The 230,686-nt window shown below is 53.9% G+C and carries 204 protein-coding genes, 2 tRNA genes and 1 pseudogene (1 of these 207 cut by a window edge); 145 read left to right on the top strand and 62 right to left on the bottom strand.

Features of this window, described 5'->3' with window-relative positions:
* The 11 genes from ACETPC_RS00005 to ACETPC_RS00055 form a co-directional block, all read left to right on the top strand.
* A partial coding sequence (locus ACETPC_RS00005) for a flagellin (RefSeq protein ID WP_380178813.1) occupies positions 1-162 on the top strand: 162 nt, incomplete at its 5' end.
* Positions 163-243: 81 nt separating this feature from the next.
* Positions 244-3,885, top strand: a complete 3,642-nt coding sequence (locus ACETPC_RS00010) for a glycosyltransferase (protein ID WP_380177386.1) — start codon at positions 244-246, stop codon at positions 3,883-3,885.
* 98 nt (positions 3,886-3,983) lie between these two features.
* Entirely contained in the window at positions 3,984-4,793 is an 810-nt protein-coding gene (locus ACETPC_RS00015) for a glycosyltransferase family 2 protein (protein ID WP_380177388.1), read from the top strand.
* 192 nt (positions 4,794-4,985) lie between these two features.
* Positions 4,986-5,954 (top strand): HNH endonuclease signature motif containing protein, encoded by a 969-nt coding sequence (locus ACETPC_RS00020; protein WP_380177390.1) that lies wholly within the window; start codon positions 4,986-4,988, stop codon positions 5,952-5,954.
* 143 nt (positions 5,955-6,097) lie between these two features.
* Positions 6,098-6,820, top strand: a complete 723-nt coding sequence (locus ACETPC_RS00025) for an RNA polymerase sigma factor FliA (protein ID WP_380177392.1) — start codon at positions 6,098-6,100, stop codon at positions 6,818-6,820.
* A 42-nt stretch (positions 6,821-6,862) separates the two neighbouring features.
* On the top strand, positions 6,863-7,366 hold the full coding sequence (gene fliZ, locus ACETPC_RS00030) for a flagella biosynthesis regulatory protein FliZ (RefSeq protein WP_380177394.1): 504 nt from the start codon (positions 6,863-6,865) through the stop codon (positions 7,364-7,366).
* 87 nt (positions 7,367-7,453) lie between these two features.
* Positions 7,454-8,437, top strand: coding sequence for a D-cysteine desulfhydrase (locus tag ACETPC_RS00035; protein WP_380177396.1), 984 nt, complete (start codon positions 7,454-7,456; stop codon positions 8,435-8,437).
* A 71-nt stretch (positions 8,438-8,508) separates the two neighbouring features.
* A complete protein-coding gene (gene tcyJ, locus ACETPC_RS00040) occupies positions 8,509-9,309 on the top strand; it encodes a cystine ABC transporter substrate-binding protein (protein ID WP_380177398.1) in 801 nt (266 codons plus the stop codon).
* On the top strand, positions 9,309-9,977 hold the full coding sequence (gene tcyL, locus ACETPC_RS00045) for a cystine ABC transporter permease (protein ID WP_380177400.1): 669 nt from the start codon (positions 9,309-9,311) through the stop codon (positions 9,975-9,977). Before tcyJ ends, tcyL begins: the two co-directional genes overlap by 1 nt.
* Positions 9,974-10,726, top strand: coding sequence for an L-cystine ABC transporter ATP-binding protein TcyN (gene tcyN, locus ACETPC_RS00050; protein ID WP_380177402.1), 753 nt, complete (start codon positions 9,974-9,976; stop codon positions 10,724-10,726). Before tcyL ends, tcyN begins: the two co-directional genes overlap by 4 nt.
* Before the next feature lie 1,078 nt (positions 10,727-11,804).
* Positions 11,805-12,878 carry an acyltransferase family protein gene (locus tag ACETPC_RS00055; RefSeq protein WP_380177404.1) on the top strand — a complete coding sequence of 358 codons (1,074 nt, stop codon included), beginning with the start codon at positions 11,805-11,807 and terminating at the stop codon, positions 12,876-12,878.
* A gap of 239 nt (positions 12,879-13,117) precedes the next feature.
* Here the strand turns inward: ACETPC_RS00055 and putA are convergent, their stop codons facing one another.
* Positions 13,118-17,068 carry a trifunctional transcriptional regulator/proline dehydrogenase/L-glutamate gamma-semialdehyde dehydrogenase gene (gene putA / locus ACETPC_RS00060; RefSeq protein ID WP_380177406.1) on the bottom strand — a complete coding sequence of 1,317 codons (3,951 nt, stop codon included), beginning with the start codon at positions 17,066-17,068 and terminating at the stop codon, positions 13,118-13,120.
* Between the two features lie 433 nt (positions 17,069-17,501).
* Here putA and putP point away from each other — a divergent pair, with 433 nt between their 5' ends.
* The 8 genes from putP to ACETPC_RS00100 all read left to right on the top strand — a co-directional run bounded on the left by putP (position 17,502) and on the right by ACETPC_RS00100 (position 27,694).
* Positions 17,502-18,986: a sodium/proline symporter PutP gene (putP, locus tag ACETPC_RS00065; RefSeq protein ID WP_380177408.1), complete on the top strand. Its 1,485-nt coding sequence runs from the start codon at positions 17,502-17,504 to the stop codon at positions 18,984-18,986.
* 455 nt (positions 18,987-19,441) lie between these two features.
* Complete coding sequence (gene efeU, locus ACETPC_RS00070; protein WP_380177410.1) at positions 19,442-20,269, top strand: iron uptake transporter permease EfeU; 828 nt, start codon at positions 19,442-19,444, stop codon at positions 20,267-20,269.
* A 27-nt stretch (positions 20,270-20,296) separates the two neighbouring features.
* Positions 20,297-21,421: an iron uptake system protein EfeO gene (gene efeO, locus ACETPC_RS00075; protein ID WP_380177412.1), complete on the top strand. Its 1,125-nt coding sequence runs from the start codon at positions 20,297-20,299 to the stop codon at positions 21,419-21,421.
* Positions 21,422-21,424: 3 nt separating this feature from the next.
* On the top strand, positions 21,425-22,708 hold the full coding sequence (efeB, locus tag ACETPC_RS00080) for an iron uptake transporter deferrochelatase/peroxidase subunit (RefSeq protein WP_380177414.1): 1,284 nt from the start codon (positions 21,425-21,427) through the stop codon (positions 22,706-22,708).
* Positions 22,709-22,990: 282 nt separating this feature from the next.
* On the top strand, positions 22,991-23,191 hold the full coding sequence (locus ACETPC_RS00085) for a hypothetical protein (protein ID WP_380177416.1): 201 nt from the start codon (positions 22,991-22,993) through the stop codon (positions 23,189-23,191).
* Positions 23,192-23,255: 64 nt separating this feature from the next.
* On the top strand, positions 23,256-24,044 hold the full coding sequence (gene phoH / locus ACETPC_RS00090; protein WP_380177418.1) for a phosphate starvation-inducible protein PhoH: 789 nt from the start codon (positions 23,256-23,258) through the stop codon (positions 24,042-24,044).
* Positions 24,045-24,444: 400 nt separating this feature from the next.
* A complete protein-coding gene (locus ACETPC_RS00095; RefSeq protein WP_380177420.1) occupies positions 24,445-25,977 on the top strand; it encodes a methyl-accepting chemotaxis protein in 1,533 nt (510 codons plus the stop codon).
* 409 nt (positions 25,978-26,386) lie between these two features.
* Positions 26,387-27,694, top strand: a complete 1,308-nt coding sequence (locus tag ACETPC_RS00100; protein WP_380177422.1) for a hypothetical protein — start codon at positions 26,387-26,389, stop codon at positions 27,692-27,694.
* Between the two features lie 450 nt (positions 27,695-28,144).
* On the opposite strand, the gene ACETPC_RS00105 is transcribed toward ACETPC_RS00100, so the two are convergent.
* Positions 28,145-28,232, bottom strand: a tRNA-Ser gene (locus tag ACETPC_RS00105).
* Positions 28,233-28,469: 237 nt separating this feature from the next.
* On the opposite strand from ACETPC_RS00105, the gene phoA reads away from it, so the two are divergent.
* The 34 genes from phoA to ACETPC_RS00275 all read left to right on the top strand — a co-directional run bounded on the left by phoA (position 28,470) and on the right by ACETPC_RS00275 (position 71,274).
* Positions 28,470-29,873 carry an alkaline phosphatase gene (gene phoA, locus ACETPC_RS00110; protein ID WP_380177424.1) on the top strand — a complete coding sequence of 468 codons (1,404 nt, stop codon included), beginning with the start codon at positions 28,470-28,472 and terminating at the stop codon, positions 29,871-29,873.
* Between the two features lie 152 nt (positions 29,874-30,025).
* Positions 30,026-30,934 (top strand): ATP-grasp fold amidoligase family protein, encoded by a 909-nt coding sequence (locus tag ACETPC_RS00115; RefSeq protein WP_380177426.1) that lies wholly within the window; start codon positions 30,026-30,028, stop codon positions 30,932-30,934.
* A 396-nt stretch (positions 30,935-31,330) separates the two neighbouring features.
* The gene (locus ACETPC_RS00120) at positions 31,331-32,752 is read left to right on the top strand and encodes an OprD family outer membrane porin (RefSeq protein ID WP_380177428.1); all 1,422 of its coding nucleotides are present in this window, start codon (positions 31,331-31,333) and stop codon (positions 32,750-32,752) included.
* Positions 32,753-32,834: 82 nt separating this feature from the next.
* Positions 32,835-35,489: a beta-N-acetylhexosaminidase gene (locus ACETPC_RS00125; protein WP_380177431.1), complete on the top strand. Its 2,655-nt coding sequence runs from the start codon at positions 32,835-32,837 to the stop codon at positions 35,487-35,489.
* A 47-nt stretch (positions 35,490-35,536) separates the two neighbouring features.
* Positions 35,537-36,673, top strand: coding sequence for a sugar efflux transporter (locus ACETPC_RS00130; RefSeq protein WP_380177433.1), 1,137 nt, complete (start codon positions 35,537-35,539; stop codon positions 36,671-36,673).
* An 18-nt stretch (positions 36,674-36,691) separates the two neighbouring features.
* Positions 36,692-37,708, top strand: a complete 1,017-nt coding sequence (gene galE, locus ACETPC_RS00135; RefSeq protein WP_380177435.1) for a UDP-glucose 4-epimerase GalE — start codon at positions 36,692-36,694, stop codon at positions 37,706-37,708.
* A 29-nt stretch (positions 37,709-37,737) separates the two neighbouring features.
* The gene (locus tag ACETPC_RS00140) at positions 37,738-39,714 is read left to right on the top strand and encodes a glycosyltransferase (protein ID WP_380177437.1); all 1,977 of its coding nucleotides are present in this window, start codon (positions 37,738-37,740) and stop codon (positions 39,712-39,714) included.
* A gap of 632 nt (positions 39,715-40,346) precedes the next feature.
* The gene (gene tssB / locus ACETPC_RS00145; RefSeq protein WP_380177439.1) at positions 40,347-40,844 is read left to right on the top strand and encodes a type VI secretion system contractile sheath small subunit; all 498 of its coding nucleotides are present in this window, start codon (positions 40,347-40,349) and stop codon (positions 40,842-40,844) included.
* A gap of 34 nt (positions 40,845-40,878) precedes the next feature.
* Positions 40,879-42,426 (top strand): type VI secretion system contractile sheath large subunit, encoded by a 1,548-nt coding sequence (gene tssC / locus ACETPC_RS00150; protein ID WP_380177441.1) that lies wholly within the window; start codon positions 40,879-40,881, stop codon positions 42,424-42,426.
* A 17-nt stretch (positions 42,427-42,443) separates the two neighbouring features.
* A complete protein-coding gene (gene tssK, locus ACETPC_RS00155) occupies positions 42,444-43,781 on the top strand; it encodes a type VI secretion system baseplate subunit TssK (RefSeq protein WP_380177443.1) in 1,338 nt (445 codons plus the stop codon).
* Positions 43,778-44,431: a type VI secretion system protein TssL, short form gene (gene tssL / locus ACETPC_RS00160; RefSeq protein ID WP_380177445.1), complete on the top strand. Its 654-nt coding sequence runs from the start codon at positions 43,778-43,780 to the stop codon at positions 44,429-44,431. Before tssK ends, tssL begins: the two co-directional genes overlap by 4 nt.
* Positions 44,432-44,434: 3 nt before the next feature.
* Positions 44,435-46,153: an OmpA family protein gene (locus ACETPC_RS00165; protein WP_380178815.1), complete on the top strand. Its 1,719-nt coding sequence runs from the start codon at positions 44,435-44,437 to the stop codon at positions 46,151-46,153.
* A gap of 6 nt (positions 46,154-46,159) precedes the next feature.
* Complete coding sequence (gene hcp, locus ACETPC_RS00170) at positions 46,160-46,651, top strand: type VI secretion system effector Hcp (RefSeq protein WP_380177446.1); 492 nt, start codon at positions 46,160-46,162, stop codon at positions 46,649-46,651.
* A 161-nt stretch (positions 46,652-46,812) separates the two neighbouring features.
* Positions 46,813-49,461, top strand: coding sequence for a type VI secretion system ATPase TssH (tssH, locus tag ACETPC_RS00175; protein WP_380177448.1), 2,649 nt, complete (start codon positions 46,813-46,815; stop codon positions 49,459-49,461).
* Positions 49,462-49,624: 163 nt separating this feature from the next.
* Positions 49,625-50,083, top strand: a complete 459-nt coding sequence (locus ACETPC_RS00180; protein WP_380177450.1) for a putative T6SS immunity periplasmic lipoprotein — start codon at positions 49,625-49,627, stop codon at positions 50,081-50,083.
* Positions 50,084-50,242: 159 nt separating this feature from the next.
* Positions 50,243-50,473, top strand: coding sequence for a putative T6SS immunity periplasmic lipoprotein (locus ACETPC_RS00185; RefSeq protein WP_380177452.1), 231 nt, complete (start codon positions 50,243-50,245; stop codon positions 50,471-50,473).
* 285 nt (positions 50,474-50,758) lie between these two features.
* A complete protein-coding gene (locus ACETPC_RS00190; protein WP_380177454.1) occupies positions 50,759-53,527 on the top strand; it encodes a type VI secretion system Vgr family protein in 2,769 nt (922 codons plus the stop codon).
* Positions 53,524-54,084: a T6SS effector amidase Tae4 family protein gene (locus ACETPC_RS00195; protein ID WP_380177456.1), complete on the top strand. Its 561-nt coding sequence runs from the start codon at positions 53,524-53,526 to the stop codon at positions 54,082-54,084. Before ACETPC_RS00190 ends, ACETPC_RS00195 begins: the two co-directional genes overlap by 4 nt.
* Complete coding sequence (locus ACETPC_RS00200) at positions 54,084-54,500, top strand: hypothetical protein (protein WP_380177458.1); 417 nt, start codon at positions 54,084-54,086, stop codon at positions 54,498-54,500. Before ACETPC_RS00195 ends, ACETPC_RS00200 begins: the two co-directional genes overlap by 1 nt.
* A gap of 64 nt (positions 54,501-54,564) precedes the next feature.
* A complete protein-coding gene (locus ACETPC_RS00205; protein ID WP_380177459.1) occupies positions 54,565-56,436 on the top strand; it encodes a lipase family protein in 1,872 nt (623 codons plus the stop codon).
* Positions 56,433-57,188 carry a hypothetical protein gene (locus ACETPC_RS00210; protein WP_380177461.1) on the top strand — a complete coding sequence of 252 codons (756 nt, stop codon included), beginning with the start codon at positions 56,433-56,435 and terminating at the stop codon, positions 57,186-57,188. Before ACETPC_RS00205 ends, ACETPC_RS00210 begins: the two co-directional genes overlap by 4 nt.
* A 22-nt stretch (positions 57,189-57,210) precedes the next feature.
* On the top strand, positions 57,211-57,966 hold the full coding sequence (locus tag ACETPC_RS00215; protein WP_380177462.1) for a hypothetical protein: 756 nt from the start codon (positions 57,211-57,213) through the stop codon (positions 57,964-57,966).
* A 22-nt stretch (positions 57,967-57,988) separates the two neighbouring features.
* Positions 57,989-58,750 (top strand): hypothetical protein, encoded by a 762-nt coding sequence (locus ACETPC_RS00220; RefSeq protein ID WP_380177464.1) that lies wholly within the window; start codon positions 57,989-57,991, stop codon positions 58,748-58,750.
* Positions 58,751-58,766: 16 nt separating this feature from the next.
* On the top strand, positions 58,767-59,537 hold the full coding sequence (locus tag ACETPC_RS00225) for a hypothetical protein (protein ID WP_380177466.1): 771 nt from the start codon (positions 58,767-58,769) through the stop codon (positions 59,535-59,537).
* A gap of 171 nt (positions 59,538-59,708) precedes the next feature.
* Entirely contained in the window at positions 59,709-59,975 is a 267-nt protein-coding gene (locus ACETPC_RS00230; protein WP_380177468.1) for a PAAR domain-containing protein, read from the top strand.
* 3 nt (positions 59,976-59,978) lie between these two features.
* Positions 59,979-61,136, top strand: coding sequence for a hypothetical protein (locus ACETPC_RS00235; RefSeq protein WP_380177470.1), 1,158 nt, complete (start codon positions 59,979-59,981; stop codon positions 61,134-61,136).
* Complete coding sequence (locus tag ACETPC_RS00240; protein ID WP_380177472.1) at positions 61,123-64,518, top strand: ImcF-related family protein; 3,396 nt, start codon at positions 61,123-61,125, stop codon at positions 64,516-64,518. The genes ACETPC_RS00235 and ACETPC_RS00240 overlap by 14 nt, the downstream gene beginning before the upstream one ends.
* Positions 64,518-66,101: a type VI secretion system protein TssA gene (gene tssA / locus ACETPC_RS00245; RefSeq protein WP_380177474.1), complete on the top strand. Its 1,584-nt coding sequence runs from the start codon at positions 64,518-64,520 to the stop codon at positions 66,099-66,101. The genes ACETPC_RS00240 and tssA overlap by 1 nt, the downstream gene beginning before the upstream one ends.
* 23 nt (positions 66,102-66,124) lie before the next feature.
* Complete coding sequence (gene tssF, locus ACETPC_RS00250; RefSeq protein WP_380177476.1) at positions 66,125-67,888, top strand: type VI secretion system baseplate subunit TssF; 1,764 nt, start codon at positions 66,125-66,127, stop codon at positions 67,886-67,888.
* Entirely contained in the window at positions 67,843-68,940 is a 1,098-nt protein-coding gene (gene tssG, locus ACETPC_RS00255; protein WP_380177478.1) for a type VI secretion system baseplate subunit TssG, read from the top strand. The genes tssF and tssG overlap by 46 nt, the downstream gene beginning before the upstream one ends.
* Complete coding sequence (gene tssJ / locus ACETPC_RS00260) at positions 68,921-69,454, top strand: type VI secretion system lipoprotein TssJ (protein WP_380177480.1); 534 nt, start codon at positions 68,921-68,923, stop codon at positions 69,452-69,454. The genes tssG and tssJ overlap by 20 nt, the downstream gene beginning before the upstream one ends.
* Complete coding sequence (tssE, locus tag ACETPC_RS00265; RefSeq protein ID WP_380177482.1) at positions 69,447-69,884, top strand: type VI secretion system baseplate subunit TssE; 438 nt, start codon at positions 69,447-69,449, stop codon at positions 69,882-69,884. The genes tssJ and tssE overlap by 8 nt, the downstream gene beginning before the upstream one ends.
* A 36-nt stretch (positions 69,885-69,920) precedes the next feature.
* Positions 69,921-70,058, top strand: a complete 138-nt coding sequence (locus ACETPC_RS00270; RefSeq protein ID WP_380177484.1) for a hypothetical protein — start codon at positions 69,921-69,923, stop codon at positions 70,056-70,058.
* Positions 70,045-71,274, top strand: a complete 1,230-nt coding sequence (locus ACETPC_RS00275; protein ID WP_380177486.1) for a VasL domain-containing protein — start codon at positions 70,045-70,047, stop codon at positions 71,272-71,274. Before ACETPC_RS00270 ends, ACETPC_RS00275 begins: the two co-directional genes overlap by 14 nt.
* 118 nt (positions 71,275-71,392) lie before the next feature.
* Here the strand turns inward: ACETPC_RS00275 and yidD are convergent, their stop codons facing one another.
* The 3 genes from yidD to ACETPC_RS00290 all read right to left on the bottom strand — a co-directional run bounded on the left by yidD (position 71,393) and on the right by ACETPC_RS00290 (position 72,732).
* On the bottom strand, positions 71,393-71,620 hold the full coding sequence (yidD, locus tag ACETPC_RS00280; RefSeq protein ID WP_380177488.1) for a membrane protein insertion efficiency factor YidD: 228 nt from the start codon (positions 71,618-71,620) through the stop codon (positions 71,393-71,395).
* Positions 71,617-71,850 carry a DUF4177 domain-containing protein gene (locus ACETPC_RS00285; RefSeq protein WP_380177490.1) on the bottom strand — a complete coding sequence of 78 codons (234 nt, stop codon included), beginning with the start codon at positions 71,848-71,850 and terminating at the stop codon, positions 71,617-71,619. The genes yidD and ACETPC_RS00285 overlap by 4 nt, the downstream gene beginning before the upstream one ends.
* A gap of 794 nt (positions 71,851-72,644) precedes the next feature.
* A tRNA-Ser gene (locus ACETPC_RS00290) sits at positions 72,645-72,732 on the bottom strand.
* Positions 72,733-72,959: 227 nt separating this feature from the next.
* Here ACETPC_RS00290 and ACETPC_RS00295 point away from each other — a divergent pair.
* From ACETPC_RS00295 to ACETPC_RS00310, 4 genes are all read left to right on the top strand, one after another.
* The gene (locus ACETPC_RS00295) at positions 72,960-74,420 is read left to right on the top strand and encodes a peptide MFS transporter (RefSeq protein ID WP_380177492.1); all 1,461 of its coding nucleotides are present in this window, start codon (positions 72,960-72,962) and stop codon (positions 74,418-74,420) included.
* Between the two features lie 90 nt (positions 74,421-74,510).
* Positions 74,511-75,449, top strand: coding sequence for a glyoxylate/hydroxypyruvate reductase GhrA (gene ghrA / locus ACETPC_RS00300; RefSeq protein ID WP_380177494.1), 939 nt, complete (start codon positions 74,511-74,513; stop codon positions 75,447-75,449).
* Between the two features lie 35 nt (positions 75,450-75,484).
* The gene (locus tag ACETPC_RS00305; RefSeq protein ID WP_380177496.1) at positions 75,485-76,222 is read left to right on the top strand and encodes a phosphatase; all 738 of its coding nucleotides are present in this window, start codon (positions 75,485-75,487) and stop codon (positions 76,220-76,222) included.
* A gap of 33 nt (positions 76,223-76,255) precedes the next feature.
* The gene (locus ACETPC_RS00310) at positions 76,256-76,810 is read left to right on the top strand and encodes a molecular chaperone (RefSeq protein WP_380177498.1); all 555 of its coding nucleotides are present in this window, start codon (positions 76,256-76,258) and stop codon (positions 76,808-76,810) included.
* 201 nt (positions 76,811-77,011) lie between these two features.
* On the opposite strand, the gene ACETPC_RS00315 is transcribed toward ACETPC_RS00310, so the two are convergent.
* A complete protein-coding gene (locus ACETPC_RS00315) occupies positions 77,012-77,476 on the bottom strand; it encodes a DUF943 family protein (RefSeq protein WP_380177500.1) in 465 nt (154 codons plus the stop codon).
* A 3-nt stretch (positions 77,477-77,479) separates the two neighbouring features.
* A complete protein-coding gene (locus ACETPC_RS00320; RefSeq protein WP_380177502.1) occupies positions 77,480-78,283 on the bottom strand; it encodes a DUF3289 family protein in 804 nt (267 codons plus the stop codon).
* A 249-nt stretch (positions 78,284-78,532) separates the two neighbouring features.
* Between ACETPC_RS00320 and ACETPC_RS00325 the strand changes: the two are divergent.
* Positions 78,533-78,628: pseudogene (locus tag ACETPC_RS00325) on the top strand (molecular chaperone); the annotation flags it as partial.
* 29 nt (positions 78,629-78,657) lie between these two features.
* Here ACETPC_RS00325 and ACETPC_RS00330 read toward each other — a convergent pair.
* Together ACETPC_RS00330 and ACETPC_RS00335 are read right to left on the bottom strand one after the other, a co-directional pair.
* The gene (locus ACETPC_RS00330; protein ID WP_380177504.1) at positions 78,658-80,025 is read right to left on the bottom strand and encodes a CoA transferase; all 1,368 of its coding nucleotides are present in this window, start codon (positions 80,023-80,025) and stop codon (positions 78,658-78,660) included.
* A 45-nt stretch (positions 80,026-80,070) separates the two neighbouring features.
* On the bottom strand, positions 80,071-80,958 hold the full coding sequence (locus ACETPC_RS00335; protein ID WP_380177506.1) for a DMT family transporter: 888 nt from the start codon (positions 80,956-80,958) through the stop codon (positions 80,071-80,073).
* A 113-nt stretch (positions 80,959-81,071) separates the two neighbouring features.
* Between ACETPC_RS00335 and ACETPC_RS00340 the strand changes: the two genes are divergently transcribed.
* A complete protein-coding gene (locus ACETPC_RS00340; RefSeq protein WP_380177508.1) occupies positions 81,072-81,764 on the top strand; it encodes a glutamine amidotransferase in 693 nt (230 codons plus the stop codon).
* Between the two features lie 138 nt (positions 81,765-81,902).
* Positions 81,903-83,423 (top strand): aldehyde dehydrogenase family protein, encoded by a 1,521-nt coding sequence (locus ACETPC_RS00345; RefSeq protein WP_380177510.1) that lies wholly within the window; start codon positions 81,903-81,905, stop codon positions 83,421-83,423.
* A 63-nt stretch (positions 83,424-83,486) separates the two neighbouring features.
* Here ACETPC_RS00345 and ACETPC_RS00350 read toward each other — a convergent pair whose 3' ends face one another.
* Positions 83,487-85,664, bottom strand: coding sequence for an EAL domain-containing protein (locus tag ACETPC_RS00350; RefSeq protein WP_380177512.1), 2,178 nt, complete (start codon positions 85,662-85,664; stop codon positions 83,487-83,489).
* An 89-nt stretch (positions 85,665-85,753) separates the two neighbouring features.
* Positions 85,754-87,103, bottom strand: a complete 1,350-nt coding sequence (locus ACETPC_RS00355; RefSeq protein ID WP_380177514.1) for a cation:proton antiporter — start codon at positions 87,101-87,103, stop codon at positions 85,754-85,756.
* Between the two features lie 284 nt (positions 87,104-87,387).
* Here ACETPC_RS00355 and hemB point away from each other — a divergent pair, with 284 nt between their 5' ends.
* The 4 genes from hemB (at position 87,388) to ACETPC_RS00375 (ending at position 103,513) form a co-directional block, all read left to right on the top strand.
* On the top strand, positions 87,388-88,365 hold the full coding sequence (gene hemB, locus ACETPC_RS00360) for a porphobilinogen synthase (protein ID WP_380177516.1): 978 nt from the start codon (positions 87,388-87,390) through the stop codon (positions 88,363-88,365).
* Between the two features lie 470 nt (positions 88,366-88,835).
* Positions 88,836-96,272 (top strand): neuraminidase-like domain-containing protein, encoded by a 7,437-nt coding sequence (locus tag ACETPC_RS00365; protein ID WP_380177518.1) that lies wholly within the window; start codon positions 88,836-88,838, stop codon positions 96,270-96,272.
* A 49-nt stretch (positions 96,273-96,321) separates the two neighbouring features.
* Positions 96,322-100,581, top strand: a complete 4,260-nt coding sequence (locus ACETPC_RS00370) for a SpvB/TcaC N-terminal domain-containing protein (RefSeq protein ID WP_380177520.1) — start codon at positions 96,322-96,324, stop codon at positions 100,579-100,581.
* A 70-nt stretch (positions 100,582-100,651) separates the two neighbouring features.
* Positions 100,652-103,513, top strand: a complete 2,862-nt coding sequence (locus ACETPC_RS00375; RefSeq protein ID WP_380177522.1) for an RHS repeat-associated core domain-containing protein — start codon at positions 100,652-100,654, stop codon at positions 103,511-103,513.
* A 161-nt stretch (positions 103,514-103,674) separates the two neighbouring features.
* Here ACETPC_RS00375 and umuC read toward each other — a convergent pair whose 3' ends face one another.
* A complete protein-coding gene (umuC, locus tag ACETPC_RS00380) occupies positions 103,675-104,931 on the bottom strand; it encodes a translesion error-prone DNA polymerase V subunit UmuC (RefSeq protein WP_380177524.1) in 1,257 nt (418 codons plus the stop codon).
* Positions 104,915-105,349, bottom strand: coding sequence for a translesion error-prone DNA polymerase V autoproteolytic subunit (gene umuD, locus ACETPC_RS00385; RefSeq protein WP_380177526.1), 435 nt, complete (start codon positions 105,347-105,349; stop codon positions 104,915-104,917). The genes umuC and umuD overlap by 17 nt, the downstream gene beginning before the upstream one ends.
* Before the next feature lie 344 nt (positions 105,350-105,693).
* Here umuD and ACETPC_RS00390 point away from each other — a divergent pair, with 344 nt between their 5' ends.
* A complete protein-coding gene (locus tag ACETPC_RS00390; RefSeq protein ID WP_380177528.1) occupies positions 105,694-106,386 on the top strand; it encodes a DUF421 domain-containing protein in 693 nt (230 codons plus the stop codon).
* Here the strand turns inward: ACETPC_RS00390 and ACETPC_RS00395 are convergent.
* Both ACETPC_RS00395 and ACETPC_RS00400 read right to left on the bottom strand, forming a co-directional pair.
* Entirely contained in the window at positions 106,383-107,252 is an 870-nt protein-coding gene (locus tag ACETPC_RS00395; RefSeq protein ID WP_380177530.1) for an ROK family protein, read from the bottom strand. The two genes, ACETPC_RS00390 and ACETPC_RS00395, sit on opposite strands and share 4 nt — an antisense overlap.
* A gap of 177 nt (positions 107,253-107,429) precedes the next feature.
* A complete protein-coding gene (locus ACETPC_RS00400; RefSeq protein ID WP_380177532.1) occupies positions 107,430-108,515 on the bottom strand; it encodes an aldo/keto reductase in 1,086 nt (361 codons plus the stop codon).
* Between the two features lie 408 nt (positions 108,516-108,923).
* Between ACETPC_RS00400 and ACETPC_RS00405 the strand changes: the two genes are divergently transcribed.
* From ACETPC_RS00405 to ACETPC_RS00505, 21 genes are all read left to right on the top strand, one after another.
* On the top strand, positions 108,924-109,838 hold the full coding sequence (locus ACETPC_RS00405) for a manganese catalase family protein (RefSeq protein WP_380177533.1): 915 nt from the start codon (positions 108,924-108,926) through the stop codon (positions 109,836-109,838).
* 355 nt (positions 109,839-110,193) lie between these two features.
* Positions 110,194-110,442: a regulatory protein YcgZ gene (ycgZ, locus tag ACETPC_RS00410; RefSeq protein ID WP_380177535.1), complete on the top strand. Its 249-nt coding sequence runs from the start codon at positions 110,194-110,196 to the stop codon at positions 110,440-110,442.
* Between the two features lie 137 nt (positions 110,443-110,579).
* Entirely contained in the window at positions 110,580-110,831 is a 252-nt protein-coding gene (locus ACETPC_RS00415) for a hypothetical protein (RefSeq protein ID WP_380177537.1), read from the top strand.
* Positions 110,832-110,991: 160 nt separating this feature from the next.
* On the top strand, positions 110,992-112,164 hold the full coding sequence (locus ACETPC_RS00420; protein WP_380177539.1) for an HD-GYP domain-containing protein: 1,173 nt from the start codon (positions 110,992-110,994) through the stop codon (positions 112,162-112,164).
* Between the two features lie 435 nt (positions 112,165-112,599).
* Positions 112,600-113,403, top strand: a complete 804-nt coding sequence (otsB, locus tag ACETPC_RS00425) for a trehalose-phosphatase (protein ID WP_380177541.1) — start codon at positions 112,600-112,602, stop codon at positions 113,401-113,403.
* Positions 113,378-114,808 (top strand): alpha,alpha-trehalose-phosphate synthase, encoded by a 1,431-nt coding sequence (gene otsA, locus ACETPC_RS00430; RefSeq protein WP_380177543.1) that lies wholly within the window; start codon positions 113,378-113,380, stop codon positions 114,806-114,808. Before otsB ends, otsA begins: the two co-directional genes overlap by 26 nt.
* 916 nt (positions 114,809-115,724) lie before the next feature.
* Positions 115,725-116,078, top strand: a complete 354-nt coding sequence (flhD, locus tag ACETPC_RS00435; RefSeq protein WP_380177545.1) for a flagellar transcriptional regulator FlhD — start codon at positions 115,725-115,727, stop codon at positions 116,076-116,078.
* On the top strand, positions 116,078-116,656 hold the full coding sequence (gene flhC / locus ACETPC_RS00440; RefSeq protein ID WP_380177547.1) for a flagellar transcriptional regulator FlhC: 579 nt from the start codon (positions 116,078-116,080) through the stop codon (positions 116,654-116,656). The genes flhD and flhC overlap by 1 nt, the downstream gene beginning before the upstream one ends.
* 127 nt (positions 116,657-116,783) lie before the next feature.
* Positions 116,784-117,662 (top strand): flagellar motor stator protein MotA, encoded by an 879-nt coding sequence (gene motA, locus ACETPC_RS00445; RefSeq protein WP_380177550.1) that lies wholly within the window; start codon positions 116,784-116,786, stop codon positions 117,660-117,662.
* A complete protein-coding gene (motB, locus tag ACETPC_RS00450) occupies positions 117,659-118,684 on the top strand; it encodes a flagellar motor protein MotB (RefSeq protein ID WP_380177552.1) in 1,026 nt (341 codons plus the stop codon). Before motA ends, motB begins: the two co-directional genes overlap by 4 nt.
* 10 nt (positions 118,685-118,694) lie before the next feature.
* Complete coding sequence (gene cheA, locus ACETPC_RS00455; RefSeq protein WP_380178816.1) at positions 118,695-120,692, top strand: chemotaxis protein CheA; 1,998 nt, start codon at positions 118,695-118,697, stop codon at positions 120,690-120,692.
* Positions 120,693-120,714: 22 nt separating this feature from the next.
* Positions 120,715-121,212 (top strand): chemotaxis protein CheW, encoded by a 498-nt coding sequence (gene cheW / locus ACETPC_RS00460; RefSeq protein ID WP_380177554.1) that lies wholly within the window; start codon positions 120,715-120,717, stop codon positions 121,210-121,212.
* A gap of 209 nt (positions 121,213-121,421) precedes the next feature.
* Entirely contained in the window at positions 121,422-123,083 is a 1,662-nt protein-coding gene (locus ACETPC_RS00465) for a methyl-accepting chemotaxis protein (protein ID WP_380177556.1), read from the top strand.
* A gap of 455 nt (positions 123,084-123,538) precedes the next feature.
* Complete coding sequence (locus ACETPC_RS00470; protein ID WP_380177558.1) at positions 123,539-125,197, top strand: methyl-accepting chemotaxis protein; 1,659 nt, start codon at positions 123,539-123,541, stop codon at positions 125,195-125,197.
* Between the two features lie 304 nt (positions 125,198-125,501).
* On the top strand, positions 125,502-126,374 hold the full coding sequence (gene cheR / locus ACETPC_RS00475; protein WP_380177560.1) for a protein-glutamate O-methyltransferase CheR: 873 nt from the start codon (positions 125,502-125,504) through the stop codon (positions 126,372-126,374).
* Positions 126,374-127,423, top strand: a complete 1,050-nt coding sequence (locus tag ACETPC_RS00480) for a chemotaxis response regulator protein-glutamate methylesterase (RefSeq protein ID WP_380177562.1) — start codon at positions 126,374-126,376, stop codon at positions 127,421-127,423. Before cheR ends, ACETPC_RS00480 begins: the two co-directional genes overlap by 1 nt.
* Before the next feature lie 40 nt (positions 127,424-127,463).
* Entirely contained in the window at positions 127,464-127,853 is a 390-nt protein-coding gene (gene cheY, locus ACETPC_RS00485; RefSeq protein ID WP_034935773.1) for a chemotaxis response regulator CheY, read from the top strand.
* 9 nt (positions 127,854-127,862) lie between these two features.
* On the top strand, positions 127,863-128,504 hold the full coding sequence (gene cheZ, locus ACETPC_RS00490; RefSeq protein WP_380177565.1) for a protein phosphatase CheZ: 642 nt from the start codon (positions 127,863-127,865) through the stop codon (positions 128,502-128,504).
* Positions 128,505-128,655: 151 nt separating this feature from the next.
* Positions 128,656-129,801, top strand: a complete 1,146-nt coding sequence (gene flhB, locus ACETPC_RS00495) for a flagellar biosynthesis protein FlhB (protein ID WP_380177567.1) — start codon at positions 128,656-128,658, stop codon at positions 129,799-129,801.
* Entirely contained in the window at positions 129,801-131,882 is a 2,082-nt protein-coding gene (gene flhA / locus ACETPC_RS00500; protein WP_380177569.1) for a flagellar biosynthesis protein FlhA, read from the top strand. The genes flhB and flhA overlap by 1 nt, the downstream gene beginning before the upstream one ends.
* Positions 131,882-132,274: a flagellar protein FlhE gene (locus tag ACETPC_RS00505; RefSeq protein WP_380177571.1), complete on the top strand. Its 393-nt coding sequence runs from the start codon at positions 131,882-131,884 to the stop codon at positions 132,272-132,274. The genes flhA and ACETPC_RS00505 overlap by 1 nt, the downstream gene beginning before the upstream one ends.
* A 170-nt stretch (positions 132,275-132,444) precedes the next feature.
* Here ACETPC_RS00505 and ACETPC_RS00510 read toward each other — a convergent pair whose 3' ends face one another.
* Positions 132,445-132,861, bottom strand: a complete 417-nt coding sequence (locus ACETPC_RS00510; protein ID WP_380177573.1) for a hypothetical protein — start codon at positions 132,859-132,861, stop codon at positions 132,445-132,447.
* A 95-nt stretch (positions 132,862-132,956) separates the two neighbouring features.
* On the bottom strand, positions 132,957-133,316 hold the full coding sequence (locus tag ACETPC_RS00515; protein ID WP_380177575.1) for a tlde1 domain-containing protein: 360 nt from the start codon (positions 133,314-133,316) through the stop codon (positions 132,957-132,959).
* Positions 133,317-134,141: 825 nt separating this feature from the next.
* On the opposite strand from ACETPC_RS00515, the gene ACETPC_RS00520 reads away from it, so the two are divergent.
* Entirely contained in the window at positions 134,142-134,294 is a 153-nt protein-coding gene (locus ACETPC_RS00520; RefSeq protein ID WP_380177577.1) for a hypothetical protein, read from the top strand.
* A gap of 205 nt (positions 134,295-134,499) precedes the next feature.
* Positions 134,500-134,874 (top strand): helix-turn-helix domain-containing protein, encoded by a 375-nt coding sequence (locus ACETPC_RS00525; protein WP_380177579.1) that lies wholly within the window; start codon positions 134,500-134,502, stop codon positions 134,872-134,874.
* A gap of 475 nt (positions 134,875-135,349) precedes the next feature.
* Here the strand turns inward: ACETPC_RS00525 and argS are convergent, their stop codons facing one another.
* Both argS and ACETPC_RS00535 read right to left on the bottom strand, forming a co-directional pair.
* Positions 135,350-137,080, bottom strand: a complete 1,731-nt coding sequence (argS, locus tag ACETPC_RS00530; RefSeq protein WP_380177581.1) for an arginine--tRNA ligase — start codon at positions 137,078-137,080, stop codon at positions 135,350-135,352.
* Positions 137,081-137,276: 196 nt separating this feature from the next.
* Positions 137,277-137,405 (bottom strand): hypothetical protein, encoded by a 129-nt coding sequence (locus ACETPC_RS00535; RefSeq protein WP_380177584.1) that lies wholly within the window; start codon positions 137,403-137,405, stop codon positions 137,277-137,279.
* A 308-nt stretch (positions 137,406-137,713) separates the two neighbouring features.
* On the opposite strand from ACETPC_RS00535, the gene ACETPC_RS00540 reads away from it, so the two are divergent.
* Positions 137,714-138,280 carry a VOC family protein gene (locus tag ACETPC_RS00540; RefSeq protein ID WP_380177586.1) on the top strand — a complete coding sequence of 189 codons (567 nt, stop codon included), beginning with the start codon at positions 137,714-137,716 and terminating at the stop codon, positions 138,278-138,280.
* Here the strand turns inward: ACETPC_RS00540 and ACETPC_RS00545 are convergent.
* On the bottom strand, positions 138,269-139,417 hold the full coding sequence (locus ACETPC_RS00545; protein WP_380177588.1) for a MalY/PatB family protein: 1,149 nt from the start codon (positions 139,415-139,417) through the stop codon (positions 138,269-138,271). The genes ACETPC_RS00540 and ACETPC_RS00545 overlap by 12 nt on opposite strands.
* A 100-nt stretch (positions 139,418-139,517) precedes the next feature.
* On the opposite strand from ACETPC_RS00545, the gene cutC reads away from it, so the two are divergent.
* Together cutC and ACETPC_RS00555 are read left to right on the top strand one after the other, a co-directional pair.
* Positions 139,518-140,273 carry a copper homeostasis protein CutC gene (gene cutC / locus ACETPC_RS00550; RefSeq protein ID WP_380177590.1) on the top strand — a complete coding sequence of 252 codons (756 nt, stop codon included), beginning with the start codon at positions 139,518-139,520 and terminating at the stop codon, positions 140,271-140,273.
* A 149-nt stretch (positions 140,274-140,422) separates the two neighbouring features.
* Positions 140,423-141,277, top strand: coding sequence for a hypothetical protein (locus ACETPC_RS00555; protein WP_380177592.1), 855 nt, complete (start codon positions 140,423-140,425; stop codon positions 141,275-141,277).
* Positions 141,278-141,305: 28 nt separating this feature from the next.
* Here the strand turns inward: ACETPC_RS00555 and ACETPC_RS00560 are convergent, their stop codons facing one another.
* Positions 141,306-142,403, bottom strand: a complete 1,098-nt coding sequence (locus ACETPC_RS00560; protein ID WP_380177594.1) for a glycerol dehydrogenase — start codon at positions 142,401-142,403, stop codon at positions 141,306-141,308.
* A 159-nt stretch (positions 142,404-142,562) separates the two neighbouring features.
* Between ACETPC_RS00560 and ACETPC_RS00565 the strand changes: the two genes are divergently transcribed.
* From ACETPC_RS00565 to ACETPC_RS00575, 3 genes are all read left to right on the top strand, one after another.
* Positions 142,563-143,186, top strand: coding sequence for a LysE family translocator (locus tag ACETPC_RS00565; protein ID WP_380177596.1), 624 nt, complete (start codon positions 142,563-142,565; stop codon positions 143,184-143,186).
* A gap of 74 nt (positions 143,187-143,260) precedes the next feature.
* Positions 143,261-143,473: a hypothetical protein gene (locus tag ACETPC_RS00570; protein WP_380177598.1), complete on the top strand. Its 213-nt coding sequence runs from the start codon at positions 143,261-143,263 to the stop codon at positions 143,471-143,473.
* Positions 143,418-143,930, top strand: a complete 513-nt coding sequence (locus tag ACETPC_RS00575) for a DUF2335 domain-containing protein (protein WP_380177600.1) — start codon at positions 143,418-143,420, stop codon at positions 143,928-143,930. The genes ACETPC_RS00570 and ACETPC_RS00575 overlap by 56 nt, the downstream gene beginning before the upstream one ends.
* A gap of 108 nt (positions 143,931-144,038) precedes the next feature.
* On the opposite strand, the gene cmoB is transcribed toward ACETPC_RS00575, so the two are convergent.
* The 5 genes from cmoB to ACETPC_RS00600 form a co-directional block, all read right to left on the bottom strand.
* On the bottom strand, positions 144,039-145,004 hold the full coding sequence (gene cmoB / locus ACETPC_RS00580; protein ID WP_380177602.1) for a tRNA 5-methoxyuridine(34)/uridine 5-oxyacetic acid(34) synthase CmoB: 966 nt from the start codon (positions 145,002-145,004) through the stop codon (positions 144,039-144,041).
* Positions 145,004-145,744, bottom strand: coding sequence for a carboxy-S-adenosyl-L-methionine synthase CmoA (gene cmoA, locus ACETPC_RS00585; protein WP_380177603.1), 741 nt, complete (start codon positions 145,742-145,744; stop codon positions 145,004-145,006). Before cmoA ends, cmoB begins: the two co-directional genes overlap by 1 nt.
* 73 nt (positions 145,745-145,817) lie before the next feature.
* A complete protein-coding gene (locus tag ACETPC_RS00590; RefSeq protein WP_380177605.1) occupies positions 145,818-146,213 on the bottom strand; it encodes an MAPEG family protein in 396 nt (131 codons plus the stop codon).
* Between the two features lie 85 nt (positions 146,214-146,298).
* The gene (locus ACETPC_RS00595; RefSeq protein WP_380177606.1) at positions 146,299-147,123 is read right to left on the bottom strand and encodes a DUF72 domain-containing protein; all 825 of its coding nucleotides are present in this window, start codon (positions 147,121-147,123) and stop codon (positions 146,299-146,301) included.
* 55 nt (positions 147,124-147,178) lie between these two features.
* Complete coding sequence (locus ACETPC_RS00600; RefSeq protein WP_380177607.1) at positions 147,179-147,742, bottom strand: hydrolase; 564 nt, start codon at positions 147,740-147,742, stop codon at positions 147,179-147,181.
* 268 nt (positions 147,743-148,010) lie between these two features.
* Here ACETPC_RS00600 and aspS point away from each other — a divergent pair, with 268 nt between their 5' ends.
* The 6 genes from aspS to ruvB all read left to right on the top strand — a co-directional run bounded on the left by aspS (position 148,011) and on the right by ruvB (position 153,429).
* The gene (gene aspS, locus ACETPC_RS00605; protein WP_380177608.1) at positions 148,011-149,789 is read left to right on the top strand and encodes an aspartate--tRNA ligase; all 1,779 of its coding nucleotides are present in this window, start codon (positions 148,011-148,013) and stop codon (positions 149,787-149,789) included.
* A 1-nt stretch (position 149,790) separates the two neighbouring features.
* A complete protein-coding gene (gene nudB, locus ACETPC_RS00610; RefSeq protein ID WP_380177610.1) occupies positions 149,791-150,225 on the top strand; it encodes a dihydroneopterin triphosphate diphosphatase in 435 nt (144 codons plus the stop codon).
* A gap of 197 nt (positions 150,226-150,422) precedes the next feature.
* Positions 150,423-151,166 carry a YebC/PmpR family DNA-binding transcriptional regulator gene (locus ACETPC_RS00615; RefSeq protein WP_380177612.1) on the top strand — a complete coding sequence of 248 codons (744 nt, stop codon included), beginning with the start codon at positions 150,423-150,425 and terminating at the stop codon, positions 151,164-151,166.
* A gap of 34 nt (positions 151,167-151,200) precedes the next feature.
* Complete coding sequence (gene ruvC / locus ACETPC_RS00620; RefSeq protein WP_380177613.1) at positions 151,201-151,725, top strand: crossover junction endodeoxyribonuclease RuvC; 525 nt, start codon at positions 151,201-151,203, stop codon at positions 151,723-151,725.
* Between the two features lie 73 nt (positions 151,726-151,798).
* On the top strand, positions 151,799-152,416 hold the full coding sequence (gene ruvA, locus ACETPC_RS00625; protein WP_380177615.1) for a Holliday junction branch migration protein RuvA: 618 nt from the start codon (positions 151,799-151,801) through the stop codon (positions 152,414-152,416).
* A gap of 8 nt (positions 152,417-152,424) precedes the next feature.
* Positions 152,425-153,429: a Holliday junction branch migration DNA helicase RuvB gene (gene ruvB, locus ACETPC_RS00630; protein WP_380177617.1), complete on the top strand. Its 1,005-nt coding sequence runs from the start codon at positions 152,425-152,427 to the stop codon at positions 153,427-153,429.
* A gap of 229 nt (positions 153,430-153,658) precedes the next feature.
* Here ruvB and znuB read toward each other — a convergent pair whose 3' ends face one another.
* Positions 153,659-154,444: a zinc ABC transporter permease subunit ZnuB gene (znuB, locus tag ACETPC_RS00635; protein ID WP_380177619.1), complete on the bottom strand. Its 786-nt coding sequence runs from the start codon at positions 154,442-154,444 to the stop codon at positions 153,659-153,661.
* Complete coding sequence (gene znuC, locus ACETPC_RS00640) at positions 154,441-155,193, bottom strand: zinc ABC transporter ATP-binding protein ZnuC (protein WP_380177621.1); 753 nt, start codon at positions 155,191-155,193, stop codon at positions 154,441-154,443. The genes znuB and znuC overlap by 4 nt, the downstream gene beginning before the upstream one ends.
* Before the next feature lie 77 nt (positions 155,194-155,270).
* On the opposite strand from znuC, the gene znuA reads away from it, so the two are divergent.
* From znuA to lpxM, 3 genes are all read left to right on the top strand, one after another.
* Positions 155,271-156,218: a zinc ABC transporter substrate-binding protein ZnuA gene (gene znuA, locus ACETPC_RS00645; protein ID WP_380177623.1), complete on the top strand. Its 948-nt coding sequence runs from the start codon at positions 155,271-155,273 to the stop codon at positions 156,216-156,218.
* 12 nt (positions 156,219-156,230) lie between these two features.
* The gene (mepM, locus tag ACETPC_RS00650; RefSeq protein WP_380177626.1) at positions 156,231-157,562 is read left to right on the top strand and encodes a murein DD-endopeptidase MepM; all 1,332 of its coding nucleotides are present in this window, start codon (positions 156,231-156,233) and stop codon (positions 157,560-157,562) included.
* Between the two features lie 126 nt (positions 157,563-157,688).
* Entirely contained in the window at positions 157,689-158,657 is a 969-nt protein-coding gene (lpxM, locus tag ACETPC_RS00655; protein WP_380177628.1) for a lauroyl-Kdo(2)-lipid IV(A) myristoyltransferase, read from the top strand.
* A 268-nt stretch (positions 158,658-158,925) separates the two neighbouring features.
* On the opposite strand, the gene ACETPC_RS00660 is transcribed toward lpxM, so the two are convergent.
* Entirely contained in the window at positions 158,926-160,158 is a 1,233-nt protein-coding gene (locus ACETPC_RS00660; protein WP_380177630.1) for an MFS transporter, read from the bottom strand.
* Between the two features lie 154 nt (positions 160,159-160,312).
* The gene (gene pyk / locus ACETPC_RS00665; protein WP_380177632.1) at positions 160,313-161,755 is read right to left on the bottom strand and encodes a pyruvate kinase; all 1,443 of its coding nucleotides are present in this window, start codon (positions 161,753-161,755) and stop codon (positions 160,313-160,315) included.
* A 601-nt stretch (positions 161,756-162,356) separates the two neighbouring features.
* Between pyk and zwf the strand changes: the two genes are divergently transcribed.
* Complete coding sequence (gene zwf, locus ACETPC_RS00670; RefSeq protein WP_380177634.1) at positions 162,357-163,832, top strand: glucose-6-phosphate dehydrogenase; 1,476 nt, start codon at positions 162,357-162,359, stop codon at positions 163,830-163,832.
* Between the two features lie 202 nt (positions 163,833-164,034).
* On the top strand, positions 164,035-164,673 hold the full coding sequence (locus tag ACETPC_RS00675; RefSeq protein WP_380177636.1) for a bifunctional 4-hydroxy-2-oxoglutarate aldolase/2-dehydro-3-deoxy-phosphogluconate aldolase: 639 nt from the start codon (positions 164,035-164,037) through the stop codon (positions 164,671-164,673).
* A 251-nt stretch (positions 164,674-164,924) separates the two neighbouring features.
* Here the strand turns inward: ACETPC_RS00675 and purT are convergent, their stop codons facing one another.
* The gene (gene purT / locus ACETPC_RS00680) at positions 164,925-166,103 is read right to left on the bottom strand and encodes a formate-dependent phosphoribosylglycinamide formyltransferase (RefSeq protein ID WP_380177638.1); all 1,179 of its coding nucleotides are present in this window, start codon (positions 166,101-166,103) and stop codon (positions 164,925-164,927) included.
* Between the two features lie 139 nt (positions 166,104-166,242).
* Here purT and ACETPC_RS00685 point away from each other — a divergent pair, with 139 nt between their 5' ends.
* Positions 166,243-166,575 (top strand): YebG family protein, encoded by a 333-nt coding sequence (locus ACETPC_RS00685; protein WP_380177640.1) that lies wholly within the window; start codon positions 166,243-166,245, stop codon positions 166,573-166,575.
* A gap of 560 nt (positions 166,576-167,135) precedes the next feature.
* Here ACETPC_RS00685 and ACETPC_RS00690 read toward each other — a convergent pair.
* Entirely contained in the window at positions 167,136-167,972 is an 837-nt protein-coding gene (locus ACETPC_RS00690) for a sugar phosphate isomerase/epimerase family protein (RefSeq protein ID WP_380177642.1), read from the bottom strand.
* A gap of 195 nt (positions 167,973-168,167) precedes the next feature.
* Between ACETPC_RS00690 and ACETPC_RS00695 the strand changes: the two genes are divergently transcribed.
* On the top strand, positions 168,168-168,812 hold the full coding sequence (locus tag ACETPC_RS00695; RefSeq protein ID WP_380177644.1) for a tellurite resistance TerB family protein: 645 nt from the start codon (positions 168,168-168,170) through the stop codon (positions 168,810-168,812).
* Positions 168,813-168,950: 138 nt separating this feature from the next.
* Positions 168,951-171,014: a prolyl oligopeptidase family serine peptidase gene (locus ACETPC_RS00700; protein WP_380178818.1), complete on the top strand. Its 2,064-nt coding sequence runs from the start codon at positions 168,951-168,953 to the stop codon at positions 171,012-171,014.
* On the opposite strand, the gene exoX is transcribed toward ACETPC_RS00700, so the two are convergent.
* The 3 genes from exoX to ACETPC_RS00715 all read right to left on the bottom strand — a co-directional run bounded on the left by exoX (position 171,011) and on the right by ACETPC_RS00715 (position 172,748).
* Positions 171,011-171,673: an exodeoxyribonuclease X gene (gene exoX, locus ACETPC_RS00705; RefSeq protein WP_380177646.1), complete on the bottom strand. Its 663-nt coding sequence runs from the start codon at positions 171,671-171,673 to the stop codon at positions 171,011-171,013. The genes ACETPC_RS00700 and exoX overlap by 4 nt on opposite strands.
* An 11-nt stretch (positions 171,674-171,684) precedes the next feature.
* Complete coding sequence (locus tag ACETPC_RS00710; RefSeq protein WP_380177648.1) at positions 171,685-172,443, bottom strand: carbon-nitrogen hydrolase family protein; 759 nt, start codon at positions 172,441-172,443, stop codon at positions 171,685-171,687.
* Positions 172,444-172,517: 74 nt separating this feature from the next.
* The gene (locus ACETPC_RS00715; protein ID WP_380177650.1) at positions 172,518-172,748 is read right to left on the bottom strand and encodes a DNA polymerase III subunit theta; all 231 of its coding nucleotides are present in this window, start codon (positions 172,746-172,748) and stop codon (positions 172,518-172,520) included.
* Between the two features lie 150 nt (positions 172,749-172,898).
* On the opposite strand from ACETPC_RS00715, the gene yobA reads away from it, so the two are divergent.
* The 5 genes from yobA (at position 172,899) to ACETPC_RS00740 (ending at position 176,683) form a co-directional block, all read left to right on the top strand.
* Complete coding sequence (yobA, locus tag ACETPC_RS00720; RefSeq protein ID WP_380177652.1) at positions 172,899-173,270, top strand: CopC domain-containing protein YobA; 372 nt, start codon at positions 172,899-172,901, stop codon at positions 173,268-173,270.
* Between the two features lies 1 nt (position 173,271).
* Positions 173,272-174,150 (top strand): copper homeostasis membrane protein CopD, encoded by an 879-nt coding sequence (copD, locus tag ACETPC_RS00725; protein WP_380177654.1) that lies wholly within the window; start codon positions 173,272-173,274, stop codon positions 174,148-174,150.
* A 48-nt stretch (positions 174,151-174,198) separates the two neighbouring features.
* Complete coding sequence (locus ACETPC_RS00730) at positions 174,199-174,537, top strand: YebY family protein (RefSeq protein ID WP_380177656.1); 339 nt, start codon at positions 174,199-174,201, stop codon at positions 174,535-174,537.
* A 591-nt stretch (positions 174,538-175,128) separates the two neighbouring features.
* Positions 175,129-175,728 (top strand): TetR/AcrR family transcriptional regulator, encoded by a 600-nt coding sequence (locus tag ACETPC_RS00735; protein ID WP_380178819.1) that lies wholly within the window; start codon positions 175,129-175,131, stop codon positions 175,726-175,728.
* Between the two features lie 52 nt (positions 175,729-175,780).
* Positions 175,781-176,683: an alpha/beta fold hydrolase gene (locus ACETPC_RS00740; protein WP_380177658.1), complete on the top strand. Its 903-nt coding sequence runs from the start codon at positions 175,781-175,783 to the stop codon at positions 176,681-176,683.
* A 242-nt stretch (positions 176,684-176,925) separates the two neighbouring features.
* Here the strand turns inward: ACETPC_RS00740 and ACETPC_RS00745 are convergent, their stop codons facing one another.
* Positions 176,926-178,575: a methyl-accepting chemotaxis protein gene (locus ACETPC_RS00745; RefSeq protein WP_380177660.1), complete on the bottom strand. Its 1,650-nt coding sequence runs from the start codon at positions 178,573-178,575 to the stop codon at positions 176,926-176,928.
* A gap of 480 nt (positions 178,576-179,055) precedes the next feature.
* Between ACETPC_RS00745 and ACETPC_RS00750 the strand changes: the two genes are divergently transcribed.
* Positions 179,056-179,511 carry a hypothetical protein gene (locus ACETPC_RS00750; RefSeq protein ID WP_380177662.1) on the top strand — a complete coding sequence of 152 codons (456 nt, stop codon included), beginning with the start codon at positions 179,056-179,058 and terminating at the stop codon, positions 179,509-179,511.
* Between the two features lie 152 nt (positions 179,512-179,663).
* Here ACETPC_RS00750 and ACETPC_RS00755 read toward each other — a convergent pair whose 3' ends face one another.
* Entirely contained in the window at positions 179,664-179,834 is a 171-nt protein-coding gene (locus ACETPC_RS00755) for a hypothetical protein (RefSeq protein ID WP_380177664.1), read from the bottom strand.
* 179 nt (positions 179,835-180,013) lie between these two features.
* Between ACETPC_RS00755 and ACETPC_RS00760 the strand changes: the two genes are divergently transcribed.
* From ACETPC_RS00760 to ACETPC_RS00775, 4 genes are all read left to right on the top strand, one after another.
* Positions 180,014-180,220 (top strand): hypothetical protein, encoded by a 207-nt coding sequence (locus tag ACETPC_RS00760; RefSeq protein WP_380177666.1) that lies wholly within the window; start codon positions 180,014-180,016, stop codon positions 180,218-180,220.
* Between the two features lie 96 nt (positions 180,221-180,316).
* Entirely contained in the window at positions 180,317-180,541 is a 225-nt protein-coding gene (locus ACETPC_RS00765; RefSeq protein ID WP_380177668.1) for a hypothetical protein, read from the top strand.
* Entirely contained in the window at positions 180,534-180,974 is a 441-nt protein-coding gene (yjbD, locus tag ACETPC_RS00770) for a DUF3811 domain-containing protein (protein WP_380177670.1), read from the top strand. The genes ACETPC_RS00765 and yjbD overlap by 8 nt, the downstream gene beginning before the upstream one ends.
* 189 nt (positions 180,975-181,163) lie before the next feature.
* The gene (locus ACETPC_RS00775) at positions 181,164-181,811 is read left to right on the top strand and encodes a metallophosphoesterase (protein ID WP_380177672.1); all 648 of its coding nucleotides are present in this window, start codon (positions 181,164-181,166) and stop codon (positions 181,809-181,811) included.
* 3 nt (positions 181,812-181,814) lie between these two features.
* On the opposite strand, the gene rsmF is transcribed toward ACETPC_RS00775, so the two are convergent.
* From rsmF to yebS, 3 genes are all read right to left on the bottom strand, one after another.
* Entirely contained in the window at positions 181,815-183,248 is a 1,434-nt protein-coding gene (rsmF, locus tag ACETPC_RS00780; protein WP_380177674.1) for a 16S rRNA (cytosine(1407)-C(5))-methyltransferase RsmF, read from the bottom strand.
* 87 nt (positions 183,249-183,335) lie between these two features.
* Positions 183,336-185,972, bottom strand: a complete 2,637-nt coding sequence (locus ACETPC_RS00785; RefSeq protein WP_380177676.1) for an MlaD family protein — start codon at positions 185,970-185,972, stop codon at positions 183,336-183,338.
* Positions 185,941-187,185, bottom strand: coding sequence for a membrane integrity lipid transport subunit YebS (gene yebS / locus ACETPC_RS00790; protein ID WP_380177678.1), 1,245 nt, complete (start codon positions 187,183-187,185; stop codon positions 185,941-185,943). The genes ACETPC_RS00785 and yebS overlap by 32 nt, the downstream gene beginning before the upstream one ends.
* A 198-nt stretch (positions 187,186-187,383) precedes the next feature.
* On the opposite strand from yebS, the gene ACETPC_RS00795 reads away from it, so the two are divergent.
* The 4 genes from ACETPC_RS00795 (at position 187,384) to htpX (ending at position 191,876) form a co-directional block, all read left to right on the top strand.
* Entirely contained in the window at positions 187,384-187,884 is a 501-nt protein-coding gene (locus tag ACETPC_RS00795) for a GAF domain-containing protein (protein ID WP_380177680.1), read from the top strand.
* Between the two features lie 96 nt (positions 187,885-187,980).
* Positions 187,981-188,661: an RNA chaperone ProQ gene (proQ, locus tag ACETPC_RS00800; protein ID WP_380177682.1), complete on the top strand. Its 681-nt coding sequence runs from the start codon at positions 187,981-187,983 to the stop codon at positions 188,659-188,661.
* Between the two features lie 19 nt (positions 188,662-188,680).
* Positions 188,681-190,708 (top strand): carboxy terminal-processing peptidase, encoded by a 2,028-nt coding sequence (gene prc, locus ACETPC_RS00805; RefSeq protein ID WP_380177684.1) that lies wholly within the window; start codon positions 188,681-188,683, stop codon positions 190,706-190,708.
* A 286-nt stretch (positions 190,709-190,994) separates the two neighbouring features.
* A complete protein-coding gene (gene htpX / locus ACETPC_RS00810) occupies positions 190,995-191,876 on the top strand; it encodes a protease HtpX (RefSeq protein WP_380177686.1) in 882 nt (293 codons plus the stop codon).
* 51 nt (positions 191,877-191,927) lie between these two features.
* Here htpX and ACETPC_RS00815 read toward each other — a convergent pair whose 3' ends face one another.
* On the bottom strand, positions 191,928-193,307 hold the full coding sequence (locus ACETPC_RS00815; protein ID WP_380177688.1) for an MFS transporter: 1,380 nt from the start codon (positions 193,305-193,307) through the stop codon (positions 191,928-191,930).
* A 191-nt stretch (positions 193,308-193,498) separates the two neighbouring features.
* On the opposite strand from ACETPC_RS00815, the gene kdgR reads away from it, so the two are divergent.
* A complete protein-coding gene (gene kdgR / locus ACETPC_RS00820) occupies positions 193,499-194,296 on the top strand; it encodes a DNA-binding transcriptional regulator KdgR (protein WP_380177690.1) in 798 nt (265 codons plus the stop codon).
* A gap of 227 nt (positions 194,297-194,523) precedes the next feature.
* On the opposite strand, the gene ACETPC_RS00825 is transcribed toward kdgR, so the two are convergent.
* Entirely contained in the window at positions 194,524-194,760 is a 237-nt protein-coding gene (locus ACETPC_RS00825; RefSeq protein WP_380177692.1) for a YobH family protein, read from the bottom strand.
* Positions 194,761-194,980: 220 nt separating this feature from the next.
* Between ACETPC_RS00825 and ACETPC_RS00830 the strand changes: the two genes are divergently transcribed.
* The 5 genes from ACETPC_RS00830 to ACETPC_RS00850 all read left to right on the top strand — a co-directional run bounded on the left by ACETPC_RS00830 (position 194,981) and on the right by ACETPC_RS00850 (position 200,017).
* A complete protein-coding gene (locus ACETPC_RS00830; protein WP_380178821.1) occupies positions 194,981-195,235 on the top strand; it encodes a YebO family protein in 255 nt (84 codons plus the stop codon).
* Between the two features lie 13 nt (positions 195,236-195,248).
* Positions 195,249-196,247: an MBL fold metallo-hydrolase gene (locus ACETPC_RS00835; RefSeq protein WP_380177694.1), complete on the top strand. Its 999-nt coding sequence runs from the start codon at positions 195,249-195,251 to the stop codon at positions 196,245-196,247.
* A 698-nt stretch (positions 196,248-196,945) separates the two neighbouring features.
* Positions 196,946-197,155 carry a transcription antiterminator/RNA stability regulator CspE gene (gene cspE, locus ACETPC_RS00840; protein WP_001062678.1) on the top strand — a complete coding sequence of 70 codons (210 nt, stop codon included), beginning with the start codon at positions 196,946-196,948 and terminating at the stop codon, positions 197,153-197,155.
* A gap of 188 nt (positions 197,156-197,343) precedes the next feature.
* A complete protein-coding gene (gene rlmA, locus ACETPC_RS00845) occupies positions 197,344-198,204 on the top strand; it encodes a 23S rRNA (guanine(745)-N(1))-methyltransferase (RefSeq protein WP_380177707.1) in 861 nt (286 codons plus the stop codon).
* 253 nt (positions 198,205-198,457) lie between these two features.
* Entirely contained in the window at positions 198,458-200,017 is a 1,560-nt protein-coding gene (locus ACETPC_RS00850) for a transporter associated domain-containing protein (protein WP_380177709.1), read from the top strand.
* Between the two features lie 13 nt (positions 200,018-200,030).
* On the opposite strand, the gene ACETPC_RS00855 is transcribed toward ACETPC_RS00850, so the two are convergent.
* The 4 genes from ACETPC_RS00855 to pabB all read right to left on the bottom strand — a co-directional run bounded on the left by ACETPC_RS00855 (position 200,031) and on the right by pabB (position 205,382).
* The gene (locus tag ACETPC_RS00855; protein ID WP_380177711.1) at positions 200,031-201,593 is read right to left on the bottom strand and encodes an EAL domain-containing protein; all 1,563 of its coding nucleotides are present in this window, start codon (positions 201,591-201,593) and stop codon (positions 200,031-200,033) included.
* A 166-nt stretch (positions 201,594-201,759) separates the two neighbouring features.
* Positions 201,760-203,124 carry an L-serine ammonia-lyase gene (sdaA, locus tag ACETPC_RS00860; RefSeq protein ID WP_380177713.1) on the bottom strand — a complete coding sequence of 455 codons (1,365 nt, stop codon included), beginning with the start codon at positions 203,122-203,124 and terminating at the stop codon, positions 201,760-201,762.
* Positions 203,125-203,455: 331 nt separating this feature from the next.
* Positions 203,456-204,028: a CoA pyrophosphatase gene (locus ACETPC_RS00865; RefSeq protein ID WP_380177715.1), complete on the bottom strand. Its 573-nt coding sequence runs from the start codon at positions 204,026-204,028 to the stop codon at positions 203,456-203,458.
* On the bottom strand, positions 204,021-205,382 hold the full coding sequence (gene pabB / locus ACETPC_RS00870) for an aminodeoxychorismate synthase component 1 (protein ID WP_380177717.1): 1,362 nt from the start codon (positions 205,380-205,382) through the stop codon (positions 204,021-204,023). Before pabB ends, ACETPC_RS00865 begins: the two co-directional genes overlap by 8 nt.
* Positions 205,383-205,492: 110 nt before the next feature.
* On the opposite strand from pabB, the gene ACETPC_RS00875 reads away from it, so the two are divergent.
* Complete coding sequence (locus ACETPC_RS00875; RefSeq protein ID WP_380177719.1) at positions 205,493-205,729, top strand: YoaH family protein; 237 nt, start codon at positions 205,493-205,495, stop codon at positions 205,727-205,729.
* Positions 205,730-205,944: 215 nt separating this feature from the next.
* On the opposite strand, the gene ACETPC_RS00880 is transcribed toward ACETPC_RS00875, so the two are convergent.
* Positions 205,945-206,298: a RidA family protein gene (locus ACETPC_RS00880; RefSeq protein WP_380177721.1), complete on the bottom strand. Its 354-nt coding sequence runs from the start codon at positions 206,296-206,298 to the stop codon at positions 205,945-205,947.
* Positions 206,299-206,567: 269 nt separating this feature from the next.
* Here ACETPC_RS00880 and ACETPC_RS00885 point away from each other — a divergent pair, with 269 nt between their 5' ends.
* From ACETPC_RS00885 to rnd, 6 genes are all read left to right on the top strand, one after another.
* On the top strand, positions 206,568-206,987 hold the full coding sequence (locus ACETPC_RS00885; RefSeq protein ID WP_380177723.1) for a DUF4186 domain-containing protein: 420 nt from the start codon (positions 206,568-206,570) through the stop codon (positions 206,985-206,987).
* A gap of 110 nt (positions 206,988-207,097) precedes the next feature.
* Positions 207,098-208,999 (top strand): ATP-dependent DNA helicase, encoded by a 1,902-nt coding sequence (locus ACETPC_RS00890; protein ID WP_380177725.1) that lies wholly within the window; start codon positions 207,098-207,100, stop codon positions 208,997-208,999.
* 62 nt (positions 209,000-209,061) lie between these two features.
* Entirely contained in the window at positions 209,062-209,757 is a 696-nt protein-coding gene (tsaB, locus tag ACETPC_RS00895; RefSeq protein WP_380177727.1) for a tRNA (adenosine(37)-N6)-threonylcarbamoyltransferase complex dimerization subunit type 1 TsaB, read from the top strand.
* A 148-nt stretch (positions 209,758-209,905) separates the two neighbouring features.
* The gene (locus ACETPC_RS00900; RefSeq protein WP_380177729.1) at positions 209,906-210,505 is read left to right on the top strand and encodes a Slp family lipoprotein; all 600 of its coding nucleotides are present in this window, start codon (positions 209,906-209,908) and stop codon (positions 210,503-210,505) included.
* Positions 210,506-210,711: 206 nt separating this feature from the next.
* The gene (gene fadD, locus ACETPC_RS00905; protein WP_380177731.1) at positions 210,712-212,388 is read left to right on the top strand and encodes a long-chain-fatty-acid--CoA ligase FadD; all 1,677 of its coding nucleotides are present in this window, start codon (positions 210,712-210,714) and stop codon (positions 212,386-212,388) included.
* A 291-nt stretch (positions 212,389-212,679) separates the two neighbouring features.
* Positions 212,680-213,786 (top strand): ribonuclease D, encoded by a 1,107-nt coding sequence (rnd, locus tag ACETPC_RS00910; RefSeq protein WP_380177733.1) that lies wholly within the window; start codon positions 212,680-212,682, stop codon positions 213,784-213,786.
* Between the two features lie 52 nt (positions 213,787-213,838).
* Here rnd and minE read toward each other — a convergent pair whose 3' ends face one another.
* The 3 genes from minE to minC are packed head-to-tail and all read right to left on the bottom strand — an operon-like array spanning position 213,839 to position 215,656.
* A complete protein-coding gene (gene minE, locus ACETPC_RS00915) occupies positions 213,839-214,108 on the bottom strand; it encodes a cell division topological specificity factor MinE (protein ID WP_380177734.1) in 270 nt (89 codons plus the stop codon).
* A gap of 3 nt (positions 214,109-214,111) precedes the next feature.
* Positions 214,112-214,924, bottom strand: coding sequence for a septum site-determining protein MinD (minD, locus tag ACETPC_RS00920; RefSeq protein WP_380177736.1), 813 nt, complete (start codon positions 214,922-214,924; stop codon positions 214,112-214,114).
* 42 nt (positions 214,925-214,966) lie between these two features.
* Positions 214,967-215,656: a septum site-determining protein MinC gene (gene minC / locus ACETPC_RS00925; protein WP_380177737.1), complete on the bottom strand. Its 690-nt coding sequence runs from the start codon at positions 215,654-215,656 to the stop codon at positions 214,967-214,969.
* A 158-nt stretch (positions 215,657-215,814) separates the two neighbouring features.
* On the opposite strand from minC, the gene ACETPC_RS00930 reads away from it, so the two are divergent.
* The 4 genes from ACETPC_RS00930 to ACETPC_RS00945 all read left to right on the top strand — a co-directional run bounded on the left by ACETPC_RS00930 (position 215,815) and on the right by ACETPC_RS00945 (position 218,435).
* Positions 215,815-216,090 carry a YcgL domain-containing protein gene (locus tag ACETPC_RS00930; RefSeq protein ID WP_380177739.1) on the top strand — a complete coding sequence of 92 codons (276 nt, stop codon included), beginning with the start codon at positions 215,815-215,817 and terminating at the stop codon, positions 216,088-216,090.
* 85 nt (positions 216,091-216,175) lie between these two features.
* Positions 216,176-217,237: a lytic transglycosylase domain-containing protein gene (locus ACETPC_RS00935; RefSeq protein ID WP_380177741.1), complete on the top strand. Its 1,062-nt coding sequence runs from the start codon at positions 216,176-216,178 to the stop codon at positions 217,235-217,237.
* Positions 217,238-217,262: 25 nt separating this feature from the next.
* A complete protein-coding gene (locus tag ACETPC_RS00940; RefSeq protein ID WP_380177743.1) occupies positions 217,263-217,922 on the top strand; it encodes a fumarylacetoacetate hydrolase family protein in 660 nt (219 codons plus the stop codon).
* 63 nt (positions 217,923-217,985) lie between these two features.
* Positions 217,986-218,435 (top strand): YcgN family cysteine cluster protein, encoded by a 450-nt coding sequence (locus ACETPC_RS00945; RefSeq protein WP_380177745.1) that lies wholly within the window; start codon positions 217,986-217,988, stop codon positions 218,433-218,435.
* Positions 218,436-218,458: 23 nt separating this feature from the next.
* Here the strand turns inward: ACETPC_RS00945 and ACETPC_RS00950 are convergent, their stop codons facing one another.
* From ACETPC_RS00950 to ACETPC_RS00960, 3 genes are read right to left on the bottom strand one after another with little or no spacing between them, the layout of a single operon-like run.
* Positions 218,459-219,742, bottom strand: coding sequence for an Arm DNA-binding domain-containing protein (locus tag ACETPC_RS00950; protein WP_380177747.1), 1,284 nt, complete (start codon positions 219,740-219,742; stop codon positions 218,459-218,461).
* Positions 219,743-219,773: 31 nt separating this feature from the next.
* Positions 219,774-220,022 (bottom strand): excisionase family protein, encoded by a 249-nt coding sequence (locus ACETPC_RS00955; protein ID WP_380177749.1) that lies wholly within the window; start codon positions 220,020-220,022, stop codon positions 219,774-219,776.
* Between the two features lie 37 nt (positions 220,023-220,059).
* Positions 220,060-220,800 carry a DNA cytosine methyltransferase gene (locus ACETPC_RS00960; protein WP_380177751.1) on the bottom strand — a complete coding sequence of 247 codons (741 nt, stop codon included), beginning with the start codon at positions 220,798-220,800 and terminating at the stop codon, positions 220,060-220,062.
* Between the two features lie 438 nt (positions 220,801-221,238).
* On the opposite strand from ACETPC_RS00960, the gene ACETPC_RS00965 reads away from it, so the two are divergent.
* Positions 221,239-222,096 carry a hypothetical protein gene (locus ACETPC_RS00965; RefSeq protein ID WP_380177752.1) on the top strand — a complete coding sequence of 286 codons (858 nt, stop codon included), beginning with the start codon at positions 221,239-221,241 and terminating at the stop codon, positions 222,094-222,096.
* A 225-nt stretch (positions 222,097-222,321) separates the two neighbouring features.
* On the opposite strand, the gene ACETPC_RS00970 is transcribed toward ACETPC_RS00965, so the two are convergent.
* The 4 genes from ACETPC_RS00970 to gamL all read right to left on the bottom strand — a co-directional run bounded on the left by ACETPC_RS00970 (position 222,322) and on the right by gamL (position 225,013).
* Complete coding sequence (locus ACETPC_RS00970) at positions 222,322-222,810, bottom strand: hypothetical protein (protein ID WP_380177754.1); 489 nt, start codon at positions 222,808-222,810, stop codon at positions 222,322-222,324.
* Positions 222,811-223,026: 216 nt separating this feature from the next.
* Complete coding sequence (locus ACETPC_RS00975) at positions 223,027-223,908, bottom strand: RecT family recombinase (RefSeq protein ID WP_380177755.1); 882 nt, start codon at positions 223,906-223,908, stop codon at positions 223,027-223,029.
* Positions 223,905-224,723 carry a PD-(D/E)XK nuclease-like domain-containing protein gene (locus ACETPC_RS00980; RefSeq protein WP_380177757.1) on the bottom strand — a complete coding sequence of 273 codons (819 nt, stop codon included), beginning with the start codon at positions 224,721-224,723 and terminating at the stop codon, positions 223,905-223,907. The genes ACETPC_RS00975 and ACETPC_RS00980 overlap by 4 nt, the downstream gene beginning before the upstream one ends.
* Positions 224,723-225,013 carry a host nuclease inhibitor GamL gene (gamL, locus tag ACETPC_RS00985; protein WP_380177759.1) on the bottom strand — a complete coding sequence of 97 codons (291 nt, stop codon included), beginning with the start codon at positions 225,011-225,013 and terminating at the stop codon, positions 224,723-224,725. The genes ACETPC_RS00980 and gamL overlap by 1 nt, the downstream gene beginning before the upstream one ends.
* Before the next feature lie 323 nt (positions 225,014-225,336).
* Between gamL and ACETPC_RS00990 the strand changes: the two genes are divergently transcribed.
* Both ACETPC_RS00990 and ACETPC_RS00995 read left to right on the top strand, forming a co-directional pair.
* Positions 225,337-225,678 (top strand): hypothetical protein, encoded by a 342-nt coding sequence (locus tag ACETPC_RS00990; RefSeq protein WP_380177762.1) that lies wholly within the window; start codon positions 225,337-225,339, stop codon positions 225,676-225,678.
* A 282-nt stretch (positions 225,679-225,960) separates the two neighbouring features.
* Entirely contained in the window at positions 225,961-226,170 is a 210-nt protein-coding gene (locus tag ACETPC_RS00995) for a hypothetical protein (RefSeq protein ID WP_380177764.1), read from the top strand.
* A 602-nt stretch (positions 226,171-226,772) separates the two neighbouring features.
* Here the strand turns inward: ACETPC_RS00995 and ACETPC_RS01000 are convergent.
* From ACETPC_RS01000 to ACETPC_RS01020, 5 genes are all read right to left on the bottom strand, one after another.
* Complete coding sequence (locus ACETPC_RS01000) at positions 226,773-227,213, bottom strand: hypothetical protein (RefSeq protein WP_380177766.1); 441 nt, start codon at positions 227,211-227,213, stop codon at positions 226,773-226,775.
* A 1-nt stretch (position 227,214) separates the two neighbouring features.
* The gene (locus tag ACETPC_RS01005) at positions 227,215-227,673 is read right to left on the bottom strand and encodes a hypothetical protein (RefSeq protein WP_380177768.1); all 459 of its coding nucleotides are present in this window, start codon (positions 227,671-227,673) and stop codon (positions 227,215-227,217) included.
* Between the two features lie 29 nt (positions 227,674-227,702).
* Entirely contained in the window at positions 227,703-227,918 is a 216-nt protein-coding gene (locus ACETPC_RS01010) for a hypothetical protein (protein WP_380177770.1), read from the bottom strand.
* Positions 227,915-228,448, bottom strand: coding sequence for a DUF2778 domain-containing protein (locus ACETPC_RS01015; RefSeq protein ID WP_380177772.1), 534 nt, complete (start codon positions 228,446-228,448; stop codon positions 227,915-227,917). The genes ACETPC_RS01010 and ACETPC_RS01015 overlap by 4 nt, the downstream gene beginning before the upstream one ends.
* Positions 228,449-228,561: 113 nt before the next feature.
* A complete protein-coding gene (locus ACETPC_RS01020) occupies positions 228,562-229,269 on the bottom strand; it encodes a LexA family protein (RefSeq protein WP_380177774.1) in 708 nt (235 codons plus the stop codon).
* A gap of 101 nt (positions 229,270-229,370) precedes the next feature.
* On the opposite strand from ACETPC_RS01020, the gene ACETPC_RS01025 reads away from it, so the two are divergent.
* The 3 genes from ACETPC_RS01025 to ACETPC_RS01035 all read left to right on the top strand — a co-directional run.
* The gene (locus ACETPC_RS01025) at positions 229,371-229,574 is read left to right on the top strand and encodes a Cro/CI family transcriptional regulator (RefSeq protein WP_380177776.1); all 204 of its coding nucleotides are present in this window, start codon (positions 229,371-229,373) and stop codon (positions 229,572-229,574) included.
* A 110-nt stretch (positions 229,575-229,684) separates the two neighbouring features.
* Complete coding sequence (locus tag ACETPC_RS01030; RefSeq protein ID WP_380177778.1) at positions 229,685-229,963, top strand: lambda phage CII family protein; 279 nt, start codon at positions 229,685-229,687, stop codon at positions 229,961-229,963.
* A gap of 34 nt (positions 229,964-229,997) precedes the next feature.
* Positions 229,998-230,686, top strand: the 5' portion of a protein-coding gene (locus ACETPC_RS01035) for a ParB/RepB/Spo0J family partition protein (RefSeq protein ID WP_380177780.1). The gene runs 142 nt beyond the window's last position; 689 of the gene's 831 nt are visible here — the first part of the coding sequence; its start codon is at positions 229,998-230,000; the stop codon falls past the right edge of the window.

Raw genomic sequence — 230,686 nt, forward strand, 5'->3', positions numbered from 1 at the left:
TCTGTGACCAACCTGACCGCGTCACAGTCCCGTATCCAGGATGCTGACTACGCAACTGAAGTTTCTAACATGTCGAAGGCGCAGATCCTTCAGCAGGCTGGTACCTCCGTGCTGTCAAAAGCCAACCAGGTTCCACAGGGCGTCCTGTCTCTGCTGCAGTAATCTCGCACGACACGTTTCGTCGACCCGGCTACGGCCGGGTTTTTTCTGTCTTGCCCACATCAGATGGCGCGGAGAAAATGCATGAATCGTATTTTAATTACTATTGATCAACTTAACCGGTTAACCGATACAGAAACGACCCTGATGGATGTGGTCGACTACTTTCACGCTCAGGGCTGGCAGATCGATCTGGTCGCGCGGCTGGTGGAAGGCACTTATTTACGGCGGCTGAAAGCGTTGCAGCAAAGCGGCAAAGTGCAGTGCTTTATGGAAGACGAGCACGCGCTGGCGGCCCACTACGATTTAATCTGGATTTGCCAGGGTTACATGAGTCTGAAAATGATCTCAGCCCTGCAGAAAGGCGAAATAACTGGCGTTTGCGTTTTTCAGCATTACTACGCCTATGCGGATCAGGATCTGCCCTATGGCGCGGCGCTGGAGAACAAACTGGCGGCTTACAGCCTGGCCGTGTCTGCCATCTCCTATGCCAAACTGGCGCTGAAAGGCATTGAGCAGCGTAAACTTCATCTATTTCCTCTTTCCGTTAGCGACAGCTTCGCGCAAAGCGTTGCGCCGCAGGCTATGCCTGAACTGTCGCGCATTCTGCTGATTTCTGCCGAGCAAAACGAAGAAGTCACCGCGCTGCGCGCGCTGTTGGCCGAAAAAGGCATCAAACTTGACCATATCAGCTCTCAGCGTCGCGAAATCGAGCTGACGCCGGAATTCCTTGCCTCTTATCAGCTGGTAATGGGGCAGTCGCGTCCCGTAGTGCAGGCGCTGGCCGCTGGCGTACCGGCTTACCTTACCGACACGGTAGCGGGCGCAGGTTACATTAATGGCGAAACGCTGGAAACGGCGCTTGATTCGCATTTCCTGGCCGACTACGGCAGCGCGCCGCACCAGAGTCCGGAAGAGTGGGTAAAAGAGATCGTTGAACCTTATGGCGAGGCCTGGCAGTGGACGCAGAGCTTCCGCGAAGAGGCTTTCCAGCAGTGGTCACTTAGCGGCCAGCTTGCTGCGCTGCGGGCTCGTCTGCCGCAGGCGGCTAAGCTGCAAATCAGCGAAGCCGAAGCCGCCAGCCTGACGCTGCATCGCAAGGTTATCGCCGACGATGCGGAAAAATCCCGCGTGCTGGAAAGCTGGCTGAAAACGCGTCAGCCTTCTGAAGCACGCATCAGCGTATTGCTTTCCTTTATTAACCAGATGCCGGAAACCGGCAATATTGGCATAGCGCTCCTCGATCCGCACGGTGATGATAGTGCCGTGCAGAAAACGCTGACCTCGCTGGAAAGCCAGTATCTGCAACCAGCGCTTATCGAACAAATAAGCGACAGCGGCAAGCTGTCAACGCTGTTTAATGATACTCAGGCGGATTCGCTTCTGCTGGTGACGGCAGGCTGTGAACTGGTGCCCTGGGCGCTGCTGGTCTTCGCTGAGCATCGCCTGCGTCAGCCTGATGCCGCGCTCTGGTACTGTGACAGTATCAATGGCGAAACCCTGCTGGCTGCCGAAAGCCTGTTTAAACCCGATCTGAATATCGACCTGCTGCGCAGCCAGCCCTATATCGGCGAGCAGATGCTGATCAATGTAGCCGCGGCACGCGAAGCGGGCGGTTTTGATGCGAGCTATGCGCGGCTTGGCGGCATAGATCTGGCCTGGAAGTTCATCGAAACGCGCGGCGCGCAATCCATTGGCCATATCGCTGATGCGCTGATGCTGGTGCCGGAAGTACCGGCAAGCTGGCTGCAGCAGCCTGAAATCATCGCGGAAAGCGCGGCCTCGACTACCGCCCATCTGGCGCGTTGCAACCTGCCAGCCGTTGTGGAACCCGGTTTGCTGCCTGGCCTGCACCGCGTGCGCTTTACCCATCAACAGCAGCCGCTGGTTTCCATCATTATCCCGACCCGCGATCGTCTGCCGCTGCTGCGCCGCTGCATCGAAAGCCTGATGGAAAAAACCCGGTGGAGCCGCTATGAGTTACTGATCGTCGATAACAATTCTCAGGATGCGGCCGCCTGCGAATACCTGGCGCAGCTGGAGGCGCTGGGCATTGAACAGCTGCGCGTGCTGCGCTGGCCGGAGGCGTTCAGCTTCTCTGCGATTAATAATTTTGCCGCCGAACAGGCTCGCGGCGATCTGCTGCTGTTTTTGAATAACGATACCGAAATCGTCGACGGCGAATGGCTGACGGCGATGGTCGAACATGCCACTCGCCCTGAGGTCGGTATTGTGGGCGCGCGGCTGGAATATCATGATGGTCGCATACAGCACGCGGGCATCGTCGCGGGTGTAGGCCTCGGCGTCTCGCCGGTTTACGATGGCGTTAGCCTGGACAACGCAGGCTATATGCAACGCCTGCAATCTATCTTTAACGTTACCGCCGTCAGCGCCGCCTGCATGATGGTGCCAAAAGAAGTCTTCGTCGAGCTGGGCGGTTTCAGCGTTGACGAGTTCCCGCTCTATCTGGGCGATGTTGATTTCGCGCTGAAAGCGCGGGCCAGCGGCTATCTGACAGTGTGGACGCCTTATGCGCGCCTGCTGCATATGGGCGGCGCAACCCGCGTACTGGGCGAAGAAATCGGCATTGCTTCCCACGCCGGTCCGGAAGTTTTCGATACGCTGCGTGAAAAATGGCGCGGCCAGCTTAGCGTGGATATCAGCTATAACCGCCAATTAACCAAGGTTGGCGGCAACTTCCAGCTGGGCACGCGCCAGTCGCGCTACCAGCAGCCGCTGCCGGGGCGTCCGCTGCCGGTTATGATGGCCTGTCATAAAAACCTGACCGGCTGCGGCAACTACCGCGTGATCAAGCCGTTTAAAGCGCTGGAAGGCAATCTGATCCTGGAAGGCGGCCTGACGCACGGTTTGCCTGCGGTAATGGAAGTAGCGGAGATCCAGCCCGACACGCTGCTGCTGGAGCTGGTGACAGATATCTCTATTCCCGAGCGCGTGAAGCAGTATCGCCAGGTCAGCAACACCAAAATTATCATGGAATATGACGACTATATTCCGAACCTGCCGCTGAAAAGCGTCTTCCGCAGCAAGCTGCCGAAGGATATCGTGCGTCAGTTACGCCGTTCGGTAGAGCAGGCGGACTGGCTGGTGGTTTCCACCGCGCCGCTGGCCGAAGCCTATGCGCCTTATCATCATGATATTCGCGTGGCGCAGAACCGGCTGGACGATCAGTGGGCCTCGCTGAACAGTCTGCGCCGCCAGGGCAAAAAGCCACGCGTCGGCTGGGCGGGCGGCAGTAGCCACACCGGTGACCTGGAAATCCTTCTGCCTTTTATGAAAGAGCTGGAGAACGAGGTGGAGTGGGTCTTTATGGGCATGAAGCCGCAGAACGTGAAGTGCGAGTTCCACTACGGCGTGCCGTTTGAGTTCTATCCCGAAAAGCTGGCGACGCTGAATCTCGACCTGGCGCTGGTGCCGTTAGAGATGAACTTCTTTAACGAGTGTAAGAGTAACCTGCGTCTGCTGGAGCTTGGTGCCTGCGGCGTACCGGTAATTTGTACCGATATTGAGCCTTATCGCTGCGATTTGCCGGTTACCCGCGTGACTAACCGTTATAAAGACTGGATGAATGCTATCCGCGAACATCTGGCCGATATGGACGCGCTGGCGGCTCGTGGCGATGCGCTGCGCAACAGCGTATTCCGCGACTGGATGCTGCGCGATGAAGGCCTGGTAGACTGGCAAAACGCCTGGCTGCCGCGCGGCTAAAAAAGCGACGCGCTAATTCGCAATAAAACCGGCGGCTGGCCAGGCAAGAGCGCCTGGCCGGTTCGCCTTCACTCTCAGCAACAGCTCAAAGGTGCAGAATGATAGACGGGAAAAAAATAGGCGTAGGCATAGTGACCTACAACCGTAAAGCCGGTCTGCTTAAACTTTATCAGTCGCTGCCGCGCGATATTATCGATGCGCTTATCGTGGTTAACGACGGCGCTTATTATCCCGAGCTGGGCGAGCTGGATTGTTATCTTCACCATAATGAAGTCAATCAGGGAGTCGGGCGCAGTAAAAATATCGCGCTGCGCTATCTTCAGGCGGAAAAGGTCGATCACTTCTTTTTGATTGAAGACGATATCTTTATTAAAGATGCCGCTGTCTTTGCGCAATATATTGAATTATCGGCCCGCACCGGCATTCAGCATTTTAATTTCAGCCAGCACGGCGATAAAAATATGCACGCGGACGGCACGCCTCGTCCGTGCTATACCATGGACTATGGCGATTTCACCATGCCGGTTTTCCCTGCCTGCGTGGGCGCATTCTGCTATTACTCGCAACAATGCCTGAATAAAGTCGGGCTGATGGACGAGATTTATTACAACGCCGTCGAACATCTCGATCACACCTACGGCATTATCAAAGCTGGTTTGCATCCTGCTTATCATTACTTCCCGGATATCGCCAACTCAGGCGACTATCTGGGCGATGAGGGCTGGAGCCCGCAACAGTCCACTATCTCCGGCAAGCTCTCTTCCCGCGCCGTCAGCCTGGTGGCCGCGACCCATTTTCAGGAAAAGCACGGCTGCCTGCCGCCAAAAATCCCGGCTATCGGTACAGAGGCATTGAAAAAAGAGCTGCTGGCGCTGAGAAAACGCTATGGCGTTCGCGTGACCGCTTGATAACGCAAAATCTTTCTTAAGCAGGACGGGCAAGAGCATCATTAGCTACGGCTATTTGCCCGTTATCACTATTTAGCCGCTCCACATCCGCATGACTCCGCCTTTCTTCTCGCGCAACGCTGGAGTTTTGACCCGCCAGGCCGATACTCCTTTTTTATAACAAAGTATTTCCATCCTCTTGCGGAGTGTGACATGCGCTTCAATTACGACCTGCTGCCTGGCGAACTGCTGCCGTTCGACGAGATCGCCGAACGTTATAGCCAGAAATATCCTGAGGATAAATCCTTAACGCCTCATGGGTTACTTAGTCCTTCCACCTCCAGCAAAAGCTGGATTATCCGGGCGATCTTCGCCAGCAGGGATATCCACGGCGCGCTGGAGGATGTGCTTTTTATTTCCAACGACAACGAACGAAAAAACTATCTGCAGCGCTTTGAACATTACCTGCAACAGCAGGAAAGCTTCCTCTATTTTCGCCGTCCACCCGCGCCCGCGCCGTGGAACGTCTGGAAAGTGATGGGGGAGAGCAAAGTGGTGGCGATGCTGGATCCCGCTTCGATCATGGCGCAGAGCCTGATGGCGCAGCGCGGCTTTACGCTCAGCCTGCTGCGCACCGACGAAGAAGATGAGTACTGGCAGCTTTATGACAGCCAGACGCGTCCCTGTTTCGAATTCGCCCGCCAGCTACAGTTTCTGGTGGTGCTTAGCTCGCCGCTGCTGCCGCCAACGGCGGGCGTCATGCCCGGCACTCAGGTTGGGCGCCGCGTAAAAGCCCGGCTTTGGCAGCGCATCAGCCAGCAATCTTTTAGTACCGCAGTACGGGAGCGTTACGGCGCCTGCGTTATTACCGGCACAAAACTGCATGAACATGCCGCTTATCCCTGGGTCGAAGCCTGCCATATTTTAACGGAAGAGAACGAAAGCGGTTTTCTGAAAGATAACAGCGTAGACAACGGTCTTTTTCTGCGCAGCGATTTGCAGCGGCTTTTCGCCAGCCATCTGCTGCGGATCGACGGCGTCACCGGCAAAATCTCATTCCGGCACGACCTGCCCGCAGACGAAGAGTTAAGCGCCTCTTATCAGGAGCTTGCAGGCCAAACCTGCGAGCTATGGGAGCAGGTGCCCGAGGCAACCCGCCAGAGACTGCTAAGGTTGCGTTAGCTTTCCGTAAAAAGCGGCGCCCGACGCCGCTTTTTTCCACAAAAATGAAATAACCCGTCTTTTTTACCGCTATTCCGCCAATCAATCCGTACTACAGAAACAGATAATCATGCCGATAACTTAACTAACGCAGGATAGTCATAGTGAACGATCTATATACCGTCGGTGGCGTGATGGATAAAAACTCGCTGTGGCAGCGCTATGTGCCGCTGGTGCGTCATGAGGCGCTGCGCTTACAGGTCAGATTGCCAGCCAGTGTTGAGCTGGACGATCTCCTGCAGGCGGGCGGCATTGGGCTGCTGAATGCCGTCGAGCGTTACGACGCATTGCAGGGCACGGCCTTTACTACCTATGCCGTGCAGCGTATACGCGGCGCGATGCTGGATGAACTACGCAGCCGCGACTGGGCGCCTCGCAGCGTGCGGCGCAACGCGCGTGAAGTAGCCAGCGCTATGCATCGCGTTGAACAGACTCTGGGACGGCCAGCCAGCGAGCAGGAAGTAGCGGCGCAGCTGGACGTTTCATTAGAAGAGTACCGGCAGATCCTGCTGGATACCAATAACAGCCAGCTGTTCTCTTACGACGAATATCGTGAGGAACATGGCGACAGCGCGGAGCTGGTGACGGAAGGCCATGAAGAGGCTAATCCGCTGCACCAGTTAATGGAAGGGAATCTGCGCGAACGCGTCATTGAAGCCATCGAGGCGCTGCCCGATCGCGAAAAAATGGTGCTGACGCTTTATTACCAGGAAGAGCTGAATCTGAAAGAGATTGGCGCAGTGCTGGAAGTCGGGGAATCCCGGGTTAGCCAGCTGCACAGTCAGGCGATAAAACGCCTGCGCGCCCGGTTAACGGGAGCGCGCTGACGGAGTCAGTTTTGCACTCTCAACACCAACCGGGGACTCCAAATGGGATCCAAAACTAAAATGAGGCCGCTGAGCCGCTATCTGAAAGATTTTAAGCACAGCCAGAGCAATTGCTCACACTGCGGTAAAGTTCTTGACCGAATGGCGCTGGTCTTCCGCGGGCAGATCATTAATAAAGAGGCGATCGCCCGCATGGACCAGCCGATTGACGACCAGGTCTGGTCTAAGCTCCAGCACGAGCTGACCGCGCTGTGTCGTTTTTGCAGCGATATTTATTGCAATACCAACCCTACCTATTTTGACATCATGGCTTTCAAACAGTACCTGTTTGAACAGACCGAGATGAGCCACAGCACTATCCGTGAATATGTCGTTCGCCTGCGCCGCCTTGACGGCATGCTGTCGGCGCGTAATTTTCCGGCGGAAAAGCTGGCCGGCACCAGCTGGCACGAATGCCTGGAAAATGACTTGCCCGATGCGGGCAACAACAACTACCGCATCGCCTTGCGCAAATACGACCAGTTTTTAGGCTGGCAGCGCAATTAGGACGGGAATGACCATCTCTTTTACGTTACCTTTTTGCTATCTTCTGTAAGACTGTAAGGATAACTCTTTGCTGCTGTGGAGGCCGCGTTGTCCTTACATCTTTTACATTCTTTTCCCCGCATCGAACTGCTTGGCGCGCCGACGCCGCTTGAGCATCTGCCCCGTTTTTCCGACTATCTGGGTCGTGATATTTTTATCAAACGTGACGATTTCACTCCTGTCGCCCTGGGCGGCAACAAGCTACGCAAGCTGGAGTTCCTGGCGGCGGAGGCGCTGCGTCAGGGTGCCGACGTGCTGCTGACCGCAGGCGCCATCCAGTCTAACCATGTGCGCCAGACCGCCGCCGTCGCAGCGAAGCTGGGTTTGAAATGCGTGGCGCTGCTAGAAAACCCCGGCGTTCATAGCGAAAACTACCTCTCTAACGGCAACCGTCTGCTGCTGGATCTGATGGATACGGAAGTGGTAATGGTCGAAGCGCTGCACGATCCCGTCGCGCAGCTGGCCGGGCAGGCAGAGCGCCTGGAAGCGCAGGGCTTTCGTCCTTACGTAGTGCCCGTAGGCGGTTCAAACGCAGTCGGCGCGCTGGGATACGTAGAATGTGCTCAGGAAATTGCTCATCAGAGCCTGGGCGTGGTAGATTTTGCCGCAGTCGTGGTGGCGTCCGGCAGCGCCGGTACCCATGCAGGGCTGGCAATAGGGCTGGAGCAGCTGCTGCCGGAAACTGAACTGGTCGGCGTCACCGTATCGCGTAAAGTCGCCGATCAGCAGCCGAAAGTGGTTGCTTTACAGCAAGAGCTGGCAACGCTGCTCGAGCTACAGGCCCGGGCGCCGATAACGCTCTGGGATGACTATTTCGCGCCGGGCTACGGCACGCCGAATGAAGAAGGCATTGAGGCGATAAAGCTGCTGGCGAGGCTGGAAGGGATCTTCCTGGATCCGGTTTACACCGGCAAAGCGATGGCCGGGCTGATTGACGGCATTACGCAAAAGCGTTTTCGCCGCGAAGGCCCGATTGCATTTATCCATACCGGTGGTTCGCCCGCGCTGTTTGCTTATCATCCTCTGAGCTAAGCTGGAACTGTGCCTGCCGTTTTCAGACAGGTCACCTGCTAACCTGATCCGCATCTCAACATGGAGTGCTTATGAAATTTTCTCTGCTTCGTCGCCAGCTGGTGATGGGAATGATGTCGCTGGCGCTGGTTGCTGGCGTTACCACAAAAACGTTCGCTGCCGATAACCTGCTGAATCAGGTTAAAGAACGCGGCACGCTGCTGGTCGGGCTGGAAGGCACCTATCCGCCATTCAGCTTCCAGGATGAGAACGGCAAGCTGGCCGGATTTGAAGTGGATTTCGCTAACGCGCTGGCGCAGCATCTGGGCGTCAAGGCGAGCCTGAAGCCCACCAAATGGGACGGCATGCTGGCCTCACTGGACTCGAAACGTATCGACGTGGTGATCAATCAGGTGACGATTTCCGACGAGCGTAAAAAGAAATATGACTTCTCCACGCCATACACCATCTCCGGTATTCAGGCGCTGACCAAAGCGGACAAGGCTGGTAGCATCACCAAGCCTGCCGATTTGAGCGGTAAAAAAGTAGGGCTGGGTCTGGGCACGAACTACGAGCAGTGGCTGCGTGAAAACGTTAAAGGCGTGGATATCCGTACTTACGACGACGACCCGACCAAATATCAGGATCTGCGCGTGGGCCGTATCGACGCTATTCTGGTGGATCGCCTGGCGGCGCTGGATCTGGTGAAGAAAACCGGCAAAACGCTGGCGGTGGCTGGCCCGGCGTTCTCACGTCAGGAAGCGGGCGTGGCGCTGCGTAAAGGCAACCCGGAAATGCTGGCGGCGATCGACAAAGCCATCGCGGATATGCAGCAGGATGGCTCGCTGGCAAAAATCTCCGATAAATGGTTTGGCGTGGACGTAACTAAATAATGCAGGAAAGCCTACAGCTGGTGCTGGATTCAGCACCTTTTTTACTTAAGGGCGCGCTCTTTACCCTACAGCTCAGCATCGGCGGTATGTTCTTTGGCCTGCTGCTGGGCTTTGTGCTGGCGATGATGCGCCTGTCGCATTTCTGGCCGATAGCCTGGCTGTCGCGCTTTTACGTGTCGATCTTTCGCGGTACGCCGCTGATTGCGCAACTCTTTATGATCTACTACGGCCTGCCGCAGTTTGGCATTGAGCTGGATCCGATCCCTTCCGCCATGATTGGCCTGTCGCTGAATACCGCAGCCTACGCTTCCGAATCGCTGCGTGGCGCCATCGCCGCCATTGACCGCGGCCAGTGGGAAGCAGCGGCCAGCATCGGCATGACGCGCTGGCAGACGTTGCGCCGGGTCATTCTGCCGCAGGCCGCCCGCACGGCGCTGCCGCCGTTGGGCAACAGCTTTATCAGCCTGGTAAAAGACACCTCGCTGGCCGCCACTATTCAGGTGCCGGAGCTGTTCCGCCAGGCGCAGCTGATCACTTCGCGCACGCTGGAAGTGTTCACCATGTATCTGGCGGCTTCGCTGATCTACTGGGTGATGGCGACGTTACTTTCCGTTTTACAAAGCAGGCTGGAAAACCATGTTAATCGCCAGGATCGGGAGGCAAAATGAGCGCCATTGAAGTCAGCGGACTGGTGAAGAAATTTAGCGGCCAGACCGTGCTGCACGATATCGATCTGGAAGTCGCTTCCGGTGAGGTAGTGGCGATTATAGGGCCAAGCGGCTCCGGCAAAACCACCTTGCTGCGCAGTATCAACCTGCTGGAAACGCCCGATAGCGGCACTATTAAAGTCGGCGGCATCACCATTGACGCTGCCGCAGGGGTAAACCGGCAGAAAGAGCAGGTGCGCCGTCTGCGCCAGCAGGTCGGTTTCGTGTTCCAGAACTTCAATCTGTTTCCGCATCGCTCGGTGCTGGAAAACATTATTGAAGGGCCGACCATCGTCAAAGGCGAGCCGAAAGCGGAAGCCATCGCCCGCGCTCGCCAGCTACTGGAAAAAGTGGGGCTGGCGGGCAAAGAAGAAAGCTATCCGCGCCGCCTGTCGGGCGGGCAGCAGCAGCGCGTGGCTATTGCCCGTGCGCTGGCGATGCGTCCTGAAGTGATCCTGTTCGATGAGCCGACCTCCGCGTTGGATCCGGAGCTGGTGGGCGAAGTATTAAATACTATTCGTTCGCTGGCGCAGGAAAAGCGCACCATGGTTATCGTCACCCATGAGATGAGCTTTGCCCGCGATGTTGCCGATCGCGCTATTTTTATGGATCAGGGCCGCATTGTGGAGCAGGGCAGCGCACAGGCCCTGTTCAGCAATCCGCAGCAGCCGCGCACGCGGCAATTTCTGGAAAAATTCCTTAACGCCTGACAGACAGCCCGTGTCGAAGATACGGGCTGTTTCTTCTGCCATCAAGCGCCTGTGCCAGTGAAGTTGCACAATGCAAAATCTTTATGCTGCATTCGGTAGCGTTATGTATTAAATGATTGCTGGCGCCATAAGAAAATGAGGCCAATTCTCGCGGTGCTGTTGGCTATTAACCCCGCTACAATGAAAATTATTATATTTTACATGGACTGCTTTTAATGCCGAAGGATGATACAGAACCGAAAAAATGAACTGGTAACCCGGTTAAAGATCCCTGACTGCATTGCAGCGAATAGCCAACAAATTATTAAGTGAGCTGGCTACAAAGCGCGACCGTTTTTAGATTAACGTCATAAAAGCGTAACGGCTGACAGCTCTGGCAGGTTATCCCCCTATAAAGATAGCAATTTGTTATATCTTTTACTAAAACTTGTCTTTACTTTATTTAGTGACTACCCCGCCGACCGATCCCCTTTACCGCACGAAGCCAGCTAAGGCTTTTCTTAATAACCTTTCCCGGGAAGGTTTTTTTATGATGTTATTCAAGCAATTGCATGCGTATTATTATTAATTGTAGCTATCTTAGATGGGATTTAAGAAAATCCTCATAGTCAGCAAGCGGGCGAAAGAGAATAATCAATTCAATCTTTCTGATGATTAGAAAAGCCGCGTGCTGTTAAGCAGCCACGCCAGTATATAGAGCATGTCCACAGACAGATAACTAAAAGCATTTTCTTTTCGTACAGAGTTCATATTTGTACGTCTCACCTCACAGCAAAACTATCTCACTATTGCAGTTGCTGGCAGTAAACTTTATAAAGCACAGCGATAAAATTGTAAGATTTCAAAAAGATGCTTTTCTCTTTCCTGAATATATGGTTGCCTGTAGGTCATTTGACGCAGGGTATAGAGCCATCGTAAAGGCAGGGAAAGGGCGAAACCAGCCAGAGAACGGGTTTTAATGCGTATTCTTTTTCTGATTCACCTTATATTGAAATGTTACATATCAAATAATAATAACCTTAAATTGTGCGGTATCGCTGCCGCATGCTATCTCAGTAAATGACAGTGGAGTGCTATAATGAGTACTACTCAAAAGCAGGATATTGCCTGGATAAACAGTCTGAAAGGCCTTTGTATCTTACTCGTCGTTTTATATCATGTTGTACTGCCTGGCTATGCTGAAATGATGGGCCATCTTATCGCCGGTTTTTTACCCGCCAAATTATGGCTGGCCTTTAATAATTATCTTTCCCCGCTGCGCATGCCCGCCTTCTTTTTTGTTTCCGGCCTGCTGGCCACTAACGGCATCATTAACCGTCCGTGGAAACAGGTGTTCACCAGTCGGGTGACCAACCTTTTTTACCTCTACTTTTTGTGGGGTATTATCCAGTGGTTGATGATCCGCGGTGTCTCCAATGAGGTCATGGGCGAACAGCTTTCTAAAAATACCAATGCGGCCTGGGCAGCGACGCCGCTGGAATCTATTAAGCTGATGCTGCTGGCGATGAGTTCTTCCTGGTACCTCTATGCGCTCGGCCTCTTTTTTGTCTTCGCCAAACTTTTTCGCGAGCAAAAATTCGCCATGATGACCATCGCGGTTGTATTAAATTACGCGGCGGTAATGAAAGTTATTCCGGGCTGGGGGCCAGAAAGCGTTGCGCAATATCTGATCTTCTTCCTGCTGGGCACTTTTTACAGCAGCACGCTGCTGCGCTGGAGCGAATGGCGGCGCAGCAACCTGTTGCCCTGGGTGGGTCTGCTGGCGCTGGCGCTGCTTCATGCCTGGCTGGGCGTGCCGCGTAGCCTGTTCCTGTGCGCCATCGCTATCCTTATCTCCGTGGCCGCCTGTCGGTTGCTCAATCGTTACTTTACGCTGAGCTGGCTGAACTGGCTTGGCCGCAACACGCTGCAAATTTACGTGCTGCACCGCATTTTTATCGAGTTCTTTGGCATGTCGGCTATCCTGTTTGCCGAACATCATCACCTTTTCGCCAGCAAAACGTTTTCCATACTCTGGGCAGCAGGATTCCCGATAGCTATGGTGGCGCTGTGCGCAGGCTGTTCGGTAGGGATCTGGACGCTGCTGAATCGGGGGATCGGCAAGAATCTGTTTATCTATCCGCGTTTACTGCGTCCGCGTATGGATGCCTGATCGTCTGTGGCGTTAATCAGATTAAGGGCTGCCCAGCGGCAGCCTCAGACTACTGACAAACCTGAACCCTTCATCAGGACTGCCTCTTTTTACAGCAACGCTGCTGCTCTGCCACTGATTTAAACGCAACCTGGGGTTTGTCATCAATCTCAGCCTTTTACCTGCCTGTCCGGCTGCATCTTTTCTACAGATAAAAAAAGGGGCGAATCGCTTCGCCCCTTTCGCCCGGTCATTTACCCTCAGCCGATAGTCATCAGGCTGGCGTTGCCGCCTGCTGCTGCGGTATTCACGCTTAGCGAGCGCTCGATCAGCAAACGTTCCAGCAGCAGATTGGTCTCACCGCGGGCAAAGCCCTGCACGGAAACAATCGCGCCTTCGCGTGCGGCGACGGTTTCGCACACCGCTCTGAGCTGATCGGCATCGCCATGATAAATCACCGCTTCAAACTCACAGTGCTGCGCCAGCGGGTCGGCGGCAAAGTCGATACGGCTCTGTACCGCTGCCGGCAGCTTCTTCGCCAGCGCACGATGCAGTTCATCATCCTGCCACAGCGCGCGGCTGCCTACTGCCGTGACCGCTGCCAGTTGCACCAGCGCATCCTGCTCGTTATCTGCCAGACAAACCACGCGCTCGCGCGGCAGCAGGGTGAAGGTGTTGCGCTCGCCCGTTGGGCCCGGCAGTAAACGAACGGTGCCGCTCTGGCCCAGTTCAGCAAACTGTTTGCACACGGCTGCCAGCTCAGGTTTATCCTTCGCCCATTCCGTCAGCGCCTGATGGGTCGTTAGCAGCACTGGACGCAGCGCCGCATCTACCGGACGCTCGGCATCCTGGCGATCCAGCGTCTGCTTCAGCGCGCCTTCCGGACGGTTAGAGAGCAGGCGGTAGAGATAGAGCGGGCCGCCCGCTTTCGGGCCGGTGCCGGAAAGACCTTCGCCGCCGAACGGCTGCACGCCGACCACTGCGCCAACCATATTGCGGTTAACGTACAGGTTGCCGACTTTAGCGCGACTGGTGACCTGATTGATGGTTTCGTCGATACGCGTATGCACGCCCAGCGTCAGGCCGTAGCCAGAAGCATTAATCTGCTCCAGGATTTTCGGCAGCGTGCTGCGGTTGTAGCGCACTACGTGCAGCACCGGGCCGAAGATCTCCTTATCCAGATCCGCGACGTTTTCCAGCTCGATCAGCGTTGGCGGAATAAAGGTGCCGCTCTGCCACTCTTTGCTGTCCTGCTTATCGTTAAACGCGGCCTGATAAACTTTCATGCCTTTACTGCGCATTGCCTGGATATGGCGCTCGATATTTTCTTTCGCCTCGCTGTCGATAACCGGGCCGATATCGGTAGAGAGACGTTCCGGGTTGCCCATGCGGCACTCTGCCATTGCGCCACGCAGCATTTGCAGCGTGTGATCGGCGACATCTTCCTGCACGCAAAGCATACGCAGGGCAGAGCAGCGCTGACCGGCGCTGTCGAAAGCGGATGCAACGATATCCACCACTACCTGTTCTGTTAGCGCGGAAGAATCGACAATCATGGTATTCATGCCGCCGGTTTCTGCGATCAGCGGCGTTGGTCTGCCTTGCGGATCCAGTCGGCCCGCCAGGTTGCGCTGCAACAGCGTCGCTACGGCAGTAGAACCGGTAAACATAACGCCGCGTACGCGATCGTCGCCAGTAAGCTGCGCGCCCACGGTTTCGCCCATGCCAGGCAGCAGCTGCAGCGCCCCAACAGGCACGCCTGCTTCATGCAGAATAGCTACGGCGGCCGCGGCCACCAGCGGCGTCTGTTCGGCAGGCTTGGCCAGCACGCTGTTGCCCGCCGCCAGCGCAGCCGCAATCTGGCCGGTAAAGATTGCCAGCGGGAAGTTCCACGGGCTGATACAGACGACCGGACCCAGCGGACGGTGCGTTTCGTTATCGAAATCGTCGCGAACCTGGCCTGCATAGTAGTGCAGGAAGTCAACCGCTTCGCGTACTTCAGCGATAGCATTGTTGAAGGTTTTTCCTGCTTCGCGCACCAGGATGCCCAGCAGGCGCTGTAGCTGGCCTTCCATCAGTTCGGCGGCGCGAGTCAGAATTTCGGCGCGGGCGGCTGGCGGTGTGGCGAACCAGATTGGCCCGGCGCTGGTAGCAGCATCCAGTGCGGTTGAAACCTCTGCTTCGGTGGCATGGCGCACATAGCCTACGATATCGCCAGGCTCGGCCGGGTTAACTACCGGCAGCTGTTCGCCGGACTCCGTTTCGCCGTCGATGACCGGCGCGGCATACCACGGCTGGATAGCGCTGTTCAGAAGGGCGCTGGAAAGCGAGGCCAGCCGGTGTTCGTTCGCTAAATCCAGACCGGCGGAGTTCAGACGCTTATCGCCATACAAATCGCGCGGTAAAGGAATTTTAGGATGCGGCAGGCCGATAGCGCCTTCCTGACGCGCCAGCTTTTCAATCTCTTCGATAGGATCGGCAACCAGATCCTCAATTTGCAGCGTGTTATCAGCGATACGGTTAACAAATGAAGTGTTAGCGCCGTTTTCCAGCAGGCGGCGCACCAGATAGGCCAGCAGCGTTTCGTGCGTACCGACCGGCGCATAGATGCGGCAAGGGCGGTTCAGCTTGCCGTCGGCCACTTTTCCTACCACCTGCTCGTACAGCGGTTCGCCCATGCCGTGCAGACACTGGAACTCATACTGGCCAGGATAATAGTTGTTGCCCGCCATCTGATAGATTACCGCCAGCGTGTGCGCATTGTGCGTGGCAAACTGCGGATAGATTAGATTAGGCACGGCCAGCAGTTTGCGGGCGCAGGCCAGGTAAGAGACATCGGTATAAACCTTGCGGGTAAAGACCGGATAGCCTTCCAGGCCATCCATCTGCGCGCGTTTGATCTCGCTGTCCCAGTAGGCGCCTTTTACCAGACGGATCATCAGGCGACGGCGGCTGCGCTGCGCCATATCGATCAGCGCGTCGATCACGAACGGACAGCGTTTCTGGTAAGCCTGAATAACAAACCCGATACCGTTCCAGCCCTCCAGCTCTGGCTCGAAGCAGAGTTTCTCCAGCAGATCCAGCGACAGCTCCAGACGATCGGCTTCCTCAGCATCGATATTAATACCGATATCGTAAGAGCGGGCCAGCAGCGTCAGCGATTTCAGGATCGGGTAAAGCTCGTTCATTACGCGCTCGTACTGCGCGCGGCTATAGCGCGGATGTAAAGCGGAAAGCTTGATCGAAATGCCTGGCCCTTCATAGATGCCGCGGCCGTTAGAGGCTTTACCGATAGCGTGAATCGCCTGCTGATAAGAGACCAGATAGGCCTCGGCATCTTTCGCCGTCAGCGCGGCTTCGCCCAGCATATCGTAAGAGTAGCGGAAACCTTTTTCTTCCAGCTTGCGGGCGTTAGCCAGCGCTTCGGCAATGGTCTCGCCAGTAACAAACTGTTCGCCCATCAGGCGCATCGCCATATCCACGCCTTTACGGATCAGCGGCTCACCGCTTTTACCGATAATGCGGTTCAGCGAACGAGAGAGGTTAGCCTCGTTATGCGTAGCCACCAGGCGGCCAGTGAACAGCAGGCCCCAGGTTGCAGCGTTAACAAACATTGACGGGCTGCGGCCCAGATGCGATTGCCAGTTGCCGGTACTGATTTTGTCGCGGATCAGCGCATCACGGGTCGGCTTATCGGGAATGCGCAGCAGCGCCTCCGCCAGGCACATCAGCGCAACGCCCTCTTGGGAGGAAAGAGAGAACTCCTGCAGCAGCGATTGCACCATTCCGGCGCGTCCGCCTGCACCTTTTTGGTGCCTCAGCGTGGAAGCCAGCTTATGAGCCAGGCGCTGAGTTTGCTGTCCTAACGGCTCCGGCAGGCGTGCCTGCTCCAGCAAAACGGGTACCGCTTCCGTCTCCGGGCGACGCCATGCGGCGGTAATTGCGGAGCGAGTCACAGACTGCGGCAATATATGTTCGGCAAACTCCAGGAATGGCTGGTGTAGCTCTTCGACCGGCGCTTCGTCGTTCTCCTGCGCCGCTGCCTGCAAGGGAAATTCCGGCAGGGCATCGCCTCTTTCCAGCTGTTCCAGATAGGTAAAAATAGCTTGTTTGATCAGCCAGTGCGGGGTGCGGTCGATTTGGCCCGCGGCTTGCCGGATGCGGTCGCGCGTGGCTTCATCCAGCTTAACGCCCATAGTGGTTGTGCCCATGCCTCTAAACTCCTTGCAAATAAGTCAAAACAGATCTGGCAAGCAATATCACTTAAGTTGCAACTTTGTGCAACCTTGTTAAATGTGACCCTGATTGCAGAGTGCAAAAACGCTTTCTTTAAAAGCGGCATGGATATTGCTGCAAGAATCCGGCCAGCTTTACGAATCGCGGTATCGCCTGGTTTTATTGGGGTTTTACGGCAGGTGTAACCGGTGAGACTGTGATCCAGTGCAACCTGTCGAAAACTCGTGAAAGATGCAAGGTGAAATTTATGTAACAGATGTGTTAAACCATTGCTGGGTGTTGTGCCGGTGGGTGCTTTACGGCAGGATACCCCGCCCGAGGCGGTAAAAAGTGGCGCCGCCACGTTCCGGCGGCGGGACAGGATGACCCGGGAGGTTGCACATGAACAATAATAAGTGGAGAACCTGAATGACAGTAAGCACACCTATGATGGTGACCTTTTGCGTTTACATTCTTGGCATGGTGTTAATCGGCTTTTTGGCCTGGCGCTCGACCAAAAATTTTGATGACTATATTCTTGGGGGACGTAGTCTGGGCAGCGTAGTTACCGCGCTTTCGGCGGGCGCGTCCGATATGAGCGGCTGGCTGCTGATGGGGCTGCCGGGCGCTATCTTTATCTCCGGCATTTCCGAAAGCTGGATCGCTATCGGCCTGACGCTGGGCGCATACCTGAACTGGAAAATCGTGGCCGGACGCCTGCGCGTGCAAACCGAGCATCACGATAACGCGCTAACGCTGCCCGACTTCTTTGCCAGCCGCTTTGAAGATAAAAGCAAAATCCTGCGCGTGATCTCTGCGGTAGTGATTCTGGTGTTCTTCACTATCTACTGCGCCTCCGGCATCGTAGCTGGCGCTCGCCTGTTTGAAAGCACCTTTGGCATGAGTTACGAAACGGCGCTTTGGGCTGGTGCGGCTGCGACCATTCTTTATACCTTCGTCGGTGGCTTCCTGGCGGTGAGCTGGACGGATACGGTGCAGGCCGGACTGATGTTCTTCGCCCTGATCCTGACGCCGGTAATGGTTATTTTCGCGGTTGGTGGCCTCAGCGACTCCTTACAGGTCATTCAGGCCAAAAGTATTGAAAACATCGATATGCTGAAAAACCTGAACTTTGTCGCGGTGATCTCGCTGCTGGGCTGGGGACTGGGCTACTTTGGCCAGCCGCACATTCTGGCACGCTTTATGGCGGCGGATTCTCACCACTCTATTCGCAGCGCGCGCCGTATCGGTATGACCTGGATGATCCTTTGCCTGGGCGGCGCGGTAGCGGTCGGCTTCTTCGGCATCGCCTACTTCCAGAATAACCCGGCGCAGGCGAGCGGCGTTTCCGATAACAGCGAGCGTATTTTTATTGAGCTGGCGCGTATCCTGTTCAATCCGTGGATTGCGGGTATTCTGCTTTCCGCTATCCTGGCGGCGGTAATGTCTACGCTGAGCTGTCAGCTGCTGGTTTGCTCCAGCGCCCTGACGGAAGATCTCTATAAAAACTTTCTGCGTAAAAACGCCAGCCAGCGCGAACTGGTATGGGTAGGGCGTCTGATGGTGCTGCTGGTGGCGGTAGTGGCGATTGCGCTGGCCTCCGATCCCAATAACCGCGTGCTGGGCCTGGTGAGCTATGCCTGGGCAGGCTTTGGCGCCGCTTTTGGTCCGGTAGTGGTCTTCTCGCTGGTCTGGAAGCGCATGACCCGCAACGGCGCGCTGGCCGGCATTATCGTCGGCGCGGCTACGGTGCTGATCTGGAAACAGTACGCCTGGCTGGATCTCTATGAAATTATCCCGGGCTTCCTGTTCGCCAGCATCGCTATCGTGCTGTTCAGCCTGATGGGTGGCCAGCCTTCCACGGCGGCGGTAAAACGTTTTGAAGCGGCGGAAGCCGAGTTTAACTCGCGTTAAGCTTACAGGCCCGCTTCGGCGGGCCTCAGATTGATGACAAACCCCTGGTCGCGTTTAAATCAGTGACAGAGCAGCAGAGGCAGATCGGAACACGGACACGCCGTAAATACTTCCATGTAGGCTCGGTTGGCGCGTCCATGCGCCAAACGGTCCGCTTATCCGCTCAGCCTCTGCCGCCGTAAAGCTGCGGAGTTGCTGTAAAAAAACAGATGTTCACCTGAGCTTTTTTAGCTTTGTCAGCAGTCTGAGGCCCGCTTCGGCGGGCCTTTTTTATAGTTCGCGCTGTCGGTCCGACCTTCTTCAGCCTGGATAAAGGGGAGTGCAAAAAGGTCTTTACCCACAGCGAAAATAACCTTCCCGCCTCTTGTATTTCTTCTGGCGATAATGATAATCGGTATCGTTTTGATTTACACTTCTTTACCCGCGTCGCAACGCGCTTATGCCTGAAGGTGCCTATGTTTGTGCCGTTCCTGATTATGTTACGTGAAGGGCTGGAAGCCGCGCTGATCGTCAGCCTGATTGCCAGCTATCTGCAGCGCACGCAGCGCAGCGAGTGGTTCGGCGCGATGTGGCTTGGCGTATTTGCCGCCGCCGCGCTCTGCCTGGTGCTGGGCTACGTCATCAATGAAACCACCGGCGAGTTTCCGCAAAGAGAGCAGGAGCTGTTTGAGGGCGTGGTGGCCGTTATCGCCGTCTGTATTCTGACCTGGATGGTGTTCTGGATGCGTAAAGTGTCCCGCAATATTAAAGCCCAGCTTGAGGGTGCAGTGGATAACGCGCTTCACCGCAGCAAAGGCGGTGGCTGGGCGCTGATCCTGATGGTTTTTCTCGCCGTGGCGCGGGAAGGGCTGGAGTCGGTTTTTTTCCTGCTGGCGGCTTTTCAGCAGGATGTGGGCATTGCGCCGCCGGTCGGTGCCATCCTCGGTCTGGCTACCGCTATCGTACTGGGCATGCTGATCTACTGGGGCGGCGTACGGCTGAATATGGCGCTCTTCTTTAAGTGGACCAGCCTGTTTATCCTGCTGGTTGCGGCAGGGCTGGCAGCAGGCGCTATCAGAGCCTTCCACGAAGCGGGATTATGGAATGCATTTCAGGGCCAGGCTTTTGATCTCAACGACGCGCTCTCGACCAGTACGCTGACCGGCACGCTGCTGGAAGGGCTTTTTGGCTATCAGGAAACGCCCAGCGTCAGCGAAGTAACGGTCTGGCTCTGCTATCTCGTTCCCGCGCTGCTGCTGTTTTGTTTGCCCGCACGACCTTCGGCTGCCGCGGCTTCGCGGTAGGCTATTCTCACACTCAAGGGATTTATCATGATTCGTGGTTTCTCAACATCAAAACTGGCGGCAGCGCTGCTGCTGGCGCTGGCTGCTTCCTCTGCTGTTCAGGCTGCCGATCTGCCGCAGGTAAAAATTGTCGTTAACGATAAACAGTGCGAGCCGATGAGCATCACTGTGAAAGCCGGTAAAACGCAATTTGTGATCCAGAACCACAGCCAGAAAGGCCTGGAGTGGGAAATCCTGAAAGGGGTGATGGTAGTCGAAGAGCGGGAAAATATTGCGCCAGGCTTTACGCAAAAACTCACTGCCAATCTGGAAGCGGGTGACTATGAAATGACCTGCGGCCTGCTCAGCAACCCCAAAGGCAAGCTGATTGTGCAGGGCGCACAGGATACGGCAGCGGCGCAGCCAATGCTGATGCAGCTAACTGGCCCGATTACTGACTATAAAGCTTATGTAGAGCAGGAAACCGCCGCGCTGGCAACGGGCGTCAAAGCCTTTACCGATGCGGTAAAAGCGGGCGATATCAACAAGGCGAAAGCGCTTTACGCACCAACGCGCGCGCACTACGAGCGTATTGAACCGATAGCTGAGCTTTTCTCCGATCTGGATGGCAGCATCGACGCGCGTGAAGACGACTACGAGAAAAAAGCGGCCGACCCGAAATTTACTGGTTTCCATCGCCTGGAGAAAGCGCTGTGGGCCGATGGCTCTACCAAAGGCATGGAAAGCTATGCGGATAAGCTTAATGCGGACGTGCAGGAGCTGCAAAAACGCATCGGCGAGCTGGCTTTCCCACCGGCGAAAGTCGTTGGCGGCGCGGCGGATCTGATTGAAGAAGTTGCTTCCAGCAAAATCTCCGGCGAGGAAGATCGCTACAGCCGCACCGACCTGTGGGATTTCCAGGCGAATATCGATGGCGCGCAGAAGATCGTAGAGCTGCTTCGTCCTCTGTTGCAGAAAGCCGATCCGGCGCTGTTAGCAAAAATTGACGCTAATTTTAAGAAAGTAGATGCAATACTACGCAAATACCGTAGCGGCGACGGTTTCGAATCCTATGACAAACTAACCGACGCGGATCGCACCGCCATGAAAGGGCCGATAACGACTCTGGCAGAAGATCTCGCTATGCTGCGCGGAACCCTGGGCCTCGATTAAGTCATGGTAAAACGAGCAGTTGACGAAGCGGCGCAGCCCTCGCGCCGCCGGTTATTAAAGGGAATGGGGATCCTTGGTGGCGCTCTGGCAGTAGCAGGCCGCTGCCCGGCGCATGGCGCAGCGGAGAAATCTTTTTCGCCAGGGGCGCTACCACCCAACGCCCGTCAGCAGACGCAGCCTTTTTACGGCCCGCATCAGGCGGGCATTGTTACACCGCAGCAGGCAGCCATGATGCTGGTGGCTTTTGATGTACTGGCTACGGACAGAGCCGACCTTGAACGTTTGTTCCGGCTGCTGACCGACCGTATCGCTTTTCTGACTAAAGGAGGAGAAGCGCCGCAGGTCGTCAATCCGCGTCTGCCGCCGATGGATTCTGGCATTTTGGGTCGTGAAATTTATCCGGATAACCTGACCATCACGGTCTCGGTTGGCGCTTCGCTCTTTGACCAACGCTTTGGCTTACAGGCGCAAAAGCCACGTAAGCTACAGGCTATGACGCGCTTTCCCAATGATGCGCTGGATGCCAGCCTGTGCCACGGCGATTTGCTGCTGCAAATCTGCGCCAATACTAATGATACAGCGATCCACGCGCTGCGCGATATTATCAAGCATTCGCCGGATTTGCTGAGCGTCCGCTGGCGACGCGAAGGTTTTATCTCCGATCATGCGGCGCGCAGCCAGGGTAAAGAGACGCCGATTAATTTACTTGGCTTCAAAGACGGCACGGCTAATCCTGATAGCGCAGACGCTGCGTTGATGAATAAAATTCTGTGGGTAACGGCGGAGCAGGATGAACCGGCATGGGCAATCGGTGGCAGCTACCAGGCCGCGCGCATTATTCAGTTTCGCGTAGAGTTTTGGGACAGAACGCCGCTACGCGAGCAGGAGAACATCTTTGGCCGCGTGAAGCAAAGCGGCGCGCCGCTGGGGATGAAAAACGAGCACGACGTCCCCGATTATGCCAGCGATCCTGAAGGCGCGATAACGCCGCTCGATGCCCATATTCGCCTGGCTAATCCACGTACGCCGCAAACTCAGGAAAACCTGATGCTGCGTCGCGGCTACAGCTATTCGCTGGGCGTCTCAAACGCCGGTCAGCTGGAGATGGGGCTGCTGTTTGTCTGCTATCAGCACGATTTAGAAAAAGGCTTCCTGGCAGTACAAAAAAGGCTCAACGGCGAGGCGCTGGAAGAATATATCAAACCCATCGGCGGCGGATATTTCTTTGTGCTGCCCGGCGTGGTCAACGACCAGCATTATCTTGGCCAGGCGTTACTCCAGGCCTGATCTTTTTTCAGTCTTCCGCCCGCGCCTCGTGCGGGAGACTGTTTTTTAACCAGTCTGGCTTTATCCGTCTGGTAAACAATTTGTGTAGATTTATTCAGCATAAAATAAATTGCTATCCGCTTGATCTCAAAAGGCTCTCAATTAATCTTCCGCGTACGCATCCGTTTATTTAGCGCTTTTCACTCCCTGACTCGTAAAATTAATGTTGCATTATTCGAAGAATCTGTTGAAATTTAAATATCAGGCGTCAGTTGTTTCCAGTGTGCAGCATGGAGATCGCGAATGGACAGGTCGTTTTACGGACATAAGCGTCAGACAAATAGCCTTATCGCTTTCCCTCGCGAGGGCATCCTTGCCCCAGTGACTTTCTCTTCTCCTTTTTTGTTTGGTCAAAAAACACCTCTTCCGGTGCCCGGCATCGAGACGCCGGACGCCATTTCAACGGCCCGACAAGGCTTACAAGGAAGCCAGCAAAACCTCTAAAGCGTTCACGTAATCGCACCGCCGTTTCAGGTGCGGGAAATGAAACCAACTGTAAGGTGCCACTATGGGAAGACAGAAAGCAGTGATCAAAGCTCGTCGTGAAGCCAGGCGTGTGCTTCGTAGCGATTCACGCAGTCACCGTCAGCGTGAAGAAGAATCGGTCACCTCGCTGGTGCAGATGAGCGGGCTGGATGCAATAGGTATGGCGCGCGACACGCGCGACCAGTCGCCCATTGAAGCCCGTAATGAAGCTCAGGCGCACTATCTTAAAGCCATAGAGAGTAAACAGCTGATTTTTGCTACCGGCGAAGCAGGCTGCGGTAAAACCTGGATTAGCGCGGCAAAAGCGGCTGAGGCCCTGATAAACAAGGACGTCGACAGGATTATCGTCACGCGGCCGGTGCTGCAGGCAGATGAAGATTTAGGCTTCCTGCCTGGGAATATTGCGGAAAAATTCGCGCCTTACTTCCGGCCCGTCTATGACGTTCTGGTTAAACGTCTTGGCTCTTCCTTTATGCAATATTGTCTACGTCCCGAAATCGCCAAGGTGGAAATCGCGCCTTTTGCCTATATGCGCGGACGTACTTTTGAAAACGCCGTAGTTATCCTCGACGAGGCGCAAAACGTCACTGCGGCCCAGATGAAAATGTTCCTGACCCGCCTGGGGGAAAACGTCACCGTAATCGTTAACGGCGATATCACCCAGTGCGACCTGCCATCTCACGTTCAGTCAGGCCTTAGTGATGCGCTTGCGCGCTTCAAAGAGGATGAAATGATCGGCGTAGTGCGTTTCGGTAAGGCGGACTGCGTGCGTTCCCAGCTCTGCCAGCATACGCTGATGGCTTACGGTTAACTCGACCAGCTACGCCCCAATCCCACTACCAGGTCTGGCACCGATATCATCTCGGGCCAGGCCTTCTTATTTGCAGGTTAAGCCAGAATAACAGGCTGGCCGTACCCTATAATAAATATTAGCAAGGCTTATTGTTTTCTCGGTAGCGCTTCTTCCTTCAGCTTAATAACTAATGAATTAAACTTTTATTTAACAAAAATTAGCGCAATTTCGGGCTATGTTTCACTAAACAGGTGGTTAATTACTGATGAGTAAACAGCAAGATAGCAAAGTCGGGGCTAATAAAGTAAAGCATAGCTAAAGCTTCCTCAGGGATCGCCGATAGTTTACAGGTGTATAGTTTAATGTTTTTACACCTTTAACCTTCTGAGAGCCTAAAATAATGTTCAGAAATCTGTCGGTGAGTAAAAAATTTATTAGTGCTTTTGGCGCTATTGCGGCTCTTCTGGTGCTGCTTTGCGCCGCCTTTTACCTTAACTTCTCGCGTATTATTGATTCCAATAACTGGAACGTGCACACATGGCGGGTGATTGATGAAAGCCGCTCGCTTACCCAAAGCCTGGTCAATATGGAAACGGGCCTGCGCGGCTACGCGCTTAACGGCAAAGAAGAGATGCTTGCTCCCTGGACGGAAGGGCAAAAATCTTTTGCTCAACACATGCAAAAGATAAAAGCGCTGACCTCGGATAATGAGCGCCAGCAAACCCGCCTGGAGACGCTGCTTGGGCAGGAGCAGGCTTGGCAAGCCTCATTTGTTGAGCCGTTAATGAAAAATCGGCAGGCGCTGACTGCCGGCACGCTGCCCTATGCGGCGTTTATTGCCGCTTTTGAAAGTAATAACGGCAAAGCGCAAATGGACGCTATGCGCCAGCGCATCGACGAAATAGCAGCCGAAGAGAAAGGGCTGCTGACTAAGCGGCAGCAGACCGTTGATGCTACCGAGGTGCAAACCAAATTTACCCTGCTGGCTGGCATTTTATTGGGACTGGCGATTGCCGCTGCACTGGGCTATTTGCTCTCTCGCGCCATCACAGTACCGTTAAAGCAGGCGGTCAACGCAGCTAAATCTATAGCGGCCGGAGATTTATCCACGGTGCTGGTAGCGCAATCAAAAGATGAAACCGGCGTACTGATCGCGACTTTCGCCGTGATGCAGGAGCAGCTCAGAAAAGTGGTCTCTGACATTCAGAATGCCGCCTCTTCAATCGATACCGCGGCTAAAGAAGTTTCTATGGGCAATACCGATCTTTCCAGTCGAACTGAGCAGCAGGCAGCCTCGCTGGAGGAAACGTCCGCCAGTATGGAACAGCTCACGGCGACGGTAAGGCAAAACACCTCTAATGCGCGGCATGCCAGCAACCTTGCCGCTGATGCTTCTCGTGTAGCCGTTCAGGGTGGCACAGTGGTAGGACAGGTAGTCTCTACTATGTCGGCTATCCATGACAGCTCAAAGAGCGTCGGCGAAATAATCAGCACCATTGAAAGTATTGCTTTCCAGACCAATATCCTCGCCCTTAACGCCGCAGTAGAAGCTGCACGCGCTGGCGAGCAGGGCCGGGGTTTTGCCGTAGTGGCTTCCGAAGTCAGGGCGCTGGCACAGCGAAGCGCGGTGGCGGCAAAAGAAATCAAGGCGCTGATCGAAACCTCCAGTCTGCGTATAACGGAAGGCAGCGAGCTGGTGGCGAATGCCGGGAAAACCATGGAAGATATTGTGACGTCAATTGGCAATGTTTCTCAGATCATGTCGGAGATTTTTACCGCTTCAGATGAACAGGTAAACGGCATTGAACACGTCAGTATTGCGGTTGGCCAGATGGATGAGGTGACGCAGCAAAACGCCGCGCTGGTTCAGGAGGCTGCCGCTGCCGCAGCTTCTCTGGAAGAACAGGCCGTTGAGCTTAACCGCGTTATTGCCATATTCAAAGTGGCCTGAGCCGAGAGCTCATCTACTCTGCTATAAAGCGTCGCAAATTCTTTAAACAACCAGCAAACCTCAAGCCATGGAAGGCTTCTGCCGGAATGCTTTATTCGGGCAATCGGCAATTTTTTTCGGGATTATTAATCCTGGTGACAATTTATCTAATTTGCTCGGCTTTCCGGGGAGAGATAAACAGATTTTAGTTATTAAATGTTGCAGGAAGTTAATCCACTGTTGAACCTTAAATAATTTTCATTATTAATAAAATAAACCAGAAAACTCCTCTTGTGCGAAAAACAAAATCTACTTACCATGAAACGCCTTAAATATTAACGGGCAGAGCGCAACCCTCATGGGAAAGAAATGTCTGCCGCTTTACCAATACCACAGCCAAAAAATCGAACGCAATTAAAGGAATAGTATTATGGGCCAGGGCGGCTATATTACGCTGGTTAACGGCACCGACTGCAACTGGCAGTTAAGCTATCAGCACAGTTACCAAATGGATTGCTGGAATTTTCCGGAAAGCATAGCGGCGAAAAGCTGCGTCCGAATTTATGTCGAATGGCAGGAGCGTTTATTGCACGTCACTGCCGATGACGGCGCAGAGGCAACCTATACCCTGGAAAACAACAGCAAGGCTTCTTTTCAGCTGCAGGCCAGGGCAAAAGAGGGATTTCAGCTGCAGGTTTTTTTCAGCACTTTGCAAAGCAGTAGTCATCCGGCGGGATCGGTGTTGCCGCTGGGCTGGAAGCATAACGGCAACCTTAGCTTTGTACTAACCGGGCAGGAAGGTCACTATATCGCAACGGGCCTGGACGCCAGCAGCTGGCTAAGCGATAACCTCGCGCTGCTGGCTGATAAACCTTTGCGGCAGATCTGTCTGGTGGGTTCGCACGATTCCGGCATGAGCCTTCGCTATTCCGGCACCGCCTTTGGCACGGAGAACAATACCCTGACCCAGCGCCTGGGTATAGGTGGACAATTAAATTATGGCGCCAGATATTTCGATATAAGACCTGTTATTAGCGCGGGCTGTTTTTATACCGGACACTATAGCCAAATAGCGAATATAAGCTGGCAGGGCGCAAACGGGCAGTCTATCCAGGCCATTGTTGATGAGATCAATGCCTTTACTGCCAGCCATCATGAGCTGGTGATCCTGAACCTTTCCCACAGCCTGAATACGGATATAGGGAATTTTAGCTATCGCAGCTTTAACCAACAAGAATGGGATAAGCTCTTTATGCTGCTGGATAAAATAAACTATCTTTATTCAGCAGATAGCGGGCAAGATTTAACGGCCTTAACGCTAAATGATTTTATTGCTGATGGGCCAGCGGTTTTAATCATCTGCGAGGAAAGCGATATTGAACTTGCGGAGAGAAACGGCAAAGGCTACTACCCTTACCGCAGTTTTAATGTTTATAACAGCTACGCTAACAGCAACCAGATTGACACCATGGCAGAAGATCAACTGGCGAAAATGCGGGATTTCACGCCGGGCAGCTATTTTCTTCTCTCCTGGACGCTCACGCAAAATGCACTACAGGCGGTTCTCGGTACGCCTTCGATTATCAGTTTAGCTGACGAGGCAAAACAGAACCTTGCCTGGCGTCTCTACCCTGAGGTAACTGCGGAGCATTACCCCAATATCATTTATCTGGATGACATTGTGGATTCAGGGGGCGCGGCTATGGCGCTGGCCGTTAACTATAAGCTGCACGGCTAACTTAAGCCGATAGCCTTCCTCTGTGGCAACATACCAAAAAAAGCCTGAACGAGAGTTCAGGCTCAAAATGCTAACAAACCTAAACCTTTTCTGGGTTTTGGTTTTTTTCTACAGCAATACAGCTGCTTGATAGCGGCAGAGGCTGAGCGGCCAGGCGGGGCGCATGGACGCGCCAACCGAGCCTCCACGGATGGATAAACGGCGTGTCCGTGTCCCGATCTGCCTCTGCTGCTCTTTCACAGATTTAAACGCGACCTGGGGTTTGTCATCAATCTCAGCCTGAACGTGAGTTCAGGCTCTTCTTAGAAGATGGCGGTGAGGAAGGGATAACCCAAGGCTTGTTAAGCCTCACCCTGACTGGCCGTTTTGTCGAACCCTGGTCAGGGTCTTCCTCCAGGGGAATATGCAAATAAAAATGCCCGGCTGTTAACCGGGCACTTTTATAAAATATGGCGGTGAGGAAGGGATTCGAACCCTTGATACGTTGCCGTATACACACTTTCCAGGCGTGCTCCTTCAGCCACTCGGACACCTCACCATATTGTTACTGCCGTCGCCCTCTCGGTCGACGGGGCGCTACTATAGGGAGTCCGGCCCACAGGGTCAAGAAGATTTTTTTCTTTTTATTCTGGCAGGTTAAGCCCTGAACAGACACCGTGAAAAACCGGCTTCGCCCGGTCACTAAGTTGCCATCCGCCTGACACAAAAACGTCACGGTTGTGTCGCAGACTAAGCTCCTGAAATTTTTAGCAACGTTTTCTTATGGAGCCGTCTGATGAAAAAAAGTCTGTTTACGCTTTCTCTTGCCGCCACGCTGTTAACCTCTGCCCTTTATGCGCAGGCTGCGGAATATCATCGCGCCGCGCAGGGCGATATTACCCAGCCCGGCGGCGCTCGCCGACTAAGCGAGGATCAGACTGAAGCGTTAAAGGCTTCGCTGAACAGCAATAAAGCCAAAAACGTTATTTTACTGATCGGCGATGGTATGGGCGATTCAGAAATCACCGCAGCGCGTAACTATGCCGAAGGCGCGGGCGGTTTTTTTAAAGGCATCGACGCGCTGCCGCTGACCGGCCAGTACACCCATTACGCGCTGGATAAGAAAACGCATAAGCCCGATTACGTTACCGATTCAGCCGCGTCCGCTACTGCCTGGAGCACTGGCGTAAAATCTTACAACGGCGCGATCGGCGTGGACGTAAACGGCAAAGATCATCAGAGCATTATGGAGATTGCTAAAGCAGCAGGCAAAGCGACCGGCAACGTTTCAACCGCCGAACTGGAAGATGCCACGCCAGCCGCGCAGATTGCTCACGTAACTTCACGCAAATGCTACGGGCCGGAAAAGACCACGGAAGTCTGTGCTGGCAACGCGCTGGAGAAGGGCGGTAAAGGCTCTATTGCCGAACAGCTGCTGAATGCCCGTGCCGACGTTACTTTCGGCGGCGGCGGCAAAACCTTTGGCGAAACGGCTAAGGCAGGTGAATGGCAGGGCAAAACGTTAAACGAGCAGGCGAAACTGCGCGGCTACCAGTTGGTCAACAACCTTGAGGGAATGAATGCCATTACCGAAGCTACTCAGGAAAAGCCGGTGCTGGGCCTGTTTGCCGAGGGCAATATGCCGGTGCGCTGGAAAGGGCCGAAAGCAACTTATCATGGCAACCTTGAAGGCAAGCCGGTGAAATGCGAGGTCAACAGCGAACGTCCGGCTTCTACGCCAACGCTGGCACAGATGACCGATAAGGCTATCCAGTTACTGAGCAAGAGCCAGAACGGCTTTTTCCTGCAGGTGGAAGGTGCTTCCATCGATAAACAGGACCATATCGCTAATCCTTGCGGGCAAATCGGTGAAACGATAGACCTGGATGAAGCGGTACAGAAGGCGCTGGAATTTGCCCGTAAAGAGGGGAACACGCTGGTTATCGTCACCGCTGACCATGCACACTCCAGCCAGATAATCGCCAACGACAGCAAAGCGCCAGGGCTGACTCAAAAGCTGGAAACCCGGGAAGGCGGTTTGATGACCATCAGCTACGGTAACTCCGAAGAGGAATCGCAGGGCCATACCGGCACGCAGATACGCATTGCCGCCTATGGACCGCATGCCGCTAACGTAGTTGGCCTCACTGACCAGACCGACCTGTTTTACACCATGAAAGCCGCGATGGAAATTAAATAAATATTGCCGCTTTACCAAAGCATTGTTATCAGAAAGTAGCAATGCTTTTTTATCCTCTTAATTGAGCTCTGGTTTATTTTCTTTCCGCCTGCCAATAATTAACCTGCTGCGAATTTTTTACTTTTGCAGATGGTTAACAGGAGGGCAGATAGATGTATTTTTTGAAAAGGATCGAGCATCAGGGCAAAGTTATTCGCCGTTTGTTTCAAAAAAAAGAAAGGTATCTGCTCGCCGACTGGCGCAAAAGGCATTGCCATAAAGGGATTTTTCTTTCGCCCGAATCACTTAATGAAAAAATTGTCCATCGTATGCTTTATACCCGCAACCCTCTGTTCACCCGCCTGGCTGATAAATACAGGGGGCGAGACTGGGTAGCGGAAAAAATCGGCGAGAAATATCTGGTTCCTTTATTGGGCGTATGGCAGCATCCTTCAGAGATAAATTACGCGGCGCTACCTGATAAATTCGTTCTTAAGTGCAATCACGACAGCGGCAGCTGCCAGCTTTGCTTTTCCAAAGAACCGGAAGCCATAGCCCGCTACAATAGAAAAATCGGCTATCATCTTTACCGGAATTTTTACTATGTCTCACTTGAATGGCACTATAAAGATATCGCTCCACTTATTCTTGCTGAGCAATATATTGATCTCTTTTCCGATGCGGATGCAAATATTACGCCGGAGCTTTACCGCGTTCACTGCTTTCACCATAAAGCAAAATATATTGAAGCGGATTTTACCGATGATGCCGGTAAAAAACTGACCAATATCTATGACGTAAACTGGCATTTGCAGCCCTTTACTATGGGGCAGCCTAACAATCCGCGCGAAATTCCTCGTCCCGTACTATATTCTCGCATGCTTGAACTGGCGGAGAAGCTTGCTGACAGTTTTGATTATTGCCGGGTAGATTTTTTTATGAATCACGAAAACATTTGGTTCAGCGAAATAACTTTTACGCCGGAAAGGGGAAAGATCCGTTTTTCTCCGCGCATTTGGGATTATAAGCTTGGCGAGCTGTGGCAGCTAACTACGGACAAAACAACAGAACTTTTGCCGTGACTAACGGGGCGAGCCGGCATAGAAGCTAAAATATTGCAGCCCTTATTAACCTGAAAACTCTCCCCATTCGCTTCAACGTAGCCTGAGCGCTGCGTTGAGCCGACTCTCGTTAACCAAATGTTCTCTGTAAGTATAAAATAAAATCCGCTTTGGCCATCTGTTATTGGTTTTTTCACTTTCCGTGTTATTTATTCTTAATATTTCCTGAAATATTGATATGTGCTTTCCAGTAAAGACGGAGAAGTCATTTTCTGTGGCGGACTTCATAGTTCTGCCAATGGAAAATAATAATAAATTGATAATTCGCGGCGCGAAAAATAGTATCGCGCACGGACTAAATGGACTTCTATATCTGCAATTATAGCGGCGTTGCCAACTGGTTGCAGATAAAGACTTATGGAAGAGGATGTATTCGTGCTCAGTTATTTCTCACCGCAAAAAATATTTTTCGCCGCTCTGGCCTGCTTGCCTGTTACGGTTCCTTTCTTTTATTCTCCTCCGGCGGCGGCGACAGGGTTTATCGAGGATGCCTCGCTAAGCGGCGGGCTTTATGGCTGGCAACGCCATCGTGAACGCAAAGAGCTCGATCCCGCAAGCGACAGGCGCGGCCAATACCAGCAAAATCTGCACCATACCACGCTCAACGGCAGCCTGGATTTTTCTTCAGGCTATGCAGCAGAGTTTATCGGTCTGGATCTGGCTGCTTTTAGCGCGGTTGAATTTTCAAATAAAGGCCCGGCAGCGCCAAACGAAATTGGCTTCAGCGATGCCCGCAGCCGCTGGGAAGAAAAATGGTCGGGTGATAAAAATGGCGCCAGTATTTATAAGGCCGCGCTAAAGCTTAAATATCATGACTACTGGTTACGAGGTGGCTATTTACAGCCTGCCGGGCAAAGTTTATTAGCACCGCACTGGAGCTTTCTGCCGGGAACCTACAGAGGCCTGGAGGCCGGAGGAAAATATACTTTTCCGGATGCTGGCGAGCTCTCATTTTCCTGGATGTGGGCAGATCGATACAAAGCGCCCTGGTACAGGAACACCGATAAATTTCGCAAAGCCGATGGCGTCTCAGGCATCAGCTATTTGCACTCTTTGGGCGCAAAATATGCGTTCAACAATGGTCTGACGCTGGAAGGGGCTTTTGGCCAGGCCGCAGGCTATATGGAGCAGTACTTCGGTAAAATCTCTTACGCTTTTCCCGTAGCCGGTAACAAGTTAACCAGCAGCTGGCAGGTTTATGCCGCAAAAGACAAAGAAACGGGCGGCGCGGCCAATGCTAACGATGTTTATGATGGCCTGGCCTGGCTGCAGGCTATCACTTTAGGCTACACCGCAGGTCCATTCGAGCTACGCCTGGAAGGCAGCTGGGTCAAAGCCGAAGGCAACCAGGGCTATTTTCTGCAGCGCATGACGCCGGGATACGCCACCTCAAATGGTCGTCTGGATATCTGGTGGGACTCGCGTTCGGACTTTAACGCCAACGGTGAAAAGGCCCTGTTTACCGGCGTTATCTACGACCTGAAAAACTGGCAGCTGCCCGGCTGGGCCGTGGGCGCTTCATACGCCCTGGGCTGGGATGCCAGACCCTCAACCAATCCGCTTTATGACCAGAACAGGCGCCTGAAAGAGTCGGCATGGAATCTGGATCTGCTTTACACCCTACAGCAGGGCCCGGCTAAAGGCACCTCATTTAAATTGCACTACACCCGCTACCACAATCATTCCAGCCTTCCCAGCTGGAGCGGCGGCTACGGCAATATTTTTCAGGATGAGAAAGACATCAAATTTATCGTAATGGCGCCTTTTACCCTGTTTTAGGCGGGCGACGGGCATTTTCGGTTTCAGAAGCAGCACAGAGCACAAAAGCGAACCCACTAAACACCGGACTAAGGATATAAGGATGATAAATTTTAAAACCAGTCTTGTTGCGGCGGCATTATTTTCACTGTTGGCGAGTGGAGGAGCCTGCGCAGATCAACAAATTGTCGATCGAATAAGCCAATTTGGCGTGAAATACAAAGTCACCGATAATCATGCCGCCCAGCATGGTGTTGATTGCGCAGCGCTGGGAGCGGACTGGGCATCCTGCAATCGGGCAACTATCACGCTAACTAACCCTGGCCCGGCTATCGACAGCAAAGACTGGGCTATTTATATGTCCAACGTCCATAAAACGCTAAAAGTAGAAGATGACCGGTTTCGTATGGTGCATGTCGTCGGCGATCTGACGCGGCTGGAACCCACTGAAAAATTCAGCGGTTTCGCGGCGGGCGAATCAATAGAGATCCCGATAATCAATGAATACTGGCAGCTATTTATTACCGACGTAATGCCCCGTTGGTATGTTACGTCCGGCAACGCGCAGCCCAAAATCATTACCAGTACCGACTCGCAGGATCTGACCACTTTCGTTGAACCTTTTGGCGAACAGTGGAAGCGGACGCCAGACGACCAGAATGTGCTGATGGTTGCCGGCAGCCGTTTTGAAAAAAACAGCGAGGTGGCGCTGCTCTCTTCCCCGGCGCTGCGCGGACAAATTGTCCCAACGCCGCTACAGGTCGAGGTCTTACCGGAGGATGCCGACCTGTCGCAGGGCGTCAGCCTGGATTTAGCCAGCTTGCCTGCCGACCGTGCCGAGGCGGTAAGGCAAAGATTCCGTTTGCTGGGAGTAAAAGAACAGGATGCAGGCTATAAAATCACTACCCGCATCGCAGATAAAACGCTGGAGAGCAGGCTGGCGGTTGCCGGGGGTTACCAGTTAGCGATTGGCAAACAGCAGGCGGAAGTGATCGGCTATGACCAGGACGGCATATTCTACGGTCTGCAGTCGATCCTTTCTCTGCTGCCTGCTGATGGCAGCGCTAAAATAGCCACGCTGAGAGCCAGCGATGCGCCACGCTTCGCCTATCGCGGCGTCTTTCTTGACGTGGCGCGTAATTTCCACAGTAAGGCAGCGGTAATGCGCCTGCTGGATCAGCTAAGCGCCTGGAAAATCAACGCCTTTCATTTTCATCTTAGCGATGACGAAGCCTGGCGAATTGAAATACCAGGGTTGCCGGAGCTGACGGAAACCGGCGGCAGGCGCTGCCACGATCTTAGCGAGCGGCGTTGTCTGCTGCCGCAGCTGGGCTCCGGGCCGGAAAGCGACAATAATGGCAGCGGCCATTTCAGCCGTCAGGACTATATAGAGTTAGTAAAATATGCGGCGGCTCGCGGCATCCAGGTAATCCCGGAAATCGATATGCCCGCTCACGCCAGAGCGGCGGTAATTGCTATGGAAGCGCGCCATAAGCGGCTAATGGAAAAGGGGAAAACAGCGGAAGCCGCGGAATATCGTCTGGTCGATCCAACGGATGATTCCAATACGACTTCGGTGCAGCTCTACGATCGCACCAGCTATCTTAACCCCTGTCTGGCTTCTTCTCTGCGCTTTACCGATAAAATCATCGGTGAAATCCAGGCCATGCATCGCGAGGCCGGTCAGCCGCTTAAAATCTGGCACTTTGGCGGCGATGAGGCTAAGAACATTCGTCTGGGCGCAGGCTACTCCAATATAAACAACCCCGTCGCCGGAACAGGCCTGGTCGATTTCAGTAAAGAAGACAAGCCCTGGGCGAAATCGCAGGTTTGTCAGTCGCTGATCGAAGAAGGCAAAGTCGCCGACCTGGAGCACCTGCCCAGCTATTTCGCACAGCAGGTCAGCCAGCAGATCAACCGTCACGGCATTGAGAAAATGCAGGCGTGGCAGGATGGCTTAAAAGATGCTGACAGCGCCAAAGCCTTTGCTGTTAAGCGCGTCGCAGTCAATTTCTGGGACACGCTTTACTGGGGAGGGTTTGATTCCGCCAACGACTGGGCAAAAAAAGGCTATGAAGTCATTATCTCCAGCCCGGACTACGTCTATATGGATTTCCCCTACGAGGTTAATCCGCTTGAGCGCGGCTACTATTGGGGAACGCGTTTCAGCGACGAGCGTAAAATGTTCAGCTTTGCGCCGGACAACCTGCCGCAAAATGCAGAGACTTCCGTGGACCGCGATGGGAAAACCTTTAGCGCCAAATCCAGCAAAGCCTGGCCTGGCGCTTATGGCCTTTCAGCCCAGCTCTGGAGCGAAACCTCGCGCACCGATGAAAATATGGAATATATGATCTTTCCACGCGTGCTTTCCGTGGCCGAGCGGGCGTGGCACCGGGCAGCATGGGAGCAGGACTACCAGGCGGGCAAAGAATATATCGGCGGCAAAACAAACTATGTTGACCGTCAGGCCCAGCTACAGGACTGGCAGCGATTCGCCAATCTGCTTGGACAACGCGAGCTGGCAAAACTGGACAAACTGGGCCTGCATTACCGGTTGCCTGTACCGGGCGCACGTATTGTAGCGGGCAAATTGCAGGCTAATATCGCTTTGCCGGGGCTGATTATTGAATACAGCCTGGACGAAGGCAAAAACTGGCAGCGCTATGATGATAGCCAACGGCCGGATGTAGCGGGGAAAGTCCTGATTCGTTCCGTCAGCCCGGATAAAAAACGCGTTAGCCGCACTGAAATTATCTAATCTTTCTGGCCTGCGAAAAGCAGGCCGTTTTACGGGAAAGAATAAATATGGCCGTCACTGCCGCTTTTCTGCTGGTTGCCTTTTTTACCGGGATCGCCGGCGCTTTTCAGATCCCCGTGCTCAGCCTCTATCTTGCAAAAGAAGTGAAGGCAGCGCCTGCGGCTATTGGCTTTTTTTATATGGTTAATGCGGCAACGGGGATCCTGATCGGCTTTGGCCTGGCCGCGCTTTCCGATCGGATCGGCGTTCGTCGTCATCTCCTGATGTTTTGCTATTTTATGGCGATTTTAAACGGCCTGCTGTTCGCTTTTCATCGCCACTATCTCTTCCTGCTGATCGCCGGATCCTTTCTGACGGCGGTAGCTAATGCGGCAACGCCGCAGCTTTTTGCGCTCGCACGGGAACACGATAAAAAACCGATGTTCAATGCGCTAATGCGGGCTCAGCTGTCGCTGGCCTGGGTGGTGGGGCCGCCTTTGGCCTTTAGCCTCACAGCGACGGTGGGGTTTACCAGGCTCTATCTACTGACCGCCGCTATTTTTACCGCTACTTTATTGTTAACCGCCGTTTTACCGGCAAACACAAGGCAAATAGCGCAGCAGTACGCCGCCGAACCGGCTACAGCGGTAAAGGGCCAAAAACAGCTTGCGCTGTTATTCTTCACCTCGATGCTGATGTGGAGCTGTAGCGCGCTTTATTTAATAGACGCGCCGGTTTTTATTATTCAGCAATCAGGATTAGCCGAGCAGCACGTGGGCATTATTATGGGGCTGGCCGCAGCACTGGAAATTCCGGTTATGCTGCTTGCTGCGCGCTACGTTGAACGCCTCGGGAAAAAACGGCTTCTTATTGCAGCCTTATATGCAGGCATGCTCTTTTACGGCGGTTTTTCTCTCGCAGGTTCATTATGGCAGCTACTCATTTTACAAATATTTAATGCGGTTTTTATCGGAATTATTTCCACAACGGGTATGTTTATTTTTCAGGCTGCCTTGCCCGCAAGACCGGGGCTGGCGACCACGCTTTTTACCAACAGTGTTTCTGTTGGAATAGTTCTCGCCGGGGGGCTGCACGCTTTTGTGATGGGAAGCGGGCAGCATAAACATGTTTATATTATGGCTGTGGCTTTGCTGTTTATTGCCAGCGTCATAATGCGGAAAGTAGAGGAAACATTTCATAGTTAATAACAAACAAGGACAGGTATGAAGAAAGTATTGATTACGGGCGGCGCTGGTTATATTGGCAGCCATATCGCCCTGGCCCTGCTTGACAGAGATCGTGAAGTAGTGGTTGTGGATAATTTAGTGAATGGCTCGCTACAGGCTTTAGCCAGAGTTGAAACCATCACCGGCAAAAAACTCTTTTTTTACCATGGTGATATTCGTAGCGCAGCGGATCTGGATAACATCTTCAGACGGCATCATATTGGTGAAGTTATTCATATGGCAGGGTTGAAATCCGTTAGCGAGTCCATATCGCGACCCGATGATTATTATCAAAATAACGTGGTGGGCACACTGAACCTGCTGGACAGCATGAGGCGTGCCCGGGTACGGCGGCTTATTTTTAGTTCATCAGCCACGGTGTATGGCCCGCAGCCGTGCTGCCCGGTTGACGAAAGCTGTCCAACAGGCGCCACGACTAATCCCTATGGCACCACTAAGCTAATAGCAGAGCACTATTTACGGGAACTGGCCGCGGCCGAGCCGCAGCTGGCGATTACTGCGTTACGTTATTTTAACCCTATTGGCGCACATGAATCGGGCTTGATCGGAGAAGATCCCTGCGGCATTCCCACGAATCTGCTTCCCTACATCTTTCAGGTGGCGATCGGCAAGCTGGAGCATCTCTGCGTGTACGGTACAGATTATCCAACGCCGGATGGCACCGGCGTACGTGACTATATTCATATTATGGATTTGGCGGCAGGGCACCTTAAAGCGCTGGATAATTTGCAGCCCGGCTTCAGGGTTTACAATTTAGGCACGGGAAAAGGCTACTCCGTGATGGAAATTATTAACGCTGTCGAAAAGATATCCGGACGACAGATCAAATGGCAACCCCGAAAAAGACGCAAGGGCGATGCGGCAGAATGTTACGCCGATCCTTCACTGGCGCAGCGGGAACTTAGCTGGCAGGCAGAGCGCTGTCTGGAAAAAATGATAGCCGATGCCTGGCGATGGCATTCCGCTTACCCACAAGGTTATGTCAAAGAATAATTTCTCCTGGCCCCCATAAAGGATTAGTCATGAATAATATCTGTCACAGTATCTCTACGCCTGGCAAAGCCCGGCTGGAATATGAATACGCCATCAATAAATTAAAACTGGATTATTACCGCTTACAGGAGCTAAAAACTGCTGGTGAAAAAACCGAGAAGCTGGAAAAATGTTTTAAACGGGAAAAAGAAGCCTTAAGCGAGCTGTTCCATAAAATCCCCGAGCTGGCTGCAACCGCTTCCTCTTTTTTCGTGGTTCCCACTTTTGAGCTGCCTGGCGAACAACGGTTAATTCACCGCATCTGGCTGGGAGGCTTACCGCCGTTTAAGGTTAATGAAGCGGTGCGACAGTGGTTTTCCGCTATCAATCACGTTGGATCCGGTAAAACAGGTGCCTTCAGGCAGATTCTGTGGGTCTGGCAACAGCCACAAATCAACGAGGATCCGCGCTTCAGAAGCCGACGAACGCAGGACCCTTTTCAAATAGGTGAAATCGTTACGAAAGCTGGCGTCATGCAGGTAAACGCCCTACAAATACTCTTGTCCGATCTGACCAGTTCCAATAACGATTTTATCACTCAGCTGCATCAACAGGGCTATTACGCCACGCTGTCGGATTATTTCAGACTACTGATTCTGATCCGCTACGGTGGCGTTTACATGGATGCCGATACCTTGCCCTACAGGCCGGTAAGCTGGTTTCTGTTTAAACCGGAGCTGCCCGCTATTCAACATTTCCCACCAAAAACGGCTCAACCTGTCCGCTTAAGCTGGCTTAACCTGTTTCTGGATGAAACGGGGATGATTATTGCCGCTAAAGGCGAATCAGCCTTGCAGGAGATATTTCTGCGTCTTAATCAGGCTTATGCTGCATTTGAGCAGAAACTGCTGGCGAAAAACGCCGTTCAGGAACGACAGCTATTCGATCTTTTTTACGCGATCTGGCGTGAGCACTGGGGAACCACCTTCATCAGCCATGATGACTTCTGCCAGCGCTATGCGGTTTTCGCCCGCGGCGAAAAAGAAGAGGTACTTTGCGGCGTGCGGGGCATGCGTCTGCTTGAAGATATTATCAGCGGCGAATATCGGCCGCTTTCGGCAAGCGAAAAAAGCAGCTACCAGCGAGCGGTGCGCCAGCTTGAGGCCGTAAACTGGACGCTGAACGATCCTTTAAGCCTTGAGCAATATTGTGAAGTCTATAGCCTGAGGGAAGTTCCGCGCATAGCTTATTCCCTACAGATGCGCTCCGACGTGGAGCACTTTCACTATTACGGTGTCTTATCCACAGATCCTGTCCTTGATCGGGTAAACGCGCTGTTTGAGCAGTATCTGCTGGCGAAGAACGGCAGCAATATCGATCGCGGAAACTTCTGGCAGGGAACTGTCGCGACAGATGATATCTCGCCGGGGAAGCGGGCTGGCCTCCTCTGTTTTGTTGCTGGCAGCAGTAGCAGCGAGGAGGATCGCAACCGCATGGCCAGGCTAATATTCACCACCAGCTATCTGGAATATTGCTCGGTAGCTAATCCCCGAAAGCTGGACATCATCTCGCTACAGCGGGCGCAAAATATCGATCCCTGGCTGGATGTGATTACGCTTGTTTTACGAGCGGACGGCTACTTCGCTGGCTTCTTTACTGCCGCCCCGATCGCCCATTTTAAGCAGACTCCGGTGGACTACCTCTATCGGGAAGAGATGCGGCCTCTCGATCGCGATTACGATCTTTTTGTAGAAAAAAACAGTCACGATAAAGATTATTTTATCGCCAGTCTGGCGCTGGAGGCCGCAGAACATGGCCGGGGCTATTTTCCTCTGATAATGGCGCAGATCGAATCTCAGGCAGCCCTTGCAGGGGCAGAGCGCCTGACCCTGTGCGTATGGGAGAGCGCAAGCGCATTCAGGCTCTACAAAAAATGGGGGTTTGAACGCGTCGACAGCTCGGAACGCTGGCAGGCACTGTTTGCCGATCGGCTGCATTTTCTTGTTAAAGAAATCAGTTATCGCTGAAGGCTGCGTTAAGAAAAAGTGAGATAGTTTATCAGGCCCGGCTCGTGACAGGTTACAAGGGATTTTTCCTTTAGCAGTCTGCTGAAGCCTACCTGTTAAGACTAAAAAGAACTAAATGTCGACTGGATCCGGAAAATGCTATTAGTGGAAAGGCTAAGCTTATTGTTGACTGATATTTTTATTATTAACGCTTTCAATTTTTATGGAAAGCCGACGCTGCCTGTAATAGGTGGTGTTTTCAGGAAAGGATTTACTTAAAATATCTTTTAATATATTCTAATAACGTGTTGTTGTTAGTTAAATGCATAGCGTTTCAGATTACCTTTTTGGTATCCGTACTTCGCGCAGGAGTGAAATTAACTCTTTGATTTTAATTGAAAGTTAAGAATGCCGCAGGTTGTTTATCTGATTCTTTTTAAGCATCAAAATATTGTTCTGGAAAATGATAATGCCAAAGAGAGTTTCGGCAGACGGGATAGATTTAACTATCTGATAATTAACTGCAAAAAATGTCGGCCGTGTTGCCACACATTTCTGTTTTAAAAATTTGATTATTAACTTCAGCTTGCTTTATTATCCTCCACCTGAAGGAAAGTTGTATAACGCAGCGCTAATAACAGAGGGAATTTAAAATGGCGGATAGCTTCCAGAGTGAAGTGCCGAAGGCACGTATTAACCTTAAACTTGATCTACATACCGGAGGGGCGAGTAAAAAAACAGAACTGCCGTTAAAACTGCTGGTCACGGGCGACTTCAGTCATGGGCAGGAAACGGCCCCGTTATCGGAACGAGTAAAAGTCAATATTAATAAAAATAATTTCGACAGCGTGCTTGCCGAATATTCCCCAAAAGTTAACCTGGCCGTTCCTAATCTCCTTGCTGGCGACGGCAGTGAAGAAAATATCGGCCTGACCTTCCGCAATATGAATGATTTTACGCCGGAACAGGTCGCGCGCCAGATCCCACAGCTCAAAGCCATGCTTGCCATGCGTAGCCTGCTGCGCGATCTGAAAGCCAACCTGCTGGATAACCAGACTTTCCGTAAAGAGCTGGAAAAAATCCTGCTTGACCCGGCGCTCAGCGCGGAGCTGCGCAGCGAGCTTTCGGCACTGGCCCCGGAACAGCTTTAAACCTCGGCCCTACATTTAATGGATTAATCAAGGAATGCTCATGTCTGTACAAAATGAAAACGTCGCGGGAAGCGAAACCCAGGTGCTGGAAAGACCGGAAGCGGGTGGTGTCTATGCCTCGCTGTTTGAGAAAATCAACCTTAACCCGGTTGCTAAACTAAGCGCGCTGGAGAGCTGGCAGGATGCGCAGGCCATGTCCGAGGCGACCGCCGACGAGCGGCTAACCGCCGGCATGCAGGTCTTTCTGGAGTGCCTGACCAAAGCCGGCACCAAAGTCGACAGGCTGGATAAAACGCTGATTGACCATCATATTGCCGAACTGGACTGGCAAATCAGCCGTCAGCTTGACGCGGTGATGCATCACGAAACCTTTCAGGCGGTGGAATCGCTGTGGCGCGGCGTAAAATCGCTGGTGGATAAAACGGATTTCCGGCAGAACGTTAAAATCGAACTGCTGGATCTCGCTAAAGAAGAGCTGCGCCAGGACTTTGAAGATGCGCCGGAGATTATCCAAAGCGGGCTTTACAAACACACCTATATCGATGAATACGATACCCCGGGCGGCGAGCCGATTGCTGCGCTGATCTCTTCATATGAGTTTGATGCCTCCGCGCAGGATGTAGCGCTGCTGCGCAATATCTCTAAAGTCTCGGCCGCTGCGCATATGCCATTCATCGGTTCCGCTGGCCCGCAGTTCTTCCTGAAAGAAACCATGGAAGAGGTGGCGGCGATCAAGGATATCGGCAACTACTTCGATCGCGCCGAATATATTAAATGGAAATCCTTCCGCGAAACCGACGACAGCCGCTATATCGGGCTGGTGATGCCACGCGTGCTGGGTCGCCTGCCGTACGGGCCGGATACGGTGCCGGTGCGCAGCTTCAACTATGTGGAAGAGGTAAAAGGCCCGGATCACAACAGATATTTGTGGACCAACGCCTCGTTTGCCTTTGCCGCCAATATGGTGCGCAGCTTTATCAACAACGGCTGGTGCGTGCAAATTCGTGGTCCGCAGGCGGGCGGCGCGGTACAGGATCTGCCGATCCACCTCTATGATCTGGGTACCGGCAATCAGGTGAAGATCCCATCAGAAGTAATGATCCCGGAAACCCGCGAATTCGAATTCGCCAACCTGGGTTTTATTCCGCTTTCCTATTATAAAAACCGCGATTACGCCTGCTTCTTCTCGGCCAACTCCACGCAGAAACCGGCGCTGTATGACACGGCGGATGCCACCGCTAACAGCCGCATTAACGCGCGTTTGCCTTATCTGTTCCTGCTGTCGCGTATCGCGCACTACCTGAAGCTTATCCAGCGCGAAAATATCGGTACAACCAAAGATCGCCGCCTGCTGGAGCTGGAGCTAAATACCTGGATCCGCAGCCTGGTAACAGAAATGACCGATCCGGGCGACGAGCTGCAGGCGTCCCATCCGCTGCGCGATGCGAAGGTGGTGGTAGAAGATATCGAGGACAACCCGGGCTTCTTCCGCGTCAAGCTATATGCCGTACCGCATTTCCAGGTCGAGGGCATGGACGTCAACCTGTCGCTGGTTTCCAGGATGCCGAAGGCGAAAGCCTGAGCCGGGAGACATCAGGGATGAAAATTTATCGACCATTGTGGGAGGACGGGGCCATGCTGGCCCCGCAACAGTTCCAGCAGCAGGTCCGCTGGGACGCCTGGTTTGCCAGTAACGTCGCCCGTATGGGGATTGCTCATCCGTGGGGCGTGATTGCGGCGGAGTTCGACGACGCCGCACTGGCGCTTTCTCGTCTGAACGCTACCCGTTTAGCGGTCTGTTTTCAGGACGGCACGCTGATTGATACCGACCTGGCGGACAATCTGCCGCCAGTGTGCGATCTCTCTGCCGCTGCGGACAGGAATACCATTGAGGTTCTCCTGGCGCTGCCGCTACTGAGCGCCAGCGGGGGCAATCTTGATAACGGCCAGGAGAGCGAACGTCCGCGCCGCTGGAAGGCCGAGCGCGTCAGTGTGCAGGATTTGGCAGGCCATGAAAAAAGCGAACTGGCAATTTTACGTCACGCCGTCACGCTGCGACTCTCCACCCAGGAAAATACGGCCTGGCTGACCTGCCCGGTAGTGCGCCTGGTGCGCAACGTCCAGGGGCAGTGGAGCCGCGATCCCTCATTTATTCCGCCGCTGCTGGCTCTGTCGGCAAGCCCGTATTTGGTTACGGAACTGGGCTCGCTGCTGGTACGGCTACAGGCGCGCCGCCGCCGCCTGATGGCGATGCGCCGCGAGAGCAACGAACGAATGGCGGATTTTGCCGTTGCCGATGTCTCGCTGTTCTGGCTGCTGAATGCCCTGAACAGCGCGGAGCCGGTATTGACTGAGCTATTACAAACGCCTTTGCGTCATCCGGAGCTGTTGTATCGCGAGCTGGCGCGGCTGGCAGGCAGCCTGCTGACGTTCTCACTGGAGCATGACGCTGGCGATATTCCAGTCTGGCGGCATGAACAGCCGGAACTGGTCTTTCCGCCGCTGCTGGCTTTGCTGGACAAACTGCTTGAAGCCAGCCTGCCGTCTCGCGTGATCGCCATTGAGCTGGAACATAACGAGCAGATCTGGAAAGGCTCGCTGCACGACGCGCGTCTACGTGAAGGCGCAGACTTCTACCTTTCCGTACGTTCCTCCATGCCTAACCATGAACTGCAGAAAAAATTTCCGCAGCTCTGCAAGGCTGGCAGTCACGACGATGTTTCCGAGGTCGTGAACGTGGCCCTGAGCGGCATGGTGATCAAACCGCTCAGCCATGTGCCTGCCGCCATTCCGTTGCGCCTGGAAAACCAATACTTCTCACTGGATCTGACGACAGATGCCGCGCGGGCGATGCTGGAAGCGGGTAGCTGCACCTTCTATACCCCGCTTTCGCTGGGCGATCTGAAGCTGGAACTCTATGCGGTGCTACGTACATGAATAAATCCCAACAGCGCCAACTTGAGGCGATTTTCTATCCCGGCTGGCTGATGGCCAGCCAGTTACGTGGCGGGCAAGAGGTTCTCGACGGAGAAGGGCTGTACCGTCGCGCCTGCGGCCTGATCCAGGATGCCCGGTCGGCGTTAACTGAGGCAGGCTACAGCGACAACAGCCGGGATCAAATGATCTATGCCCTCTGCGCGTTACTGGATGAGAGCGTGCTGAACCGTGGAACCGCCGATGACGGCTATCTGGCCTGGCGGCGGGATCCGCTACAGGCGCGTTTTTTTGGCACCCTGAACGCTGGCGAAGAGCTATGGCAACGCATTCGCCATCTTCTGAAAGAAACCGCGCCGGATTTAGCCACGCTGACCTGCTTTTACCGCACGCTGCAACTGGGCTTTGTCGGGCAATATCGGGCAGAAAGCGATGAACGCCGCGAAGATGTGGTCAAGGCGCTGGGCGAACGGGTTCCACCATTTACTCAGGCGTTGGATGCGCCGGTAGTGGTCAGAGCAACCCGTTTACGAAGTGGTTCCCGCTGGTACTGGCTCTCCTGGATTATCGGTGCGGCCTTACTGGCCGGGCTGTGGTTTTTCCTTTCATCCACTCTCGCCGACATGGTGACCCGCACAGGAAGTCTGGGATAAATGATGCGTGATTATTACCGGAGTCTGCTGACGGTGCTCGCCGTTGCGCTGAGCCTGCTGCTTATCCTTGGCTTCTGGCCGCTTGCGACGAAAAGTCAGCTGGCGCTGAGTCTGGCGGTGATGCTAATCGGTGGACTGCTGTTGTGGCGTCAGCGGCGGCGGTTACAGGCTTACTCTTATGCGGTCAGGGAGATCAAAGATGACAATCTGCCACCGGAAGAGTTTCAGGGGGCAGTTATCCTGGTTTGTGGCGACAGCAGTGCGCTCTTCTCCGAGGGGAAACTACACCGTGAAACCCGTCAGGGATGGTATTTATTGGTGAAAGAGGCAGAGCAGCTTCCTTCGCTGGCGCAGCACCTGTTCCAGTCCCGACCAGCCCTGGCTGCGCAACTCTCTGTACTGCTGGCTATCCTGCCGGAAACACATCTTTTTGAAGATAGCTTTATCCAAAGCCTGCGGGGCTGGCAGCGTGCGCTGGCGCAAACCCGCACTCTCCTCGGCAGGACGCTACCGCTATGGACAGCAACCTGGGTTTCGCCGCCTGCGGTATGCGCTGATGAAGAACCTGTCTGGTTTACTCAGCCCAACCAGCAGTCAGAAATGCAGGTATATCAACCTGGCCAGGGCAATCTGGCGCTAAGCGAATGGGTAAAGGAAAGCGGGATAGCCAGCCGCCTGAACCGGCTGAGCCTGGCGCTCTGGTTGACCAGCCTGCTCGACTGGCAGCAAAAGGCAGTAAACAGCCTGCTGACAGAACGTAGCCGAAAAGCCATGGTGCCCTGCGCACAAGGCATTTGCATCACCCCTACGAACGGGGAGCCGGATAACCTCTGGCACCAGCATATTATTGCTATTACCGCCCTGGCTCCAAAGGGCCACGAAAAAGCCGGGCCACTGCCGTTGCCGGAGCCGCTGACAGCCAGCCTGCCTCGCCGTCGCGGTATCAGCCGCAGCATGGTGTTCTGGCGCCGCGTGGGCATTCAGGGCGGCATTTTTCTGGCGCTGGCCATGCTGGCTTCCTTTATCAACAACCAACGGCTGATACGCAATATCGGCGACCACCTGACTTTATATCATCACCTCAGCGGCGAACCGGTGCAGCCGAAAATCCGGGCGCAGCAGCGCCTGCGGGCCGACAGCGCTTTGCTGGACGGCTGGCAGCAGCGTGGTGAGCCTTTGCGCTATCGGCTGGGATTGTATCAGGGCCTGCGTCTTATTCCGCCTTTGGAAGCGGCAATCAACGGCTGGGCACCGCCAGCACCGCCACCGCCGGTGATTAAAAAGATAGTGCAGGGGCCACAGACGATCCGTCTCGACAGCATGTCGCTGTTCGATTCCGGCAAATACCAGCTTAAGGCTGGCTCGACCAAACTGCTGGTGAATTCGCTGGTGGGCATTAAGGCTAAACCCGGCTGGCTAATCGTTGTTGCCGGACACACAGACAACACTGGCAGCGCCAAATTAAATCAATTGCTCTCCCTGCAGCGTGCAGAAGCAGTGCGCGACTGGATGCGAGAAACCGGCGACGTGCCGGCAAGCTGTTTTGCGGTTCAGGGCTATGGCGCAAGCCGCCCAATCGCAAACAACGACACGGCGGAAGGCCGGACGCTGAACCGCCGCGTCGAAATCAGTCTGGTGCCTCAGGCGAATGCCTGCGCGCTACCGGGCGACCTCCCTGCGTCATCACAGGATGATGGCGCGGATAACAACTTAATGGAGTAAAAACTCATGGCAATACCTGTTTACCTTTGGCTGAAAGACGATGGCGGTGCGGATATCAAGGGATCGGTAGACGTACAGGATCGTGAAGGCAGCATTGAAGTCGTTGCCCAGCAACACAATCTGTACATCCCAACCGATAACAATACCGGCAAACTGACCGGTACCCGTATCCACACGCCGTTCCTGTTTACCAAGGAAATAGACTCTTCCAGCCCTTATCTCTACAAGGCTGTAACCACCGGGCAGACCCTGAAATCCGCTGAGTTCAAGTGGTACAAAATCAACGATGCGGGTCAGGAAGTTGAATACTTCAACACCAAACTGGAAAACGTGAAGGTGGTGAAAGTCAATCCGGTCATGCACGACATCAAAAATCCGGCTTTCGAGAAGCACAACCACCTTGAGCTGATCGAACTGCGTTACGAAAAAATCACCTGGACTTACAAAGACGGCAACATCATTCATTCCGACTCCTGGAACGAACGCGCTACCGCGTAAGCCTGATGCGGACAGGGTTCTCCTGTCCGCAGTTTTTTGCCGAGCGTCCGCGCCGCGGGCGCTGAGTAAAGAACCCTGAAATCCGCAATATGACCTGATGCGCTTAGGTTACAGCGATGGGCGGTAGCGTGCCTGAAGGTCCCCACAGCGAGTAAACGATTATGGAAAATCCGGCTATTTTGTTACGCCGTCTCAATGCTTACTGCGCCCGCGCAATGGAAGGCGCGGCCTCATTGTGTCAGACACGCGCTCATGCCGAAATCTACCCGGAGCACTGGCTGCTAAAGCTGCTGGAGCAGGGCGAAGGCGATCTGACGGTGCTGGCGCGCCGTTACGAGTGGGATATGGACAGGCTCTGGCAGGATTTACTTGCCTGGCTGGATAAATTGCCGCGCTCCGTACGTGCTCGTCCGCAACTTTCGGAGAGCATGCAGGCGCTGCTGCAGGAAGCCTGGCTGCTGGCTTCCCTGGCGGGCGAGGAACAAATCCGCAGTTTGCATCTGCTGATGGCGCTGGTCGATAAGCAACAATTAGTGCGCTGCGATGGCCTGTGGCCGCTGCTGACCCTGGGACAAAGCCAGCTTGATCGCCTGCGACCGCTGCTGGATGCACAGTCGGATGAGCGGCCTGAAGCGCAGCAGGAAGCGGAGCTGGCACGCAGCTATAACAGCGAGGCCGCCAGTGGTTCACCGGCGGCGGAAATAAAAAGCGGAGAGTTCAATCCGGCTCTGCAAAACGTCCTGGATAAATTCACGCTGGATGTTACCGCCAAAGCGAAAGAGGGCAAAATTGACCCGGTATTTGGGCGCGACAGCGAAATCCGCCAGATGGTGGATATCCTTTCCCGCCGCCGCAAAAACAATCCCATCCTGGTTGGCGAACCGGGCGTAGGGAAAACCGCGCTGGTGGAAGGTCTGGCGTTACGCATCGTCGAAGGTAACGTGCCCGCGTCGCTCAGGCCGGTAAGCCTGCGCACGCTTGATCTTGGCCTGCTGCAGGCTGGCGCAGGCGTGAAAGGCGAATTTGAGCAGCGCCTGAAAAACATTATCGATGCCGTTCAGCAATCGCCAACGCCGGTTTTGCTGTTTATCGATGAAGCCCACACGATCATTGGCGCGGGCAATCAGGCTGGCGGTGCCGATGCGGCCAACCTGTTAAAACCAGCTCTGGCGCGCGGCGAACTACGCACCATCGCCGCCACTACCTGGAGCGAATACAAACAGTATTTTGAGCGCGATGCCGCGCTGGAACGCCGTTTCCAGATGGTGAAAGTCGACGAGCCGGATGATGAAACCGCCTGCCTGATGCTCAGGGGGCTGAAATCCCGTTACGCAGAACATCACAATGTACATATAACCGACGATGCGGTACGCGCAGCGGTAACGCTTTCCCGCCGCTATCTGACGGGTCGCCAGCTACCGGACAAAGCGGTCGATCTGCTGGATACCGCCGCTGCCCGCGTACGCATGAGCCTGGATACCCAGCCGGAAGAGATAGTGCGACTTAATGCACAGCTAACGGCGCTGACGCTGGAAGAACAGGCCCTACAGGAGGATATCGCAACCGGCGGTACCCGGCACGGCGAGCGTCTGGCAGAGATTGCGCGGCAGCGCGAAGAGAAAATGCGCGAGCTGGAAAAGCTGGAAATCCATCTGCATGAAGAAAAAGCCCTGGCGACAGAGCTGGTGGCCTGCCGTCAGGATAGCGAACGTCAGGTCGAACGACACGATCTTCAGCAGCGGCTTAACGCGCTACAGGCAAACAACATGTTGATCCAGGTCGATGTAGAAGCCCGCACCGTAGCCAACGTTATCGCCGACTGGACCGGCGTGCCACTCTCATCCCTGCTGAAAAATGAACAAACCGAACTGCTGAATATTGAACAAAGCCTGGCGAAACGGGTTGTAGGACAAGACAGCGCGCTGGCCGCCATTGCCCAGCGTCTGCGTGCCGCCAAAACCGGTCTTACTGCTGAAAACGGGCCGCAGGGCGTATTTCTGCTGGTAGGCCCGAGCGGCGTGGGCAAAACTGAAACCGCGCTGGCATTGGCGGATGTAATCTACGGCGGGGAAAAATCGCTGATTACCATCAACCTGTCGGAGTATCAGGAGCCGCATACCGTCTCGCAGCTTAAAGGCTCTCCGCCGGGATATGTTGGCTACGGCCAGGGCGGGATCCTTACCGAGGCGGTGCGCAAGCGGCCATACAGCATTGTGCTGCTGGACGAGGTGGAAAAAGCCCATCGTGATGTGATGAACCTGTTCTACCAGGTTTTTGATCGCGGCTTCATGCGTGATGGCGAAGGGCGCGAAATCGATTTTCGCAATACGGTAATCGTGATGACCTCTAACCTGGGCAGCGACGCCTTGATGCAGCTGCTTGATGAGCAGCCGGAAGCAACAGAAAGCGAGCTACAGGAGCTGCTGCGCCCGATCCTGCGCGATCGTTTTCAGCCCGCGCTGCTGGCGCGTTTCCAAACGGTGATCTTCCGTCCGTTAGCAGAAGAGGCGATGCGCGCAATCGTAGAGATGAAGCTTACACAGGTCAGCAGACGCTTGCGTCAGCATTACGGCCTGACCACCTCTGTTTCTGACGATCTTTATGACGCGCTGACATCCGCCTGCCTGCTGCCGGATACCGGCGCGCGTAACGTGGACAGCCTGCTCAACCAGCAAATCCTGCCGGTGCTTAGCCAGCAGCTGTTGACGCATATGGCGGCAAAGCAAAAACCGGCTTCGCTGATTTTAGGCTGGGATGAGGAAGAGGGTATTGGTATTGAGTTCGCGGGTGCAGAAGTTACAGAACGTTAAGCGAGAGGCAGCAGCCACAAGTCCTTGCGGATAATTTCACTTTATAGCCCCATGGTTACTCTGAATGGGGCTGCTTGAGAAAAAGAGAAATTGTGACACTGGATGTCGATATTTCGGAGGCTGTGATCCGAGAATTGTATAAAAATGCAATGCGAGGGTTTCCATGGTGATAAGTATTAAAAGACTTATAATTACAGCCATTTGTATTACCTCAGCGATATTATTATCAGGTTGTCCCTGGAGGCAAATGAAAATTTATCCGGATGAAACAGCAACGGCCAGCTTAAAAGGTGACTCTCTCTGTTTTTCCATTCCTGATGCCAGCGGTTATTATCCGGTTTTCCTGTCGATCAACCCACGCAATACGCCATCTAAAGAAAAGACATTTATTGATAAGCCTGATATGCAAATCGTTAATCGCTCGTTATGTATTCCTCCTGCTGTGTATACATTCCCTGAGGAGTCACGTTTTCCTTACATCGTAGAGTTTATTTTACGTTCTAAAGATAATCACCCTCGCCATTTTGTTACGGGGTTTGAAATACGTAATGGAAAACCTTATGAAATACACCTTACAGACAGAGAAATCTTCAGGTCCCAGGGTAAAATGGATAATAAATGACCTTGTTCTTAAATGGATGTTTGTGCGTAGCTTTAATCTGTAATAAAGAAATTATTATGGCTGGCTAAGCCAAACAATTGAGCATGCCGTAACGCTGGATGGCGATATCACCGAATCCGTTATCAGAGAAAAATACAAGCATGCGCTGAGAGGTTTTCTATGGTAATAAGGAAAACTTTTACTCTGGTTTCCACGCTATTACTTACTGGCTGCTCTGGTGAAGGAGATCTTTTGCGCCCCGACGAAGAGGGAACGATTAGCGTAATCAATAAAGAGGTTTGTTTTGCCATGCCTGACAGTAAAAGCTATAAGCTGAGCATACTCTCTATTCATCCACGAGGCATCTCTTATAAGGAAGAGAAAATAGTTTTTACACCAGCAATACTATAAAGAACGAACAGCTTTGTATCCCGCCTTCATTTCATCGCTTTGACAGGGAAGGTAAATTTTATATCAAGGCCACTTTTACCTCACTGAAAAATGGCGCGCCGCTCAGGCGCATTGTCTCGCGCTGTAAATCAAGCAGGGGAAGGTAAGCAGTATCCGACCAAACGACAGGGAAATCCTCCGGCCTTACAGTGAAATGCTGAAGGGTGAATGAACAGGGGATAACTATCGCAAATTTTTGCCTGCAATGAATAAGGGAATGCAGGTCAAAGTCAGGGAGTTAACATAATGAGTATGAAAGATATTTTGCAGGAAAGTATAGCGGCTGTTGCTGATACAACGCTTAACCGATACCGGCTGGATATCCCGTCCTGCTCTGCCGTACCGGACGTGGAGTCGCTCAGCGGCAGCGAGGCCGTCAGCGACCTCTATCACTACAGCGTGCGTTTCACTACCGACGGCAATATCAGCGCGGAGCAGATACTGAACAAGCCCGCCACGCTGACCATGGGCACGGGCCTGCTGGCCGCGCCGGACGGCCGGAAGGTGGTGCACGGCGTGGTGACGCACTTCAGGCGCCTCGGCGGCTCGCGGGACCAGGTGACCTGGCAGATTACCCTGGAGCCCTTTCTGGCGCTGCTGCGCAATCAGTTCCGCACCCACCGCTTTTTCGTGGACAAATCGGTGCCGGAAGTGGTGGCGCAGGTGCTGCAGGAGCACGGCCTGAAGGGCTGGGAATATGAGTTTGCGCTGGCGGCGGACTATCCGAAGCGCGAACAGATAAACCAGTACCAGGAAAGCGACCTCGCCTTTATTGAGCGCCTGCTGTCAGAGGTGGGCATCTTTTACTTCTTCAGCCTGCATCCCGACACGCAGACGGAGGTGGTGCACTTCGCCGACCGGCAGAGCGCCTGGACGTTTGGCAAAACGCTGCCGCTGAGCAGCCCGTCGGGCATGAGCGACGGCGGTACGGAATCGGTCTGGAACATTCATGTACAGCACAACGTGACGGTACGCTCCGTCACCGCCGGGGACTACAACCACCGTGAGGCGCACCGGATACTGACCTCGGCGCCCGCGGATATGACGCGCGGCGAGGGCGAAGGGATAACCTACGGCGACGTGTGGCACTACCGTCCGCGCCATCAGGAAAGAGGCGACAGGGTGAATCCAGCGGCGGAGACCGGCAACTTCCGGGCGCGGCTGGAGCACGAGCGCTTTTTATCGGGGCAGGTTGTCGTGACGGGCAGCAGCTCTGATGCCCTGCTTGGCCCGGCGCAGGTGCTGACCGTGACGGAAACTGCCATACCGCCGACCCTGCCGGCAGAGACCGAAAACGGCATCGTGATAATCCGCGCGGGCTACGCGGCGAGCCGTAAGGATGCGCTGCTGGTGACGTGGGAAGGCGTGCCGCACAGCGAGACGCGCTGCTGGCGTCCGGCAGCGAAAAAGCGGCCGGTGGTGAGCGGCACGCTGACGGCGAGGGTAACCAGCGCGAAGGAAAACGACATCTACGCGTGGCAGGACGCGGCGGGGCTGTACCGGGTAAAATTCGATGCCGACCGGGACGAGAAAAATGCGGGTCAGGAGAGCATGCCGGTGCGGCTGGCGAAGCCGTACGGCGGGGACGAGTACGGCTTCCACTTTCCGCTAATCCAGGGCACTGAGGTGGCGATAGCCTTTCACGAGGGCGACCCGGACAGGCCGTATATAGCGCACGCGCTGCACGACTCGCGGCACGCTGACCACGTAACGGAGAAGAACAGCACGCGCAACGTTATCCGCACGGCGGGGCTGAACAAGCTGCGGATGGAGGACAGGCGGGGCGAGGAGCACATCAAGCTCAGCACGGAATACGGCGGCAAGACGCAGCTGAACCTGGGACATAACGTGGATGATGATCGCCTGCTCCGTGGTAAAGGTGCAGAGTTGCGAACGGATGACTGGATAAGTATCCGTGGCGGAAAAGGCGTGTTTATTTCAGCTGATGCGCAGCAAGCCGCCCAGGGACGTATGATGGACATGGAGGAGGCGATACAGCAACTTAAGCAGGCGCTATCGCTGGCGACCAGCCTGAACCAAATTGTTCATAAAGCTGAAGCTACACAAAGTGATGCCGCATCACAGGAAAAACTTAACGGCGCTCTGGAAGATTTAAAAAGATCGGGCATTTTGGCGCATGCCCCGGACGGCATTGGAATTGTTAGCCCGGAATCGGTGCGTATTGCCTCTGGCGGCGCAAGCGTCGGCCTGATGTCAGGTAAAAATACGGATATCAGCGCCGGAGAGTCAATCACGCTTGCCGCCGCTAACACGGTCAGCATCTATGCCCAGGGCGAAGTAATGCAGCTATTCGCCGGAACGGGGAAAATGGATATTCAGGCTCAAAACGGAGATCTTAGCGCAGTAGCAAAACAGGATATCACTATAAGCAGTGCCGAAGGAAAAGTGCACCTGAATGCCAGTGAGGAATTAACGATTACCTGCGGGGGTGCCTATATCAAACTTAGCGGTGGTAATATTGAACTGGGTGCGCCAGGGAATATCCTGTTAAAATGTACTAATGCTCAAAAGATGGGGGCGGCCACACTGGAAACGCCACCACAAACTTTCCCGCAGGGTTATAGCGAAGGCTTTACATTGCGAGAGCCAGGTGATGGAAAGATTAAACCGTTCACCTTCTTCAAAATAACAACAAGTGAAGGTGATATTTATGAAGGGGTTTCCAACGAAGAAGGTAAGACAATGCCGATTTTCACAGCTATGCCATCATCATTACAAATCGAATTCCCGGATGAAAAGAAAGTGACTTCTTTATACTGGACTTATGGTGAGGATGAATTACCGGTCAGTGGAAATTCCAGGCACTATTCTGATTTAAATCTACATGCAGTAACAGAAAGTTATCATCCAGGTGAAGTGGTTGATATTGAAGTGGATACTGGTAGAGGTGTATTTAAATCATACCAGGCCAAAGTCAGGATGGATGGCGTCGCGGTTATCAAAAATATATTCAGTAGTGAAATAATCAGCTTCAAGGATGAGGATCAGGCATGACAACAATTACTGCTCGGTCAGGTAACAGTACATCATCATTAAATGTAAAAAGGCCCTCCTGGGCCAGCGTCTATGCTGGCTATCCTAAAGTAAACGGAGGAACGGATTTCGAGAATGATTTAAATGGAGAGGAGGTATTTATCAGCATATTTGGCCCGGAATATGATAAGGTAACTTTTGTAAATGCTTGTGGGACAAGGGTTTCTCTGGCTTTACTTTCCGCCGGATTCAAACGTGTTGGTAAGCGAAAAATTATGATTACTGAAAAATCACATAAGCATTATGGAAAATATATTGAGCCTGGCGCAGCCAGATTAAAGGATTTTTTGATAAGTATATGGGGGCGTCCAGAACATAAAATACTTTATCCAGGCAGCATTGATAAAGTCAATGCAGCATTGAAGGGTAAGAAAGGAATTTATATCATGATCCCAAAATCACCGGCTGCTTTTAATGCGACAGGCCATGCGACATTGTGGACAGGAAAAGGCGCAATAGGAAATAACCACTATATCACTGAAAAAACTGCCGAAATTTACTTATGGGAGCTAAAATAGTGAAAAATATAGTTTTGGTTTTAGGTTTGTTTTTTTGCTCATATGCCGCTAGTGCAGAAGGAAGTGGGGGAGTGGATTTGGCTGATGCTATCAAAGATTACAGGATTTATTCGCTTGCACGCTGCATTAATAATAATTATAGAGAGATGGTGGTGGATTTTAGCAAACAATCACCTGTAGATAATACTATAGGTTTTATTGATATTGATAAAGGTTATGCTTTTAGCATCAATAAAAACAACAATCTTGACAGGTTTATTAAAGAAGAAACAAAAAATTTTTTCCGACCTAAACATAAAAGTGGCGACCTTTCAACTATCAATTTGGTTATTTACGATTGTGTAAATTTTTATCATTCTAAAAAACTAAATGACTTTCTTAAAGAATTACTGCTAAAGGCCGAAGCCGAATTGTAAATACCAAAATGCTTCGATTATACGGAATAAAGGATAATTCCTGCTACTGAAAAGGAAAGCAATAATGAGTACAGCAACAACATCTCTCAAATGTAAGTTTCCGGATGCCTATACCGGCGAGCAAAGAAAATACTGGGTAGAAATCCAGCTTCTGGATGAAATGGAGCAGCCTGTTGCAGATATACCCTATGTGGCCGAAAATGCCGCGACCCGTAGCCAGTGTGCTTCTTATACTGGAAAAAGTGACGCCAGTGGTATTATCCGTATTGAAGGGCTGCATCCTCTTGAAATCACTTTACGTCTTCAGGCTATGCCGCTTGTACAAGAAATGGAAAAAAGGGCGCTACGTTTGGGACGAACTGAGGACGACTCCACCGTAAAACCCAAAGCGATTATTGAAGGTTATGAATATCGCTACCTCAAAATAGGCCAGCTATGCGATAAATTCCCTGATTTAATGCCGGAATGGCAAGATAAAGCAAACCCGCCGCAGTATCACTTTCCAGACAGGCGTTTTAGCGGGCAGACTCTGAAAAAACTTAATTGCCGTTACGTTTTCGAAGTTTGCCCCTTCAGAGCCTGGTCGCTGATACTACACCAACAAAAGGATTATTCGATTGTTAACGCTTACAATTTGGCAATCATGGCCGATCTTTCCTATTTTACAGAGCGCGAGATTATTCAGTATTTTGAACATCAATGTCTCGATCTTTCCACCGCGCCAAAGCTAAGTGATAAGTACGACTATTATGCGGTGGTCAAAGATGTTCCTTTTAGCCAGCGATATATCAATCCGCGATTTGTTACCACTGCTGTAAATATTATTCAGCATGACACCCAGCTTTTTTATATTTCTAATGATGAGCATGTGATTGTCGCCTGGCGAGGTAGTCAGGAGTTAAGAGACTGGATAACGGATGCTACCTTTAGTCCGCAGATATGCCCTTCTTATCTCTCATCAACAGGCAAGATTCATAAGGGATTTCTGGATGCTTTTGAATGTGCCAAGAATAAAGCTGAGGATAGTTTCCGTGGTTTATCAATTCTTATAAATGACAGAAATCTGTTCATGTGCGGGCATAGCCTAGGCGGGGCGCTGGCATTAATTTATGCAGCAGAGTTGAAATCAATCAAACCTTTACTTTATACCTATGGTATGCCAAGGGTATTTACCGCTGATACCGTTTTACAGCTTACGGAGGTTACTCACTACCGGCACGTTAATGACTCTGATACCGTTACCAGCGTTCCGCCTGATGCTAATCTTTATAACTGGTTTTACAAGGTTTATGGTCCGATTGGCACTCTACTTGGTATGACCTGGTCGGTAGCGGAACTGCTTACACAAAAGATTACCGGTATAAAAATGGGGGACTGCTTCTGGCATCATGGCGATATAGTCGTTTTCTATTACACTACTCAGGTAGTGGAAAGTTTACAATGTGAAGGTTCAATCAGCGCGCCTAAGTGCCGCAGGATAAAATATCGCCTCCCTAAAAAAACAAAGTACTACCTGATTCCATCACTGGCAGAAGATAAAAATATATCGGCAAAAAATCAGGATATACAATTTATACGTTCTTTATCTAATGAAAGCATGGAAAAATTTTTTCCCGAAAATACCAATCCGGATCTGGATTCAATTATAACCGATCCCCGCAACCATTTTATGCCTGCTGCCTATCTGCCTTTTATTAATAATCAACTGGTTGAGCTTGTTTGTCGGGATGAGAAAATGAAGACCAAAGAAAGCCGAGCTGCCTTTGAAAAACAGCTGTCAGATGCCGGTATTCCGGATAATGAGCGGGAAAGAAACAGGCTGTTCGCCGCATTACAGCGCCTTGTCGGTGAAACCCTGAAAGTAACTGAACAACTGCCAGAGGGGGCAACCGCTCTGGAACGCTTCCGTAAGACCAGAAAGGAATATGGCGTATGAAATTAACTAATGTTTTTTACCTTTTACTTTTATTTTCACTTAGCAGCTGCGCACTAAGCGAGGATTTTTCTCCGCCTCCTGACGGCAAAACGGTAAAGGTTGCCGTTGTAAAACCAGCGGATATCGATATCCTGCCGATGGACGTAATTTACCGCTCGGAAAAGTGTCGCGATAAAATATTTACTTCAGCAGGCGCGATAAGCTCACGGGCAGGTTATCATCTGCTTACCGTTCCTTTTAAACCTGAAGCAGGTAGCGATATTGTAAGCAACAGCGTTGCGCTGGATGGAGGTGGATATTGTGAATGGAAGATCAGTAATTTTATTTTTAGTTTTGAATATCAAGATAAGACCATATTTGGTGCAAATGTGAAAGAAAATACGTCCAAAGATATAGTTTTCATGTTCGATGATAATGCCCCGCCAAGAGGTGATGGTCACCATGAGAGGATATCAGGTAATATTATTATTACTAAAGATTATTACCCGATTGTTTTGAAGAAGTTTACCCATGACGGGATGGATGCACTTTATATACAAGGGCAACCCATGCTTACCTATCGTGTTTACGATTCAAAAGCAATTTTATTTAATCCTGTTTTTCATTCAGATATGCTTGTAAACGCTTTTCCTCCCGAAAAAAAAGGCGATGGATATCTCCTGATTTATCCTAATGGAGAAAAGCTGATAGATCATCACTTCCCAAACTCTGAAAAAACAAAATATGAGTTTGTAAAACAGAGAGCTCATTAAAATTAGCAGTGACATAGGCTAAATGAAAATAATAAATTTATTTTATCTGACATTATTACTGTCGCTTAGCAGCTGCGCGCTAAGCGAGGATTTTTCTCCGCCTGCTGACGGCAAAACGGTAAAGGTTGCCGTTGTAAAACCAGCGGATATTGATATCCTGCCAATGGACATAACTTACCGCTCGGAAAAGTGCCGCGATAAAATATTTACTTCAGCAGGCGCGATAAGCTCACGGGCAGGCTATCATCTGCTTACCGTTCCTTTTAAACCTGAAGCAGGTAGCGATATTGTAAGTAACAGCGTTGCGCTGGATGGAGGTGGACGCTGTGAATGGAAAATGAGTAATATCAGATTCGAATTTCAGCATCACGATATGAAAAAATTTGGAGGAGATATTAAAGAAAATATACCAAATGATATTGTATTTGTTTTTGATAAGAACTCTCCACCCCGAGGTAATGGGCATTATGAAGAACTTTATGGCCCGCTAAGTATAGTAAAGTATTATTTCCCTTTGGTTAAGAAGGCATTCAGAGGCGATGGCGGATCGGTACTTAATATTATGGGGCAGCCTATGCTAAGTTATCGCATTCAAAATACAAATAGTATTTTATTTAAACCAGTTATTAATTCAGATTTACTTGTAAACGTTTTTCCTCCCGAAAAAAAAGGCGATGGATATCTCCTGATTTATCCCAATGGGGAAAAGCTGATAGATCATCACTTCCCAAACTCTGAAAAAACAAAATATGAGTTTGTAAAACAGAGAGCTCATTAAAATTAGCAGTGACACAGGCTAAATGAAAATAATTAATTTATTTTATCTGACATTATTACTGTCGCTTAGCAGCTGCGCACTAAGCGAGGATTTTTCTCCGCCTCCTGATGGCAAAACGGTAAAGGTTGCGGTCGTAAGGCCCGTGGATATCGATATCCTGCCGATGGACATAATTTACCGTTCGGAAAAGTGCCGCGATAAAATATTTACTTCAGCAGGCGCGATAAGCTCACGAGCAGGTTATCATCTGCTTACCGTTCCTTTTAAACCTGAAGCAGGTAGCGATATTGTAAGTAACAGCGTTGCGCTGGACGGAGGTGGACGCTGTGAATGGAAAATAAGTAATATCAAACTTGAATTCGAGTATTCTTATATGAAAAAATTTGGATCTTATATTCAGAGAAATATACCAAGCGATGTTGTTTTTATTTTTGATAATAATGCACCTCCCCGAGGCAATGGTCATTATGAGGAAGTTCATGGTGCATTAATAGTAAACAAGGATTACTTTCCTTTAATCAGAAAAAGTAATATAAATGAAGGTGAGTATATTCTTAGTATTAAGGGGCAGTCTATGCTGACTTATCGTGTTTATAACACGAGTGAAATTTCTTTCATTCCTCTTGTGCACTCAGATATGCTTGTAAACGCTTTTCCTCCCGAAAAAAAAGGCGATGGATATCTCCTGATTTATCCTAATGGAGAAAAGCTGATAGATCATCACTTCCCAAACTCTGAAAAAACAAAATATGAGTTTGTAAAACAGAGAGCTCGTCAAAATTAGCAGTGGCACAGGATAAATGAAAATAATTAATTTATTTTATCTGACATTATTGCTGTCGCTTAGCAGCTGCGCGCTGAGTGAAGATTTTTCTCCGCCTCCTGACGGCAAAACGGTAAAGGTTGCCGTTGTAAAACCAGCGGATATCGATATCCTGCCAATGGACATAATTTACCGCTCGGAAAAGTGCCGCGATAAAATATTTACTTCAGCAGGCGCGATAAGCTCACGGGCAGGCTATCATCTGCTTACCGTTCCTTTTAAACCTGAAGCAGGTAGCGATATTGTAAGTAACAGCGTTGCGCTGGACGGAGGTGGACGCTGTGAATGGAAACTTAGTAATATACGTTTTCAGTTTCAGTTTAGCGATATGAAAAAGTTTGGAGTGGATATCAAAGAAAATATTCCTAATGATGTCGTTTTTGTCTTTGATAAAAATGCTCCCTCACGTGGTAACGGAAAATATGAAAATGTTTCCGGAGATATAAGAATCAGGAAAGACTATTATCCCTTGATAAACAAAAGATTTACTGATAATGGCATGTCCGTTCTCACTATGCAAGGGCAGCCATTGCTTACATACAAGGTTTATCAAACCAATAAAGTTGTTTTTGAGCCAGTGATACATCTTCATTTGCTTGTATATGCACTTCCTCCAAATGAAAATAACAATGACTATGTTGTTATTTTTCCTAATGGTGAGCGAGAGACAGATCGCTGGTTCCCTAATTCTGAAAAAACTAAATATAAATATTTAAGAAACAAAGCCAAGGGTAAGGTAAGTAATTAATGATGGCAGGAGATATAAATGGAAATATTTAATGTGTTTTATCTACTACCCCTGGTTTTAATTAGCAGTTGCACGCTAAATGAGAGTTTTTCTCCGCCTTCTGACTATTTGCTGCGCAGCACATATACAAAACAGCAGAACGGAAGATAATCAATTCAAAAAGGAGTTACTATGTCTAAAGGTTTTGTATTGCTTGGTGATAGCACCACTCACGGCGGTCAGGTCATTACCGCTTCGTCAACCATGATTGTCAATGGCAAAAAAGTCGCGCTTATCGGCGATAAGATAAGCTGTCCAATAAAAGAACACGGTATCAACGAAATTATTGAAGGTTCTCCCGAATGGTCGTCTGATGGCAAAGCTGTAGCCGTCGACGGTTGTCGGTGTCAGTGCGGCTGCCAGGTTATCTCCAGCGCGCCGGATTGCGCAATAGGATAAGCTATGGCCTGGGACAGAAAAAAAACAACGGTGATGGATCTACCCGAAGAACCCTCTCTTATTTTGTGGCTTATCGCTGGCGTCACTGCTTTGGTCGCTGGGGTAGTGTTATTCGTGCTTCATGCTAATAATTTATCGGGTATTCTTCAGAAATATAATCTGTGGCTTATTTCTGCAGGGCCGCTTTTTGCCTGGTTCATCCTTATGTGCCTGCGCGGCTGGCGTTATAATTGCGCTTTTGAAAAGTATCAGTTTGAAAAAAACGAAGCTGCTTATGCCCAACAGCAGTGGACTGAATGGGCAGGGCGTTATATGGCTGTATTATACAATGGGGTTATTTTGCCCGAATACCTTACGCCAGCAACTTTCCTGCAGGCTCCTGCTGCGCTGGAGCAGCATATTAACCAGACCAGACGTATTAATTTTAAAGAAGGCCAGCAAGGGCTTTCATTGTTATTAAAAGGGGTACGACAGTCTATCGCACGGCTTCCGCTGGAACTGCAGCTTGACGTTTTATTGCTTACGGATGCTGCGGATGACGAATTATCCTTGCAGAAAGTTTTTGCTGAAGCCTGGCGGCAGAACTTCTCTCCCGAGCGGCCGGTTCCGGTGGTGCAAATTATGAAATCAAAATCTTTCCTTCACCTGGATGAGCATCTCAAGTCGCCAGGGATTACGGCTGAACTGATATTAGTCCAGCAAACGCAAGGAGAAGACAAATACAGCGATGCTTTTGCTGCGCTACTGCTGGTTTCAGACGATCTTGCAGCTAAATATAAATTCTCCTGTGAGGCGCGTATTCTCCGGCCAATGCCTCTGGATATGATCAACCTTCATAAAGAACTTGATGTGTTTTTTTCAACACAAAAATCGGCGAATTTTACTCAATGTATTATTGGCGATCGTGTCCGATGGGGTAGCTCTTTTCCTGCTTTGTTAAAAGCCAGTGAAGACTATGGCGGGCGCTGGAATGTTGACCAGCTTCACTGGCTGGAAACCTATGCCGGTATCAGCGGGCCTTTTTCCCCATGGGTCATGGCAGCCGTAATCAGCGACATAGTGAGGATAGAGTTAGCTGCTTGCCTGCTGCTTGCTGTAGAGGAAGACCAGAGTTTTATTACCACCGTAACAACAGGGAATAAAAATAATGACAATGGGTAGTTCAGTGTGGCGTGGAGGTTGGGCTGGTTACGGCCTGACAGGGACGATTGCCGCAGCGATCGCCTGGGGTATTTGGCATTACGGAGAGTTGATTGGTCTGCATTCTCAAGGCGGTAAATTTTTGGGCTTTGTTGGTGCCATGATCCTTCTGATGCTGCTTCGGCATGGGAAAGCGCTTGCGATAGCTATTCAGCAGCGCTGGCATCGTTTACAGGCAAGGCGCAAAAACGAATTACCTGCGGCTGAATCACGTTTAGCGCAAACGCCACCGCGCAACGTACTCATTGCCGAAATTCGTAGAGCAATGCGTAACCTTTACGGCCGTTACTGGCAGCGCAACCTTCGCATCCTCCTGTTAACAGGCTCGGTATCGGATGTCGAAGCACTTTCTCCTGGCCTGACCACCCAACTCTGGCAGGAAGACAAAGGTACTCTGCTACTGTGGGGAGGCGATCCTGATGCGCCTGCCGATACGCAGTGGCTAAACGCCTTGCGCAAACTGCGCCGCCGCCCGGCAGACGGCATGATATGGGTTACCTCAGCCTTTGACCGCTTATCCGCGCCGGGCCTGCCGCAGCCGCAGCCACCTCTTCCCGACAGCGCTATGGATGCCGTCGCCGAGGCTATCAGCCAGCGAATGGATGCGCTGGGCTGGCAGCTACCGCTTTACCTCTGGTCGCTGCACCCGCGTGCCGGTGAACAGTCGGCAGGTTCACTTCATGCCACAGGCTGCCTGCTTGCCGCCAATTGCAGCACTGCTGCGTTAGCAGAACAGCTACAAACCCTGGCATCTGAACTCATCGCTCAGGGCGTTCGGCAGATTTGCCACTCAGTGCAGCTTAATTTTTCGCTAATGCTTGCTGACCAATTAAAGCGCGATACGCAAAGCATGACCGGGCCGCTTGCCATAATGCTCAACCCTTATCGCCCGCTGCCGCTGGCGGGCGTATTGTTCAGTCCGATAGCTCCAGGAACAGCTCGCACGGTAAAACATCATTGGGGGACGGATAAACGCTGGGAGGCCTTACCCACGTCGGTTCTTTCTTTGCCGGCGGCGCTTCGTCCGCGCAAGCCGGGTATTCGGTGGCGTCGGGTAATGGCTATTCTGGCCGCGCTGCTAATGGTGCTGTGGGGCAGCTGGCTCACGGTCTCTTTTATCAGCAACCGCAATATGGTTAGCGAAGCACAGCAGCAGGCGGCGCTGGCAGCACGGCAAAACCAGCCGCTGGCAGATCGTCTACAGGCGTTGCAGGCGCTGCAAAAAACGCTGGCGCGATTGCAATATCGTGCCGAACATGGCGCACCATGGCACAGCCGCGCCGGGCTTAGTCAAAATGAAGCGTTATTGACCGCGCTCTGGCCTCGCTATCATAACAGCGCGCGTCCGCTGCTTGGCGATGCGGCCGCAGCTCATCTTTATCAGCAACTCAGCGAATTTATTATGCTTCCGCCCGGCAGCGCGCAGCGCGAGCAGAAAGCGAAAGCCGCTTATGACCAGCTTAAACTTTATCTGATGCTGGTTCGCACCGGTCATATGGATGCCGACTGGTTCAGCACAGCGCTGATGCGCAGCTGGCCGCAGCGGCAGGGCGTCTCCAATAGTCTGTGGCAAGGAACTGGCCCATCGCTGTTAGCATTTTACGGCGCGCAGCTAAAGGTCAGGCCGCAGTGGCATCTGTCAGCTGACGAACAGCTCGTTAGCCAGGCACGAACGCTGCTGGTCAGCCTGATGGGAATGCGTAACAGTGAATCCACGCTCTATCAAAAAATGCTGCTACAGGTCGCGAACCTGTATGCGGATATGCGTCTTGAAGATATGACGGCGGACACAGACGCCGCGCGCCTGTTCAGCACCACCAGAATCGTGCCCGGCATGTTTACCCGTCAGGCCTGGCAGCAGGCAGTGCAGCCCGCCATAGAAAAAGTAGTAAAAGAGCGCCGGGATGAAATGGACTGGGTGTTGACCGACAACAGGCAAAATCCGCAGCAGCAGGCTTCCCCGGAAGCGCTGAAGCAGCGGCTGACCGAACGCTATTTCACGGATTATGCCGGTGCCTGGCTGGCTTTTCTTAACAGCCTGCGCTGGAACCGCACCGCCACGCTTTCCGACTCTATCGAACAGCTAACGCTGATGGCGGACGTGCGCCAGTCGCCGCTGGTGGCGCTAATGAATACCCTTAATATTCAGGGGCGAACCGGGCAAACCGGCGGAGCTATCGCTGACTCGCTGGTGAAATCGGCGAAGAATCTGCTTGGCGGTGAAAACAAACCGGCGCTCGATCAGGATGCCGGCCCGCACGGGCCGCTGGATGCCACCTTTGGCCCGGTGCTGGCGCTGATGGAGAAAAATCGCAGCGGGGAACAGGCGCAGAGCCTGCAATCTTATCTGACCAGGATTACCCAGGTTCGCCTGCGGCTTCAGCAGGTCACCAATGCCCCCGATCCACAGGCCATGGTGCAAACGCTGGCGCAAACCGTATTTCAGGGTAAAGCCGTCGATCTAACGGAAACCCGCGACTATGGCAGCCTGACGGCGGCAGGGCTTGGCCAGGAGTGGAGCGGGTTTGGCTATACGCTATTCGTTAGTCCAATGGAACAGGCCTGGCAACAGGTACTGACGCCAGCAGCGGCCAGTCTGAATGTGCAGTGGCGACAGGCCATCGTTGATGAATGGAACACTGTTTTCGGCGGACGCTATCCGTTCAGTAACAGCAGCAGCGACGTTTCGCTGCCTTTGCTGGCGAAATATCTGAACGCTGAATCAGGACGAATTACGCAATTTCTGCAAACCCGGCTTAATGGAGTACTGCGTCGCGAGGGCAGTCGTTGGGTGCCGGACAGCATCAATGCTCAGGGCCTGACGTTTAATCCGGCGTTTCTTCAGGCGATGAATACGCTGAGCTATATCTCGGATGTGGCTTTTACCGAAGGTCACGCCGGTATGAGCTTTGAGCTCAGGCCGGGAACCGCAGCGGGCGTAATGCAAACCAGCCTGATTATCGACCATCAGCCGCTGATCTACGTTAATCAGATGCCGCAGTGGAAGCGCTTCGCCTGGCCTGGCGACACCACGGCACCGGGCGCCACGCTGAGCTGGATAAGCACTCAGGCCGGTACCCGCCAGTATGCGGATATGCCGGGCATCTGGGGCTGGATAAGACTGCTGGATAAAGCCACCGTCAGTGCCTGGCCGGGTGTCGGCAGCAGTTACAGCCTGAGCTGGCAGGCCCAGGACGGCCGGTTACTTAACTACACCCTGCGTACGGAAGCGGGAGAAGGGCCGTTAACGCTGCTCAAACTGCGCCGTTTTCGTTTGCCGGAAACTATTTTCAGCGTGCCGGGAGTAGATTTGGAAAGCGCTGACGGCCCGGAGATAAACTAATGTCCTCACTGAATATACTGGTCAACGCCTGTCAGGCGGAACCGGCGCTGATGTTGCAACAGAGCCAGGAGCGTATCGCGCTGTGGGAAAACTGGCTACGGCCGATTTCTGGCGATGCGCCGACCGGAGAAGATCCCGGTTATGACGATGACTTCCAGCAAATGCGCGAAGAGGTAAATAAACTTTCCGGCGCCAACACTGAGCTTATCTGTCAGCTTACGGAAAAACTGCTGACCACCACCACTAAAGATATTCGCGTGGCAACTTGCTATTGCTGGGCGAAATTGCAACGAGAAGGCGAGCGCGGCCTGGCTGATGGTCTTGAATTGTTAGGCGGTTTACTGGAGCGTTTCGGTTCCCTGCTGCATCCACAGCGTGAGCGCAGCCGTAAAGCCGCGCTGGAATGGCTTGCAAGTTCGCGTATAACGGACACGCTGTCGCTCTATCCGGAAGTCGTCCGGGAAGAGGCACTGCGTACAACAGGAGTATTACTGCTGATAGCCCGCTATACCGATGCCGAACCGGATGAAGCGCGTCCAAATCTCGCGGGCCTTTACGGCGCGCTGGAGGCCAGGCTGACAAAAGCGGGCGGCCTGGATGCGGTGGTGCCACAGAATGCCAGCGACAGCGCCTCCGTAAGCGTAGTCCGCAACGATGCGCCTGAAATGAGCCGCATCACGTCGGGGCAGGATTTACTGGCCCAGGCGCGCACGCTGGCCGCCTATTTGCGGGAGCAGCCAGATGGCTGGCTTGCTGCGCATCATCTGATGAAAAGCCTGCGCCACGATACGTTGCACAGCATCCCGGCACCGGACTCCGCAGGTCGCACACGTATCGAACCGCCAAGAGCCGATCAGCGAGCGCTGCTGAAACGCCTTTATCTGCAGCAAAGCTGGCGAGAAATACTGGAGCAGGCCGACAGCGTCTTCTCGCGTGGTGCCAACCATCTGTGGCTGGATCTGCAATGGTACAGCCATCAGGCTTTGCTAAAGCTGGGTGAACAAACGCTGGCGGATATCGTCGCCGCCGACCTGAAAGGGCTACTTACACGCCTGTCCGGTCTGGAAAAACTGGCGTTCAGCGACGGCACGCCCTACGCCGATGAAGTCACCCTGAACTGGATACAGCAGCACATCCTCGCCAGCATCGGGGCCTGGGACGAAAAAGCGGAGCCTGCGCACGCGGAAGAAGACGTTCTCGCGCTGGAACCCGAAGCCATCGCGCTTGCCGACAGCGAGGGAGTAGAAGCGGCCCTAAACTGGCTGCAAAGCCGACCGGGCGTCCATACTCCCCGTCAACAATGGCTGTTGCGCCTGCTGATGGCCCGGCTGGCGGAGCAGTTCGGGAAAAACGAACTGGCCGCCACGCTTCTGGCTGGCCTGGGCGAACAGGCGGCAGAGCTGACGCTGGTGCAATGGGAGCCAGGTCTGCTGTTCGAAGTGCTGGCTCGGCATCTGAAACTGCTGCGCATCAAAGCAGGAAGGAGCGAGGCTGATAAAATCCGCTTTACGCCGCTGATGGAACGGCTGCTTGCAGACCTGATCGCCATCGATCCGGCACGCGCAGCGGTGCTTTTCACTTAACATTACTGGATTAAACAATATTCATGGAAGACTTAACCCTGCGCTATTACGAAGCGGAAATGCGTTATCTGCGTGAAGCGGCAAAAGAGTTTGCCCAGGCTCATCCTGACCGCGCGGCAATGCTTGATTTGGATAAAGCCGGCACGCCGGATCCTTATGTAGAGCGGCTATTTGAAGGCTTTGCTTTCTCAATGGGACGGCTGCGGGAAAAAATTGATGACGATCTGCCGGAGCTGACGGAAGGGCTGGTCAGTATGCTCTGGCCACACTATTTACGCACTATTCCCTCGCTTTCCGTCGTCGGCTTTATGCCAGATTTGCACGCGATGAAAATGGCCGAAAAAGTGCCTGCCGGTCTTGAGGTCTTTTCCCGACCTGTTGGGCCAAAAAACACGGTCTGCCGCTATCGTACCACCCGTGACATGGTACTGAATCCGCTGGCTATTTCCGGGATAGTGATGACGACTGAACCGGATGGGCGATCGCTGCTGCGGCTCCGTTTTACCTGTAGCGGACAAGCAGATTTAACCAGAATCGATCTCAGTCGCCTGAGCCTTTACGCTGGCGCGGACGATCCCGTCAGCACGCAGCTCCATCTGATGTTGACCAGACGTCAGGCAGCGCTGTACCTGCGGCTCTCCGGACAGCCCGAGCGCATACCGCTGGACGGCTGGTTTTCTCCGGGCGGTTTTCAGGAAGAAGATGCCCTGTGGCCAAAGGGCGAAACGGCGTTCAGCGGCTATCAGCTGCTGCTGGAATATTTCACCTTTCGCGAAAAATTCCTGTTTATCCACCTCAACGGCCTGGAAAATCTCGTGCTGCCCGCCGGTACGCAATATTTCGATATCGAGGTGATATTTAACCAACAGTGGCCAGCCGATTTGCCGATTACCGATGAGGCCTTGCGCTTGCACTGCGTCCCCGTAATCAACCTGTTTACTCTGGAGGCGGATCCGCTGATTATCTCCGGGCTGGAGAGCGAATACCTGCTGCGGCCAAAACGCCTGCAGGATGGCTATACCGAAATCTGGTCGGTGGATGCCGTCACCGGTTCCAGCCGCGCCAGCAGCGCGGAATACGTGCCTTTCAGCAGTTTCCGGCATCGGGGCGGTATGATGCGTCGTCAGGCCCCGCCGCGCTATTACCATACGCGGGTAAAACGCGGCGTAACTGGCCTGCACGATACCTGGCTGATCCTCGGTGGCGAACAGTGGGAGCAGGATCGCGCTTTTTCACGGGAAACCGTCTCGCTGCAAATCACCGGTACCAACGGCCAGCTCCCCCGACGTGCGTTGCAAAGTACCTTGCTGGATCGCTGCGAACAGGCGACGCAGACAAAAATGGCGGTCAGAAACCTCAGTAAGCCGACATTGCCCGTTTATCCTCCCGCTGAAGATCGTTTCCACTGGCGCGTGCTGAGCCATCTGGGCAGCGGCTTTCTTAATTTGATGAGCAGCGCGGAAGTGCTGCGCGGCGCGCTGGCGCTCTATAACTGGCAGGAAGATGAACTGAACAACCGTCGGCTGGAGGCGATACAGCGCGTCCGGCACCATCGTATCCAACGCTTCGAAGAAGGGTATTTGCTGCGCGGGCTGGATATAGAAGTAACGCTCGACAGCAGCGGCTTTACGGGCGAGGGCGATATTCACCTGTTTGGCGAAATGCTTAATCGCTTCTTCGCGCTCTATGCCGATATGAATCAGTTTAACCAGCTGACCCTTTTCATTCAGCCAGAAGGAAAATGCATCCGGTGGAAAGAGAATCACTCTCCGCGCCTGCCCGGCTGATTTCACAGCTGGGCGATCGGCTGCCCTACAGCAACTTTTACCGCTTTTGCCAGCTGCTGGAACAGTCCGAACAGGTCGTTATCGGCAGTACATGGCAGGTGCGGCATGAACCCGTACGCTTTCGTCCCCATCCCGGAATGGGCTTTCCGGGCGGGGAAATAAAAAGCGTGGAAATGCCGGAAGACGCGCGCCTGCCGCCCACCGTCCGGGTTACTTTTATGGGGCTTTACGGCGTAGAGTCGCCGTTACCAACGCACTATATCGACGATATCACCCAGCAGCGGGAAGGCTATGAGGCGACGGCGGATTTCCTGGATATTTTTAATCACCGCCTGATTACCCAGTATTACCGTATCTGGCGTAAATATTCTTATCCTGCGACTTTTGCCGAAGGCGGCACGGACAAAACCTCACAGTATCTGCTGGGGCTGGCAGGGCTGGGTATTGCTGGCTGTACGGAAAATATCGCCACGCCCGCGTCGCGGTTTCTGGCGCTGCTGCCGGCAATGCTGCTGCCGGGGCGAACCGCCGAAGGAATGATGTCGCTGGTGCGCCTGCTGGCTCCGGATACGCGGGCTACCATCTGGCATCACGATAAACGTCGCGTGCCTTTGAAAAAGCCGCTGGTCATGAGCATACGCCAGCCGGTGACGCTGCGAGGGAAACCCATCATGGGCAACTGGGCTACCGACGTAAACAGCCAGGTATTAATGCAGCTTGCCACTGCTAATCCGGATGAAGTTCAGGGCTGGCTGCCGGGCGGCGAACTGCATGCTGACCTTATGGCGCTACTGCAGGTTTACCTGGGGACGCGCCTGGATGTCCGCTTACAGCTTTGCGTGGAGCGCCGCCTTTTACCCGATGCCGCTGTTAACTGCGTGCAGCGGCCAGGCGATGCCTTACTGGGGCGCACGGCGATAATGCGTCTGCTTAACCCCGCCGACACCACAAAACTCACTGAAACCATTACGATCAATCTGGGCCGCTATGAGCGCGTTCAGGAAGACATACACCGCAGGGAGAGCGATGAAGATGGCGAATACCGTTGGTAACATAACCAGACTTGCCCTGGCCTCAGGCGTTGCGATGCTGCTGGCAGGCTGTGGGCTGACCCAGAAAATCACGGACGGCACCGTCGCCGTGACCCGGTCTGTTTTCTTTAAGCAGGTGAAAAACCTGCACCTCGATCTTCGCGCTCGCGAAGCTATCAACAACAATGATGGCGGCGTGGCTCTATCCACCGTTATTCGTGTTTACCAGCTCAAAGACCGCAAGGCCTTTGACAGCACTGATTATCCCTCGCTGTTCGCGGATGACAGCCAGGCGCTTAAAGCCGATCTGCTGGCTGAAAGAGATGTCCGCTTACTGCCGGGTGGCGCGGTGCTGCTGGACATGCCAATGGAAGAAAAAGCGCAGTATGTGGCGGTGGCCGGCATGTTTATCTCTCCGGACCAGCAAAAGGACAACTGGCGGATAGTGCTTTCCCGCAGCGATCTCGACCCGGATAAACCCCGGATTATCGAAGCGGGGGATAATCGCCTGAACTTAATTAACAAGGATGAATAGCATGCCGCAACCGTCCCTTTATGAAATGCTTTACGGCAACTTCATCGGCGGCCTCGATCTCTATCAGGTCAGTGAAGAAAACCAGGTAATTATGTCGGTGCTGGATAATATGCAGCGCATCCTTAACTGCCGGGCGGGCACGCTGGCGCATCTGCCGGACTATGGCCTGCCGGATATGACTAAAATCCTGCAGGGCATGCCCGGCACGGCTCATCAACTGATCGGCACGCTGTCATCGGTGCTGCTGAAATATGAGCCAAGGCTGCGGAAAATCGATGTGCTGCTGCTGGAACAGCGGCAGCCGGGCGAGCTGCGCTACGCTATCGACGCGGAATTAAAAGGCGTCGGCCTGGTGCGCTACGGCACCGAATTTATGCCGGAAGGAAAAATATTGCTGCGGCATCTCAAGCAGCAGCAGTTTATTAAATAAAACGGTTCTGTTTATCGATTATATCGGAAAAGGAATATGGATAAGACCTTATCGCCGTGCACGGAGGCAACAATTGCCAGCCTGCTGCTACGGGAAAGCTATTGCCGTCAGGCTTCGCCTGCATCTTTGCCAGCCTCAAACCCGCAGGAGCTGAATGCTAATGAACAGCAGTAACCGACTTAAAACGGGTGGCGATCCGCGCATGCTGCCAGATTATGCCAGCCTGCGCGAAGAGCTGGCGAAGCTCTCGCACCCGGCGCGACCGGATGTGGACTGGAAGCACGTTGAGCAACTGAGCCTGTCGCTCTTCCGGCAGAATGGCGTCGAGCTGCATACAGCGATTTGGTATACGCTTGCGCGTACCCATCTGGCAGGGATCGTCGGGCTGAACGAAGGGCTGGCGCTGCTGGAAGCATTGCTGACGCATCAGTGGGGCGCGCTGTGGCCGCAGCCCATACCGGCCCGGCTCAAAAGCCTCGCCGAATTTAGCCAGCGCCTGCAGGCGCTGCTGCGTAAGCTCTCCCTGCAGCACGCTGATTTACCCCATATCTACCAGGCAGAGCAGCATCTCAGCGCCATACACCAGCTATTGCAGCGCCTTAATCTAAAAAACATCTCGCAAACAGGAGAGCTGTGCGTCTTTATGCGCAATGCGGCTGTCCGGCTTGAGAGCAAAGGCATTGGCGAAGATAACGGTAAAGGCATCAATGAAAGCAGCGACGGAGATGCAGGCTTACTTTCTTTAACTATTGCGCCTGTTGAACCTCTGATTTACGTGGTGCGAGAAGAAGCACCTGTGACACCAGAGGCACCCATAAAGATGAAAGCGGGGCGCCCGTGGAAGAGCTTCGCCGCTGGAATGTTGACTATGCTGATAGCTGGTGCGGCGGGCTGGTGGGGCTGGCAACAGCAGCAGGCGTCGGAGCCAGTGCCCGTAACGGCAACCGAAAGCTCGCTGACGGAGCTGGAGCAGCTTGCGCCCTTGTGGCGGCAGCGCTACGGTTTTGCGCTGGCCGCCGGGGCGAAACCGCAACAGGCTACCGGGCTAAAAGCGCAATGGCAACACTATATCGAGGGCAACGCGCTGCCAGCGGAGACGCTTTCCGGCTGGCATCAGGGCATGGAAGGATTGCAGGATTTAGCCCGGCGGCTGAACGCGCTTGATGAGCGCAGAGGCAAATACCTGACCGCTTCCGAGCTGAAATCCATGGTATTTACTGTGACCCAGCATTTTTCACGGGCTGTACCGCTGGAAGAACGGCTTTACCAACTGAATCAAACCGCACAGGGAGCAAAGCCGCCAGCCGCGCTGCTGCAACAGACCGATATGCATATCAATCAGCTGCTTAACCGTTACGCTTTGATCCTTCAACAGAGCGAGAGTTTATAGCTGTGTTTTCCTCTGCTTTCGCCAGCGTCGCAAAAAACGCCAACAGGCGGAAGCAGAGGTTAATATATGCCCGATACTAAACGTCTCCGCAGCGCTGTCGTATCCGTTGCAGAACTATTCAACGCTTTTTGCCGGGAGGGAAATCATAGCCGCCATTCGGCGGCCGACATTTTTTAAGCCTGGCTATTGCCAGCTTCCAGCCCTGAATAAAGCCGAAGCGCTTAATACAAACCAGCGAATAGGCGGAACAGGAAGGATAATAGCGGCACCGCTCTCGCACGCTGGCAGGCGCATATTTACGATAAAGCGCTATCAGCAGCAGGCTGGCTCGACTTAGCAAAATCATACCTCTTTCCTGAAAGAGATAATGTAATAATATACTGCTGTTTTCTCATTGTCACCGAAGCAGCCCGGTTTCTCTTCAATACCAATAGTATCAATCCGCTGGAACTCCCAGCCTTCTCTTGCCAGTTCATTCACCACCGATTCCAGATATTGTGCCGCAACACCGTTTTTATTATCTTTTGCGCGTATGGAAATAGTAGGTGCAACCTGAATCATTTTGTATTGATACATAGTAGATATCCTTATCCTGTATAAAAAAGCAATTATAGCAGTGAGGCAACCTGAAGGAAATTAAAACAATTTTGCTCAGGCCCGGGCGCCCGTAAAAAATTAAAATACGCTGCATAAAATGAAATAACCTGGCTTTGAAATTGATTACGGAAAAAAGAGGGGAAGAAGTAAGATTGCCTGTTGTTTGCAGATTGTAGTCAAAAGCAGCTTTCTGGCAGGCAAATGCAGGAAAACAGGCTTGTCAAGCCTCAGACTGCGGACAAACCCGAACCCTTCATCAGGACTGCCTCTTTTTACAGCAACGCCGCAGCTTGATAGCGGCAGAGGCTGAGCGGATAAATGGACCGTTTGGCGCATGGACGCGCCAACCGAGCCATCATGGACGATTTCACGGCGTGTCCATGTTCCGATCTGCCTCTGCTGCTCTGTCACAGATTTAAACGCGACCTGAGGTTTGTCATCAACCTCAGGCTTGTCAAGCCTCACCCTGACGGGCAGCGATTCGCTGTGCAAAACGTCCTGGCTGGCCGTGTTGTCGAACCCTGGTCAGGCTCTTCCTCCGTGGAAACAGGCAAAAAAAAGCCTGAACGTGCGTTCAGGCTTTTCTTAAAATATGGCGGTGAGGAAGGGATGACATGAGGCTTGTCAAGCCTCACCCTGACGGGCAGCGATTCGCTGTGCAAAACGTCCTGGCTGGCCGTTTTGTCGAACCCTGGTCAAGAGTTCTCACCCTTCCTCCGAGGGAATATGCAAATAAAAATGCCCGGCTGTTAACCGGGCACTTTTATAAAATATGGCGGTGAGGAAGGGATTCGAACCCTTGATACGTTGCCGTATACACACTTTCCAGGCGTGCTCCTTCAGCCACTCGGACACCTCACCAAATTGTTACGCATGCTCGCTGCGTGGGGCGTAATGTAGGGAAAACTACCGCGCCGGTCAACTCCCTTTCTGCACTTTTCCGTTCGTTCACTCACTTTTGCAGCAGCCTGCTGCTAAATTCGGCAGAAAAGCCACAGGCCCGGACAAAACTTAACGATGCCAGCGCATTTGGCCCGACAATATGCATAATAATGCGCTCTATCGCGCTAAAAAATCATGAGGCCACAGTGACTATCCAGACCAACAATGCGGCGGCGACCGGGCAGGAAGGCACGCGCGCGCTGTTCTTCATCCAGATTTTCGCCACGCTCGGCTTTGCCGTGCTTTATTCCACGCTGGTGCTTTACGCCACTAAACGGCTCGGTTTCAGCGAGGCGCAGGCCAATGCCATGATGGGCGTCTTCGGCGCTTTTAACTATGGTTTGCACCTGTTTGGCGGCTATCTGGGCGGCCGCTTCCTTAGCAACCGCAACCTGTTTGTGCTGGGAATGGTATTACAGGTTATCGGCTGCTGGATCCTCTCCGGACAAAGCGCAGAAGGGCTCTACTGGGGCCTGGCGATGTTCTTAACCGGCAGCGGACTGAACGTAACCTGCATCAATATGATGCTGACGCAACGTTTCACGCCGGAAGACAGCCGCCGCGAAAGCGCTTTTCTCTGGAACTACGCCGGAATGAACCTGGGCTTTTTTATCGGCTTTACCGGCGCCGGCTATTTCCAGCTGCAGGAGCATTATCAGGCGCTGTTCCTGTTCGCCACCTTGGGTAATGCCGTGGCTATTGTGATCTCGCTGCTGCGCTGGAAAAGGCTGGCGGATATTGATACGCCGCTGCTGCACGTGGGCAAAAAACAGCTACAGCTGCGGATGCTGGCCGGTTTGCTGATCCTGGCGGTGCTGGTGCCCGTTATTCGCATTATGCTGACTCACGCTGACTTTACCGGCGCTTTTGTGCTGGTGCTGGGCGCCATTGTCTTTCTGCTGCTGGCCTTTACCGCCTTGCGGCACCGTCCGCGCGACGAGCAGCGCAGAATGGCCGCTTATTTGATTCTGGCGCTGGGCGCGCTGGTTTTCTGGACGCTCTATCAGCTGGCGCCGATGGGGCTGATGCTGTTCACCGAACACAACATTATGCTTAATGTCTGGGGCGTTCAGGTTGCGCCGCAGTGGGTGCAAAACATCAATACGCTGGTGATCGTCTTTGGCGGCCCGCTGCTGGCGATGGGATTTCGTAACCTGCGTGAACGCGGCTGGCGCATTGATATTCCTTTGCAGTTCGCTTCCTCGCTGTTCTGCATCGGGCTGGGCATGCTGGTGCTACCGGTAGGCATTATGCTGGCTGGCGGCGACGGCATGGTGGCGTTCAAATGGATCGTTATTAGCTACGTCCTGCAAAGCCTGGCCGAACTGCTGATCTCGCCGGTGGGCTACGCTATGATCGGTAAACTGGCGCCGCAACGCTATCAGGGCGTCATGATGGGCTGCTGGATGATGGTCACCGGCGTCGCTTCGGTGCTTTCCGGCTATGTTTCCGGAATGATGCCGGAAAATGGCGGCAGCTCGCCCGCGCTTACCAATCCGGGCTACAGCCATATCTTTATGCTGCTGGGCTGGGGTAGTGCCGCCACCGGCCTGATCCTGCTGCTGTTAATGCCGCTGCTGCGCAGGCTGATCCAGACCGCGCGCTAGTTTCCTGTTGGGGTCATAAAGACCCCACTAATTTTTACTTGCCACGGGCGCCGTTTTCCCCGAGCCTGAAGAAAAAACAGGAGAACTTGCGTGGATATCATCTTTTACCATCCTTCTTTTAAAGCGGAAAAATGGCTTGCGGGTTTACAGCAGCGTCTGCCGCAGGCCCGCGTGCGTGCGTGGCAGCCGGGCGATGATGCGCCTGCCGACTATGCACTGGTGCGCCAGCCGCCGGTTGAGATGTTGCAGGGACGCGAGCTAAAAGGCGTCTTTGCCCTGGGCGCAGGTGTCGACGATATTTTGGGCCAGCTACGTCAACACCCAGAAATGCTGGCTGAAGGCGTGCCGCTGTTTCGCCTGGAGGATACCGGCATGGGCCGCCAGATGCAGGAATACGCAGTATGGCACGTGCTGGGCTGGTTCCGCCGCTTTAATGAATACCAACAGCAGAAAAGCCAGGCGCTCTGGCAGCCGTTGCGTAACTTTTCCCGCGAAACCTTTACCATTGGTATCCTGGGCGCTGGCGTATTGGGTAGCAGCGTGGCGGAGAGCCTGCGCTTCTGGGGATTTCCGGTAAGCTGCTGGAGCCGCTCGCCAAAGACGATCCCTGGCGTAACCAGCTTTCACGGCGAAGAGCAGCTCGGTGAGTTTCTGGCCGGTACGCAAGTTCTGATTAACCTGTTGCCGAATACGCCGCAGACCGAAGGCATCTTAAATCGCGCTTTGCTGAGCCAGCTACGACCGGAAGCTTATCTGATCAATCTGGCGCGCGGCGCGCATCTGGTGGAAGAAGATCTGCTGGCGGCGCTGGCGGCGGGCGAGATCAAAGCGGCGGCGCTGGACGTTTTCGCGCAGGAGCCGCTGGCGCAGGATCATCCATTCTGGGCGCATCCGGCCATCGCTATTACGCCGCATAATGCCGCTGTCACCTTGCCGGAGGAAGCTATGGATTATATTGCCGAAGCCATCCGGCTACGTGAAACGGGCGAGATGCCTGCTGGAGAAGTTGACCTGACGCGAGGTTATTAACCCGGGCATCACAGCCGTTAATAAGGAAAAATTTTATGTACCCTGTCGATCTTCATATGCACACCGTCGCCAGCACACACGCTTACAGCACGCTGCGCGACTACACTCAGCAGGCGCAGACCTGCGGTGTCAAACTCCTGGCAATTACCGATCACGGCCCGGATATGGCCGACGCGCCGCATGCCTGGCACTTTATCAATATGCGGATCTGGCCCCGAATAGTGGATGGCGTGGGCATTCTGCGCGGCATTGAGGCCAATATTAAAAACACGGCGGGCGAAATAGACTGTACCGGGCCGATGCTGGACGCCGTGGATATTGTCGTAGCGGGATTCCACGAGCCGGTGCTGGCGCCGCGTGATAAAGCGACCAACACAGAAGCGATGATCGCCGCCATGGCGAGCGGCAACGTGCATATCATCAGTCATCCGGGCAACCCAAAATATCCGGTAGATATTCCCGCCATAGCGGAAGCCGCCGCAAAATATGAGGTGGCGCTGGAGCTGAACAACTCCTCCTTTACCCATTCGCGCAAAGGCAGCGAGCCCAACTGTCGGGCTATTGCGGCAGCGGTGCGCGACGCAGGCGGCTGGATAGCCTGCGGTTCTGATTCCCACACCGCTTTTACGCTGGGGAATTTCGAACATTGCCTGCGGATCATGAAGGAAGTGGATTTTCCTGAAGATCGCGTATTAAATGTGACGCCACGCCGCCTGCTGGATTTTTTGCAGCGCAGAACCGGCATTGCTATCCCTGAATTTGCTGAACTGTGACCCTGTCACGTTGAATAGACTGGAACTTTTTTCATGAATGAATTTTCGATCATCTGCCGCATCCTTGGTTCGCTCTTTAATCGCCAGCCGCAGGATCCGCTGCTGGTGCCGCTGTTTACCCTGCTGCGCGAGGGCAAGCTACAGCAGCAGTGGCCGCTGGAGCAGGATGAGCTGCTGACGCGCCTGCAGCAAAACAGCGATCTGCAAGCGCTGGCCGCCGACTATAACGCGCTGTTTGTTGGCAGCGACTGCAAGGTACCAGCAGAAGGATCGCAGTGGGAAAACGGCCCACAGGAGAGCGAAGTGCGTGCCTTTTTGCAGAGCCGTGGCATGCCGCTGGGCGAGGCGCCAGCCGATCGTTTTGGTTCACTGCTGCTGGCCGCCTCCTGGCTGGAGGATCAGTCGCAGCAAGACGAAGTGCAGGCGCAAATTACACTATTCGATGAATACCTGCTGCCGTGGTGCGGCCAGTTCCTGGGCAAAGTAGAAGCCTGGGCCGAAACGCCCTTTTACCGCACGCTGGCCGCGCTAAGCCGAGAAGCGATCCAGGCGATGCGCGATGAGCTGGCGGAAGAGGGCGAAGCCTAGTTTAACGGCGAAGCAGCGGCCATTTTATCGTGAGGCAAAATGGCCGCCCCAGAACTTGCTGACTGGCAGCGGGTAACCCCGCTCATACTTTTGCCGGAATTGCCTGACATACTCCTTTTTCTACGAAGCCGGCACGTCGGGAAATACATGGAAGTAAGGGACAAATTTATCCGGGATGATAACAGTGCCATGCCTTAAAAATCATTCTTTTCTGATTATCTGTACCGTACCATCTGGCGCTTCCAAATATTGGTTTTTTGCGGCAGCGATTGAAATATACCCTCGACTATTACCCATCAACATCATTATCTGATTATTGTAGATGCAATTTTTAGGTGGCTTAATATTTGCAAAGCAAGTAAAGTCTTCGGGCGATTTGTCAAAGCTGGTCCAGCCCTCTTCAGGCTTTTTTTCATAACCTTTGCCGAAATCCATTATAAGCAATACAAAATCCTTTGAGTTTTTTGGAAGGTTAAATTCATTTTTAATACTATTCCGATTATCATGCCACCACCTGATTTGTTGCTTATCTGAATCAGGAAAGTTCTTTACATAGATAGCATTACCATCAACCATTACGATTTTAGTTTCTTTTTTATAAAAAAAAGAAATGCTTATTATCAGGATGGCAAGTAGAGTAATAATTTTTAAGCTTTTAGCTTTCATTTTTCACCTGAATTGGTTTTTTCCGGTAATTGTAACTTTTGCTTTTATGTTGACCAAGAAGGGTTTCCATGCAAGCTTTTGATATCGCTGTAATACAAACCATATTCTGAATGCCGGTAAGTATTTAAATTTTGCCTTCTGGATATCTGTTTTATCAAGGCCAAAATGGTCTTGTCCGATGAAAGTTATATCGGCGATCCAGGTGTCACCATTAAAATCTAGCCTGTCTAACATAATCCTGGTGCTATTGATATCATGTACAGATATACCCAGGCCATTATAGTTATCCTCAAACCTCAGGAATTTTGGTAAGTGCATTTTGGTAAAAGCTTTACTGAAACTACTTTTATTTAAGCCGTTATGCCAGTCAGCAAAGTTTGTAAGGGTTAATCTGATTAATTCAAGAGCGCTTGCTTGTGATTTATTATTAATGATTAAATTTTTATAGGCCAGATCGAGTTGTGGGTCATGCCAGGACTGACCATTTTTAAACTGCATATGATCGATCATGCGTTTTATGATATCTCTGTACTGGCCCCAGGCAAATTTGCCAATTTCAAAACGAAACTGGTCGAACAGAATTGCTCCAGTTTGTTCGCGGCTTAAGGTGGGCATACTGCCATAATGATGATTAAGTTTTTTGAAAGAGTAACAGTCCACTCTGTCAGAAACGGCAATAAGGCCAAAACGCTGTTTTAACGTTTGTTCAGACAGATCGCCCGAACGCATGTCATCCGCGCTCCAGTCATCAAAAGATTTTTGACTTCTGAAAATTTCTAAAGGTTTAGCTATTTCACGTATTACCATGACCCATCTCATCCATAAGTTATTGATAAAATTTAAATCCATATAAAAACATCGCTATTATAACTTACAATACATTAGGTTTGTAGCTCAAGAACAAGCCGTTCAGCCACGACTTCTGTACCCTTATTCAAGAAAGTGCGTTTCTGCACATCCGCAACTTTTTTCTCTTCTATGGTTACAATTATTTTCTGCGCAAATATGCCTTACTCTTTTTCTTTAAAAGGATACCTTTTAAAGGGAAGAGAGCAGCAGGCCGAAACGCCCTTTTACCGCACGCTGGCCGCCCTGAGCCGCGAAGCAATTCAGGCGATGCGCGATGAGCTGGCCGAAGAGGGCGAAGCCTGATTCTCACTTATAAGTAAACCTGCAAGAGCTTAATCCCGCCAGGCTGCCGCTGCCGATCCCAGCGGCGTGGCGGAGCTTGACCAGGCCAGCGGCAGGCCATGCAGATAAACCGGCGGTTTCAGACGCAGGCCAATGCCCCAGGCGGTTATCTCTGTTTCTACATTATTGTCGTGCGTGTTTACCGGCCCCAAACCGGTGGGCTGAATAGCTTCCGCATAAGGATTGTCGGTCAGCAGACAGGCAGTACGGGCCAGCGAAAGCCGGGCGGTAAATCCCGTGCCGTTTTGCAGCCTTAGCCGCATGCCTTCCAGCGCAGCGGCGGCCATCAGATAGCCGGTAGCGTGATCGAGCGCCTGCACCGGCAGCGGCGAGGGCGCGTCGCTCCGTTTCCAGCGGCGGCCCGTATCGGCGATGCCGCAGCCCATTTGTACCAGGCTGTCAAAGCCGCGTCGGTTGCGCCACGGGCCCGTCCAGCCCCAGGCGTTCAGGCTGACGTCCACCAGCCCGGGCGCCAGCTTTTGCCGCTTCTCGCTGTCATAGCCGAGTTTGCTTAAGGCATCGGCACGATAGCCGTGGATCAAAATATCCGCCTGGCTCAGCAGCCGCTCAAAAATCTCTCTCCCGGTCGTGGACTTCAAATCGAGCCGGGCACAACGCTTGCCCAGCGTCACTTCCTCCTCCAGCGTTGGTTCTTGCCAGCCCGGCGGATCGAGGCGCAGCACCTCTGCGCCTAATCCGGCCAGCAAGCGTGTAGCTACCGGGCCAGCGATAATCCTGGTCAAATCCAGCACCTTTACACCATGCAGCGGACGCAACGCTGGCAGCATCCAGCCCGGCGCGGCGGCTTGCGGCTGTAGGCTTTGCGCAATCAGCGCCTCGCGCCGTACGCTTTGCCCTTGCGGGTGCTGTTGCCAGGCCTCCAGACTGCGCATCTCTGCCGCGCAGCCCGCGACGTCAATAATCGCCTGTTCAAGCGCGGTCTTTTTCCAGCGGCTGACGGTTTTCGCCAGCGCTGCGCGGCTGGCGTGCACGCCCAGTACTTTTTCCATGGCAGCCCGATGATGCGGCGCGTTGGTATGCAAACGGATCCAGCCATCCGCAGCAGCATAGTCGCCAGCGAAGGCGTCCCACAGCGCGGGAGCGGAACGGTTAATCGGGGAAAAACTCTGTTGAAACCAGCGGGAAGCCAGACGCATATCAACGTGCTGCCGGGCCTGATTTCCCGTTAAGGCCGCCGCCGCCTGCATTGCCAGCGCTATGCTGGTGGCGGCAAGTTCAGTTACCGGATAAGCAGAACTGAGGCGCTGAGCGCCGATGAAATGGACTTCGGGTACGGGGACGCTTGCGTTGCGCAACCCTTGCCAGAGCTGCTGCCAGAATAGTGCGGTTATCGCCATAGCTTTCTCCTTTGGATTAACCATAGCAATGAAGATCGGCTGCCGCTAGCGCAGCCGCTTGAGCTTCGGCAGCCGGGCATGCATCCTTAGATTGCGCAGATTGATGACCGCAATTGCCGTACCGAACACTACCAGCAGCGAGCCGACAACCTTAAACAGGTTCATGCTGTCGCCCAACACCAGTACCCCCATAATTACCGACAGCACCGGCGTCAGCAGTGAATAAGGCATAATCAAATTAACGTTATAGATACGCAGCAGGCCATACCACAGCGAATAGGCGACGATGGAAGAACAAACCGCGCTGTAGAGAATAGCGAACCAGCCGCGCCAGGAGGCGTGAACCAGGCTGGTCAGCTGGCCGCTTTCCATCACGTAAGAAGAAAACCCTACCAGAGGAATAGCCAGGAAAGAGAGCCAGCCGGTCATGGTCAGCGGCTTAATCGGCGGCGATTTTTTCACGATAAGATTACTGACGGCCCAGCCCACCGCGCTGCACAGCAGCAGGCAAAGCACCCACCAGGCAGGAATGGTCGGGCTGCCCGCCAGCACTACCACGCCGCTTAGCGAAATAGCTATGCCCAGCATCTGCACCAGCGAAAGCTTCTCGCCCAGAAACACCATGGCAAGAATCATCGCAAAAGGCGTGCCGAGCTGCACCACGATAGCGCCAGTGCCCGCATCGGTAAATTTAAGGCCGAGAAATAACAGCGAGAAGTGCATAAAACCAAAGGTAAAAGCCAGCGGCAGCAGGTAGCGCAGCTGCTCGCGCGTGACGCGGGTAAAAGGCACCAGAATCAATGCGACCACTACAAAGCGCATCAGCGTCAAAAAAAGCGGCGGAACCTCGCCAAGTCCCCATTTTACCGCCACGTTATTAAAAGCCCAGGTCGTTACCACCAGCAAAATCAGGAAAAAATGACGTAAAGCCACAGCGTAATCCTTTAGAGTATTGATTCACTGACATATCATGACATGAATCGCTGCGGTTTTAAGCGCGGCGTACAGACTATTTTCCTTTAGCCGATTAAGGATAACTTCAGACCATGAGCGCGCTTCCTGTAGCCATTATTCAGTTTGAAACGCCGCCTGCGCACGTTATGTCGCAGGCGGGCGAGCAGCACCACTGGTTTATTGCCGCCACGAGTTTGAAACCGGATGAATATCTGGTGGTGCGGCCAGATCTGGGCGAGGCGCTGCCCGATCCCGCTTCGCTCTCGGCGGCCATTCTTTCTGGCTCCTGGGCGATGGTTACCGATCATGCGGAGTGGAGCGAACGCACGGCGGCCTGGATCCGTGGCGCGATGGATAGCCAGCTGCCGCTGTTAGGCGTTTGTTATGGTCATCAGCTAATGGCGTATGCGCTGGGTGGCAAGGTCGGCGATAACCCGCGCGGCTGGGAAGGCGGATCGCAGCAGATAGTCCGGCATGCTGACTGCGCTGGCGATGCATTATTGGGCGCGCTACCGGAGAAGTTCTCCGCATGGCTTTCCCATCGTCAGTCGGTGCTGGAACCACCAGTCGGCGCGCAGGTGCTTGGCGCTTCCGCAATGGAGCCGTGCCAGATTATACGCTACAGCCCACAGGCGCTTTCGGTACAGTTCCATCCTGAATTCACCTCAGCCATCATGGCGGCCTGCCAGCCAACAAGCCAGGCGCACGAGCCGGAACCCGTCTGGCCGCTGCGGCTGCTTCAGGCTTTCTGCCAGCAGCAGCGCCCGGCCCAACGGCTGGCCTGAGGTGACAAAGCGGCCTTGCCCGGGCCGCTTTCCTTTCGGCGCGGTCACACTTTCCACCTGGCCCGGCTGTGAATTTCTCCCGTTCTGATAGTGTTAATTTAAGGTTATTTGATTGTTAATCACTATGGAGAGATGACCATGCGTTACGCGTATCCGGGCAGTCAGGATTCCCTAATCGTGCTGAAGCCGCACTACAGCAACTTTATCAACGGCGAATTTGTTGCGCCGGTGAACGGCAATTACTTCACCAATACTTCGCCGATCAACGGTTCAACCATCGGCGAGTTTCCACGTTCAGATAAGGAAGACGTCGAAAAAGCGCTTGATGCCGCGCACGCGGCGGCGGAAGCCTGGGGAAAAACTTCCGTGCAGGCGCGTTCGTTAACGCTGTTAAAGATCGCCGATCGGCTGGAGGAAAATCTGGAGTATCTGGCGGTCAACGAAACCTGGGATAACGGCAAGCCGGTACGCGAGACGCTGGCTGCCGATCTGCCGCTGGCGGTAGATCATTTTCGTTATTTCGCAGGTTGCCTGCGCGCCCAGGAAGGCACGGCGGCGGAAATTGACGAGTTCACCGCTGCCTACCATTTTCACGAGCCGCTCGGCGTAGTCGGCCAAATCATCCCGTGGAACTTTCCGCTGCTGATGGCGGCCTGGAAGCTGGCTCCGGCGCTGGGCGCGGGCAACTGTGTGATACTGAAACCGGCCGAGCAAACGCCGCTGTCGATCACGCTGTTTGTCGAGCTAATCGCAGATCTGCTGCCGAAAGGCGTGCTGAACGTTATTCACGGCTACGGCCGTGAAGCGGGCGAAGCGCTGGCAAGCAATCCGCGCATCGCCAAAATCGCATTCACTGGCTCCACCGCCACCGGCGGCCATATTCTGGAACTGGCGGCAAAAAACCTGATCCCATCCACCGTAGAGCTGGGCGGAAAATCGCCGAATATCTTCTTTGAAGACATTATGCAGGCCGAACCTTCATTTATTGAAAAAGCGGCGGAAGGCGTGGTGCTTGGCTTTCTGAACCAGGGCGAGGTCTGCACTTGTCCGTCACGCGCGCTGGTACAGGAATCAATTTATGCGCCCTTTATGGAAGCAGTGCTGAAAAGAATCAAAACCATCAGACGCGGCGATCCTATGGATACCGATACCATGATTGGCGCCCAGGCTTCACAGCAGCAGTTTGATAAAATCCTCTCTTACCTGGAAATCGCCCGTAAAGAGGGCGCGGAAGTGCTGACCGGCGGCGATGTTGAAAAGCTGGAAGGCGAGCTGGCAAGTGGCTATTACATTCAGCCAACGCTGCTGAAAGGCGACAACAGCATGCGGGTTTTCCAGGAAGAGATCTTCGGGCCGGTAGTCGGCATTACCACGTTTAAAGATGAGGCGGAAGCGATAGCTATCGCCAATGATTCCATCTATGGACTGGGCGCAGGCGTCTGGACGCGGGATATCAACCGGGCCTATCGGGTTGGCAGAGCGATAAAAGCGGGGCGGGTCTGGACCAACTGCTATCACCTTTATCCGGCGCACGCTGCTTTCGGCGGTTATAAAAAATCGGGTATTGGCCGTGAGACGCATAAAATGATGCTCGATCACTATCAGCAAACCAAAAATCTGCTGGTAAGCTACAGCACCGAACCGCTGGGGTTCTTTTGAAAAACACGGGCTGAAACTGTTGTTAAAGTTTTAAGCTGTTCTGGTTAACGTGACGTTGTCACGTTAACCCGCCTTAGGCTGTGCTAACAGTGTGGCAATCTCTTCTTCCGCTACCGCCTGGGAAAACAAAAAGCCCTGGAGCTGATTACAGCCCGCTTCGGCCAGCGCCGCCATCTGGCCGCTGGTCTCCACGCCTTCTGCGGTGACGGTCAGCCCCATCGCCTGGCCCAGCCTGACCACGGACTCGATAATTGCCGTAGAATTCTCCGTCACGCCCAGCGACTGCGTGAAAGAGCGGTCAATCTTGATCTTATCCACAGAAAAATGGCTGAGGTAATTCAGGCTGGAATAGCCGGTGCCGAAATCGTCCAGCGCGATGCGGAAACCCGCCTCACGCAGCGCGCTCATAATCTCCTGAGCGCCTTTTTCATCCTCGATCAGCACGCCTTCGGTGATTTCCAGCTCGATTCGGGAAGGCAGCGTCTGTTCCTCTTTCACGATAGCGGTAAACCTTTCGACAAATCCCGCCGAGCGAAACTGTAAAGGCGAAACGTTAATCGCCATGGAAAGATCTGGCCAGGCCAGCGAGACGCGACAGGCTTCGCGCAGCACCCATTCGCCAATCTGGATAATCAGCCCCATCTCCTCCGCCAGCGGAATAAACTCGCCGGGCGAAATCACGCCGCGCACCGGATGGCGCCAGCGCATCAGCGCCTCCAGCCCAACCACATTTTTTCCGGTAATATCCATCAGCGGCTGATAGTAAACGGCCAGATCGCGTTTTTGCTGTAGCGCGACACGCAGATCGGCGGCAATCTGCTGACGCGTTTTGACCTGCTCATCCATCGAACCATCAAATACCCGATACTGGCCGCGTCCCTGGCTTTTAGCTTCATAGAGGGCGATATCCGCTTTACGCATCATCTCCAGCCGATCGCCTGCATCCTGCGGTGCCATCGCCACGCCAATACTAACGCCTATCCAGGTCTCGCTGCCTAACAAAGTAAAAGGACGGGCCAGTGAGGCAATAACACGTTCGCACAGCAACTGAATATCGTGCAGTGAAATCGCGCCTTCCACAATAATCACGAATTCGTCGCCGCCCAGTCGGCCAACAGTGTCATTTTCCCTGACCAGTTCGCTCAGCCGATGTCCGACATCGATAATTAGCTCGTCTCCCGCATGATGCCCATAGGTATCGTTAACCAGCTTAAAACGATCCAGATCCAGCAACAGCAGCGCGACCCGTTCTTCATTGCGCATCAGCCTGCCCAGCGCTTGCGTAAGCCGTTCTTCTACCAGTGCGCGGTTGGGCAAGCCGGTAAGCACGTCATGAAAAGCCAGATGCTGAGCCTGCGCTTCACTGGCGCTGAGCTGGAGCAGCGACTGGGAAAGCCTGAGCGAAGAGAGCCACAGGCGGCGGATCATCAATACGCAGATCAGCGTAATAATCAGCACCATTGCCAACCCGACCGGGCCAATCACCTGAAACATCTGCGAACCGGGCGCGGCGGGCCGCCAGCTGATATAGCCCAGGCTTTCTCCGGCGGCGTTCAGCAGCAAATAGTTGGCCTCTTTTCTTTGCGGGCTGCCGTCGGCGTAGTGCAAATCACGCAGCAGGCTGCGTTGGGAAAGAGAAGCCAGATAGCTCTCATCCAGATATTTGACGCTGACCAACCGGAAACGGCCACCTTCGCCATAGCCGCTGTCGATAGTGCTGATAGCCAGCGCGGCGGGGCGCTGGTTAATCAGAGTGAAATCAACGGCTTCTGCGCCTTCACCGCCGTTGGGAAAGGGGGACTTAAGCCGTGCCGACAGGGCGCTCACCGCCTGACGCAGCGGCTCGAACCGGGACGGCGGCACGTTCTGCCCCCATTCCCAGCGATAAATTGGCTGATTACGCTCGTCAACGATATAGATAAGCTGGTGGCCAAACATCGTCGATAGCCAGGTACCAACGTTTTGATTCAGCCAGATCGTATCCTGGGGCGCGCGCGTCAGGCGACGGCCAAGCGGCTGCCACAGCGCCAGGCTGCGATTCTGTTTGACGATATCCGCCAGGCTTTGCGTCAGCGCTGTGGCAATAATTTGCTGCTGCGCCGCCGCCGCATCGCGGTTGGTCTTGGCCGTCGCCCACCAGACGGTAAAAGTTGCGGCGATAAAAGTAATGAATAATACCAGCACCAAAGGCACAAGAACTTCACGAATAAAATGACTGCGAAAACTGTCTGATATTTTCATCTTTCTTATCAACCCATGTTATACGGCAGCAATACTCCTTCTACTTTGAGGCTAGCATAAATCCTGGAAGGGCCTGCGCGGCCCAACGTTTATTCATCCCGCTCGCGCATGGCCACTATTTTTGCCTGGCGCCAGTTCAATAACGGGGTAACGGAAATACCGTGTACGATGACGCTGGCGACAACCAGGGTAAAAGCGATATTCGCCATCCGCGTCATCTCGTCGCCCGCTACGCCGTGCGTATAGGCCCAGGCGATATAGTTAATACTGCCGATGCCGCGGATCCCCAGCCAGCCGATAATCATTTTTTGCTGCCAGGGCGCTTTAATGCCCACAGTGCCGAGCGCGACCGCCGCAGGACGAATCAGCAGAAACAGAATGGCCGCCATCAGCAGCCCGTCCGGATCCCAGTGCTGCGCCAGCGTAACGCCCAGCACTATGATGATCCCGGCTGCAAACAGGCGTTCTACGGTATCGCCAAATGACAGCGCATCGCCGACTACCAGGCCGACGGAACGTGCCGGATCTGGCTCAAGCGATTCGTGGCGAATATGTGGATTAACCAGCACTTCCGCTGGCGGACGATGATCGCTATCGTCAAAAGCTTCGGCTGGCTGGCGGCTGATCACGGCTACCTCAGCGCGTCTTAAGCCTACGCCTGCCGCAAAGGCCGCCAGAAAGCCAGATGCGTCCAGCGACTGGGCCGCCGCATAGCTCAGAGCGATTAGCGCCAGCGCCAGGAAATCGTTGGGCGCCACGTCTTTATGCGCATAGCGCAAATGGGTAACGTACTGGCCGACAAAGCGCCCGAATAAAAAGCCAATACCCAGACCGCCGGTAATTCCCCACAGTACATCCACCAGCGCCCAGTGCGTAAACAGCTCCATCGTCATTTGCTGCGGCGTGGTAAGCAGCGTCACCGCCAGCATCAGCAAAGGCAGGGCGGTGCCGTCATTCATGCCCGCTTCGCTGGAGAGCGAAACGCGCAGATTATCATCGTCGCGAGCGTCGTTGACGGAAATCAGGCTGGCCAGCACGGGATCGGTCGGCGCGACGATAGCGCTAAAGGCGATGGCGAAAGGCCAGGAAAGACCCACGAGATAATGCGCGACCACCGACATACCGCCGACGGTCAGCAGCATGCCGGGAAAAGCCAGCCGCATTCCCAGCCGCCAGCCCTGGTTACCCAGAGGAAGCCTGAGCTTAAGGCCGGTGATAAACAATGAAGCCGCCATAGCGATTTCGGTCAGGTGCGCGGTGAGTGAGGCATGAGCGGCGATATCAATATGCAACAGATCCAGAACCCACGGGCCGCAAATGATGCCGGCCAGCAGATAGAGCGCAAAAGTGGTGATCGGGCCGCGATTTATCCAGCCGGAAGCCAGCGACATTAATAATAAAAGGCCGCCAGCGGCGGCAGTCCAGCCTAAGAAATCCATCGTTACTCCCTGGTAGTTGACCGCTTAATTATGGACGCTAAAAAAGAACGGGTTGAGATAACCGCCGGTTTTAAGGTTAACGCAGAGTAAAACCTCACCGTTTTTCTGTTAGTAAAAGTAAAACATGGCGGGCGTAAAGCCAGGCATTCTGTGCCGTTGCGGCGCAGAATGGGCGACAAACATTGTCAGAAAGCGTCGGCGGGTATAATGTTAGCAGACTCACTTTTTCTTTTTATCCACGGCGGTTTTCCCGGCCGCTGGCTATCTGCTAAACCGAGGTTGTTTTGTCCACTCTATCCCCAAACCTTCGTCCAAGACGTCTGCGTCAGACCCCATCCTTCCGCTCGCTTTTTCAGGAAACGTCGCTCAGCATCAACGATCTGGCGCTGCCAATCTTCGTTGAAGAGGGCCTGGACGACTACAAAGCTATCCAGGCGATGCCTGGCGTAATGCGCATCCCGGAAAAGCGCCTGGCTTATGAAATTGAACGCATCGCCAAAGCGGGTATCCGCTCGGTAATGACCTTCGGTATTTCTCACCATACCGATGCCGACGGCAGCGATACCTGGCAGGAAAATGGCCTGGTGTCGCGGATGTCGCGTATCTGTAAGGATGCGGTTCCGGAAATGATCGTAATGTCCGATACCTGCTTCTGCGAATACACCACGCACGGGCACTGTGGCGTGCTGCACGAGCACGGCGTGGATAACGATGCAACGCTGGCGAACCTTGGCAAGCAGGCGGTAGCGGCAGCGCGTGCGGGCGCAGATTTTATCGCGCCTTCTGCGGCGATGGACGGCCAGGTGGCAGCAATTCGCCACGCGCTGGATGAAGCGGGCTTCACCGACACGGCGATTATGTCGTACTCCACCAAGTTTGCTTCTTCTTTCTACGGCCCGTTCCGCGAAGCGGCTGGCACCTCGCTGAAGGGCGATCGCAAAACTTACCAGATGAACCCGATGAACCGCCGCGAAGCAATTCGCGAATCCTTGATCGATCAGGCTGAGGGTGCGGATGCGCTGATGGTGAAACCGGCCGGCGCCTATCTGGATATCATCCGCGACGTGCGCGAGCGCACCGAGCTGCCGCTGGCGGCCTATCAGGTTAGCGGCGAATATGCGATGCTGAAGTTTGCCGCGCAGGCAGGCGCAATCAATGAACAGGATGTGGTGCTGGAAAGCCTCGGCGCCATCAAGCGCGCGGGCGCAGATCTGATCTTCAGCTACTACGCGCTGGAGCTGGCGGAAAAAGGCCTGTTGTAGGCTGCGCCGTAAGCTATTCTGAAGGAGCGCCATCGGCGCTCCTTTTTTTAAGATTAAAATACGTTTTCACCTTATTGAGATCGCAGGTTTTTACCTGTTTGTTTAAAGATATTTTTTATGTTTGTTGTTGTTTTGTTTATTTAGTAGGGAAAATAAAAACCGGAACCATCCTCTCTTTTTTAACTATCCTTTTGTTTTTATTTCCTCTTTCAAGCCTGCCTTGATATGTGTTTTTTATTTTAATCGGGTTGCGTCAACTTTTGCGCTCGTACTTTTAATAATTAGCATTATGGCAGGGATAGCAGCATGATAAACTCATTTCTTTGTTGTGGTGACTTTCATTTTCACTCTGTGTCAGATTAAACCTTTCGGTTTGGTTGTTATTTTTTTTAATCAGGCCCCTTTGCCTGGCTGAGGAGTTTTATATCTGATGAATTATTCAATGCTGACCTTGAGGCCAAGAGAATAGTATGTATAACATAAAGTCTTTGCTGGAAAAATTAAACAGCAGCGACATGACTGCGGGCAATATGGCTACCCGTGAAATAACCCTGGGTGATATTGTTTCTGACTCTTTTTCCGCTTTAAGGGAACAGACTAAAAGTAAACTCTCCTGGGGAGAAACGGCTTTTCTGTACAGACAGGCACAGCTTGCCGGACAGGAAAACAAGATGGCGGAGTCACGCATTCTCAGCCGTGCTAACCCTCAGTTGGCCAATGCCGTCAGCCTGGGTATCCGCCAGTCCGCCCATTTGCGTAGTTACGATTCTCTTTTTGGCCAACGGGCCAGTAAGTTTGTGGAGCCTGGCTCCGCCGCCTCTATGTTTTCTCCAGCCGCCTATTTGACCGAACTTTATCGTGAGGCAAAAGAGTTGCATCCGGCAAATTCGGCGTATCGTCTGGACAATCGCCGCGCCGATCTGGCCTCGCTTTCGCTTTCACAACACAACATGGATGAGGAAATCTCCACGCTGTCATTGTCGAACGAAATCCTGCTGGAGGCTATTCAGACCCAGGAAAGTCAGTCCCGCGAACAGATAATGGAAATGCTTGCGACCGCCCGTGAGACCGGTGCCACGCCTTTTCATCTGCCGTACGAGACCATCCGTCAGGCTATAGTGCTACAGGATGAGGCCTTTGCCGTTTTTAACCGCAATCCGTTGATTGCACAAAAAGTGGATTTACCCACTTTACTGAGCATCCGTGCGGATATTTCGCCCGACCTTTACCACCTGTTGACAGAAGAAATTACCGAAGAAAATAGCGCTGAACTGACTAAAAAGAACTTCGGTGATACTGATGTCAACTTTTTCCGTAACCCGCAATATCTCTCAAAATATTATGAGCTGACCAGTGAAGAGATTGCGGAATGCCTGGCGGTATTCTCCTCAGGCAATAATGCTTACGTTAACGACCGCTTGCTGAAGATCTTTGTTGATGATGACTATATTGATACTTACCTTATCAAAAGAACGGCAGGAAGCGGCTATAATCATCTTTACTATATGGATCTTTTCTATAAGGGAAATAACACTTTTTATATCAAAACAAAATTTAAAGAAAGCCGTGGCCTGGTCAGCGTCCGTTTATCCAGTCCTCGCTCGGTTTATTTAAATCAGATCAATGGCCCAACTGAGGCGGGCGTGGTTTATCAGTCCCGCGATTTTGTTCTGGAAGAGAGCGATTTCGCGGGCGACTTTATGCTGAACCTGTTGCGCTATCCGGCGGCGGGCACCAGCGAGGCTAACCAGAGCACCAGTGCGGCTTTCCGTCTGGAAAAAAATGCCTATGCCTTTAACCTGTTTCTGTTAAAACTGAACAAATTAATTCGCTTGTACAAAGCGACCGGTATTGCACCAAAAGATATTCTGGCCGTGACGCAAAGTGAAGGTGGCAATCACGAGCTGACTATTAATGAAGCAACGCTGAATAAGCTGTTCTATGTCAATTATACCCAGCGCCGCTTTACGCTTGAGGTGGCAGATGCGCTGGTGCTTTGCGGCTTTGCTATTGATAACAGCGGCGATCAGCAGGATCTCTTTACCCGACTGTTCAATACGCCGCGCCTGAATGACCGTGTTTTTGCCGCCGATGACGCTGCGCTAAGCCTGGTGCCCGGCCAGGCAGAGGACGCTTTCCGTCTGGCGGTCATGAAGCGGGCTTTTCAGGTAAATGACAATGAACTCTTTCAGCTTTGGACGCTGGCTAACGGCGGCGTTGTTGAACCGTTCAGCTGCACGCTGCGAAACCTCTCCGCACTGTACCGGGTAAAATTATTGGCGCAGACGCAGGGGTTATCAGTGGCCGAATTAGCTATGCTGCTTTCGGTTACGCCTTTTGCCGGTCAGAAACTCCTGACGCCGACGGATGACGATATAACGACGCTGCTGCACTATCTCGAGCAAATGATGCAGTGGCTCCGGGGGCTGAACTGGACGGTCAGCGATGCCTGGCTGATGGTTACGCCGAGTTACAGCACCGATATGACACCAGATATTGAAAGCCTGATCGTCACGTTACGCAACGGCCTGAGTGGGCAGACGTTTGCCGATGATCAACTCCTGCTGGCCGCCCTGGCCCCTTTTATCGCGTCGGCTACACAATTGGATACCGACGAAATGGCACGCGCGACGCTGCAATGGCTGAATCAGCTGATGCCGTCAGGGCTATCGGTTGCGGCTTTCCTGGCGCTGGCGCTGAAAACGTCGCTTACCGCCGATGAAACCAGCAGCCTGATCGCTTTTTGCCAAAAGCTGGCTCAGCTGGTATTGATTGTGCGCAATACCGGTATTAGCACCGCCACGCTATCGATGCTGATTGCCCAGCCTTCGCTGTTGCAAAGCGGGGCCGGTGTCCTGCCAAATACACTCACCATGCTCTACGATTTGACCCGTTTCCAACACTTTATCCTGCGCTGCGGCAGCCTGGCTGACAGAGTGCTTTTGAGGCTGAAAGAAGGGCGGCTGGATACTGAAACGGTAGCGCAGGCGCTCAATCTGGATTCACAGGGATTAAGCCAGGCGCTGAAACAGGCTTCCGACAAGGCGTATTTCCCTGACTGGCAGGTTATCGACAGCACGTTACAGTGGCAGGATATCGCCACCACGCTAAGCATAACGCCAGTCGGCGTCGCCAGGCTGATCGCGCTGAAGTATGCCAATACTCTCATGTCGCCAGGCTGGAGTGAATGGACGGCGGTCAGCGATCTGATGCAGGGTGGCCTTAATGCCCGACAAACCGACCAGCTTTTGGCGAGGCTGGCTGAAGTGACCAGCACGGCGCTCAGTGCCTGGTTTATTGCCCATTACGCGCCTGCCTGGGTTAACGATCGCGATACGCTCTACAGCTATTTATTGATTGATAACCAGGTATCGGCAGAAATCAAAACAACCCGCGTAGCCGAGGCTATCGCCAGCATTCAGCTATATGTCAACCGGGCGTTGGGGAATCAGGAAGAGGGCGCGCTCAGCAGCATACGAACTCGCCGCTTCTTCCAGGATTGGGAGCGCTGGAACAAACGTTACAGCACCTGGGCTGGCGTCTCGCAGCTGGCCTACTACCCGGAAAACTATATCGATCCAACGCTGCGTATCGGCCAGACCGAGATGATGAGCGAGATGCTGCAAACCGTCAGCCAGAGCCAGCTCACCGCTGATAACGTTGAAGAGGCGTTCAAAGCCTATATGACCCGCTTTGAAGAGGTGGCCAATCTTGACGTTATCAGCGGCTATCACGATAGCGTCAGCGACCGGAACGGCATCACCTGGCTGCTTGGTCGTTCCACCATTGGCGATTACTACTGGCGTAAAGCGGATATCGGCATGCTCTCAGAAGGCAAGCTACCTGCTAACGCGTGGAGTGAGTGGAAAAAAATCACTACGGCTATTTCTGCCGTCAACAATCTTGTGCGTCCGGTTATTTTCCAGTCAAGGCTGTATATTGTCTGGGTAGAGAGTAAAGAGCTTGCCTCAGGCGACACGGCAAACAAATCGATGGAATATATCGTTAAATATGCGCATATTCTCCATGACGGACGCTGGAGCGCACCAGTCGCTGTACCTATAAATCAGATCCCGTCATCGAATGTGGGCATGTACTGCGCACAGGATATTGAGGTCGGAAAATTAAATATCCTCTTTTATGAAAAGCAAATCGAAGCCAGCGCCGATCCACTTCCACTCTTTGGTTTAGTGATTTCAAATGATGGAAAAAATGAAACTCTTGATACCACTCAGGTCAGTGAAATAGCCTTTAAGGTTTACACTCAGCTTGATACAACAACCGTGACGAAGCTCAATACCCCTTATGGTGGTGACGTCAAAAGTATTGTTGTTTACGAAATAAACGCGCTGGAACAAATATGGGGTGCGGATTATTATACTTCCCTCACAGGAAGCCAATTACGTAATATCCACACCACTGAATTTGTAGATGGCAAATTTACCTTAAGTTTTGACGCGATGACTCAGCTTGCCTTTCAAGGCCGGCCAGGGACGCGTGCTGAGATCCATACAGCAATGATGAAGCGGACAGGGAATATAGGCGATACTTTCTATATCCCGAGGTTGACCAGTAAAGGAACCTTTGCTCCGAATGGAGAGGCGCTGGCACGTAAAGCCACTGTTGACGAGTTTTACGTCCAGGGGAGTATGTCTGGCTGTGTTGTCAGTATTAATGACAATGCCTGGTTTGCTGCTGAAGAATTCGGCAACGATTTATGGTGTGCGCGATATATAGAGAAAACGTTAACGAAAGTACTCGCCAGTGACCGGAAAAACGCCAACATCACAGGAACAGGAAGCATTCCTGCTTCCGATCTCTCGCTTACTTTTACCAACTTCACTACGCTGAATACAGCGGTGGCAGCGTCGGATGTCTCGCTTAAAATAGTTGCCGAAAACGGAGGTACGACACAGACGGTAAATATGGGTTCGCGTTCATCTTATAGCTTTGATAAGACTGAATTCATCCTGAATGCATTCAATATTAATTTTACCAAAGACATTTTTAATAATAATAAGGCCAATATTACAGCCACCTTTACAGCCAATGCTCACGGCAGAGAGTTAGGTAGCGAAACGCTTGGCTTAACGCTAATTAATGTTAGTACATTACCGGTTATTACCCTTAATCGCACCAGCGACAGCGCGCAATATTTGCAGTACGGCGCGTATCGCATCCGCGTAAACACGCTCTTTGCTAAGCAGCTGGTAGCGCGGGCCAATGCGGGTCTGGATACGGTGCTTTCCATGACCACCCAGCAGATTCAGGAACCACAGCTGGGAGAAGGATCCTGGATTGCGGTCACCTTTGACAGATATGACCGGGCGTTGCATGGCGATGGCACATACCAGCTCTTTCTGGTAGGCGCAGTAAGCAATAATGAGAGCGACAGCCGTCAGATACACCTTTGCGCATCCGGCACCGTTTCGGCGAACACGCAAACCGTGGTCAATGTTTTCCTGCCTTACAATGTGAAAACAGGTAACGAACCAGGCATTGCCTATCTCGGCGTACGCTATTCTGACCAGTCCTTTACCGCTTCCGCCGCCACGATGCAGGCTTTCCGCTATAACACCACGACCAAAGCCTTTGAGGAAACCAGCACCACTAATACCGGCAGAACACGCGGTCTGGAGAGTCGCATTTTGACAACGCGCACGGAACCCATGGATTTCAGCGGCGGCAACGCGCTCTACTTCTGGGAAATGTTCTATTACGTGCCGATGATGGTATTTAAGCGACTGCTCCAGGAAAGCCGCTTTGACGAGGCGACCCGCTGGATAAAATATATCTGGAATCCGGAAGGCTACTTCATTAACGGCTCCCCTGCGCAGTGGCAGTGGAACGTGCGTCCGCTCCAGGAAGATACCTCGTGGAACACCACGCCGCTGGATTCGGTTGACCCGGATGCCGTCGCCCAGGCCGATCCTATGCACTATAAAGTCGCTACGTTTATGGGCATGCTGGATCTGCTGATCGCCAGGGGCGATATGGCCTACCGTAAGCTGGAGCGTGACACGCTGAACGAAGCGAAAATGTGGTATATGCAGGCGTTAAGCCAGCTTGGCGATGAACCTTACCTGAACCTGAAAGGCGAGTGGTCGGCGCCGCTGTTAAGCGACGCCGCTGCGCAAACGGCCAGCATGCACGCCGCGCTGCTGGCCGTGCGTCAGCAGAGCGTGATGCCGGAACAGCGAACGGCGAATTCACTGACTGCGCTTTTCCTGCCGCAATACAATGAAAAATTGCAGGGTTACTGGCGCACGCTGAGACAGCGGATGTATAACCTTCGCCACAATCTCTCCATTGATGGCCAGCCGCTGGCGCTGAGCATCTTTGCGAAACCGGCCGATCCCGCTGCGCTGCTTAGCGCGGCCGTTTCGGCGTCGCAGGGTGGAGACGATCTGCCGACGACAAACATGGCGCTTTACCGCTTCCCGGTTATGCTGGAAAACGCCAAAAATATGGTGGCGCAGCTCAGCCAGTTCGGCAGCTTGCTGCTCAGCATCGCCGAGCGACAGGATGCCGAGACGTTGTCGGAGCTGCTGCAAACCCAGGCCAGCGAGCTGGTGCTGCAAAGCGTCGCCATGCAGGACCACGACATTGCTATCGTTGACGCCGAGCAGGCAGTGCTGGAAGCGAGCCGCAAGGGTGCGCAGTCGCGCTTTGACAGTTACAGCGCGCTGTATGAAGAAAACATTAATGCAGGCGAGCGTTCCGCAATAAATCTTAGCCTGGCTGCTTCCTCCATTAGCGCGGGTGCAAGCGCGTTGCATATGGTTGCCGCCGCTGCGGAGATGGTACCCAATATCTACGGTTTTGCCGTTGGTGGTTCCCGCTACGGCGCACTGTTTAACGCGTCGGCGATAGGTTTACAGCTGGCGTCCGACGGCACGCGTGTTGCCGCCGAGCGCATTAGCCAGTCTGAGATCTGGCGTCGCCGTCGCGAGGAGTGGGAAATTCAGCGCAACGCCGCCGAATCAGAGCTGAAACAGATCGATGCCCAGCTTGCTTCGCTGGCCTTGCGTCGGCAAGCGGCAGTACTGCAGAAAACCTATGTAGAGACGCAGCAGGCACAGGCGCAGGCGCAATTGCTGTTCCTGCAAAATAAGTTTAGCAATAAAGCACTCTATAACTGGCTGCGCGGCAGACTGGCGGCGATTTACTACCAGTTCTACGATCTGGCGGTGTCGCGCTGCCTGATGGCGCAAAAAGCCTGGCAATGGGAATTTAAGGATGAAGCAACCACCTTTATTCGTCCCGGCGCCTGGCAGGGAACATGGGCGGGCCTGATGGCAGGCGAAACGCTGATGCTTAACCTGGCACAGATGGAAAAAGCCGCGCTTGAGCGAGGCCAGCGCGTGCTGGAAGCAACGCGAACCGTCTCGCTGGCGCAGTACTACGCCGAGCAGAAAGGCTTCAATTTCGTTGAGCAAATTGCGGCAATGATAGCCAATGGCAGCGGTATCGCTGGCCCTGTTGGAGAAGGCATCAAGCTGTTTGATTCCCGATTTATGGCCTACCTGAAACTGGCTGATTTAAATATCAGCGGCGATTACCTGCTCCATGCGGGCCGTAAACAGTACGTTAAGCAGGTCGGCGTCACGCTGCCGGCGCTGGTGGGGCCTTACCAGGATGTCCAGGCAGAGTTGACCTACTCGGGTAGCGACGCGCCAGCTTTAGCTCGAGGCTGCACAACACAGTTCGTCTCGCATGGGATGAATGACAGCGGTCAGTTCCAGCTGGACTTCAACGACAGCCGTTATTTACCGTTCGAAGGGGTCGATATCAATGGCGACGGCACCCTGATCCTGACGCTACCAAATACGCTGGATAAACAGCGGGCTTTATTGGCCAGCCTGAACGATATCATTCTGCATATCCGTTACGTCAGTTTTAGCTAACCCTTTTCACCGAACAGGCTCCCGCGAGGGAGCCTGAAGGGAGTTCTCTATGCAAAATTTATCCAGGTTGGATGTGAATACGCCTACGCTACCCTCTGGCGGCGGGGCCATTTCCGGCCTTAAAAGCGATATGGCAGGCGCCGGGCCTGACGGTGCCGCGTCGCTGAGCATTCCGCTGCCGGTCTCCGCCGGTCGGGGCTATGCGCCGCCGCTGGCGTTAAGCTACCACAGCCGCGCCGGCAACGGCGCGTTCGGCATCGGCTGGCAGGCCGGGCTGGCTTCGGTGCGCCGCCGCACCCGTAAGGGCGTACCCGGCTATGACAGCGCCGACGAATTTCTTGGCCCGGAAGGCGACGTACTGGTGCCCGTGTTGAAAGCCGACAGCAGCCCGGAAATCCGCCGCTCCAGCGAGCTTTTCGCTACGGCGCTGGAATCTGAATTCCTTGTCACCGCTTACCGCTCGCGCACGGAAAGCAGCTTCAGCCGCCTTGAGTACTGGCGTGCGGAAAATAGCGATTTCTGGCTGCTTTATAGCCCGGAAGGCGAGGTGCATCTGCTGGGGCGTAACCCGCAGGCGCGCATCGCAAATCCTCGCGAACCGGCGAAAAATGCCGTCTGGCTGCTGGAATCCTCCGTCTCGGCCACCGGCGAGCAGATCTGGTATCAGTATCGCGCGGAAGACGATCTCCACTGCGATAGGTCTGAGCTGGCGCTTCACCCTGAAGCCACCGCTCAGCGCTATCTGGTGGCTGCCTGGTACGGCAATAGCACCGCGGGCCGCACGTTGCCGGGCCTGGTCGCCGCGCCCAGGCCCGCAGACTGGCTGTTTACGCTGGTACTGGATTACGGCGAACGCGGGACGGCGCTGGCGGAGAAACCAGGCTGGCTGCTGCCCGGCAGCGGCAGCTGGCTCTGTCGCCAGGACCGCTTCTCCAGCTATGAATATGGCTTTGACCTCCGTACCCGGCGCCTGTGTCGCCAAGTGTTGATGTACCATCGTTTGGCGACACTGGCTGGAAAAGCGGCCGAGGACGAGACGCCTGAGCTGGTGGCGCGCCTGCTGCTGGAGTACGCGGAAAGCCCGGCGGTCACTACGCTGCAAAGCGTACGTCAGGCAGGCTACGAATCGGACGGTTCGCCGCTGGCGTTGCCGCCGCTGACCTTTGACTGGCAAACCTTTACGCCGCCCGCCAGCGTAACCTGGCAGCAGCGGGACGATTTGCAGAAGTTTACCGGCGGGCAATATCAGCTGGTCGATTTACATGGCGAAGGCCTGGCGGGCATCCTTTATCAGGATAACGAAGCCTGGTGGTATCGTGCGCCGGTACGCCAGGCGGAAGAAAGGGCTGATGCCGTTACGTGGGATCGAGCTACGCCGCTGCCGGTGGTGCCCGCACTGCGTGATAACGGCATGCTGACCGACCTGAACGGCGATGGTCGTCTGGAATGGGTTGTGACGTTGCCGGGCGTGGCGGGACGCTATGAGCGTGAGCCGGAGCGCAGCTGGCGTCCCTTTACGCCGCTGTCGGCCCTGCCGGTGGAGTACAGTCATCCTCAGGCACAGCTGGCGGATATTCTTGGCGGGGGATTAACCGACATGGTGCTGATCGGGCCGTCCAGCGTGCGGCTGTATGGCGGTACCGGCGATGGCTGGCGGCAGGGCGAAACGGTTGTCCAGTCCGCAGGCGTAGTGTTGCCGATAGCGGGCGCGGATGCCCGCGCGCTGGTCGCTTTCAGCGACATGTTGGGCAGCGGCCAGCAGCATCTGGTGGAAATCCGCGCTGGCGGCGTGCGCTGCTGGCCTAACCTGGGGCACGGCCGCTTCGGCCAGCCGCTTGAGCTGCCGGGCTTCAATCAGCCATACGACACTTTTAATCCTGACCAGCTCAGCCTGGCGGACGTCGATGGTTCAGGCACCACGGATCTGATCTACGCCCACAGCGATCGGCTGGAAATCTGGCTGAATCAGAGCGGCAACGGCTTCGCCGCGCCGTTCAGCATCCCTTTGCCGTCCGGCATCCGTTATGACCGTACATGCAGCCTGCAGCTGGCCGATGTTCAGGGACTTGGCATAGCCAGCTTTGTGCTGACGGTGCCGCACCCCACGCCCCGCAGCTGGATTTGTCATCTTAGCGAAGCAAAACCCTGGCTGCTCTGTGGCGTCAATAATAATATGGGCAGCTGTCATCAGCTGTTTTACCGCAGCTCCGCGCAGTTCTGGCTGGATGAAAAAGCCGAGGCCGCCGTTAGCGGCAAGGCGACGCCTTTCTGTTACCTGCCGTTTGCACTGCATACGCTCTGGAAAACGCAGATGACGGATGAGATTACCGGCAACCGGCTGGTCAGCGAAGTCCGCTACCGTCGCGGCGTTTGGGATAGCCGCGAACGCGAGCTGCGCGGCTTTGCCCGTGTCGATATCTTCGACACTCATTTGACCAGTCGCGGCACGGCGAAAGCGCCGACCTTTCCCTCGCTTCAGCGCAACTGGTATGCCACCGGGCTGCCGGAAGTGGACGGGCGGCTGGCCGATGAGTTCTGGCAGGGCGACAGCGCAGCGTACGCGGCGTTTACGCCGCGCTTTACCCTGGGCTGGGGAGAAGATGAACAGGCTTATCATCCTGACGACGCAACGGCCAGCTGGCTGAACCGCGCGCTACAGGGCAGGCCGCTGCGGAGTGAACTTTATGGCCTGGACGACAGCGACCTGGCGTCAACGCCTTACCGCGTCACCGAACATCGTCCGCAGGTCAGGCTGGTGCAGGCGGCGGGAATTTATCCCGTAGTCTGGGCGACTGAAGTGGAAACCCGAAGCTGGGTTTATGAACGCGTCAGCTGCGATCCGCAGTGCGAACAGCAAATCTTGCTGGTCAGCGACGAGTTCGGACAGCCGCTGAAGCAGGTGAGCATCAACTATCCGCGTCGGCCGCAGCCTGCCGAAAGTCCTTATCCCGACAGCCTGCCGGAAACGCTGTTCGCCAGCAGTTACGATCCGCAGCAGCAGCTTTTGCGTCTGACGTTACAGCAAAGCAGCTGGCACCACCTGACCAATTTGACCGCTCATCGCTGGTTACCTGGTTTAGCAAACGCCGTCCGCAGCGATATCTTCACGCATTCGGCCAGCGCCGTGCCGTCCGGTGGCGTTAGCCTGGAATTGCTGCGGCAAAGCGCTGCGCTACTGGCAGAAGAGACGAAGGTTTTCGCCGGACAGCAGCAAATCGTCTGGCTGGACGAACGAAACGGGGAAACCACCATCCAGCCCGCCTGGCCGCCGCGTGTCGCCTTTACCGAAACGGCAGTGTTCGATAAGGAAATTGTGCAGGCTATCACGGCATACGTAACGCCAGAGCAGCTACGGGCGGCGGGCTATCAGCAGGCCGCACGGCTGTTTGCGCAAGCGGGTGAAGAGGGGGTATGGACGGCTCGTCAGGGCTACACCACCTGGCACGACGCTGACCATTTCTGGCTGCCTTGCGCCTCGCGCACCACCTTACTTACTGGCGCAGTAACCATCACGCGGGATGCGCATGACTGTGTTATTACCCAGGTACAGGATGCCGCAGGACTTACCACCACGGCGGACTACGACTGGCGCTTTTTGACGCCGGTGCGGATAACGGACGTGAACGATAACCTACACATCGCCACGCTGGACGCATTGGGGCGCGTTATAACTACGCGTTTCAGCGGCACGGAGAACGGCGAGCCAGCGGGCTACAGCGAGGCGGCCTTTGTGGCGCCGAAAATCGTTGACGAAGCGCTGGCGTTGACCGCGCCGCTGCCCGTCGCGCAGTGCCTGGTCTATGTTACCGACAGCTGGATGCAGGCGGCGGAGAGTCGTATTCCACCGCATGCCCTGACGCTGCTGACCGACCGCTATGATAACGATCCGCAGCAGCAGATCCGTCAGCAGGTTACGTTCAGCGACGGCTTTGGCCGCGTGCTGCAAAGCGCCTCGCGCCAGGCCGACGGCGAAGCCTGGCAGCGAGCGGACAACGGTTCGCTGATCGGCGGCACGGAGGGCGGGCCCGCGGTCGCGGAAAGCCGCTTTCGCTGGGCCGTTTCCGGGCGCACCGAGTATGACCATAAAGGCCAGCCAGTACGCACCTATCAGCCTTACTTTCTCAACAGCTGGAAATATGTCAGCGACGACAGCGCCCGTCAGGATCTTTACGCCGACACGCACTACTACGATCCACTGGGACGTGAATACCAGGTCGTTACGGCGAAAGGCTGGCTACGGCGGAGTTTGCTCACGCCGTGGTTTGTGGTCAGCGAAGATGAAAACGACACGGCGGCGACCGCGAGCTGATACGCAGAGCCATCATTGAACCCACAGCGGCAGCTTCTCTGCCGCTGCTTTACCCTTGAAGGTATTCCCTATGAACCCCCTCTTGTACAGTAAAACGCCGGTGGTCACCGTGATCGATAATCGTGGCCAAAGCGTGCGAGATATTCGTTATTACCGACATCCGGATACGCCGGACGTCACCGAAGAATACCTTACCCGTCATAGTATTAATGCTCGTGGCGCGCTGGTGCAAAGCATTGATGCTCGCCTCTATGCCTTGCAGCAGACCGACAGCGAGGTAAAACCCAATTTTGTTTATCTGCATACGCTGCAAAATGAGCCAATATGCACCACCAGCGTCGATGCTGGCGTGGTCGTTAACCTCAATGATATCGCCGGACGACCCTGTTTCAGTATTACCGCTTCAGCCACCACGCGACGCTGGCAGTATGAGGACGCCAGCCTGCCAGGCCGTCCGCTGAGCATGACAGCGCAGGGCGCAGGCGAGGCGGTCCGCACGGAAGAACGTTTTATTTGGGCAGGCAATAGTCCGGCGGAAAAGGCGAACAACCTGGCCGGGAACTGTATCAGCCATTACGATACCGCCGGTTTACAGCAAACTGAAAGCCTTTCCCTGACCGGCGTGCCGCTGGCGACCACGCGGCGGCTGTTGACCGAGGATTTTGCTGCCGACTGGCAAGGAACCGATGTTTCGGGCTGGAACGCTATGCTGGCGGCGGAGCGCTTTACCACCCAAAGCACTCTGGATGCGACCGGCGCGCCGCTGACCACGATTGATGCAAAAGGCAACGTGCAGCGACTGGCGTATGATGTCGCTGGCCTGCTGTCAGGTAGCTGGCTGACGTTAAAAGGCGGGGCGGAGCAGGCTATCCTGACCTCGCTGACTTACTCGGCGGCGGGGCAGAAGCTGCGTGAGGAGCACGGCAACGGCGTGGTCACGACTTACCGCTATGAGCCGGAAACGCAGCGCCTGACGGGGATGAAAACCGAACGGCCGTCCGGCCATGCGGCGGGCCCGAAAGTACTTCAGGATCTGCGTTATGAATACGATCCGGTGGGCAATGTGCTTAACCTCACCAACGATGCGGAGCAAACTCGCTTCTGGCGCAACCAGAAAATCGTGCCGGAAAATCGCTACGTCTATGACAGCCTCTATCAGCTGGTCTCGGCCACTGGCCGCGAAAGGGTCGGCATCGGCCAACAGGGCGCATCTTCGCCTGCCGTTGCGCCGCTCGCTTCAGACTCTTCCGCCTTTACCACTTATACGCGTACCTACGCTTATGACAGCGGCGGCAATCTGACGCAAATCCGCCATTCTGCTCCAGCCAGCGGCAACAGCTACACTACGGCGATGACGGTCAGCAATCGCAGCAATCGCGCGGTATTGAGCACGCTGACGGAAGATGCAACGAAGGTGGACGCACTGTTTACGCTGGGCGGCCAGCAAATCGCGTTGCAGCCAGGCCAGAGCCTGATGTGGACGTCGCGCGGCGAGCTGCTTAAGGTCACGCCGGTGGTGCGCGACGGTCAGGCCGCCGACAGCGAAAGCTATCGCTATGATGCAGCCGGACAGCGCATCAGCAAAATCAGCATGCAGCAGAGCGGCAACAGCGGGCAGACGCAGCGGGTCGTTTATCTGCCGGGGCTGGAGCTACGGACGCTGACTACCGGCGCCACGGAGAAAGAGCGCCTGCACGTTATCAGTCTGGGTGAAGCGGGGCGCGCGCAGGTTCGGGCGCTGCACTGGGAAGCGGGTAAACCAGACGACATCGGCAACGATCAGCTGCGCTACAGCTACGATAATTTACTGGGCAGTAGCGGACTGGAGGTGGACGGCAACGGCAGCCTTATCAGCATGGAGGAGTACTATCCCTACGGCGGTACGGCGGTGTGGATGGCGCGCAGTAAAGTCGAGGCGGACTACAAAACCGTGCGCTACTCGGGCAAAGAGCGCGACGCCACTGGACTTTATTATTATGGGTTCCGTTATTATCAGCCGTGGGCAGGACGCTGGCTGAGCGCCGATCCGGCCGGAACCCTTGACGGGCTGAATTTATACAGGATGGTGCGGAATAATCCATTATCCGGAAAAGACGAACAGGGTTTATTTACGCTCAATCCTTTAAAAGCTTTTGAAAATTACAGAACGAAATCTCGGGCGAATAAAAGCTATCAAAATATGCGGGGTGGGAGATATTGGCAAGGAAAAATAAAGGATCTGGATACGCTTAATGCTGTCAGTAATGAAAATATCTCCAGACTGAAAACCGGGTTAGGTAAACTTTCAGCCAGTGAAGCCAGCTTTTCCCAACGTTTTCAGCAGGCAGAATTTTACCTGACACATTTTTCGACCCGTGATTTTTCTGAAAATGGCAATGTTACCTTTCGCTCAAGAAAGGAGTTGCAAAAGAAAGGTATCGAATTTTCCACTGAAAATACCATGGATATTGATATTGAATATTTAAAAACGGATGATTTTGCCTTCTTTTCTTTGGGCGTAGGACGCACCGAGAACAGGCAATCAAGCCGCTTTGGGCATATTAAATATAATATGCCACTTAACAAAGCGAGCGGTTACAAATATATGAAGTATTCTCATGTGCAAATCAATGACACATTGCTTTTTGAACAGCGCACTACCTCAGAAAGTACGCTTAATCAGATTTTTAGCCGGGAGGATACCAACGCTTTATTGCGTGAAAAAATTGCCAGCCATCCTAAAGAGGTGGTTTTCTCCAGGGAACATTTTAAAGAAGGATTGGCATTAAATATTATCCGCTCGGCCAGAAAATTATCACCGCAGGGTCAGGAAATAATTTTGGGTGCTAAAGATAGCGAAGAGCTTGATGGCGCGCTCTCGCTACTGTATCGACCACAATTTTTAGTGCCTAAAAAACTGGTTGCGACAGCAACAATGCAACGCTTTTTATAGCAATGTAACATCAGCTCGTTCACCTCGCGGGAGATCGTTTCTCCCGCTTTATACGGTTGGACAGACGATTTGGTATGACCGGCCTGGGCCATTGGCTACTTCAATCGACAAGGATGCCGATCGTTTTTACTCTGTGCTGGCGCGCTTCTCAACGGCAATCTTCACTTCGCCACCGGCAAATCGCTGTAGCGCGTGGTCCAGGCAGGCGAAAGCATCTCGCGCTTCATTGACCAGCTTTTCTCAATGCCCTGACCGGCGAACCAGATTTTTCCTTTGCCGGACTGGTTTAGCCCGTCAATCACGCTCATCAGCGCCGCGCTGTTGGCTTTCGGCTGTGTTTCGGCGAAGAGATCGTATTGCGCCACGCCTTCGCTGTAAAAATCGCTCAGCATCACGCCCGCTTTGATATAACGCTCGCCTTCCAGCCAGATCCTGCCCAGCGCCTCGGTCGCTACGCGGATAATATCGCGGGTATCGTTGGAGGGCAGCAGCAGCCTGCCGGAAGCCTGGTTATTATAGGTGCTGTCGTCATGCGGGCTGGTGCGGATAAAAACGCTGATAAAGCGGCAGTACTGCTTTTCTTTTCGCAGCTTCTCCGCCGCGCGTTCCGCCCAGGCGCAGATCGCCTGATGCATATCGTTGTAGTCGGTGACGCGATGACCGAAAGAGCGGCTACAGACGATCTGTTGTTTGGTGGGCGCAAGCTCTTCTATCGCCAGGCAGGATTCGCCGCGCAGCTCGCGCACTGTTCTCTCCATCACCACGCTGAAGTGTTTACGAATGGTCGGGATGGAACTGTCGGCCAGCTCCAGCGCGTTTTTGATGCCCATCAGCTGTAGCCGCTTGCCGACGCGCCTGCCGATGCCCCACACCTCTTCGACCGGCACCAGCGGCAGCAGCCTGCGCTGGCGCGCCGGATCGGAAAGATCGACCACGCCGCCAGTTTTACTCCACTTTTTGGCCGCATAGTTCGCCAGCTTGGCCAGGGTTTTGGTCGGCGCGATGCCGACGCCGACCGTCAGGCCGGTGGAACGTAAAACCTGCTGCCGCACCTCGCGGCCAAACGCCTCCAGCGCCATGCAGTTGCTGACGCCGGTTAAATCCATAAAGGCTTCGTCGATAGAGTAGATCTCGGTCGAGGGTGCCAGTTCTGCCAGAATAGTCATTACCCGATGGCTGAGATCGGCATAGAGCGCGTAGTTAGAGCTGAAAACCTGCACCCGCTGCCGCTGAAGCGCCTTTTTAATTTTAAAATAAGGCTCGCCCATTTTAATGCCCAGCGCCTTTGCCTCGGCCGAACGGGAAATAATACAGCCGTCGTTGTTGGAGACCACCACCACGGGCTTTCCCCGCAGATCGGGCCGGAACACCGTTTCGCACGAGGTATAAAAGCTATTAACGTCAACCAGCGCGAACATTTTTGGTCGATTTAAGAATAAAAGTGACCACGCCAAAAATTTCCAGCTCTTCAGCATCCTGAAAAACGATGGGCGAATAGTGGCGGTTGCGCGGCATTAGCTGCAGAAAAGGGCGGATGCGCAGCTCCTTAACGGTAAATTCGCCGCCGACCGCCGCAACCACAATATCGCCATGCTCCGCTGTCAGCGAGCGATCCACCACCAGCAGGTCATCATGAGCGATACCGGCCTCAATCATCGAATCGCCGCTGACCTTAATAAAATAGGTGGCGCTGGGGTGGCGCAGCACCAGCTTATTCAGGTCCAGGCGGTCTTCAATATAATCCTGCGCCGGGCTGGGAAAGCCGCAGGGCACGCGCTCAATAAAAAGCGGTAAAAAAAGATCTTCCGTAAATTCAGCAGGTGAAATCAGCTGCATAATGGGCGTTCCAGATTGACTGTTTATATATACAGTATCGTCGAACGCCTGCCTCAGGCAAGGCATTGCGCGGAACTTTCCAGGAACAGGCTGAAATTACAGGAAATTTACCTGTTTTGTCACACTAAGAGCGCTATTAATCAACGTGGCGGCAACGCTCAAGAAAAAATAATAGTTTCGCCCTGAGGGAATAACGAACGCTTTTTGTCTTAAGTGAAATTAAATCCTGATTTGGCACTCGATTGCGCAGTTGTCGTAGCTTTTATGCACAAAACAAAAGCGCAGGATATACTCTGTGCCGTCAGGCTTCGGCTATTACTTTACCAGGATAATTACACAGGCTTATGTTTTCTTTCGACTGGCACCGTTTTTTCTTAAACGATCTCTCCGTCACCTTTTTAGGCGAAGTGGCGGTACGTGTCCTTTTTGCCTATATCGTGGTTTTCGCTTTTCTGAAAATTTCCGGCAGGCGCGGCATTCGCCAGCTTTCCCTGTTCGAACTGGTGATCGTCCTGACGCTGGGCTCTGCTTCCGGCGATGTAACCTTCTACGATGATGTGCCGGTACTGCCCGTGGCTATGGTGTTTGTGGTGCTGCTGGCGCTCTACAGATTCACCACTTTTTTAACTGCGCGTAGCGCGCGAATGTCTAAATGGATAGAAGGCGAGGTGATTACGCTGATTCAGGATGGCCTTTACAAGCTTGATAGCCTGGACGGGTTAAACATTTCCGAAGATGAATTCTTTATGGAACTGCGTCAGGAAGGCGTGGAGCATCTCGGTCAGATCCGCCTGGCGCTTATTGAGCTGGATGGCGATATCAGCGCCTACTACTATGACGACGATAAAGTGCGGCCCGGGCTTTCCGTGCTGCCGCCCGAACACCGGCAGGATTATACGCTGATCCCGGCAGAAGGGCTGTACGCCTGCAACCACTGCGGGTTGACGCAGCGGTTACAGGCGCAGCAGCAGCTAAACTGCCCGCGCTGCCACCGTGAACGCTGGTCGCTGGCTTTAACCACTCGCCGTTCGCATTAACGGCGGCTTTGCAAAAAGTGGTAAGCCGCGCCCAGCATGCCGGAATCGTTGCCGAAGGTGGCGGTATCAATCGGAATAGCCTTGCCAAACCAGGCCAGATGAAACTGCACTTCTTCCAGAAAAGCCTCCCGTTCGGTAATGCCGCCGCCAAGGAAAATACACTCGGGATCGAAAGTGTTCGCCAGATTATAAATACCGGCGCAGAGATCCTGATAAAAAGTGGTGACCAGCCTCGCAGCTATCGGCTCTTTATCGTCCCAGGCGGAAAAAACCTCTTTACCGCTGACCTCATCGGCAGAGCGTCCTGTATGTAGCGCGTAGCTCTCCCGCAGCGCGGTCATGGTGCAGTTATCGCCCATGGTATAGCGGCTGACGCTGCCGCCAGCGGGGCGAGCCACCAGCAGGCAGCCGAATTCGCCAGCGCGATCCGCCTTGCCTCGTATCAGCGCGTCGTTGCAAAAGGCCGCGCCGCCTAATCCGGTGCCGATAGTTATCATCAAAAAGTCGGACATTGACTGTGCTTTACCCAGCCAGCGTTCGGCGAGTAGCGCACAGTGCGCATCGTTTTCCACCGTTGCAGGCAGCGAGGTTTTTTCCGTCAGCCACTTGCTGAGATGAAAATCGTCAAAGGCTCTGACCGTACCGCCCATAGAGATATAGCCGCGGCGGGGATCGACATAGCCCGGCACGCTGACGGCAATGCCTTCGCAGCCCGGATTCTTTTGCAGCCAGTCCAGAATATCTTGCAGGATGGCTTCGCGCGTCCCGGCATTATCTGCTTTATCGCTGGTCAGCATATCGCCTTTATCCGTCACTACGCCCATTTTTAACGAGGTACCGCCAATATCAAATACAGCAAGTTTCATGGTGCTCTCCTGTTTTTGCTTGAGTATAGCTGTGCCGCTGCGCTCGGGCGGTAAATGGCTACCGGCGGTGCAAAAGGAAGGTAGGCAGAGAAAATGAGAAAGCGTAGTGGTGGGAAGCCCAGACGAAATGCGACATTACAGCGAGCCCGGCGGGCGGGCTCGCTATAAGCGGAAAGTTTATTTACTCTCCAGATCCTTGCGGGCGTCCAGCGTCTGCTGGTATTCGTCCAGGAACACTTTCTCCGCCGGATCCAGCCTGTCCATGCCGCTGGTGAAGCGGTGCCAGTATGGATAGCGCGGGGCCGGACGGGTCGCCTGTTCAATTCGTTTAATTTGCTCGTCGCTCAGCTTCAGATCCGCTGCGGCCAGATTATCCTGCAAATGCTGCTCGGTGCGGTTGCCGACGATCAGCGAAGTAATGCCCGGGCGCGTCAGCAGCCAGGCGAGACAGACCCGCGCGGTTGAGACATTATGCTCTTTGCCTACTTCCGTCAGCACATCGATCACCTTCCAGGCATGTTCCATATCGTGCACATAGGGTTCAGGCCAGCCGTTGCCCTGACGGGAAGTAGCAGGCGTTTTTTGGCCGCGCTGCACGGTGCCGGTCAGCAGACCTTCGCCCATTGGCCCCCAAATCAGCGTGCCGATATTCTGATCCAGCGCCATCGGCAGCAGCTCGAACTCCGCTTCGCGGGATTCCGGCGTGTAATAGATTTGCTGGCTAACGGGTTTCAGAAGCTGGTTAACTTCGGCGCAGCCCAGCGTTTTCATCATCTGCCAGCCGGTGTAGTTCGAGGTGCCAAAATAGCGGATTTTGCCGCTTTTAACCAAATCTTCCAGCGCACGCAGCGTCTCTTCTACCGGCGTGACGCCATCCCAGTTATGGATCTGATAGAGATCAATATGATCGGTCTTTAGCCGCTTCAGGCTGTTTTCACAGGACTTAATTAAGTGAAAGCGCGTGGCGCCGCTGTCGTTGGGATCTTCGCTCATCGGGCTGCGGGCTTTGGTGGCGAGGATAACGCGTTGGCGATTGCCGCCCAGCGCTTCGCCCAGCGTCTCCTCCGCGCCGCCTTTGGAATAGAGATCGGCGGTATCCACGGTATTCACGCCCTGTTCCAGCGCTATCTCAATAAAACGGCGGGCCTGGCGCACATCGACATTGCCGGTTTTTTCAAACCCGGCCTGGCCGTTAAAGGTTAACGTACCGAGCGTCAGCTCAGAAACCATCAGGCCGGAATGGCCCAGTTTTCTGTACTTCATTGCTTTCTCCTCAAAGTTAAAACCCGAGGGCAAGCATAGACCATGCAAAACCCTCGCAGGCCAGCCAGGAGCGATTTCGCACAAATTATCATTATATTCAGCGGGTTTTTAATAAAGCGGCAGCTATCACGGGGTCGTGCCCGGTGCCAATTATCCTGGGTTATACAGGGTCTACGCTTGGTAAATCCTGTGATATTCCTCCTGCGGTGGTAACGTTTTCCCTCTCTTTGCCTTGCGCCAGTCGAAATTAAACTATGCTTGTTGTGTGGTTTTTAAACCTGAATGTTGTTGCAGCTTTTCGGTAGGGGCAGCGCTCCTTATCGCCATACTCAGGTATGAAAACCAGTCGATCGGCAAGGCCTGCCACAGAGCAGGCCGCCGCAGGCCTTTTTTTGACTGGAGTGAGCTATGTTCAGACACGTAAAACAATTGCAGTACACTGTTCGCGTCGCCGAGCCGAATCCGGGCCTGGCTAACCTGCTGCTGGAACAGTTCGGCGGTCCACAGGGCGAGCTGGCTGCGGCCTGCCGCTATTTTACTCAGGGGCTGGCAGATGAAGATGTAGGACGCCGCGATATGCTGATGGATATCGCCACCGAAGAGCTGAGCCACCTGGAAATTATCGGTTCGCTGGTGGGCATGTTGAACAAGGGTGCCAAAGGCAAACTGGCTGAGGGCACGGAAGAAGAGGGCGAGCTTTATCGTTCTATTACCGGCAACGGTAACGACAGCCATCTGACTTCTATCCTTTACGGCGGCGGCCCGGCGCTGACTAACTCTGGCGGCGTGCCCTGGACGGCGGCCTATATTGATACCATTGGCGAACCTACCGCCGACTTACGTTCCAACATTGCTGCCGAAGCGCGCGCCAAAATCCTCTATGAGCGTCTGATTAACGTAACGGACGATCCGGGCGTAAAAGATGCGCTGGGCTTCCTGATGACCCGAGAAGTCGCACATCAGATCTCCTTTGAAAAAGCGCTTTACTCCATTCGCAATAACTTTCCGGCGGGCAAACTGCCGCCCATTGAGCAATACGCCAATGTTTATTACAACATGTCGGAAGGCGGCGAGGCGCGCGGAAGCTGGAACTCGGACGAAAACTTTACCTATGTGGCCGAACCCCAGCCAGCGGTGGACGGTGGCGACGGGCTGGCCAGCGTAACTTTACCGGGCGATCAGAAAACCGATTTGGATAATCTGGCCGCGCGTACCGCTTCCGATCCGGCGGTAAATCCGGTAACCGGCACCGATTTAGGTGCGGTAGCGCCGATTGAAAACGAAACGGTGGGGAAATCCGCCGTGAATATTCCGAAGAAGTAGGTTCATCATCGCTCGGGGGGAGCTCAGGCCTCCTGAGCCACCACCGACATACTTTGTCTTCAACGCCAGGGAGAACTCAGGTTCTCCCTTATCCGGCCACTGCCTTGTACAACTTTTCCGAATTTCAGCCGAAAAACGGCGCTCTTGTTATAACCTGCTAAGCTTTCAGGGGAATAGTTAGCAATTTTTAGCTAATTTGTGACCAAATGCGCTTTGCTTTGTCTCAAAATAGCATTTTTTGCAAAAAATCCGCGACTCAGATTCTTAAGATGTTGTACATGATTTAGAAATCTGTACAGGGTAGAATATTTATCCCCCCTTCGGGCATTTTTTCACCTGCTTAAGAGGATCCATTATGCGTCAGGACAGTATCAACACACCAACAGCGGACATTAGCCTTTACTTCAACACGCAAGATGCCGCTGTGCCTTCGCACCAGGAAACGCTGGGTCAGGTAGTGATGGAAGTTCTGAAATCCGGCATAACGGTTAACCGCCAGTCCATCTGCGCCAGATTGCTAAGCCGCCTGGCTGAGATCAAGCAGCCCGAGCTGGAAAAGCATCACCATGAGCTTATTGCCCTGCTGTTCGGCCGCGAAGTCTGATCAAACCCGTTGACGTTTTTGCTATGCCCGCTGTTCGTTCGGCCTGCTTTATCTTTTCGCGTCGGCTAAGGTATCCAGTCCTGGCCGTCGCGAAAAGCGAGCCCCATGGCATGTAATACACAGCCAGAGAAGCCTCCATGGATCATCGCCAATCTGAAAAATTAAAGGAAATCATGCTGGGAGACGCAACCCTTGCGATCCTGGAACAGCAGCGTCCTTTGAATCCCGCTTCCCTTATTCAGGAACTCCGCGCGCTGGCTGCCCGTCAGACCGACGAAGCCCGCCGTAAAGCCTGCCTTGCTGCGATCAGAGAAATCCGTAGCGCCCAAATGAATTCGGGCGACGGGATGACGCGCCGATCTGCCAATGACGATAACGTGATCCACTAGTCTTTTCTTGCTCACAGCCTGAGCCTTCCCGACCTTACCTGCCAGAATGTAAATTAACAGTAAAAATACAAATTACCGTCCGCAAACGCTGAAGGTTTTTTCAGCGTAGCCGATACCTGTGCTGAATGGAGGAAAAGGCAGGAGGGGCAGGAGAGGCGGAATGATAATAAGAATTCAGACACACGAGTTACGTATCGGCATGTACGTGCACAAGCTGGAGGTTTTCTGGCTCAAGCACCCGCTGGTTCGTAACCACATGTTGCTTACCACGCAGCAGCAAATAGACGTTATCGCGGAAAGCGGCATTAAAGAAGTCTGGATCGATTGCGAAAAGGGGCGCGGGCCGGATCGGGCGGATCCGCTTCATGAACAGCAGTCGCTGCCGCAGACTACCGGCATGCACGAAGAGATTGCCCAGGCGCAGGCGATTTGCCTGCACGCTAAAGGCCAGGTGATGAGCATGTTCAGCGATGCGCGCCTCGGCAAAACTATCGATACCGGCAGCACGCTGCCATTGGTTGACGAGATCGGCGGTTCGCTTAGCCGCCATCCGGCAGCACTGCTCAGCGTAGTGCGGTTAAAAACTCATGACGACTATACCTACCTACACTCTGTAGCCGTTTGCGCACTGATGGTGTCGCTTGCCCGCCAGCTTAACCTTGACGATGAACAAACGCGCCTGGCCGGCACGGCAGGGCTGCTCCACGATGTCGGCAAAGCAGGGATCTCGCTGGAAATTTTAAATAAACCCGGCAAGCTGACGGATGAAGAGTTCGATGTGATGAAACTGCATCCGGTACTGGGCGAAGATCTGCTGCGCCGCAGCGGCGGCGAGGCGGCAGTGCTCGACGTGGCGCTGCACCATCACGAAAAAGTCAACGGCAGCGGCTATCCGCACGGCCTGAAGGGCAATGACATCTCTCAGCTGGCGCGGATGGCGGCGATTTGCGACGTTTACGACGCCGTGACTTCCAACCGGCCTTATAAAGCGGGCTGGAATCCGGCCAGCGCTATGCACCAGATGGCGAGCTGGGAAGGGCATTTTGACCGAAAAATTTTCTACGCGTTTGTTAAGGCTGTCGGCATCTATCCGGTGGGATCCATTGTGCGTCTGGCCTCCGGGCGTGTGGCCGTAGTAATTGAACCCGGTGAAGGTTCGCTGTTACTTCCCAAAGTTTGCGTCTTCTATTCGCTTTCGGCTAACCATATGCTGCGACCGGAAGTCGTCGATCTGGCCGATCGCTACTGTTGGGATAGCATTGCCGGGCCGGAAGAAGCGGACACCTGGAGCCATTACAATCTGAACACGCTATGGATGTCGCCCGTTGCCTGACGGGCTCTGCCGCTAAAATTAACATTTCAATACCATCTCTCCTGTTTTTTCCAAAATTTTCACAATTTCGTATTACTCCTGGGGTTTTTTCCCTGTTTATTTGCCATGTTAAAGGCGTAACGCAAGGCCTGGTGGCGCTAACGCGTCTGGCAGAGCTGTTATCAGTGACTATACTCAATGCTGATGTTGTTACCTGTGTGGCAACGAGGTGAGACAGACTGCACGTGGCGTGCAGAGATTATGCAAAAGGAAACGGCACCGAATACCCCTCTTACGCATCCTCTTTCTCATCCCGGCGACCTGTCGTCGCGCCACACCTGAAAATTTTTTCCTCGTGCGTTGTGGGCAAAGCAGACCGCGCGTCTGTTCCCGCCAACGTTGCTCAGTTAGCTGACCAACGAATCGCCGTGGCACACATAATCAGGAGGAATCGTTGTGAATACGCTGGAGTCCGTACCTCCTTTAGTCCCCGAGGGACGCTACGCTTTTTTCTTCGACGTGGACGGTACGCTGGCAGCTATCCAGTCCCGCCCGGAAGAAGTCTTTATCCCTGCTGCGGCAAAAGCCGCGCTTTCTCGCCTGGCGCAGCTAAGCGACGGCGCGCTGGCGTTGGTGTCAGGGCGCCCGGCACGTGAGCTGGACGAGCTGGTTGCGCCTTTGCGCTTTCCGCTGGCTGGCGTGCACGGTGCAGAGCGCCGCGATGCAGCTGGCCATACCGAACGCCTTACTCTGCCAGAGGACGTTTCCGCCTCGCTTGCCACGCTGCTGAGCGAAGCCGTGGCGAAAATGCCGGACACCCAACTGGAAACCAAAGGCATGGCCTTTGCGCTGCACTACCGCCGTGCACCGCACTATGAGCAAGAGATTTTGGCGCTGGCCCAGGCCATGACAGAACGCTTTCCCATGCTGGCGCTTCAGCCAGGAAAGTGTGTTGTGGAGCTGAAACCAAAAGGCGTCAGTAAAGGAGCCGCCATTGCCGCTTTTATGCAGCAGGCTCCTTTCGCCGGCAGAACGCCGGTATTTTTAGGTGATGATTTGACCGACGAGGCAGGTTTTACCGCGGTCAATGCCCTGGACGGCATCGCAATCAAGATCGGTGAAGGCGACACTGAGGCAGGCTATCGCCTGGCCAACGTCGACGCTGTTTACCACTGGCTTGAGCAAACATTATTAAAATTAGAGCAAGACGATAAGTCATTGAGGAGTCAAGGTTATGAGTCGCTTAGTAGTCGTATCTAACCGTATCGCCGTACCGGACGGTTCTAAAACCAGCGCGGGCGGACTGACCGTTGGCATTATGGACGCGCTGAAAACCACCGGCGGCCTGTGGTTTGGCTGGAACGGTGATATCAATGAAATAGGTGAAGAAGATAAAGAGATGGATCTGTTCGAAAAGGACAACGTCACCTACGCCTCTTTTGGCCTGAATCAGAACGATTATGACCTTTACTACCTGCAGTTTTCCAATGCGGTAGTCTGGCCAGCTTTCCACTACCGTCTTGACCTGGTCAACTTCCAGCGCGAGGCCTGGGAAGGCTATTGCAACGTCAATACCATGCTGGCAAAACGCCTGCTGCCGCTGATCGAGCCGGACGATATCCTGTGGATCCACGATTATCACCTGCTGCCATTCGCCGCCGCACTGCGCGAACTGGGCGTGAAAAACCGTATCGGTTTCTTCCTGCATATTCCTTTCCCGACGCCGGAAATTTTCAATGCGCTGCCGCCGCATAACGAACTGCTGGAAATGCTGTGCGATTACGATCTGCTGGGCTTCCAGACGGAAAGCGACCGCGTGGCCTTCCTTGAATGCCTGTCGCTGCTGACGCAGGTGCAAAGCAAGGGCAAAACGCATCTCGCCTTTGGCAACCAGTTCGCCACCCAAGTCTATCCAATAGGCATCGAGCCGGACAGCATCAAAGAGATGGCCGAAGGGCCGCTGCCGCCGAAAATGGCCGCCATGAAGCGCGACCTTGGCGATGCCAAAAATATTATCGCCTGCGAGCGTCTGGATTACTCGAAAGGCCTGCCGGAACGTTTCCTGGCCTATGAAGCGCTGCTGGAAAACTTCCCGGAACATCGCGGTAAAATCCGTTATTCACAGATTGCGCCAACTTCACGGGGCGATGTGCAGGCTTACCAGGATATCCGTCACCAGCTGGAAACTGAAGCCGGACGCATTAACGGTAAATATGGCACCCTGGGCTGGACGCCGCTCTATTACCTGAATCAGCACTTCGATCGCCGTCTGCTGATGAAAATCTTCCGCCTTACCGATGTTGGTCTGGTTACGCCGCTGCGCGATGGTATGAACCTGGTTGCGAAAGAATACGTTGCTGCTCAAAACCCGGAGAATCCTGGCGTACTGGTGCTGTCACGCTTTGCAGGCGCGGCTAATGAGCTGACTTCTGCGCTTATCGTCAACCCTTACGATCGTGACGAGGTGGCTGCCGCGCTGAACCAGGCGCTGACCATGCCGTTAAATGAGCGTATATCACGCTACAACGACATGATGGCGGTACTGCGTAAGAACGACATTACCCAGTGGCGCCAGTCCTATATTAAAGATTTACAGTCTTTACCGGTACGTAGCGAAGCACAGGGAGAGGCCGGCAAAGTGGCCAGCTTTCCTCGTCTAGCATAAGTCATGCCAGGCGAAAAAGGGGCGAGGTAAAATCGCCCCTTTTTTTTGCCATTTTTAACCACGGCCGGGCCAGAACTGGCTAATAAAGGGCCAGATAAAAGAAAAAACTGCATTTTCACTAAAGAAAACAAAGCTGCTGCCGATACTTACCCCGTAAGGTTAAAATTCCTGCATAAACATTCATAGCGCTAATGTCACCTCCAGTTACATCTGTTGGCATGCCCTAAACACAAGCCCGGCGCGGCTTACAGCACCTAAACACTTCCTGTCATAAAGCTGCAGTAACTTACTTTTCGCTGATTATACCCTCTGCCGATAGTCACCTGGCGTGATTGCGTTTTACACTCCGTTAACACGTCTTAATTGGATTTTAATCCTGAATTTTCCTCTTTTAGTGAAATTTTTATCCGCATTAGTTCATAAACACACCATCTCGCCATTCAATCGCCGTAAAAGGAACCATTTTCGGCGGTAAATGATCCCGTAACGTTAAAATTTAACAAAATGGGCCGAATTTGCTTAGTTAGTGAACTAATCAACAACATTTCTGAAGGATATTTTAGTTAAATAAGCCCCAAAAGTGTGACGCAGATCACACTTTATCTAAAATTTCAGCTGGCCTCCGTTGTATCCGGAAATTAGAGCAGATAAAGTTGCGTTGTTTTCGGAATAGTCCTAAGTAAGGGCGGTTTTAAGTCAGGGAAAAGTACAGGGAAGCAGACGAAAACAAGGGAGCAGCAACCGGCAAAATGAGTTAATGACTACTTTCTGCAGGCCGCTTTCAGGGCCGCCTGGAGCTTCGCGAACGTTTGGCTTCTGCCACTTAATTTTTTGCCACAATAAGATTTACCAGCAGCAACAAAGGTAGCGGCGCAATCCGCCAACGTTTAAGTCGTGTCAGTCAGGACGGAAGAAAATGGGTACATCAGAATTACTAAAACACATTTACGACATCAACTTGTCTTATTTATTACTTGCTCAACGCCTTATTAACCAGGAAAAAGCCTCCGCCATGTTTCGTCTGGGTATCGACGAGCAGATGGCCGACGCGCTCGCTCAGTTAACGCTGCCGGAAATGGTCAAACTGGCCGAGACCAACCAGCTGGTATGTCAGTTCCGCTTTACTGACCACAATACAATTAATCGCCTGACTCAGGAATCGCGCGTGGACGATTTGCAGCAAATCCACACCGGCATTTTATTATCCAGCCGTTTATTGCGTGATGCTTCTGCCAAGAATGACGAACTGCCGAAAAAGAGGGCGAGTTAATGAGCGAAAAAAGTATTGTTCAGGAAGCGCGTGATATTCAGCTGGCAATCGAATTAATTACGCTGGGCGCTCGTCTGCAAATGTTAGAAAGCGAAACGCAGCTTAGCCGCGGCCGCTTAATTAAACTTTATAAAGAACTGCGCGGCAGCCCGCCGCCAAAAGGCATGCTGCCTTTTTCCACCGACTGGTTTATGACCTGGGAGCAGAACATTCACTCTTCGATGTTCTGCAACGCCTGGCAGTTTTTACTCAAAAGCGGTTTGAGCAGCGGCGTGGATGCGGTAATTAAAGCCTACCGCCTCTACCTGGAGCAATGCCCGCAACAGGACGAAGGCCCGCTGTTGGCGCTGACCCGCGCCTGGACCTTAGTCCGGTTTGTTGAGAGCGGAATGCTGGAGCTTTCCGACTGCAAATGCTGCGGCGGCAGCTTTATCAACCATGCGCACCAGCCGGTCGGCAGCTTTGTTTGTAGCCTGTGCCAGCCGCCTTCTCGCGCGGTAAAAAGACGTAAACTTATCGCAGATCCTGCCGATAACATTTCACAACTGCTGGATGAACAGGTTAAACAAGCCGTTTAATGTTCGCCACGTGGAGTGAATCCAGCAGCGGTTAAATACCGCTGCTTTTTTTTTGCCCACGGGTCGGAAAACCTGACCTAATCCGGTTCATCTTCAACCCACGCGTCGCCAGACGTAAGGATTTATTGTGTTAGTTATTTTGGGGTATATCCTGGTTGTCGGGTCGGTGTTGGGCGGCTACGTAATGGTAGGCGGACATCTGGGCGCGCTTTATCAACCTTCCGAGCTGTTAATTATCGGCGGCGCGGGCATTGGCGCATTTATTGTCGGCAATAACGGTAAAGCAATTAAAGCGACATTAAAAGCGCTGCCGCTGTTAATGAAAGGCTCAAAGTACAATAAAGCGGTTTATATGGATCTGATGGCGCTGCTTTATCGCCTGATGGCCAAATCGCGCCAGCAGGGCATGCTCTCGCTGGAAAGCGATATTGAAAGTCCGCAGGAAAGTGAAATTTTCGCTAATTACCCGCGCATCCTTGCCGATAAAAGACTGGTGGACTTTATCACCGATTATCTGCGACTGATGGTGAGCGGCAATATGAACGCGTTTGAAATCGAAGCCCTGATGGACGAAGAGATTGAAACCTACGAGCACGAGTGCGAAGTGCCGGCGACGGCGATCGGCACCGTGGGCGACTCTTTGCCCGCGTTCGGTATCGTGGCGGCGGTAATGGGCGTGGTGCATACGCTGGCTTCGGCAGACCGTCCGCCAGCCGAGCTGGGCGAGCTGATTGCACATGCGATGGTGGGAACCTTCCTTGGGATCCTGCTGGCCTACGGCTTTATCTCTCCGCTGGCGGGTCTTCTGCGGCAGAAATGCTCTGAGTCCACCAAGATGATGCAGTGCATCAAGGTTACGTTGCTTTCCAGCCTGAATGGCTATGCGCCGCAGATCGCCGTCGAGTTTGGCCGTAAAACGCTTTACTCCACCGAGCGCCCATCTTTTACCGAGCTGGAAGAACACGTTCGCAACGCTAAAGCACCAGCGAAAGGGCAGGACGCATGAAGAACGACAATCACCCCATTATCCTGGTTAAAAAGAAAAAGCATTCCGGGCATGCTGGCGGCCATGGCTCCTGGAAAATTGCCTACGCCGACTTTATGACCGCAATGATGGCCTTTTTTATGGTGATGTGGCTGATTGCGATCGCCAAGCCTCAGGAATTGGCCGGTATTGCCGATTACTTTAAAACGCCGCTGCGGGTAGCTATCACCGGCGGCACTAAATCCAGTGAAAGCACTAGCGTGATCCCTGGCGGCGGTATGGATCCGTCGCAGCAAAAAGGCGAGGTACACAAGGTTGTCGATATTGACGCCGAGAAGCGCAAGCTGGATGACATCCGCTTAAACCGTCTGCGCGAAAAGCTGGATCAGCTGATTGAAGCCGATCCGCGACTGAAAGCGCTGCGTCCGCATCTGATCATCAACATGGTGGAAGAGGGACTGCGCATTCAGATTATCGACAGTCAGAACCGGCCGATGTTTAAAACCGGCAGCGCGGAAGTTGAGCCCTATATGCGCGACATTCTGCGGGCCATTGCGCCGATCCTGAACGATATTCCAAACAGGATCAGCCTGGCGGGCCATACCGACGATATTCAGTACGCTACCGGCCTGCGCGGCTACAGCAACTGGGAGCTCTCGGCCGATCGCGCCAACGCCTCGCGCCGGGAACTGATTATCGGTGGCCTGGCAAGTGACAAAATGCTGCGCGTGGTGGGCATGGCCGACACCATGAAGCTGAAAAACCGTGGCGGTGACGACGCCGTTAACCGCCGCATCAGTTTGCTGGTGTTGAATCACGACACCGAAGCGCAGATTGAGAAAGAAAACTCGGAAAGCGACGCGGTACAGGTCAGCGACAGCGAACCCGCTGCGCTACAGAAAATCGTGGCGCCGTCCGTTCCGGGCGACGCCGCCAAAAAACCAGACCCGGCCGAGTCGGTAAGCGGACAGGCAGCACCAACTTTAACACCAGCATCGCCTGTGCCAGCGGCCCAGACCGATCGCAACTCACAGCAGAGGTGATACCGTGAGCATGGATATCAGCGATTTTTATCAAACGTTTTTCGATGAGGCCGACGAACTGCTGGCCGACATGGAACAACACCTGTTGGGGTTAGACCCGCAGGAACCAGATGCGGAACAGCTTAACGCTATCTTCCGCGCGGCCCACTCAATCAAAGGCGGCGCGGGAACTTTTGGTTTCACTGTTTTACAGGAAACCACGCATATTCTGGAAAATATTCTCGACGGCGCGCGTCGCGGCGAAATGCAGCTGAGCACGCCTATCATCAACCTGTTTTTGGAAACCAAAGATATTATGCAGGAACAGCTGGATGCCTATAAAACCGCGACGGAGCCCGACGCTGCGACCTTCGAATATATCTGTCAGGCGCTGCGTCAGCTGGCGCTGGAAGCCAAAGGCGAAAGCGCGCCGGTCACGGCTGCGCCCGTAGCGGCGGTGCCGGCTGCTGCGCCTGCGGCGGCTGGCCTGCGTATGGCGCTGGTTAACCTGAAACCCAACGAAGTCCCGCTAATGCTGGAAGAGCTGGGCAACCTGGGTACGGTTTCCGAGGTAATCAAAGGCGAGACCTCTGTAGAGGTGACGCTGGATTCTTCCGTAGGCCAGGACGATATCGTCGCCGTGCTCTGCTTTGTGATTGAAGAGTCGCAGATCAAATTCCTGGACGCCGCTTCAGCACCGGTTGCCGTGGCGGAAGCGCCAGAGCCAGCACCAGTGGCGGAAGAAGCCCCTGCGCCAGCACCGCAGCCCGTTGCCGTGGTGAGCGAAGCCGCACCAGCTAAACGCGAAGCCGCTAAAAAACCAGCGGCGGCCAAGGCCAGCGAATCTACCAGCATCCGCGTAGCGGTAGAAAAGGTCGATCAGCTGATCAACCTGGTCGGCGAGCTGGTGATTACCCAGTCAATGCTGGCGCAGCGCTCTAATGAGCTGGATCCGGTAGCGCATGGCGACCTGCTGAACAGCATGGGCCAGCTGGAGCGTAACGCTCGCGATCTACAGGAATCGGTGATGTCCATCCGTATGATGCCGATGGAATATGTCTTTAGCCGCTTCCCGCGCCTGGTGCGCGATCTGGCAAGCAAGCTGGGCAAAGAAGTTGAACTGACGCTGTTGGGCAGCTCCACCGAGCTGGACAAAAGCCTGATCGAACGCATTATCGATCCGTTAACGCACCTGGTGCGTAACAGCCTCGACCACGGTATCGAATCGCCGGAAAAACGCGTGGCGGCTGGCAAATCCGGCGTCGGCAACCTGACGCTCTCCGCAGAGCACCAGGGCGGCAATATCTGTATCGAAGTGATCGATGACGGCGCAGGTCTCAACCGCGAACGTATTCTGGCGAAAGCGCTCTCTTCCGGTTTGCCGGTGAACGACGCGATGAGCGATGAAGAAGTGGGCATGCTGATTTTCGCGCCGGGCTTCTCCACTGCCGAGCAGGTTACCGATGTTTCCGGGCGCGGCGTAGGCATGGACGTGGTGAAACGTAACATCCAGGAGATGGGCGGCCACGTAGAAATCGCCTCTAAACAGGGCAGGGGCACCACTATCCGTATCCTGCTGCCGCTGACGCTGGCGATCCTGGACGGCATGTCCGTTCGCGTTGCCGACGAAGTCTTTATCCTGCCGCTGAACGCGGTGATGGAATCTCTGCAGCCGCTGGCTGACGATCTGCATCCGCTGGCCGGTGGCGAGCGCGTGCTGGAAGTACGCGGTGAATACCTGCCGCTGGTTGAGCTGTGGAACGTCTTTGACGTGCAGGGCGCGAAAACCGAGGCAACACAGGGCATCGTGGTGATCCTGCAAAGCGCGGGCAAACGCTATGCGCTGCTGGTTGACCAGCTGATTGGCCAGCACCAGGTGGTGGTCAAAAACCTTGAAAGCAACTATCGCAAAGTGCCGGGCATCTCGGCAGCGACCATCCTGGGTGATGGCAGCGTGGCGCTGATTGTCGACGTATCGGCTCTGCAGTCTCTTAACCGTGAAAAGCGTGTGGCGGGAGCCGCAGCCTGATTTTAACCTTAAAGGTAGAACTATGACTGGAATGGCAAATGTCACCAAACTCGCTGGCGAAACCGTAGGCCAGGAGTTCCTGGTATTTACGCTGGGTGACGAAGAATACGGCATCGATATTTTAAAAGTGCAGGAAATTCGCGGTTACGATCAGGTTACGCGTATTGCCAATACGCCCGCTTTTATTAAAGGCGTAACCAATCTGCGCGGCGTGATTGTGCCTATTATCGACCTACGCATTAAATTCGCGCAGCCGGATGTAGACTATAACGATAATACCGTTGTTATCGTGCTGAACCTCGAACAGCGTGTAGTAGGTATCGTGGTTGATGGCGTTTCTGACGTGCTGTCGCTGACTACCGACCAGATTCGTCCTTCTCCGGAATTCGCGGTAACTATGTCTACCGAGTACCTGACCGGCTTGGGCGCACTGGGCGAACGCATGCTGATCCTGGTGGATATCGAAAAACTGCTGAACAGCGACGAAATGGCGCTGGTGGATACGCTGCGCAGCGCGTAATAGCCGGGCAAAATTAAATAATAAAACACCCTGTTGGTATTTAACCGGCAGGGTTTTTTTATGAACTGAATTACTTTACGCAGCAGAGATAATTAATTTACTTATTAAAGTATCACTTTAATAAAACAGTTCCCGCAACGCATAAAGTTCCAAAATATAACGCCGATAGATCGGATGTTGAACCATTTTACTTCTACCAAGGGTACCCTATGTTTAAACGCATTAAGGTCGTCACCAGCCTGCTGTTAGTGCTGCTGGTATTCGGCTCGCTCCAGCTGCTTGCCGGCGGTCTGTTTATCGGCGCGCTGACCAGCGATAAAACTAACTTCTCCATCGCTCAGACTTCCAGCCAGAACGTCTCGGCGTTTACCGATGCCTGGGTGTCGCTGAACCAGACCCGTATCACTATCAACCGCGGCATGCTGCGTCTGCAAAGCGAAACCGCCAACAGCATCAACAGCGCCTCGCTGACTGAAATCAGCAACCAGGGTAAAAGCCTGCTGGCCAGCGCCGACAAATCTTATGCGCGCTACCAGTCCATTCCTAATACCAAAGGCATGGATCCGGCTATCACTGCACAGCTGGAAAAAAACTACGAAATCTATTCTAAAGCGCTGGGCCAGATGCTGACGCTGATGGAAAACCGCCAGCTGACCGATATGTTCAAGCTGAACATCGAACAGAAGCAGAACGAAATGCAGGACGCCTATGCTAACTGGCGTAGCGCGCAGGACGTGCTGACCGCGAAAGGCGTTGCTGACAATGAAAGCGCCTACAGCAAAATGCTGTGGGTCATTGGCGCGGTAATGGCACTGGTTGTAGCGCTGATCGCGTTGTGCTGGGTCGGTCTGCGTTCCGTGCTGATCAAGCCGCTGCAGGAAAATATTACCCATATCAGCCATATCGCTAATGGCGACCTGACGCACGATATCCTGGTGGAAGGCCGCAACGAGATGGCCCAGTTAGCTAATAGCCTGAAAGAGATGCAGCAGGCGCTGGTACGCACGGTAAGCGACGTGCGCGACGGCTCTGATGCTATTTATACCGGCGCGTCTGAAATTGCCGCAGGCAACAACGATCTTTCTGCCCGTACCGAAGAGCAGGCCGCTTCGCTTGAAGAAACAGCTGCGAGCATGGAGCAGTTGACCGCTACCGTGAAGCAAAACGCCGAAAACGCCCGTCAGGCTTCGCAGCTGGCGCTGAGCGCCTCTGAAACCGCGCAGAAAGGCGGCAAAGTGGTGGACGGCGTGGTGAAAACCATGAGCGACATCGCGGGCAGCTCGAAGAAAATCGCTGATATCACCAGCGTGATTGACGGCATCGCCTTCCAGACCAATATCCTGGCGCTGAACGCAGCGGTAGAAGCTGCGCGTGCAGGCGAGCAGGGCCGTGGCTTTGCCGTGGTAGCTGGTGAAGTACGTAACCTGGCGCAGCGTAGCGCCCAGGCCGCGAAAGAAATTAAAGGCCTGATTGAAGACTCTGTCGCTCGCGTAGACAGCGGCTCCGTACTGGTTGGTACCGCCGGTGAAACCATGACCGATATCGTTAACGCCGTAACTCGCGTAACCGACATCATGGGCGAAATCGCTTCTGCTTCTGACGAACAGAGCCGCGGCATCGACCAGGTTGGTACCGCAGTAACCGAGATGGATCGCGTCACGCAGCAAAACGCCTCGCTGGTGGAAGAGTCCGCAACCGCCGCCGCCGCGCTGGAAGCTCAGGCAAGCCGCCTGACCCAGGCCGTCGCCGTATTCCGCGTTCGCAAAGATCAGGGCGTTCGCGCCGCTGCTCCGGCACCGCGCGCGCTGAAGCCTGCGCCGCGTAAAGCCGCTGCTCCAGCCGCCGACGAAGGCAACTGGGAAACGTTTTAAGTAAAAGGGCGATATAAATTCGCCTCCAGATTACTGAACCTGAAGCGATGGAGGGCCTGTGGCTGGAGCAAAGCATTACGGGCCATGGAAGGCCCGTACTGAGCTGCCACGGATGGCGTTTTTTGCGTCTTTGCGGAAGACACAGGCCCTCCTGAGCTGGCACCTTACTTTGTCATAAACCTCAGAGCGATATAAATTCGCCCAATAAAAACTATTTCTATCAATAAGCCCGGTTTGAGTACGCCTGTTTTCAGGCGGCTCTGGCCAGGCTTTTTTATTAGTCGCGTTACCAATGGAATTATTCTCTCTGTTGCTGTTAACGGAACGACAGGTAATTTGCGGCACAGGCATTAATAAAAGAAAAGCGATCGCAGCAATGCCCCCATCTTCCCCAATAAAGTTCCCCCAGCCCTTGCCGATAACTAAATCAAATAGCCCCCCCAACTGAGGTAGTTATGTTTAAGAGTATAAAAGTGGTGACCGGCCTGGTCAGCGTGCTGGTGTTGTTTGCCGTGCTGCAGTTGGGCACGGGCGGTTTGTTCTTTAAAACCGTACAGAGTGATAAAGAGAATTTTGAATTTAACCAGCAAATGCGCGTATTGCAGCAGGCGATGGGGACTTCCTGGGTTTCGCTGGTACAGGCGCGTAATACGCTGAACCGTGCCGGGATCCGCTACCTGCTGGACGTCAATAAATCAGGCGTGGGCACTTCTGCTAACGATCTGATGATTCAGGCGCAGACCGATCTGGCTACTGCCGACAAATCACTGGCGGTCTTTAACGCCACGCTGAGCGAAGACGGCAAAAAAGCGGAAGACGTGCAGGCGCTGCTGGCGAACTATAAACAGTTCCGCGATGCGCTGGCGGAGCTGATCGTGATGATGCAGACCAACCGCTTCAACGACTTTGTCGCCCAGCCGACGCAAAGCTACCAGGAGCAGTTCCAGCAGGCTTATAACCACTGGCTGGACGTGATTAACGGCCTGACCGAAAAAGGCATCAAAGCTAACGATGACGCTTACCATCAGAGCATCTGGCTGCTGCTGGGCGTGCTGCTGGTTTCCGCTGTGGTGATCGCGCTGGCCTGGAGCGGCATTCGTAAGCTGCTGCTGCTGCCGCTGAACAGTAATATCGAACATATCCGTCACATCGCCAGCGGCGACCTGACGCAAACCATTGAAGTCGAAGGCCGTAGCGAAATGACGCAGCTGGCGGAAAGCCTGCGCGATATGCAGCTGGCGCTGGTGCGTACGGTAAGCGATGTGCGCGACGGTTCTGATGCTATCTATACCGGCGCGACAGAAATCTCTGCGGGCAATAACGATCTCTCTTCACGTACCGAAGAGCAGGCCGCTTCGCTGGAAGAGACCGCTGCCAGCATGGAGCAGTTGACCGCTACCGTGAAGCAGAACGCCGAAAACGCCCGTCAGGCTTCGCAGCTGGCGCTGAGCGCTTCCGAAACCGCGCAGAAAGGCGGCAAAGTGGTGGACGGCGTGGTGAAAACCATGAGCGACATTGCGGGCAGCTCGAAGAAAATCGCTGATATCACCAGCGTGATTGACGGCATCGCTTTCCAGACCAATATCCTGGCGCTGAACGCCGCAGTAGAAGCTGCGCGTGCAGGCGAGCAGGGCCGTGGTTTTGCGGTCGTTGCTGGTGAAGTACGTAACCTGGCGCAGCGCAGTGCCCAGGCCGCGAAGGAAATCAAAAGTCTTATTGAAGATTCTGTCGCGCGTGTCGATACCGGATCGCAACTGGTGGAAAGCGCAGGCGAAACCATGGCGGATATCGTTAACGCCGTAACCCGCGTGACCGACATTATGGGCGAAATCGCCTCCGCTTCCGGCGAGCAGAGCCGCGGTATCGATCAGGTCGGCATCGCCGTCACTGAAATGGATCGCGTTACGCAGCAGAACGCCTCGCTGGTGGAAGAATCCGCCGCCGCCGCCGCCGCGCTGGAAGCCCAGGCGAGCCGCCTGAACCAGGCTGTGGCCGTGTTCCGTATTCGTAAAGAGAGCATCGCGCAGGCAATTAGCAAGCCGTTGGCACCGGTAGCCGCGCCGAAGAAAGCGCAGGTTGCCACCGTCTCCAACGATAACTGGGAAACCTTCTAATCGTGCCAGCCGCCCTCAGCAGAGGGCGGCGCTAAACCCGGTGAACCCGGCAGCAAAAAACAGGGATTTAACGCAATTTAGCCTCAGGAAGTTCGAACTGCTGCCGATAAACAGATAAGCAATCTGAATTTGTAGTCGGCCAACCCGAAGTGCAAAGCAGAATAACAGAACGCCGCGCTGGTAGTGGAAGCGGCAGCAGCCCCAGGCACGCTCGGTTCAGGTAGCGGCAAACTGCCGCAGGGTACTGGCCTACAGGGAAAAAAGAACATTAACCCCTTATCTGTACTTTGCAGGGTGGATCCGGATGAAAAAATCGACCTTATTAGCACCACCGGAGAACGCAACGATGCTGGCACAAATGGTACAGCGCCTGCCGTTATCCGATACGCATTTTAAGCGTATTAGTCAGCTGATTTACCAGCGTGCCGGCATCGTACTTGCCGACCACAAGCGTGAAATGGTTTACAACCGGCTGGTGCGCCGTCTGCGCACGCTGGGAATAGATGATTTTGGCCGCTATCTCGCACTGCTGGAGAGCGACTCTAACAGCGCGGAATGGCAGGCGTTTATTAACTCGCTGACCACCAACCTGACGGCGTTTTTCCGTGAGGCGCACCATTTCCCGATCCTGGCTGAGCACGCCAAACGGCGTGGCGGCAGTTTCAACGTCTGGTGTGCGGCGGCTTCAACGGGCGAGGAGCCTTACTCTATCGCCATGACGCTGGCGGAAACCCTGGGCACTGGCCCGGGCAAATTCCAAATCCATGCCAGCGATATCGACACTCAGGTGTTGGAAAAGGCGCTCTCGGGCGTCTATCGCCAGGAAGAGCTGCGTACGCTGTCGCCTCAGCAGCTGCAACGCTTCTTCTTTCGCGGTACCGGCCCGCATGCTGGCATGGTGCGCGTGCGGCCTGAGCTGGCTAATACCATCACTTTTACCCAGCTGAACCTGCTGGGGAATGAGTGGGGCGTGCCCGGGCCGTTTGATGCGATTTTCTGTCGCAACGTAATGATCTATTTCGACAAAGAAACGCAGGAAAAGATCCTGCGGCGTTTTGTCCCCATGCTGAAACCTGGCGGCATTCTGTTTGCCGGACATTCTGAAAACTTCAGCCAGATCAGCAAAGAATTTTACCTGCGAGGCCAGACGGTTTACGGGCTGACTAAGGAAAGATAATGGGCAAAATCAAAGTATTATGTGTTGATGACTCCTCGCTGATGCGTCAGCTGATGACGGAAATCATCAACGGTCATTCAGACATGGAGATGGTGGCAACGGCACCGGATCCGCTGGTGGCGCGTGACCTGATTAAAGAATTCAATCCCGATGTGCTGACGCTGGATGTAGAGATGCCGCGCATGGACGGACTGGATTTTCTGGAAAAGCTGATGCGCCTGCGGCCAATGCCGGTAGTCATGGTCTCTTCGCTGACCGGCAAAGGTTCGGAAGTGACGCTGCGCGCGCTGGAATTAGGTGCGGTGGATTTTGTCACCAAGCCGTCGTTAGGCATCCGTGAAGGCATGCTGGCCTACAGCCAGATGATTGCCGATAAAGTACGCGCCGCCTCAAGAGCGAAACTGCACGTACGTCGCTCTCAGCCGTCGCCGGTAATGCTGAAAGCCGGGCCGATGCTGAGCAGCGAAAAGCTGATCGCAATCGGCGCGTCGACGGGCGGTACGGAAGCGATCAGGCACGTATTGCAGCCGCTGCCTGCCACCAGTCCGGCGCTGATGATTACTCAGCATATGCCGCCAGGCTTTACCCGCTCTTTTGCCGAGCGGCTGAACAAGCTGTGTCAGATCACGGTAAAAGAGGCGGAAGACGGCGAACGTGTGCTGCCAGGCCATGCCTATATCGCGCCAGGCGCGATGCATATGGAGCTGGCGCGCAGCGGCGCAAACTATCAGGTGAAACTGCACGACGGCCCACCGGTCAATCGTCATAAACCTTCGGTAGACGTGTTATTTAAATCAGTAGCGCAACATGCCGGTCGTAACGCCGTAGGCGTCATCCTGACCGGAATGGGCAACGATGGTGCCGCAGGTCTGCTGACCATGAACAAGGCCGGCGCCTGGACCATCGCCCAAAACGAAGCGAGCTGTGTCGTATTTGGTATGCCCCGCGAAGCTATCGCGCTCGGGGGAGCCAGTGAAGTGGTGGATCTCCACCAAATCAGCCAGCACATGCTGGCCAAAATTAGCGCCGGACAGGCATTACGTATCTAACGCAGCGCCCGTCCGCGGGGCTACACAAACAGGAGTAATTATGGCTGACAAAAATATGCGGTTTCTGGTGGTCGACGATTTCAACACTATGCGTCGTATCGTCCGTAACCTGCTGAAAGAGCTCGGCTTCAATAACGTTGAAGAAGCAGAAGACGGCGTTGACGCGCTGGCTAAACTGCGTGCCGGCGGCTTTGACTTCGTGATTTCCGACTGGAACATGCCGAACATGGACGGTCTGCAGCTGCTGCAAACCATTCGTGCCGATGGCACGCTCGGCAAGCTGCCGGTGCTGATGGTCACGGCCGAAGCCAAAAAAGAGAACATTATTGCGGCTGCTCAGGCGGGTGCCAGCGGCTATGTCGTTAAACCTTTCACCGCAGCAACCCTTGAAGAAAAGTTAGGCAAAATCTTCGAAAAGCTGGGTATGTAAGGAGCCGAGATGAGCGAACTTCCGAAACCAAATGGCGATGCGTCCGCGCACGACATTATCTCCCGAATTGGTTCGCTGACGCGGATGCTGCGCGACAGCCTGCGTGAGCTGGGACTGGATCAGGCCATTGCTGAAGCGGCGGAAGCCATTCCCGACGCCCGCGACCGCCTGGACTACGTAGTGCAAATGACCGCTCAGGCGGCCGAACGCGCGCTGAACTGCGTGGAGGCTGCACAGCCGCGTCAGACAGAGATGGAGAAGGGAGCGAAAGCGCTGAAAGGCCGCTGGGATGAGTGGTTTGAGAATCCTATCGAACTGGCAGATGCCCGCTCGCTGGTGACGGATACCCGTGGTTATCTGGAATCGGTGCCGGAGCATACCGGCTTTACCAACGCGCAGCTGATGGAAATCATGATGGCGCAGGATTTCCAGGACCTGACCGGTCAGGTGATCAAGCGCATGATGGATGTGATCCAGGAAATCGAGCGCCAGCTGCTGATGGTGCTGCTGGAAAACATGCCGGAACAGCCTGCACGACCGAAGAAAGATGCGGACAGCCTGAAAAATGGACCGCAGATCAACGGCGAAGCGCCAGGCGTGGTGGCGAACCAGGATCAGGTCGACGACCTGCTGGACAGCCTCGGGTTTTAAGTTCTCTCCAGGGCCGATACTTATCGGCCCTTTTTTGCCATCCCGCAAATAACCCCCTTTTTACGCGTTTACTCGCGGCATCATCCCTGCGCCTTTTTGGCATGCTAGCGCCATAGATTATCCATCCAGCATCTCCTTTTGAGGGTAGCCCGTGTCTGGTGACAGCGAAGAGGAAAAGACCGAATCCGCAACCCCCCACCGACTTGAAAAAGCGCGTGAAGAGGGCCAGGTTCCGCGTTCGCGCGAGCTGACCTCGGTGCTGATGCTGGTGGCGGGCTTAGGCATTCTGTGGATGGGCGGCGAAAGCATGGCCCGCAAAATCGGTCAGTTACTGGCACAGGGGCTGGTTTTCGATCATTCAGTGGTCAGCGATACCAGCCAGATGCTGCATCTGATTGGCAGACTTTTCGTGCAGGCAGTCTATACGCTGCTGCCGATGATGGCCGGACTAATTCTGGTGGCGATAGCCGCGCCTATGCTGCTGGGCGGCGTGCTGATCAGCGGTAAGGCGATCAAGGTCGATTTCGGCAAAATGAACCCGATTAAAGGTCTGGCCAAGCTGGTTTCCGCGCAGACGGCGACCGAACTGGCGAAATCGGTGCTGAAAGCGGTGCTGGTCGGCTGCGTAACCTGGCTCTATGTCAGACACAACTGGCCGGACATGATGCGCTTAATCAGCGAATCACCCTATACCGCGCTGGCCAGCTCGCTGAACATGATCGCCATGTGCTGCGTGCTGGTGGTGCTGGGCCTGGCGCCGATGGTGGGATTCGACATTTTCTGGCAGCTCTACAGCTACTACAAAGGGCTGCGCATGACCCGCCAGGAAATCCGCGACGAATATAAACAGCAGGAAGGCGACCCGCACGTTAAGGGCCGCATTCGTCAGCAAATGCGAGCGGCAGCGCGCCGCCGCATGATGGCCGACGTGCCGAAGGCAGACGTCATCGTCACCAACCCGACGCACTATTCTGTGGCCTTGCAGTATGACGAAAAGAAAATGAGCGCGCCGAAAGTAATAGCCAAAGGCGCGGGCGATATAGCGCTGCGCATTCGCGAGCTTGGCAAAGAACACCGTATCCCTGTTTTAGAAGCGCCGCCGCTGGCGCGCGCGCTCTATCGACATAGTGAAATTGGTCAGCATATTCCCGGTACGTTATATGCGGCTGTTGCAGAAGTGTTGGCCTGGGTCTGGCAGCTCCGTCGCTGGAAGCTTGAAGGCGGCCTGGCCCCGAAAAAACCTGCTAACTTACCGGTGCCGGAAGCGCTGGACTTTGGCTCTGGAGAGAAAGACTGATGGCGAACCTGGCCACCCTGTTACGCTTACCTAATATGAAAGATACCCAATGGCAGATTATGGCCGGGCCGGTATTGATTATGATGATCCTGGCGATGATGGTGCTGCCGTTGCCGCCGTTCATCCTCGATCTGCTGTTCACCTTTAATATCGCGCTGTCGATTATGGTGCTGCTGGTAGCGATGTTTACCCAGAAAACGCTGGAGTTTGCCGCGTTTCCTACCATCCTTCTTTTCTCTACCTTATTGCGCCTGGCGCTGAACGTCGCTTCGACCCGTATCATCCTGATGGAAGGCCATACTGGTGCAGGCGCGGCGGGTCGCGTGGTGGAAGCCTTCGGCCACTTCCTGGTGGGCGGCAACTTCGCCATCGGTATCGTGGTCTTTATTATCCTGGTAATCATTAACTTTATGGTTATCACTAAAGGTGCGGGCCGTATCGCTGAAGTTGGCGCGCGCTTTGTACTGGACGGGATGCCTGGTAAGCAGATGGCGATCGACGCCGACCTGAACGCCGGATTAATTGGCGAAGACGAAGCCAAGAAGCGCCGTGCCGAAGTTACCCAGGAAGCGGACTTCTACGGCTCGATGGACGGTGCGAGTAAGTTTGTTCGCGGTGACGCCATCGCGGGCATTATGATCATGGTCATCAACGTTATCGGCGGCCTGCTGGTGGGCGTAGTGCAGCACGGTCTGGATGTGGGACACGCGGCGGAAAGCTATACGCTGCTGACCATCGGCGACGGTCTGGTTGCGCAGATCCCGGCGCTGGTTATCTCTACCGCAGCTGGCGTAATCGTAACCCGCGTCGCAACAGATCAGGACGTGGGCGAGCAGATGGTGACCCAGCTGTTCAAAAACCCGCGCGTAATGATGTTGAGCGCTGGCGTTCTTGGCCTGCTGGGGCTGATCCCGGGCATGCCTAACCTGGTGTTTCTGCTGTTTACTGCTGCGCTGCTGGGCCTGGCCTGGTATATGCGCGGCCAGGAGAATAAGCCAAAGGCCGCGCCGCAAAACAGTATCGTGAAAAGCGCGGAAACGCCGGTTAACCTTGAAGCATCCTGGACCGACGTACAGCTGGAAGATACCCTGGGGATGGAAGTAGGCTACCGTCTGATCCCGATGGTGGATAACACTCAGGATGGTGAGCTGCTGGGCCGCATTCGCAGCATCCGTAAGAAATTCGCGCAGGAGATGGGCTTTCTGCCGCCGGTGGTACATATCCGCGACAATATGGAATTACCGCCAGCGCGCTACCGTATTCTGATGAAAGGGGTGGAAATCGGCAGCGGCGACGCCTATCCGGGCCGCTGGATGGCGATTAACCCGGGCACGGCCGCAGGCACTTTGCCGGGCGAAGCCACGGTAGACCCGGCCTTTGGCCTGGCCGCTATCTGGATCGACAGCGCGCTGAAAGAGCAGGCGCAGATTCAGGGCTACACCGTTGTGGAAGCAAGTACCGTGGTCGCCACACACCTGAACCACCTGATCGGTCAGTACGCCAGCGAGCTATTCGGTCGCCAGGAAGCGCAGCAGCTGCTGGATCGCGTCACTCAGGACATGCCGAAGCTGACGGAAGATTTAATCCCGGGCGTGATCACGCTGACCACGCTGCACAAGGTGTTGCAGAACCTACTGGCAGAGCGTGTTTCTATCCGTGATATGCGTACCATTATTGAAACGCTGGCGGAGCATGCGACCGTACAAACCGATCCGCACGAGCTGACATCCGTTGTGCGTGTGGCGCTGGGCCGTGCTATTACCCAACAGTGGTATCCGGGTAACGGCGAAGTCCAGGTTATCGGACTGGATACCACGCTGGAACGTCTGCTGCTGCAGGCGCTGCAGGGCGGCGGCGGTCTGGAACCTGGCCTGGCTGATCGTCTGCTGGCGCAGGCACAGGGCGCGTTACAGCATCAGGAATCTCTGGGCGCGCCGCCGGTGCTGCTGGTTAATCATCCGCTGCGCGCGCTGCTGGCCCGTTTCCTGCGTCGCAACCTGCCGCAGCTGATGGTGATTTCAAATCTGGAGCTAACCGACAACCGGCAGATCCGCATGACCTCGACTATTGGCGGTCACTGATGAAAAAGGCGCTGCTGTTACTGTTCTGTGTACCGCAGCTGGCGCTGGCTGCCGGAGGCGCCTGGCACGCCTCTTCGCCGGGGCCAGGCCTGATCAATCGCGGCATGCAGTTTTCGTCGCCGGGTCTGAAGGCCACTGCGCCGGTAAACGGCGCGATAACGGAAATCAGCTGGCGCTATAAGCTGAACGGCCCAATGCCATCCGGTTTTGCGGCCTGGCTCTGCGCCGAAAATCGCTGTGTGCAGCTTGATGGCGCCAGCGGCACGACGCGAGGCCTGACCAACATTCAGGCAGGCGAGACGCTGCATTTTGTGTACGGTCTCCAGGGAAGAGGGCGCTTGCCGCAGACGCTGCGGGTACTGGGTAATGAAGTGATGGTAAATTACCGCTAAAGCAGGCAAAACGCAGCAGAAGCAGAGGTTGATGACAAACTCTTTGTCGCGTTTAACTCAGTGGCGGAGCGGTAGATCGGACCAGTGAAGCGCCGTCCCCGATGGCTCGGTTGGTGCCGCCATGCGTCTACCTGGCCGCCCAGCCTCTGCCGCTATCAAAACATTTTCCATCAGGGCGTCTGCGGGTTAAACGTTTTATTTCCCCATACCATTTCGCCGCGCTGCTCTTCCTGCTCAATTTCCGCCATAGCCGCCTGCATAATGCCCAGGCACTCTTCGGCAGGCTTCCCCGCTTTTTTCAGGGCAGCGCTAGCCAGCGCATAGTATTTTAGCGTGGCAGCTTTGCTATAGGACATAATGGCAGGAACAGCGCAAATGCTGCCGGAATCAAACCGCTGCACAAGCGTATCAGGCGAGGCGGCAATTTTATCCGTAGCCTGAAGCGTAGCCAGCGGTTGATTAATTAATGCAAAACTCAGGGCCTGCGTTAGCTCAATAGCCTGCGGGTCACTAAGGGAGTCACTTATTGTTTTTATTCTCTCAGGCAAGGCGGCAATTAACTGACTGTCGCCTTTTGCAATAGCCATAACGAATTGCTGCCAGCTTTTTTCTTTTATCGCTGTACTACAGCCTGCGGACAGAAAAAAAAACGCTGGAATGATAAAAAGAACAGGCAACTTCCTCATCGTACAACCTCCAGTATTCTGTCCTGGGAAGACCAGATACGCTCCCGGGTAAAAAGATTAAGTATAATACAACCCTGTGAAGCAAACCCTGCCGGTTTATCTACCCGCTCGCCGTGAATACGAAAGGCCGTTCGCCCAAATGTCTCGCCGGATACCTGATTAAGCACAATGGTCGCCGGGCCTTTTGAATGAGTACGCTGAGTAATATGCCACCTGCCGCGTGGGATCGGCCCCATGCCCCTGACATGTTGACGATCGGGATTGTTTTTATTGGTCAGCGCACCGGAATAACCCCGCGCTATATACTGGCCATTGTGATAGAGATTGCCGGTGCTTTGCTGATAAATCCATGCCATATGCATACTCCTTATGCTGATTTAATTTATTCCCTGTTTCTCTTTCGGAGAGGTGTAGCTGCCCTTATTAAACGATTGTTGTTGCCAGAGCTAAGCTATTTCGGGCTGCTGCTATTTACATCCGCAATCCTGCCCGAAAACAATGCACCTGAAGTAAATTATTTTATTTGATCGCAATCAAAATGCTGGCAAATAGTGAATGACGCTGTAATTAGTGGTTTTGGTTAGTTCTTTATCTAAGCTATTCGGTTAGTAAGGTGTTTTTATATTTATCGCTAACTGCAATTGACAGCAATACGCTGAATATTTTTTTGCGATATCTCTCTAATATTTTTGTTTGTTGTTTCATGTGTTCTCATGTTTTCAGGATCTCCCTTCCATAATAAAATAAATGTAAGGTTTGGTGGGGAATTTAAAGCCTGTACAGTATTGACGGATAAAAGGAAAAGCATAAAGTGGGGGAGTCGTAGCGGCGTAGTAATAGCGAAGCCTGCGGGTAGCTGGTGGAATATAACAAACGTTGTAACGGCTTAACTGGAAGTTTACTGCCGTGCAGGCAGCTTAGAAACGGTAGCGCCAGACGCGTCAGATGTTATCAATGTACACTGTCATACAGGCAGCTTAGAAAGCCGCAAGAAAACGTATTCACTGCCGTACAGGCAGCTTAGAAATCACTCAGGTGGCTCATATCATCAGGCTCTTAGCCCCATAAATACAACCTTTTTACGATAAAATGCCGGAAAAAGGTTGTATATTTATCGGTTAAGGTTATATTTCATCCAATGGTACAAACGGATATGTTTACCAGCGATGCAGAGGCTCAGGATGGCTAAAGTTGAATGGACAATAAAGGCTATCAAACAGTTAAAGAAGATTGATAGTCGTTACAGAAAGATTGTCACAGAGAAAGGGAACGCGCTCAGCGGCTTTCCAAACGTGGATATGGATATTGTTCGGCTGATCGACAGAAAAAAATGATTTTCGCATGCACATTGGGAACTATCGGGTTTTATTCAGTGTATTTAATGGAGTACCAACAGTGATCTCAATCTCAGAAGTTATACGCAGACAATCTAAAACCTATTAATGCAACATTGGAAGGCTATTCTTATAGCCCGCATAAAAATTATCCACTAGTCAGCATCAGGCTGTTGTCAATCAAAACAGCGCATAAGGGAAAAATATGGGTCGCATCCAATTTTTGACTGATGATCGCGGCATTCGCCAGTCAGCCGTTGTACCAATTGAGCTTTTTAACAAACTGGTTGAGGCTGCCGATCTGGATGAATTTTATGAGTTTGTATCTGTAGAGGCAGGGCCACATGATAATGAGCGAGTGCCTGGAGAAGTTGTCAGTATCATGATGGATAAGGAAATTTCTTTACAGGCAGCGTGGCGAGTTTTTCGCGGACTTTCACAAAAAGAAGTCGCTAAAAAGCTAAACATGACTCAGGCAGCCGTTTCAAAAATGGAACAAAGCACTAAGCCTCAAATAACAACATTAGAGAAGCTCTCAACTCTTTATGATTGTCAAATCACGCAATTAACGCTGGATTAACTACTCGCGCCTGTCTGAATTTGCGGCTGGGGGCCTTTCGACATCATTATTGTTCCTTCCTGAAGGAACAATAATGATGTCAGGCTTGATTATGTTCACTCCCCTATAGCGCTTAGAAAGCCAGGGGATTTCAAATCTCTTCAGACTACTGAACCTGAAGCGATGGAAGGCCTGCGGCTGGAGCAAAGCATTACGGGCCATGGACGGCCCGTACTGAGCTGCTATGGAAGGCGCTTTTTGCGTCTTTGCGGAAGACACAGGCCCTCCTGAGCCAGCACCGGTATACTTTGTCAACAACTTCAAGGGATTTTAAATCCCTTGTGTCTGGCGGGGCCGCTTAGAAATTCACTAGCAATAAAAAAGGCCGAATAATCGGCCTTTCAATGGGTAAGAGATTTAACCTGGGTTAAACCCGATACCTCGCCAGCTTGCTAACCCTAAGGGCCAAACGTACGGCCCTTGAGTTGGACAGAGATTACATTCTTTCTACGGTTTCGATACCCAGCGTATCCAGACCCTGTTTCAGCGTCTTCGCCGTCAGCAGCGCCAGCTTCAGGCGGCTCTGCTTCGTTGCTTCGTCTTCTGCCGACAGGATTGGGCAGTGCTCGTAGAAGCCAGAGAAGAGACCGGCCAGATCGTACAGATAGGCGCACATCACGTGCGGCGTGCCATCGCGCGCGACCTGGGTAATCACTTCTTCAAACTGCAGCAAGCGTACGGCCAGCGCCGCTTCGCGATCTTCTTTAATAACGGTTTTGCCGGTTACCACAGATTCCTCGATGCCTGCTTTACGGAAGACGGAAAGCACACGCGTGTAGGCATACTGCATATAAGGCGCAGTGTTGCCTTCAAAGGCCAGCATATTGTCCCAGTCGAACACGTAATCCGTAGTACGGCTCTTGGAGAGATCCGCATACTTGACCGCGCCGATGCCGACGGTATTAGCCAGGGCTTTAAGTTCATCAGCCGGCATATCGGGATTTTTCTCGCTGACCAGTTTAGTCGCGCGTTCCACCGCTTCATCCAGCAGATCGGACAGCTTAATAGTGCCGCCAGCGCGGGTTTTAAACGGCTTGCCGTCTTTGCCCAGCATCATCCCGAAAGCGTGATGTTCTAACGGCACGGATTCTGGTACGTAGCCAGCCTTACGTACGATGGTCCAGGCTTGCTGCAGGTGCTGATGCTGGCGTGAATCAATATAGTAAAGCACGCGATCGGCATGCAGCGTCTCATAGCGGTATTTTGCGCAGGCAATATCGGTAGTGGTGTAGAGATAGCCGCCGTCTTTCTTCTGAATAATGACGCCCATCGGCTCGCCGTCTTTATTCTTATATTCGTCCAGGAAAACGACCGTGGCACCTTCGCTTTCTACCGCCAGACCTTTCTCTTTCAGATCGGCTACGATCCCCGGCAGCATAGAGTTATAAAGGCTTTCACCCATCACGTCATCACGGGTCAGGGTCACGTTCATACGGTCGTAAACTTTCTGGTTCTGCGACATAGTGATATCGACCAGACGTTTCCACATTTTACGGCAGTACTCGTCGCCGCCCTGTAGCTTCACTACATAGCCGCGCGCGCGCTCAGCAAATGCCGGGTCTTCATCATAAGTACGCTTGGCTTCACGATAGAAGGCTTCCAGATCGGACAGCGCAATCTCTTCATGCGCTTCGTTTTGCTGCTTCTCCAGATAGGCGATCAGCATGCCGAACTGTGTGCCCCAGTCGCCAACGTGGTTAGCGCGGATCACTTTGTGGCCCAGGAAGGAGAGGGTGCGCACCGCCGCATCGCCAATAATCGTGGAGCGAAGGTGGCCTACATGCATCTCTTTGGCAACGTTAGGCGCAGAGTAATCAATTACAATCGTCTGCGGCGCAACAGGTGCTACGCCAAGACGCGGCGCTGCAACAACGCTGTCTACCTGGCTTGCGAGCCAGTCGGCATCCAGAAACAAATTGATAAAGCCCGGCCCGGCAATTTCGACCTTGCTGACAATTCCCTGTAAATCCAGGTGTTTCAGCACCTCTTCAGCCAGCTGTCGCGGCGCTTTGCCCAGAGATTTCGCCACCGCCATCATGCCGTTTGCCTGGTAATCGCCAAACTGCGGCTTTGCTGACTGACGTACCTGCGGCTCGCAGTTGGCCGGAGCCCCTGCCGCGATCATCGCCTGACTGACTTTATCTGAGAGAAGAGCCTGAATATTCACCGGGTTACCTTATTATGCAAAAACGCCTGCATCGCGTGCAGGTCGTGATACTGAACGAAGCCGTACGGCCGTACGCCGACGCTAAAAAAGAAGGGAAAAAGTATACTGCATTTGGGGCGCAGTTATCCAGGCATGTAAACCGCAGTTATCAGGGGCAAAGGCAGGAAACAGCGTAAACTGTTCCCTGCATTTTTTGTCAGGGGCGACGGCGGTGCGGGCGATAAGGGCTGGCAATAGTCGTCTTTTCGTTACGAAGCTTCCAGTGCCGCACCAGAGCAAAGCCCATCATAACGATAAGCACTGCAATCAGTAATAACATCAGCATTTGCTATTCCTTGTGTGAGAAGCGAAACGAATCTATAAGCAATAAGAATACCCTACAAGAGCGGGCCAGGGATTTAAGAATAGTCGCATTGTATAAATTTAACTAAATTAAAACATTGGGTTAAGCCAAATTTCTTAAAGAAAATTTTGTATCTGAGCCATTATTAACTATAAAAAAGGGAGTATTTACTGATATTTTACAAATAAATCGACGCGTTGAGCTTTATTTCACCAGTTTAACTGGTCCGAAAGCGCGGAGCGGGAAACCTATAAATATTAATTTTACTAAAGAATAAAAAAGGAAAAGGCATGTTTTCAGGCGAAATTGCGGAAGAACTAAACGATCTGGCTAATGATTCTGCGCGTTTTTTACGTTCTCTTTACGAACTGGCGGCGCGGTTAGGGCTCGATTTAGCCTCGCTTTCTGCCGATCATATCGCTGTTCGCTGTCATCAGACCGCTACGGCGGAACGCTGGAAAAAAGGCTTTTTACAGCATGGCGTACTGTTTTCCGAAAAAACCATTGGCGGTCGGCCTATCGCGCTGTTCGAACTGCATCAGCCATTAAAAGTTGGGCCGTGGCAAATCAGCATGGTCGAGCTGCCGTGGCCCGGGAAAAAGGTCTATCGCCACGAAGGCTGGGAACATATTGAAATCGTTTTGCGCGGCGAAGAAAGCCAGCTAAGCGCCCGTGCGCTGGCGCTGCTGTCAGACGAGAGCCTGTCGAAACCGGGCATTGCGATAAAAAATAGCGCGCCAGAAGGCAAAGGCGAAAAACTGCCTAACCCAACGCTTGCGGTTAGCGACGGCCAGGTAACAATCAAGTTCCATCCCTGGAGCCTGAAAGAGATCGTGGAAAGCGAGCTAGCGCCTTAACGTCCGTACGGCTGCCTCCATCCGTCGAAGCGCTTCCAGCAGCAGGTCACGCGGACAGCCAAAATTCAGCCGTACAAAATTGTCGTCGCCAAAATCGCGTCCGGCAGAAAAGCCCAGCCCGTGCCGTTCAAAAAAGAGCGCCGGGCTGGCTACGTCGAGCGCGCTGGCGTCGATCCATGCCAGATAGGTGGCCTGCGGGCCGGCCAGTGAAAGCCCCTCAATGGCGTTAACTCGCTTATTTAGCAGATCTCGCGAGCCCCGCAGATAGGCCAGCTGTTCATCCAGCCAAGGCTGTCCGTTCTGCCAGGCTGCGGTAGCCGCCACCAGGGACAAAATATCCGGCTGCGGCACTATGCCCTGGCGAACTCTGTTAAAGCGCGCGCGCAGCGTCTTATCAGGAATTATCGCCAGCGAAGCGCCCAGCCCGGCTATGTTAAAAGTTTTTGAGGGTGAAATCAGCGTGATTGACCGCTGCTGCGCGTCTTCGCTGAGGCTGCCAAAAGGAATATGCTCCGCGCCTTCTTCCAGCAGCAAATCGCAGTGGATTTCGTCGGAACAGACAATCAAATCGTGGCGGCGGGCAAAATCCAGCTGTGCCTCCAGCTCTTCGCGACGATAGACAGTACCGCCAGGGTTTTGCGGATTACAGAGCATCAGCAGCTTTTCGTTACCGCTCATAACGGGCGACAGCTCGTCGAAATCGGCCAGCCAGCGTCCGCCATGTAGCCGCAACGGCGCATTAATTTGGCTACGTTCGGCCAACCTGGCCGCTGCGCGAAAGGGCGGATAAATAGGTGAGGGCGCGACAGTTCCCTGATGTGGCTCGGTAAAGGCGCGCACCGCAAGGTTCAGGCCACTGACCACGCCCGGCAACAGCACCAGCCATGCCGGGTCAATCTTCCAGCGATAGCGGGCCTGCATTCTGGCTACCGTTATTTCGATCAGCTCCTCTGGCGTCGAGCCGTAACCAAAAACGCCGTGCGCTACGCGCTGCTGCAAAGCATCAATCACGCATTCCGGTGAACGGAAATCAGTATCTGCTACCCAGAGCGGCAAAATATCCCGCTCGCCATATTTTCGCCATTTCAGACTATCGCTGTGACGGCGATCGATACGCTGGTCGAAAGTGCATGCCATGTTGGTTATTCCCGTTACTATTATTTTTAAAGTCTGTGATGAGACTAAACAGCGAAAATCATTAACACAACCAGCCAGCAGTCATTAACAGGAGGATGGCATGTTAAAACTGGAAGTATGCTGCTACGGGGTCGATTGCGCGCTGGCCGCGCAAACGGCCGGAGCCGACAGGGTCGAACTCTGCTCAGCGCCTTCAGAAGGCGGTCTGACGCCTTCGGCCGGTAGCCTGCTGCAGGCCCGTGAAGCCCTGACTATTCCGGTTCACCCGCTGGTTCGTCCGCGCGGCGGCGATTTTTGCTTTACGGAAAGCGAATTCCGGCAAATAAAGGCCGATATTGCCTGGATCCGCGAGCTGGGTTTTCCGGGGCTGGTGGTCGGTATTCTGGATGTGGACGGCCATATTGATATCCCCAGAATGCAACAGATTATGGCGCTTTGCGACGGCATGGCCGTTACTTTTCACCGGGCTTTCGATCTCTGCCACAGTCCGCTTACGGCTTTGCAGCAGTTGACGGATTTGGGCATTGCGCGCATTCTGACCTCAGGCCAGCAGCAAAGCGCAGAAAGCGGTTTGACGCTATTAAAGGAACTAAATCGCCAGACCCGCGGTCCAATTATTATGGCTGGCGCAGGCGTACGGATGAGCAACCTGCAAAAATTTGTCGAGGCGGGCTTAAGCGAAGTCCATAGCTCAGCCAGCCAGCGAATAGCCTCCCCTATGCGCTACCGTAAAGCCGGTGTTTCCATGAGCACGGTAGCCGAAACAGACGAATTCAGTCGTTCCTGCGTGGACAGCGATATGGTAGAAGCGATGAAAGCTTCTCTGGCGCTGGCTTCACCAGCAAGCGTAGCCTGACCCCGATTTTGCCGCACAGCACGCCAGTTCAGCGACGTGATGTTTGCAAGTACCAGGCCTCATCATTTTGGTGAGGCTTTTTTTCTGCCAGAGAAGCTGAATTGCCCTTACACTCAATAAAGTTTCCTTGCTGAGCCGCGAGTTTGCCGATGAGAATCGCCGCATTAACCGTAAGATTTCTTTTGCTGCCGTTAGCTATCGCTTCCGGCGCGGCCTGGGGTGCCGAAAATTGCTCTGCCAACGCCAAAAGGGTTAACGACAGCAACGGCCTGCTGCTGCTAGGCGGCACGGCCCAAGGGCCGGTAAAGCAGGTGGTTATGGGCGAATTTGGCAAAGACGTTAACCGGCAGCGGCGAATTCTGGGCGAATTCGATCGCTGCGGCTCGCTGCTGCGGGCGGATATCAGCATGGATAAAAACGAAGGCGATGTGGTGCTGAAAATGGCGCAAAACATTACCCGCATTGCTTCCGGCTGGCAGGCCATTTACGAAATGTCGGTATTCGCGCGGCAAAAGGGCGAGCTGGTCGAGGTACATAATAAACAAGGTATTATCAATTATCTTACCGGCAAAGCGGGCACTATTACCAGTTCATCAGAAACGTTTTTGCTTCAGGGCGAAAAGGGTTTTACGGAAACAACTAACAGCTATGACGATCGGCAACGGCTGATAAAAAGCGTGGCGCGTGGCTCAGATGCGCAGGCCAACGGCGAGTATCACTACCAGTGGAACGCTAAAGATCAACTGATCGCCAGCAGCTCGGCGGAAAGCGAAATGAAATGGCGCTACGACGACAAAAACCGGGAAAAAGGGCTTTACACCCGCACTCATAATCCGAATAGCGAACTGACCGTACTGGATGAATGCCAGCTGTGGGACGAGCACGATAACTGCACGCTGAACTATTCGCACGAAAGAGAAGTTTTTGCCCAGGGTGAGGTAGTGCGCAACATTAGCGCGGCCTGGCGCTTTGAGTATTGGGATACACCACAGGGCGAAAAATAAAGCGGCCCGCAGGCCGCTGTAACTCAGGTTATGCCACGGTCTGGCTGAAAGCGTCTACCGCCAGAATAGCGCTGGCGATATCCTGCGCGCTAAGGTTAGGATTGAGATTCTTCAGCGTATCGCCTTCGCTGTTGGCCAGTTCGCCAACCTTTACTAAATTCTCCCAGCTCTCATTTTCCAGATGCATCTCTTTGAGCGTGGTCGGCATCTTAATCGCGCGATAAAAACGAATGTAGCGCGCAATTTCCTCGTCAGGCCGCTGCTCCAGCACCATTTGCGTCAGCGTGCCGTAGGCGACTTTTTCGCCGTGCGTCAGATGATGGATATCGCCGTCAATGGCGGTAAAACCGTTGTGGATGGCATGTGCGCCAGCTAAGCCCGCGTTCTCAAAGCCTAGCCCGGAGAGCAGTGTATTAGCCTCGACGACGGCTTCTACAGCTGGCGTCACCACTTTCTTCTCCACTGCCTGATAAGCACTGAAACCCCAGGTTAATAACGTTTTTTCACAGGCTTCAGCTATGGCCATACCTGCAATGGTGGGATCGCCATCTACCATGGATTTGCTGTGCGAGCGCTTCACCGCCTGCGCTTCGACAAAAGTTGCCAGCCCATCGGCGATACCGGAAGCGAACAGCCTGACCGGAGCCTGGGCGCAAACCTGGGTATCCACCAGCACCAGATCCGGGTTTTTATTGTAAAAACGATAGCTCTCAAACACGCCGCTGTCGGAATAAATCACCGAGAGCGCGCTGCATGGCGCATCTGTAGAAGCAATGGTCGGCACAATCACCACCGGCTGCTTCAGCTCGTCGGCCACCGCTTTTACCGTATCCAGTGTTTTGCCGCCGCCGACGCCGATAACCAGACGTGCGTTAGCTTGCTTCGCCAGCGAGGCCAGCCGCGAAATCTCATTGCCGGAGGCTTCACCATTGAATTGCTGATAGTGAAATTCTACGCTGTGCTGGCGCAGCGAATCCTGAACCGCTTCACCGGTTAGCTTCCAGACGATCTCATCCGCCACCACAAAAGCATTATTGCCCAGTTCCGCCACGTATTCGCCCAGCTGCGCCATAATGCCGGCACCCTGCACGTATTTGCGGGGTGAAGAGAAAACAAATTTACTCATGGGAACTCCTTTTGGTGAAAAAAGTCGTGCAGGATAAACCCTAGACCTTTTACTGCCGAAAGGCTGGTGGAAAAGCGGCATTGCGGTAAAAATGCGATAAAGGCTACTGGGTTAAAACGATTAAAAACGATAAGCTTTCTTTTTTCTCAGGAGTCCGCCATGACCGCTTCGCTGTTAGCCTTTTTGTTTGCCATTACCTTACTGACCATGACGCCGGGTTTCGATACGGCGCTGATCCTGCGTACTTCTGCCGCCAGCGGCTGGAGAAAGGCGCTGGTCACCAGTATGGGCGTCAATGCGGGCTGTCTTGCATGGGGCATTGCGGTAGGGGTAGGGCTTGGCGCGCTGTTGCTGGCATCGGAAGTGGCCTATAACGCTTTAAGGTTGGTGGGCGCGGCTTATCTGCTTTGGCTCGGCGTAGGATTGCTGTTAAAACCCCGCAGCGCTTTTCAGACCGAGGCGCCGGAGGCGAAAAAGCAAAGCAGCTACCGCAGCGTTTTTATGCGCGGTTTCCTGGGCAACCTGCTGAATCCAAAAGTGGGCATCTTTTACGTTTCTTTTCTGCCGCAGTTTATTCCTGCGGGGAGTTCCGTAGCGCTATGGAGCATCGGTATGGCTTTCGCGCACGTCGTTGTGGGAACTTTGTGGAACGGCATGCTGATCGCTTCCACGCAATATTTCGCTGAAAAGCTGCGTAAGCCAGCCGTTATGAAAATAATGGATCGCCTGACCGGCTGCGTGTTTATCGGCTTTGCCGCTAAGCTGGCGCTGGCGAAGCGCTGAGCGGCTTGCCCATATATGGGCAACAGGTTTAAACTTCGTCATAATCAATGTGGAGCGCAAAAAAAGGAGGTTATATGCTAAAAACTACTCGTCGCTATCTGCGTGCCGTTGGCAGTGTAATGGCCATCATGCCTTCCACTGATTACATAAAAATGGTCTCTGATGAGAGCGAGACACAGATTTTCCGCAGGGATCAGCGTTCAATCAATAAGGATATGAAGAAGGTGATGAATGGCATCACAAAAAAATCAGGAAAAAATACCGACTCTCAGGGCCGATGCCGATAGTTTGGATGAACAAGAAAAACTTGATAAGGCTGCGGGAGAACTGGCAGAAACCTTTATTGAAAATCCAGTGTTGCTTGAACGGGTTCTTAATACGCCCGGGGTTATGAGCGTTTTCCAACATCAAATATCCTCCTTTCAGGGCCCTCTTCCTCCACCTTCCATGCTGGCTGATTATGACAAGATAATTCCTGGCAGCGCAGAGCGAATTTTGGCGATGACCGAACATGAACAGAAAAGTCGCACCTGTTCGAGAGATCAAGCGCTGAACGGGGCTATAAGCAAAGATAAACGCGGTCAGTGGATGGGGTTTGTCATTACGTTTGCAGTATTAATTATCGCTTCTGTTTTTGCCTGGAAGGGCAATACATTATTTGCTGGTACGCTTATCGGACTGGATCTCCTGGGTTTAGCGGCAGTTTTTGTTGTCGGACATAAATCAGATAAAAATGAAGATTAAGCATGCCTTACCCTGGAGAATTGTGCTCTCCTCAATAGTTACAACATACTTATAGGGTATGAGTTTGGCATAAGCAGGCCCGCACTTCGTGGGGCCTGTTTGTGAACCTTAGGGTTTCCGCGCCACCAGCACGGCGCGCAGCGGGGCAGGATAGCCTTCGACAGTTTTGGTGCTGTCGTTGGGGTCCAGAAACTCCGCCAGGGATTCGCTGGTCATCCAGTCGGTACGGCGCTGCTCTTCCGTTGAAGTCACGGAATAATCTGCAATCTTCACGTCCACAAAGCCGCACTTTTCCAGCCAGTTTTTCAGCGCTCCGGTAGAAGGAATAAAGTAAACGTTGCGCATCTGCGCATAACGCTCGCCCGGCACCAGTACCGCGTGTTCATCGCCTTCTACCACCAGCGTCTCCAGCACCAGCTCACCGCCGCTTACCAGCTGATTTTTTAGCTGGTAAAGATGATCCAGCGGCGAACGGCGGTGATAGAGCACGCCCATGGAAAAGACAGTATCAAAAGCTTTCAGCTCCGGCAGTTGCTCAATGCCCAGCGGCAGCACGTGCGCGCGCTGATCGTTACCCAGCAGTTTGCGTACCGCCTCGAACTGGCAGATAAACAGCTGCATCGGATCGATACCCACTACCAGATTCGCGCCAGCACCTACCATGCGCCACATGTGGTAGCCGCTGCCGCAGCCCACATCCAGCACGGTACGGCCTGCCAGCGGCGAAATATGCGGCAGTACGCGATCCCATTTCCAGTCTGAGCGCCATTCGGTGTTGATATTCACGCCGTACAGCGAGTAGGGGCCTTTACGCCATGGCATCAGATTGCGCAGCAGGCTCTCGATGCCGCCGCGCTGGCGCTCGCTCAACTGGCTGCTGTCGGCGGTCACGCTGTGCAGCAGATCCAGCGTTTCCGGAACCAGCGTCGGCAAATGCTCGACCGAGCGATCCCAGTTTTTGAAATGACCGTGCAGCTGCTCGCGCTGCCAGGCGGCAATCTGCGCAGGCAGTGTTTCCAGCCAGTGAGACAGCGGGCTTTTGGCGATTAGCTGATAAAAATTACCGAAATCCATTAGTTCGAACCTGCCTTCAGCGCGATCAGCGAGCCAAAATTAAAGCACTGGAACCACAGCTCAGCGTGCTCAAAACCGGCCAGACGCAGCCGCTCTTTATGCTTCTCCACGCTGTCGGTCAGCATCACGTTTTCCAGCATGCTGCGTTTCTGGCTTATCTCCAGCTCGCTGTAGCCGTTGGCCCGCTTGAAGTCGTGATGCATATTAAACAGCAGCTCGCCAACGTCGGCATCTTCAAAGCTGAACTTCTCTGACAACACCAGCGCGCCACCGGGTCGTAACCCTTGCCAGATAGTATTCAGCAGGGTCTGGCGCTCGGCAGGTTCCAGAAATTGCAGCGTAAAGTTCAGCACCACCAGCGAGGCGTTTTCAATTGGGATATTGCGGATATCCGCTTCGATAACCTCTACCGGCGTGTCGGCGCGAAAAGCATCGATATGGCGGCGGCAGCGCTCCACCATCGCTGGAGAATTATCCACGGAGATAATTTTGCAGCCTTCAGCCTTGATATTGCGGCGCACGGAAAGCGTAGCGGCGCCCAGCGAACAGCCCAAATCGTAAACCTGGCTGTGCGGCTGCACAAAGCGCTCGGCCAGCATGCCGATCATGGAAATAATATTCGAATAGCCCGGCACAGAGCGCTGGATCATATCGGGAAAAACTTCGGCCACGCGCTCGTCAAACGTCCAGTCGCCCAGTTTGGCAATCGGCGCGGAGAACAGCGTATCGCGGTTAGACATAGTGGTAAGTCCGGAACAAAAACGGAAAGGGCGTATTCTGGCAGAAAGCGGCGCAGGCTGCACCTTTTCCGCCTCAGCTCAGGGTGAAAACCAGCTCCCAGGGTAGAAAAACCAGGTTAAGCACGATCATCCCCAGCAGCGACATCAGGGTGAGGATCATGCCGTTTTTCCGCCACAACAGCGTGCTGGTGCGCATGCCGTAGCTGTGCAGCGCACGGCCCAGGAAAAAGAATAGGCCGGTCAGATGTAGCATCCACATATCCGCGCCGTTCATCTCCATTACCATCAGCAGCAGCAGGGCGAGCGGAATATATTCCACGGCGTTACCGTGAATGCGGATGGCGGTCTGCAACTCGTAAAACCCGCCGTCGCCATGGGCGACACGATACTGACGGCGCAAACGCACAACGTCGAAAGAAAACTTGATAAGAAACAGTGCTCCAAGCACCACATACAGCGCGCTGACCATCCTTACTCCAAACGGGCGAAAACTTCTGGCGCCATCATAACGGCGAAAGCAGGCACTGTCAGCAAATGTGCAAACTCGTTTAGGTTCAGAATAGGCTTTCCTGCTGCGGCCAGTCCGGCGGCTCGCCAATACCGGGTATAGCCTGGCGCAGCGAGCCCCACAGGCTTTGCACCATCGCGGGAGCGAAAGCCACATCCGGCGTATGAATAAACAGCCACGGCTGGCCCTGCTCGCGCCACTGCGGCAATTTGTTTCGCCAGGCCTCGAACCATTTCAGATTGGCTTCAGCATCGTCGCCGCCGATAAAACGGATCATCGGCTGATCGGCAGTCATCACCGCATGCACCGGCAGATGTGGCTTCTTGCGTTGCGCTTCGATAATTGCCGGATTACTGGGAATAGCGGAATGCACGCCGCGCGTATCCAGAATCACCCGATTAACGCCGCGCTGATGCAGACCGGCGTTCAGCGCTTTTTCAGCCTCGCCCTTGGCGAAAAATTCCGGATGTCGCACCTCCACGCCGTAGCTGAACGTTTTCGGTAATCCGTCCAGAAATGACCAAAGCGCAGGTAAATCAGCTGGCGAAAACGCTGAGGGAAGCTGTAGCCAGTACTGGCCGATACGCGAGGCCAGCGGAGAAAGCAGGCTAAAAAACTCGGCGGTCAGATCGCCGCTGTCGCGCAGTGCCGCTTTATGGCTGATAGTGGCGGGGAATTTAAAGCAGAAGCGGAAATCGTCATGGGTCATATCGTACCAGCGCTGGACGATCTCAGGACGCGGTAGCGCATAGAGCGTAGTATTGCCCTCCACGCAGTTAAAGTAGCGGGCATAGTCAGCCAGAGTTTCTATGCCCAGCTTCTTCCACTGCGGATGCTGCCACTGCGGCAGGCCAAGATAAAACGGTTTCATTACTCCTCCCTAAAGTGCGGCGGCGGCGATCGCCTCCTTGCGATCGCTTGATAAATTACAGTGCGGCGATGATCTCGTCAGAAGAACGTACGCGGCCAAGGCGAGGGAATATATATTTGAAGCTGCCGTTGTGCTCTTCCGTGCTGCCAGCGGCGCAAATATCTTCTGCTACAACCAGATTAAAGCCCAGTTCCCAGGCGTTGCGCGCCGTAGATTCAACGCCGATATTGGTAGAGATGCCGCCCAGCACTATAGTATCAATGCCGCGACGACGTAGTTGAACTTCCAGATCGGTGTTATAGAAAGCGCCCCACTGGCGTTTGATCACCAGGATATCGCTGTCCTGCTTGCCCAGCGCTTCCGGCCAGTCCCACCAGTTTTCCGGCAGCGGGCCGCCGTGGCTGTTATCTACAGGCTGCTTTGGCGCATCGCCAAAATCTTTTGCCCAGCCCACGCGCACCAGTACTACAGGCGCATTCACGGCACGGAACTTCTCGGCCAGCTTCGCTGCACGAGTAACTACTTCTTCCGCTTTATAAGGGCCGCCCGCGAAAGGCAGAATGCCTTCCTGCAGATCGATAAGCACCAGCGCGGTGGTGGCAGCGTTTAATTCCAACATATTTACTCCGGGTGTTCAGGGAAAACCGTTGAGAATACAGGCAGTCAGCCCGCCTGGGCGACAACAACAATGTTAGATGCACGCGAAATTTGTTAACTTTTGTGAGGCGCAGGCTAATTGTAGCGACTTTCCGCATAGCTTGCAGGAAGCGGCTCTTATCGCGCCCGGCTTTTTCCATTATAATAGCCGCCTTTTTCGCGGCGGCCTCGCCCCGAACAGATAACATAAAAAGGCTGCCCGCGAGCGGCGAAGTTAAAAGGATATCGTTATGCGTACCGAGTATTGCGGACAGATCAACCTGTCTCACGTAGGCCAACAGGTGACACTTTGCGGCTGGGTTAACCGCCGCCGCGATCTGGGAAGCCTGATCTTTATCGATATGCGCGACCGCGAAGGCATTGTGCAGGTATTTTTCGATCCCGATCGCGAGCAGGCTTTTAAGCTGGCCTCTGAACTGCGTAACGAATTCTGCATTCAGCTTACCGGCACCGTGCGTGCCCGTGACGAGAAAAACAAAAACAGCGAGATGGCGACGGGCGAAGTAGAAGTCTTCGCTACCGATCTGACCATCATCAACCGTGCCGATGCTTTGCCGCTGGATTCAAACCACGTCAACAGCGAAGAAGCTCGCCTGAAATATCGCTACCTGGATCTGCGCCGTCCGGAAATGGCGCAGCGCCTGAAAACCCGCGCAAAAATCACCAGCTTCGTACGCCGCTTTATGGACGACAACGGCTTTCTGGATATCGAAACGCCGATGCTGACCAAAGCCACGCCGGAAGGCGCGCGCGATTATCTGGTGCCAAGCCGCGTGCACAAAGGCAAGTTCTATGCGCTGCCGCAGTCGCCGCAGCTGTTCAAGCAGCTGCTGATGATGTCCGGTTTCGATCGCTACTACCAGATCGTAAAATGCTTCCGCGATGAAGACCTGCGTGCTGACCGCCAGCCGGAGTTCACCCAGATCGATGTCGAAACCTCCTTTATGACCGCGCCTCAGGTGCGTGAGCTGATGGAGCAGATGGTGCGTAATCTGTGGCAGGACGTAGAAGGCATCGACCTTGGCGATTTCCCAATCATGACCTTTGCCGAAGCAATGCGTCGTTACGGCTCGGATAAGCCAGATCTGCGCAACCCGATGGAGCTGGTGGACGTAGCGGATCTGCTGAAAGAAGTGGAGTTCAAAGTCTTCTCCGGCCCGGCTAACGACGCCAAAGGCCGCGTAGCCGCGCTGCGCGTGCCAGGCGGCGCTCAGCTTAGCCGCAAGCAGATCGATGAATACGGCAAGTTTGTAGAAATCTACGGCGCGAAAGGCCTGGCGTGGATGAAAGTCAACGAACGCGCTAAAGGCCTGGAAGGCATCAGCAGCCCGGTCGCTAAATTCCTGAGCGCGGAAATTGTGGAAGAGATCCTTAGCCGTACTTCGGCAGCAGACGGCGATGCAATCTTCTTCGGCGCGGACAGCGCGAAGATAGTTGCCGATGCGCTGGGTGCGCTGCGCCTGAAGCTGGGCCGCGATCTGGCAATCACCAACGGCAACGCCTGGGCGCCGCTGTGGGTGGTGGACTTCCCAATGTTTGAAGAAGATGGCGAAGGTGGCCTGACCGCCATGCACCATCCGTTCACCGCGCCGCGCGATATGACGCCAGCGGAGCTGAAAGAGGCGCCGGAAACCGCTATCGCCAACGCCTATGATATGGTGATCAACGGCTACGAAGTGGGCGGTGGTTCGGTGCGTATCCACAACGGCGATATGCAGCAGACCGTGTTCGGCATCCTGGGCATTACTGAACAGGAGCAGCGCGAGAAATTCGGCTTCCTGCTGGACGCGCTGAAATTCGGCACGCCGCCGCATGCTGGTTTAGCCTTTGGTCTGGATCGCCTGGTTATGCTGTTGACCGGCACCGACAATATCCGCGATGTTATCGCCTTCCCGAAAACCACCGCGGCGGCCTGTTTGATGACCGAAGCGCCAAGCTTCGCCAATCCGGCCTCGCTGGCGGAACTGGGCATTGAGGTGGTGAAAAAGGATAAGCCTGAGAGCAACTAAGATGGCTTTCAAGCGGCCCGTATCGGTTCTGGTGGTGATCTTTGCCCGCGATACCGGGCGAGTGCTGATGCTGCAGCGGCGTGACGATCCCGCTTTCTGGCAGTCGGTTACCGGCAGCCAGGAAGAGGGTGAAAGCCTGGCGGAAACTGCGCGGCGAGAGGTGCTGGAAGAGACAGCAATTGACGCCAACGCCGGGCAGCTCACATTAGTGGACTGCCAGCGTCGGATAGAATTCGAAATCTTCGCGCAGTTCCGCCACCGCTATGCGCCGGAAGTTACGCACAACAGCGAGCACTGGTTTTGCCTGGCGCTGCCCGAAGAACGGCCGGTGACGATAAGCGAGCACCTGGCCTGGAAATGGATGGACGCTGCCGAAGCGGCGGCGCTCACTAAGTCCTGGAGCAACCGCCAGGCAATTGAAGAATTTGTAATTTAACTATTTTTTTATTATCGCCTGATGGTCAGGCGGTATCGATTGAGTTGAACCTTCAGGCATTTATCGGCGCAGCGAGTTTGTTCGCTGCCAGCGCGCAGGAACCGCAGCGTACTTCAGTACGTGAGGATTCCGGGCACTGCCAGCGGACAAAATCGCAAGTGAGATAGCCTGTGAGGGAGCGAGGAGACACTTAAAACATGGCTGGTCACAGTAAATGGGCGAACACCAAACACCGCAAAGCGGCTCAGGATGCCAAACGCGGTAAGATCTTCACTAAAATTATCCGCGAGCTGGTTACGGCAGCGAAGCTGGGCGGCGGCGATGCAGGCTCCAACCCGCGTCTGCGCGCGGCAATGGATAAAGCGCTGTCCAACAACATGACGCGCGATACCATGAACCGTGCTATCGCGCGCGGCGTCGGCGGCGAAGACGACAGCAACATGGAAACCATCATCTATGAAGGCTACGGCCCTGGCGGCACGGCAGTGATGGTGGAGTGCCTGAGCGATAACCGTAACCGTACCGTTTCTGAAGTGCGCCACGCCTTCACCAAAACCGGCGGCAACCTGGGCACAGACGGCTCAGTAGCTTACCTCTTTACCCGTAAAGGCGTGATCTCCTTCGCGCCGGGCCTGGAAGAAGACGCGCTGATGGACGCGGCGCTGGAAGCGGGTGCGGATGATGTGGTGACCTACGACGACGGTGCGATGGATGTCTTTACCGCCTGGGAATCCCTGGGCGAAGTCAAAGACGCGCTGATCGCGGCTGGCCTGATGCCTGATAGCGCGGAAGTAACCATGATCCCTTCTACTAAAGCGGATATGGATGCGGATACCGCACCAAAACTGCTGCGCCTGATCGATATGCTGGAAGATTGCGACGACGTGCAGGAAGTCTATCATAACGGCGAGATCTCCGACGAGGTGGCGGCGACGCTATAATGGCGTGGTCGCAGCAGCAGGCGGGAGGCGCGTAATGGCGATCATCTTAGGGATAGATCCCGGTTCGCGCATCACCGGCTACGGTATTATTCGCCAGGTAGGCCGCCAGCTGACTTACCTGGGCAGCGGCTGTATCCGCACGAATTCCACCGATTTGCCGGGCCGCCTGAAAATTATCTACGCTGGCGTCAGCGAGCTTATCGCCCAGTATCAGCCGGACTATTTCGCCATAGAGCAGGTCTTTATGGCGAAAAACGCCGACTCAGCGCTGAAGCTGGGGCAGGCTCGCGGTTCGGCTATCGTCGCGGCGGTCAATCACGACCTGCCGGTATTCGAATATGCGGCGCGCCAGGTGAAGCAAACCGTGGTCGGCATCGGCAGCGCGGAGAAAAGCCAGGTGCAGCATATGGTAAAAACGCTGCTGAAGCTGCCCGCCAATCCACAGGCGGATGCAGCGGATGCGCTGGCGATTGCCATTACCCACTGCCACCTCAGCCAGAACGTTAACCGGCTGGGCGAAGGCAAGCTCAACCTGGCGCGCGGCCGCCTGCGTTCCTGATAAGCTGGATATCTATCCAGCTTTTTTTATGATATAAATCCCCGCATTAACCTATTTCTGAAGGAAGCTTAAGGTGATTGGTCGTCTGAGAGGCAAAATTCTGGAGAAGCAGCCGCCGCTGGTGCTGTTGGAAGTGGGCGGCGTGGGCTATGAAGTGCATATGCCGATGACCTGCTTTTACGAGCTTCCCGAGCTGGAGCACGAAGCCACGCTGTTTACCCATTTCGTGGTGCGTGAAGATGCGCAGCTGCTGTTTGGCTTTAACAGCCGTCAGGAGCGGGCGCTGTTCCGCGAGCTAATCAAGGTCAACGGCGTTGGCCCTAAGCTGGCACTGGCTATTCTTTCCGGTATGTCCGCGCAGCAGTTCGTTACTGCAGTAGAGCGTGAAGAGATCGCCTCGCTGGTTAAACTGCCGGGCGTGGGCAAGAAAACCGCCGAGCGTCTGGTGGTCGAGATGAAAGACCGCTTCAAAGGCATGCATGGCGATCTCTTTGCTGCCGATGCACCTTTCGCCCTCACCAGCGAAGTTCAGGCACAGGCCACCAGCAACAGCGCAGAAGAAGAAGCCGTTGCCGCACTGGTGTCGCTGGGGTATAAACCTCAGGAAGCCAGCCGGATGGTCGGCAAAGTCGGCCGCCCGGATGCAGATTGTGAAACGCTGATCCGCGAAGCCCTGCGCGCAGCTATTTGAGGTAAAGCATGATTGAAGCCGATCGCCTGGTTTCACCGGGAACCGTCAGCGAAGAAGAAGTGATTGACCGCGCCATCCGCCCGAAACTGCTGGAAGAGTATGTTGGCCAGCCGGTAGTGCGCGAGCAGATGGAAATCTTTATCCAGGCAGCCAAAATGCGCGGCGACGCGCTGGATCATCTGCTGGTATTCGGCCCGCCGGGCCTGGGCAAAACCACGCTGGCCGGGATTGTCGCCAATGAGCTGGGCGTAAACCTGCGCACCACTTCCGGGCCCGTACTGGAGAAAGCGGGCGATCTGGCCGCCATGCTCACTAACCTTGAGCCACACGACGTCCTCTTTATCGACGAGATCCATCGTCTTTCGCCAGTGGTAGAAGAAGTGCTTTATCCGGCGATGGAAGACTACCAGCTGGATATCATGATTGGCGAAGGCCCGGCCGCGCGCTCTATCAAGCTCGATCTGCCGCCGTTTACGTTGATTGGCGCCACAACCCGCGCAGGCTCGTTGACCTCGCCGCTGCGCGACCGTTTCGGCATCGTGCAGCGCCTGGAGTTCTATCGCGTTGAAGATTTGCAGCATATTGTTGGCCGCAGCGCCAGTTGCCTGGGGCTGCCGCTGAGCGAAGAGGGCGCACTGGAAATCGCCCGCCGTTCGCGCGGTACGCCGCGTATCGCTAACCGTTTGCTGCGCCGCGTGCGGGACTTTTCAGAAGTTCGCGCGGCAGGCAACCTGAGCGGCGATGTGGCCGCCAGAGCGCTGGATATGCTGAACGTGGATACCGAAGGCTTCGACTACATGGACCGCAAGCTGCTGCTGGCGATCATCGATAAATTTACCGGCGGCCCGGTTGGGCTGGATAACCTGGCGGCGGCGATAGGCGAAGAGCGGGAAACTATTGAAGACGTGCTGGAGCCCTATCTGATCCAGCAGGGCTTTATTCAGCGCACGCCGCGCGGAAGAATGGCGACGCAGCACGCCTATAAGCACTTCGGCATTACCCGGGAAGCGTAACAAACAAAAAAAACCGGTCTGCAAAGACCGGTTTGAGGTTGATGACGAAGTATGCCGGTGTAGGCTCAGGAGGGCCTGTGTCTTCCGCAAAGACGCAAAAAGCATCGTCCATGATAGCTCAGTACGGGCCGTCCATGGCCCGTAGTGCGCCACAGGCCCTCCATCGCTTTAAGTTTGTCAACAGTCTGAAACCGGTCAGCAAAGACCGGTTTTTCTCTTTATAGCAGTCTTAGACTGCCGGTCTTTTTACCATACTCAGCATAAACATCAGCGAGGCGCCCAGCACCACGGAAGGCCCGGCTGGGGTATCGTAAAAGGCAGAGAAGGTCAGGCCAGCGGTCACCGCCAGAATCCCTACCAGCACGGCGAAACCGGCCATCTGCTCTGGCGAACGGGCAAAGCGTCGCGCTGTCGCCGCCGGAATAATCAGCAGCGAGGTAATAATCAGCGCGCCGACAAACTTCATCGCTACGCCAATAGTCAGCGCCGTTACCAGCATCAGCACCATTTTCGTACGCTGAATATTGACGCCGTCCACCTGCGCCAGCTCCGGACTGATGGTCATCGAGAGCAGCGAGCGCCAGTTTGCGGCCAGCACTGCCAGCACCACTATTACACCAGCGGCAATGGTGTAAAGGTCGGTCGGCGTTACGGCCAGCAGATCGCCGAACAGATAGGCCATCAGATCCACGCGCACGCCAGACATCAGGCTTACCACCACCAGACCCAGCGACAGCGCGCTATGCGCCATAATGCCCAGCAGCGTATCGATCGCCAGATGCGGCCGCCGCTCCAGCCAGACCAGCAGCAGCGCCAGCAGCAGCGTTACCGCGATCACCGCGTAAAAAGGGCTGATGTTCAGCAACAGGCCAAAAGCGACGCCAAGCAGCGAGGCGTGCGCCAGCGTATCGCCAAAATAGGACATGCGGCGCCAGACCACGAAAGAGCCGAGCGGGCCGGCAGCCAGGGCCAGAAGAAAGCCAGCCAGCCAGCCGGGCAACAACAGTTCAATCACTTAACTTGTCCTCTGCGTAAAACGATACGTCCCTGAAGGTCGTGACGGTGGTTATGGTGATGGCGATAGATCGCCAGCTGTTCGGCGCCGCGAGGGCCAAACATCGAGATAAACTCTGGATGCTTTGAAACCGCCTCCGGCGTGCCGGAACAACAGATATGCTGGTTCAGGCACAGCACCTCGTCGGTTTTCGCCATCACCAGATGCAGATCGTGGGAAACCATCAGCACGCCGCAGTTCAGCTCGCGCCGAAGCTGATCGATTAAATCGTACAGCGCCACCTGGCCGTTAACGTCCACGCCTTGGGTCGGCTCGTCCAGCACCAACAGCTGCGGCTGATTGAGCAGGGCGCGCGCCAGTAAAACGCGCTGCATTTCACCGCCGGAAAGCTTTTGCAGCGGCGCGTTCAGCAGTTGAGCGGCCTGCACTCTCTTCAGGGCGGGCAGAATATCACCGCGCTTAACGCCGCCGCGCAGCAGCATAAAACGCTCAACGGTCAGCGGCAGCGTGGCGTCCAGATGAATTTTTTGCGGCACGTAGCCGATACGCAGCTGTTCATGGCGCACGACTTTGCCCTGTGTGGGCGGGATCAGGCCCAGCACCACACGCACCAGCGTAGATTTACCCGCACCGTTTGGCCCGAGCAGCGTTAATATCTTGCCGGGCTGCAGCGCCAGCGTAACCTTACTCAGCACGGCACGCTGACCAAAGCTGACGGAAATGTTCTCAAGGCTAATCAGTGAAGACATAGTGATTACAGGTTGCAGAAGTTTTAGAATGTTATAATATCACAATCCATCGACCTGTCACGATGGACTGAATCATTATGTTACATAAAACCAAACCCTTGATTACCCTGCTTTCCGCGCTGGGTCTTGCCGCTTCGCTTACCCCAGCCGCCAATGCCGCTGTCGTCGCTTCTGTCAAACCCCTGGGCTTTATCGCCGCCGCCATTGCCGACGGCGTTACGCCAGTAGAAATTTTGCTGCCGGATGGGGCTTCGGAGCATGATTATTCTCTGCGTCCTTCGGACATCAAACGCTTGCAGGGCGCGGATCTCGTGGTTTGGGTAGGGCCGGAAATGGAAGCCTTTATGCCAAAAGCGGTCGCCTCGCTTCCGGCGCAAAAAAATCTTGAGCTGGCCGATTTAGCCACGGTTAAGCCGCTGCTGGTTCGCGGTGAAAAAGACGATGACGAAGAGCATGAAGAGGGTGCAGAAGCGCACGACGAACATGCCCATGCGCACCATCATGGTGAATATAATATGCACCTGTGGATGTCGCCTGAAATCGCTAAACAATCTGCGGTTGCAATCCATGCAAAATTATTGGAACTTATGCCGCAAAGCAGAGACAAACTAGACGCGAACCTGCAGCACTTTGAGGCAGAATTAGCCACGGCTGATACGCAGATAGCCGCTCAGCTTGAGCCGGTAAAAGGAAAGGGTTATTTCGTTTTTCACGATGCTTACACATACTTTGAAAAACACTTCGGTCTGACCCCGTCGGGGCATTTTACCGTCAACCCTGAAATTCAGCCCGGCGCCCAGCGATTACATCAAATTCGAACAGAGTTGGTTGAGCAAAAGGCCGTTTGCGTCTTTGCTGAGCCACAATTCAGGCCGGCCGTGATCGATGCCGTGGCCAGGGGAACTAAAGTGCGTTCAGGAACGCTGGATCCGCTGGGAACGGACATCACTCCGGGAAGAGACAGCTATGTGAAATTCCTCTCACAGCTGTCCAGCCAGTATGCGAGCTGCCTGAAAGGAGCTTAGAGGAACTAATACGTGCAGCAAATTGCCCGCGCTGTCGCTATGGCGTTTAATACATTGCCGCGAACCCACCGCGTTATGCTGGGTTCGCTTACCGTCGTCACGCTGGCCGTCTCCGTATGGCGGCCTTTCGTCTATCATCCCAGCCTCGGCGATGACAATCCCGTGGTGAAAAGCATTGAACTGGATAAAGAGCAGTTGCGCACGCTGCTGCCAGAAGCCAGCGAGCCGATCGATCAGGATATGCCTTCGCCCGATGAAGACGTACCGAAAGATGAAATAGACCAGGATGTGCCCAGCGAAACCGGCACGCACGATTACGTAGTGTCAGCGGGAGATACGTTAAGCAGCGTACTCAATCAGTATGGCATTGATATGGGAGATATCAACCAGCTGGTCAAAGTGGACAAGGATCTGCGTAATCTGCAAATTGGGCAACAGCTCTCCTGGACGCTGACCGATGACGGCCAGCTACAGCGTCTGACGTGGGAAGCTTCGCGTCGCGAAACCCGCACCTACGATCGTTCCGGCGATACTTTTAAAGCTTCCTCAGCCGTGCAGCAGGGCGAATGGCAGAACAGCGTACTCTCCGGCACGGTTGACGGCAGCTTTGTTACCAGCGCGCGCAGCGCCGGACTGAGCAGCGGCGAAATCAGCGCCGTGATCAAGGCGCTGCAATGGCAGATGGATTTCCGTAAGCTGCGCAACGGCGACCGTTTTTCCGTGCTGATGTCGCGCGAAATGATGGAAGGCAAAAGCCAGCAAAGCCATCTGGTCGGCGTACGCCTGCAAACCGGCGGTAAAGACTATTACGCAATCCGCGCGGCGGACGGCAAGTTTTACGATCGCAGCGGCGCGGGCCTGGCGCACGGCTTTATGCGTTTTCCAACGGCTAAGCAGTATCGGGTTTCTTCCAACTTTAATCCGCACCGCCTGAACCCGGTTACTGGCCGCGTCGCGCCACATAAAGGTGTGGACTTCGCTATTCCGCTGGGTACGCCCGTGCTGGCGGTGGGCGATGGCGAGGTAATAGTAGCGAAACGCAGCGGCGGCGCGGGCAACTATGTCGCCATTCGCCATGGCCGTCAGTATATGACGCGCTATATGCATATGAAGAAGCTGCTGGTGAAACCTGGCGAAAAAGTGAAGCGGGGCGAGCGTATCGGCCTCACCGGCAATACTGGCCGCTCTACCGGCCCGCATCTGCACTTTGAAGTCTGGATCAACAACCAGGCGGTCAACCCGCTGACGGCCAAGCTGCCGCGGATGGAAGGGCTGGCCGGCAAAGAGCGTAGCGACTACCTGGCCCAGGTGCGCGAAGTCACGCCGCAGCTGCGTTTTAAATAATCGTTTTTCCCTTTTGCTCAAGCCGACGGCCTCTCCGTCGGCTTTTTCTTAGGGGGAAAATGAGGCGGGCATTGCAAAATTGTTCGTCAGCACTATCATTAGCCGCTCAGAATTTGAGGCGAGTGCATGGAAAACAAGAAAAGCAATATCGAATTTATTCCCACCTTTCAGAAATCCTTTCTGCTGCCGCGCTACTGGGGAAGCTGGCTGGCCATCGGGCTTTGCGCCGGTATGGCCTGGATCCCGGCGCGGCTGCGCGATCCGTTACTGGGTGCGCTGGGCCGCTTTACCGGTAAATATGCTAAAAGCGCTCGCCGCCGCGCGCAGATTAACCTGTTTTACTGCATGCCTGAAATAGCGGAAGCCGATCGGGAAAAAATTATCGATGAGATGTTCGCTACGGCGCCGCAGTCGATGGTCATGATGGCTGAACTGGCGATGCGCCCGGCGCATGCCCGTCAACGTATCACCTGGCATAACAAAGAGATCATCGAGCGGATCTCCGCTGACAACCAGAACATTATTTTTCTGGTGCCGCACGGCTGGGCGGTGGATATTCCGGCCATGGTGCTGGCCTCAGAAGGCCACAAAATGGCGGCGATGTTTAATAACCAGCGTAATCCGCTGCTGGACTATATCTGGAACGCCATTCGCCGTCGCTTTGGCGGCCGCCTGCATGCCAGAAACGACGGCATCAAGCCTTTTATCAGCTCGATACGCAAGGGATACTGGGGCTATTATCTGCCCGATCAGGATCACGGTGCGGAACACAGTGAGTTCGTGGACTTCTTCGCTACCTATAAGGCTACGTTACCTGCGGTAGGAAGGCTGATGAAAGTATGCCGCGCCCGCGTAGTGCCGCTGTTCCCGGTTTATAACAGCAAAACGCACCGGCTGGATATTCATCTACGCGAGCCGATGGATGATTTGCTGGAAGCGGACGATCAAACGCTGGCGCGCAGGATGAATGAGGAAGTAGAACTTCTGGTGCGGCCCAATCCGGAACAGTACACCTGGATCCTTAAATTGCTTAAAACCCGCAAAGAGGGCGATATTGAGCCCTACCGCCGCAAAGATATTTTTCGCAAAAAGTAGCGATTAGCCGCGTCAGACGACGGGGCTTCAAACTGCTGACAAAGCTATAAAAGCTTGAGTGAACATCTGTTTTTTACAGCAACTCCGCAGCTTAATAGCGGCAGAGGCTGAGCGGCCAGGCGGGCGCATGGACGCGCCAACCGAGCCTACATGGAAGTATTTACGGCGTGTCCGTGTTTCGATCTGCCTCTGCTGCTTTGTCACTGATTTAAACGCGACCTGGGGTTTGTCATCAATCTCTGGCCCCGTCAGACGACGGGGCTTTTTCTTAGCCGGGCTGCGCCGCCAGTCGACGGGCCCGCTCGCGCAGAAAGGACTTCACCAGCCAGAACCAGACCAGCCCGCAGACCAGGTTTACCAGACTAAACCAGAAGCTGCCGCCGCTGAAATAGGCGCTTTTCACCAGCTCAATGCCCAGCGTAAACGTCAGGATACTCACCATCCCCAGCATAGCGGCCACGCTGCCTTTACCGCCGCCGCTGGAAAACAGCGTCATACGGTAAAGCCCGGCATTCACCAGCCCGGTGCCAAAACCGTACAGGCTCAGGCCCGCAGTCAGCCAGTAATAGCTATGCGCGTTCAGCGCACAGGCCAGCGTCGCCATAGCCAGCCCAATCAGAATCGGCCAGGCGGCCAACCTCAGCGGCTGCTCGATCGGCACGCGGCCGGAAAGCTTGCCGAGCGTCAGGTTTCCGGCAATCATCGCCACAAAAACCGGCAACTGGAGAAGCGCGTAGGTCATGCGGGAAAGATGCTCATCATGGATCAGGATCACCGGCGAAAGCGCCACCCAGCCTAAACAGGGAATGCCCACCAGGCCAATAGCCAGTGAGCCACCCATCACCTGGCGATCCCTTACCAGCGCCAGATAGCCTTTGCCCAGCGACTTCAAAGAAATCGAAGCGCTGCGGTCGCCAGCGGTCTCCGGCATCGAACGCCACAGTCCCACCAGCGCTATAGCGCTGACGGCGCCAAACAGCCAGAACATGGCGCGCCAGTCGCTCACCGACAAAAACGCCGCGCCTGCCAGTGGGCCAGTTAGCGGAGCCAACAGCGCCACATTAGCCATCAGCGCCATGATTTTAACGCTTAGCGCCTCGTCGAAGGCTTCCTGTACCGCCGCGTAGCCCACCGCGCCGATAAAGCAGAGGCTGCTGCCCTGTAAAAAACGCATCAGGATAAACTGGCCGATGCTGTCGACCCAGTGCGTGGCGATACAGGAAAGCATAAAGAAAGCCACGCCCGCCAGCATTACCGGCCGACGGCCATATTTATCGGAAAGCGGCCCCAGCAGCCACTGCAAGACGATACCGCCAGCCAGGTAGGCGGTCAGCGAGGCGGAAACCCATTCCGGCCCGACGTTGAATTCGCTGGTTACCAGCAGCATGCCCGGCTGGATCATGTCATGGGCGATATAAGATGCGAACTCAAACAGCACGAAACAAAGAGGAAAAATCAGATGGCGGCGGGTTAAGTGCGACACCGGGACAAACGAGGGCATTCTGGCTCCTTCCAGGCAAAAGTAAACAGGATTAGCAAATCGCGCCAGCATACAGCCGTTGTATGGAGGTCTGATGAACAGGTAATTAAAAAAGGAAACGGGACAAGCGCGGAAAAATTATCGGGCGCAGCGGCCCGATAACGTTAAGAGAGCATTATTCTACACGTAATACGCGGCTGGTATTGGTGGTGCCCGTGGTGCTCATCACATCGCCCTGAGTTACGATAACCAGATCGCCCGACATCAGGAATCCCTTATCGCGCAGCAGATTGATGGCATCGTGCGCTGCGGCGACACCGTCGTTGTTACTGTCGAAATAAACCGGCGTGACGCCGCGATAAAGCGCGGTGAGATTCAGCGTATGTTCGTGGCGTGACATAGCAAAAATCGGCAGGCCAGAAGTAATCCGCGAGGTCATCAGCGCGGTGCGGCCTGATTCCGTCATGGTGATGATTGCCGTTACGCCTTGCAGATGGTTAGCGGCATACATAGCGGACATAGCGATAGCTTCTTCGATATTATCGAACTGCACGTCCAGACGGTGTTTGGAAACGTTAATGCTGGGGATCTTCTCTGCGCCCAGGCAGACTTTCGCCATTGCGGTGACGGTTTCTGCCGGATACTGGCCCGCAGCGGTCTCCGCCGAAAGCATAACCGCATCGGTGCCGTCCAGCACGGCGTTCGCTACGTCCATAACTTCGGCTCGCGTCGGCATCGGGTTAGTGATCATCGATTCCATCATCTGCGTAGCGGTAATCACCGAGCGGTTCAGCTGACGGGCGCGACGGATTAACGCTTTCTGAATACCGACCAGCTCCGGATCGCCAATCTCAACGCCCAGATCGCCCCTGGCGACCATCACCACATCGGAAGCCAGGATGATATCGTCCATGGCTTCCTGGGTTGCGACAGCTTCCGCACGTTCTACTTTAGAGACGATTTTTGCCTCGCAGCCTGCTTCACGAGCCAGACGACGGGCATAGTTCAGATCTTCGCCGCAGCGCGGGAACGAGACGGCCAGATAATCCACGTCAATTTTCGCGGCGGTAAGGATGTCCGCCTTGTCTTTTTCCGTCAGCGCTTCGGCAGAAAGGCCACCGCCCAGCTTGTTAATGCCTTTGTTGTTGGATAGCGGGCCGCCTACCGTCACCTCGGTAAATACTTTCATGCCCTGAACTTCCAGCACCTTGAGCTGCACGCGGCCGTCGTCCAGCAGCAGGATATCGCCCGGCACCACGTCGGCCGGCAGACCTTTATAATCAATGCCGACTTTCTCTTTATCGCCTTCGCCCTTGCTCAGGCTGGCGTCCAGCAGAAAGCGATCGCCCTGGTTAAGGAAAACTTTGCCTTCCTTAAAGGTGGATACGCGAATTTTAGGGCCCTGAAGATCGCCCAGGATAGCCACATGGCGGCCCAGCTTCGCCGCGATCGCGCGTACGTTGCTGGCGCGCTGCATATGGTCTTCCGGCGTCCCGTGTGAGAAGTTAAGTCGAACCACGTTGGCCCCGGCTGCGATAATTTTTTCGAGATTATTGTCGCGATCGGTAGCCGGCCCCAGGGTGGTAACGATCTTGGTTCTTCTTAAACGTCTGGACATGTGTGACTCCGTTTACTTTGAAAGGGGTATTGCCGCAGCAATTCCTGAAAAGGACGCGGCCATTTTATATAAGAAAGGCCATTTGCTTCGACGCTTTCCGCATTGATCCCTCAAGCTGGCCTGCCGCATAACAATATCACCCTATGCACAGGCAGGCACAGCGCCATGAAAAAAATTATTCACTTCGCCGCAAACGCTCGGACTACAGCAGTCAAAAAGGCCGCAGGCCGCTTTTTTGCTTATATATTTTGTCGATTTCACTCAAAGGGGAAACCGATAGCCGACCTCAGGGATAAAAATCACGCTCTGCTATGCTTTAGGGCGCAGTTTCACGACCGTTGGCGGCTGTTTTTAACATTTAAGCCCTTGCCGGACGTTAATGAGCATCGGACGATAGCGGTAAAAAAGCGGAAAGAATAAGCACAAACTGTCCGCGTAGTGGGCAGCAGAGTCGGCGCAAAGTGGCTACTCTGTGCTGGCGGGGCGCGGCCTGGTTTACGCAGACCCGGCAAAAGCAGTACATTGTATTGAAAGAAAATCAGAAAAGCCCGGTCGCGATAGGATCCGCGGGCCGGGCTTATCCTGCAACGAGGAGAATAGAATGGCGGTTACACAAACGGCCCAGGCATGCGATCTGGTGATTTTTGGTGCCAAAGGCGATCTGGCACGCCGGAAACTGTTGCCTTCCCTGTATCAGCTGGAAAAAGCCGGACAAATCCACGAAGAGTCGCGCATTATCGGCGTCGGCCGCGCGGAATGGGATAAAGCGGCCTATACCAAAGTCGTTCGCGAAGCGCTGGAAACCTTTATGAAGGAGACCATCGACGAGGCGCTATGGGACAAGCTGAGCAGCCGACTCGACTTCTGCAATCTGGACGTCAACGACGCGGCGCACTTTGCCAAACTGGGCAAAATGCTCGACCAGAAGAAGCGCGTAACCATCAACTATTTCGCCATGCCGCCGGGTACTTTCGGCGCCATCTGTAAAGGTCTGGGCACGGCTAAGCTGAATGCGCAGCCGGCTCGCGTGGTGATGGAGAAGCCGCTGGGCACCTCGCTGGAAACCTCGCAGGAAATTAACGACCAGGTAGGCGAATACTTTGAGGAAAACCAGGTTTTCCGTATCGACCATTACCTGGGGAAAGAAACCGTACTGAACCTGCTGGCGCTGCGCTTCGCTAACTCGCTGTTTGCTTCTAACTGGGATAACCGCACCATCGATCACGTGCAGATCACCGTGGCGGAAGAGGTCGGTATCGAAGGCCGCTGGGGCTACTTCGATAAAGCGGGCCAGATGCGCGATATGATCCAAAATCACCTGCTGCAGGTGTTGACCATGATTGCGATGTCGCCGCCAGCCGATCTGACCGCCGACCGTATCCGTGATGAAAAAGTTAAAGTGCTGCGCTCGCTGCGCCGTATCGATCATACCAACGTGCGTGATAAAACCGTGCGCGGCCAGTACACATCAGGCTTTGTGCAGGGCAAAAAGGTGCCGGGCTACCTGGAAGAGGAAGACGCCAACAAATCCAGCAACACCGAAACCTTTGTCTCTATCCGCGTGGATATTGATGACTGGCGCTGGGCTGGCGTGCCGTTTTACCTGCGCACCGGTAAGCGTTTACCGACTAAATGCTCCGAGGTCGTGGTTTACTTTAAAAACCCGGCGCTGAACCTGTTTAAAGATTCCTGGCAGGAGCTGCCGCAGAACAAGCTGACTATCCGCCTGCAGCCAGACGAAGGGGTTGATATCCAGATCCTGAACAAAGTGCCAGGGCTGGATCACAAGCACAATCTGCAAACCACCAAGCTGGATCTGAGCTTCTCGGAAACCTTCAACCAGTCGCACCTGGCCGATGCCTATGAGCGTCTGCTGCTGGAGACAATGCGCGGCATTCAGGCGCTGTTCGTCCGCCGCGACGAAGTAGAAGAGGCCTGGAAATGGGTTGACTCCATTATGGAAGCCTGGGCGGCGGATAACGAAGCGCCTAAGCCTTATCAGGCCGGCACCTGGGGGCCTGTAGCCTCCGTAGCCATGATTACCCGCGATGGGCGTTCCTGGAACGAATTCGAATAAACCCTCACCCGCTTCGGCGGGTTTTTTTTCGCCTGTGCAACAGGCCCTGTAAAATGAACCGCAGTTTCAAAAAATATTTCAACGCATAGACTAAGGCGCCAACAATCCTGTATGGTAGTCACCTTCCGGACGCGGCGCGCGTCGCTTTTGCCCGCCTTACTCTTAAGGGAAGAGAGGCTGGCCAGACAGGAGAAGCAGGACGATGAGTAACTGGGAAACAAGCGCAGAACAAATTCTTACTACCGGCCCGGTCGTGCCGGTAATCGTAGTCAACAAGCTGGAACACGCGGTGCCAATGGCGAAAGCGCTGGTGGCGGGCGGCGTAAAAGTGCTGGAAGTCACGCTGCGCACTGCCTGCGCAATGGAGGCGATCAGGGCGATGATCGAGGAAGTACCAGAAGCCATCGTAGGCGCGGGTACCGTGCTGAACGTGCGGCAGCTGCAGGAAGTGACCGACGCTGGCGCAAAATTTGTTATCAGCCCGGGCATTACCGAGCCGCTGCTCCAGGCCGCCGTTGCAGGGCCAATCCCATTGATCCCCGGCATCAGCACCGTATCCGAGCTGATGGCAGGCATGGATCACGGCCTGCGCGAGTTTAAGTTTTTCCCGGCAGAGGCTAACGGTGGCGTCAAGGCGCTCCAGGCTATCGGCGGCCCATTCCCCCAGGTGCGCTTCTGTCCGACCGGCGGCATCTCGCCAGCCAACTATCGTGACTATCTGGCGCTAAAAAGCGTGCTCTGTATTGGCGGCTCCTGGCTGGTACCGGCGGATGCGCTGGAAGCGGGCGATTATGGTCGCATTACCCAACTGGCGAAAGAAGCGGTGGCAGGCGCGCGCTAAAATAGCTTGATTACAAAGAAAAAAGGATAGCCGTGGCTATCCTTTCAGACTGCTGAACCTGAAGCGATGGAGGGCCTGTGGCTGGAGCAAAGCATTACGGGCCATGGACGGCCCGTACTGAGCTGCTATGGACAGCGCTTTTTGCGTCTTTGCGGAAGACACAGGCCCTCCTGAGCCGGCACCGGCATACTTTGTCATCAACTTAAAAGGATAGCCGTGGCTATCCTTTTTTATGGCGGCGCGCTTCGTTATTAGCCGCTAACTTTAACGCCAGCGGCGCTGTTCACGGCACGTTGAACGGCCTCATCGGTAGTCTCGCCAGTAGCCAGCGCCACGCCCATACGCCGCTTGCCGCGAACTTCCGGCTTGCCGAAAAGACGCAGCTGCAAACCAGCGCCCAGCGCCGCCTGCAAATCAGCAAACTGAACATTGTCGCTATCCAGCTCCGGCAGGATAACGGCAGAAGCTGCCGGACCATATTGCCGAACCGCGCCAACAGGCAGGCCAAGGAAAGCGCGAACGTGCAGGGCGAACTCTGACAAATCTTGTGAAATCAGCGTTACCATGCCGGTATCATGCGGGCGAGGGGAGACCTCACTGAACACAACCTCATCGCCGCAGACAAACAGCTCGACGCCAAACAGGCCATGCCCACCCAGCGCGACGACGACTTTCTCTGCAATCTGCTGCGCGCGTTTCAGAGCCAGCTCGCTCATCTGCTGCGGTTGCCAGGACTCCCGGTAGTCGCCATCTTCCTGGCGGTGGCCGATCGGCGCGCAGAAGTGAATGCCGTCTACAGCGCTAACTGTCAGTAAGGTAATTTCAAAATCGAATTTCACTACGCCTTCGACAATAACTCGTCCTGCGCCAGCGCGGCCGCCTTGTTGCGCATATTCCCAGGCCGCCGCCAGTTCGGCCTCTTCGCGAATAAAGCTCTGACCCTTGCCGGAAGAGCTCATAACGGGCTTAACGATACAGGGAAAGCCAATCTCCTGCGCGGCCTGATTAAAATCCGTCACGTTATCGGCAAAGCGATAAGAGGAAGTTGGCAGCGCCAGGTCTTCGGCTGCCAGACGGCGAATGCCTTCACGATTCATGGTCAGACGGGCAGCGCGGGCCGTCGGCACTACGTGCTGTCCCTGTTTTTCCAGCTCAACCAGCATATCAGTGGCGATGGCTTCAATCTCCGGCACGATATAGTCCGGGCGTTCCTGCGCTACCAGCGCCTTCAGCGCCTCGCCATCCAGCATATTGATAACATGGCTGCGATGGGCGACATGCATCGCAGGCGCATCGGCATAGCGATCTACTGCGATAACTTCAACGCCCAGACGCTGACATTCCAGCGCCACTTCTTTGCCCAGCTCGCCCGAGCCCAGCAGCATTACACGAGTTGCGGACGGACGCAGCGCAGTACCAAGAGTTGTCATAAATCTTTACCTGATTGAGGGAAAAAAACGCGGGCGCAGTATAAACGAAAACGTTTGCGTCTTCATCTGATTTCCGGACTTGAGAAAAATTCCCGGCCTGATATACTGTATAAAAATACAGTTAAACGAGGTGGGCACTATGGCTGTTGAAATCAAATATGTTGTCGTCAGAAAAGGTGAGGAAAAAATGACTTTCGCCAGTAAGAAAGAAGCCGACGCTTATGACAAAATGCTGGATATGGCTGAAGTGTTCTGCGACTGGCTGAGCGCGGCGCCGCTGGATATGGACGAAAACCAGCGTGAGGCGCTGGGTATGTTCCTGTCAGAAAACAAAGATGCCGTGCAGCAAATCCTGCGTACCAGCAAAATGCCGGAAGCAGAGCAGGCACGCCCGGTAGTTTCGGCGGTCGAGACCGACGAGGCGGATGCCGAAGAGAAAAAGCCGAAGGCGAGCCGTATTAAAGCCGCCTGAGGTTTGGCTGGCGTGCCAAAATAAATGCTTGTGGGAAGCCTGTCTGTAGACAGGCTTCAGGCTATTACCAAACCAGAAGCGATGGAGGGCCTGTGGCTGGAGCAAAGCATTACGGGCCATGGACGGCCCGTACTGAGCTACCACGGATGGTGCTTTTTGCGTCTTTGCGGAAGACATGGGTCCTCCTGAGCCAGCACGGCAAACTTTGTCATCAATCTCAGCCTGTCTTTAGACAGGCTCAGACTGCTGACAAAGCTAAAAAAGCTCAGGTGAACATCTGTTTTTTTACAGCAACTCCGCAGCTTTATGGCGGCAGAGGCTGAGCGGATAAGCGGACCGTTTGGCGCATGGACGCGCCAACCGAGCCTCCACGGACGGATTAACGGCGTGTCCGTGTTCCGATCTGCCTCTGTTGCTCTGTCACTGATTTAAACGCGACCAGGGGTTTGTCATCAATCTCAGCCTGTCTGTAGACAGGCTTTTTTATAGATAAAACTCAGGCAGAAGCGCTGGCGTTTTCAACAGCCAGCTTTTCTTTACCCTTGTCCGGCACGCTCATCTTAACCGTAAGCCACAGAAGCCTGTGCGCAGCAGCGCTTCAGCGCATGCATTGCCTCTTTAGCCGCGTCGGCTGGCTGTTGCTGCTTGATCTCATCGTTAAATACTTCCAGCCCTATCGGCCCGCTATAGCCTTCCGCCTGCAGGTAATCCAGCAGCGTATAAAGCGGGAAATTGCCCTGGCCCGGCAGCAGCCGGTGATGACGGGCCGTTTCCATCAGCTCGCTGCCAGAGGGCAGCGTAGCCAAATCGGAAAGCTGCACCAGGAAAATCTTCTCCATCGGGATGCCGTTTAAGTCGGCTATTGTGCGATTACGCGCAAAAATATGAAACGCATCCACCACCAGCCCAAGGTTTGGTTCATTAATGCGCTGCACCAGCCGCCAGGCCGCGTCGGTAGTATTGATGTGGGTGCTCCACGCCATCGCCTCAAAGGCAACGCGTAGCCCGCGTTTTCCCGCCTCCTGCGCCAGCCAGCGAATATCTTCCTCTTCTCTGTCGGCAATACACTCTTTTTGCGTTGAGGCTGGCGTCAGTAGCGTCTTCGCGCCCAGGGCTACGGCTGCTTCCATCATTTTAATGGCGTCCTGCCGCTTAGCTTCACGCTGCTCTTCTGGCGCGCCGTCGAAATCCAGCAGCACCTGATAATCCGTCAGGCCCAGCTGCTGTTTTTGTAGCAGCGCGGCCACATCTTGTGCCGTGCCTTTAGCTGCATCCACATCCTGCCGCCACAGTTCCAGTTGAGTAAATCCAGCCTGCGCGGCGGCGATAATTTTTTCTTCGGTCGTGCCGCCCAGTAACACCGTGTTAATAAACAATGGATTATGTTGAAAACGCATCTTTTTCCCCTTTATCAGCTGTACCAGTGGGAGGAACAAGGGTCCGACCTTTTGACTCCCGCCCGTTTACAAGTATAGCGGCTCTTATTATTTCGCCAGCCGCGGCTGTCGACTAAAGGTTTTCCAGGCTTTGCCTGAGTTGACGCTTCCTGACGTTAACCGTTCTATGCTGGCTTTTTACACAAAGGAGCCTGTATGAATAACTGGTTGCAACAAATTCAAAACGTACTGGGAAACGGCAAGGGCGGCGGCGAAGGCTTAAGCAAAATGCTGGCACCGGGTGCGCTGGGTGGCCTGGCTGGACTGCTGGTTGCCAGTAAATCCTCGCGTAATCTGCTGAGTAAATATGGCAAGAATGCCTTAATTATTGGCGGCAGCGCGGCGGCAGGCGCATTGCTCTGGAATAAATACAAACAGAGAATCAGCGAGACGCATCGTGAAGAGCCGCAATTTGGCCAACAGTCCACCGCGGTCGATCGTCGTGCCGAACGTCTGGTGCAGGCGCTGGTCTTTGCCGCCAAAAGCGATGGGCATATCGACAGCCAGGAGCGGCAGGCAATCGATGAACACATCCACCAGTCAGGCCTGGGCAAAGAGGGCGAACAGCTGATCCAGCGCGCTATTGATATGCCGCTTGATCCGAAAATGCTGGCGCAGGATGTTAAAAATGAAGAAGAGGCGCTGGAAGTCTATTTCCTCAGCAACCTGGTGATAGATGTCGATCATTTTATGGAGCGCAGCTATCTACAGGCGCTGGGTGACGAGCTGAAAATTCCGCAGGACGTGCGCGACAGCATGGCAAAGGATATCCGCGAAGAGAAGCAAAAATTAGGTGCCTGACCCTTGCCGGGCCTTTTACCGGCCCGGAAAACCTTTTTAACCTTGATTTTTAACTCTTATCGTCGCGCCTCGCTTGGCAATCACCGCCGTAGCTGCCACCCTTATCCTGTGTAACTGATTCAGCGGGGCAGTAGAATGATAAAACCACCGGTCGCCAAAAAAATTCCTTATGAGATGAGCGCTCATGGTGAGACGCGCACAGACAATTATTACTGGCTGCGTGACGACAAACGTGAAGATACGGCCGTCCTGGACTATCTGCATGCGGAAAATGATTACGGACAGGCAGTGATGCAAACGCAGCAGGCGCTGCAGGAAAAGCTGCTGAAAGAGATGGTTGATCGCGTGCCGCAGCGCGACAGTTCAGTACCCTATGTTAAAAATGGCTATCGTTATCAGCGGCGCTACGACGAAGGCAACGAATACGCTGTTTACACCCGCCAGCCAGAAGAGACGGCGACGCCGGAAGAGTGGGAAGTGTTGGTTGACGGCAACCAGCGCGCTGCCCATAGCGAATTTTATACGCTGGGTGGGCTGGGCATCAGCCCCAATAACGAGGTTATGGCGCTGGCAGAGGATTTCCTTTCCCGCCGCCAGTACGGCATCCGCTTCCGTAATTTAACGACCGGCAACTGGTATCCGGAAGTGCTGGACAATGTCTCTTCCAGTTTTGTCTGGGCCAGCGACAGCCGCACCTTTTACTATGTGCTCAAAGACAAACAGACGCTGCTGCCGTGGCAGGTCTGGCGGCATCGGCTGGGCACCTCGCAGCAGGATGATGAGCTGGTTTATGAGGAGCAGGACGAAACCTTTTACGTCAGCCTGCATAAAACCATGTCCGAACACTTTATTCTTATCGTGCTCAACAGCACCACCACCAGCGAAATTCAGCTGCTGGATGCGGAATTCGCTGACGCGCAGCCGCAAATCTTTTGTCCGCGCCGCAAAGATCACGAATACAGCCTCGATCATTACAACCACCATTTTTACGTGCGCTCCAACCGGCAGGGGAAAAACTTCGGGCTTTACCGTACCGATCACGTAAAAGAAGAAAAATGGGAGACGATGATTGCGCCGCGCGATCACGTGATGCTGGAGGACTTTGCTTTGTTCCGCGACTGGCTGGTGGTTGAAGAGCGTCAGCGCGGCCTGACCAGCCTGCGGCAGATCAACTGGCAAAGCGGAGAAGACTACGGCATCGCTTTTGACGATCCCGCCTACGTGACCTGGCTTTCCGTCAACCCCTGTGCCGACACCAGTAAATTGCGCTATGGCTACTCTTCAATGACCACGCCGGATACGCTGTTTGAGCTGGATATGGACAGCGGCGAGCGTAAAATCCTGAAACAGGCGGAGGTCAAAGGCTTCGAGGCGGGCGACTATCGCAGCGAACACCACTGGATAAAAGTGCGCGATGGCGTAGAAGTGCCGGTTTCGCTGGTCTATCACCGCGAGCATTTTCGGCCCGGTAAAAACCCGCTGCTGGTCTACGGCTATGGCTCCTATGGCAGCTGCATGGATGCGGATTTCAGCTCCAGCCGCCTGAGCCTGCTGGATCGCGGTTTTGTGTTTGCGCTGGCGCATATTCGCGGCGGCGGCGAACTGGGGCAGCAGTGGTATGAAGATGGCAAGCTGCTGAAGAAACTTAACACCTTTCACGACTTTATCGACGTCACTAACGCGCTGGTGGATAAAGGCTACGGCGATCCTGAAAAGCTCTATGCGATGGGCGGCAGCGCGGGCGGTCTGCTGATGGGCGCGGTAATCAATATGGTGCCGACGCGCTTTCATGGCGTAGTGGCGCAGGTGCCGTTTGTGGATGTGGTTACTACTATGCTGGATGAATCCATCCCGCTGACCACGGGCGAATATGACGAGTGGGGCAACCCGGCGGATGAAGAGTATTACCGCTATATGCGCCAGTACAGCCCTTATGATTGTGTTGCCGCGCAGCCCTATCCTCATATGCTGGTGACGACAGGCCTGCACGATTCTCAGGTGCAGTATTGGGAACCGGCCAAGTGGGTAGCAAAACTGCGTGAGCTGAAAACGGACGACAACTTACTGCTGCTCTGTACCGATATGGATGCGGGCCACGGTGGTAAATCGGGCCGCTTTAAGTCTTACGAAGGCGTGGCGCTGGAATACGCCTTCCTGATTGGTCTGGCGCAGGAGACGCTCAGCGCCGCCAGCGTTCGTTAATCTGCGGCCAGCGCCCGCTCCATTGCGCTTTTCAGGTCGGGTTTCAGATCCGGGATATTTTTCAGCATCCACTTGAGGTATCCCGGATCGCGCTTCACCACATCATCAATGCGGCTGCCGCGATATTTGCCGAAAGGAAAGGTAACGCTGGAGCCGCGCACCTGCATGCGGCGCACCATCTCTGGCGCATCCCAGCCGGAAAAATCCATAATGCGGATCAGCAGCGCAGCGGTAACGTAGCAGTCATACAGCGCACGGTGAGCGTGCAGATCCGAGGGCGGCGTAACCTCGAGCTGAAGGGATTCACGCAGCGCCTGGTTGCCGTATTTTTTGCCGGGCCACAGGCTCTTTGCCAGCGTCATGGTACAGATCCATTCGCCCGGCATCTCCGGCAGCATTCTGCGGTCAAAGCTGGCGTTATGGGCCACATAATAAGGGCTGCCGTGATAGCGGCTAATCGCCTCTTCAATGGTGGGCTTGCCGCGTACCATGGCTTCGGTAATGCGATGGATGGCCATAGCCTGACGGCTGATAGGCCGATCCGGGCTAACCAAATCGCTCATAGGATTGACGATCCTGCCGTCGATCACATCAACGGAGGCGACTTCCACAACGCCGCCCTGTAAACCGCAGGTTTCGGTATCTATTACGCGTAACATAATTTATCTCTTCAGAGGGCGATGGCCGTGCGCAAAGCCTGCGCCTCGCCTGACCACTCACGGCCCTTGCGACGGGCGATAATCAGCTGCTCGCCGCTGCCGCCTACGGCTATCTGCCTGCCATTTTCATCCCAGATGGCGCTTTTGCCGGCGCTTTGATAACCGCCGGTGGGCAGGGCATGATTCGCCATCAGCACGGCGATGTTAAACTCGCGCGCCCAGCGTGCCAGGTATTCACAATCTTTGGCATAGCCGTTTTCAGACAGCAGCACGCTGGTGGCGTAAAGGTTAGCGCCACGACTTGCCGCATCGCGGGCGAACTCTTCAACGCTGATATCCGCGCAGACCGCCATCGCGACATAATGATGCTGATAGCCGAACAGCGGGACGCTTTGGCCGGCCTCGAAAAACAGTTTTTCTGCCTCAACAAGGTTGCGTTTAAAGTAGGCGAGACGGGTGCCGTCCGGCAAAAAGGTCAGGGCGGCGAGGCGAGTCGATTCGCCATCCTGCAGCGGCAGCCCGGTGACAATACTCATCCGATATTTTGCTGCCGCATCGGCAAACACATCAAGGCGTGCGTCGTTCATCGGCATCGCCAGCTCGCTGGCAAGAGCAAGTTCGTAGCCGGTGAGGGAAAGCTCAGGAAACATCAAAAAATCAACCTGATGCTCAGCAGCCTGACGAACAAAAGAGAGATGATGCTCGATGTTTGCGGCTATATTTCCGGGACGAGACCCTGATTGCGCTGCGGCGATACTCCAGACGGACATAAATTTACTCGCAAATCAGATTTTGAGCGGTTATCTCAACCGAAGCGGTCATTAAACACAAGTATTTCGCTAAACTATTTTTGTTTAGGCTCATACGGCAGACGGGAAAGGCTTAGCGAAGCCTGACGATAGTGGGTCAGCCGCTGGCGAAACCAGTCGCGTAGCGCTTCCGGCTGCTCGCGTTCTACCATTTCTGCTACCACCGGCATATTGTAGCGCTCCTTAAAGGCTACGCCAGCGGCGGCCAGGTCGACGTTCACCTTATCTTTCTCTTCCTGCGGCAGTTGCGCCAGATTGTAATTCATTTCACCCTCCGTTATTCGCGGCAAAAATAAAGCAGAAGGGCGCTTTTCGCAAGCGTGCGGGCAGGTTAAAAAGCCGTTAACGACTCGACACTTTATTTTTAGCGGAGTATTCTTGCCGCCTTGTCGCAGCCCTGAGCTGCACCTAACGGGATGGATTCAATGCGTAGGTCAATGATTTTCGCGCTGGCGCTGAGCGCCGCCGCTTTCTCACCGCAGGTACTTGCTCACGCCCACCTGAAAAGCCAGTATCCGGCAGCGAACGCCAACGTGGAAGCTTCGCCGCAGGCGTTAACCTTAACCTTTTCAGAAGATATCGAACCCGCTTTTAGCGGTGTTGAAGTGACAAACGGCAGCCAGCAGGCTGTGCCGCTCGCCGAAGCGGAACGCGCGCCTAAGCAGCATAATCAGCTGATCGTGCCGCTGGCGAAACCGCTGACCAGCGGAAACTATCAGGTTAGCTGGCATGTGCTGTCGGTCGATGGACATAAAACTAAAGGAACTTACACCTTTAGCGTGAAGTAAAATGTCTCTCGGCTGTTTTTATGTGCTCTGTCGCTGGCTGCACTTCGCTGCGTTAATGACTCTCACCGGCGGTGCGGCTTTTACTGCGCTGCTGGCACCTGCACGCTTCAGGCCGCAGCTTGTCCAGCGCCTCGATAAAATGCTTGCCGCCGCTGCGCTGCTGTCACTGCTGACGGCGCTGTTACTGCTGGCCGCGCAGACTGGCTTAATGGCGGATGGCTGGAACGATATCGTCAAAGCTCCGGTCTGGCAGGCCGTGCTGCAAACGCGTTTTGGCCAGGTTTGGCAATGGCAGCTTGCCATGGCGCTACCCGGTGTTGTTGCGCTGCTTTTTCGCGGTCGGGCAAGACAATCACTCCTGTTGCTGAGCGGTACAGGGCAGCTTGTTGGCCTGGCTTTTGTGGGGCATGCCGCTATGCTGGACGGCATCGCTGGCTGGCTACAGCGTGCTAATCAAATTGTGCATCTTTTATCGGCAGCCTTCTGGGCTGGCGGCCTGATACCGGTAGCGATCCTGATGAGGGATATGAGCCGCTTCCCGGCCAGCTATGACGCAGTGCGCACATTAATGCGTTTTTCCCGTTACGGGCATCTCGCCGTGGCGCTGGTGATCTTTAGCGGCCTCGTTAACGCTTTCATTCTGCTGCCAGCCTGGCCGCCGACTTTTGGCCGCTACACGCAGCTTTTGCTGGTGAAAACGCTGCTGGTGGCGCTAATGTGCTGCCTGGCGCTGTTTAATCGCTACTGGCTGGTGCCGCGCTTTCAGAGCAGCGGAGTAAGTGCACGACACATTTTTATGCTGACTACGCTGGCAGAGGTGTTGCTGGCCGCGTTGGTATTAGGGCTGGTCAGTTTTTTCGCTACGCTTGAGCCAGCCTGAATAGTTACCGCCTGCCTGCAGGCGTTTTTAAAGAGGTAATGCAACATCATGAAAAAAATTCTCGGTATGATGCTCGTTTTAAGTTTTTGCACCAGCGCAATGGCTTCCGAAGTGATCACCGTCAGTCGTTTTGAAGTGGGCAAAGACAAGTGGCCTTTTAACCGTGAAGAGGTCATGCTGAGCTGTGCCAAAAATGGCGCGCTCTATGCTATAAATCCCAGCACGCTGATGCCGTATCCCCTGAACGATATCGCTCAGCAGCAGCTGAAGAGCGGTCAGGTAAAAGGCCAGCAAATAGATGTTATCCAGAGCGATGAACCCGCTCAGCCCGGTAAGAAAAAGAGCCTGGCACCCATTATTGAACGCGCGCAAAAGCTGTGTGACTGATCCTTTGCTGCCGCGTCTGCTGGCGCGGTAGCAGGGTTTTGCTTTCTCTGCTCTCCTGTCACTGTTTCTGCCGTTACGATCACAGAGCTGTCATAATTTAGCTGGCCCTGATTGCCCACGCTGGCAAATCCCCCTGTCTGTACTACCTTTTAAAGGGCAAGGCGTCATAGCCTGCAAAAAATGCCAACTTTTAGCGCACGGCTCTTACCAGAGCCATTCCCCTGGACCAAAGACAGGACTCGTCTTTGGTCTTTTTTTAATGCTTTGATTTTTAATCATTTCCAGACAGGATGTCCAAAAAGCGATCTCTGGCGTTTATAACATTACGTATTCCTTGCCGCGCGTATCTGAATATTTTTTGGAAAATCCTTGCTTCTCTTTTTATAAAGCCGATTTACCAGGCTGTGGCTCTTATAAAAGGTAAAGAACCGCGTGAACAATATAGTTTGAAGGCATACCCGCAATAGCTTCTCAATGCTTACAGGTGTCATTAGCGCCAGCACTGAACGCTTTGTTAAAAACTTAACATTGACTTTAAGTCAGCCTGTGTCACCATTAAGAAAACGATCGTTTCCTTAATGGTGAAAAATGATGTCAGAACAGCTACGCGAGCGCGGGCGCCCACGGCAATTCGATCCGGAGACCGCGCTGGATCTTGCCATGCCGCTCTTTCGGGAAAGAGGCTATCACGGGGCATCCATCAGCGAGTTAAGCGAGGCAATGCAGCTGACAGCGGGGAGTATTTATAAAGCTTTCCACGATAAGCGTGGCCTTTTCTTGCAGGTATTCGCGCGCTACACCTCGCTGCGTAACCAGGCGCTACGTGAGCGGCTGGCGGCGCACCGCGATGGCCGGGAGAAAATTGCTGAACTGCTTTGCTTTTATCTTGAATCAGCCAGCGGCATAGAAGGGCTACGCGGCTGTCTGGTAGTCAGCGGTGCTATTGAGTTACAGCAGCTGGATGCTGAGCTTTCCGCCCTGGTAAAGGAAGCGCTGAAGCGCAATCAGCGTTTATTGGTGCAGCTGATTGAGCAGGGCCAGCAGGATGGCTCCATCAACGCGCAGCACGATGCAGAAGCGCTGAGCGGCGTATTGTTCTGTCTGGTGCAGGGTATGCGAGTGGCAGGCAAGTCGGGAGAAATTCCTGCCAGCGATCGGCTGATCGTTACTGCGCTGAGGTTACTTGATTAAAATTTTTACCCAATAAGGAAACGATCACTCCCTTAATTGTATGGAGGTTAAAATGTTCGACGAAATAGATGCGCAACCCTGGTCGCAACCCATCCCGGATTTGCCTGGCTTTAACCATTTTTATGCAACCGTCGAGGGCGTTCGTCTGCACTACGTCAGCGGTGGCAATCCGCAGGGCGAAGTTTTGCTGCTGTTAGCGGGCTTCCCACAAAGCTGGTATGCCTGGCGTAAAGTCATGGCGCTGCTGGCCGATCGCTACCTTATTATCGCGCCGGATTTGCCAGGCCAGGGTGATTCGGATAAACCGCAGTTCGGCTACGATACACAGGCGCTGGCTGAAAAAGTGCAGGCGCTGATGCAGGCTCTGCAAATAGAGCGCTACTTTCTGGCTGCTCACGATGTCGGTGCCTGGGTAGCCTGGCCGTATGCCATGCTCTATAGCCAGCAAATCATTAAGCTGGCCTTGCTTGATGCGGGCATTCCGGGAATTACCTTGCCGGATGCTTTACCTGCTACGCCGGATAAAGCGTGGAAAACCTGGCATTTCGCGTTTCATCAATTACCGGATTTGCCTGAAGCTTTGATAACCGGGCGGGAAGATATTTATCTGGAGTGGTTTCTGCGGCGCAAAGCAGTGAGTCCAATGGTGTTTAGCGATGCCGATATAGCGGAATATGTGCGTTTGCTAAAACAAAAGGGCGCGCTGCGGGCTGGGCTGGCGCCTTATCGGGAGGTAATGATATCGGCTGCCCAGAATCGTAAATTAGCGGAGAAGGGTAAACTGACGCTGCCACTGCTCGCCATCAGCGCGGATCAGGGATCGATTCCTGATATGGCTACGCCTTTACGCCAGTATGCTGATAACGTCGCTGGCATCACCATCAGCCATAGCGGCCATTTTATTCCGGACGAACAGCCTGAGGCGCTGGCTAAAGCGCTGGCCGAATTTTTCTGATAACAAGTTTGTATGTCAGGCTGGTGCCACACAAAACACGCACATAAAAAAGCGAGGTTGATGACAAAGTATGTCGGTGCAGGCTCAGGAGGGCCTGTGTCTTCCGCAAAGACGCAAAAACGTCGTCCATGACGGCTGCCGTCCATGGTCCGTAATGCTTTGCTCCAGTCACAGGCCCTTCATCGCTTCAGGTTCAGCAGTCTGAGCCCCTTCGTATCAGGAAGGGGCTGACAATTTACCGCTTAAAAGCTTTCCCAGCTTTCATCTGCGCTTGCCTTAGCGCGCGGTGCCGGACGAAGCGCTGGCTGCTTAAACTTTTCCGGCCTGCTGTCGCTGAAACTGCTCGCGCCTTCCGCCAGTTTAAATGTCGAAACCAGCCTGCTGAGGTTTTCCGCCTGATCCTGCAGCGATCTGGAAGCGGAAGAGGCTTCTTCCACCAGCGCGGCGTTCTGCTGGGTGACCTCATCCATCTGGCCAATTGCCAGGTGAACTTGCTCAATCCCGCGGCTCTGCTCGGTTGCTGAAGTCGCTATTTCATTCACGATAGTGGCAACCTGATTAATAGAGTCCGTTACCTTTTCAGTATTATCGCCAACGTTAGCCGCCTGCAGCGCGCCGTTTTCGATTTGCTGTACGGAAAGGTTAATCAGTTCTTTAATCTCTTTCGCTGCGGAAGAAGAACGCTGGGCGAGATTGCGCACTTCGCTGGCTACCACGGCAAAACCGCGTCCGTGTTCACCCGCTCTTGCTGCTTCCACAGCCGCATTGAGCGCCAGAATATTAGTCTGGAAAGCAATGCCTTCGATCAGGCCGGTGATTTCAGAGATTTTGCCGGAGCTGGTGCGTATATCATCCATAGTCACCAGCATATCTTTTACCGACTTGCCGTTTTCGCTGGAAAGCTTATTGGCGTTGCCCGCCAGCGCATTGGCCTCGTCAGCGCTGAGCGAGTTAACCTTAACGGTCTCGCTAAGTGCTGCCATACTGGCAGCAGTCTGTTCCAGCGAAGCCGCCTGCTGCTCGGTACGGGAAGAAAGATCTTCGTTGCCTGCGGCAATCTGTGAAGAGCCGGTACTGACCGAAAGAGCGGACTGATTAACAGAAAGCAGCGTGCTGGCGAATTTGCCAAGAAGCTGGTTAAACGCGGCGGCGGTCTTACCAATCTCATCGTGACGACTGTCGTCGGCACGGCAGCTGAGATCCAGCGTGCTGCTGACCTCGCTCATGGTCGTTTCGATATTCTTCAGGCTTTTGCGGATAGCCAGGATGGTTCTGACCGCAAAGAAGCTCAAAATAAGGATAATCAGCGCCACGCTGACAGACATGATCCAGATGGTCTTGCTGTAAATGCTCTGGTTTTGCTTTTTCAGCTCGTTGCCAATCTGAATATTTAAATCGATCTGCTTATTCAGGTCGGTGGCTAATTTACGACCTGAAGCGCCGATGCCGGCTTCGCCCTGCAACAAAGCGATGGCCAACTTATCATTATGCGCGCGGGAAGCCTCTAAAAATGCAGGCAGATCGTTGCGCAGCGCGGCGATATCCTGACGCGCCTGCTCCGTCATCGCGCGGTCTTCTTCGTTGGAAATATCATTAGCCATATAGTAATCAGTCAACTTTCCGAGTTCGTCCAGAATGTTGTTGATTTGCAGCTCGACTGCAGGCATCTGCGTATCATCAGTCAGCGCCTGATGTTTATACAAGGCCAGCCCCAGGCTGCTGGAAGCGCTAATGGATTTATTCAGGTCTTTGATACTAGGTATTGCATTGTTCTGGACATATTCAAAACGAGACTGAAAGCCAGAAATAACAGACAGCGATGAAAAGGCAATGGCTAACAGAGCCAAAGCCAACAGGCTGAATGTCAAAAATAAACGTTGTGTAATATTCATAAACGCCTCAAACCCTGGGAAAAAAGCTAATGGGGGAGCGATAAGCTCCGGACTGAGGTTATCGGCGCAAAGAGAGGCGGGTTTAGCCTGTACGGAGGTGTTTTCAAAAGCAATATTTCCTGACCTTAACCCAAATAAAGTGCAACTCATTGATTTTGAATTTTTTTAAAGGTTGTTGCCTGTGCCCGATCGCTGTTTTCCTGCCGTAATAGTTACTTTTAGTAACAAAGCGAGTGCCGAAATAGGTTGGATTCACCAGAAGTCAAGAACTAATTTGAGTGAAAAATAGCCAGCCTCAGGGCTGTACCTGGGTAAAGTAATTTCCTTTCAAATGCGCAGATTCACCGTTTATTTTGCAATTAAACCTAAATTTTCCTTCACGCCTGCCGATAAAACCCTTGGTTTTTAAAGAGCTACCTGTTTTCCGCTGCAAAGCGGTGCGCAGGGTCGGCTTTGCTTATTTTTAAAAAGGACAAATTCATGAAAAAAGTTATCAAGTGGATCTTCTTTATCTTTGTGGCGCTGGTGGTTATTCGGGCAATCACCGGGCCTGGCGAAGGAAATAAAACAACGGCCCAGGCCGGACAAAGCGCTGACGCAGCAGAAAATGCGCCACCGCAGAAAGAAGTTTATCGCGTTTCAGCCGCTAAGCTCTTTAAAGATTACGAAGAAAACGAAGTGGCGACGGATGAAGGAATGAAAGGCAAGCTGATTGCGGTCACGGGTACGGTGCAGTCTATCGATAAAGACTTTTCAGATTCAATTATTATCAGGCTGAAAACGGCGAACCAGTTTATGCCTGCCAGCATGCAGATGCTGGATTCAGAAAAAAATACCGCTTTAACGCTGAAAAAGGGCAGCCAGATTGAAGTAGTGTGCCAGCGTATGGCCCGCGTCGTCGGCACGCCATCAGGTCGCCGTTGCGTATTTAACTAGTTCAATAAAACCTGTTCTGACAGTAAGAAAAGCGCTGGCTACAAGGCCAGCGCTCAGAAAAAATAAAGTCATGCCAGGCTGGCAATGGCCAGCAGAGACGCAAAAATTCCCTTCCTTTACTGCCCGTAATGCTATCCACGGGCTGCATCATCTCAGGATTGTGGTTGACCTACCGGGCCAGCGCCCAGCGTACCGCCGGGAACAGACTGCGCGCTTGGAGCGTGCGGACGTCCATCATTTCCTACCGCGCTGCTGCGGTGCATACAGCCAGCCAGTGATACAACGGCCAGCAGAGCAATAAGACCTTTAGTGCAATTTTTCATAGTATTTTCCGTGGGTTGAAATGACTCAGAGGTTTAAGCGTAGCCTGGCGCCCGCTTATTGCCAGCCATGCCAGTAAAAAGTCAGCCTGAAAGGGTTTTTACTGACAAAAGCGGGCGTTGCGCGGTAACAGCTTAATCCTCTACTACACTTAGTGGACTGGAAGCTAAAGGAGGCAGTTATGTCTGACGAGAACCTGAACAAAAAACGCAAAGATGAAGGCGACGTCCATAAAGGGCTGCCGGAAGCCGCGCCTTCCGCCGGGAATGCTTACGAAGAAGACGATCACCCGGCGACGGATGCCCCTGCCGAGCATGGCGAAGTGCCGCGTACTCGCGACGGCAGTCAGGATGATAAAAAAGATCCTTATCAGGATCCGAAAAAGTAAAAGTTACTCAGGCCCGTTTCGGGCCTGATATTATTGATCCAATCCTCAGATGCTATTATCTTTGGCATTCCGACAAGGTTTGCAAAGGATATTGCGATGAACATTAACTGGAAATTTTGGCTTTCTTACTGCGGTACTCTGTCAGCGTTCACTTATCTTTTTCCCCGCATCTGCTTGCCCGCTCACAATCTTATTTACGATCCGGTTTCACTAATTGCCTGGATACTTATTATTCGGGGCGTTTGGGCTATATGGCGGGATATTTATAATTTTTGGCAATGGTATAGCGGCAAAGAAAGCAAAAAGTCTGTGGATGGATAAAACAGCTAATAATCTGGCGTCGCTTAACAGGGGCAAGCGTAATCTCAGACTTGTGTATCAGGAAGGAAAGCTCTACGCTGCCTTCTCCACGCCACGCGATCTGCGCGTCTGGCGTTCCGGCCGGAGAAGCCTGATGAAAAACAGCAAAGAGATTTCAATCGATCAGTTTAGCGCCAGCGAAAAAGAGCTGATTGCCGCTAAGGTAAAAGCCCTGACGCTGAAAAAAGGGCACGTGCTTTCGCAAAAAGAGGAGAAGGAGATCCTCAAAGAGGCCAAGCGGCTGGTAATGAAAGATCGGGCCGCTAAAGAGAGCAGCAAAGCCGCAGTAGTAAGAAAACCCCGTAAGCCTGCCGCCGCGAAAGAGAGTGAGGTAAAAGAGTTTAACTGGGCCGCCTCTCTGCGCAAAAATCCCCGGGCGCTAAAAGACAGCTAGCCGATAAATAGCAGACGCAGCGCCCTGAAAACCATCTCCAGCAGCAGGGCGCCGCCGATCGCCACCAGCGCCAGCGCGCATCCCTTCATCCTGTCCATGTTCTGCCCTTTAAGTTAACAGACTATACTTTAGTGTCTGATATCTGAACATTACCTTAACACCTCAGCAAATTTGCCTCAGGATGCAACTATGGCGTATCAATACCTTAACGGAGAGGCATGGCGACATATCTATATCGTCGGGGATCTGCATGGCTGTCTTGCCATGCTACAGGAAGCCCTGGCCGCGCAACATTTCGACGCCGAAAAAGATTTACTGATAGCGGTAGGCGATCTAATCGATCGTGGCCCGGACAGTCCGGGATGCGTGGCCTTGCTCGGCCAGCCCTGGTTTCGCAGCGTACGCGGCAATCATGAAGAGATGGCGATAAATGCGCTGACCAAAGGTGAACATCAGCAGTGGATCGGTAACGGCGGCGACTGGTTCTATCGGCTGGAAGGGATGAAAATGATCGAGGCGAAGCACGCCCTCAGCCGTTGCCGCCTGATGCCTCTAATCATTCATCTCCAGCTGGAAAACCGGCTGGTGGTGGTGGCACATGCTGACTATCCGGCAGAGCGTTATGCCTGGGAAGCGGAAGTCGATCCCTTTAAGGTAGTCTGGAGCCGTAGCCGTATTGAACAGGTGCAACAAGGGCGAAGTGAGGGAATACGCGGAGCAGACGCTTTCTACTTTGGCCATACTCCGCTAAACGCACCGCTAAGCGCGGCGAACCTGCATTTTATCGATACCGGCGCCGTCTTCGGCAACCGGCTTACGCTGGTACAGGTGCAATAAGGTTCAGGAAAAGAGCTTGCCGTCGCGCACCAGCTCTCGCGGATAACTGTTTTTTATCCGGCTGGTTACTTTTTTCGCCAGGCCGATCGGCTGCTGCTGGCAGGTGACAATAATCTCGTCGGCCGGCAGCGGGCGTTCAGGGTAAATATCCCGTCCGCGATACCACTCTTCAGCCTCTGCCATTGTCAGCTCAAACCCGTTGCCTGCCTGCGGCTGCGCCAGCGCGATTACAGCTTCATGCTGCCAGCGCCAGCCTTTGGCGAAGGTTTCCGCCAGCTTCAGGCCGATCCGCGAAAAACGCACTTTGCCCAGCAGAGCTTCTGCCGCCCGTGGAAATAGCCATAGCTCTTTATCACGCTGCCACAGCGAGTGACTGTCGCTATCCCATGCCAGCCCGGCTTTGACGGCGGCTGCCGTAATTTCCTGCTCTTCTTTGCGTTTAACCGGTGAAAAAGGCAGCTTGCCCACTTTGTAACCCGGTACGGGCAAGGGCGGCACGCTCGCCGTTTTGCGCAGGCGCGCAACAAAAAAACCTTCGCTGTCGAAAAGATGCGGGAAAACATGCAGGAAGCCTTCCGGTGTGCTGACGCGCTCTGCGCCCGGAAAGAGCTTGTCCAAAGGTTCGACAGCAACGGCATCCGGATAGCGCGCCAGTAGCCAGGCGATGACCTGTTGGTTTTCGCTGCGGTTCAGGGTACAGGTGGAATAGACCAGCGTGCCGCCTGGTTTCAGGGCATGAAAGGCGCTTTCAATTAAATCTTGCTGGGTGGCGGCAATCGCTGCCGTGCTTTCTGGCGACCAGTTGCGCAGCGCATCGGCATCTTTACGAATAACGCCTTCGCCGGAGCAGGGCGCATCCAGCAAAATAGCGTCGAAAGTTTCCGGCAGCGCCGGGCCAAAAACGCGACCGTCGAAGTGGGTAATAGCCGTATTGCTGACGCCGCAGCGGCTGATATTGGCGTGCAGTACCTTAACGCGGCTGGCGGAATATTCGTTAGCGAGCAGCACGCCCCGGTTATGCATACCTGCCGCGAGCTGCGTGGTTTTGGATCCGGGCGCGGCGGCCACATCCATCACCCGTTCCGGCGCAGGAGAACCGGCAAACAGCGCCGTTACCGGCAGCATTGAGCTGGCCTCCTGAATATAAAACAATCCCGCAAGATGTTCTGCCGTACTGCCCAAGGGCAGCGAATCGGCATCGTCGCGGCTAATCCAGAAGCCCTCTTTGCACCAGGGAATCGGCGTCAGCGCCCATTGATAAGGCTCAACCAGCGCCAGAAAATCCGCAACGCTGATTTTCAATGTATTGACGCGCAGGCTGCGGCGCAGCGGCTGCTGGCTGATGGCGATAAACTGCTCAAACTCTGCGCTGTCGGGCAGCAGCTCGCGCATCTGGTTTAAGAAAAGATCGGGGAAGTACACGCGTGAAGAAGACACTGAAAAATTCCGCTGGCAAAAAAGTGGGGCGAGTTTATCACATTCCGCCGTGGCAAAAAAAACGGGCAGCCAGGCTGCCCGTCCAGGTTATTGGGCTGGCAGCGCCGTGCCCCATTTGCGCCAGTCCTTCGGCTCTTCATCCTCCAGCAGATAGTGCTTGCCGCTGGTAGCCTGTGGCGCAAGCGGCACCGTCGGCGGCGTGGCGAACTGGATGCCGCCCTGAATAAACTGCTGGAAGGTGCCGGTTTTTACTACGCCGCCAATCAGGCCAAACTTAAAGTTATAGCCCGAGGCCAGCCAGAACACCGAGTTGTTGCGCACCAGATGCTGATATTTCTTGCTGATGCGCAGCGTAATCTGCACGCGATCCGCCATCGCGCCCAGCGAAGTGCCTGTTACCGTACCTACTTCTATGCCGCGGAACAGCACCGGCGTACCAACCGAAAGCGAGCCGCCTTCTGGCGCATCCAGCACCACGTTCAGGCCATCCAGATAGCGCGCGTCGGTAATCGTTGACTCCTGAAGCTCAAAAGTACGCTGCGCGCGGCCTTTGCCCGGATCGACATTGATATAAGGCTGCAAAATCGTATCCAGATGATTGACGCCCGCTGCGGAAATTTCTGGCGAAACCACAGAGAAACGGCTGCCCAGACGCGCAAAATCCTGCACGTATTCTGGATAAAGCACGGCTTTGGCGACCACCACATTCCTGTCGTTATTTAAGGCCAGTGATTCTACCTGGCCAATGGTGATGCCAAGATAACGAATCGGCATGCCGGAAGAGAGCTTGCTGGCGTCATAAGTGCGCAGCATAATCTGGCTACCTACCGCTCTGGCTGCCGTTTCGGAATCAAACAGCGTGCGTTTGTCTTTGCTGGTCAGGCCCGCGCCCGCGCCGGTAAGGTTATCGAAACTGATGGCGCCTTTTAACGCGCGGTTCAGTGGCGAAGCCTGCACGGTCAGGCCGCTGCCGTTAAGCTGCACGCGCGCGCCGCCTTCCGACCAGAAGACGCTATTCGGCGTCAGCAGCTTGCGGTACTCCGGTTTGATATGCACGCGCACATCGAATTCATTAGCTCTTGGCGTAACATCCACAATCTCGCCCACCTGAAACTTGCGGTAAAGCACTACCGAACCGGCCTGAATATCCGGCAGGCTGTTGGCAGTCAGTGTTAGCGTGGTCGGTAACTGATTGGTGGTAATGCCTTCTGCCGCTTTTTCTGCATTGGCATAGAGCGGATAGCTCTCTTTCGGCGCACCTTTACTGCCGGGCTGAAGCCGAATGCCGCCATCGACCCACTCGCGCGCGCTGGCGCCCAGCACCTCCATGCCGTCCAGTCCCAGCTTCACATCCAGCCGGCTGTTAATAATAAATTTACTGTCACCGTGCACCAGGTCGCGGTAGTCAGGCGTAATAGCGATAACAAAATTAACGCCCTGTTCGTTAAGCTTGCGGCTAACAACCTGACCAATTTGCATGCCGTGCAGCATAATCGGCTGGCCCGCGTCGATGCCGTAGCTTTCCGGCGCGGTCAGTTTCAGCTCCAGCGCGTTGGGACGCTGTAACAGCGACTCGTTGCTTTGCAGCACGGTAAAGCGATCCTGTGGTTCACCTTCGCCGGGCACCAGCTCCAGCGTATTGCCGGTTAAAAGGCTGCTGAGGCTGGTATCGGCCAGAGAAATTTTAGGGCTGCGCATCTCAATACGCGTGCCGGTACGCATCAGGCCCGTTACGGAAGGATCGATAGTCAGTTCACCCTTGACCTTACCGTCGGGCTGTAAATTAAGCGCCGTCAGCGTACCGACTTCCAGCCCCTGATACAGCAACGGCGTGCTGCCAGCCTTGAGGTTTTTGCCGCCAGGCAGATCCAGGGTAATAATGACGCCGCGGTGGCTGTGCGCCAGATCCGGGTAAAGCTGGTAGTTATCGTCGCTTTTCGCCTGCGCGGAATCGTCTGGCGAATCGAAAGCAATTGCGCCGTTTACCAGTGCCGCCAGGCTCTCCAGCTGCACTTTCGCGCCGCTCAGGCCCACGTCAGCTTTTACGCCGGAAACGTTCCAGAAACGGCTCTCTTTCTTCACCAGATTGGTAAAGCGACGCTCGATCAGCACATCTACGGTAACGCCCTGATTGCCGGGATTAATACTGTAGTCGTATACGCGGCCTACTGGAATTTTGCGGAAATAGACCAGCGAGCCGGTGTTCAGCGAGCTTAAATCGGCGGCGTGCAGATGGATCAGCATCTCGCCCGTGTTAACGCGATATTTTGGTTGGGTATCAGAAGCCACAAAGTGGTCCTGCGGCTTGCCTTTGCCCGGCATCATGCCGATATAGTTACCGCCTACCAGCGCGTCCAGACCCGAAACCCCCGCCAGCGAGGCTTTCGGCGTTACCAGCCAAAACTGCGTTTTATCACGCAGCGCATCCTTCATATCGCTCTTGATGCTGGCCTTGATTTTAATGGTGCGCAAATCATCGGTCATGCTGATGCCCTGCACCTGACCGACTTCGACGCCCTGATAGCGCACCGGCGTTCGGCCCGGCACTATGCCGTCCGCGGTAGCGAAATCAATGGTGATGGTAGTGCCGCGCTCCTGGTAATTTGTCCAGACGAGCCAGCCCGCAATCAACAGCGCGATAAACGGCAGCAGCCAGAATGGCGAGATCCTGCGGCGGTTTTTAATGCGTGCGCTAGTCGGTGTAGTCGGCGTTTCCTGTTGCATGTGCATCCCAAAGTAAACGGCTATCCAGCCACTCGACGGCAAGGATAGTAAGAATGACCGCTGCGCCAAAATAGAAGGCCGCCGGTCCCATAGTAAAAGCCAGAAGCTGGTCACGATTCACCAGCGACATGGTTAAAGAGATAACAAACAGGTCCAGCATAGACCAGCGTCCGACCCAGGTAACGACGCGCAGCAGGCGGATGCGGGTTTTCAGACCCTGTTCACATTTAAAATGGATGCTGGCCAACAGCGTCAGCAGCACAATAACTTTGGTAAAAGGCACCATGATACTGGCGACAAACACCACGATCGCTACCGGAATATTGCCGGAAGCCAGCGAAAGGATACCGGAAAGAATAGTATCTTCCTGGCGTGCGCCGTTGAGATAAATAACGGAAATCGGCAGCAGATTGGCCGGGATCAGCAGCACAATCGAAGAAATTAGCGCCGCCCAGGATTTTTGCAGGCTGTGGCGGCGGCGCAGGCGCAGTGGCGTATGGCAGCGCGGACAGCGGCCCCGCTCGTCGGGCAGGCCGGTATGATGACAGTTCAGGCAAACCCGCAGCTGCTCTGGCGACGTATGCGGCTGTGGCTGCGGGTAAAAGCGGTGCCACAGCTGTTCGACATTCATATGGATTAAGGTGACCAGGCTCAGCGCCGCCAGCGAAAGAAAGGCAAGCAGGCCGGTGCCGGGATTAAGATCCGCATAATCCTGGACTTTGATCGAGGCAACGGCGATGCCGACCAGATAAATATCCAGCATTACCCACTCTTTCAGGCGATCCAGCATCAGCAGCACCGGGCGCAGATTCAGGCCCAGTCGGTGGCCAAAATAGAGCCAGCCGATAGCGGCGACCAGCGTGGCGGGCGCGCCAACAGTGCAGAACGCCACCATAGAAGCGGTAATGACGTCGCCCTGCTGCGCCATCTGCATAATGCCCTCCAGCAGGCTGGCGCGAATAGTGGTGCCCAGCAGCCGGATTGTCAGCAGCGGCTCGCTGAAGGCGAACGGCATCAGCAGCAGCATGGTGACCGCCATTGCCGCCAGCCGTGTCATCGACCAGTCACGCCCATTCATAATCCTGGCGTTGCAGCGCGGGCAGTGCGCCGACTGGTTCGATTTAACATCTGGTAAGGAAAAAAGGGTATCGCATTGCGGACAACGCTGATAACGTTCCTGAGGCAGAATCTGGCTGATAGCGTATATTTTCACGGATTACCTGGCCTGGCGCGGGCGTTAAGGCAACCATCGCCCCGGCGAACCACTCTTTGTTATGCTTTTAAAGCTTCAGACCAACAAGGGTATATTAACTAACGGAATCATTCACCTTGTCCGTCTGGACTTTTAATGCTTATTTTATCGGGCGAGGTCATACTGGGCTTCGTAACAAGTTTCAATAATGGTTAAAAAATGACAAAAAAAGAATTTTACTCGGATCTCAATCGCGATCTGCGCGCGCTTATCGCCGGCGAAACCAGCTTTCTGGCCGCTATGGGCAACTGCAGTGCGCTGCTGTTCGAACGCCTGGAAGGCGTGAACTGGGCCGGGTTTTACCTGCTGACAGAAGAGAATACGCTGGTGCTGGGGCCGTTTCAGGGCAAAATCGCCTGCGTGCGCATTCCGGTAGGGCGTGGCGTTTGCGGCACGGCAGTGGCAGAAAACGCGGTGCAGCGAGTGGACGACGTCCACGCATTCCCTGGGCATATTGCCTGTGACGCGGCCAGTAATGCCGAAATCGTGCTGCCACTGGTGGTTAACGGGCAAATAATCGGCGTGCTGGATATCGACAGCGTGGAATATAACCGCTTCGATCAAGAGGACGAAACAGGGCTGATCGCGTTGGTAGACGGGCTTTGCGAGGTGCTGGCTGGCTCCGACGTGGAAAAATTTATTCACATGAAACGCAGCTAAAGTGCTGGATCACGTAGCATTTGCTGATGGGGTCATTATAATGACGCCTGTTCATGCCTGCGCTGATTGGCAAACCCGTTGTAATCAGGAAATTTCATGGAAAATCAACCCAAGTTGAATAGCAGCAAAGAAGTAATCGCCTTTCTGGCGGAGCGGTTCCCACAGTGCTTCAGTGCCGAAGGCGAAGCACGACCGCTCAAAATCGGCATCTTTCAGGATTTAGTCGACCGCGTGCAGGGCGAAATGAGCCTGAGTAAAACTCAGCTTCGTTCCGCGCTGCGCCTTTATACTTCAAGCTGGCGCTATTTATATGGCATCAAAGCGGGCGCGACCCGCGTTGATCTGGACGGCAACGCCTGTGGCGTGCTGGACGAGCAGCACGTGGAGCACGCCCGTAAGCAGCTCGAGGAAGCAAAAGCGCGCGTTCAGGCGCAGCGCGAGCAGCAGCAGGCGAAAAAACGCGAGGCCGGTGAAGAAGCCGCTCCGCGTCGCCCACGCAAGCCGGTTCGTAAACCTTCTGCTGAAGGCGAGCAGCCTCGTGCCGCACGCAGTAAGCCGCAGCGCAATCCTGGCCGCGCGCCTTCCGCAGAACGCCAACCGCAACGCACGCAACCCGTTACGGATACCGCAGCATTGCAGGTGGGTCAAAACATCAAAGTCACGGCAGGCAAAAGCGCGATGGAGGCAACCATTCTTGAGATCACCAAAGATGGCGTCCGGGTACAGCTGGCTTCCGGCCTGGCAATGATAGTACGCGCAGAACACTTGCAGTTCTGATACGGAGGCCAATCAGGGCATGAACAACTTTTTTAAAACCACCGTTATTGCTGCGCTGCTGTTTACCGGGAACGTTTTCGCCGCCGATACCATTACGCGCGCCGAGCAAATCCCTCAGCTTCACCAGGAACCGCAGCATGCGACCGTCAGCGAACGCGTGACGTCGCGTTTTACCCGTTCCCACTACCGTCAGTTCGATTTAGATAAAGATTTTTCGGCGAAAATTTTCGCCCGCTATCTCAATCTGCTGGACTACAACCATAACGTGCTGCTGGCTTCCGACGTGGCGCAGTACGACACTAAAAAAACCACGCTGGGCGACGAACTCAAGTCGGGTCAGCTGGATGTTTTTTACGATTTATACAATCTGGCGCAGAAGCGCCGCTTCGAGCGCTATGAATACGCGCTGGCGGTGCTAAAAAAGCCGATGGATTTTAGCGGTCACGATACTATCGATATCGACCGCAGCAAGGCACCCTGGCCGCAAACGCCGGCCGAGCTTAACCAGCTGTGGGACGCCAAGGTCAAATATGACGAGCTGAGCCTCAAGCTGACCGGCAAAGACGAAAAAGAGATCCGCGAAGTTCTTGCCAAACGCTACCAGTTCGCTATTCGCCGCCTGGCGCAGAGCAACAGCGAAGATGTTTTCCAGCTGGCGATGACCTCTTTCGCCCGTGAAATCGATCCGCATACCAGCTACCTTTCGCCGCGCAACACCGATCAGTTCAATACGGAAATGAGCCTGTCGCTGGAAGGTATCGGCGCGGTGCTGCAGATGGACGACGACTATACCGTGATTAATTCCATGGTAGCAGGCGGCCCGGCAGCGAAAAGCAAAGCCATTACCGTAGGCGACCGCATCGTCGGTGTCGGCCAGCCAGGTAAACCGGTTCAGGATGTGATCGGCTGGCGTCTGGACGACGTCGTGGCGCAAATCAAAGGGCCGAAAGGCAGCAAGGTACGTCTGGAGATCCTGCCTGCAGGCAAGGGCACCAAAACCCGTATCATTACCCTGACGCGTGAGAAAATCCGTCTGGAAGATCGCGCGGTTAAAATGAGCGTGCATAACGTCGGCAAAGAGAAGGTCGGCGTGCTGGATATTCCGGGCTTCTACGTCGGCCTTACCGATGACGTAAAAGTGCAGCTGCAAAAACTGCAGAAGCAAAACGTCGATAGCGTGGTAATCGATCTGCGTACTAACGGCGGCGGCGCGCTGACGGAAGCCGTTTCGCTGTCCGGCCTGTTTATTCCAGGCGGCCCGGTGGTGCAGGTTCGCGACAACAATGGCAAGGTTCGCCAGGATAGCGATACCGACGGCGTGGTCTATTATAAAGGCCCGCTGGTAGTGCTGGTTGACCGGTTCAGCGCTTCCGCCTCGGAAATCTTTGCGGCGGCGATGCAGGATTACGGCCGCGCGCTTATTGTCGGCGAGCCTACCTTTGGTAAAGGCACGGTTCAGCAATACCGTTCGCTGAACCGTATTTACGATCAAATGCTGCGGCCTGAATGGCCGGCGTTAGGCTCGATCACCTATACCATCCAGAAGTTCTACCGCGTCAACGGCGGCAGCACGCAGCGTAAAGGCGTCACGCCGGATCTGCTGATGCCGACAGGCGTGGAAGCGGTGGAAACGGGCGAGAAGTTCGAAGACAACGCGCTGCCGTGGGACAGCATCAATGCGGCGACCTACAGCAAAACAGGCGATGTCAAACCTCTGCTGCCGCAGCTGCTGAAAGCGCACCAGGATCGTATCGCCAAAGACCGGGAATTCCAGTATATCCTCAAGGATATCGCCCGCTTTAATGCTATGAAGGACAAGCGCAACATCATCTCTCTGAACCTCGCCGAACGCGAGAAAGAGAACCACGAAGACGATGCGCTGCGTCTGGAACGCATTAATGCCCGCTTTAAGCAGGAAGGGAAAAAACCGCTGGCGAAGCTGGAAGATCTGCCTAAGGATTACAAAGAGCCGGATCCTTACCTGGATGAGACGGTAAATATCGCCAACGACATGGCGCACCTGGAAAAAAGCCAGGCGGCAAATTAATCGTAGCTGGCGCTAATGCGTAGCGATATTTAGCTGGCATTGGCGCTTATTTACTCTCTCAAGGCGCGGCGTAAGCCGCGCTTTTTTTACCTGAATTTTTCCCGTTCTGCCTATAACTTCACCTTTCCTGACACTGAAAGATTTCCACAGCGTTAAAAATTAAGACAAAATGTAAAGTTATGTCTTTTTAGACACTTATTGCAGTTTGCGGCTTGAAATGTTTTACCGCGACCCTAGGATAGGGATCGCTTTAAGCCATTTTTTTAACCGAGGAAGATAAAAGTTTATGATGCGTATTGCGCTTTTCCTGTTGACCAACCTGGGCGTAATGTTGGTTTTCGGACTGATCCTCAGTCTGACGGGAATTCAGTCAAGCAGCGTTCAGGGCCTGATGATTATGGCGGGTCTGTTTGGCTTTGGCGGTGCGTTTGTCTCACTGCTGATGTCTAAATGGATGGCGTTGCGCTCCGTTGGCGGTGAGGTTATCGAACAGCCACGCAACGAAACCGAGCGCTGGCTGATGCAAACTGTCGCCGGTCAGGCGCAAAAAGCGGGCATCGCGATGCCGCAGGTTGCCGTCTATCACGCGCCGGATATCAACGCCTTTGCTACCGGCGCACGCCGGGATGCTTCGCTGGTAGCGGTCTCCACCGGCCTGCTGCAGAACATGAACCGCGACGAAGCCGAGGCTGTTCTGGCACACGAAATCAGCCATATCGCCAATGGCGACATGGTGACGATGACGCTGATTCAGGGCGTGGTGAACACCTTTGTCATCTTCATCTCTCGCATAATTGCGCAGATCGCTTCCGGCTTTTTGTCAGGCGACCGTGAAGAGGGCGAAAGCAGCAACGGCAACCCGCTGGTTTACTTTGCGGTGTCGATGGTGCTGGAACTGGTGTTCGGTATCCTGGCCAGCATTATCACCATGTGGTTCTCACGCCATCGTGAATACCACGCTGATGCCGGTTCAGCGAAGCTGGTAGGGCGCGAGAAAATGATTGCCGCGCTGCAACGGCTGAAAACCAGCTATGAGCCGCAGGAAGCCAGCACCATGATGGCCTTCTGCATTAACGGCAAGTCAAAGTCGCTGAGCGAGCTGTTTATGTCGCATCCGCCGCTGGATAAGCGCATTGAAGCGCTGCGCAGCGGTCAGTATCTGAAATAGCCGTTCTGTTCCCCCAATGCCGGTCAATGACCGGCATTTTTTTGCCTGCTTTTAGCTCTTAGCGGGCTGAGGCTGGGTAAGGCGCAGCGCGCTGACGATAGCGGCGACGGCAGCAAAACATCCAGCCAGCAACAGCGACGCATGAGTGCCGTGCTGGTTAAACAAATTGAACATCAGCGCCACCAGCGCCGCGCCGCTGGTCTGCCCCAGTAAACGCGCCGTGCCCAGCATGCCGCTTGCGCCGCCGCTGCGATGGCGTGGAGCGGAGCTGATAATAGTGTGGTTATTAGGCGACTGGAAAAGGCCGAAGCCCGCCCCGCAGATGGCCATACGCCAGATAATCGCCCAGTCGGAAGGCGAGGGCGGCAGCAGCGCCAGCGCAAAAAGCCCGATGGCAAACAATGCCAGCCCAATGCCGCCAAGCAGTCCGGCATGGTAACGCTCGATTAGCCTGCCCGCGATTGGCGCCATCACCATCGTCGCCAGCGGCCACGGCGTCAGCAGCAGACCTGTTGCCACCTCGCCGCGATGCAGGACGGTTTGCAGAAAAAACGGCAGCGATACCATCGCCAGCATCTGAGCGCAGAAAGAGCAAACCGACGTTCCCAACGACAGCGAAAATACCGGGATGCGCAGCAAATCCACCGGCAGCAGCGGTACGGGCATTCGTAGCTGACGGCGAATAAAGACAAAGCCGATAACCAGCAACGCAGCCAGTTCCGCTGCGATCAGCCAGCCACTTTGGCCCTGAGCGAATCCGCTTAGTGCGGAGATTAGCAGGCCGAACGTTAGCGCATTCATTACGGCGCTGGGCAGATCGAATCGTTGACCCTGGGCTTTTTGCAGATTATCCGGCAGAAAACGAAACGCCAGCACCAGCGCCGCGATGCCTACCGGCACGTTAATCAGAAACAGCCATTTCCAGGAAGCGACCGACAGTACCGCGGCGGCGACGGTTGGGCCAGCAGCGGTAGAAACGGCCACGATCAGTGAATTAATGCCCATCCCCCGGCCCAGATGGCGCTGCGGATAGATAATGCGGATTAGCGCCGTATTTACGCTCATCAGCGCCGCGCCGCCAAAGCCTTGCAACACCCTGGCGAAAGTCAGCGTCGTTAGCGAATCGCTTAAGGCGCAAAACAGCGAGGTACAGGTAAAAATAACCAGGCCACACTGATAAACGCGGCGATAACCAAGAATATCGCCAAGAAAAGAGAGGGACAGCAGGGAAACAATAATCGCCAGCTGATAAGCGTTAACAATCCAGATAGAAGCGGCCGGACTGGCCTGCAAATCGCGAGCGATAGTCGGCAGCGCAACGTTAGCGATTGCGCCGTCCAGCACGGCGACGGTAATGCCCAGCGCTATCGCCAGGATGGCGCCGTAGCGCTGCGGAACGGGCAGGCCGTCCGGTTGAGAAGTTTGCGGCATAAGATAATAGTCAGGAAGAGGAATATTACTATGCTAATGATTTTTCGTACGCTACACCACGATTTCAGCTGCTCTAACTATCAGCAAATGTGTCTGTAACCCTATAAGGTTGGCGTTGCGCTGCCGCTATAGCAAAAAGTATACTCAGGAATAGTGTTCCATTTTTTATAAAACAATAAGGCAAAAGCGCTATGGCGAAGGATGAGGTGGACAAACAGCCCGATTCAGTCTCTTCCGTACTGAAAGTATTTGGCATTTTACAGGCGTTAGGCGAGGAAAGGGAGCACGGTATTACCGAGCTGTCGCAGCGGGTAATGATGTCGAAAAGCACCGTTTACCGTTTTCTGCAAACCATGAAGTCGCTGGGCTATGTCGCCCAGGAAGGTGACAGCGAAAAATACAGCCTGACGCTAAAGCTGTTTGAGCTGGGGGCGAAGGCGCTGCAAAACGTCGATCTGATCCGTAGCGCGGATATCCAGATGCGCGAACTCTCTCGCCAGACGCGCGAAACCATACATCTTGGCGCGCTGGAAGAAGACAGCATCGTCTATATCCATAAAATCGATTCGCTCTACAATTTGCGCATGTACTCACGCATCGGGCGGCGTAATCCGCTGTACAGCACGGCGATTGGCAAAGTGCTGCTGGCCTGGCGTGAGCCGGAAGAGGTAAAAAGCATCCTTTCCGGCGTAGACTTCCAGCAAAGCACGCCGCGTACGCTGACTTCGGCGGAAGCTTTAATCAGCCAGTTAGAAAAAGTCCGCGCGCAGGGCTTCGGCGAAGATAACGAAGAGCAGGAAGAGGGGCTGCGCTGCATCGCGGTGCCGGTATTCGATCGCTTTGGCGTGGTTATCGCCGGGCTGAGCATCTCCTTTCCCACTATCCGTTTTACTGAAGAAGAGAAGAGCAGCTATGTGGGTATGCTGCATCAGGCGGCAAAAGTTATTTCAGAGCAGATGGGCTATCGGGCCTGGCCTTTTAGTCAATAGAGCATCTCTACGGCCATAAAAAACCCGCGCAGTGCGGGTTTCAGACTGCTGAACCTGAAGCGATGGAGGGCTTGTGGCTGGAGCAAAGCATTACGGGCCATGGACGGCCCGTACTGAGTTGCCATGGAAGGCGCTTTTTACGTCTTTGCGGAAGACACAAGCCCTCCTGAGCCTACATCAGCATACTTTGTCATCAGTCTAAAAACCCGCACAGAGCGGGTTTAAGCTTAGTTATCTACCACTTCGCTGCTTTTCTTCAACAGAGGACAGTCGGAGACGCCGACAATGCCGCTGTCGCTATGCAGATACTGCGCGGTAGTCATGCCCCGAGCGGTCATATACTGACATTGCAGCCCCATACCGGCGACGTTCTTATGGCTTCCCGCCAGCACGCCGTAGCCGGTAACCAGTAAAGCCAGCCAGATCACCACCAGCAGAGCAACCAGACGCCCAAAAAATCTCATAGGTTCTCCTTAATGCCGTGGCTTTACTAAAAGCGCCGACGGCAGAATATTGTGAACAGGTACGCAATTCGCCGCCAGCATACAGCAATGTTGCAGCCGCGCCTGCGCGAAGGTTCCTAAAGTTCCGTCAACGCGCTGTCAATTCACCGGCGAGCAGGTAAAATTCCTGCTGATTTATTTAACGCTATGATTATGCGTCACATCAGGAGTACAAAGCATGTTGAATGAACTCGCTGGCAGCGCGGCAGGCGCCGCTCTGCTTGCGTTGGCGATAGTTATCGGCTCGATCGTCTGGTTTATCGTGAACCGCGCCAGCGTGCGGGCCAACGAACAGATCCGGCTTTTAGAAGCGCTGCTTGAAGAGCAAAAAAGACAGAATCAGCTGCTTAAACAGCTGGCAGAGGCACAGGCCGGACCTGCGCAAATAAACGAAGAAAGCAATAATGACTTTATCCGCTTAATTCCGGAGCGCTAAAAAGGAGTCCCGCATGGCCTGGAAAAATCCCTGGTACGATCCGCAAAAAGAGCACCACACGCCGGAAGGCTTCCGCAATCCAGAGGAAGAACTGCGCCAGCGCGGCGATCTGCAGCGCTGGCGCAAAGAGCGCAAGGCACAGGGATTGCCTTTTCCACCCGCGCGCGGCTATCAGGATTTTATTCACCAGTGGTGGCAGCCTGCCGATCTTGCCGGTCAGGAGGATGCGGTCTGGTGGTTGGGGCATGCCTGTTTACTGCTGCGCACTTCGGGAAAATACACGCTGATCGATCCGGCGCTGTCGCCACGCGTTTCGCCGCTCAGTTTTTACGGGCCGAAGCGCAAAACGCCTGCGCCGCTGAAAATCGAAGATCTGCCCGCGCTGGATCGGGTACTGATTTCGCACAGCCATTACGATCATCTGGACCGGCCCACCATAAAAAAAATAGTGCGCCGTTTCCCGCATACGCACTTTGTAGTACCGCTGGGGCTCGCGCCCTGGTTTAAAAAAAGAGGCGTGCAGCGGGTCACCCAGTTAGACTGGTGGCAAAGCGTGGAGGAGGGTGAGCTGAGCATCTCCGCCGTTCCTGCCCGCCACTGGAGCATGCGCACGCCCTGGGATCGCAACCGTTCGCTGTGGTGCGGCTGGGTAGTGAAAAGCCAGAAGCTGAATTTCTGGTTCAGCGGCGACAGCGGCTATTCAGAAAACCTGCTGGAGATTGCTAACCGGCTTGGCCCTTTTAACCTGGCGGCTTTGCCGGTCGGTGCTTATGCACCACAATGGTTCATGCGCGGTCAGCATATGGCGCCGGAAGAGGCCGTTTCGCTGCATCGCTATCTTGGCCAGCCGCAGACAATCCCCATTCACTGGGGCGTGTTTGAGCTGGCAGATGAATCGCTGGACGAACCGCCGCGCGTGCTTGCTGAAGCGATGCAGGCCGCAAAACTGGACGAACAGCGCTTCAGCGCCTGGAAAATTGGCGATAAAAAGTGGCTTAATAATATAATTTAAGATTAGTCCTAATCGACAAATTTAAAGTCGTTTCCTGGCAAGGCGGCATACCGTTAATCAAAATAGATTGATGGTACGACCGCCAATTAACAGATAAAGGCAATGCGTTTAAATGGGGCGTTCCTAAATATACTTTCCTGATTTTGGTGCAATTTAAAATTAAAACTGTACGGCAGGCTTGTTTTGATACGGCAATACCATTGTAACTTTCATCTGCGATGGGCCATCTTTAAATGAAGTTTTTTACGTAAGCAATGCCATATTTCTGCAATAAATGCAGCTGAAAATCGGGTTCGCCCCGCGCGGAATCCGTAGACTTAGGCGCGGCGGCAGGCTATGATGAATCCAGAACATCGCGAGACAAACAGGCCTGAGCCATGCGGTTTTACCATGATAATGTTCCGCAATCCCTTTGTTGATGTGCAATAAGTGCCGGAGACGTTTCAATTATGTGCGACACGTTCACGGACGCTTAAAAATAACTTGCCATTAATAATCGAATATGTGATAACGCTTTGGGTAAAACGGGGTACAGTTCTGTTTATGTAGGGCAGCTTCAGTAAAGAAGTTCAGAGTAAAGACGTTACGTTGAATACCGCTTCCTTGCCGAGCCTTAATTTATGCCTCATGCAGTTGTGTCTCTGATTTTTCTGTACGTCACGCCCTCGGGCGAATTAACACTCTAAGGAATTTGCAAAATGGCAAAGATTAAAGGTCAGGTTAAGTGGTTCAACGAGTCTAAAGGTTTTGGTTTCATCACTCCGGCCGACGGCAGCAAAGATGTATTCGTACACTTCTCTGCTATCCAGGGTAATGGCTTCAAAACGCTGGCCGAAGGCCAGAACGTTGAGTTCGAAATTCAGGACGGCCAGAAAGGCCCTGCTGCTGTGAACGTCACCGCTATCTAATTTTCGATCTTGCCGTTGCCCGCGCGACGGATCAGGCAAGTATCAGAATATTAAAGCCCTGCCTTAACGGCGGGGCTTTTTCATTTCAGGAACAGGGCATGCGGCTTTTTTCCCGGCAGGTAAGAAAATCTGCCCTGGTCTGCGCGTTTCCGGTAAACTGCCGCCCTCAATGTTACCGGAGAGTTGTTATGTCTTACCTTTGCCCCCTTTGCCATCATCCTTTGCAGCCTGACGCTTCCGGCTGGCGATGTGAAAACCGGCACCAGTTCGATCGGGCAAAAGAGGGCTACGTCAATCTGCTGCCGGTACAGCACAAACGCTCGAAGCAGCCGGGCGACAGCGCGGAAATGATGCAGGCGCGGCGCGAGTTCCTGGATGCCGGGCACTATCAGCCGTTGCAGGCTGCCGTCTGTGAGATTTTCCAGCGTATCCTGCCAGCGGACAGCGTCAGCGTGCTTGATATCGGCTGCGGCGAAGGCTATTACACCCACGCGGTAGCCGATGCATTACAAGAAAACGGCGAAGCGGAAGTCCACGCGTTAGACGTATCCAGAGTGGCGGTGCGGGCAGGGGCAAAACGCTATCGCAACGTGCGCTTCTGCGTGGCTTCCAGCCATCGCTTGCCTTTCGCCAGCGAGCAGTTTGATGCCGTCCTGCGTATTTATGCGCCCTGCAAAGCCGAGGAACTGGCTCGCGTGGTTAAAGAACAGGGCTATGTCCTGACCGTGACGCCCGGGCCGCGCCATCTGTTGCAGTTTAAAGAGCTAATTTACCAGCAGGCGCGCCTGCACGATGAAACGCCGGAACAGCTACAAGGTTTCACGCTGGTAGAGCAACAGTCGCTAAATTATCCAATGAGCCTTAACAGTGAAGAGTCAGCTGCGCTGCTGCAAATGACGCCTTTCGCCTGGCGCGCGCGGCCGGAAGTGTGGGGCGTGCTGGCTACTACGCCTCTATTTTCCGTTGAGACGGATTTTACGCTGCGACTGTGGCAGAAGGAAAAATCAGCGTTGATGGAGCCCGCGCCAGTATTGCTTTCGGCAGAATAGCAGGACAGGCCCTAAGGCCTTCTGTAAATGTAAGCAAATATTTTGACGACGGCGCGCAGGCTGATTACAGTAGAACTCCTTAATCTTTACAGGAGCTACGGGCCTGCGCCCTCCTTATGGACTGTCACCGAAGTCTTTTAACCGCACTGCCGGGCCATCCGGCCGTTTTGATCCAGCCCACTGCGGGCGTTAACGCTTTTCTTCCCCCGATCTCAGGCTGCCTGTCGTCAGCTAACTTTTTCCGGAGCCCGTCATGGAATTTCTCTTAGACCCGTCAATCTGGGCCGGTCTGCTGACGCTGGTCGTCCTTGAAATAGTATTAGGCATAGACAACCTGGTTTTTATCGCCATTCTTGCGGACAAACTGCCGCCAAAGCAGCGTGATAAAGCGCGTCTGATTGGTCTTTCCCTTGCGCTGGTGATGCGGCTTGGCCTGCTTTCGCTGATCTCCTGGATGGTAACGCTGACGCGGCCGCTGTTCAGCATCGCGGACTTCAGCTTCTCAGGTCGCGATCTGATTCTGCTGGTGGGTGGCTTCTTCCTGCTGTTCAAGGCCACGATGGAGCTGCATGAAAGGCTGGAAAACCGCGAGCACAGCGCCGGAGGCAATAAAGGCTATGCCAGCTTCTGGGCGGTAGTTATTCAAATCGTGGTGCTGGATGCCGTGTTCTCGCTGGATGCGGTAATTACCGCGGTAGGCATGGTCAACAATCTGGCGATCATGATGACGGCGGTGGTCATTGCGATGGGCGTAATGCTGCTGGCGTCAAAGCCGCTGACCCGGTTCGTCAACGCGCATCCAACGGTGGTGGTGCTCTGCCTTAGCTTCCTGTTGATGATCGGTCTCAGCCTGGTGGCGGAAGGCTTCGGTTTCCATATTCCGAAAGGCTATCTCTATGCGGCTATCGGTTTCTCCATCTTAATCGAGCTGTTCAACCAGATTGCGCGGGTTAACTTTATCCGCCACCAGGCCAGAAGGCCCATGCGTGAACGCACCGCAGAGGCTATCCAGCGTCTGATGGGCGGCAGACGCGGCCAGCCGGTTTCGGGTGAAGAAGAGAGCGAAACGGCCAAACTGATGCCGCAGGAAGCTTTCAAAGATGAAGAGCGCTATATGATTAATGGCGTGCTGACGCTGGCTTCGCGTTCGGTGCGCAGCATTATGACGCCGCGCGGCGATATTTCATGGGTTAATGCTGAGCGCCCGGCCGATGAAATCCGTGTGCAGCTGCTGGATACGCCGCACAGCCTGTTTCCGGTATGTCGCGGCGAGCTGGACGAAGTTATTGGCGTCGTCAGGGCCAAAGAGCTGTTGGCCGCCCTGGAGCACGGCGTTGACGTTGCCACTTTTGCCGCTGCAACGCCGCCGGTGATAGTGCCGGAAACCCTGGATCCTATTAATCTGCTGGGCGTGTTGCGCCGCGCCAAAGGCAGCTTTGTGGTGGTCAGCAACGAGTTCGGCGTGGTGCAGGGGCTGATTACGCCGCTGGACGTGCTGGAAGCGATTGCGGGCGAATTCCCGGATGAGGACGAAACGCCGGATATTATCGCCGATGGCGACGGCTGGCTGGTCAAGGGCGGCACCGATCTGCATTCGCTGCAGCAGCTACTTGACACCCAAACGCTGGTAAGGCCGGAAGACGATCATGCTTCGCTGGCCGGATTGCTGATCGCGCAGAAAGGCCAGCTGCCGCAAACAGGAGAAATAATTACGCTGGCGCCGTTCCATTTTCAGATTGTCGCGGCCAGCGACTACCGCATTGATCTGGTACGCGTTACGCGCGAACCCGATCATAGCGACGAGGAAGAATAAGTCAGAACAGCAATCAGCCGCCGCCGTGCGGCTGATGCTCGCTGAGCCACTGCGGGAAACTTTCCAGCGGCATTGGGCGGGCAAAAAGATAGCCCTGCAACACGTCCACGCCTTTCTCACGCAAATAGACTGCCTGTTCCTCGGTTTCCACACCTTCCGCCACCAGACTGATATTCAGCCGCTGCGCCAGCGATATCACCATATCCGTCACCGTAGCGTTAATAGCATCCGTGCCTATGGCGGCAGTGAAAACTTTATCTATTTTCAATACGTCCGGACTCAAAGTCTTCAGATAAGAAAGCGAACTGTGGCCGGTGCCGAAATCGTCAATCGCCAGCCTGACGCCGTTCTGCCGCAGTTGCGCCACCACGCGCCTGTCCACTTCCGGCAGGGCATCGCGTTCGGTCAGCTCGACAATCAGCTGCGGGCCAGGATTAGCAGGCCACCAGTACTGTTTCAGGTCCAGCACGATTTGGCGTTCGTGAAAATGGCTTGAGGCAACATTAATAGCGATATGAAAATTGGCGCGGTCAGGCAGCAGAGGCAACTGGCTCACCACTTCCTTCAATACATAGCGTGTCAGCGGCGCAATCAGGTTGTGCCGTTCGGCCAGCGGAATAAAAAGATCCGGTGAGACCCAGCCCTGCCGGGCGTTATGCCAGCGCAGCAGTAGCTCAATGCCTTCGCATTCGCCGCTGCGTGCATTAATTAATGGCTGGCAATAAACCATAAACTCGCGCGCGTTAATGCCGTAGCTGATCTGCCAGGCCAGGCTCATCCGGTTGGCCGTCGCCAGCCAGACAATATAGCCGGAAAGCAGGCTCAGCAGCAGCGCCAGCGGCAATTGGGCGGGGAGCGTAGCCAGCGCCAGCCTGGCGGGAGCCGGGCCGAACAGCGTCACGGAAAAAGGATAACGCAGCGAAGTATCCTGATAGCTAACCTCATCGTCCGCAGGCAGCGCCTTCTCAATCAGGGGATTGCCATATTCCAGGCTGCGGTTAGCCACGTTAAAAATAACCCGCTCGACCCAGGGAAGATCGGGCTCAAGCAGGTAGTTACTCATCATCTCAATATTAATAATTTGCAGAACCCCGCCCCGGTTGGCGGCGTCCTGAGGCGTCCAAAGCAGCAGCACTGGCGACCCTTTCAGCAGGTGTTCGTCTGTGCTGAGCAGCATCCGCTGATTATTTACCGCCAGTTCTGGGTAGCTGGCACTAAAGCCAATGTTGCTGCTGCCGAAAATACTGGAACAATACATGTTGTCGCGATCGACCAGAATAATCGAACGGACGGTTTGCAGCGAGGCCAGCTTTTCTACCAGTGGAAAACGCACCTGCTCGCACGGCAGGCCGACCAGCCCCAAAGTATTATTGGCCGCTACGTCAAGCGGCGAAAAAAGGCGGTCGAAACGCTGAATAGCCTCACTGGCAAAAGTGCGTGATAGCTGTTCAATATGGTTTTTTTCGATAATAAAGCGCACCGCCAGGGTCAGCACCAGCACCAGCGCGGCTGTTATCACGGCAATCAACAAGCGTCGGCGGCGAAAGGCCCCTGTAGCTTCCTGTGACACTTGCATCAGTAACCATCCTTAAAGCGAAACGCGAACCAGATCGTTATCGGCCAAAACAGCATTAAGTTTAGTCACGGCTAAGGGAAAGCGGAATGAATAAAGCGGAAGGAGAGAAAGATAACGCCGTGCGTTTACAAGAAAAAACGGCGCCGCAGTGGGCGCCGTGCGGCCATCAGTCGCACTGAACCTTGATAGCCAGGCCGCCGCGGGAAGTTTCCCGATATTTGGCGTTCATATCCTTGCCGGTCTCGTACATAGTTTCGATAACTTTATCCAGGGAAACGCGAGCCTCGCTGGTACGACGCATCGCCATGCGTGCTGAGTTAATCGCTTTTACTGAGGCGATAGCGTTACGTTCGATGCAGGGAACCTGTACCTGACCCGCTACCGGATCGCAGGTCAGCCCCAGATTGTGCTCCATACCAATTTCCGCCGCCACGCAAACCTGCTCCGGGCTGGCGCCCAACAGCTCGGCCAGGCCCGCCGCCGCCATCGAGCAGGCCACGCCGACTTCGCCCTGACAGCCCACTTCCGCGCCGGAAATTGAGGCGTTCATCTTATAAAGAATGCCTACCGCGCCCGCCGCCAGGAAATAGCGGATAAAGATATCCGGGCTCACCGAAGCAATGAAATGATCGTAATAGGCCAGCACGGCTGGCACTATACCGCAGGCGCCGTTGGTAGGTGCGGTCACTACCCGACCGCCCGCCGCGTTCTCTTCGTTGACGGCCAGCGCGAACATATTAACCCAGTCAATAACGTTCATTGGATCGCTGGAAAGCTTATCGGAAGAGACCAGCAGACGGCGCAGCGCGGCTGCACGACGCGGTACGCGCAGCGGGCCAGGCAAAACGCCTTCGGTGTTCAGGCCGCGATCGATACAGTCGCGCATGCTTTGCCAGACATCGCCAAAGTAACGCTCGATCTCCGCGCGGCTATGCAGCGCCAGCTCGTTTTTCATAACCATGCCGGAGAGCGACAGCCCGGTTTCGTGGCAATGGGCCAGCATCTCTTTGGCGGAATTAAACGGATAGGGCACCGACACTTCATTTAGCGTTGACTGGCCAAAGTGCTCTTCATCGACGATAAAGCCGCCGCCGATGGAATAATAGGTTTTGCTGTAAATCAGCTTGTCGCCAGCCAGGGCGTGGATCCGCATACCGTTTTCGTGCAGAGAAAGGTTATCGCTGCGGAACACCATACCGCCTTCACGCGGAAAATCGACTTCATGCGCGCCTTCAGCCAGCAGCAGCCGCTGACGTGCCTCCACGTCACGGATAAAGGCCGGGATGCCGTCGATATCCACCGTCTCCGGCGAGGCGCCAGATAAGCCCATAATAATGGCGATATCGGTATGGTGGCCTTTGCCGGTCAGGGAAAGCGAACCGTAAACATCAACGGCAATACGCGTTACGTCGCTGAGTTTGCCCTGGCTGACCAGATCGTCAACAAACTGTTTGCCGGCTTTCATCGGCCCCACCGTATGGGAGCTGGACGGGCCTATGCCGATCTTAAACATGTCGAAAACGCTAATCACATTTTGCTCCCGGGTCGCATTTAATAGCTGGATATTAAGTAATGGTAATCATCATGTGACAGATAGTCGCATGAAATAAACTAATCAGCCGCAGACGAAAAAGTTATTGTTGCCTTTGGCAGGCCGCGGTACAGCGTTTTTTCTGCCCAACCTGAATTAAGGCAAAGTCATCGCCGGGCCGTTATGTTTCGGCACCGTGCAATTGCGCTGCAATATAAAGGATTTACGCTAATTGTGAAGGGGGAAAACCAACTAAAACAGGGAAAGCAGCGGCTATTTTGTTTTAAACCACTGCCAACAGGCCAGAATGACGCTATTTTGTGCGAAAAAACTAATCGGCAACCTGGAGGCTAAGCTGGCGGATAATACCTGCCGTCATGCCCCAGATAAAATAGTCGTCGAACCAGGAAAGCCAGACCCGATGCGCAATGCCGTGGCGCTGGATATCCAGCGGCGAATAGCGCCCCAGTCGCAGCGCTTCCTGTAATGGCATCTCAAACACCGACTCTACTTCTCCTTCGTTAGGGTGCCAGGGAATATTTTCAGGCAGTATGCCTACTACTGGCGTTACCTGAAAGCCGGTGCTGCTGGTAATGGCGGGCAAAACGCCGATCACCTTAACGCATTCTGGCGGTATGGCGACTTCTTCCTGCGCCTCTCGCAGCGCGGTAAAAATCAGTGACCGATCTTCGTTATCCCGCATGCCGCCGGGAAAAGCGACCTGGCCTGCATGCTTGCGCAGCGTGGCGGCGCGTCGGGTCAATAGCAGAGAAGGGCGCGGGCGGTTAATAATCGGCACCAGCACTGCCGCCTGGCGAGTGGGCAACTGCAGAGCGGCAGGGTCGGGCTGCTGAAGCTGAAAACGGGTGATAAAACGCGCCAGCGCTGGCGACAGCTCAGCCATCTGTTTGCTCCAGGCAGGGAAGGATACGGTTCACCTTATCGAAAGTCTCCTGATACTCGGACTGCTCATCGCTGTCTGCCACAATGCCGCCGCCAGCAGTACAATAAAGCTGCCCTTTTTCCGCCGTCAGGGTACGAATAGTGATGCTGGTATCCATACGGCCACAAACGCTAAGGTAGCCAATGCTACCGCACCAGGCGTTGCGGCGGTGAGGCTCCAGCTCATCAATGATAGCCATCGCCCGTACTTTCGGCGCGCCGGTAATAGAGCCGCCGGGGAAGCAGGCGCGCAGCAAATCAGAGGTCGTTAACTCCGGTTTTAACGAACCGGTGATAGTGCTGACCAGATGATGCACAGCAGGAAAAGGCTCCACTACAAACAGCTCCGGTACTTTTACCGTGCCGGGCACAGCCACGCGGCCAATATCGTTACGCAGCAGATCGACAATCATCAGGTTTTCCGCGCGATCTTTCGGCGACTGCGCCAGCTTTTCCGCCTGCAGCCGATCGGCCTGCTCGTCGCTGAGCCGGGGCAGCGTGCCTTTTATCGGCCTGGTTTCTATCTGGCTATCCGCAACCTGTAAAAAGCGCTCGGGTGAAAGGCTCAATATCACGCTTTCCGGCAGGCGAATAAAAGCGCTGAACGGCGCGCGGTTTTGCTGATTCAGCCGCCTGAAGGCCTGCCACTCGTCGCCGCAGTAACTGGCCTGAAAACGCTGGGCGAGGTTAATCTGGTAGCAGTCGCCGCTGCGCAACCAGGCCTGAACCTGACGGAACTTCTCACCGTATGCCTCTCGACTCATATTAGAGCGCCAGCTGCTGGTCAGGCGGAACGGCTCGACGGCCTGAGGTTTTTGCTCATCCAGCCAGCTCAGCCGCCGCATCGCCTCGCCGTGCGTCACCAGCGTCAGGGCCTGACGATGATGATCGGCAATCAGCGCCCAGTCATAAATGCCGACAGCCATATCCGGCGTGGTTAAATCCTGCTTCGCCAGCTGCGGCAGCTTTTCAAATCGTCTGCCGAGATCGTAGCCAAACAGACCCAGCGCGCCGCCCTGAAAAGGATAATCGGCGTTTTCATCGGCCTGCAAACCGCTCTCGCTCAGCGTCTGTTGCAGCAGACTAAGCGGATCCTCTCTGCTTTCCGTTAGCTGACCGCTGCGCTCAATACAGGTAACAGCGCCTCGAGTAGTCAGCGTCGCTACGGGATCGGCGACCAAAATATCGAAACGGTTATCGCTATGCTGCGCAAAGCCGGAATGTAGCAGCATCGCCCAGGGCTGATGGGCAATAGCACTGAACAGATCGCCGAGGCTTTCCGGCGTATACTTCAGGGAATGGTAAACAGGTGACATGGTTTAAGCAGATCAGAACTAAAACAGGCAGCAAGCCTGGCATATTTTTCTGTTGCTGGCATCTGTTTGTTACGCGTGGAATAATCGGCGCAACTGAAACAGGAGCAGATATGATTAGTGGTTTACCGGCGCTGTCGCTGGAACAGCAGCAGCAGGCAGTAGAGCGTATTCAGGAGCTGATGGCCGAAGGCATGAGCAGCGGCCAGGCTATTCAGCTGGTGGCGGCCGAAATTCGTGAAACGCACACTGGCGAGATGATCGCGGTGCGTTTTGACGACGAAGATGATGATGAGGTCGAAGATCCCGAACAAGCTGACAATGAAGACGATGCGGACGAAGACGAGTAAGTAAAATGGCGCGTCTTAGCGCGCCATCAGACTGCTGACAAACTTGAAGCGATGGAGGGCCAGTGGCTGGAGCAAAGCATTACGGGCCATGGACGGCCCGTACTGAGCTACTATGGACGGCGCTTTTTGCGTCTTTGCGGAAGACACAGACCTCCTGAGCCAGCACCGGGATACTTTGTCATCAACCTCATGGCGCGCCTTAGCGCGCCATTCGCTTATTTAGCAGCGATAATTTTAATCTCGACCAGATATTTTGGATTCATCAGGCCCGCCTGCACGGTGCAGCGCACCGGCGCGTTGCCGGGCGCAACCCAGGCATCCCAGGCGCGGTTCATCGCCGCGAAATCTTCTTTATGCACCAGGAAAATAGTCGCGTCCAGAATGCGGCTTTTGTCTGAGCCCACGCTTGCTAGAAGGCGGTCGATTACCGCCAGCGCGTTAGCCGTCTGCGCTTCGGCATCCTCGTCCAGGTTTTCCGGCACGCTGGTATAGTAGATAACATCGTTATGGATCACTGCTTCTGACATGCGATGCTCAATCGGTTCTACTCTGATTATTTCCTTTTGCATATCAATACCTTGTTTAATATTCATCTCATTAATTTTAAATTGGCGCGGCCTCTGCCTGAGACACCATAAAAAAATACCATCAATCCGCCTGGTGCGCTGAGATAATTCATCAGTAAAATACAGCTTTAACTGTCAGGATAAGCACAGCGGGAGAAGACCTGTGAGCCTTGCGGAAAGAGTCAAAAAAAGAAGAAAGGAACTCGGCCTCTCTCAGGCTGATGCCGCCGGGAAAGCCGGTATCAGACAGCAATCCTGGGCCAGGATCCTTTATGTCCGCTATTGACGACCTTTTTTCGCGCCTGTCTCGTTCACCATTCCGCCAGAAATTCCACCTGGGGCACGGTGAATATGCTTACTGTGCTGAAAAGGGCGAAGAAAAAATCAGCGCGCATGCCGCCGATTTTGTGCGGGACCGTCTTTCCGCTGCACAGCCAGCTAACGACGGCAAACAAACACCGATGCGCGGCCATCCAGTATTTATCGCGCAGCATGCCACAGCTACCTGCTGCCGGGGCTGTCTGAGCAAATGGCACCATATCCCACTGCATCAGCCGCTGACAGCGGAACAGCAGGCCTGGATCGTCACGGTCATCCTGCACTGGCTGCGGCTGGAAATGCAGCGACCGCAGCCGCCGGCCCGAAAAGGTAAAAAGAAAGCGCTGGATGATAACCAGCTGTCGCTGCTTTAGCGGCTCGCAAAACGGCTCCGGTTGAAATAACCTTTTGATTTATAATGATTTGTGTCAGTGTGTTAATACTGACATAATAGCCTGCTTTTTTTAACCGGCGGTGAGGATACGTGGTAAACGATTTTGCAGCAGACGGCGCGCTGGCGCAGGCCATTCCCGGTTTTAAGCCGCGCGAGCCTCAGCGCCTGATGGCCGAGGCGGTTGCCAAAGCTATCGATAACAAACGCGAGCTGGTAGTGGAAGCGGGAACCGGCACCGGCAAAACCTATGCTTATCTTGCTCCCGCGCTGCGCTCCGGCAAAAAGGTCATTATCTCTACCGGCTCTAAGGCTCTTCAGGATCAGCTCTACAGCCGCGATCTGCCTACGGTCGCCCGCGCCCTGAACTTCAAGGGTATGCTGGCGCTGCTGAAAGGCCGTTCCAACTATCTTTGCCTGGAGCGGCTGGAACAACAATCGATGGCGGGCGGCGAGCTGGCGGCGCAGGCGATGAGCGACCTGGTGCATCTGCGCGGCTGGTCAAGCGAAACCGTGGATGGCGATATCAGCACCTGCGGCGGCGTAGCGGAAGACAGCCCGGTCTGGCCGCTGGTGACCAGCACCAACGACAACTGCCTGGGCAGCGACTGCCCGCTCTACCAGGATTGCTTTGTGGTAAAAGCCCGCCGCAAAGCAATGGATGCCGATGTGGTAGTGGTTAACCACCACCTTTTCCTGGCCGATATGGTGGTTAAGGAGAGCGGATTTGCAGAGCTGATCCCGCAAGCGGACGTGATGATATTTGATGAGGCGCATCAGGTACCGGATATCGCCAGCCAGTATTTCGGCCAGCAGCTTTCCAGCAAACAGCTGCTCGATCTCGCCAAAGACATCACCATCGCCTATCGTACCGAAGTCCGCGATGCGCAACAGCTGCAAAAATCCGCCGACCGCCTGGCGCAAAGCGCGCAGGATTTTCGGCTGGCGCTGGGCGATCCCGGCTACCGCGGCAATCTGCGTGAAGTGCTCAATAATCCAAACATTCAGCGCGCGCTGCTGCTGCTGGACGATGCGCTGGAGCTTTGCTACGACGTGGCGAAGCTCTCGCTGGGCCGCTCTGCGCTATTGGATGCGGCCTTTGAGCGGGCAGCGCTCTATCGCGGCAGGCTGAAGCGGCTGAAGGATGTCGCGCAGCCCGGCTTTAGCTACTGGTATGAGTGCAACAGCCGTCATTTCGTGCTGGCGCTGACGCCGCTTTCGGTATCAGATCGCTTCCGGGAAGTGATGGATGAGCGCCCGGCCAGCTGGATCTTCACCTCCGCTACCCTGGCGGTAAACGAGCAGATGACGCATTTTGTCGAAAGGCTTGGCGTTGCTACGGCGGAAACGATGATCCTTAATAGCCCATTTGATTTCGCCAGCCAGGCGCTGCTTTGTGTGCCGCGTAACCTGCCTTCGCCCAACCAGCCGGGCGGCGCAAGACAGCTGGCGCGCATGCTGCTGCCGCTGATAGAGGCGAATAACGGACGCTGCTTCTTTCTTTGCACCTCGCACCAGATGATGCGCGAACTGGCTGAACAGTTCCGCGCCGTGCTAACGCTGCCGGTGCTGCTACAGGGCGAAACCAGCAAGGGCGAGCTTCTGAAGCAGTTTATCGCAGCGGGCAATGCGGTATTGGTAGCGACCAGCAGTTTCTGGGAAGGCGTCGACGTTCGCGGCGACGCGCTGTCGCTGGTCATCATCGATAAACTGCCTTTTACTTCGCCGGACGATCCCTTGCTGAAAGCGCGCATGGAAGATTGCAAACTGCGCGGCGGCGATCCTTTTGATGAGGTGCAACTGCCCGATGCGGTCATCACCCTGAAACAGGGCGTTGGCCGTCTGATCCGTGATGTCGACGATCGGGGCGTATTGGTGATTTGCGATAACCGTTTGGTCATGCGGCCCTATGGCGCCGTTTTTCTGAACAGCCTGCCGCCGACGCCCCGCACGCGGGATATCCAACAGGCAGTTGATTTCCTTCGGCCGCAGTAATTATCCGTGCAGTATGCTATGCTGCGCGCCGAATTTTTCTCCCGCCCGAGGTAAGTAGAACCATGCGAATTTTAGCTATTGATACGGCCACCGAGGCCTGTTCGGTCGCGTTGCTGAATAATGGCAAGATGACGGCGCATTTTGAACTGTGCGCCCGCGAACATACGCAACGTATTCTGCCGCTGGTGCAGGAACAGCTTCAGCAGCAGGCGTTGACCCTGAGCGAACTGGATGCGCTGGCCTTCGGTAAAGGGCCGGGCAGCTTCACCGGCGTGCGTATCGGCATTGGCATCGCGCAGGGGCTGGCACTGGGCGCGGCGCTGCCGTTGATCGGCGTCTCAACACTGAAAATCATGGCGCAAAGCGCCTGGCGGCTGCAGGGCGCAAAACGTGTGCTGGCCGCGATAGATGCGCGCATGGGCGAAGTCTACTGGGCTGAGTATCAGCTCGACGAGCACGGCATCTGGCAGGGTGACGAAACGGAAGCGGTACTGAAACCGGAGGCGGCGCTAAGCCGCATGGCGCGTCTGGAAGGGGAGTGGGCGATGGTCGGCACGGGCTGGCAGGCTCACCCGCAGCTAAGCGCGGACAGTGCGCTTTCGTTACAACATACTGAAGTCCTGTTGCCCTGCGCCGAGGATATGATCCCGCTGGCGGCGGCTCAGTTCACCGCAGGCCATACCGTAGCGCCGGAAGAGGCTGAGCCAACCTATCTGCGCAACGAAGTCACGTGGAAAAAGTTGCCGGGAAGAGAGTAAACGCCATAATTAAATGGCCCTGAAGGAAGCCGGGCGATAAAATCGCCAAAGGCGTTTAAGCTGCCGGGAAAATTACCGAAACAAGAGCATGCTCAGCAACTAAACGGCCCGAAAGGAGTCGAAGCTATTAGTATCCTGGGAGAGTGTTATGCGTAAAAAATTGTTATTGCGGTCAGGAAGCTTGTTACTGGCCGCTCTGCTGTTGGCGGGCTGCGCCACAGTACCGGATTCCGTCAGGGGCACATCGCCCACGCCGCAGCAGGATCTGGTTCGCGTGCTTAACGCGCCGCAGCTTTATGTCGGGCAGGAGTCGCGCTTCGGCGGTAAAGTGGTAAAAGTCACCAACCAAACTGGATCGACGCGGCTGGAGATCGCCGCTATGCGTCTGGATGACACAGCGCGACCCGTGCTGGGCAGCCCTTCAATCGGGCGCATTTATGCCGATATCAATGGCTTTGTCGATCCTGTGGATCTGAACAACCAGATGGTGACGGTAGTCGGCACCATCAAGGGGACGGAAAAAGGCGAAATCGGTAAGGCTTCATATCAGTTTGTCACCGTAGCCGTTACGGGCTATCAGCGCTGGCACCTTACCCAGCAGGTAGTGTCGCCACAGCCGCCAATGGATCCCTGGATCTGGTATGGCCCGCCGCGTGGCCGCCATCGCGGAGGCTACTGGGGGCCACCACCGGGCATGATGTTCTATAATCCGGGGCCGGCGGAAGTCCAGACCATCCTGACCGAATAGCGTTAACGCTGACAGTATCAGGCCCGACGGCGGTTTTCGCCGTCGGGTTATTTTTTGCTTTCTCAGGACGAGAAGAAATTAGTGACAGGCTTCGCAACCTTAAAACGGCGCTATCCGGCGAACTGGTACGCTGAGTTAATATAATGTTAACAACAGGCCGCTGAGGGGGTGCGATGACCACAAATATAAGTTACCGAGGTGTTTCCTTGAACAAGGTTTGGCTGAATCGCTATCCCGCAGACGTGCCCGCAGAGATCGATGCCGATCGCTACCCATCCCTGATCGATCTGTTCGAAAATGCCGCCCGGCTCTACGCCGACAGGCCCGCCTTTATTAATATGGGCCAGACTATGACCTACCGTAAGCTCGAAGAGCGCAGCCGCGCCTTTGCTGCTTATCTTCAGGCGGGGCTTGGATTAAAAAAAGGCGACCGTGTGGCATTAATGATGCCTAATTTATTGCAATATCCGATAGCCTTGTTTGGTATTTTGCGCGCCGGAATGATAGTGGTGAACGTCAATCCGCTATATACGCCACGCGAGCTCGAGCATCAGCTCAATGACAGCGGCGCCAGTGCTATTGTCATCGTCTCCAACTTTGCCCACACCCTGGAAAAAGTGGTGGCGAAAACGCAGCTAAAACACGTCATCCTGACCCGGCTGGGCGACCAGCTTTCGCCAGCTAAAGGCACCCTGGTAAACTTTGTGGTGCGCTATATCAAGCGCCTGGTGCCGAAATACCATCTGCCTGGCGCTATCTCATTCCGTCGCGCGCTGCACGATGGCTACAGGATGCAGTATGTCAGGCCAGCGATCCGTAACGAAGATCTGGCATTTCTGCAATACACTGGCGGCACCACAGGCGTGGCGAAGGGCGCTATGCTAACCCATCGCAATATGCAGGCTAATCTGGAGCAGACTAAGGCTACCTACGGTTCCCTGCTGAAAGCGGGCGAAGAAACTGTTGTCACTGCTTTACCGCTTTACCATATCTTCGCGCTGACCGTGAACTGCCTGTTATTTATCGATCTGGGCGGCGCGAACCTGCTAATTACCAATCCCCGTGACATTCCAGGCCTGGTTAAAGAGCTGGCGAAAACTCGCTTCACTGCCATTACCGGCGTTAATACGCTGTTTAACGCTTTGCTTAACGATGAAAATTTCCAGCAGCTTGATTTTTCGAGCCTTTCACTCTCGGCTGGTGGCGGTATGGCCGTGCAGAAAGCCGTAGCGGAGCGCTGGGAAAAGCTGACCGGCCATTATCTGCTGGAAGGCTATGGCCTGACCGAATGCGCGCCGCTGGTTTCGGTTAATCCCTACGATATTCGCTACCACAGCGGCAGTATTGGTCTGCCGGTACCGTCCACCGACATTCGCATCCTGGACGGTGAAGGCAATGACGTAGCCCCGGGCGAACCAGGCGAACTCTGTATCAAAGGCCCACAGGTCATGCCGGGTTACTGGAAGCAGCCAGAGGCCACGGCAGAGGTGCTGAAAGAGGGCTGGCTGCACAGCGGCGATATAGTTACCGTTGATGCGGAAGGTTTTATTCGCATCGTCGATCGTAAAAAAGATATGATTCTGGTATCCGGTTTTAACGTCTACCCGAATGAAATAGAAGACGTGGTCATGCTGCATCCCAAAGTGCGTGAAGCCGCAGCGGTGGGCGTGCCCGATCCGGTCGCGGGCGAAAAAGTCAAAATCTGCGTGGTAAAAAAAGAGGCTTCGCTGACGCAGGAAGAATTAATCGCCCACTGTAAGAAACACCTTACCGGGTATAAAATTCCAAAGATTGTAGAATTTCGCGACGAGCTGCCGAAAACCAACGTCGGTAAAATTTTACGCCGCCAGCTGCGTGACGAAGCGCCGAAAACCGCGCAATAATTGCTTGTCGCATTAGCGTTAACCTTAACGCCGGTTTAGCCGGCGTTCAGACCGCTGACAAACCTAAAGCGATGGAGGGCCTGTGGCTGGAGCAAAGCATTACGGGCCATGGACGGCCCGTACTGAGCTATCATGGATGGTGTTTTTTGCGTCTTTGCGGAAGACACAGGCCCTCCTGAGCCGGCACCTGCATACTTTGTCATCAACCTTAACGCCGGTTTAGCCGGCGTTTTTAATGAACCACACTGAGGCACCATCAGCCGCAGCGAGAGGAACACATTGAATTACAACATGATAACTACTAACGAGGCGCTGGCCGACGTTTGCCAGGCCGCCCGTCAGGTTCCCGCCGTGGCGCTGGACACCGAATTTGTCCGCACCCGCACCTATTATCCCGGTCTTGGTCTGATTCAGCTGTTTGACGGCGAGCGGGTATCGCTGATCGACCCGCTGCCTGTCAGCGAATGGGCGCCGTTTCGCGACCTGCTGCTTGATAAAAACGTCATCAAATATCTGCATGCCGGTAGTGAAGACCTGGAAGTCTTCCTGCATGAATACGGCGTGCTGCCCGAGCCGATGATCGATACGCAAATCCTGGCCGCTTTTACCGGCAGGCCGCTGTCCTGCGGCTTTGCGACCATTGTGGAAGCTTTCACCGGTATCGCGCTGGACAAAAGCGAATCCCGTACGGACTGGCTGGCCCGGCCACTCACGGAAAAGCAGTGCCATTACGCCGCTGCCGACGTCTGGTATCTGCTCCCCATCGCGCAGAAGCTGATGGCGGAAGCCGAAGCGGCGGGCAGACTGGAGGCCGCGCTAAACGAATGCGCTCTACTGTGTCAGCGCCGTCGGGCCGTGGTCGCGCCGGAAGAAGCATATCGAGATATCGCCAATGCATGGCAGCTACGTCCTCGCCAGCTTGCCGCGCTGCGCCTGATGGCTGCATGGCGCCTGGAACTGGCGCGGGAAAAGGACATGGCGGTAAATTTTGTGGTGCGTGAAGAAAACTTATGGAAAGTCGCGCGCTTTATGCCGGGTTCACTGGGCGAGCTGGATCACCTTGGACTGGCCGGACAGGAGATCCGTTTTCACGGCAAGGCGCTGGTGGCGATGGTAGCGCAGGCCAACGAGCTGCCCGAAAGCGAGCTGCCGGAACCGCTGGCGAATCTTATCGATCGGCCTGCCTATAAGAAAGTGTTCAAGGCGCTGAAAGCGTTGATGGCCGAGGTGGCAGAGAAAAACGGCGTCAGTCAGGAACTGCTGGCCTCGCGGCGGCAGATTAATCAGCTGCTAAACTGGCACTGGAAGCTCAGGCCGACGGCTACGCCAGAGCTGCTTGACGGCTGGCGCGGTCAGCTGCTGCGCGAAAATATCACGGCACTGCTGGCGGAGTACTAAACGACGCGGCCCGTTTCCCCTGCTCGCAGGGGAAATCAGGCTGAGTGAAGGGTCATTTCGTGGTTTCTTCTGCCTCGGGCAGCGTCACGTTCAGCTCCAGGATAGAGATATCGTCATCTTTCTGATCCAGCTTCACGCTAAGCATTTCCGGATCTATCTTCACGTACTTACAGATAACTTCCAGAAGATCTTTTTTCAGCTGCGGCAAATAGTGGGGCTCAACATCGCCCCTCCTGCGCTCCGCCACAATAATCTGCAGCCGTTCCTTGGCTATATTGGCTGTGCTTTTTTTACGGGATAAAAAGAAATCGAGTAAGGCCATGTTTTATCCCCCAAACAGGCGTTTCAGGAAGCCCTTCTTCTCTTCTTCAATGAAGCGGAAGGGACGCTCTTCGCCCAGCAGGCGATCGACGGTATCGGCATAGGCTTTACCTGCGTCGGATTCCGTATCCAGAATCACAGGCTCGCCCTGGTTAGAGGCGCGCAGCACGGACTGATCTTCCGGGATAACGCCCGCCAGCGGAATACGCAGGATCTCCAGCACGTCTTCCATGCTCAGCATATCGCCGCGGCTGACGCGTCCTGGATTGTAGCGGGTCAGCAGCAGATGCTCTTTAATCGGATCCTGGCCGTTTTCCGCGCGGCGGGATTTTGAAGAAAGAATGCCAAGAATACGGTCGGAGTCGCGGACGGATGAGACTTCCGGGTTGGTGGTAATAATGGCTTCATCCGCGAAATAGAGCGCCATCAGCGCGCCGGTTTCGATACCCGCTGGCGAGTCGCAAACCACAAAATCAAAATCCATTGCGGTCAGGTCATTCAGTACTTTTTCCACGCCGTCGCGGGTCAGGGCGTCTTTATCGCGCGTCTGCGAGGCGGGCAGGATATAAAGGTTTTCGGTACGCTTATCTTTAATCAATGCCTGATTAAGCGTGGCGTCACCCTGGATGACGTTGACAAAATCGTAGACTACCCGGCGCTCACAGCCCATGATCAGATCGAGATTACGCAGACCGATATCGAAATCGATCACGACGGTTTTTTTACCTTTCTGGGCTAAACCGGTAGCGATGGCCGCGCTGGACGTGGTTTTGCCCACGCCTCCTTTACCCGATGTAACAACAATAATGCGTGCCATATAATAATTTCCTTAAGAAAAGAAAGGGCTCGTGAGCCTGGCTCAGTTCAGTGTCTGTATAGTCAGGGCGCCGTCTTTTAAACAAAGACGCGACGCTTTTCCAAAAAATTCAGCAGGGATTTGGTCCATAATCCAGTACTCACCGGCAATGGAAACCAGCTCTGCTGATAAATTCGTACAAAAAATCTGGCAGTCGCGATCGCCACCAGCACCGGCAAGGGCCCGGCCGCGCATCATGCCATAGATATGAATATTGCCATCGGCGATCAGTTCGGCGCCCGCGCTGACGCTGCTGGTCACGATCAGATCGCTATTTTTAGCGTAAATTTGCTGGCCGGAACGTACGGGCGTGTTGATCACGCGCGTTCTGGCCGCCGGGACCTCTACAGGTTTGGCCGGTTCAGGGACTTCTGCCGCAGGTTTTTGCTTGCCTTCCGACAACAAAGGCAGACCGGCCTGGCCGATCACGCGCTTAAGCGACGCATCCTTACAGCCACTGACGCCGACGATATGCAGGCCGGTAGAGGCGATGGCCTGCTGCATCTGCCGCCAGTTGACATCGCTGGTCAACGCAGAAACGTTCAGCACGACTGGCGCATCTTTCAGGAAAGCGGGAGCCTGACTAACTTTATCCTGAAGCGCCTGGCGCACCACTTCTGCGTCATGGTGGTGTAAGTGAACAACAGACAGAGTAAAACTGCTGCCCTTTAACTCGATTGGCGTTTGTGACATCTGTCCCGCTCAGTCCTGTTATTTCAAATCCCGGTGAAAATATCCCCGTCTCAGTGACAGTTAATCGCGCCGGGACGATATTCCGAAGTTCAGCAAGCATGTTATAGTTACTGCTATATTCAGGCAAGCCACCGACCAGGTTAATTCGAGTAAAAAATATGTTTTGTGTGATCTACAGAAGCCCCAAACGTGACCAGACTTATCTTTATGTTGAAAAAAAAGACGATTTTTCACGCGTGCCTGAAGAACTGCTTAAGGGATTTGGCAAACCCCAGCTGGCGATGGTACTGCCGCTGGATGGCAGTAAACGTCTGGCCAATGCGGACCAGGATAAAGTGAAAGCGGCGCTGCTTGAGCAGGGGTATTATTTACAGATGCCGCCGCCGCTGGAGAGCCTGCTTAAGATGCATCTGGAAAACGGTAAAAAAGATTAATTAGGAATCATCTGCAAACTATTTCCCACCTTTTTCTTCCCGCCGGATATATTTGCGGCGGGAAGCAATCCAAAAGGGCGCTTTTATGAAGCTATCTTTCTCCACCACGCTTATTCTTTCCTTATTAATGGTCGGCTGCGCCAGCCCGCACGGCAAAGCGCTGGAGAAAAAAGCGGTCGCCAGCCCCGGCGGCCAGCCAACTACCCTGGCCACGACCGGACGCGATCCCGCAGAATTTCCCTCTTATATCGAGGAGCTGAAAGCCCAGGCTCGCCAGCAGGGTATAGACGCGACCACGATTGAAACTGCTTTCAACAACATCCATTTTGTCGACCGCGCCATCTCCTCAGACCGCAACCAGCTTGAGAAAAAAATCACCCTGGATGATTACCTGACGCGCGTATTGCCGGAATGGAAAAAGCAGCAGGCGCGAGAAAACTATCAGCGCTACCAGCCGCAGCTTCAGGTGGTCAGCCAGCGCTACGGCGTAGAGCCGGAATATATCGTCTCGCTGTGGGCGATGGAGAGCAGCTTCGGCAAAATTCAGGGCAGGGAAGAAGTCGTCTCAGCGCTGGCGACGCTGGCCTTTGAGGGACGCCGCGAGGCTTTCTTTACCAAAGAGCTGATGGCTGCCCTGCGTATTATCCAGCAGCAGCATATCAGCGCGGCGCAGATGAAAGGGTCGTGGGCCGGCGCGATGGGACAGAACCAGTTTATGCCTTCTTCTTTCCTGCGCTACGGCGCGGACGGCGATGGCGACGGGCAGATCGATATCTGGAACAATATTGACGATGTGTTCGCTTCAACGGCGAACTATCTGGCGACGGAAGGCTGGAAAACCGGGCAGCGCTGGGGCCAGGAAGTTATCCTGCCGGTGGATTTCGTTAAAACGCAGGCCGGGCTGAAAAACAGCCAGGCGAAAACGGCAGGCGAGTGGCAGAAACTGGGCGTACGCTTTAATAGCGATGCCGCGCTGCCGGATAATGCTCAGCGTGCCTGGATTATTTTGCCCGATGATGCGGCTGGCCGGGCTTTTATGGTTTACGACAACTTTCGTGTCATCATGCACTGGAACCGCTCATATTATTTCGCCATCAGTATCGGCATGATGGCAGACGCTATCTCTCAACAGGATGTGGTCCGCTGACCACTCAGACAAGCAGGGGAAGGATATGTACCAGCATCATAACTGGCAGGGCGCTTTATTAGACTATCCGGTGAGCAAAGTCGTTTGCGTAGGCAGTAACTACGCTAAACACATCAAAGAAATGGGCAGCGCGACACCGGCAGAACCTGTACTCTTTATCAAGCCGGAAACGGCGCTGTGCGATCTGCGCCAGCCGCTGTCGATCCCGAAAGATCTGGGTGCGGTGCATCATGAGGTCGAACTGGCGGTATTAATCGGTGCCACGCTGAAACACGCCACGGAAGAGCATGTGGCTAAGGCGATCGCAGGTTATGGCGTTGCGCTGGATCTGACGCTGCGCGACGTTCAGGCAGGCTGTAAAAAAGCGGGGCAGCCGTGGGAAAAAGCCAAAGGCTTTGATAATTCCTGTCCGGTTTCCGGCTTTATTCCGGCCAGCGAGCTGGGCGCCGATCCGCAGAATATTGAGCTGAAGCTGGTGGTTAATGGCGAAGTGCGCCAGCAGGGATCTACAGAAGATATGATCCATAAAATTCTGCCGTTAATTGCCTATATGAGCCGGTTTTTTACCCTGCGCGCGGGCGACATTATCCTGACCGGCACGCCGGAAGGCGTTGGGCCAATGTTTTCTGGCGACACGCTGGAAGTCTCGCTGGGCGGGCGCGGCGTAGCCACAAGAGTACTGTAAGACTTGCAACTCGGGCCCGAACTGTTTATAAGGTGCGGGCTTTTAATCAAACAGGACGGCAAAATGAGCGAGACCCCTTTCTGGCAGCAAAAGAAGCTGGAACAAATGAGCGACGAGGAATGGGAATCCCTGTGCGATGGCTGCGGCCAGTGCTGTCTGAACAAATTGCAGGATGCGGATACGGACGAAATTTATTTCACCAACGTTGCCTGCAACCAGCTAAACATCAAAACCTGCCAGTGCAGCAATTACGAACGTCGCTTCGATCTGGAAGAAGACTGCATCAAACTGACGCGCGATAATCTGCCAACCTTTTCCTGGCTGCCGCCCAGCTGTGCCTATCGCGTGCTGGCGGAGGGCAAAAACCTGCCCGTGTGGCATCCGCTGCGCAGCGGCAACAAAGCGGCAATGCATGCGGCGCGTATTTCTGTGCGCCATATCGCCGTGCGGGAAAGCGAAGTTCAGGACTGGGAAGATCACATCATCAATAAGCCGCGCTGGTACGGCAAGTAGTTTGATTTGAAAGGTCTTTTTAACTAGCTGGCGTTGCTCTGGGGCATAGATGGGGCATAGCTGGTAAATCTGGCGTTTAAAAGACCAATCTGATCCACGCTGTTTTCGCTCATCCATTTCCCGTAAACGTTGTAAATCATCTGTGACGAAGCGTGACCCATCTGCTGGGCAATGAAGTTAGGGTTTGCACCGGCGCCGAGTGACCAGCAGGCATAGGTGTGTCGAGACTCATAGGCCTTGCGATGGCGAACGCCAGCTTTTCGTAACATCCTGTTCCATGCTCCGTTTATAGAGCCGGGCGAATACCATTCTCCGCCCTGGCCATTCCGCGACGAAATTCGCGGAGAAAAAACAAAGGTGCAGAAATCCTCTCTCGCTTTGTCCTTTTCCCTAAGGTGAACTTTTACTAAATGCTGACGGCTCATGCGAGTTAAAGGCATCTGTTTTTTCAGGGCAGCGATTGCTGGCTGCGTTAGCAGTATTTCCCTTACGCCTGATTCTGTTTTTGGCGGAGTAAAATGGTTGCTGACAGCCATATTTCGCGTGACCCTGATAGTCCATTTCTCTGTGTCGATGTCTTCCCAGGCCAGGGCGCAAATCTCTCCGTGCCTCATGCCAGTATAAACAGCCAGCTCCCATAGGTTGGTTATCTGCTCGCAAGGAGAAACAGCCATTATCCGCTGAAATTCTTCTCTGGTAAGCGGATCAGGACAGGCTCTGGCTTTTTTGAGCGGCGATATTGATCCCATAGGGTTGATATCGATATACCGGTTATCATGAGCAAACTTCATCATGCCCCCCAAGCATGCCATATATGCGTTAACTGTTGGTACAGTTCGCCCCTTCTTTGCGCTACGATTCTTTTGGTACTTTCCCAGAAACTGAAAACCTGTCAGCAATTCCTTTCTGTAGGCGAGTAAGCTTTCATTCGTAATAGTGCGCAGGTTAGTATCAAATCCCATTATCTGGCAGCATACATTCATATAAGACGTATAGCGGTTAAGGGCGTTTTTGGTCAGTTCCATTGATTTCAGGGAGAGCCATTTATTCACCATCTCTCCCAGACTGACATCAATTCGGGCGCCACCAAACTTTATAAGGTTGGGCGATTCGGGAAACTGCTCGGCATAGTTAAAGCTGCCTGTTTTGATCGAATAGCAGACCGCAGATCGAAGCTCTCCGGCCCGCTTTCTGTTTTTGGGGGTGTCTGGCACCCCCAAGTTTTCTCTGAATCGCTTTCCTTTGTAGATAAACCACAGGCGCAGGCTGCCGCCGTGGCACTCTACGCCAGTCGGATACTTTGTCATGACGCTTCCTTTATGTTGAACGGGAGGCTATTTAAGCAGATTTTTTGCGAGGAATGGCAGCGGGTTGTCTTTCAATCCAGCGATCAATCTCTTCACGATTGTAAAAGCATGCGCTGTTATCACGCGGTTGCCCGTCTGGAGAGATGTGTCGATACTCACGACCCTCCATCCAGGTGCTCTCGCGTGCGGTTTTAATCGTGTTCTTTTTCAAGCCGGTGATCTGCATCAGGACGGCTTCTGACACCCACTTATTAGGGGTGAGAAGGATAACATTTTCCATACTGCCTCTTTGGTTGCGATGATGTGGGAGAGGGTGATTACTTCAGAATTGAGAATGCAGTTGCTGCCACTCGCGGAACTTGTCCATTTCCAAGGGCTTTAAGTCTGTCCACCCCGAAGGCCATATCATCAGCCACTCGACATAATCGGGGTTGGCATTCAGGCCAGGGGTTTCCTCCCCTCCATCCTGCAGGTGCTGCCAGGCCAGGTAATCCTCCAGGTTGTGCCGATGCTCTCCGATTCTCGCTCTGCACCATGCTATCCCGTGGCTCCCCATGCTGGCCCTCGGGGTAGGCAACAAGCCAGATACGGTCGCGGTTATGGGGCGCTCCGCATTCAGATGCTGAAATACAACACCATTCCGCATCAAACCCCATCGCGGTAAAGTCACCGATGACCATGGCAAGTCCTCTTCCCACAAGCAAAGGTGAGTTTTCCAGGAGTACGTATGCGGGTCGAACCTCACTGATGATTCTTGCCATTTGCTTCCACAAGCCAGATCGCGCTCCCTCAATTCCGGCGCCGTTTCCTGCTGCTGATATGTCCTGACAGGGAAATCCTCCAGAAACGACGTCAACAATTCCCCTCCATGGCTTTCCGTCAAAACTGCATACGTCAGACCAAATCGGGAAAGGTCGGAGAATTCTATCGTTTTGTCGTTGCGACAGAACTTGTGCTGCGTAGGCATCACGTTCAACTGCGCAAACTGTTCGCCAGCCAAGGAGGTTTCCGCCGAGTATTCCTCCGCCAGCGCCTGCGAAAAGAGCCAGCTCATTCATTGATTCCTCTCATTTCATCTCCTTATCCACCACGCGCACGAAGTAGACCAGCCAATCCCTCGGACGGAATTTACCAGGCGGCAGCGCGGTAATCTTTTTGGTATATCTGTCTAACAGAAGTGTGGTGATGCGGTCGTGCTCTGATCGGGGCTTACCGGTGGTGGTTTTAACTATCTAGGCTCGGCAATTTCGGGCGACTGACCGCAGAGCGTTTTCAGTCGGCGCGTCCAGTAAGCAACTCTCCGCTGCTTCTCTTCCCGGCCCTTTGGTTTCGTATGGAGCGCCTACAAAAATTTATTTTGATCTTATAAAATTCTTCATGACTGTGTTATGATATTAATCGTTTGTAAAAAATATAGTAAAATATTTATCATATTGTTAAATGGTAAGATGCTTATAATATTATTAATGCTCCGTTAGTGTGAATAGGGCTTTATTTTGATAGATAAAATTGGACATATAAAAAATCCGTTGACTGTTATTGCTATTTTTGCCGCCATTGCAGAAATAAGTGGGACATGTGTCCTTCCTTTTGTGGAAGTAGGTAATCAAATAATTTATATTTGGTTTTTAATGCTCTTTCCTTTTATTTTGATTTTTTTGTTCTTTGTGACGCTGAATTTTAATCATAAAGTCCTTTATGCTCCATCAGATTATAAAAACGAAGATAATTTTCTAAGATCTTTAAAACCGCTGTCACCTTCTGAAAAGCAAGAGAAACTTCTTGATGAAGTTGCAGAAGTTGCAGAAATAGGTGAGCCTAATTATGGAAAGGATTTAAAAAATCCTGAAAAGGAATTAAGCGAAACTGAGCCACTTAAAAAATCAAAAGAACCTGCTAATAGTGAGTTTGGTTCAGATTACTTCGCCATGGTTAAGAATATTGAATTGGCTGAAAAGCTATCTATAAATAAAATCTCTACTAGTTTAGGTCTGAAATTTAGCAAGGACATGAAATTAGTTTCAGAATTTAGTAAAGATATTACTTTTGATGCTATGGCTTTAGACGGAAATACTCTTCACGCGGTAGAGGTAAAATATATTAGAACGAAGTATATGAAAGTTTCAGTGGTGCATTCAATAATGCGTAAGGCTAATGTTCTATTGAGTGAGGCTTATAAATCAGGGCAAAAAGGTGTTATTATTCATGTGGCTTTTGTGGTTGATAATCCATCAATTGACATGTTGGAAATGTATAATAAGTTAAATAATAAATTTAATGAATTGGAAGGTAATTTTCGCGTTCATCTTTACTCGATGTCAGATTTATTAAATGATTCTAGCTATTATGATTAATAAATTACCCGTGGATTTCCCTCCACTCCTAATTCTAAACACAGTATTGCGTCGCCGAGTAAAGCTCAGAGCGGTGACATCAGGTGCAATTGGGTCGCCGTGTTAATGGAACATTTCATGGCTCCTTTTAGAGCAAAAGCGTTAGCGACTGAGATTTGGGCGTAAAAAACCACCGCTTGGGTGGTTTAGATTTAACAGTAATTACTTACTTACGATATTAACTTTTTATCCTTGAGTCTCTAATGTTTGCTTAACTTTTTTGAGAGCATAGTCAGCTTGTCTGGCTTTCTCTTCCTCTCCTAATTCAAAATCAATTATAAGATGAGGCGGCAAAGGGTCAGTGTTGTTCAGGATATGTTGCCTGCCTAAAACTAACACTTCTCGTACTGACTTCCTGTCAGGCTTTCCACTAAGTAACTTTGACAGCTCCTCTGCTACAGAACTTGGAAGCCATAAAAATGCCTTGTAACTTAAAGACCTTATTTTAGCAGTTTCGTCGGGAAAAGATTGCCATTCTCCTAATAATTCTGCAAGTAGTTCAGCTTTAACCCTTGAGTCGTATGCCTCCTTCTGCGATGCTGCTTTGCGAGAAAAAATAAAATTTATTTTAGATGTAAGGTAAGAGCCGTAAAGCGTTTTTATAGTAAAGAAAATTATTTGAAATGTGATGAAGCAGATGAAAGGGGACCACGGGCTGTCAATAAAGAGTTGCATTTAATACTCCAATTTAGTGATGGAATAAAATAAATCGGCAAGTTACTTCAGAACTTTAACCCTATCCCTCTGACTACAGTATAAATATTAGCAGCTAGAAGTAGTTTCGTCCCGCACTATCAGCGATGTAACCCCGAGTGCGTCTGCCAGAGATGCCAGCACTTTGACCCTTTTCTCCTTGCTCTTTATTGGATCATTCTCGCTGACCGGGAATGGTTATTGAGCAGATTCAGCTAGTTCGTCACGGCGAATGCTGTAAACATCAGTCGCCATGTCGAGCTTTTCAGTATCGGCGGCCAGCTCGCGGGCGGCGTATTTGTAGAATTTGTTCAGCTCTTCAACGCTGGCAGCCTTGCTGGCTGCTTCGGTAAAGTCTTTCAAAAGTTCTTCCGGCGACCGGGATGGCGTTTGGCTGGTTTCCTGCGGTGCTGCATCGGCTGGTTTCTGGTTAATCAGGTTGTTCAAATCCTGCCGGGTGCGAGCCGGTGTTACGTCGCGCTCAACGCGTTCTTTCTGCTCGAACTCGTCCGGTGTGTAAACGCCCAGGATAACGTCAGGGCAGTAGAGGCGGGCCCAGTACTTCACGGCCAGATACGCCAACTGCTGCTTTGGCGCCGTTTTCCATAATGGGGAGTTGCGGGTGGTAACGAACTCCATATAGAGCGGCTCGCCCCATGTGATTTCAGTTTCGCCGCGCAGCACTGCACCGACACGAACACACAAACCTTTCTCGTTGGCTGCGTTGGCCGGGCCGGGTCGGAAGTTCTCCCAGTTGCCTCCGTATTCATATTTGAAGCGGCCCTGAACGGCTGTAGAGCTGGTGACTACGGCGTTAACCAGCTGCGCCTCATAGCCCAGCGTGCCGTTTACCAGGTGCGTTTTCTGCGCTACGGCGAACGGGTTCATTCCCCATTGCGCCGCTTGCAGCGCCACGGCCAGACAGTCAGCAGGCTTTCCGGCCAGATGTGCCGGAACCGTCGATTTGCCCTCAGCCATGACCGACGCGAACGCCTGCAGCTTCTGTAAGCCAGACGGGCTGAAAATGGCTGCTTTGGTGTCAGCCTCGTTAACCGGGGCGTGGATGATTTCGGTGCTCATGAGTTATCCTTTTTCTTCGCCCAGGCCGGGCGGGTAATTTCTTCAATGCCACCCCAACTGTCGGTGGTGCGGCATTCGTGATAGGTGTCCAGGCTGCGGCGGAACAGCTCAAATCCGGCGGCGGTGTCCTCTTCGGCAAGCTGGAAAACGCGCGTGGGGTAGCGACCACAGTCGATGGTTTCGCTCACGGCGATGAAGATAAACATGGGGTATTCGTTGAAGTGCCGGTAAAAGCCCTCGCGGTACATGGCATCCTGCATGTGGTAGCGGAATTCTTCGACGTGACGCGGGAACCGATCCATATCCGCGACCTTCTTCACATCGACAACAACCGGCTGCCCGTTGAGGAATTTGTCCGGCCTGAACCGGCACAGCTCGCCAGTCGCCTCGTCGTTCCAGTAAATCGACGCCTCGCAGTGGCCGTCAGCCTCCAGCAGCCAGCGAGCCGCCGGGTGCGACAGCGCGCTTTCGCGCATCAGCTTTAATTTCCGGCCCTGCTCGGCGTCCATGACCGTCATGCCGCTGTGCTCACAATCCTTGAGAAACTGCTTTTCCTCTTCCTTGCCCGCCGTGGTGCGCCGGTTAAAATCCGGTGCCACGATGAAGCGCTTATCGAATTCCTGCGGCTCCAGCAGCAGGCAGTGCAGGGCGGTACCCATGTCCAGGGCTTTCAGTTTTTCGGTATCGACCGGCGCACACTGCCGCCACCTGAAGATCGCCGGGTTAACCAGGATATCGTCCAGCTGCGATTTACTGACGCCAGCTCCGGCGTGATAATCCTCGTTGCTGATATCAAGGTACAGACCTGGCTCCATCAGTGCTCCTCCATGAAGCCAATCTCAATCAGCTGGTCGTGTTCTTCAGCCTGCAGGCGAGCCAGCCGATCAACAAAAGCCGCGTATTCGTCCTGAGCCTGCGACCCGCGCAGAAACATGCGCAGTTCAACCGGCAGGCTCAGCATTGCAGCAAAGTCGGTAATGTCTTCCGGGTACTGGTTTGCAAGGCTTGCCGCAATAACATCTATGCGGGAGACGCGCTGCGCCTCATGCTGTTCTGCTACGTCCTGCTGGTCTTTCAGGCTATCCTGCTGAATGTAGGCATTCATGGGCGACCCTCCGCTTTGAGGATTTCCCATAATTTTTGCAGCCAGCTTTTACGCGGCGGTGGAGTGAATGACGCGCTTGTCAGAATGTTGGAACGGTGAAACTGGATACTGTTGATAGCGTGGAAAGGGCGACCGCATGCCGCCCCTGCAATAGCGATTTGCATGGGTGATTTCCTTAGTTAGTGGGTTACATATCAGTGCCGGCTCGTGAACCAGCAGTGATTTGCAGGCGAAAAAAAGCCCGCACGTTGGCGGGCAAAAGATGGAATTTCATAAATTATTTAGTCATTATTAATTACTTATCAATGTAAATGGAAAGAAAAATGAAAAGGTTATTCGCTTCTGCTCTACTTGTTATTTCTTCGTTGTCATATTCAGTAGCCCATGCTCAGATGACTGAAGATCAGGCTAAAAATGAAGGTCGAGAAGTATGGAAAGTAGGTTGCCTGGACTATAAAAATGGGCTTTTAGAAGGAGACTTTACAAAGTGGTTTAAGTTAAATGCCATTACAGAAAGCCGAAGCGACATTAAGAAAAATGCGGTTATACGGCTTTATTCAAATGGATGGGATACTGCGAAAAGCATGGGTGGGGTGATTGATTGTAAGAATCAATCAGTGTATTCAGCCGATGCTTTCACGTCAGGAATCGATATCCGGTCTTAATTGCCCATTTCTATTTAATTATGTGAACTGCATCTCTGCGCACATTGCGATAACCTGCCTGATACTTCGCAACCTCAGGCAGGCACATTGATGTGCTCTCACACTTACTGCGCACGCTCGGAGCGCTCACTGCTTTCAGTACGCGGTCAGAGCAGCCAGATAACGCTGCGGCGACGTTGCGAGTTAACTGCGTGTCGCGTTGCTTCTCAGCCCGTTGCGCTGCGGCGCGGGCCAGATTCTTTTGCTTATTGCGTGGCATAGAGCCTCCTGTAATTGGCTTAGGTGATTGGATGGCCGGCGCTGATCTCCGGCTTTCTGGATGGCACTAACCAGACCTTGTGCAGTGAAACCGCGCATACCATCTATCACTGCGCCGCTGCGACTTACGTTGCGATCCCGGTGCGCATCAACCTGCGCATTCATCCAATCCCAAAGCCAACTGCACTTTGGTGGGGTGTATCACCCTCAATCCTGATTGTTAAAGAGCGGTAAGTCCGTTTCGTGTCTGCCAGCGCCCTGCTGATGGAGTTAGTATCACCATTAGTAATTTTATAGTCAACACTAACGGTGATAAAATATTACGAGCGGTGCTGATATTTATGAATTTAAAAGGAATTTATTTTTTACAGTTTATGATTTCAGAGGAGTTACCTGCGTTACAGGCACAAAAAAGCCCGCACGAAGCGGGCTGTGTTTGCTGTTTTATAGTCTTTTTTTGCCCAAGGGCTGGATTTCCCTGGTATCAGGTTATCGGCCTAACTCATCGCACCTTGAGAAACTTCCAAAAAAAAGCCCGCCGGGTGGCGGGCAAGATGATCGAAGCACTAACTCTTTTTAGGTCACTCTAAAGTATTGTCACATATGGTTTGTGAAGCAGATCACAGTGAAAGGCATGCAAACGCTTTTAAGAACAGTCTTGGGACACAAAAAAGCCCGCAAGGGGCGGGCAAGTGGTAGCTTTCATCGTTTTTTGTAGTCTATATGATAGACGTTCTGGCCAGACATGTATTGATTTTCGTCAATCGCATGCAGAAAAGCGCCAAAAGGACATAAAAAAGCCCGCTCGGGGCGGGCTATTAGCTCTGTTAAAGCGACTAACTTGGGTTATGCGTTGAGAATAGTTCTATGATTCGATACAAGCCGTAAAGCACACTTGGCAGGCCTAAAACCCAAGCTGTTATAGCTATTCTTTGGTCTTTTAACTTCCCATCGTAAGCAAGAGACTGATTTTCAAGAGATGAACTGAGCTTCTGTGACTGAAGCTCTAGAGCTGCTGTTAATTTAGCTGATTGCAGCTCTAGAGCCGATGTAAGCTTTGTACTCTGCAAATCAATTTTATAATCCAAGCGAATAATGCTCTCATTGAGGCGTGTCAATGTAGAGTCGATTGCTTCGACTTTCTTTTCCAGTCGCTCTAAACGCTCTGTCATATCGCCACCCCCGCCATTACCATCACTATAGGAAGGAGTATGGGGCTTGAGATTGCTTGGATCAAGTACCTCTGACTTGTTACTCATGTCATAAAGCTGACCCATCCTATTCATCTTCCTCAGTTAAGACATAAAAAAAGCTAGAGTGCTTATCAACTATTGTTTCTGTCTTTTCATGTTCGCTATTCAATAAATAAACACTTATGTGGATTTCATAACACCCGCTTTTGCTTATCTCGACTTGATTCACAAACATAGAACTTAGGTAAATGACCTGCTGATTTTTTATAATCTTCCTGATTGGGTGTTCAACTTTGCCGGTCTCGCCGCTGTCCAGAACCATTCCTTTACCTTCGAAAAGAATATCTAGTTCCGTAACAACAAATTTATTTGTCTCAAGGGCCAGTCCAGCCGTAACGACAAACGACTGAATTGAATTACCTTTTATACCCGTGACTAATGGCTCAGGAGTATAAATCCTGCTAGCGGGCATACCTTCTCTAAGCAAGGTCGGGTAGGCGAAAAGTATTTTATCCAAAGGCATTACACTCCCAATTTTACCCAAACGTCTATTCCGGCCACTGAGCATAAGCTTCAGGCTTTACGTTTTCGATACAACCATAAGGCTACCAGAGCGGCCACGGTAGAGACTGCAACTTTAGCTGCAATGACCGTAAACTCAAAGCTGTCCATAGCCTCTTCGCCATCACCACTGATGTGAACGTGATGCTCAACTAAGCTGCTCAATAAGCTATTTGGGATAAAAACCATTGCGGCGACAAAAACGATAAAAAAAATGATAATTTTCATCTTACTTCACACTTAGAAAAGTCCGGAACTCCACGGACATCAATCCGACCATACGCCATAAGACCTTTGCCACCCGGAACGCGGATTTTTTTACGGTTTAACAGCGATTTCCTCAAAGTTTGAAAATCAGACGATCTGTAGAATGTAATGCAACCCCATGATACGCCGGAGCCATCGGTATTGAGAGGATGCAATCGGAAGCTCCCGCGGCGAGCACCGTTTACAAAAACATAGTCGCTCATTGTTTCCGCACTATACAGGCCAAACCATTCTGAATGGTGATTTTTATAAAGGTGAGCTAGATCAATCGCTTCTGCTCGTAACTGGTTAAACCAACTGCCTGTTGGCCTGTCGACAATCCAATAAGTGCCGGGTGGGATTGCAGCCTTCTCAATGTCTGAACAGTTGGGCTTATTAATAAAGCGCTCAATACCCGACAGAACGTCAAAAGAGCCTACCCCGTAACAGTTTAACTTTAGACTCTTACCATCTTGAGAAAGTCTTCCATAATCCATCATGCAGATCTGCACTTTTAATACTCCTGAAATCAGTTTTACTACCCATATCTTCTAGAAGCGGTAACCCAAACAAGCCCCGTTTTTGTCTCAACCGCCACACTAATGGTCTGGAAAGGTTGATTCTTTTAACTAAATGTCTCTTCCGGCCACTGAGCCTTAACCACTTTGCCAATGATGCGGATGCTATGGTCGCAGTCGATCGTCCTGTACGCCGGATTTAGCGGAACCAGATAGCTTATGCCCGAATCAAGGTCATATTTCTTGAAGGTTGCCTCTGAATCGCCATTGGCCGCTGCCACACAGAAATCGCCAGGCGCAACAGTTACAGCCGGATCGACAAGAATCAGCATGCCTTCCGGGAAGCTCGGGCGCACGCCCTGCGGCGCCGTCATAGAGTGACCTTTAACCTCAAGCCAGAATGCCTTCTCGCTGGCTTTCTTCGTAGTTGGCACCCATGCCTTAGCGTCGCTGGCCGTGTAGCTGCCGACCTCAGCAAAAGGTCCAGCCTGGACATGCGCAAAGAGTGGGTACTCGTATTGTGGCTTCGCAGCTGGTGAACCTTGCAACGAAGCGTACATATCTGCAATTTCCGCCGCAATGCTAGGGCTGAAATCTTCTACCGAAACCCCAAGTATTTTGGCTAGCCGGGCTGCATGAGCCGGACCGATAGCATTTGAGCCATTCAGCAGTTGCGCGACGCCGCTTTGTCCCATGCCCATCCGCTCAGCCAGCGTCTCTTGAGACAAGCCAAGAACTTTCTTTTTGTTTTCAAATATCGCTTTTAGCCGATTGGCATCAGCAATCTGCTCTGGTGTTAAGGGTTTCTTTTTCATACTGCCATTTTATAACCGTGAGGAATAATCACCAATCACCATTAGTGTTGACTATTTCATTACTATTGGTGATAATAAGTTTTGTTTTTAAGGAGACAATCATGGAAAAACTGTCGTTGTCAGTATTCGTCTCCCGGAACGGGCAAGAGAAGGCTGCTGAGATTTTCAATGTACGTCAAAGCGCCATCAGTAAAGCCCTTTCATCAGGGAGAAATATCACGGTCACCATCTTTGAAAATGGACGGGTGATTGCTGAGGAACTTAAGCCATTCCCCAGCAGCAAGCGTGATATTCAGGCTGCTTAAGTAGTACCGCTCTTTAAAAAATCTGGCCGCGGGTGTTTCACCCCGAAAAACAACGTGAAGGCTTACGGCCTTCGCACGTAACTAACTAACCAACACGGACATTATCCAAGATGGAAATCACAAGTACCCGCAAGAAAGCCAACGCAATTACAAGCAATATCCTCAACCGCATAGCGATGAGGGGGCAGCGTAACGTGGCATCTGAGTTGGGTATAAACGAATCGCAGATCACGCGATGGAAGGACAGTTTCATCCCAAAAATGAGCATGCTTCTGGCTGTTCTGGAATGGGGTGTAGAGGACGAGGAACTGGCGAGCTTGGCTAAACAGGTGGCGCGGCTTCTTACAAAAGAAAAAGCCCCGAGCTGCGTCAACAGCTTCGAGGCCTGATGCGAAAAGACTGGATCAATTCACAGGGGTAATTATGACAACGCTTTCCCAGCTGTACAAGCAAAAAGAGAAAAATGGAACCGGCACCACCGTTAAGAAAACATTCATGGTGCCGATTAGTGAGCTTTATCTGGAAGAGGGCAGCAACATTCGCCCGGTCGATCAGGAGCACGCCGAATACATGCGTGATTGCTGGATTGATGGCTCCGATCTGCCGCCGCTTTCTGTTGAGGTGACCGAGAAGGGCATTAAGGTCATTGACGGTCAGCACCGTTTTATCGGTGCAAAAATGGCTATCGATTTGGGCCATGATATTCCGCGTATTGAATGTAAGGATTTCGTCGGTACCGAACTGGATAAGCTGGCGCATATGGCGAAATCCTCGCAGGGCAAGCCGATCACGCCCCTGCAGCGTGCTGGCGCATACAACCGCGCTAAACGCCAGGGGCATAGTCCAGCGGAAATAGCCAAAGCATTTGGGCGATCGGTTGCGGATGTAGAGCTGCATCTTCAGCTTCTTTCCTCCGGTGATGTGCTTATCGGGATGGTTGAATCTGGCGAAGTAGCTGCAACAACCGCCGTTGCGTTGTCGCGCGAACATGGGCCCAAAGCTGGCTCAGTGGCTGCTGAAGGGCTGGCGAGGGCTAAGGCGGAAGGCAAGTCCCGCCTCACTAAATCTGCCGCCATGCCGCAATTCAGCGCGAAGAAAGCCCGGCGTCTGGT

The organism is Pantoea sp. sgz302252 (assembly GCF_042610525.1).
GTDB lineage: Bacteria > Pseudomonadota > Gammaproteobacteria > Enterobacterales > Enterobacteriaceae > Erwinia.

Coding starts and splice junctions, on each gene's coding strand:
- ACETPC_RS00815 (WP_380177688.1), bottom strand. CDS start 193,307: ATGCCGCAAACTTCTCAACCGGACGGCCTGCCCGTTCCGCAGCGCTAC.
- ACETPC_RS00885 (WP_380177723.1), top strand. CDS start 206,568: ATGTCCGCTATTGACGACCTTTTTTCGCGCCTGTCTCGTTCACCATTC.
- ACETPC_RS00055 (WP_380177404.1), top strand. CDS start 11,805: ATGAGTACTACTCAAAAGCAGGATATTGCCTGGATAAACAGTCTGAAA.
- ACETPC_RS00590 (WP_380177605.1), bottom strand. CDS start 146,213: ATGGTCAGCGCGCTGTATGTGGTGCTTGGAGCACTGTTTCTTATCAAG.
- ACETPC_RS00185 (WP_380177452.1), top strand. CDS start 50,243: ATGGTAATAAGGAAAACTTTTACTCTGGTTTCCACGCTATTACTTACT.
- ACETPC_RS00515 (WP_380177575.1), bottom strand. CDS start 133,316: ATGGCATGGATTTATCAGCAAAGCACCGGCAATCTCTATCACAATGGC.
- ACETPC_RS00085 (WP_380177416.1), top strand. CDS start 22,991: ATGGACAGGTCGTTTTACGGACATAAGCGTCAGACAAATAGCCTTATC.
- tssF (WP_380177476.1), top strand. CDS start 66,125: ATGGAAGACTTAACCCTGCGCTATTACGAAGCGGAAATGCGTTATCTG.
- ACETPC_RS00100 (WP_380177422.1), top strand. CDS start 26,387: ATGGGCCAGGGCGGCTATATTACGCTGGTTAACGGCACCGACTGCAAC.
- cheA (WP_380178816.1), top strand. CDS start 118,695: ATGGATATCAGCGATTTTTATCAAACGTTTTTCGATGAGGCCGACGAA.
- ACETPC_RS00540 (WP_380177586.1), top strand. CDS start 137,714: ATGTTTTCAGGCGAAATTGCGGAAGAACTAAACGATCTGGCTAATGAT.
- otsA (WP_380177543.1), top strand. CDS start 113,378: ATGAGTCGCTTAGTAGTCGTATCTAACCGTATCGCCGTACCGGACGGT.
- ACETPC_RS00330 (WP_380177504.1), bottom strand. CDS start 80,025: ATGGCGATAACCGCACTATTCTGGCAGCAGCTCTGGCAAGGGTTGCGC.
- ACETPC_RS00960 (WP_380177751.1), bottom strand. CDS start 220,800: ATGAATGAGCTGGCTCTTTTCGCAGGCGCTGGCGGAGGAATACTCGGC.
- ACETPC_RS00660 (WP_380177630.1), bottom strand. CDS start 160,158: ATGCCCTCGTTTGTCCCGGTGTCGCACTTAACCCGCCGCCATCTGATT.
- efeB (WP_380177414.1), top strand. CDS start 21,425: ATGGTAAAACGAGCAGTTGACGAAGCGGCGCAGCCCTCGCGCCGCCGG.
- ACETPC_RS00305 (WP_380177496.1), top strand. CDS start 75,485: ATGTACCCTGTCGATCTTCATATGCACACCGTCGCCAGCACACACGCT.
- kdgR (WP_380177690.1), top strand. CDS start 193,499: ATGGCGAAGGATGAGGTGGACAAACAGCCCGATTCAGTCTCTTCCGTA.
- fliZ (WP_380177394.1), top strand. CDS start 6,863: ATGGGATCCAAAACTAAAATGAGGCCGCTGAGCCGCTATCTGAAAGAT.
- ACETPC_RS00235 (WP_380177470.1), top strand. CDS start 59,979: ATGGCCTGGGACAGAAAAAAAACAACGGTGATGGATCTACCCGAAGAA.
- tssH (WP_380177448.1), top strand. CDS start 46,813: ATGGAAAATCCGGCTATTTTGTTACGCCGTCTCAATGCTTACTGCGCC.
- ACETPC_RS00205 (WP_380177459.1), top strand. CDS start 54,565: ATGAGTACAGCAACAACATCTCTCAAATGTAAGTTTCCGGATGCCTAT.
- ACETPC_RS00775 (WP_380177672.1), top strand. CDS start 181,164: ATGGCGTATCAATACCTTAACGGAGAGGCATGGCGACATATCTATATC.
- tssK (WP_380177443.1), top strand. CDS start 42,444: ATGAAAATTTATCGACCATTGTGGGAGGACGGGGCCATGCTGGCCCCG.
- tcyN (WP_380177402.1), top strand. CDS start 9,974: ATGAGCGCCATTGAAGTCAGCGGACTGGTGAAGAAATTTAGCGGCCAG.
- tcyJ (WP_380177398.1), top strand. CDS start 8,509: ATGAAATTTTCTCTGCTTCGTCGCCAGCTGGTGATGGGAATGATGTCG.
- ACETPC_RS01020 (WP_380177774.1), bottom strand. CDS start 229,269: ATGAAAAAGAAACCCTTAACACCAGAGCAGATTGCTGATGCCAATCGG.
- lpxM (WP_380177628.1), top strand. CDS start 157,689: ATGGAAAACAAGAAAAGCAATATCGAATTTATTCCCACCTTTCAGAAA.
- cmoA (WP_380177603.1), bottom strand. CDS start 145,744: ATGTCTAACCGCGATACGCTGTTCTCCGCGCCGATTGCCAAACTGGGC.
- ACETPC_RS00195 (WP_380177456.1), top strand. CDS start 53,524: ATGACAACAATTACTGCTCGGTCAGGTAACAGTACATCATCATTAAAT.
- tssJ (WP_380177480.1), top strand. CDS start 68,921: ATGGCGAATACCGTTGGTAACATAACCAGACTTGCCCTGGCCTCAGGC.
- putA (WP_380177406.1), bottom strand. CDS start 17,068: ATGGGCACAACCACTATGGGCGTTAAGCTGGATGAAGCCACGCGCGAC.
- ACETPC_RS00970 (WP_380177754.1), bottom strand. CDS start 222,810: ATGCAACTCTTTATTGACAGCCCGTGGTCCCCTTTCATCTGCTTCATC.
- ACETPC_RS00875 (WP_380177719.1), top strand. CDS start 205,493: ATGATTAGTGGTTTACCGGCGCTGTCGCTGGAACAGCAGCAGCAGGCA.
- tssC (WP_380177441.1), top strand. CDS start 40,879: ATGCTCATGTCTGTACAAAATGAAAACGTCGCGGGAAGCGAAACCCAG.
- minE (WP_380177734.1), bottom strand. CDS start 214,108: ATGGCCTTACTCGATTTCTTTTTATCCCGTAAAAAAAGCACAGCCAAT.
- ACETPC_RS00310 (WP_380177498.1), top strand. CDS start 76,256: ATGAATGAATTTTCGATCATCTGCCGCATCCTTGGTTCGCTCTTTAAT.
- ACETPC_RS00755 (WP_380177664.1), bottom strand. CDS start 179,834: ATGAAAAATTGCACTAAAGGTCTTATTGCTCTGCTGGCCGTTGTATCA.
- ACETPC_RS00120 (WP_380177428.1), top strand. CDS start 31,331: ATGGAAGAGGATGTATTCGTGCTCAGTTATTTCTCACCGCAAAAAATA.
- flhA (WP_380177569.1), top strand. CDS start 129,801: ATGGCGAACCTGGCCACCCTGTTACGCTTACCTAATATGAAAGATACC.
- cmoB (WP_380177602.1), bottom strand. CDS start 145,004: ATGGATTTCGGTAATTTTTATCAGCTAATCGCCAAAAGCCCGCTGTCT.
- ACETPC_RS00225 (WP_380177466.1), top strand. CDS start 58,767: ATGAAAATAATTAATTTATTTTATCTGACATTATTGCTGTCGCTTAGC.
- zwf (WP_380177634.1), top strand. CDS start 162,357: ATGGCGGTTACACAAACGGCCCAGGCATGCGATCTGGTGATTTTTGGT.
- ycgZ (WP_380177535.1), top strand. CDS start 110,194: ATGCGTCAGGACAGTATCAACACACCAACAGCGGACATTAGCCTTTAC.
- ruvB (WP_380177617.1), top strand. CDS start 152,425: ATGATTGAAGCCGATCGCCTGGTTTCACCGGGAACCGTCAGCGAAGAA.
- tcyL (WP_380177400.1), top strand. CDS start 9,309: ATGCAGGAAAGCCTACAGCTGGTGCTGGATTCAGCACCTTTTTTACTT.
- hcp (WP_380177446.1), top strand. CDS start 46,160: ATGGCAATACCTGTTTACCTTTGGCTGAAAGACGATGGCGGTGCGGAT.
- cheY (WP_034935773.1), top strand. CDS start 127,464: ATGGCTGACAAAAATATGCGGTTTCTGGTGGTCGACGATTTCAACACT.
- rlmA (WP_380177707.1), top strand. CDS start 197,344: ATGTCTTACCTTTGCCCCCTTTGCCATCATCCTTTGCAGCCTGACGCT.
- ACETPC_RS00930 (WP_380177739.1), top strand. CDS start 215,815: ATGTTTTGTGTGATCTACAGAAGCCCCAAACGTGACCAGACTTATCTT.
- ACETPC_RS01030 (WP_380177778.1), top strand. CDS start 229,685: ATGGAAATCACAAGTACCCGCAAGAAAGCCAACGCAATTACAAGCAAT.
- htpX (WP_380177686.1), top strand. CDS start 190,995: ATGATGCGTATTGCGCTTTTCCTGTTGACCAACCTGGGCGTAATGTTG.
- aspS (WP_380177608.1), top strand. CDS start 148,011: ATGCGTACCGAGTATTGCGGACAGATCAACCTGTCTCACGTAGGCCAA.
- minD (WP_380177736.1), bottom strand. CDS start 214,924: ATGGCACGCATTATTGTTGTTACATCGGGTAAAGGAGGCGTGGGCAAA.
- ACETPC_RS00740 (WP_380177658.1), top strand. CDS start 175,781: ATGTTCGACGAAATAGATGCGCAACCCTGGTCGCAACCCATCCCGGAT.
- efeU (WP_380177410.1), top strand. CDS start 19,442: ATGTTTGTGCCGTTCCTGATTATGTTACGTGAAGGGCTGGAAGCCGCG.
- cutC (WP_380177590.1), top strand. CDS start 139,518: ATGTTAAAACTGGAAGTATGCTGCTACGGGGTCGATTGCGCGCTGGCC.
- ACETPC_RS00270 (WP_380177484.1), top strand. CDS start 69,921: ATGGATAAGACCTTATCGCCGTGCACGGAGGCAACAATTGCCAGCCTG.
- nudB (WP_380177610.1), top strand. CDS start 149,791: ATGGCTTTCAAGCGGCCCGTATCGGTTCTGGTGGTGATCTTTGCCCGC.
- ACETPC_RS00760 (WP_380177666.1), top strand. CDS start 180,014: ATGTCTGACGAGAACCTGAACAAAAAACGCAAAGATGAAGGCGACGTC.
- rnd (WP_380177733.1), top strand. CDS start 212,680: ATGATAACTACTAACGAGGCGCTGGCCGACGTTTGCCAGGCCGCCCGT.
- ACETPC_RS01025 (WP_380177776.1), top strand. CDS start 229,371: ATGGAAAAACTGTCGTTGTCAGTATTCGTCTCCCGGAACGGGCAAGAG.
- flhD (WP_380177545.1), top strand. CDS start 115,725: ATGGGTACATCAGAATTACTAAAACACATTTACGACATCAACTTGTCT.
- ACETPC_RS00405 (WP_380177533.1), top strand. CDS start 108,924: ATGTTCAGACACGTAAAACAATTGCAGTACACTGTTCGCGTCGCCGAG.
- yidD (WP_380177488.1), bottom strand. CDS start 71,620: ATGATTTTGCTAAGTCGAGCCAGCCTGCTGCTGATAGCGCTTTATCGT.
- umuD (WP_380177526.1), bottom strand. CDS start 105,349: ATGCAGCTGATTTCACCTGCTGAATTTACGGAAGATCTTTTTTTACCG.
- tssB (WP_380177439.1), top strand. CDS start 40,347: ATGGCGGATAGCTTCCAGAGTGAAGTGCCGAAGGCACGTATTAACCTT.
- ACETPC_RS00575 (WP_380177600.1), top strand. CDS start 143,418: ATGGCATCACAAAAAAATCAGGAAAAAATACCGACTCTCAGGGCCGAT.
- tssL (WP_380177445.1), top strand. CDS start 43,778: ATGAATAAATCCCAACAGCGCCAACTTGAGGCGATTTTCTATCCCGGC.
- ACETPC_RS00015 (WP_380177388.1), top strand. CDS start 3,984: ATGATAGACGGGAAAAAAATAGGCGTAGGCATAGTGACCTACAACCGT.
- ACETPC_RS00240 (WP_380177472.1), top strand. CDS start 61,123: ATGACAATGGGTAGTTCAGTGTGGCGTGGAGGTTGGGCTGGTTACGGC.
- ACETPC_RS00505 (WP_380177571.1), top strand. CDS start 131,882: ATGAAAAAGGCGCTGCTGTTACTGTTCTGTGTACCGCAGCTGGCGCTG.
- prc (WP_380177684.1), top strand. CDS start 188,681: ATGAACAACTTTTTTAAAACCACCGTTATTGCTGCGCTGCTGTTTACC.
- ACETPC_RS00990 (WP_380177762.1), top strand. CDS start 225,337: ATGAAAAGGTTATTCGCTTCTGCTCTACTTGTTATTTCTTCGTTGTCA.
- ACETPC_RS00315 (WP_380177500.1), bottom strand. CDS start 77,476: ATGAAAGCTAAAAGCTTAAAAATTATTACTCTACTTGCCATCCTGATA.
- ACETPC_RS00395 (WP_380177530.1), bottom strand. CDS start 107,252: ATGAAACTTGCTGTATTTGATATTGGCGGTACCTCGTTAAAAATGGGC.
- ACETPC_RS00675 (WP_380177636.1), top strand. CDS start 164,035: ATGAGTAACTGGGAAACAAGCGCAGAACAAATTCTTACTACCGGCCCG.
- ACETPC_RS01010 (WP_380177770.1), bottom strand. CDS start 227,918: ATGAAAATTATCATTTTTTTTATCGTTTTTGTCGCCGCAATGGTTTTT.
- ACETPC_RS00140 (WP_380177437.1), top strand. CDS start 37,738: ATGAATAATATCTGTCACAGTATCTCTACGCCTGGCAAAGCCCGGCTG.
- ACETPC_RS00710 (WP_380177648.1), bottom strand. CDS start 172,443: ATGTCCGTCTGGAGTATCGCCGCAGCGCAATCAGGGTCTCGTCCCGGA.
- ACETPC_RS00900 (WP_380177729.1), top strand. CDS start 209,906: ATGCGTAAAAAATTGTTATTGCGGTCAGGAAGCTTGTTACTGGCCGCT.
- ACETPC_RS00470 (WP_380177558.1), top strand. CDS start 123,539: ATGTTTAAGAGTATAAAAGTGGTGACCGGCCTGGTCAGCGTGCTGGTG.
- tssE (WP_380177482.1), top strand. CDS start 69,447: ATGAATAGCATGCCGCAACCGTCCCTTTATGAAATGCTTTACGGCAAC.
- ACETPC_RS00130 (WP_380177433.1), top strand. CDS start 35,537: ATGGCCGTCACTGCCGCTTTTCTGCTGGTTGCCTTTTTTACCGGGATC.
- proQ (WP_380177682.1), top strand. CDS start 187,981: ATGGAAAATCAACCCAAGTTGAATAGCAGCAAAGAAGTAATCGCCTTT.
- ACETPC_RS00855 (WP_380177711.1), bottom strand. CDS start 201,593: ATGCAAGTGTCACAGGAAGCTACAGGGGCCTTTCGCCGCCGACGCTTG.
- ACETPC_RS00690 (WP_380177642.1), bottom strand. CDS start 167,972: ATGCGTTTTCAACATAATCCATTGTTTATTAACACGGTGTTACTGGGC.
- ACETPC_RS00685 (WP_380177640.1), top strand. CDS start 166,243: ATGGCTGTTGAAATCAAATATGTTGTCGTCAGAAAAGGTGAGGAAAAA.
- ACETPC_RS00285 (WP_380177490.1), bottom strand. CDS start 71,850: ATGTATCAATACAAAATGATTCAGGTTGCACCTACTATTTCCATACGC.
- ACETPC_RS00370 (WP_380177520.1), top strand. CDS start 96,322: ATGCAAAATTTATCCAGGTTGGATGTGAATACGCCTACGCTACCCTCT.
- phoH (WP_380177418.1), top strand. CDS start 23,256: ATGGGAAGACAGAAAGCAGTGATCAAAGCTCGTCGTGAAGCCAGGCGT.
- ACETPC_RS00785 (WP_380177676.1), bottom strand. CDS start 185,972: ATGCAACAGGAAACGCCGACTACACCGACTAGCGCACGCATTAAAAAC.
- znuC (WP_380177621.1), bottom strand. CDS start 155,193: ATGTCTTCACTGATTAGCCTTGAGAACATTTCCGTCAGCTTTGGTCAG.
- ACETPC_RS00955 (WP_380177749.1), bottom strand. CDS start 220,022: ATGGAAAATGTTATCCTTCTCACCCCTAATAAGTGGGTGTCAGAAGCC.
- purT (WP_380177638.1), bottom strand. CDS start 166,103: ATGACAACTCTTGGTACTGCGCTGCGTCCGTCCGCAACTCGTGTAATG.
- efeO (WP_380177412.1), top strand. CDS start 20,297: ATGATTCGTGGTTTCTCAACATCAAAACTGGCGGCAGCGCTGCTGCTG.
- ACETPC_RS00980 (WP_380177757.1), bottom strand. CDS start 224,723: ATGGAGCCAGGTCTGTACCTTGATATCAGCAACGAGGATTATCACGCC.
- ACETPC_RS00215 (WP_380177462.1), top strand. CDS start 57,211: ATGAAAATAATAAATTTATTTTATCTGACATTATTACTGTCGCTTAGC.
- ACETPC_RS00480 (WP_380177562.1), top strand. CDS start 126,374: ATGGGCAAAATCAAAGTATTATGTGTTGATGACTCCTCGCTGATGCGT.
- ACETPC_RS00975 (WP_380177755.1), bottom strand. CDS start 223,908: ATGAGCACCGAAATCATCCACGCCCCGGTTAACGAGGCTGACACCAAA.
- ACETPC_RS00115 (WP_380177426.1), top strand. CDS start 30,026: ATGTATTTTTTGAAAAGGATCGAGCATCAGGGCAAAGTTATTCGCCGT.
- ACETPC_RS00210 (WP_380177461.1), top strand. CDS start 56,433: ATGAAATTAACTAATGTTTTTTACCTTTTACTTTTATTTTCACTTAGC.
- galE (WP_380177435.1), top strand. CDS start 36,692: ATGAAGAAAGTATTGATTACGGGCGGCGCTGGTTATATTGGCAGCCAT.
- exoX (WP_380177646.1), bottom strand. CDS start 171,673: ATGTTACGCGTAATAGATACCGAAACCTGCGGTTTACAGGGCGGCGTT.
- ACETPC_RS00345 (WP_380177510.1), top strand. CDS start 81,903: ATGCGTTACGCGTATCCGGGCAGTCAGGATTCCCTAATCGTGCTGAAG.
- ACETPC_RS00940 (WP_380177743.1), top strand. CDS start 217,263: ATGTACCAGCATCATAACTGGCAGGGCGCTTTATTAGACTATCCGGTG.
- cheR (WP_380177560.1), top strand. CDS start 125,502: ATGAAAAAATCGACCTTATTAGCACCACCGGAGAACGCAACGATGCTG.
- copD (WP_380177654.1), top strand. CDS start 173,272: ATGTCTCTCGGCTGTTTTTATGTGCTCTGTCGCTGGCTGCACTTCGCT.
- ACETPC_RS00510 (WP_380177573.1), bottom strand. CDS start 132,861: ATGGCTATTGCAAAAGGCGACAGTCAGTTAATTGCCGCCTTGCCTGAG.
- ACETPC_RS00795 (WP_380177680.1), top strand. CDS start 187,384: ATGACAAAAAAAGAATTTTACTCGGATCTCAATCGCGATCTGCGCGCG.
- ACETPC_RS00220 (WP_380177464.1), top strand. CDS start 57,989: ATGAAAATAATTAATTTATTTTATCTGACATTATTACTGTCGCTTAGC.
- ACETPC_RS00565 (WP_380177596.1), top strand. CDS start 142,563: ATGACCGCTTCGCTGTTAGCCTTTTTGTTTGCCATTACCTTACTGACC.
- ACETPC_RS00420 (WP_380177539.1), top strand. CDS start 110,992: ATGATAATAAGAATTCAGACACACGAGTTACGTATCGGCATGTACGTG.
- ACETPC_RS00535 (WP_380177584.1), bottom strand. CDS start 137,405: ATGCTGATGTTATTACTGATTGCAGTGCTTATCGTTATGATGGGCTTT.
- umuC (WP_380177524.1), bottom strand. CDS start 104,931: ATGTTCGCGCTGGTTGACGTTAATAGCTTTTATACCTCGTGCGAAACG.
- ACETPC_RS00165 (WP_380178815.1), top strand. CDS start 44,435: ATGCGTGATTATTACCGGAGTCTGCTGACGGTGCTCGCCGTTGCGCTG.
- cheZ (WP_380177565.1), top strand. CDS start 127,863: ATGAGCGAACTTCCGAAACCAAATGGCGATGCGTCCGCGCACGACATT.
- minC (WP_380177737.1), bottom strand. CDS start 215,656: ATGTCACAAACGCCAATCGAGTTAAAGGGCAGCAGTTTTACTCTGTCT.
- ACETPC_RS00020 (WP_380177390.1), top strand. CDS start 4,986: ATGCGCTTCAATTACGACCTGCTGCCTGGCGAACTGCTGCCGTTCGAC.
- ACETPC_RS00595 (WP_380177606.1), bottom strand. CDS start 147,123: ATGAAACCGTTTTATCTTGGCCTGCCGCAGTGGCAGCATCCGCAGTGG.
- ACETPC_RS00730 (WP_380177656.1), top strand. CDS start 174,199: ATGAAAAAAATTCTCGGTATGATGCTCGTTTTAAGTTTTTGCACCAGC.
- ACETPC_RS00365 (WP_380177518.1), top strand. CDS start 88,836: ATGTATAACATAAAGTCTTTGCTGGAAAAATTAAACAGCAGCGACATG.
- phoA (WP_380177424.1), top strand. CDS start 28,470: ATGAAAAAAAGTCTGTTTACGCTTTCTCTTGCCGCCACGCTGTTAACC.
- ACETPC_RS00695 (WP_380177644.1), top strand. CDS start 168,168: ATGAATAACTGGTTGCAACAAATTCAAAACGTACTGGGAAACGGCAAG.
- motB (WP_380177552.1), top strand. CDS start 117,659: ATGAAGAACGACAATCACCCCATTATCCTGGTTAAAAAGAAAAAGCAT.
- ACETPC_RS00125 (WP_380177431.1), top strand. CDS start 32,835: ATGATAAATTTTAAAACCAGTCTTGTTGCGGCGGCATTATTTTCACTG.
- ACETPC_RS01000 (WP_380177766.1), bottom strand. CDS start 227,213: ATGGGTCAGCTTTATGACATGAGTAACAAGTCAGAGGTACTTGATCCA.
- ACETPC_RS00835 (WP_380177694.1), top strand. CDS start 195,249: ATGGCCTGGAAAAATCCCTGGTACGATCCGCAAAAAGAGCACCACACG.
- tssA (WP_380177474.1), top strand. CDS start 64,518: ATGTCCTCACTGAATATACTGGTCAACGCCTGTCAGGCGGAACCGGCG.
- ACETPC_RS00735 (WP_380178819.1), top strand. CDS start 175,129: ATGTCAGAACAGCTACGCGAGCGCGGGCGCCCACGGCAATTCGATCCG.
- ACETPC_RS00400 (WP_380177532.1), bottom strand. CDS start 108,515: ATGAAGTACAGAAAACTGGGCCATTCCGGCCTGATGGTTTCTGAGCTG.
- ACETPC_RS00745 (WP_380177660.1), bottom strand. CDS start 178,575: ATGAATATTACACAACGTTTATTTTTGACATTCAGCCTGTTGGCTTTG.
- ACETPC_RS00560 (WP_380177594.1), bottom strand. CDS start 142,403: ATGAGTAAATTTGTTTTCTCTTCACCCCGCAAATACGTGCAGGGTGCC.
- ACETPC_RS00350 (WP_380177512.1), bottom strand. CDS start 85,664: ATGAAAATATCAGACAGTTTTCGCAGTCATTTTATTCGTGAAGTTCTT.
- ACETPC_RS00945 (WP_380177745.1), top strand. CDS start 217,986: ATGAGCGAGACCCCTTTCTGGCAGCAAAAGAAGCTGGAACAAATGAGC.
- ACETPC_RS00180 (WP_380177450.1), top strand. CDS start 49,625: ATGGTGATAAGTATTAAAAGACTTATAATTACAGCCATTTGTATTACC.
- yobA (WP_380177652.1), top strand. CDS start 172,899: ATGGATTCAATGCGTAGGTCAATGATTTTCGCGCTGGCGCTGAGCGCC.
- ACETPC_RS00825 (WP_380177692.1), bottom strand. CDS start 194,760: ATGAGATTTTTTGGGCGTCTGGTTGCTCTGCTGGTGGTGATCTGGCTG.
- ACETPC_RS00935 (WP_380177741.1), top strand. CDS start 216,176: ATGAAGCTATCTTTCTCCACCACGCTTATTCTTTCCTTATTAATGGTC.
- ACETPC_RS00230 (WP_380177468.1), top strand. CDS start 59,709: ATGTCTAAAGGTTTTGTATTGCTTGGTGATAGCACCACTCACGGCGGT.
- ACETPC_RS00750 (WP_380177662.1), top strand. CDS start 179,056: ATGAAAAAAGTTATCAAGTGGATCTTCTTTATCTTTGTGGCGCTGGTG.
- ACETPC_RS00375 (WP_380177522.1), top strand. CDS start 100,652: ATGAACCCCCTCTTGTACAGTAAAACGCCGGTGGTCACCGTGATCGAT.
- ACETPC_RS00320 (WP_380177502.1), bottom strand. CDS start 78,283: ATGGTAATACGTGAAATAGCTAAACCTTTAGAAATTTTCAGAAGTCAA.
- ACETPC_RS00525 (WP_380177579.1), top strand. CDS start 134,500: ATGGGTCGCATCCAATTTTTGACTGATGATCGCGGCATTCGCCAGTCA.
- ACETPC_RS00615 (WP_380177612.1), top strand. CDS start 150,423: ATGGCTGGTCACAGTAAATGGGCGAACACCAAACACCGCAAAGCGGCT.
- ACETPC_RS00715 (WP_380177650.1), bottom strand. CDS start 172,748: ATGAATTACAATCTGGCGCAACTGCCGCAGGAAGAGAAAGATAAGGTG.
- tssG (WP_380177478.1), top strand. CDS start 67,843: ATGCATCCGGTGGAAAGAGAATCACTCTCCGCGCCTGCCCGGCTGATT.
- ACETPC_RS00355 (WP_380177514.1), bottom strand. CDS start 87,103: ATGGATTTCTTAGGCTGGACTGCCGCCGCTGGCGGCCTTTTATTATTA.
- putP (WP_380177408.1), top strand. CDS start 17,502: ATGACAGTAAGCACACCTATGATGGTGACCTTTTGCGTTTACATTCTT.
- ACETPC_RS00545 (WP_380177588.1), bottom strand. CDS start 139,417: ATGGCATGCACTTTCGACCAGCGTATCGATCGCCGTCACAGCGATAGT.
- flhC (WP_380177547.1), top strand. CDS start 116,078: ATGAGCGAAAAAAGTATTGTTCAGGAAGCGCGTGATATTCAGCTGGCA.
- ACETPC_RS00555 (WP_380177592.1), top strand. CDS start 140,423: ATGAGAATCGCCGCATTAACCGTAAGATTTCTTTTGCTGCCGTTAGCT.
- ACETPC_RS00390 (WP_380177528.1), top strand. CDS start 105,694: ATGTTTTCTTTCGACTGGCACCGTTTTTTCTTAAACGATCTCTCCGTC.
- ACETPC_RS00865 (WP_380177715.1), bottom strand. CDS start 204,028: ATGGCTGAGCTGTCGCCAGCGCTGGCGCGTTTTATCACCCGTTTTCAG.
- ACETPC_RS00190 (WP_380177454.1), top strand. CDS start 50,759: ATGAGTATGAAAGATATTTTGCAGGAAAGTATAGCGGCTGTTGCTGAT.
- ACETPC_RS00600 (WP_380177607.1), bottom strand. CDS start 147,742: ATGTTGGAATTAAACGCTGCCACCACCGCGCTGGTGCTTATCGATCTG.
- ruvC (WP_380177613.1), top strand. CDS start 151,201: ATGGCGATCATCTTAGGGATAGATCCCGGTTCGCGCATCACCGGCTAC.
- ACETPC_RS00950 (WP_380177747.1), bottom strand. CDS start 219,742: ATGACAAAGTATCCGACTGGCGTAGAGTGCCACGGCGGCAGCCTGCGC.
- pabB (WP_380177717.1), bottom strand. CDS start 205,382: ATGTCACCTGTTTACCATTCCCTGAAGTATACGCCGGAAAGCCTCGGC.
- ACETPC_RS00765 (WP_380177668.1), top strand. CDS start 180,317: ATGAACATTAACTGGAAATTTTGGCTTTCTTACTGCGGTACTCTGTCA.
- ACETPC_RS00520 (WP_380177577.1), top strand. CDS start 134,142: ATGGCTAAAGTTGAATGGACAATAAAGGCTATCAAACAGTTAAAGAAG.
- ACETPC_RS00570 (WP_380177598.1), top strand. CDS start 143,261: ATGCTAAAAACTACTCGTCGCTATCTGCGTGCCGTTGGCAGTGTAATG.
- ACETPC_RS00850 (WP_380177709.1), top strand. CDS start 198,458: ATGGAATTTCTCTTAGACCCGTCAATCTGGGCCGGTCTGCTGACGCTG.
- yjbD (WP_380177670.1), top strand. CDS start 180,534: ATGGATAAAACAGCTAATAATCTGGCGTCGCTTAACAGGGGCAAGCGT.
- cspE (WP_001062678.1), top strand. CDS start 196,946: ATGGCAAAGATTAAAGGTCAGGTTAAGTGGTTCAACGAGTCTAAAGGT.
- ACETPC_RS00340 (WP_380177508.1), top strand. CDS start 81,072: ATGAGCGCGCTTCCTGTAGCCATTATTCAGTTTGAAACGCCGCCTGCG.
- pyk (WP_380177632.1), bottom strand. CDS start 161,755: ATGTCCAGACGTTTAAGAAGAACCAAGATCGTTACCACCCTGGGGCCG.
- znuA (WP_380177623.1), top strand. CDS start 155,271: ATGTTACATAAAACCAAACCCTTGATTACCCTGCTTTCCGCGCTGGGT.
- tsaB (WP_380177727.1), top strand. CDS start 209,062: ATGCGAATTTTAGCTATTGATACGGCCACCGAGGCCTGTTCGGTCGCG.
- ACETPC_RS00415 (WP_380177537.1), top strand. CDS start 110,580: ATGGATCATCGCCAATCTGAAAAATTAAAGGAAATCATGCTGGGAGAC.
- cheW (WP_380177554.1), top strand. CDS start 120,715: ATGACTGGAATGGCAAATGTCACCAAACTCGCTGGCGAAACCGTAGGC.
- ACETPC_RS00275 (WP_380177486.1), top strand. CDS start 70,045: ATGAACAGCAGTAACCGACTTAAAACGGGTGGCGATCCGCGCATGCTG.
- ACETPC_RS00465 (WP_380177556.1), top strand. CDS start 121,422: ATGTTTAAACGCATTAAGGTCGTCACCAGCCTGCTGTTAGTGCTGCTG.
- ACETPC_RS00880 (WP_380177721.1), bottom strand. CDS start 206,298: ATGCAAAAGGAAATAATCAGAGTAGAACCGATTGAGCATCGCATGTCA.
- ACETPC_RS00010 (WP_380177386.1), top strand. CDS start 244: ATGAATCGTATTTTAATTACTATTGATCAACTTAACCGGTTAACCGAT.
- gamL (WP_380177759.1), bottom strand. CDS start 225,013: ATGAATGCCTACATTCAGCAGGATAGCCTGAAAGACCAGCAGGACGTA.